The sequence below is a fragment of the Rhodococcus sp. B7740 genome (genome assembly GCF_000954115.1).
In the GTDB taxonomy this organism is placed as follows: domain Bacteria; phylum Actinomycetota; class Actinomycetes; order Mycobacteriales; family Mycobacteriaceae; genus Rhodococcoides.
Window position 1 is genome coordinate 4,193,656 of the sequence record NZ_CP010797.1, and the last position, 230,686, is coordinate 4,424,341.

Below are 230,686 nucleotides of genomic sequence, written 5' to 3' on the forward strand. Positions count from 1 at the left end.
TCGGATCAGGGTTGGGCGAACCCCACAAACAGTATCTGTCGGAGCTCCTCGCCGGTGGTGCGCCCGCTCACACGTTTGCAGGACCGGCGGCAGGGTCGAGGCCGGTGCGTACCAACCCATCCAGGTCGATCCGCCGCCGACCTGAAGGGAGTGGTTCGCCTCGGCCGAATGCCCTCACGGCAGCGGTTACAGCGGCACCCCCGAGTGCGACGTCTCCGCCGAGCTGGGGCCACGTCGAAAGCGTGCGCCCGATCTCCGGCACCGACGCAATCATTCGAGGGGTCAGCTTGCTCGGTTCGAGCAACGTCGCTGCAATTGTGCTCTTCTGCTCGATGGTCATGTCGGCCAGATCCGCGGTGTCCATTTCGCCGAGCAGTCCGTGAAACACCGGTCGGTCGGGTTCGAGATCGAAGCGTTCGATATCGAGGACGCCTCCGTCGCTGGTCTCCATCACCACAGGAATACCTCGGGCGCGGGCGTGGTGGCGGACCAGCAATTTGGTGTCGATCGAGTCGCATTCCTCGACGACGAGATCGAGTCCGTCGAGAAAGCCACCGAGCGTCTCGGCCGTCACACCGTTCGCGAAGACCTGCACATTCAGATAGGGGTCGAGCTCGGAAATTCGTCGGGCTGCCACGACCGCTTTGTTCACGCCCAGATCGAGCACCGAAGTCGGGACGCGGTTGAGATTCGACAGATCGAGCTCGTCGAAGTCGGCCAGACGCAACTCCCCGCACAATCCCTCCAGTGCGAGGGTATGCGCGACGGCATGACCGACGCTCAGCCCGACGATTCCCACCCGCAGACCTCTGAACCGAGCTTGCTCTTCGGTGGTGATCTTGTTTCTGTTGCGGTCCAGTCGCAGCCGATCGAAGCCGCGTGGACCGAGGACCCGCACCAGTGAGCGCCGCCATGGGTAGTACACCCACCGTGGCTCTTCCGCGAGGTCGCCGGCGATCGCGGGAAGCAGCCCACGAAGCGAGGCCAACTGGTCGGGTGTCGTGTCGACGACGCCGATGGCGGGATCGTCGATCAGACCACGGACGATCGAGTCGTGTTCGTGCTCGGACGGATCGAACACTCTGTGCTCTGACATTGCTGAGTCTCCGCATCTTTCGGATGATTGTCGCCGACGGGCGGCACCGATCACGTCCCACAGCCGGACGCGACACCAGGCTGGTTCACGTTACTGAACAACGGGCGGCAATCATTGCCAGGCTGCGGATCGCTTGATAAGAACTAAGCAGACGCCGTCCATCCGCTGTGGTGAAGCCCGCGTACGGACAACGCGCCCGCGTGCCGCGGCACAGGGAACGAAAGTCTCTGTGTACGTGCAGCGGTGGGACCGAGAACGTGGGGTGAGAATTGGGCGTCGACAGGGGCTTCGACGAGCGTTTCAGCTCACTGACCTCGATCTTTCAGCCGATCGTCGACTCGAGGACCGGGTTGGTCGTCGCGCACGAGGCACTCACCCGGTGGCCGGCGTTTCCGGACACCTCGCCGGAACAAATCTTCGACATCGCTCGCACCATGGGAATGGTCGACGAGCTGGACCGCAGGTGCATCGAGTCGGCAGTCACCACAGCGGCACAGTCCACCCCTGCAGACCACGCGCCGCGTACGTTGTTCGTCAACATCGAAGCCGAAGCGATGTCCTCCGAGAACTCGTCGGCCTCGGTCCGCCGCCTCAGCCAGTTGCTCCGCGCAGGCGGCTCCCAGGTTCGGCCGGTTGCGGAATTCCCCGAACGCTCCCTGCTCACCGACCCTGCACGCCTGCTCAGATCGGCGGACCGACTCCGACGTGACGGAGTCACCATCGCTCTCGACGACGTCGGTGCCGACCCCGACTCTCTGGTACTGCTGCCCCTTCTGGCACCGGAAGTGATCAAACTCGACAGATCGTTGCTCGACGACGACCTCCCCGGCGACAAGCTCGCCACCTTGCTCGCCGTGCTCGCATACTCGAGCCGGTTCGAGGTGACACTCATCGCCGAAGGAATCGAAACCGAGAGACAGAAGGACAAAGCCTTGGCGTGGGGTGCCGACTACGGGCAAGGGTTTCATCTCGGCCGTCCCGGCCCCCTCGATGCATCCCCGACCTCCTCCTTTCCTGTGCAGCCACGCCCTCCTATGACGAGACCGTTGACGGACATTCTCGACGACCGCGCCACCGACACGACGTCGATCTCGCTCCTCACGTCCATCTCCGACCATTTGCTCGACTTCGGGATGACGACCACCGAGACTCTGACGATCGTCGTCGCGTTCCGCGAACCGGAATTGTGCAGCGCAGACATGGCGCGCAAACTGCAGCATCTGGCTCGCCGACACCCGTACGTCAAAGCGCTCGACGCACCGCGCGCACTGTTCACTGCCACCGATGGGGTGCGCCACGCCGACCTGGTTCAACCCTCGGAAAGAATCGGTGCCATCGCCGTCATCGGCCAACGGTTCTACTGCGCCCTGGTCGCCGCCCCGCTCGACCCCGATGCTCCAGCGTCGCCGTCGAACGAGTGGAGGTATTTCTTCAGCACCGATCCGGCCCAGGTCTGCGACTCTGCGCACACACTGATCGTGCACAGTTCGAGCCCCACCCGACCCGGGCCCGACCTGACATCGGGTCGACCATGACGAAACCTGTTCCGGCAGCGGTCAACTGTGCGCGTGCAGCGGACGTCCCGACAACGCCATCATTGCTTCACCCAGCGCTTCGTTTTGCGTGGGATGGGCGTGCACGAAACTTCCGACCTCCGCTGGCAGTGCTTCCCACGCAACCGCGAGCTGAGCCTCGCCGATCAGTTCGCCCACGCGGTCACCGACGAGGTGAACACCGACAACCGGGCCGTCGTCACGGGCTCGAATCACTTTGACTCCGCCGGCGGTGGACAGGACGCGGCTCTTGCCGTTGCCGCCGAGGTCGTAAACAACGGAGGTCACTGTGCCGTACTTCTGCTCCGCGGCCTTTTCGGTGAGTCCCACCGACGCGACCTCCGGATGTGAATAGGTCACGCGCGGAATGAGATCGCCGTCGATGCGTGCCGGTGCGAGCCCGGCGATGTGCTCGGCGACGAACATGCCGTGCTGAAAACCGCGGTGCGCCAACTGATACCCCGCCACGATGTCGCCGACGGCATAGACGCCGTCCACGGTGGTGAGCAGACTGTCGTCGACAGTGACGAAGCCGCGTTCGGTGGCGATGCCCTGTTCGGCCAGACCCAGGCCGTCGGTGCGAGGTCCGCGTCCGACGGACACCAGTACGAGATCGGCGTCGAGGGTGTCCCCGGACGACAATGACACAGAGACTGCGTCGGGAGATTCGGTGACGGACTCGACCTTGGTCCCGGTACGAATGTCGTTGCCGCGCTTGCGTAATGCCTTGGTCGACTGCTTCGAGGACCATTCGTCTTCGCCCGGCACGATGCGATCGAGCGCCTCGACAACGGTGACCTTCGCACCGAACGATGCCCAGATACTGGCGAACTCGATACCGATCACACCGCCGCCGAGCACGACGACCGACTCCGGAACCCGATCGAGTGCCATCGCCCCGTCGCTGGTGAGCACGCGAGGTCCCAGTTCGATACCGGGGATGGTGCGTGAATACGACCCGGTGGCGAGAACCAGCGAGGCCCCGGTGATGCGTCGACCCTCCACCTCGACGGTGCGAGGACCGACCACCTGGCCACTACCGGACACGATTTCGATGCCCGGACGCTTCAGCAATCCCTGCAGACCTGCGTACAGGCCGGCGACCACGCTGCGCTGATAGCCCAGTGCCGCGGGCATGTCCACACCAGTGAACGATGCGGTGACGCCGACATGCGCCGAGCCGCGCACCGCGTCGGCAACCTCGGCGGTGTGCAACAGGGCCTTGGTGGGGATGCATCCGCGATGCAGACAGGTGCCACCGAGCTTGTCTTCCTCGACGAGCGCGACCGTCAGGCCGAGTTGTTCGGCACGCAGGGCGCACGAATAGCCGCCCGACCCTCCACCAAGAATGAGAACGTCCACGTCGCTCATCGGACTGATCCCAATGCCACGACGGGGTTCTCGACAAAATCGGCAACGGTGCGCAGGAACCCGCCAGCCACTCCGCCGTCGCACACGCGGTGATCGAACGCCAACGACAGCTGCGTGACTTTGCGCACGGCCAATTGGCCGTCGACCACCCACGGACGGTCGATGATGCGGCCGATGCCCAGGATCGCGGCCTCGGGGTGGTTGATGATCGCGGCCGAGCCGTCGACCCCGAACACTCCGTAGTTGTTGAGGGTGAACGTTCCGCCGCTCAGCCGGGCTGCGGGCAGTGAGCCGGTCCGTGCGAGTTCGGTCAGCTCGGCCAGCCGTTCGGACAGTTCCTTCAGATCGGCCTTGTCGGCCTGGGGCACAACGGGAACCATCAGTCCACGGTCGGTCTGCGCGGCGATGCCGAGTCCGACATTCTCGTAACGCAGGATCTCGCCTGCAGCGGTGTCGACCGTGCTGTTGAGCTCCGGGAACTTCGCCAGCGCGATCATGGTGAGTTTGGCGAGGACCGCCAACAGTGTCACCTTGACGCCGTCGATGGAGGCATCGAGGTCGCGTCGGGCCTGCAATAGAGCCGTCGCATCGACGTCGACCCACACCGTGGCCTCGGGAATCTCCGCGCGACTACGAGAGAGTTTGTCGGCGATGGTCTTACGAATGCCTGTGATCGGGATTCGGGTGACGCCCTCCGGCGAGGCAGCAACGGGCGAACCGGCCAAGGCTCGCTCGACGTCCGCGCGGGTAATGACTCCATGGCCGCCGGCGGTATCGATAGACGCCAGATCCAGCCCACCCTGCAACGCCATGCTGCGAACGATCGGGGAGAGCACCTTCGGCGCATGTGAGTGGAAATTCGTAGTCTGGGTCGAGTTTCCGCTCACCTGCGGCGCAGCCGCTCTCTGCTGCGGCGGAGCCGCACTCCGCTTGCGACGACCGGTCGGGCCGTGTCCTGTGCCGTATCCGATGAGCACGTTGCCCGAACCGGCGCGTTCTTCTTCGCGGTATCGCTCATGGGCGGCAGGGGTATCGGCGATAGCACCGCCGGTGATGCTGATCAGGGGAGCGCCGACGGCCAGTGAAGTGCCCTCGGCCGCATGCAGTTCGCCGACCACACCCTCGAAGGGACACGGCACCTCGACGGAGGCTTTTGCAGTTTCGACCTCGACGACGACCTGATCGATGGTGACGGTATCGCCGGGCTTGACCTTCCACTCGACGATCTCGGCCTCGGTCAGTCCCTCACCGAGATCGGGGAGCAGGAACACCTGCATGCTCATACCGTGACCGCCTTGCTGAGATCGGGAGCATCGTTCCACTGCAGCCGGTCCATCGCGTCGAGTACGCGGTCGGCGGACGGCAGGTGGAAGTGCTCGAGTTTCGGTGCAGGGTAGGGAATATCGAGTCCGGCAACGCGGAGTACAGGGGCGTGCAGGTGATGGAAGCAGCGCTCGGATACGCGTGAGGCGATCTCGGCAGCGACGCCGGCGAAGCCCTGCGCCTCCTGAATCACGATGCAGCGTCCGGTCTTACGAACCGAGGCCGCGACGGTCTCGTCGTCGAACGGATTGAGCGATCGCAGATCGATCACCTCGACGCTCCGGCCGTCCTCGGCCGCGAATTCCGCGGACTGCATGGCGACCGACACGGTGGGTCCGTAGGCGAGAAGCGTGACGTCGGTACCGCCTCTGCGTACGACCGCCGTGCCGATCGGCTCGGTCTTTCCCAATTCGATGTCGTCCTTGGAGAAGTACAGCCGTTTCGGTTCGAGGAAGATCACCGGATCGGGATCCGCGATGGCGTCGCGCATCAGTGAGTAGGCGTCGGCGACGGTGGACGGGGAGACGACTTTCAAACCTGGGGTGTGCGTGTAGTAGGCCTCGGACGAGTCGCAATGATGCTCGACGCCGCCGATGCCGCCCGCGAACGGGATGCGAATGACCATCGGGGCGGTGAGCAAGCCACGAGTTCTGTTGCGCAGCTTGGCCACATGGGAGACGATCTGCTCGAATGCCGGGTAGGCGAAGGCGTCGAACTGCATCTCGACGACGGGCTTGTAGCCCGACATCGCCATTCCGATCGCGAATCCCACGATGCCCGACTCGGCGAGCGGGGTGTCGAAGCAGCGGTCGTCGCCGAAGTCGCGGGTCAATCCGTCGGTGACGCGAAAGACGCCGCCGAGCGTGCCGACGTCCTCGCCGAAGACGACGACCTTCTCGTCCTCGGTCAACGCATCGCGCAGGGCGGCGTTGAGGGCTCCGGCCATGGTGATCGTGGTCATGACAGTTCTCCTGCAGCGATTTCGGCGGCGACCTGATTGCGCTGTTCGGTCAGTCCGGGGGTGGGGGAGGAGTAGACGAACCGGAACAGATCCTCGGGGTCGACGTCCTGCTCGACGTTCATGCCGGCGCGAAGTGCTGCGGCGTCGGCGTCGGCGGAGACGGTCATCTGCTCGCGGAGCTCGTCGGTGAGGATGCCTCGGCCTTCGAGGTAGGAATCCAAGCGCGAGAGCGGATCTCGGGCCAACCATCCTTCGACCTCGTCGGCTTTGCGGTAGCGGGTGGCGTCGTCGGCGTTGGTGTGGGCGTCCATGCGGTAGGTGTGCGCCTCGACGACCACCGGTCCCTTGCCCGCGCGGACGTACTTCACTGCCTCGTCCATGACGGCCATCATCGCGACGGGGTCGTTGCCGTCGACCTGTTCGCTACCGATGCCGTAGCCGACGCCCTTGTGCGACAACGACGGAGCCGCGCTCTGACGCGCGAGCGGAACGCTGATCGCAAAACCATTGTTCTGGACCAGGAAGATGACCGGGGCCCGGAAGACGGCGGCGAAGTTCAGGGCCTCGTGGAAGTCGCCCTCGCTGGTTGCGCCGTCTCCGCAGAACGCCAGGGCGATGGTGTCTCGTCCCTGCTTGGCCTCGGCGTACGCGAAACCGGTCGCGTGCAGCAATTGTGTTGCCAGCGGTGTGCATTGGGGAGCGACCTTGTAGGCGGCCGGGTCGTAACCACAGTGCCAGTAGCCTGCGAGCATACCGAGCAACTCCACCTGGTCGATGCCTCGCGCCGCGAGAGCCATCGAGTCTCGGTATGTCGGGAACATCCAGTCCTGCTCACCCAGGCAGAGGGCTGCGGCGATCTGGCAAGCTTCCTGTCCACGCGAGGAGGGATAGACCGCGAGCCGGCCTTGCTTGGTCAATGCCGTTGCCTGCTGGTCGAATCGGCGGCCGTGCACCATCGAGCGATACATCTCCAGCAGCCGTTCGTCGGACGGGCGCGCATACCGTGCGGCGCTGTCGACGCCTGTGCCGTCGGGTGCGAGATACTGCACGGGACGGTCGGCGGGCATGAACTGTTGATAGGACGTTGCCGGAACCTTCTCGACGGTCGTCATGGCGCACTCTCCTGAAATCGGCTTGTACGGCGATTCTGGCCGATTCGGTGAGGAAGAAGTCCTATGGTCGTAGAATTGCAGACATATGGCTACCGATCCTCGCGTGCACCAGCGATATGTCCGATCTGTGCATAGAACGACCAGGTAGGAGCGGACGAATGGACGACGTCTCGAGGCGTGTGGAGCTGGACGACACCGATCGGCGCATCCTCACCGAGTTGACCGCCGACGGTCGGGTCTCGATGCGGGTACTGGCCGATCGATTGAATCTCTCTCGTGCACATACGTATACGCGTGTCGATCGGTTGAAGGACTCGGGGGTCATCGAGCGGTTCACCGTGCAGGTCGACCATGCGGCGTCAGGGCTGGGGACCTCTGCGTTCATTGCGCTGTCCATCCGGCAGGATTCGTGGCGGACCGTGTCCGAGGGTTTGCGTGCAATGGAATTCGTCGACCATTTCAGTTTGCTCGGTGGCGATTTCGACGTCTTGGTGCTCATCAGGACTCCCGACAACGAGAGTTTGCGGCAGGTGGTGCTGGAGGGTTTGCAATCACTCGACGGAGTCCGCGCGACTCGCACGTGGCTGATCTTCGACGAGGACCGAGGCGGTCTGGGACGCACGACGCCGCCCACCGAACGCTGACGGTGGGCGGCGTCGAACAGATCACGAGTCAGAAGTTGCCGCGAGCGTCCTGCTCACGCTCGATGGCCTCGAACAAGGCCTTGAAGTTGCCGATACCGAAGCCGAGCGAGCCGTGGCGTTCGATCAGCTCGAAGAACACCGTGGGGCGATCGACCAGAGGCTTGGTGAAGATCTGCAGCAGATACCCGTCCTCGTCTCGGTCCACGAGAATTCCACGCTTCTGCAGTTCTTCGATCGGTACCCGGACGTTGCCGATGCGGGCCCGCAGTTCCGGGTCCTCGTAGTACGAATCGGGGGTGGCGAGAAATTCGACGCCCGCTGCGCGCAGGGCATCGACCGAAGACAGGATGTCGTTGGTCGCGAGCGCCAGATGCTGCGCGCCCGGGCCTCGATAGAAGTCGAGGTACTCGTCGATCTGCGATCGCTTCTTGGCGACGGCCGGCTCGTTCAGCGGGAACTTCACGCGGTGGTTGCCGTTGGAGACGACCTTGCTCATCAACGCCGAGTAGTCGGTTGCGATGTCGGCTCCGACGAACTCGGCCATGTTCGTGAATCCCATGACGCGGTGATAGAAGTCCACCCACTCGTCCATCTTGCCCAACTCCACGTTGCCCACCACGTGATCGAGGGCCTGAAAGATCCGCTTGGGAGCGCCTACCGGTCGCTGCAGTGTCGACGTCCGCGGCACGTAGCCGGGGAGGTATGCGCCGGTGTACCGGGATCGGTCGACCAACGTGTGCCGGGTGTCGCCGTAGGTGGCGATGGTCGCAGTCCGCACCGTGCCGTGCTCGTCGGAGATATCGGTTGGTTCCTGCAGTACTCGCGCGCCCTGCGCCCGCGCATGCTCGATGCACCGATCCACATCCGGGACGGCCAGCGAGATGTCGATGACGCCGTCGCCGTGGCGGGTGTGGTGTGCCACCAGCTCGCTGTCAGGATCGACGGCTCCCTTGATGACGAATCGCACCGCGCCCGACTTGAGTACGTACGCGTGGTGGTCACGTTGGCCTGTCGTCGGGCCGGAGTACGCCACCAACTCCATGCCGAAGGCGGACTGGAAGAAGTGCGTGGTCTGCGTCGCGTTGCCGACCACCCACACGATGGCGTCCCAGCCGCTGACCGGAAAGGGGTCGCGTTTGTCGTCGTACTCGACCAGGCCGACGAGCTGACGCAATTGTTCGGCGTCGAGATCGGCCAACCGTTCGTCGTCGTTCAGGATGTTGTCGAGGCTCATTGAATCTCCCTGTTGCCGAGCTGGCGTCGTGTCGACCAGTTGTTCCGTCGAGCAAAACATCTGGCGGATAGGTCGTCAATCGACCTCGTTTCTACTGTCTCAGCTGTACAGATAGCGCAGACAATCTCTCGTTCTGCTATACGATATGTCTAGAAAATACGATGCCACCGAGGTGCACGATGGAACCGACGCTCGACAAGCTGGACCGCGCAATACTCACTGCGCTGCAGGACAATTCGAGAATCGGCGTGCTCGAGCTGTCACGGAACCTCGGGGTGGCACGGGCGACGGTGACAGCGAGGCTTCAACGGCTGGAGGACAGCGGTGTCATCACCGGATACCGACCGCGAATCGGCTTGGCTGCAGCAGGTTACGGGGTCCAGGCGTTCGTCACTTTGGAGATCGCGCAAGGTGCGCTCGGTGACGTCGTCGCTGTGCTCGAGCAGATCCCCGGCGTCCTGGAAGCCTTTGCCACCACGGGTGCCGGTGATGTGTTGTGCCGAGTCGCGGCTGCCTCGCACGACGATCTGCAACGAACTCTGATCGTACTCAACCAGTCTCGTACGATCGCCCGGTCGACGAGTGTGGTGGTGCTTTCGGAACTGGTCGAGTTCCGAACGATGCCGCTGCTGAACACCGCGGAGACCGATCGAACGCCGAAAGCCCCTGCCTACCGACCCTCGCGTGAATAGCAGTCGTTCAGGCCGGCGTGATCCGGCCCCGGACGTCTCCGAAGCCGATGCGCGAACCGTTCGGCCCAGGAGCGCTCGCGGCAATGACGACCTCGTCGCCGTCCTCGAGGAAGGTGCGGGTCTCCGCGCCGAGTGACACCGGTTCCTTACCACCCCAGGTGAGTTCGATGAAGGCACCGCGCTGATCCTTCTCGGGTCCAGAGATGGTGCCCGAGGCGAACAGGTCACCGGTTCGGCTGGTTGCGCCGTTGACGGTCTCGTGCGCCAGCATCTGCGCCGGCGACCAGTACATCGCACTGTAGGGCGGGTGGGAAACGGCATGGCCGTTCCACGAGACCGTCAGATCGATGTCCAAAGCCCACGAACGAGATTCGCGGAGGTACTCGAGCGGCTCCGGATCCTGAACCGGCGTCGATGTTCGCGCGTGTTCGAGCGCGAGCAGGGGAACCACCCACGGTGAGATGGACGTCGCGAAACTCTTGCCGAGATTCGGCCCCAGCGGCACGTACTCCCAGGCCTGGATGTCGCGAGCCGACCAGTCGTTGACGACGACGGCACCGAACACGTGCTTGGAGAACCGATCCGGCGGTATGGGCCCGTCGGACGGAACACCGACGACGAACCCCATCTCGGCCTCGATATCCAGTCGCCGACTCGGACCGAACGTGGGCGACGCCTCGTCGGGTGCCTTGCGCTGACCGCACGGCCTCCTGACGTCGGTACCGGAGACGAACACCGTGCCGGCCCGGCCGTGATAAGCAACGGGCAGGTGCTTCCAATTCGGTAGCAGCGGTTCGGCATCGGGGCGAAAGAGTCTACCGAGGTTGGACGCGTGGTGCTCGGAGGCGTAGAAGTCCACGTAGTCGGCCACCTCGAACGGCAGGTGCATCGTGACATCGGAAACGGACACGATTGCGTCCGTGGGGGTGGTGCCATTGATGAGCATGTCGGTGACGGACGTGCGCACCTCCACCCAGCGGGTGCGTCCACGGGACATGAACGCATTGAGGCTGGGCGAGGCGAAATCACGATCGTCCACAGCGACGGATAGATCGATCACGGTGTCGCCGTAGCGAACTCCCACACGTGCGTCGGTACCGGGAGTGCTGAAGATGCCATAGGGGAGGTTGTCGATTCCGAACTCGGAATCGGCGGGGATGTCGATGTGCGTCATGGACGGCGCTCCTGATGTACGGGGTTGAGGCTCACAGGGGTGGCACGAGGCCGAGGGCGACGAGATCGTCGAGGGGTTCGCGGACGCTGCAGGTACCGAAGGAGGCGAAGGCGCGTTGGCCCTCGATCCCGGCGACGAGCCCGGCGAGGACGTCTGCATCGCGGATCGCCAAGATCTTCTCGAGCTCGCCGACTCGCGCGCCGCTGTGGGCGGCCTGCGCCGCGAGGATCACGTTGAGGAAGCCGTGTTGCTCGAACCCGTTGTCGGGATCGGTGTTACGGGCCGCATGGTGCAATCCCGCGGTGGCTTTGAAGTGGACCTCACGCTGCGCGGCCTCGTAGATGGACGCGGCGAGCTCCTGCTCGTCCGGGCACAGGTCGGCCGTGACGCCGCCGGTTCTGAATTTGGCGCGATACCCGAACTCGTCGACAGCGTCGAAGATGGCCTCTCGTCGGGCATCTCGGGGAATCTCGACGTAGATGTCGATGTCCTGAACGATGGTGCGCAGGGCATCGATGTCGGTGCCGTCGGGGACTGCCACTTCGATGGCCACGACGGTCACCCCGGCCGTGCGGTCAGCGGCGCGTAGGCCGGCCTCGACACTGCCTGGTCCGGCAGGTGCGGTCAACGCCACCTCCATCCGGGTACCCAGGTCGAGTTCGGTCACCCGGTCCATGGGAACGACCAGCGGGCCCACCAGGTCGGCGAAGGCGCTGGCCCGGTACTCGAGGTGTTGTGCCACAGCAACATCGAGCGGCGCATTGCCGGGAGGGAAGACAGCGGCGTCGTCGCACAGACGATGGAGGAACTTCGGGATCATCGGTTCGGTCCCCGGCCGGCCCACGTCCAGGCATAGCCGGTGTCCTCGCACGCGAGCGCACCTTCGCCGAGCTCGAGCGGGCGGAACGTATCGACCATGACGGCCAGTTCGTCGAAGAACTCGGCACCGATGCTGCGTTCGTACGCACCGGGTTGCGGTCCGTGAGCGTGACCGCCCGGATGCACCGAGATCGATCCCTGACCGATCCCCGAGCCCTTACGGGCTTCGTAGTCGCCGCCGACGTAGAACATGATCTCGTCCGAGTCGACGTTGGAGTGGTAGTACGGCACCGGGATCGCCAGCGGGTGGTAGTCGACCTTCCGCGGAACGAAATTGCAGATCACGAAGTTGGCCCCCTCGAACGCCTGGTGCGCCGGTGGTGGTTGATGCACCCGTCCGGTGATCGGTTCGTAGTCGGAGATGTTGAACGTGTACGGGTACAGGCACCCGTCCCACCCCACCACGTCGAACGGATGCTGCGGGCAGACGTAGCGCGTTCCGACGATGCCCGTCGAACCACGATGTTTGACAAGCACTTCCACGTCCGTTCCCTCCGCGAGCAGGGGCTCGGATGGACCGTGCAGATCGCGCTCGCAGTAGGGCGCGTTCTCGAGCAGCTGGCCGAACTTCGACAGGAAGCGCTTCGGTGGCGCGATGTGGCTGTTGGCCTCGATGGCGTACGCGCGCAGGGTGCCGTCGGGAATCCAACGGTGCGTCGTCGAGCGCGGAATGAGTACGTAGTCACCCTGCTGTGCCTGGAGGGTTCCGAATACCGTTTCCACTGCAGTAGAACCGGATTCGATGTACACCATCTCGTCACCGATCGAATTGCGATACAGCGGTGAGGTTTTCGACGCGACGACATAGGACAGTCTGACGTCGGCGTTACCGAGGACGAGTCGCCGGCCGGTGACGACGTCGGTGTCGGCGACGACGGAGTCCGGGAACAGCTCGTGCAACGTCAGGTGTCGCGGCTTCAGCGGATGGTTCGGCGTCGTCGATTGATCGGGAAGCTCCCAGACCGTGGCATCGACGATGGCCGAGGGAATGTGGCGGTGATAGAGGAGAGACGAGTCCGAGGAGAAGCCCTCTTCGCCCATCAGTTCCTCGAAGTAGAGGGTGCCCTCTGGAGTTCGATGCTGGGTGTGCCGCTTCGGCGGCACCGATCCGAGCTGCCGGTAGTAGGCCACGTCGTCGCTCCTGGGTCGAGTTCACCGGATGTAGTAAATACATTAACTATTTTGACGTGATCTACGCAACCGTCAGTTCCGTCCGCGGACGTCGAACTGGCTTCGATTCGTGATCAGCTTGGTCAACAACATCACCAGAATCCGCTGCTCGGGCTCGGTGAGCGCGCTGGCCCACGCGTTCTCCCGCTCGTTCTGCTCGGCGAACGTCTCGACCATCTCTGCGTGACCACGATCGGTGAGGGCCAGGCGAACCGAACGCCCGTCGGACTCGTCGGGGGTGCTGACGAGCAAACCGCCCGCGATCAGGGATTTGGACAGGTTCGATACGGTCGCGCGACTCATACCGGTCAATTCGGCGGCCCGCTTCGGCTCGATCGGACCCGCCAGCCACGTGACGAACATCAGCCGGAACGACGACCACGACCAGCCTCGCGGGCGATGAACCGTCGACTCCAGGTCGTACGTGACGATGTTCGACGCCCGGTTGAGCGTCAGTAGAACCTCTGTGGCCAGCTGATGCTCGAATCCGTACTTCCGGGCCAACGTGCTGTTGGCGGTCTCGATGAACGACCAGAAATCGGGCTCGGGTGAGTCGGTCACGGATTCACTGTAACCACGAAACCATCTGATCAACACCTTTATCATTTCGCTGGGCGCGATACGTGCCTCGTCCCGCAGGAGTCATGATGGACTCATGAGCTCGAAGAACCTGTTCGGCGGCCCCCGGACCCTGCTGATCGTGGCCGCGGTGGTCGTCGTGATCGCACTCGTCGCTGCCGCCGCAACGCTGATCGTCCGCGCCGTGCTCGGGCCGCCCGAGGGCGAGAACAAGTTCGAGATTCAGGGGTACGCCGTCGTGCAGGTCGATCCCCAGGTCAGCGGCCTCGCGCTCGCCACACGTTAGCCGACTCCGCGGCGACCTCAGGGTCGTGCGTCTGCTGAAAGTTGCGCCCGCCGCGGGCGAAGGTGTGCAGCGTCGCGGCCGGTACCCGATGTTCGGGAACGGGCTCGTCGGTCCACTCGCAGTCACGTACGAAGACCATGTTCGACGCCACCGCATCGGCGCTGTAGTCCTGGCGAAGCGGACCGGATATTCGGCCGAGGAAGTACTCGCCGCGCTCGGTACGCGTCCAGACCCAGGTGCCGTCCGCGACCTGCTCGAAGCGCTCGACCCGTCGTAGTGATCGTTCGTCGTCGGCCGCCATCCCGCAGAGTCCGAAGGTGAGGGCACGTTCGACACCCCGGGCATCGGTGCGCGGTAGACGGCGTCCGGCATAGGGCCGAGCGTAGCGATGCTGGCCAGAATGCACGATCGGTGCTAACTTGAAGGTTCAACTTAAGCAATTCGAAGGACCTGTCATGCCATCTGTGATCAACCCGCCGGTCGCGGGCGCGGCGTTCGACGCATTTCTCGCCGATGCCGCGCCCGCGAGCCGGTCGCAGAAACTGTGGACCCCGAACGACGGACCGATGCCCGCCCTCTACATCAGCCACGGCGCACCCCCGGTCTTCGACGACGCCCTGTGGATGGACCAGCTGTTCACCTGGTCGCAGTCGATGCCCAAGCCGAAAGCGATCCTCATCGTCAGCGCACACTGGGAAGAGGCACCGCTGAGTCTGTCCGCTTCGGGTGCCGCAACCCCACTGGTCTACGACTTCGGTGGATTCGCTCAGCGCTACTACTCGATGGAATATCGGACGCCCGACGCCGAGGCGCTGGCCGCACGCGTCGCCGCGGCCATTCCGGCGTCGGAGAACCTGCATCAGCACAACTCCCGCGGCCTCGACCACGGTGCCTGGGTTCCGCTGAAGGTCATGTACCCCTACGCCGATGTTCCCGTTCTGCAGTTGAGCCTGCCGACGCACGCTCCCGATCGGCTGATGGCGATCGGCACCGCGTTGAAGGAACTTCGCGCCGAGGGAGTCTTGGTGATCGGTTCCGGGTTCATGACGCACGGTCTGCCGTTCCTGTCCCGGGAGAATTTCGCCACCAACACTGTGCCGACCTGGTCGGAGGACTTCGATCTCTGGGCGGCCGACGCGTTGTCGCGTGGTGACGTCGCGACTCTGGCGGACTTCCGTAGTGCTGCGCCGGGGATGCCGTACGCCCACCCCACCGTCGAACATTTCACGCCACTGTTCGTCACTCTGGGTGCCGCCGAGAACCCGGAAGCTCCGGTGACCACCGCCATCACCGGCTTTCAATTCGGTTTGGCGAAAAGGTCCTTCGCGGTCGCGTGATGTCGTAGGAGGGGCGGGCACGGCCGGCTGGAGTTGGAATCGGTTCACTTCTGAATTCTTTTCGAACCGGGGATTGTTATCCACGCCACTTCGCTCTACAGTTCTCAGCACCATCTCGGACATCGGTGTCCAAGATGGTCGGATGCGCTGTACGAACCGACGCCGGGCGCGCGTCCTACGGAGCCCGCCCTCCGGCGCGAAGGAGTACACCCGTGTCTTCTGCTCGATCTTGGACGCTTCGGGCCGCAATCGGCCTGGTGACCGCCGTCGCCGCCATTGCGGCGACGACCAGTACCGCTGCCGCTGCACCCGACGTCAGCGATCCGCCCGAGGTGGTGGTTCAGCCGCCTCTGGCACCGTTCACGTGGCCGACGATCCCGGAGTTCGACACCGGCTTCTACCGTCCTCCCGCCGACGTCGTGGCCGCGGCCGAACCAGGTCAGATCATCGCCGCTCGGCCAGTCGAGCTGGCCACTCTCAACGTGATCCCCACACAGGTGGACGCCTGGCAGCTGTCGTTTCGGTCCAACAACGGACGCGACGAGCCGATAGCTGCGGTCACCACGGTCATCAAGCCCCGTGGCGTGCCCGCGGCACCGCGCCCGCTGATATCCATCCAATTGGCCGAGGATTCTCTCGCCGCCTACTGCGCGCCCTCGTATGCGATGCGAGCGGGGGCAATCCCCTGGCCGGTCACGGGCGCTGTGACGTCGGGTGCTCAATTCCTCGAGGTGCAGGCAGCGTTGGCTCAGGGCTGGGCGGTATCGGTACCCGACCATCAAGGTCCGAACAACTCGTTCGCCGCGGGGCCGGTCGCCGGTCGGATCACCCTCGACGGCATCCGAGCGGCCGAGAACTTCGCGCCGATGCAGTTGTCCGGAGAGGCCACCAAGGTGGGGATGAGCGGCTACTCCGGTGGCGCGATAGCCACCGGTCATGCAGCCGAGCTGGCCGGAAGCTACGCGCCCGAGCTCGATATCGTCGGCGTCACCGAGGGCGGAACCCCGGCTGAACTCGGGGCCCTGGTCGACAACGCGAACAACGCCCTCGGCTCCGGCATCGTCGCTGCCGGCATCATCGGTGCCAGCCGCGAAGATCCCGAGTTGGCCGACTTCATCGACCGGCACATCGATCCGCTCGGCCGAACTTTGTTCGCGGCCAAGGACAATCTCTGTGTCGGCTACTCGTCGGCGCTGCTCCCGTTCGTCAACCTGAAGGGTTTCCTGCATACCGACGGCGACCCGATTCAACAACCCGTGGTGAAGAAGGCCCTGTCCGCGATGCGACTCGGTGGCACCACCCCGAACATGCCGCTCTACGTCTACCACTCGAACCCGGATTGGCTGGTGCCGATCGGGCCGGTCAACGCGATGGTCGATTCGTACTGCAGCCGTCCCGGTGCCGATGTCACCTACACCCGTGACCATTTCAGCGAGCACATCACTCTGGAGCTGATTGCCTTTCCGAGCGCGGTGTTGTGGATGCGCGACCGGTTTGCCGGTGTTCCTGTGGAACCGGGTTGTCGAACGAACGATGTCGGCTCGATGGCGCTCGACACACGTGCACACCCGCTCTTCGTCGATGCCGTCGGCGAGATGATCGCCGGACTGTTCGGCAAGCCGATCGGGGCGTGACGGGTCCGATCGGCGTCAGGGCCGCGAGACAGTCAACGGCGGTAGACTCCGCCGGTGACTGTCGCCGACGATCAGGGCCGCATCTACGCCGGACAATCGTCCGCCGCGCGCAAAGCCGATCGACGCGCACGGTTTCTGCAGGCCGGGATCGAGGTCATCGGGGTGCGCGGATACGCAGCCACTTCGGTCGCCCATATCTGCACCGCGGCCGGTTTGGCGCGCAGTCAGTTCTACAGTGAGTTCGCCAACCGTGAGGCGCTGCTCGTGGATGTCTACGACCTGATCCAAGACGACGCGCTGGCTGCAGTCGTCGCCGCACTCGACGGGCAAGTCGACCGAGACCGACGCGCGCTGGTCGTCGCCGCGATGACCGCCTTGGTCGGATCGATCGGAGGTGACCCACGGCGAGCGCGGATTTCGTATCTGGAGATGCTGGGTGTCAGCGATGCCGTCGAACAGCACCGGACGCGCCGCCGTGCACAGTGGGTGGAATTCTTCGAGAATACCCTGCGCTCGGAAGTCGGTTCCGATTTCGTTCCCCCGGGTGGATACCGTTTGGCTGCAACAGCATTCCTCGGAGCGCTCACCGAGATCGTCTCCGACTGGTCCCGTACCGCCCCGCCCCGGCCACCCATCGAGCTCATCGTCGAGACGATGGTCGCCGTGCTGGGAGCCTTCGTTCCCGACCTGAACTGAACTGCAGGGTGCCGCGCAATACAGTGGACCGATGACAGCTGCCACCGGACCACTCGCAGGACTCGTGGTTGCGGACTTCTCCCGTGTACTCGCCGGACCGTACGCGACGATGATGCTCGGCGACATGGGTGCCGAGGTGATCAAGATCGAGCGGCCAGGAATCGGAGACGACACCCGATCGTGGGGTCCCCCGTACGACTCTGCCGGTACGGCAACCTATTTCAACTCGGTCAATCGAAACAAGACGTCGAGGTTCGTCGACCTGCAGTCCGAGAGCGGGGTAGCCGAGGCGAGTGAGATCATCGCCGGCGCGGACATCGTGATCGAGAACTTCCGGGCCGGCGCGATGGACCGCCTCGGCCTGGGGTACTCGACGCTCTCGCAGTGCAATCCCGGTCTGATCTATTGCTCGATCACCGGTTTCGGCACCGGCGGGGGAGCAGCGCTGCCGGGCTACGACCTGGTGGTTCAGGCGGTCGGCGGGCTGATGAGCGTCACCGGCCCGGACGCCGAGGCACCGACCAAGGTGGGTGTGGCGATGGTCGACATCGTCACCGGACTCCATGCGCTCAGCGGAATCCTTGCGGCGCTGCATCATCGATCGAACACCGGTGCCGGCCAGCAGGTGCACACCTCACTGATGGCGTCGGTGCTGTCCGCATTGAGCAACCAGTCGTCGGCCTATCTGGGGGCCGGTGTCGTGCCCGTGCCGATGGGCAACAAGCACCCCTCACTGGTGCCGTACGAGGTGTTCGAGACCGCCGATCGACCCCTCGCACTTGCCGTGGGCAACGACCGGCAATTCGCTGCCCTGGTCGAGGTTCTCGGATCGCCCGCACTGGCAGCGGACGAGCGCTTCTCGTCCAATTCCGCTCGCGTGAAACATCGAGACGAGCTGGTCGACGTTCTGACCTCGGCGTTGAGCGCCCGCACCGCGGACGACTGGTATCGAGAACTGATGGCCCGCAACGTTCCCGCGGGACCGGTAAATTCTCTCGAGGAGGCCTTCGCGTTCGCGGAATCACTCGGTCTCGAACCGCGCGTGCAGGTTCCCGGTTCAGTGGCCGACAGCGTCCGCAACCCACTGGACTTCTCGGCAACACCGGTGAACTATCGCCTGCCACCGCCTGCCGAGTTCTAGTTCAACGCCCACTTCACCGACACGGACACACTGACCGTCTGCTGGCCAGGTTCGATGGGCACCGCCGTGTCGAACGAACTGGCGGAATCGCCGAACGTCCTCGGCTGCTCCTGGCCGGTGATCGACTCGGTGATCGACAGGACGTCTCCGAGTTCGCCGCCTGCGAGTGTCGCGTACTGCTCGGCGCGATCGCGGGCATCGGCGAACGCCCTGGACCGGGCATCGGTGATCAGCTCGGAATCGTCGTCGATCTTGAACGAGACCCCGGAGATTCGGGTCGCGTTGCCACCGGCCGATGTGGCGTCGCCCAACACTTCGGACGCCTTCGACAGGTCGCGAACCGTCACCTGCAAGGTGTTGGTGGCCTGATATCCGGAGATTTCCGAGGTACCGCCCGGCAGAGCACCGGAATACTGCGGATCGATCGAGACCTGCTGAGTCTGGATGTCCTCGCGAGCGACTCCGGCCGCGATGACCGCGTCCGTCACTTCGGTCACCGCAGCGTTCGCCTGTTCGATCGCGGCGGTGACGTCCTCGGCCGTGGCCTGGACGCCGATCTGGGTTGTCAACGTATCCGGTGCGCCCTGGACTTCTCCGACGCCGTTGACGTTCACCCCGGGAGGTCCATCGGGGGACGTGGTCGCTGGACTGCTGCAGCCCGCAGTCAGGGCTACGGCCAGCACCAGGGCCGATGCGCAGGATCCGACCAACCATCTGTTTCGACTCACCGCCGTAGTGTCCACCATTGCAGGTGAATTGGAAAGGCTCAGGGCTTGCGATACTCGGCGTCGAACGTCACGGTGACCTCGTCGACCACCTTCATGGCTCCGAACATCTGCGAATACGGAGTGATCTTGTAATCCGACTGACGCACAGTGGTTTCGGACCCGACACGCCACCGATCGCCGAGGTCTGTGACGTCCACATCCACGGTGATCTCCCTCGACACACCGTGGATCTCGGCCGTGCCCGCCAGCCTGAATCCGGAGTCGACGGCCGTGATCTCGGTGGAGTGGAAACGAATCGACGGATATCGGTCGGCGTCGAAACTCTTGAGCGCGTTGGCTTTCGCGACGATCTTCTCCGGTCCGATCAACGGTGTCAGTCCACCCTCGCCGTGGACCACGTCGAGTGAACTCACCTCGGCGGTCAAGGTGAGAGCGGTAGGTGCGTCCCCGGCCCACTCGACTGTCGCAGTCCAGGAGGTCATCGCGATCGTGAGGCGATGCCCCATCTTGGATGCCCTTCCTGTGACATCCGTGCGAACAGCCAACTGCCCGCCGTCGGATGCGTCGAGCGTCCAGGTCTCGGTACTCATCCCCCGACTGTATCCGTCCCGCAGAACCGACGACGGGACTCAGGCGCAGGTGGTTAGGGTGGAGGTATGTTCTCCAATTCCCCTCGAACATTCGTCGCCGACGCCCTCCGCGGCTTCGTCGCCGCCACCGACGACGTCGCCTGGCATGCCGACCCCGGCTACCTGACGCGTCGCTATCGCATCTCCGACGGCCAGGTCGCGCTGCTGTCCGGTGGGGGATCGGGCCATGAGCCGCTGCATGCCGGCTTCATCGGCCGCGGCATGCTCACCGGCGCGTGCCCGGGCCTGGTGTTCACCTCACCCAATGCCCTCCAGGTGCACGAGGCGTCCAAGGCCGTGGACTCGGGCGGCGGCGTGGTCCACATCGTGAAGAACTACACCGGCGACGTGATGAACTTCAAGATCGCGCGAGAGTTGTTGCAGGAGGACGGCATTGTCGCCGACGTCGTTCTCGTCGACGACGACGTGGCCAGTGAGAGCGAGGACGGCCCTGGCCGCCGCGGCACCGCAGCGACCATCGTCGTCGAAAAGGTATGCGGCGCAGCGGCCGAACGCGGAGACAGTCTGCAGGCGGTGGTCGCGCTTGGGCGTCGAACCGCGGAGAACGCGCGCAGCATGGCCGTCGCGATGAATCCGCCCACATTGCCGGGAGCGGACGAGCCGTCGTTCGACCTCCCGTCGGAGGAAATCGAACTCGGCATCGGCATCCACGGAGAACGCGGCACCGACCGTGTGCCGCGCCTGCCCGCCCGGGAGATCGTCGCGAAACTGACAGATCCCATCGTGGACTCGCTCGGGTTGAACTCGGGCGAATCGGTGATCGCGGTGGTCAACGGGCTCGGAGCAACGCATCCGCTGGAGCTGCATCTGCTGTTCGGTGAACTCTCGGAGTACTTGCACGGCAAGGGGATCGAGATCTCCCGCTCGCTCGTCGGCAGCTTCGTCACCGCGCTCGACATGGGTGGAGCCTCGATCACCCTCGTGCGTGCCGATGACGAGATGCTCGAGCTCTGGGACGCCCCCACCGACGCACCCGGTTGGCCCAACGCCCACAGCCGCGGCGTGAAGTCGGTGGGCGAACGTGGAGGCTTCGGGCCCTCGTTCGAGCCCTCCGACACCGGAGAGGTTTCGGCGTTCGCCTCGACGTGGATCGGGACTTGGGCGCAGCGGGTACTCGACGAAGAACCGGCCCTGACCGAGCTGGACCGCAAAGCAGGCGACGGCGATTTCGGAACCAACATGGTGGCCGCCCTCGAACAGCTCGATCTGGATGCCGTCAAGGACACCTATTCGGCAGCAACGGTATTCGAGGCCGTCAGTGAGGCCTACCTGGGCCACGCGGGCGGTACCTCGGGCGCGCTGTTCGGGATCTGGTTCCGCCAGTTCTACCGGACGATGCTCGAATCCGAGCCAGGTACTGCTGCCATCGCGGCCGCGGCCCGGGCAGGCCTGGACAGCATCACCGAACTCGGTGGCGCACGGGTAGGCGACAAGACGATGGTCGACGCCATCGCCCCTGCCGTCGATGCACTCGAGAAGGACGGCGGCACCCTGCAGCAGGCCGCGGACGCCGCGAAGACCGGAGCCGAATCGACCGAGGACATGACCGCCAACCGCGGCCGCGCCAGCTACGTCGGCGAGGCCGCGCGAGGCGTCGTCGACCCCGGTGCGCTGGTCATGGCCTGGTTCTTCGAGGCAGCTGCTAGCTCAGCGAACTGAGAAAGACCTCCGCGATCGCTTCGAGGCCGGCCTGATCGTCGGCGTCGAAGCGGTCGGGAACAGGGCTGTCCAGATCGAACACACCGATCAGGGTCTCGCCCTGGTACAGCGGTACGACGACCTCGGAGCGTGTGTTGGCATCGCACGCGATGTGACCGGGGAAAGCGTGGACGTCGGCGACGCGCTGCGTCTCGCGGGTCGTTGCTGCTGCTCCGCAGACACCCTTGTCCAGGGCGATGCGCACGCAGGCGGGCTGACCCTGAAACGGCCCGACCACCAGTTCGGTGCCGTCGAACAGATAGAAGCCGACCCAATTGACCTCGGGCAGAGCGTGATACACCAGCGCAGACAGGTTGGCGGCGTTGGCGACGAGGTTCGATTCCTCGAACACCAGGCCACGGGCCTGCTCGGTGAGCTGCTGATACTGCTCGACCTTGGATCCGTTCAGTTCGGTCGCGGTGAAAGACATGCGCCGAGTTTAAGCGCACACCCCAGCACCACCAGATACGCCGACATGCCGCCTACCTGTATCCGTTGCGCGATGCCGAGACCGTACTCGCCGGGCAGATTGTCGGCGATCAGCAGCCACGCGGTAGCCAGTGTCGTCACGATCAGAACGGCCAGGCCCAGCGTGCGCAGCAGCGGGTAGAGCCGGTAGCGAAATGCGGCCACCGTGAACGCGATCATGACGGTGAAGATCGCGAACACCGCGATGGTGCTGGTCAGCGCATGCAGGTGATGGAGTTGCGGGAACAATCCGCTCGGCTCGATCGGACAGCTCGGATCGTCGGCCGCCACACACTCGAGGGGGAGTTTCGCGTCGGCGATAGTCGCAATGCCGAAGATGCCCGACGCCACCCAGCCGGTGACGACGAGTCGTCGTCGCGGGGTTGCCAGGAAGCCGATAATCGCCGCGAGAATCATCAACGAACCCGTGACGACGTCTGCGGTGGAGAAGAATTCGCGGTACGGCTGATCGCGGGCGTCGAGTTCGCTGAGGAACGATGTGGTCGGGTCGAGACCGGTATCGAGGAAGAATTCGGCCACCCAGGCCGAGTACAGCAGGCCGGCGAGGATCAAGCAGATCGCCACTACGACGCGGCGGATATCCACGCCTTCGGTTCTCGAACGCACCGACCAAGGCTAGCCAGTGAGTACCTCGGCGGTTGCCACCGCCAGTGCGACGGCGGACTCGCAGCTGTCGGTCAGGACGGACAGTGTGGGAACCGTGCGGGCATAGCGCGCGGCAGCGTTGTCTTTCTCGGGCATGCCGAGCACGGGGTTGCCCAGCACGATGTCCGCGAAGCACGACGAATCCGAGGCGCGTGTCTCGACGGTGTAGCCGCCCCGCTGGACGGGCTCGCTGTCGGTCGAACGCAGATCCGAGTCGACGTACGTGAGCGTGACGTCGAGCATCGCCAGTGTGTCCTCGAACGTCGACGACGACGCCGTGAAGTGGCAACGGTACGGATCGGACGCGGGGTTCCAGCGGGCCACCGTCCAGGTTGCGGGCAGGTGTTCGAGGACGGCGCACGGGTCCTTCGAGGCCAGCGGAAGGTTGTACTTCGAGTCGGCCCGCAGTGGTGGATCGTCCAACAGGCTCAGTGCGGTCTCGGCGAAGGTTGTCGCCGCTGCACACGCGTCGGCGACGGCCCGATCGACGTCGATCGTGGCAAAGCTACGACCGGATTCGGTGAGGAAGCCGTCCATGGCCCCGGTGGCGGCTCCGTCGAACTCGTCGCGCAGCGGAAAGCTGACGCGGCACTGCCCTTGCGACAGGTCGTGGAGATACACCTGTTCGCCGCCGATCGTGATCCGCTCGGTGTCCGGGTCGTCCGGCGTCGGCTGATATCCGTTCAGATCGATCGAGACGGAGTCGGTGGCGCTCGAGTTCGCCGGGTTCAGACTGGCCGAGCACGTGCTCAATTCGCCGTCGGGGCGCAGTTGCACCACCGTGCCGAGCTCAGCGAGGTCGTCCTCGGTGAGAAAACCGCAGGGGTCGAGACTGCGTACGAACGCCGCCGAGTCTGCGAGGTACCGGTCCGCCTCGGACAGCACGAATCCGTACCGGTTCTGCGGCGCACTGCTGACGGGGGAGGCGCTGCCGAGCAAGACCACCGCGCACCCGCTCGTCGATACGGCCATCGCCAGCGCTGTTGCCGCAAGCCACCAATTTCTACGCACCGTTTCCCCCGAAACTCGAATCAACCGATCATGGGGTTGGACGCGCGGGGGCTGGAGATGGTTTCAGTCTCCGGACAGGTTGTTTCAGTCTCCGGAAAGTTCGTCGACCACTCGATCGGCGGCCTCGGCGGGGTCCTCGTGTTCCCAGATTCGTACGACGCGCCAGCCCTCCGCGAGGAGCTTGTCGTCGGTGTCGCGATCGCGCGTGACGTTGGCCGCCAGTTTGTCGGCCCACCACTGCGCGTTGTTGCGGGGCTTGGTCGCGTGAATCGGGCAGCTGTGCCAGAAGCAGCCGTCGACGTAGACCGCGACCTTGCGCCTGGGGAAGACCAGATCTGCTCGACGCCTCATGCCCTTCAACGGAGCTCGATCGACGAAGTAGCGCAGACCTCGACGGTGCAGTGCCTGCCGTAGCGCCACCTCGGGCTTGGTGTCGCGTCGTTTCTGCTTGCTCAGTCGCGCGCTGGTCCTGGCGTCGGTGGCGGGCCGCTCTGCGCTCACGCCGACACCCTCTCGGCGTACCCGCCCATGCGTTCGAGATGGGCGTCGAGGTCGTCGAGAAAGCCGTCGACGAAACGGAGATTGCCCGCTCTGGCTCGCTTGAGGAACCCGGCGGTCGCTCGCGCCGAGAGCAGCTTCGCGTCGTCCAGGAAATCGATCAGGTCCTCGTACGGCTCGTGCACCGGCATGGTCGTCACCGCGACCCGATAGCTGGTGCGGTCGCGTCCCCAGGCTGCGGTCGGCCAGGCCTGACCAGGCAGCAGAGCCGGATCGTTCGAGGCGTCGTACGGCTGGGGATCGTCGAGTGCGCTCGCCGCCCAGGACGCCATGCGCACACTGACGGCGTTGCCGACGAGCTTCCAGCGATGTCCGCTGCGGACGCCGGGCTGCTGGACGGCGGGCAGCGTCCACTCCGGATCGAATCCCTGCAGACGTTCGGCACCGATGATCCCGGGAGTGACGATCTCCCCGGACGGCAACCGAACCGCCGGCGGACTGGCTATGCCGAGCGAGGATCCGCCCTTGAGCGTCGGGACCGCATTGACGGCCCAGCCCAGCCCGCGAATGCCCTCGGTCCAGTAGAAACCGCACGGCTGCGTGGCCGGGTCGCCGTCGGGTAGCAGTCCTGCATCCTGCGAGAACAGCACCTCGCGTGGATCGTCGGTACGCGAGGCCAGCATCACCACCCGCTGCCGACGCTGCGGCAACCCGAACGCGCGGGCGTCGACGACGCGATATGCCCACATGTAGCCGAGGTCCTCCAGCGCGTCGGTGATGTGTCGCATGGCCGCCCCACGGCCGAGCTGGAGCATGAACGGCACGTTCTCCATCAGCAGCCATCGCGGGCCGCGTCGACGCGAGACCAGCCGAAACACCTCGTCGACCAGGCCCGATCTGGCACCGGTGATGCCTGCGGTGCGTCCGGCCTGCGACAGGTCCTGACAGGGGAAGCCGGCCGCGACGAGTTCGGTGTCGGCGGGCAGGCTTCGAAGAGTGGTGACGTCGGTGTGCAGGGGTACCTCGGGCATGCGCGCTCTCAGGACGGCCCCGGCTCCGGGATCGATCTCGCACAGCAACTGCGTCGTCCACCCTGCGTCGGCCAACCCCAGCTCGAGCCCGCCGATCCCCGCGAACAACCCGACCATCGACCGTGCGCTCACGTATGCCCTTCCCTTGCCCGACGGCCCTACGTTACTCGAGAGTCGGTTCGCTTGACCTCGACCGAGCTCGAGGTTTCACACTGGAATGCGAGGGCCGAAAAATCGGTTGGAAACTGAGCCTGTGCAATGAAAGCATTCGAGCACAGCAATAAGGAGAAGAACTGTGTCTACGGGTGTGCTCGATCCCGAAACCCGAACCCTCGATCAGCCATACCCGGACACCGCGAAGCCGCCCAGCTCGCTGCGCCGTTTCGCGCCGTTTCTGCTGCCGTACAAGTGGTTCTACATCGCCTCGATCGTGGTCTCGCTGATCGCCACCATGACCGGTCTGGTGATCCCGCTGGTGATGCAACGCGTCATCGACGGGCCCATCACCGATCACAATTTCTCGGCCGTATGGTGGCCCGCGGCATTCGTCCTGTTGCTCGGCACCATCGATGCACTCGGCATCTGGGTTCGCCGTTACCTGGTCTCCCGCCCGTCGAGTCAGTTCGAGATCTCAGCGCGCGCAACAGTATTCGACAAACTCCAGCGACTCTCGGTCGCGGCTCACGAGAGCTGGGAATCGGGTCAGCTGCTTTCTCGTGCCATCGCAGACCTCGGTTCGCTGCGGCGGTTCATGGCCTTCATCGGCCCGTTCATCATCATCAACGCCGTCACACTGGTCGCAGGCATCGGCGTACTGCTGGTGCAGTCCTGGCAATTGGGGCTGATCATGCTGGCGACGTCGGTACCGCTGGTGATCGCCTGCACCAAGTTCGAGACGCTCTATCGCGTCGTGGCCCGTGATGCTCAGGATCAGGCCGGCGACGTCACGACGACGGTCGAAGAGTCCATCCAGGGTATTCGCGTCCTCAAGGCGTTCGGTCGAAGTGCGCACTTGGGCAAACAGTTTCTGCGTCAGGCCCGCACATTGCGGGGCACCGAGCTGAAGAAGGTGCGCTACCTGGCGATCATCTGGGCGGTGATCGTCGGGCTGCAGCCGATCACCATCGGCGCGATCCTCGCCGTAGGCACGTACTCCATCGTCCAGGGCACCATGACGGTCGGCACCCTCGTCGCGGCCATCGCCATCGTCACCTTCCTGCTGTGGCCGATCGAGTCCTTCGGGTATCTCCTGGCCGAGCTGAACAATGCGCGCACGGCCGCGGATCGGTACTGGGAGATCATGGATACTCCCGAAACCGTGACCGATCCGGACAATCCCGTCGAACTGCCCGAAAAGATCCGTGGCCGAGTGCAATTCGATCGCGTCGGATTCACCTTCCCCGACGCGTCCGCACCGCTTCTCGAGGACGTCAGCTTCGTCGTCGAGCCGGGGGAGACCGTCGCGCTGGTCGGCAACACCGGTAGCGGAAAGACCGCGCTGACGAACCTCGTACCCCGGCTGTTCGACGCCACCGAGGGTTCCATCACCATCGACGGAATCGACGTGGCCTCGATGCGTTTGGCCGATCTGCGGTCGATCGTCACGGTGGCGTTCGAGGATCCGGTGCTGTTCTCGGCCAGTGCGCGCGAGAACATCGCGCTCGGTTCGCCCGGAGCCTCCTATGCCGAGGTCGCCGAGGCGTTGGAGATCGCGCACGCAACGGATTTCGTCGAGCAGTTGCCGTGGGGCCTGGCCACTCGCATCGGTGAGCAGGGAATGAGCCTGTCCGGTGGGCAGCGGCAGCGGCTCGCACTGGCGCGGGCGGTGCTGGGCAAGCCCCGAGTACTGGTGCTCGACGACCCGCTGTCCGCGCTCGACGTGGACACCGAAGCCAAAGTGCAGAAGGAATTACGACGCGTGTTGGCGCACTCGACGACACTGCTGGTGGCGCACCGGCCGTCGACCGCTGCCTTGGCCGACCGCGTGCTGTATCTCGAGAACGGACGAATTGTGGAGCAGGGAACACACGAGGGACTGCTGGCGTCGTCGCCGCGGTACCGCGAAGTGATGGGGTCGATTCATGGCTGAGCAAACCGCAGCCGCGGATTGGCGCGGCGTCGGCGGCGAGGAATCGGAGGCCGACGCAACCGGAAACCTGTTGTTGGCCGGGCGTTCTCGCCGGTTGCTCGCCTCGTTGGTGCGGCCGTACAAGAAGCAGGCCCTGCTGTCGTTCCTGATCATTCTGGTCGACAACATCACCTACGTTGCCGGTCCGCTGTTCATCGCCTATGCGCTGGACAACGGTGTCGGCGCTGCAGCACAGGGGGATTGGGCTCCGTTGCTGTGGGCGATCGGCGGCTACACCGGCTTCGGTCTGCTCGGAATGCTCACCACCTACGCCTTCCTCACCGTCTCAGGTCGGCTGAGTCAGAACATCCTGTACGACCTGCGCGGTCGGGTGTTCGACCACGCCCAGAAGCTGAGCCTGTCGTTCCACGAGAAGTACACCTCGGGACGGTTGATCTCGCGTCTGACCAGCGATGTCGAATCTCTGCAGACGCTGCTCGAAAGTGCGCTCAACGATGCTCTGACGGCCATCCTGTCGATGGTGTCGATCGCGATCATCCTGGTGTACCTCGACGTTCCGATGGCGATGATCGTGCTGGCCGGATTCGTTCCGCTGGTCCTCGTCACCCGGTGGTCGCAGCGTCGACAACGCCAGGGATACCGTCGAACACGGGTGGCGATCGCCCGCGTCGTGGTCCACTTCGTGGAGTCGATGGGCGGTATCCGCGCGGTACAGGTGTTCCGACGCGAGGGCCGCAACGACGCGATTCTGAGCACCGAGGATTCGGAATACCGCGACGCCACCACCGCAGCGCTGCGCGGGATGGCGAGTTACACCGGCATCGTGCGCTGGATCGGCAACGTCACGCTCGCGATCATCCTGGTGTTCGGTAGCTGGCGAGTGATCAACGGACACATGGACATCGGTGTGCTCGCCGCCTACGTGTTGTATCTGCGCCGGTTCTACGGACCCCTCGACGAGCTGGCAATGGTCTTCAACGCCTACCAGTCCGCTGCGGCTGCACTGGAGAAGATCTCCGGGGTACTCGAGGAAGAACCGTCGGTGACAGCGCCGAAGAACCCGGTGGAGATCGGAACAGCCAAGGGCGACATCACGTTCGACGACGTGCACTTCGCCTACGGCCCCGAACGCGTCGTGCTGCCGGAATTCTCGTTGCACGTACCCGCCGGACAGGTGGTCGCGATGGTCGGGGCGACCGGAGCGGGCAAGTCGACACTGGCGAAGCTGTTGGCGCGCTTCTACGACCCGACGGCCGGAGCCGTCCGACTCGACGGCGTCGACATGCGGGACATCAGCGACGATGACCTGCGTCGCAACGTCGTGATGGTGACGCAGGAGTCGTTCCTGTTCTCCGGTTCGGTAGCGGACAACATCCGACTCGGACGTCCCACGGCCACCGATGCAGACGTTCGGGCAGCCGCGGACGCCGTCGGGCTGACGGAGTTCATCGCGTCGTTGCCGGATGGAATCGACACCGACGTGCGCAAACGCGGAGGACGATTGTCCTCGGGCCAAAGGCAATTGGTGGCCTTCGCGCGGGTGTTCCTCGCCGCGCCGTCGGTGATCGTGCTGGACGAGGCGACATCGAGCCTCGACATCCCGAGTGAGCGGCTGGTGCAGCGCGCGCTCGAGACCATCCTGCAGGGACGAACTGCGCTGATCATCGCGCACCGCCTGTCGACGGTGGCCATCGCCGATCGCGTTCTGGTCATGTCCGACGGAAACATCGTCGAGGACGGAACCCCCGAGGACCTCATCGCAGGAGAGGGACGCTTCGCGCACCTGCACGAGGCGTGGGAGGACTCGCTGGTCTAGGTGCCGTGGTTCAGGTCCACGGAGTGATCGGCGGCTTGACCCACATGATCTTCTCGTCGGCGTGCTGGGGCGTCGCACCGTCGTGGCCCGGGTGTTCGGCCGCCCACACGGATTTACGGTCGAGCAACTCGGCCACGATGGTCCACGTCTCCATCGTGCTCGGTGGATGCAGGTCGGCAGCGCGGGCCAGCTTCCGGCGGACCGCGTCGGTGAGTTCGAGTAGCTCGGCACCGGTGATGCCGCGATCCCACACGTAGCGCGCCAGAGCTTTCGCCTTGTCCTGCCGACTCTTCGCAGCCTGTTCGGAGTGCGCGAAATCGAACTGCCCGCCGCCCGCGTTCTCTGTCGTCACGGGCACAACATTAATGAACTGCGAGAAAAGGCACGTCCGCTTGATCTTCTGGGGGCCTCGTCGCCTACCGTAGGTGGGTGATCACTCAAGCATCGGGTGCAGAGCAAGTCTCCATCCCCGCGACCGATTCCACAGACGCGAGAACCTGGCCGTCGATCCTGACGTGGCGAGCGCACGACGTTCCTCGCATGGAGTCCGTGCGGGTCCAGCTCTCGGGCAACCGCATCAAGGCTGCCGGACGCATCATCGGTGGCGCGTGCAGCGATCACCCCGCCTTCAGCGCGTCCTACGACCTGGTGACCGACGAATACGGCGTCACCAAGAGGCTCTCGGTGCGCACCTCGCTCGCATCCGGTGACCGCCAGGCCTCCGTCAGCCGTGACGACGAGGGCTATTGGATGGTGGAGAACAGCACCAGTCATCAGCGCTCGACCTACAGTGGCGCGCTCGACGTCGACATGGTGCTCAGCCCGTTCTTCAACACTCTGCCGATCCGTCGATTCGGTCTGCACACCCAGGTCCAGGACCTCGAGGTGCCCACTGTGTACGTGAACCTGCTCGACCTCAGCATCCAGGAAGCCACTCTGACCTACAGCAGTGGTTCCGAGGGAATTCACGTCATCTCACCGGTCTCGACGTCGTCCGTCACGGTCGACGCCGACGGTTTCGTTCTCGACTACCCGGGACTGGCCGAGCGGATCTGACGCACGACGCCACCGCGTCGACCCGCGTCCTGCAGTTTTTCCCGCCACCCCGGTTCGCCCGGGGTGATGTCGGTGATCTCGAAGCGTTGATGCTGCTCGTACTGCAGGCGCGCCGTGTTTCCGGCCTCGACCAGTGATTTCGTCGAACCTTCGTCGAGTTCTTCGCGCGCTGCCGTGAGTGCGTCCAGTGCCTCGTCCAGCGCGGTCCGCAGAGCGGCGGCGTTGCCCTCGGTCATCGCCCGAACGAGACTCGGCGACGAGGACGCCACCCGCGTCCCGTCCCGAAACGAGCCCGCAGCCAGGCCCAACGCCAGCGGTCCGCCTGCCGCGCCCACGATCGCGAGTGTCTCGGCCAGCACATGCGGAAGATGGGAGATTCTAGCGACGGCGCGATCGTGCTCGCCGCTCTCTGCCGGCACCACCACCGAACCGCAGTCGAGGGCGAGACGGGCCACCCGAACCCACACGTCGGCGTCGACTCCCGGGTCGGTGGACACCACCCACACCGCGTCGGCGAACAGCGTCGGATCGGTGGCCGACCACCCCGAGTGGTTGGTGCCGGCCATGGGATGTCCCCCGACGTAGCGTGCCTGCAAACCCTGCGCCTCGACGACGGCCGCCATCTCGGCCTTGACGCTGACGACATCGGTCAGCGGAGCTGTGCGGGCATGCTCGGCGACAGCAGTCAGAATCGACTCGACGGCAGGCATCGGAACGGCGACGACGATCAACGCGTCCTGTGCTGCGGCCCTGCTCAGTGCAGCTACCAGGTCGGTGCCGACGTCGTATCCATCGGCCACAGCACCTGCAATCGCGTCGGCCGATCGGTTCCATCCCCATACCGGACGGCCCGCATCGTGTGCCGCGCGCAGGATCGACCCACCGATCAGTCCGAGCCCCAGAACGCACACCGAAGAAGAAGTCACCCGATCAGATTGGCACAGGTGGGTGACGTCGATCGGACGTGGACTTCGAATACAGGCCCCTACCGGACTACCGTTGCGCGCATGGCCGCACAGCGCGCGAACAACAACCGCGCATCCGCACCGGAATACGACGACCTCGAGGGATTCGGCGTTGCAGTTGTCCGAGAGGAAGGCAAGTGGACCGTCACGCCGCTGTCCGACGACGCACTGACCAGTCTGTCGGCGGCAGAGACCGAATTGCGTGAGCTGCGCAGTTCTGGAGCGGTGTTCGGAATGCTCGACGTGGACGAGGAATTCTTCGTCATCCTGCGTCCCGCACCGAATGGCACCCGACTGTTGCTCTCCGACGCGGTCGCAGCAGTGGACTACGAAATCGCCGCGGACGTCCTCGATGCGTTGAACATCGAGATCCCCGACGTCGACCCCGACGAACTCGACGACATCGAGCCATACGAAGAGGGTGACCTCGCGTTGCTGGCCGATCTCGGACTCCCCGAAGCTGTGCTCGGCATCATCGTCGCAGAGACCGACGACTACCCCGACGAGCAGCTGCAGTCCATTGCCGAACGACTGGGCTTCGAGGACGAGTTCACCGCAGCGGTGAACAAGCTGCGGCGGTAGTCCGTGTCGGTATCCGACGCGGACATGATCCGTGCAGCGCTGGCGGCTGCCGCCGAGGCGTCGGATGCCGACGTCCCCGTCGGAGCCGTCGTGTTCGACGCCTCCGGACGTGAGATCGCCCGGGCCTGCAATGCGCGGGAGGCGTCGGGCGACCCCACCGGACACGCTGAAGTGATCGCCCTGCGTCGAGCAGCGGCCGTGCACGGGGACGGCTGGCGACTCGAAGGCTGCACCCTGGCCGTCACCTTGGAACCATGCACGATGTGCGCCGGGGCGCTGGTGCTCGCTCGCGTCGGAGCAGTGGTGTTCGGAGCATGGGAACCCAAGACCGGAGCCGTCGGCTCGCTGTGGGACGTGGTGCGCGACCGTCGACTCACCCATAGACCGCAGGTGCGCGGCGGGGTGTTGGAAGCCGAATGCGCCGAAGTGTTGACCAGGTTCTTCGCTCGCCAGAGATAACGATCCCGTCTCGAGGTGAGAGGTGAGGTGGCCGGGTCCGTCGGTTTTCAGGAGTGTGGAGAGCAGGGGTGCGACGACGCGCTCCAACCTCTGCGAAGGAGAGCACTATGGGAATCGGCGACAAGATCTCGAACAAGACCGAAGACCTCGGCGGCAAGGCAAAGGAAGCCGCTGGTTCGGCCACCGGAGACAAGGACCTCGAAGCAGAGGGCAAGGGCGACCAGACCTCGGCAGCAGTCAAAGACGGCGTCGAGAAGGTCAAGGACGCAGCCTCGAACATCAAGGACAAGCTCACCGGCAACTAGTCGCCGGAGTGGAGCCTGCGGAATGACCGATGGATTCGCGTGCTGAGCAGGCGATTTAGCCTCAGGCCGTCATTCCGGTACAGTCTTCTGCGGTGGCGTGTCCGAGCGGCCTAAGGAGCACGCCTCGAAAGCGTGTGACGGGTAATCCCCGTCCGAGGGTTCAAATCCCTCCGCCACCGCCAAAGCTCCCCACCCGATCCGTCGGGTGGGGAGTTTTTTTGTGTGCGCAGTCTGGGGTGGGGTTCAGCCGCAAACGCGCGCGCATTTGTCAGACGCGTTCGGATTCGCCACCGATCCCGGGTCTATTGCGCGCGCTCCTGGCAAGTGCGCGCGCGTTTGCGGGATGGGCGGGTGGGATCAGTGGGCGGGGGCGGGGTGTGGGTGTGCGGCCGGGTTTAGTTCAGCCGCAAACGCGCGCGCATTCGTCAGACGCGTTCGGATTCGCGACCGATTCGGGGTCTATTTCGCGCGCACCTGGCAAGTGCGCGCGCGTTTGCGGGATCGCAGAGCCCCGGCCCCAACTCCGCGGCAACTCAGGAACTCAGCATTGCCCCGCACCTGCGGCGTCGAGTCCCCGCAGAATTTCGTTCTGATCGCCGGGTGGCACGTCGTTCCAGCTCGGCGCGGTGGTCATTTCGCTGCGCAGACCCTCGACCGATTTCGCGCGATCGGAGATTCCGGTTTGCTCGAGCGCATCGATCGACGGCAGAAACTGTGTACAGGTCTGCTGGTAGAGCGCTTCACCGGTGACGCCGGAGGTTGCGTCGGTCGGAGCTGCAGGCTCGGTAGCGGGCGGTAACTCGGACGCAGGAGCGGGCTCGGGTGAGGGCGCGTCGACCGTGGTGGTCGCGGGGACAGTTGTGGAAGTCGCAGTGGTCGTCGTCGCTGCGGCGACGGTGGTGCTCGACGCTTCCTCGCTCGTCGGGTCGTTGCTGCATCCGGCAATCGAGACGGCCACGATCAGCCCGAGCAATCCGGTCGCGATTTTTCCGTTCATCGCAACTGTGTACCACCCCGGCGGAACCACCGACGTCAGAGCAGGGTCTGCGCACGTCCGGTGATGGTGCTCAGCGCCGTCGACCAGGCGAGGTTCTTCGGGTCGAGGAATGCTCCGTGCCCCGCTCCCGGCAGGACGACGAGCTCGGGGTCGGTGCTGCCCGCCTTCGTCGATGCGTCGATGTAGACGCGGCTCTGGTTCACCGAGACGGTCTGATCGGCGTCACCGTGCAGCGCGGTGAGCGGAACGTCGAGGGGGAGGTATTCGATGGGGGAGGCGATCTTGTAACGTCCGGGCACCTCGTTCGGCATGCCGCCGAGGAAGGCAGGCACGAACTTGTCGCCGCCGATGTCGGCTGCCCGCTTCATGTCGAAGACGCCGGCCATGATGGTGGCGCTGCGTGGTCGGATCTTCGGTTCTGCGCCCGGCGCGTCGACGGGCATGAGGTGTCGAGCCGCGACCCATGCGGCGAGTTGGCCGCCTGCCGAGTGTCCGGCGACGTGGACGCGATCGAGATCGAGGCGACCATCGGCAGCATTCTGGACGACGGTTGCCAGTGCCTCGGTGGCGTCGTCGACGTCGGAGAGGGTGTTGGCCCAATTGTTCGGCCCGCGTCGGTATTCGACGTTCCACACGGCGATGCCTTCGTCGGCGATGGCCGTCGACATCTGCTGGAAGTAGGACAGGTCGAGGTCTTCCTGCCATCCGCCGCCGTGAATCATCACCACCACCGGGAGGGATGTGGCGTTGTTGTCGGGGAGGTACAGGTCGCCGATGTTGTCCGGTTCGTATCCGTAGTTCAGTCGAATGGGATCCCCGGCCGGGCCCGATACCGGTTGCAGCGCAGCCGAATACGTCTCTGCGGTACTCGGTGAGGAGTCGGTGTCGGCCGAGCTGCAGCCGACCAGCGCGACCGCCAGCAGGCCGGAGAGGAAGTGGCGACGATTCACGCGTGCCGATCCGTCCAGTCGAGCAGTTCGGTGAGCGGCCAGGTGTTGATCACGCGCTCCGCGGGGACGCCGCGCTCTTCGGCTCGGATGCAGCCGTAGCCCTGCCAGTCGAGCTGTCCGGGTGCGTGCGCGTCGGTGTCGATGGAGAACAGGCAGTCGCGCTCGAGGGCGATGTCGATCAGTCGCTCCGGGGGATCCTGGCGCTCGGGTCTGGCGTTGATCTCCACTGCGGTGCCGAACTGGCGGCATCCCTCGAACACCACGGGGGCGTCGAACGTCGATTCGGGTCGGGTTCCGCGGCCACCCTCGACGAGCCGTCCGGTGCAGTGACCGAGTACGTCGACATGCGCGTTGGCGATGGCGGTGACCATACGTTTGGTCATGGTCTTGGAGTCGGCCCGCAGGTTCGAGTGCACGCTCGCCACCACCACGTCCAGCTCTGCGAGCAGACCCTCGTCCTGGTCGAGCGATCCGTCGTCGAGAATGTCGACTTCGATTCCGGTGAGGATGCGGAACGGTGCGAGCCGCTCGTTGAGTTCGGCGATGACGTCGAGTTGTGCGCGCAGACGCTCGGCGGTGAGGCCGTTGGCGACCTTGAGGCGTGGGGAATGGTCGGTGAGAGCGCAGTACCGGTGACCGAGCCTCGCGGCGGTGCGCATCATCTCCTCGATGGGGCTGCCGCCGTCGGACCAGTTGGAATGGGTATGCAGATCGCCCTTCAATGCACCGCGAAGTTCGTTGTCTCCGATGGGTTCTGCCGCGTCTCGTTGCTCGCGGAGATAGTCCGGGACGTCCTGAGTCAGTGCCTGGCGAATGATCAGCGAGGTCTTCGCTCCGATGCCGGTCAGCGAGGACCAGCTGTCTGCCTTCTCGTGCTCGGATCGTTGTGCGGGCGTGAGGGATTCGACTACATCTGCGGCCCGACGGTAGGCCTTGACTCGATGGGTGTCCGAGCGGGAGCGTTCGAGCCAGAAGCCGATCTCTCGAAGTGCGTCCACCGGATCCATGCGGTCCATTGTGCCTGGCGGTACCGACATGTGTTCACGGGGTAAACGGACAAAACTCTCAGGGACTTGCCAGGTCGCTCACTCCCCATAGGCTTGAAGCTGCAACTACCATCGGCAGTCATGACCAAGAAATGGTGGATTGTCGGCGCGATCGTCGTTGTCGTAGTGGCGCTCGGACTGTATTTCGGCCCCAAGATCTATGCCTCGTTCGAGGGCGACGACGCACCGGCGGCAACCGTATCGACCTCCGGCGCGCAGGCCGCGACCACACAGGACATCGACGGACGGTGGATCGTCACTCCGGGCGACGCCGCCAATACGACTGCCGCGGGCTACACCGTCGACGAGCTGTTGAACGGGTCCGATGTCACGGTCGTCGGGTCGACGACCGAAGTCGCGGGCAACGTCGTCATAGCCGACAACACGCTCACCGAGGGGCAGGTGGTCGTCATGACCAACTCGATCAGCACCGACAGCGACCGTCGCGACAGTCAGTTCCGCGGCAACATCTTCGACACCGCGACCTATCCGACGGCGACGTTCAACATCGACTCGCCGATCGATCTGTCCGCACTGCCCAAGGACGGCACCACCATGACGGTCACCGCCGAGGGCACGTTGACGCTCAAGGATCAGACACGTCCGGTCTCGGTGGAGATGGAAGTGCTGCAGTCCGGCGACACGCTCATCGCGTCGGGTGCCATTCCGACGACGTGGACCGACTACCAGATCGAGCCGCCGTCACTCGGCTTCGTCACCGTCGATCCGTCCGGGACCATCGATTTCCTGATCAATCTGAATCAGCAGTAGCGGGTTCTCGCGCGGGCTCGGGCGTCCATCCCGGCGGTCCGACGAGATATCCGATGCGTTCCTTCCATGACCGCGATGCCGCAACATCCCGCGCGATGTTGCGGTATTCGTGTGTCTGGAGGGTCCAGATGTTGAATGTGTCGACGGGCTTGGTGAGTCCGTAGTTCGGGCGCTCGACCTCCTCGGCGTAGGTGCCGAACAGGCGGTCCCAGATGATGAGGATGCCGCCGTAGTTCTTGTCGAGATACTGCGGATCGCGGCCGTGATGGACGCGGTGATGCGAGGGCGTGTTGAAGACGTACTCGAACGGACGCGGCAGTCGGTCGATGCGCTCGGTGTGCACCCAGAACTGGTAGACGAGGTTGATCGAGAATCCGACGAACACCATCCACGGCGGCATGCCCAACAGGGGTAGCGGTAGCCACATGATGACCTCGCCGCTGTTGTTCCACTTCTGTCGCAGCGCCGCGGCGAAGTTGAAGTACTCGCTCGAATGGTGCGACTGATGCGTCGCCCAGATGATTCGGGTCCGATGCGCGATGCGGTGATATCCGTAGAACAGCAGGTCGACGCCCAGGATCAGGATCACCCACGTGTACCAGGCGTCGGCCGGAAGATGCCACGGCGCGACGTAGACGTAAATCGCCGTGTAGGCGACGAGGGCGAGCGCCTTCCATGCCGTGGTGGTCGCGATGGACACCAGTCCCATGCTCAGGCTCGAGCGCGCATCCCTGGCGGAATAGCTACCGCGTTCACCGTCCTCGAGCTTCGCGGCCGCGATCCACTCGATCGCCAACAACAGTGCGAACGCGGGAATGGCCAGTGCCACGGGATCGCGCAGCGGTTCGGGGAGTGCATTCCACGCCGAACCGATCCACTCGCTCATCGAAACCTCCTGCGTGACAGTTGGAGGTTGAGTGTAACGCTTTTCTGTTCGGTTTCCCCAGGGCTCGTACCGTGGAAGGCGGCGCACCAATCGGCCGAGAGAGCGGAGTCGGACTTGTTGCAGAAAATCGCGTCCACGATCGGACAGGTGGTCGGGTCGGCGTTGGGTGTCGTCGGTATCCGGGTCGGTACCGAGGAACCGCCGCATACGAGCCGTCGACTGACCGGTGCTGTGGAGATCCGTCGTTACCGACCACGCATCGCGGCACAGACAGTCGTCGACGCCGATGAGGAAGAGGCACGGCAGGAGGGCTTCCGCCGCCTGGCTCGCTACATCTTCGGCGGAAACGGAGGCAAGAAACGGGTCGCGATGACCGCTCCCGTCAGTCAATCGCCGGCAGGGTCGCAGAAGATCGCCATGACTGCGCCGGTATCGAGTACGCCCGGCAGCGACGGGTGGGTTGTCCGTTTCTTCATGCCTGCCGAATGGACGATGGACACGCTGCCCGAGCCCGACGACGACCGCGTGACGTTGACCGAGGTTCCGGCGGAGACGGTCGCTGTACTGCGCTTCAGCGGTGGCCGCGGCCGAGGCGATGTCCAACCGCAGATCGCGGCGTTGACCGAAGCGTTGCGCGCCGAGGGCATCGAGATGCTGGGTGAGCCGATGACCTGGTTCTACGATCCGCCGTGGACCTTGGCGCCGTTGCGTCGTAACGAGGTGGTCGTGGCGGTACCGGACGGTTCCTGACGCGTCGGCGTGTCCCGCACGCGCTCGCTAATTCCCTACTGCGATGGTAGGAATTGAACGTGCACATCACGGCCAAGGCGGACTATGCGGTTCGCACGCTCGTCGAACTCGCTGCCGTCGGTGGGCAGCGGCCCGCGAAGGCCGAGGCACTGGCCATGGCGCAGGGCATCCCGCACAAGTTTCTCGAATCGGTGCTCTCGGATCTGCGTCGCGCAGATCTCGTGTGCAGTAGAAGGGGGCCCGACGGCGGCTATTGGTTGGCGCGGGAGGCGTCGGACATTTCGGTTGCCGATGTGATGAGGGCCGTCGAAGGCCCGTTGGCCTCGGTGCGCGGTCAGCGGCCCGAGGATGCGGAGTATTCCGGTCCGGCCGAGCCGCTCACCCGGGTGTGGCTGGCGGTACGCGTCAATCTGCGTGCGGTGCTCGAGGCGGTGTCGCTGGCGGACATCGTCGACAACGAGCTGCCGGACTTCGTCGGAGAGCTGATCAGCGAGCCGACCGCGTGGGCGCGTCGATGACCTGAGTCACATCCGGTGCCGGCTGTGGCGGGATCGACAAAATTGCACACCACTGCAAACTTGCAGAACAGTGCAAGTTCCGTAGGTTGGTAATCGTGACTTCTCCGACTGGCCTTCGTGATCTGAAGAAGGCGGCCACCCGCGACGCGCTCGGCATGGCTGCCGTGCGTCTGGGCAAGGAGCACGGCATCGACGCGGTTACCGCCGACGCCATCGCGCACGAAGCGGGAGTCTCCACCCGCACGTTCCACAACTACTTCTCCAACAAGGAAGAAGCAGTTCTTCACCACATCGAAGTGTCTGCCCTCGAATGGTTCGAGCTCCTGCGCGCCAGGCCGTCGACCGAACCGATCTGGGACTCGTTGCGGCACATCGCAATCGACCTCGTCGCGGACCCGGGCCGGGATCTCGACGACACCTTCGCGGCAGCGCGGCTGATCGAAGCCAACCCCGCCCTGATGGCCCGCAAGCTCGAGATGCACCAATCGCTGACCCGCAAACTCGGCGAAGCCATCGCCGAGCGAACCGGTACCGACATCGACACCGACCTCTACCCCAACCTGCTCCAGATGGCCGTCGGTGGTGCCGTCACGGCAGCACTGAACATCTGGGTCACCGATTCTGCAGGCGCATCGACGCCGAGGGCCCTCATCGAGGACGCCTTCGACCAACTGCGCGCTGGACTTCCCGAGCCTCAACCGTCCGAACCCAACCGAGGAGCTTGACAGTGGCCACCTATCTCTACCGAATCGGAAGATTCGCGTACCGGCGCAAGGGCGTCGTCCTCGGACTGTGGCTGGCGATTCTGGTGCTCGCCGGAGTGGGCGCAGCGACGCTGTCCGGCCCCACCGCGAACTCGTTCAGCATCCCGGGAACGCCCGCGCAGGCTGCGCTGGATCTACAGTCCGAGCGGTTCGGCTCCGCCGAGGACCCGCTCACCGCCGTCAGCGCCGAGTACGTGTTCCAGGCACCCGACGGGCAGACGCTGGACACTCCGCAATACACCTCGGCAATCGACGCAACCATCGCCGAGATCGAGAAGATCGACGCCGCCAAACCCGCCGAAGGTGCGCAGCCGCTGGCGAATCCGGTTGCGGCCAATCAGTCGATCATCGAGCGATACACCGAGGCGGCAACCGAAGCGGGCACTCCGGCCGACCAGGTGGCCGCCGACGCGGCAGCCACGTCACCGCTGAGCCCCAACGGCAATGTCGGCACGGTCACCGTGCCGATCAACGTCGAACTCGCCGACGTGACCGACCAGATCCGCACCGAGCTCGACGAGGCCGCGCAGCCCGCTCGTGACGCCGGACTGACCGTCCTCCTCGGCGGCACCGTCGCGCAGGAGAACGTCGCGCCCGGTGGTACGTCGGAAATAGTCGGTCTGGCCGTCGCCGCCGTCGTGCTGCTCATCATGTTCGGATCCGCCGCGGCCGCCAGCCTGCCGCTGATCACCGCCATCGTCGGAATCGGTATCTCGAGCCTGGCGATCACCACGGCGTCCGGCTTCGCGAGCCTGTCGTCGTTCACGCCGGTGCTCGCGATCATGATCGGTCTGGCCGTCGCGATCGACTACTCGCTGTTCATCCTCGCGCGTTATCGCCACGAACTGACGTTGACGGACGACCGAGAGGAAGCCGTCGGACGGTCCGTGGGAACCGCGGGCTCGGCTGTGGTGTTCGCCGGTGCCACCGTGCTCATCGCCCTCGTTGCCCTGCGCGTCGTCGGGATTCCGTTCCTCTCCCAGATGGGCCTCGCCGCAGGTTTCGCGGTGTTCATCGCGGTCCTGATCGCACTGACGTTCCTGCCGGCGATGCTCGGCCTCTACAAGGGCAAGGCCTTCGCGGGCAAGATCAAGTTCGTAAACACCACCGACCCGGAAGACCCGAACGCCACGCCGACCAACGGACTTCGCTGGGCCCGATTCCTGGTCAAGAGGCCCGCGCTGGGACTCATCGGCGGCATCGTCCTGCTCGGTGTCATCGCAGGACCCACCACCGGTCTGTCGCTGGCACTGCCGTCCACCGCCACCGCCGACCCGTCGACGCCTGCACGTCAGGCCTACGACGTCGTCGACGAGGGCTTCGGTCCCGGACGCAACGGGCCGCTGCTGGTCATCGCCGACGCTTCCGGCGTGGCCGAGGCCGATCGCACGGCGTCGTTCGGCAAGGTCGTCGAGACCATCACCGGGCAGTCCGACGTCACCAATGCCCAGATCATCGCCGTCAACCAGGCCGGGGACACCGCACAGATCCTTGTCACTCCGTCGTCCTCACCGAACAGTGAGCAGACGAAGAACCTCGTGGCGAATCTGCGCGACGCCGAACCGGGCGTGGTGGCCAGTGACGGCGTCTCCTACGGAGTCACCGGTCAGACGGCACTCGAGCTCGACGTCTCCGAACGATTGCAGGACGCGTTGATCCCGTACCTGGCAGTGGTCGTCGGTCTGGCCTTCGTTCTGCTGATGCTCGTGTTCCGCTCCATCCTGGTGCCGCTGACCGCAACGCTCGGGTTCCTGCTCAGCGTGCTCGCGACCTTCGGTGCCACGGTGTTCATCTTCCAAGAGGGCGGCCTCGGCCTGATCTCCAACCCGCAGCCGATCGTCAGCTTCATGCCGATCTTCCTCATCGGTGTGGTGTTCGGCCTCGCGATGGACTACCAGGTGTTCCTCGTCTCGCGTATGCGTGAGGAATTCGTTCACGGAGCTGCCGCCAAGGATGCCGTCGTCAACGGGTTCAAGTACGGCGCACGCGTGGTCACCTCGGCTGCGGTCATCATGATCTCGGTGTTCGCCGCATTCATCGCCGAGCCGGACTCGTTCATCAAGTCCATCGGATTCGCGCTCGCCGCGGCCGTGTTCTTCGACGCGTTCGTCGTGCGGATGGTGCTGATTCCGTCGGTGATGGCATTGATGGGCGACAAGGCCTGGTGGCTGCCGAAGTGGCTGGACAAGATCCTGCCCAACGTCGACATCGAAGGTGCCAAGCTGAAGACGGCACCGGAGAAGGACGCCCGAGTAACGGTCTGAGCCGGTCGGCCGAAGATTACCCGCAACACTCGAAAAACGGAGAGACTGTTATCCATGTGTACGAGTAATCTTCGGCCATCATGCTGATTCCCCTGCTGCGCACGTATCTGGCTCCGTACAAGATGCCGATCGTCGCGCTGGTTCTGCTGCAATTGGTCGCCACGCTGGCGGCCCTGTTCCTGCCCAGTCTCAACGCCGACATCATCGACAAGGGTGTGACCACCGGCGACACCGGCTACATCCTCTCGGCCGGTGGCGTCATGTTGCTGGTGTCGGCGGTGCAGATCATCAGCTCGGTCGCGGCGGTGTTCATCGGTGCGCGCGCAGCCATGGGTGTCGGACGCGACCTGCGCGGTGCCATCCTGCATCGCGTCGGTACGTTCTCCGCCCGTGAGGTCGGCCAGTTCGGTGCGCCGTCGCTGATCACCCGCAACACCAACGACGTTCAGCAGGTGCAGTTGGTGATCGTCATGGGGTTCACCATCGTGGTGATGGCCCCGATCATGTGCGTCGGCGGCATCGTGATGTCGCTGCGCGAGGATCTCGGGCTGTCCTGGATCCTGCTCATCGCCGTACCGGGTCTGGCCATCTCGATGGGTCTGATCATCGTCAAGATGGTGCCGGCGTTCCGCTCCATGCAGAAGCGCATCGACGCCGTCAATCGCGTTCTGCGTGAACAGATCACCGGCATCCGCGTGGTACGGGCGTTCGTTCGCGAGGACTTCGAGGTCGACCGTTTCGGGGCGGCTAACACCGCGCTCACCGATACCGCCCTTCGCGTCGGACGGCTCATGGCCCTGATGTTCCCGACGGTCATGCTCATCAGCAACGTCACCAGCGTCGCCGTCATCTGGTTCGGCGGCCACGCGATCGACGACGGCACGATGCAGATCGGCTCTCTCACAGCACTTCTGAGCTACATCATGCTGATCCTCATGTCGGTGATGATGGCGTCGTTCATCGCGATGATGGTGCCCCGTGCGTCGGTGTGCGCCGATCGCATCAGCGAGGTACTCGCCACCGAATCCTCGGTCGTGCTGCCCGACAAGCCGAAGACGTTCGCGTCCTCGCCGGGAACGGTCGAGCTCGTCAACGCCGAATTCTCCTTTCCCGGAGCCGAATATCCGGTGCTGTGCGGGGTGAACCTGCGGGCCGAGGCCGGCAAGGTCACCGCCATCATCGGCGGTACCGGCTCGGGAAAGTCCACTCTCGTCAACCTGATTCCGCGACTGATCGACGTCACCGGCGGTGAGGTACGCGTCGGCGGAGTCGATATCCGTGAACTCGATCTGGACCTGCTGCGCTCGGAGATCGGTCTGATTCCGCAGAAGCCGTACCTGTTCTCGGGCACCATCGCGAGCAACCTGCGTTACGGCAAATCCGACGCCACCGACGCCGAACTGTGGGAGGCACTCGAGATCGCCCAGGGTGCCGACTTCGTTCGGGCCATGCCCGAGGGACTGGAAACACCCGTCGCCCAGGGCGGTACGACGGTATCCGGCGGTCAGCGGCAACGCCTCGCCATCGCCCGCGCGCTGGTCCGCAAACCCAGCATCTATCTGTTCGACGACTCGTTCTCCGCGCTGGACCTCACCACCGACGCCAATCTGCGTGCGGCGCTGAAGGCAGTGACGCGAGATGCGTGCATGATCGTTGTCGCTCAACGCGTCTCGACCATCATCGACGCCGATCAGATACTCGTACTCGACGACGGAAAGCCGGTAGGTGTGGGTACCCACGACCAATTGATGGCCGATTGCCCCACCTACGCCGAGATCGTCGACTCGCAGCACGCGGTGGGTGCACTGTGACCGCGCAGGTGGAGAAGGCGGAAGAGGAGGACGTCGCTCCCGTCTCCAAGACTGTGAAGCCGGGAACCAAGGCCCGCAACTTCAAGGGCTCGTTCAAACGACTGATCGGCCTGCTCGCTCCCGAGCGAGTGCTCCTGTCGATCATGCTGGCGTTCGGTATCGCCAGCACCGTGCTCACCGTCGCCGCGCCCAGCGTCCTCGGACACGCGACCGACCTCATCTTCAACGGCGTGGTCGGCCGCGAGCTCGATCCGGGTCAGACCAGAGACCAGGCCATCGACCAGCTGCGCGCCCAAGGCAACGACTCCATCGCGGATCTGGTGTCCGGCACGAACCTGACTCCCGGAGCCGGAATCGACTTCGGTGCAGTCGGAACCGTTTTGATGTGGGTCCTGGTTCTGTATGTGCTCTCTGCGGTGCTGGCCTGGGCGCAGGGATACATCCTCAACATCGCGCTGCAGCGTCGAATCCTGTTGCTGCGCGGCAGTGTCGAAGCCAAGGTACATCGACTGCCGCTGAAGTACTTCGACAACAATGCTCGCGGCGAGACGCTGAGCCGCGTCACCAACGACATCGACAACGTCTCGACCAGCCTGCAGCAGACGCTGAGCCAATTGATCACCGGCATCCTCACCGTCCTGGGCATCCTCGGCGTCATGATCTGGATCTCGCCGTTGCTCGCTCTCGTTGCGGTGCTGACCATTCCGGCGTCGTTCGCGGTCACCGCCGTCATCGCCAAGCGTTCACAGCCGCACTTCGTCGCGCAGTGGAAGCACACCGGCAAGCTCAACGCGCAGATCGAAGAGACCTACACGGGCCACGAGATCGTCAAGGCCTTCGGCCGTCAGGCCGACGTGGAACGCGAATTCGGCGACCGCAACGAGAAGCTGTTCCAATCGAGCTTCCGGGCGCAGTTCATCTCCGGCATGATCATGCCCGTCATCATGTTCCTCGGGAACATCAACTACGTGGTCATCGCCGTCGTCGGCGGGCTGCGGGTGGCGTCGGGCACGCTCACGCTCGGTGAGGTGCAGGCGTTCATCCAGTACTCGCGTCAATTCACGCAACCGCTCACCCAGGTGGGTTCGATGGTCAACCTGGTGCAGTCGGGTGTGGCGTCCGCCGAGCGCATCTTCGAGGTGCTCGACGCCGAGGAAGAGGACGCGGACCCGGCCGATGCCGTGCGACCCACTCAGCGCCGAGGACGCGTCGAATTCGAGAACGTCTCGTTCGGCTACTCGCCCGACCGCCCGCTGATCGAGAACCTGTCGCTGGTTGCCGATCCCGGGCATCTGGTCGCGATCGTCGGACCGACCGGTGCTGGCAAGACCACGCTGGTGAACCTGATCATGCGGTTCTACGAGATCGACTCCGGCCGTATCACCCTCGACGGCGTCGACACCATGAAGATGACCCGCGAAGAATTGCGAGCCCGTACCGGAATGGTGCTGCAGGACACCTGGCTGTTCGGCGGAACCATTCGCGACAACATCGCCTACGGCGACCCGAGTGCCAGCGAAGAAGAAATCCTCGAGGCCGCGCGGGTGAGCTACGTCGACCGATTCGTGCACTCGTTGCCCGACGGCTACGACACGATCATCGACGAGGAAGGCAACAACGTCAGCGCCGGTGAGAAGCAGCTCATCACCATTGCCCGCGCCTTCCTGGCCAAGCCGCTGATCCTCATCCTCGACGAGGCCACGAGCTCCGTCGACACCCGCACCGAACTGCTGGTGCAGAAGGCCACCGCGAAGCTGCGCACCGATCGCACCAGTTTCGTTATCGCGCATCGGCTTTCGACCATCCGTGACGCGGACACCATCGTGGTGATGGAGAACGGCAGCATCGTCGAGCAGGGCAATCACGAGGAACTGCTCGCGGCCAGGGGTGCCTACTTCCGCCTCAATGCGGCTGGAGCGGCTGCGCCGCAGGTGCACGGAAGTTCGTAGCAGGCTACGAATTTCCACTCACAAGCCGCGGAGCGGCATACTGACGCGGTGAGTTCCTCCAGTTTCGGCTTCGATATCGGCACCCGGCTCGACGGTGAGCTCGGTCGTACCGGCACCATCCACACTCCGCACGGTGACATCGCCACCCCCGCGTTCATCGCGGTGGGTACCAAGGCGACCGTCAAAGCAGTGCTGCCGGAAGCGATGAAGGAACTCGGCGCGCAGGCGGTGCTCGCCAATGCGTACCACCTGTATCTGCAGCCGGGCTCGGACATCGTCGACGAGGCGGGTGGGCTGGGCAAGTTCATGAACTGGGACGGGCCGACATTCACCGACAGCGGCGGATTCCAGGTGATGTCGCTCGGCGTCGGCTTCAAGAAGGTCATCTCGATGGACGCCTCGCGGGTGGAGTCCGACGACGTCATCGCCGAGGGCAAGGAACGCCTCGCACACGTCGACGACGACGGGGTGACGTTCAAGTCCCACCTCGACGGCTCCAAGCATCGCTTCACCCCCGAGGTCTCGATGCAGATTCAGCATCGCCTCGGTGCCGACATCATGTTCGCATTCGACGAACTGACGACGCTGATGAATACCCGCGGCTACCAGGAGAAGTCGGTCGATCGGACGCAGGCGTGGGCCGAGCGGTGCGTCCTCGAACACGAACGGCTCACGGTCGAGCGCGCCGACAAGCCGTACCAGGCCCTGTTCGGGGTGGTCCAGGGCGCGCAATACGAGGATCTGCGACGCAAGGCTGCACACGATCTCGAGACCATCACCGGAGAGACCGGCAGAGGATTCGACGGCTACGGCATCGGCGGCGCACTCGAGAAGCAGAACCTCGGCACCATCACTCGGTGGGTCAACGAGGAACTGCCCGAGCACAAGCCGCGGCACATGCTCGGCATCAGCGAGCCGGACGACTTCTTCACCGCCATCGAGAACGGTGCCGACACCTTCGATTGCGTCAATCCCTCACGGGTGGCGCGCAATGCGGCGATCTACGTGCCGACGGGCCGCTTCAACATCAACACCGCCAAGCATCGACGCGACTTCACCCCGATCGACGACAGCTGCGACTGCTACACCTGCGCGCACTACACCAAGGCGTACATCCATCACCTGTTCAAGGCCAAGGAGATGCTCGCCTCGACGCTGTGCACCATCCACAACGAGCGCTTCACGGTCAGACTGGTCGACGACATTCGCGCCTCGATCGAGCAGGGGCGCTTCGCCGAATTCAGGACGGAGTTTCTGGGTCGGTTCTATGCTGCGAAGACTGCGTGAGCTGATCTTCCAGCTCCGAAATACGCTGTAGCAGTTCCTGTTCCCGCTCGACTGCCTTGCGCTGGTAGACCTCGGACAGCTCCGCGAGGTAATTCGCGTCGTAGCGGGGAATGATGCTGCGGGTGCAGTTCCAGTCGAAGGCCTCGACGTCGATGACGACGCTGCGTTCGCACGTGGCGGCGACGGTCGTGTCGCCGATCCTTCTCAGTCGGGCCAACAGTTCGGGATCGTCCGCCGCTTCGACGGTACGGGCCCGCCCGTAGAGCTTGAGACGTTGCCGCAGAGGGTAATTCACCAGAAACAGTGCGACGCGGTCATCGTGGTCGAGATTGGCCGCCGTGACGTACTGGTGGTTTCCGGCGAAGTCGGCAAAGCCGAGCGTGTGATCGTCGAGTACCTGCAGAAAGCCCTTCGGTCCACTTCGATACTGGATGTAGGGCCACCCGGTCTCGGCGACGGTGGCGATCTGGAACTGATCCAACGCGCGAATCATGGCCTTCTCGCGAGTGTCGAGAGGCGTCGGGCCGTCGTCGGGACGCTCGGTCTGCGAGCCGTAGGCGGTGTAGCTGCCGTCGACCTTCTGCCGCGCAATCGCGGCAGGGCCGAACATCAAGTGGTGATAGTGGTTGCTTTGCGGCATCTCACGGTGTCCTGGGATCGGTCAGTTCGGTCTGCATGGTGTCGACGAGCTCGCCGACGAAGCTCTCGAACTCCGCGAGCATGTCGGGTGGGTACCGGGCCATCATCGTGTCGAGACGGTTACCCAGGGGGCCGAAGAACTCGTCGGCCATCTCGTGCACGCTGGACCCACTTCGTAGTGTCACGGTACGTCGATCGGTGCCCTCTCGTGTGCGCCGGACGTGTCCGGCCCGTTCGAGTCGGTCTATCAGTGTCGAGGTGGCCCCTGAGGTGAGTTGTACTCGCTCTGCCAGTCGAGACGGGGACAACGGGACGCCGCGTTCTTCGGCGTAGACGATCTCCATCAGCGCTTCTCCGTCGGTGGGATGCAGTCCGGACCACTGGGCGAACCGTCGGCTGAATTGATTGAAGGCGGATCCGTACGTTCGCAGCGCCTCCATCAGGCGGGTTCGTTGTTCGGCAATGTCGGACCGATCGTCGCTCATCGAATCGCCTCGCTTCTGCTGCATGGTGCCCCGCGTGCACGGAGCTGCGTTGACAATCTACCGATCCTCGATATAACTTCACCATAAAGTAACTTTACTGTGGAGGTAGTTCGATGACGATGTCACCTTCGTTGCGCCGTTGGCTCGGTCTGATCGCTATCGCGCTCGGTGTCGCGCTCATCGTCGTCGACACCACGATCGTCAACGTGATCGTGCCCTCGATCATCGACGATCTCGGTGTCGATTCCGCTCAGGCGCAATGGATTCAGGAGTCCTACGCCATCGTCTTCGCCGCGCTGCTCCTGCTGGTCGGCCGCATCTCCGACATCGTGGGTGCACGAAGAGTCTTCGTGACAGGCGTCGTTGTCTTCGGAATCTCGAGTCTGTTGGCCGGTGTCGCCACCAGTGGCGAGTTGTTGATCGGAGCCAGGTTTCTCCAAGGTGTGGGTGGCGCGCTGATCTTGCCGACGTCGTTGGCGCTACTGAATGCGACGTTCACCGGTAAGGCCCGTGGGCAGGCGTTTGCGGTGTGGGGCTCGACAATCGGGGCTGCGTCGGCCCTCGGCCCACTCCTCGGTGGATGGCTTGCAGAACACGCATCGTGGCGTTGGGCATTCGGCATCAACATCCCCCTCGTCGCCCTCATTCTCGTCGCTTCGCTGTTGTTCATCGATCGGTCACCGCGTGGATCCGGACGAATCGACTCACTCGGTGCGGTGCTGTCGATCGCCGGACTCGGACTGTTGGCGTTTGGGCTCATCGAAGGGCGCACATACGGCTGGATTGTGTCCACGGAGCCATTCGAGTTGTTCGGGGCGACCTGGGGCGTGGGCGTCTCCGTGGTGTTCGTGTCGTTGGCACTGTCCGTATTGTCGTTGGCGGCCTTCGTTGTTCGACAACGAGCCCTCAGCCGCGGTGCTGATGCGAACAAGGCCTTGATGGACACCCGCCTGTTCTCCATCGCTTCGTTCCGCGGTGGCAATATTGCGACACTGCTGATCGGGCTGGGTGAGTTCGGAATCATCGCCGTACTACCGTTGTGGCTGCAATTCACGTTGGGATACAGCGCAGTCCAGGCCGGTGCCATGCTCGTTCCCATCGCGATCGGCAGCTTCGTCGCCAGCGGGGCGAGTTTCGGCCTCGCAGCCTCGCTTTCGCCGTTGAACCTGGTTCGGATCGGGCTGGGCCTCGAGGTGGTCGGGCTTGCCGGGCTGGGGTTTGTCGCGGCGGTGGACAGTCCGTGGTGGCACATCGCGATCGTGTTGTTCTTCTATGGAATCGGTGTCGGATTCGCAACTGCTCAGGTTACGAACGTCGTTCTCGACGACGTGCCAACCGCCAGTGCCGGTCAGGGATCCGGAATTCAGAGTGCCTTCCGGCAACTGGGTTCCGCCCTGGGCATCGCGGTGCTGACGACGACCTTCTTCACCACTCTCGGCTCGCAGGTACGTGACTCGCTCACGGGAGTTCCGGATGCCGAGATGCTGGCGCGGTCGATCACCGACAGTGCAGGCGGAGCTATCGCCGGATTTGCGAGCCTCCCCGAAACGGAGTTCGTCGCCGACGCCGCGCGTGACGCTATGACGCACGGGGTCAACCTGGGAGGGTTCATCGCGGCCGGCTTCGTCGCGTTCGGACTGCTTGCCACCGCTCTGATTCCGAACCGACCAGCGCAGTCGGTTCCGCGGAGCGACGCGCACGAGGATGTCGCAGCATGACGGCGTCGGGTGGCGACGAACAGGATGAGGATCGGGAAAGCATTCGTCCGGCGACGTTTCTGGACATGTTCGTTGCACTGGATGCAGCCCTCCGCAACCCCGACGAGAACGGGATCGAACGCAAGACTCGCTGAGCGTGGTACTACTGAATGTGTAGTACTTCATGATGCTTGGGGGGACCACCATGTTCGACGACCTGCCGCTGACTTCGTCGCAGGCCGACATCTGGCTGGCCCAGCAGTTCATGCCCGACGTGCCGTTCGCCATTGCGTACTACGTCGACATCGTCGGCACCGTGAACGTCGACACCCTGGCTGCCAGCGGCAGCACGGCGCATCGAGAATTCTCCTCGTCGACGATGCGAATCGCCGAGGTGGACGGCATTCCGGTGCAACGATTCGTGGACGCGGATACCGAGGCGGTGGAGATTCTCGACCTCCGTGAACACGAACGTCCGGAAGAAGCAGCCCGACAGTGGATGAACGACGACTGCCGAACGCCCTTCTCGATGGACGGACAGCTGGTGCGCTTGCGGGTTCTGCGCGTCGGGGACGACCGTGTGTTCTGGTACACCCGAGCCCACCACATCGCGCTCGACGGTTATGCGTCGATGAAGGTGCTCGAGCGGGCGGCGACGCTGTACTCGGCAATGCTCGGTGGCGTCCAGCCCGAGCCGATCGATGCCACTTCACCGGCCGAGCTCCTGGCCGAGGACGAGCGCTACCGAACGTCCACCCGCGCGCGACGCGATCGGGCGCATTGGGCGTCCGCCGATCTGGGCTATGGCGCGCCATGGGGGCGAAGTGCCCAGCCTGCATCGGAGCCGATCGTCGTCGGCGAGGATCGATCGATCTCTCGGACCGCTTCGGGTCGTGCGACGTCGACGGTGGTGATCGCCGCGTTCGCCGCGTACCTGGCGCGTATGAACGACGCCGACGACGTGGATCTGTCGTTGCCTGTCTCTGCGCGGCCGACAGCACTGCTGCGCCGGGCCGGGTCGTCGTTGTCGCATATGGTGCCGTTGCGGTTGCCGGGCGTCGGATCGGCGACGGTGAACAACGTGGTCAAGTCGGCCGAGGTGGCGATCGGAGCCGTACTTCGGCATCAGCGCAGCCGACCACCGGTGTCCGAGAGTGGACATGCAGTGCGCGCAGGGCGTTTCGGGCCGACGATCAACGTGATGATGTTCGCGAACACTGTGGCCGTCGGCGACTTCGACGGTGAGATCGACATTCTGACCACCGGCCCGGTGTCGGACCTCGCCGTCAACATCTATCCCGGTCGAGGTGGAGAGCGGCCACGCATCGCCTTCGAGGCCAACTCGAACGTCTACACACCGAGTGACCTCGCTCGCCGCCACGAACGGTTCCTGCGTTTCCTCGACCTTTTCGCCGACTCCGGCTGCGGGGACACGGCGGTGGCGGACCTGGATCTGTTCTTGCCGGAGGAGCCGCGTGCGACACCCGCGTCGGTCGGAGCCGCCTCGGCGGAGCCGGGATCGCTGAACGACGTGTTCTCGACGGTAATCACGCAGCACGGCAACCGAATTGCGATCCAGGATGGGGAGGTGTCGGTCACCTACGCAGAGTTGGACACGAGAGTCGCCGCACTCGCATCCGCATTGACTGCCCGAGGAATCGGCACCGAGGACCGGGTCGCCGTGCGCATCGGCCGATCCGTCGAGGGGGTCGTCGCGTTCTGGGCGATCGCACGTGTGGGTGCGGTGTACGTCCCGGTAGACCCCGGCCACCCCCGCGAGCGAGCGGAGTTCGTGATGCGAGACAGCGGAGCGGTGTTGGGCCTGTGCAGCGGAGGCGGCCAGTTCGGTGAGGTGGAGTGGTTGGACCTCGATGATGTTCTCGCGGAGAGTGGTCCGGGCGATGAATCCACGCCGACGGCACCGCACCGAGCGGCATACGTCATCTACACCTCCGGCTCCACCGGCACTCCCAAGGGCGTCGTCGTCACCCACGATGGCATCGCCGCTCTGGTGCAACAGATTCGGAGCAGCTACGACCTCGACGTCGAGTCACGAGTCTGTCATCTGGCCTCGCCCGGATTCGACACGGCCATCGTCGAGGTGTTGGCCGCAGCGACCGCAGGCGCGGCAGTGGTGATCGCGCCGCCGGACAGCTACGGCGGCGCAGAACTGTCGGAACTGATTGCTCGGCAGGCAATTACACATCTGCTGATCACACCCTCCGCGCTGGCGACGTTGGATCCCGCAGCACTGGCGGGCGTCGGGACCATCGTCATCGGCGGTGAAGCGGCCCCGCAGGATACGGTCGACCGCTGGTCGGTGGATCGACGACTGTTCAACGCGTACGGCCCCACCGAGACGACCTGCAGTGTCACCATGACGGTGCCACTGAACCCGGGCAGCGCGTACGGGATCGGTCGAGCCATGGTGGGGGCGGTGATTCACCTCCTCGATCGAACTCTGCGGCCCGTTCCGCCGGGTGCGGTCGGCGAGATCTACATCGAGACCCTCGGCGTCGCGCGCGGATATCTCGGTCGCACGCCGGATACAGCGGCGCGCTTCGTCGCGAACCCGTTCGGCAGTGCAGGACTGCGGATGTTCCGCAGCGGATATCGGGCGCGTCTGCGCGGCGACGGGACGCTGGAATTCCTCGGCCGCTCCGACGATCAGATCAAGATTCGAGGAAATCGCGTCGAACTGGGGGAGATCGACGCAGCGCTACGATCGCTTCCCGAGGTTGCTGCAGCGTCGTCGGCGCTGCGACGCAGCCGTACCGGGGACGCCCGTATCGACGGTTACGTCGTGGCCGGCCGCAGCGAACAGGTGCTCGACACCGAACGCATTCGTCGGGATCTCGCGGGGCGATTGCCTGCCCACATGGTGCCGGCGACCATCTCGATCCTCGACGAGATTCCGCTGACGCTCAATCGCAAGGTCGATCGCGGCGCACTCCCTGTTCCCAGCCCGACCGCTCGGTCGACCGGTACTCCGATCGAGCCGTCCGGTGCCACCGAGGAAATGGTGGCGGCAGCGTTCGCACGGATCCTCGGCCGCGACGGTATCGATTGCGCGGCATCGTTCTTCGATCTCGGAGGTGACTCGTTGGCGGCGACCAGAGTCGTCGGATCGGTGCGGGCCGAGGCTTCGGTCGAGATCGGTGTGCGAGACCTCGCCGAGGCCCCGTCCGTTCGGGCGCTGGCGGCTCGGATCGATGCTCGTCGACTCCGTGGGCTGCAGCAGGATTCGCGACCGGAGGCGGGAACGTCCGGCGGCGTCGCGGCCATCCCGCTCGCGCCGCAGCAGCGGCATATCGATCGGAGCGCGCCGCTACCGCTGTACAACCTGCCGTTCTCGGTCACGATCTCCGGTCGGTTCCACGGCGAGGTGGCCGTGGAGGCGTTGACCGACCTGATCGGTCGGCACAGCACGCTGCGTACGCGCTATCCGGATGTCGATGGATCCCCGGCTCAGGTGGTCGAGCCCAATTGCGCTGTGGCGGAGGTGAACCTCGACGTTGTCGACTTCGACGACGCCGCAATGTGGGACACCCTCGAGAGACCGTTCGATGTGCGCACCGAGTTCCCGATCCGGGCTCGCCTGTTCGCGGTTGCGCCCGACCGCCATGTACTCGCGTGCGCCGTTCACCACAGTGCGGCGGACGGTTGGTCGCTGGGGCTGTTGGCGTCGGATTTCGTCCTGGCGTATCACGCCAGGATCGCGGGCACCGCACCGTCGTGGCCCGAACTACCGCTGCAGTACGCCGATTACAGCGTCTGGGCCGCCGACCGCGACGTGTCGGCCGATCTCGACTTCTGGCGCACGGAACTGGCAGACATGCCCAGCTCGAGAGGCTTGCCGTTGGACCGACCGCGCAGGCAGGAATGGGACTTCACCGGCTCCCGCACGTCGCTTCGTTTCGACGCAGACGCCACCGAGAGAATGTCGGATCTGGCGCAACGTTGCGGGACAGGCCGATTCACCGTGCTTCGTGCGGCGCTGTTGATCTTGCTCGCAGAGACGACGAAATCGACCGACCTCGTCGTCGGAACCCCGGTGGCCGGCCGTGACGACCCGAGACTCGAGCAGCTGGTCGGTACCTTCACCAATAGCGTTGCGATACGGACGGACATCGGGTCCGCGACGAGCGTCGAGGACGTCGTGCAGTCGGCTCGGGCCAGTGAACTGCGTGCCTTCGACCACGCATCGGTACCGTTCGAGGACGTCGTCGCCCACCTCGGTGCCCAGTCGACGGAGGCGCGGCACCCGATCTTCCAGGTGGCGCTGTCGTTGGATGTCTTCACCGCCGCAGCCTTCGACGTCGGGGACGTGCGATTCGAGATCACGCCGCGGCCCCTCGACATCGCCAAGTGCGACCTTCACTTCCACGTCACCGAACATCGAGACAGTGAAGGTGAGGCTATCGAGACTTCGGTCGATATCGTCTATCCCACAACACTGTTCGACGCTGATACCGCGCTGGAGCTGAGCCGGTGTTTCGAGCGGATCGTGCACGCGATGATCGCAGCTCCGGACTCGGCGTGGCGGGATCTGCTCGCGATCGAACCGCCGACGTAGTTACTACACGGTGTGTAGCATGTGCGGTGCGTGAGGTGCACCCGACTTCGAAGCCAGCGGGAGAACGTATGTCCACCTTCAACGGCCTTCCGGCCCACATTCTGCTCGTTCACTTCATCGTGGTGCTGGCACCGCTGACCGCGATCCTCGCCGTCGCAGCCAGCATCTGGTCCGGCGTGCGCAGCCGGCTCGTGTGGCTCATCGCAGCCCTGGCGGTGATCACCCTGGTGCTCACTCCACTGACGACGGAGGCAGGCGAGTGGCTCGAGAAGCGTGTCCCCGAGACCGCGGCCGTCGAACAGCACACCGAAATCGGTGACTGGATGATCTACTTCTCGGTCGGTTTGGTGATCGTCGCTGCGTTGCTCGTGTTCCTGCACCTTCGTGAGCGTCGCGGCAACGCGCCTGTGCGGTGGCAGTCGATCGCAGTGGTGGTGTTGGCAGTGGTGATCGGAACGACCACAATCGTGCAGGTGTACAGAATCGGAGAGTCCGGCGCGCGCGCCGCGTGGGACGACGTATCGGTGACCGCCGGCGATGAGTGAGCCCGAGCCGAGCCTGCACGAGCACGAACCACACGGAGATCTGTCCGGTCGGTTGAACTGGCTGCGGGCCGGGGTGCTGGGTGCCAACGATGGCATCGTCTCCACCGCCGGTCTGGTCGTCGGTGTCGCTGCTGCCACCACCGACCGCGGGTCGCTGCTGACCGCGGGCGTTGCTGGCCTTGTCGCGGGGGCCGTATCCATGGCGCTCGGGGAGTACGTGTCGGTGAGCACGCAACGTGACGCCGAACGTTCTCTGCTGATCAAGGAGCGGCGGGAACTGGCACAGGAGCCCGAGGAGGAGTTGGCGGAACTGGCCGCGCTCTACGAGGCCAAGGGGCTCTCGACCGAGACCGCGCAGAAGGTTGCGCAGGAACTGACCGACCACGATCCGTTTGCCGCACACGTGGACATCGAATTGGGAATCGACCCGGATGCGTTGACCAATCCGTGGCAAGCGGCCGCGTCGTCGGCGGTGTCGTTCATCAGCGGTGCCCTTCTGCCGTTGCTCTCGATCCTGCTTCTGCCTGCTTCGCAACGCATTCCGGTCACGTTCGTCGTCGTGTTGCTGGCTCTGGCGTTGACCGGAACCATCAGCGCACGCCTCGGTGGAGCGCCGAGTCGCCCGGCGGTGACTCGAATCGTGATCGGTGGCGCGATCGCGATGGCCGTCACGTATGCGATCGGCCAACTGGCGGGCGTCGCGGGTATCTGAGATCAGCGAAAGATCGCTGTCGCCGCTTCGCCGGTTTCCGGTGCGATGACGTCCTGGACGACGTCGAACAGCGATACCGAGATGACCGCGAACGTCAGAATCAAGATGACTCCGGCGGCGAAGACTCGGCGATCCTGACGCGACGGCGGTGGTTCGCTCAGGGCCCGCACCCGGCGTACGACATCTCCGCCCGTGCCGGCCAGGGTGCGCGGACCCCGCTCGACGTGGGCACGCAGCAGAGCGATTCTGGCGATGGCGGACAACGTGTCCGGCCGACTGTGTGCCGCTGCGCTCTCGTCCGCATGACGCTCCGCAGCGTGGCGTACCCTGGCAGCGATCGGTTGCAGGATCGGATCGAATTGCGTTGCGATCTCGCATATCTGGATCCAGAAGCTGTGGCGGTGTCGAAGATGCGCATGTTCGTGCTCGATCACTGCGCGTAACTCGTTGTCCGACAGCGCCTGTGCAAGTCCCGTCGTGATCACGACGGCACCGCCGCCGGAAGGAACGGCGAACGCGTCGGGCATGTCGGTCTCGACGAGCACGACGCCGCCCGATTCCCGTGCCTGCGCCCCGAACTCGGATGCGATGGACGACCCCACGGCGACGCGTCGAACATGTTGTGTCACTTCGAGAATGCGCCACAGAATCCATACGGCGATACCGGCACCCAGCGCTGCCGATGCGATCTCGCCCGACGCCAGCAGCACCGCCGCGAGTGCCGCCATCGACGACAGGACCGCGAAGGCGGTGACCACGGACAGCAGCGGAAACAGGACGACGGCAGTCTGTGGGTTCAGTCGCCGGTCGATGTGCTCGGATCCGAATCGGAGACCGATCGACAGCAGCCACGGGAGGGCCGCGACGACCAGCAGGAGGGTCATGGCCGAGTCTCGTCGGCCTTCGCCAACAGGCTGCGCAGCGTTGCCTCGTCCTCGGGGTCGAGTGAGGCGACGAAGCTGGCCAGCACGTCGGCGCGTTCTGGTCTGGCTCCGAGTTCGGTGCGCATGCGCATCGCAGCCCGAAGCGCGGGGATCTCGTCGACCGGAGCGTTGAGGGTGTAGACGAAGGACCGCCCACGGCGCTCGCGATCGACGAGGCCTTTGCCGTGCAAACGCACCAGTGCGGTCATGACGGTGGTGTGGGCCAGGTCGGACCCGAGATGCTCGCGAGCCTGGGCCACCGACAGTTCCGTGTGCGCGCCGAGCAGCTCGAGGATCGATTCCTCCAACTGTCCGGACGCTCTACGCACTGCACTTCCTCACTCGAGTCGATTACTTCGAGGATAGGCCACGTTCACGCCCGTCTTCGAGGCGTGGATATGTCACTGATCTAGCGGGCGGCGTGATTATGCAATACTCTTGGCCCTGTCGGACCACCACCTCGAGGACTACTCATGGGCGTCGAAGCCAATACACGCGCGATAGAGAAGAACGTCGTCACCGACTTCAGTGACCGCATGAGCTACAGCTCGTACCTGGACCTCGACACTCTTCTCAGCGCCCAGAAGCCGGTGAGTAGACCGGAGCATCACGACGAACTGCTGTTCATCATTCAGCACCAGACCACCGAGCTGTGGCTCAAGCTGGTCATTCACGAGACGCTGGCCGCCAGAGCGGCTCTGAACGTCGACGACATCGGCACCGCACTCAAATGTGTCGCCCGGGTCAAACACATCCAGAAGACACTGACCGAGCAGTGGTCGGTGCTGGCGACATTGACCCCGACGGAGTACTCGCAGTTCCGCGACTTCCTCGGTAACTCCTCGGGTTTCCAGTCGTACCAGTACCGGGCGGTGGAATTCGTGCTCGGCAACAAGAATGCGGGCATGTTGAAGGTCTTCGAGTCCGATCCTGCTGCTCACGAACAGCTTTCGACTCTGCTGCACGAGCCCAGCCTGTACGACGCATTGTGGCAGTCGCTGGCGCGGCAGGGGTACGACGTACCGGCATCGGCCCTCGATCGCGACGTCACCGCGGCATACACGTTCAACGAGGACCTGATGCCGCTGGTCACATTCGTCTACGAGAACCACACCGAGCATTGGGCGGTGTACGAGGCCTTCGAAGAGTTCGTCGATCTGGAGGAGAACTTCCAGCTCTGGCGCTTCCGTCACATGCGGACGGTGCTCCGTACCATCGGAATGAAGAGCGGAACCGGTGGATCGAGTGGAGTCGGATTTCTGCAGAAGGCGCTCGAGCTGATCTTCTTTCCCGAATTGCTCGCTGTGAGAACGGATATCGGACGATGACGCAACGCGTAGACGAACTGGACGCCCAGGATCCACTCCGTAGCTACCGCGACAAATTCCTGGGTAGCGACGACCCGTCGATCAGCGCGTATCTCGACGGAAACTCGTTGGGCCGGCCTACCAAGGCCAGCGTCGAACGGATCAACACCTTCATGACCGACGCCTGGGGTGGACGCCTGATCCGCGGCTGGGACGAGCAGTGGTTCGACCTGCCCGTCACCATCGGCGACGCCTTGGCCGACGCCACCCTGGGAGCCGCGCCCGGGCAGACCACGATCGGCGATTCGACGACGGTGTTGCTCTACAAGCTGGCACGGGCGGCGATCGCCATGCGGCCGGGTCGCACCGAGATCGTCATCGACCGCGACAACTTCCCGACCGATCGGTATCTTCTCGAAGGCATTGCGGCGGAATCGAACATGACGCTGCGATGGATCGAGACGGACCGCCGCGGTGGTATCGAACCGGAACAACTCGCCGAGGTGGTGGGGGAGAACACCGCGCTGGTGGTGATCACCCACGTTGCCTACCGGTCCGGCTTCCTCGTCGACGTGGCCGAGTCGACACGTATCACGCACGAGGCCGGCGCACTGATGCTGCTGGACGTGTGCCATTCCGTCGGTTCGGTGCCGCTCGAGTTCGATTCCTGGGGAGTGGATCTGGCCGTCGGGTGCACCTACAAGTACCTCAACGGCGGTCCCGGATCGCCCGCGTTCGCGTACGTGCGCAGTGATCTTCAGGGCGAGTTCGTCCAGCCGATCTGGGGCTGGATGGGTCGGGCCGATCCGTTCGAGATGGCGCAGGGTTACGTTCCGGCACAGGGTATTCGACGGGTCATCAGTGGAACGCCGTCGGTGTTCGGCATGATCGCGATGCAGGACACCATCGAGATGATCGCCGAGGTGGGGATGGACGCGATACGCGCGAAGTCCGTTGCGCTTAGCGAGTATGCCCTCGAACTGGTGCGTGAGATGTTGGTGCCGTTGGGAGTGGAGATCGCCTCACCCGAGGATTCGACGCGACGCGGCGGGCACGTCACCATCGACCATCCCGAGTTCGAGGCCATCACCGCTCGTCTGTGGAAGCGAGGTGTCATCCCGGATTACCGCGCGCCACAGGGTATTCGATTGGGCCTGAGTCCACTGAGCACCTCGTATCGCGAGGTGTACCTGGGAATCGTGGCGATCCGTGACGAACTCCGCGCCTAGCACCGCCGGGGCAATTCTCGACGATTTCGACTCTCGTCCGGGAAGCGCCACCTCACTGGTTCGCACGGTGCTCGGGGCGTACGTTCGGCCCCTCGGAGGGTGGTTTGCCATCGCCGACTTCGTCGTGTGGATGGATGCGCTCGGAGTGGCACCGGAGAGTACGCGCATCGCGATGACCAGGCTGAAGAAGAAGGGCGTCGTCGAATCCGATAATCGTGAGGGCCGCACCGGCTATCGCATCACCGAGCAGGCCGACACCATGTTCGCGCGCGGTGACGGTCGGATCTTCGGGTTCCGTCGGATGGCCGACGGCGATCCGTTCCGGCTCATCTCGTTCACCATTCCGGAGACGCAACGTGCCGCGCGCCACCAACTGAGGCGTCGACTCACCGCAATCGGATGCGGAACGGTCTCACCCGGTTTGTGGATCGCGCCCGAATACCTCGCGGGTGAGGCGGGCGACATCATCGACGCGTTGGAGTTGTCGGAATACGTGACGAGCTTCGTGGCCTCCGAGGTAGCGCCACCCGCCACACTGCGTGAGAGCGCCGCCCAGTGGTGGGACCTGGCGGGCATCGCCGATCGGCATCGGGCATTCCTTGCCGCTCACGACGGCGGGTCGCCGGCCCGGAACCCCCGCGACGCGTTCGGCACGTTCGTGCCGTTGCTCGACGAGTGGCGCGTCATTCCCTACGTCGACCCGGGCCTGCCTCCGTGCATGACACCGGAGGACTGGCCGGGGACCCGGGCCGTCGCGACTTTCGATGCGGCGCGTGAGCGCTACCTGGAGATCAGTCGGGCATGGGTCGATACGACGGTTCGCGCTTCTTGATGTACGAGATGACGCGATACGTGATCGGCATGACGATGACCTCGGCCAGGGTCTTCCACAGGAATCCGACGATGACGTAGTTGATGAAGTCGGTCCAGGTGCTGATGCCGATGACTCCGGCGGCGATGGAGCAGAAGATCAGGGTGTCGAAGAATTCGCCGACGATGGTCGACCCGATCAGTCGCGCCCACAGGTGCTTTTCCTTGGTGCGTTCCTTGATCTTGACCAGGACGACCGAGTTCAGGAGCTGCCCGACGGTATAGCCGGCGAGACCGGCGAGCACGAGGCGGGGGACGACACCGACGACGGTTTCGAGGGCCTCTTGGTTCTCGTAGAAGGACGCGGCGGGAAGTTCGATGGCGATCCAGAAGCACACCGAGGTGAGCAGCAACGATCCGAAGCCGAGGTAGATCGCGCGGCGTGCGGCCTTGAAGCCGTACACCTCGCTGAGGACGTCGCCGAGGATGTAGGCGAGGGGGAACAGAAAGAATGCGCCGTCGGTGTTGATCGGCAGGATTTGGAAGGGTCCGAGCATGACGTCGGACGAGGCGAAGAAGGCGACACCTTTGCTGGCGGCCACATTCGAGATCAGCAGCGTCGCGACGAAGAGCGCGACGATGGTGGGGTAGTAGCCCCGGCTGATGTGAGCGAATGTGGCCTGCCCAGACTCGGTGCCGCCGTCGGGGGCGGTGTGTTCGGTAGTAGTCACCGCTCGATCCAAGCACCGAGACGACGATGGGCGCGAATCCCGGGTGAGGGATGCGCGCCCATCGAGGCGTATCACCGGTCAGGCGACGCGGCCGCCCACGGTGACGCGGTAGGCGTAGGTGCCGGCGATGATCGTGATCGGAATGGTCACCAGAAGACCGATGCCGAGCAGGATCGCGCCGACGATGTTGAGGCCGAACAGGGCGAGCGCGAGGACGAAGATGGTCCCGCCGTTCGATGCGATCGCCTTGGCGCTGGCCTTGATGGCGGGGATCGGCTCGTCGCCGCGGTCGATGACGAACTGGAAGGTCCACCACGTGAAGAACGTGACGACGAGTCCTGGGATGACCAACAGGATGTAGCCGATGCCGGTTGCGATGCCCACGAGGACGCCGGCGATGACGATGGCGAAGACGTTGTTGAACTGGAAGAAGGACCCGAAAGCGGGCTTGATCCCGTCCACCTCGTGCAGAGCGCCGCGGACGAGTGCCGCCTGAATGAGGAGGGCGACGACTCCGACGATGACGCTGAAGATCAAGCTGAGGACGAAGTTGTCGGAGGTCAGCACGAAGTTCAGGACGCCCTGGATGATCGCGGCGATCAGGACGATGCCGATCCAGACGAGGGCGTTCTGCTTGAACTTCTCGAAGCCGTATCCGATGGCGGAACCGACCGACAACTGCGTCGGCATCGGCGACTCACCGAACGACGGAGGCGGCGGGTAGTTGCCCTGTGGAGGCGGCGGGTAGTTCCCGGGTGGTGGGTAGTTGCCCTGCGGGGGCGGCGGGTAGTTCCCGGGTGGTGGGTAGTTGCCCTGCGGGGGCGGTGGGTAGTTGCCCTGGGGAGGTGGTGGGTAACCGCCCTGCGGCGGCGGATAGCCACCGGGGTTCTGTGGATCCTTGTCGGGGTCGTAACCGCCTGAGGTCATCGTGTCCTTCTCCCTCGGGAAGAGTTGTCGCGGTCACTGTACGTCCGATCGATCCCGAGTTGGGTCCCGTCACATTGCAACGTGATCTCGATCGGTTCGTGGATCAGGGATTCGCGGGGTCGAACACCCACGGTTCGCGGGGTACCTGCGTCGGCTTCCACCGCTCGAGTAATTCCTCGGCGTTCTTCACGTCCGGTACACCGAGAGAAGCAGTGATGAGTGCCCACGCGTCGGGTCGTTCGCGTAGCGTCACCGCGCCGTCTCGTTTGGCCAGACGCTTGCCCTCGACGTTGAGCGCGAGGGGCACGTGGACGTACGTCGCGGGGGTGAGGCCGAGGAGCTGAGCGAGGTAGCCCTGTCGCGGCGCGGAGGTGAGCAGGTCGTCGCCGCGCACGATCTGGTCGACGCCCTGCGCGCCATCGTCGACGACGACAGCCAGGTTGTAGGCGGGCACGCCATCGGATCGACGCAGGACGAAGTCGTCCACCTGGCCTCGGAACAGTCCGTGCAGCTGATCGACGATGGTGAATTCGGTTACCTGTGAACGCAATCGAATGGCAGGGGGGCGGTCCTTCGCTGCTCTCTGGTTTGCGGTGAGGTCGCGGCAGGTTCCGGGATACGCGCCGTCGGGAGCATGCGGGGCGGAGGCGGCCTGGAGGATTTCCCGACGCGTGCAGAAACACTCGTACGTGAGCCCGGCTGCGGTGAGCGTGCGAATCGTGGCGTCGTAGATTTCCCGACGCTCGGATTGCCGCATGATCGGCCCGTCCCAGTCGATTCCGATGGCGGCGAGGTCGTCGAGTTGCCGCTGCTCCGAGCCGGGTTTGACGCGATCGAGGTCTTCGACGCGCATCACGAACCGACGTTCGGTGGAGCGGGCGAAGAGCCAAGCCAGAAGCGCGGTTCGGAGATTGCCGAGATGCAGATCGCCCGAAGGACTGGGGGCGAAGCGTCCGGCGGGCACGGGGACAACCTTAGGTCGAGTGCCGCAGAAGTCGCTCGAGGTGGAGCAGTGAGGTCGCCTCGAGGTCCGGGGCCGTGAAGTGCTGCGGGTAGGTGGTGCCGGTGCGGTTGATCCAGGCCGTGGACAGTCCGGCGCGGTGGGCACCGTCGATGTCCCAGGGGTGGACGGCGACGAGCATGGCCTCGTGGGGTTCGACGCCGCACCGATCGAGTGCGTATCGGTACGACTGTCCGGCGGGCTTCCATGCCCCGGCTTGGTCGACGGACAGCAGCATCTCTGCGTGTTCCAAAACTCCGGCACCGTCGAGCAGTTTTCGAGCAACGCCGACCGCGCCGTTGCTCAGGGTGATCAGCCGAATCTCGAGCGCAGCCAGTGCTCTGATGCCGTCTGCTACGTCGGGATGCACGTCCAGGCTCATGAAACCGCCCATGATGTGCTCGACGGCGTCGTCGATCTCCCGATTCAGCGCCTCACGTTGCAGCATCACCGCAAGTAGCCCGGATGCGACGTCCGCGAAGGGCTGCGCCGAGCCGGCTGCGGTGAGGGCGAAGCCGTCACGCAGGACACTCGCGAACCACAGCGACGCGAGTTCGGCGGGGGCTCCTACGTCGGCGAAGCGCTCCGACAACGGCGACATGTCGGACAGCGTTTCGTTGACGTCGAAGACGATCACGCGTGGTCGACGCAGCGCAGGCGAGATGTTCGGGTCGTGGGGATCGTTCACGAACTGAGCTCCTTGTGGTGGTTCTCTTTTTCCTGGGCAACGACGACGCCGCATTCCCGGAAACGTCGATCGGTGTCGCTTCCGAGATCCTCCATCGCGCCAGTATCGCAGCACGCTCCGGCAGGTAGATGGTTGACAAAGCAACTACTTCGGGTACGGTCGAAGTTGTTGACATCGCAACGACTTGCAGGCCGACGGCGCACGTTGCCGAAGCGCCCGGTGAGACGTCAAGAAGTCACGTCCGCCGAGGGCCGACCTGCTCCGCATACCGAAAGGCGTCATCACATGACCAAGATCGCGATCATCTACTACTCGGCAACCGGTCACGGGGCCACCATGGCGAACAAGCTCGCCGACGCAGCCACAGCTGCGGGAGCGGAGGTCCGCGTGCGGCACATCGCAGAGACACGTGACCCGAGCACCTTTGCCGAGAACCCCGCCTGGACGGCGCAGTACGAAGCAACAAAGGATCTTCCGGCTGCCAGCGGCGACGACATCGTCTGGGCCGACGGCGTCATCTTCGGATCGCCGACGCGTTTCGGTAGCACCGCGGGACAGTTCCAGACCTTCATGGACTCGCTCGGTGGCTACTGGGCCAAGGGACAACTTGCGGACAAGGCGTACGCCGCGTTCACCTCCAGCCAGACTTTGCACGGCGGCCAGGAGACGACGCTCACCGGTTTGTACACCTCGCTGATGCACTTCGGCGGCGTCCTGGTCCCGCCCGGATACACCGACGGTCTGAAGTTCGCCGACGGCAACCCCTATGGCGTCAGCCATGTGACCGGGGGCGACAACCAGAACGAACTGGAGGATGCCACGCTTGCTGCCCTCGAGCACATGGCCACCCGCGTGGTCACCGTCGCAACGGCATTGTCGCGGTGAGCAGGACGAGCGGCTCGTAGCTCCATCACTCGGCATCGGGTCACTCAGGGCGGGTTGTGTCCTGGGTGACCCGATGCGATGGATGCGACGAGTTGCTCGATGACCGCTCGCGAGCCTGCCGGTGACGCCGCGTGCGTCAGCAACCCCTCGACGACGAACGTGCTGATGCGAAGCATGGCGTCGGCCGCGTCACCGGACAGGCCTCGGAAAGACCCTCAACCCCTTCGAACTGCGAGATCCGCTCGCCGGCCTGGTACAGAACAACAGCATCGACCGCATACCGAGCGCTCATCGAGTTCGGCCACGTTCTCTGCGAATCGCCCCACTCACGAACTCAATCCGTGACAACGAACCTCGCCCCACGCGGAATCTGCAACCCCGCCGCATCCCCGACCCGCAACGCAGACCCCGCCGCCAACTCCACTTTCACAGTCAGTGATCCCACGGTCACATCCGCGATGCTGCGAAACCCGGTGGGCCGCAGGTTGGAAACAACCCCACGAATCCCGTTGCCATCCAGAGTGATCAGCTCGTGCCGCACCAGTAACACGGCAGGCCCGGCCGGCAGAGAAACTCCCGCGACCTCCAACTCCCCGAGCTCGGAGCGATGGACTCCAACCCCGTCCCACTCGCCTTCGATTTCGTTCATCCCGCCCATCAGTCGCGAGACTGCCAGGGTGCTCGGCCGGGTGTAGGCCGTCGCGATATCGGAGTGATGCTCCAATCGGCCGTCGATGAGCACCGCGACCGAATCGGCCAGCACCGCCGCCTCCTGCTGATCGTGAGTGACGAGCAGCAGAGTCTGATCCAACGTCGAACGCAGTTCGCGAACCAGGTCGTGCATCTCGGTGCGCAACAACGGATCCAGTGCACTGAAGGGCTCGTCCAACAACAACACGCGCGGTGAGCCGGCGAGCGAACGCGCCAACGCCACCCGCTGAGCCTGCCCGCCCGATACCTCGGACACCGCACGACCTCCGATATCGCCGAGGTGGACCAGGTCCAGGTACTCCCGGGCACGTTCGCGCGACCGCTTGCGACTGTCCCCGGCGGCGCGGTAGGCGAAGCCGATGTTGTCGAGTACCGACATGTGCGGGAACAACATCGGACGCTGGAACACCATGCCGACGCCGCGATTCTCGGCCGCGACGTCGTTCACCTCGTGTCCGTCGATGCGCACCGTACCGGCAGTGGGTGAATCGAGTCCCGCGACGAGTCGTAGTGCAGTGCTCTTGCCCGAGCCCGACGGCCCGAGAATCGCCGTGCACGAACCCGGTGACACGGTGAGATCCAACGAATCCAACGCCGCAACCGATTGACCGGCATGGACTTTGGTGAGTCCGTGAACGGACAGTTCGACGCTCATCGTGCACTCCTACGACGCAATCGGGCCAGCATGAGCACCAGCAACAGCGGCGGCACCACAGCGGCGACCGACAGTGCAGCCACCACCGAATCGTTGCCGGTCCCGGCAGCGAACGAGGCGACGAGTATGGGCACGGTGACCAGTCTGCCTCCACCGATCAGCAGGGTTATCACGTAGTCGCTCCACGCCACGAGGAATGCGAGCAACGCCGCCCCCGCCAACGCCGGAGCCAACAGCGGAATGCGAATCCGTCGCAGCACCATGGCATTCGACGCACCGAGTGTGCGAGCTTCTTCCTCGTAGCCGATGTCGTACGCGCCGAATGCCACTCGCATCAGATACGTCGTGTACGGAATGGCCGCGACGGTCAGCAGAGCGATCACCGCCACCGTGCTCGGAATGCGCGAGCGCAGCACCAGAACGTCGAGCCCCAACGCCACGGCGAACGGGGGTAGAGCCACAGGCGCGAAAAGAACACCGGCCACGACAGCGGGGCACCGCACGTTACCGTTCACCAGGGCGCGAGCGGCCAACGCGCCCAATGGCGTTGCGATGGCGGCGACGGCGAGAGCGAGAAGCGTCGATCGCATGAAAGCATCGGCACCCCCGGCATCGAGGGCGCTGCGGACGCCGTCGAATCCCCATTCCTGGGGAACCGAACCGGGAAACGACCAGCGATTGCTGATGGCCCACAGGACAACCGGAATCAGCGGCAGCAGGAACCACAGGACCAACACGGCCCGGCCGGCGAAAGGAGGAACGCGATTCATTTCCACGCTGCCGATCTGCGCAGATAACGCAGCGCCACCGCGGCCACGACCACCGTCAGAGCGGTGGCAACGGTTGCCGCAGCAGCAGCCTGCGGACGCGTCTCGAGATCGATCGAGGTGAACAGGCGAATCGCCATCACCGACAACGGCTCCGGATACGGGCGACCCAGAATACGGGCCACCTCGTACGAGCCGACCGTGTAGGCGAACGCGATAGCCGCCGACGCGATCAGTGCGGGCCGAGCCAACGGCAGCGTGACCAATCGCAGCCGAGCCCACCGGCCTGCACCGAGGGTTGCGGCCGTCTCGTCGAATGCAGCTACTCGGGTGGCGAGCGTGCCCGCCACGACGACGGCCACGAAAGCCGATTCCTTCCAGGCGTATTCGAGGACCACGGCGATCCACCACTTCCCACCGATCAATTCCGGCCAGCCACCGTCGGTCATGCCGAGGATTCGGGGCAGCATCCCCGAATCGGCCAGCAGCAATGCCATCGCGGCGGCACCGATCAGGTGCGGCACCGTGACCGTCACCCCGGCCGCGACCAACGCGGCGCGTCCACCCGACAGAGCCGTCAGCGCAACGGCCAGCCCGATCACCGTGGCCAACGCCGTCGAGACGATGGCAATCGACAGCGTCAGCCCCACTGAGCGCCACAGGTCACCGCCGAGCGCCGAATACGCGCCGCCCGACAGTTCGGGGGTTCCGACCAACGGCATCAGACCCAGGCTCTGCAGCACCACCGTCCCGAGACCGCCGCCGACGACGAGAACGACCAACACGACGGCAGGCAGCACCGCCGCCGTGCCGCGAAAGCTCTTCGTGGACGCGCTCACTGACCGGCGAGCACGCTTCGACGCCAACCCTCGTCGAGCGGCGAGACCCAGTCCGCCGAGAGTTCGGGATGCGCATTGGCCGACAACTCCTCGTAGGAGGGCAGCACCGTCGAACTCGGCAACGCCTCGAACTGCGCGCGAGACTCCGGCGTCAATTGATCCAGGTCGAGAACGGTGAATTGACCCCACACGTCCGGCGTCGCCTTCGCGAGTTGTTGCTCGGGCGACAACGCGAGGTTGGCAACCACCTGTGCCGCGGCCGACTTCCCCGATGTCGATGGGATGGCAAGGAAACTCGCATTCCCGACGGTTCCCTCGTCGAGAGTCAGGACGCGAGTCTCCGGCGGGAAGGTGCCGTCGGCGACGAGTTTCGGGAGGGTCGCGGGGCCGTAGGTCATGGTCATGTCGACCTGGCCGCCGGCGTAGAGGGCGTCGAGCTCGGAGGAGGACTGTGGATACGTCGTGCCTTCGCGCCAGAGTGACGGGGCGAGCTCGTTCAGTCGATCGAACAGTGCCGGGGTCAAGCGGTCGTAGGAGTCCTGATCGAACCGAGCGGGTACCTCGTCGACGCCGCCCGAGGCATTGATCAACGCCTCACGCAGAAACACCGATCCGGTGAAGTCCGGGGGAGCGGGGTAAGTGAAGCGGCCCGGGTTCGCGCGAGCCCAGTCGAGCACGCCGTCGAATGTCGTCGGCGGATCGGGGATGGCCGCCGCGTTGTAGACCAATGTGAATTGAGCCTTGTGCCAAGGTGATTCGCAGTTATCGACCGGAGTGCCGAAGTCGTCGAGCAACAGCGGATCCTCGGGATCTGTCAGTTCCATGTTCGGCAGGTTCTGCGTCCACCCGCACAGCCACGCGCCCGCCTGCTTGCCGGTGCCGAAGTTCGCGCCGTTGACCCACACCAGGTCGACTTCGCCATCGGTGACCCCGGCCTGCCGCTCGGACAGGATGCGGGTGACGGCATCGGTGGTCGATTCCACCGGCACCCGGCGCAGGGTGACGCCTTCCTCGGCCGCCGCGGGGGTGAGCACATCGTCGACGTAGGCGTTGCCCTGCTCGTCGCCGCCGTACATCCACAGCGAGACGGTCTGCCCCTGTGCCTGCTGTTCGATCTCGCTCCACGACTGCGCCTCGGCGATCGGAGCTTCCGAATCCGGCGCAGCGCAGGCCGTGAGCAGCAGCCCTGCGCTCGCGGCAATCGTCACTGCGCACCGTACCGAACGAATCACCGTGGGCCTCCAGATCAACCGAAGCAGCCGTCGTCGACGCTGCCCTCACCACCGTAATCGGTCGAATGAGACAACCGCTGAACACGCGGGCAGACCGGCCGTGTGCACAATGGAGCGTGAACCGTCGGATGAGAGGCACACACCGTGACGCAGGACCGCCCGACGCGTCGCCGGCGAGGCACGACCCTGAAATTGCTCGGGGCCGCCGTGGTCGTCGTCGCTCTGGTGATCGTGCTCGGCACAGTAGACCTGCCCGATCCGTCGTTCATCCGAGACCGAGTGGCGTCGGCCGGGCCCTGGGGCATCGCGTTGTTCGTCGTGCTCTACGCCGTCCTGTCCGCCACTCCGTTCCCCGCCAGCACGTTGACCATCGCGTCGGGACTGCTGTTCGGTCTGGCGGTGGGTGCAACCGTTGTGGTGTTCGCCGCCACGATGGGGGCGTATCTCGGGTACTGGGGAGCGCGGGCGCTGGGCCGCGGGCAGGTGGCCCGCACCGAATGGGACAGGCTCCGCCGGCTCGACGCCATGCTCGGCCGTCGGGGATTGCTGTCGGTTCTGCTCGTGCGTCTGGTGCCGCTGCCGTTCTCGCTGGTCAACTACGCGGCCGGAGTCAGTGCGGTGGGCCAGCGCGACTACGTGGTGGGCACCATGATCGGCATCGTGCCCGCGACCGTCGCCTACACGGCACTCGGGGCCTACGGAACGTCTCCGCTGTCGTGGCCGTTCGCCATCGCACTGCTCGCGGTACTGGCGATCGCGGCCGGTTCGGCCCTGTTGGCGCGACGTCTGGGACTCACCGGAGCTGCCGAATGATCGACAGCTTTCTGCGCCGCCATCTCGAAGGCCCGCTCGATCGCTGTGCCCGCACGCTCGACCGCCCGTCGATCACGCCCGACCGCATCACCGCTGCGGGGCTCGTACTCGGTCTCGGTAGTGCGCTGGCAGCGGGTCTGCAGTTCTGGTTGCTCGCGTTGGCCTTGTGGATCGTCTCCCGCATCGCCGACGGCCTGGACGGACCCTTGGCCCGTAGGCGTGCGACGGGCTCAGGTGCAGGCGGATTCTTCGACATCACCGCCGATTTCATGGTCTACGGAACCACCGTGGTGGGCGTCGCGGTCGGTGCCTCGGCCGCATACGACGCCCCATGGTGGCCGTTCCTGCTGGTGCTGTTGGCGTACTACATCAACGGCACCGCGTTTCTCGCGTTCTCCTCGATCGCCGAACGCAACGGCCGCACCATCGACGACGGCCGCTCGCTGTCGTTCCTCGGAGGCCTGGCCGAGGGTGCGGAAACGATTGCCGTGCATTGCCTCTGGCTGCTGCTGCCGGGAATCTCATGGCAGATCGCGGTGGTCTGGGCGGCAGTGGTTGCAGTCAGTTCCGGCCAGCGAATCATCGCCGGCTATCGCGCCCTCTCCTGATCCATCTGCTCCGCCCTTTCGCCAGTACGGCCGTTGCCCGCGAGATGACGGGAGAACTCAACTGCGCCTTCACGTCTGCGATCGCAGAGTTCCACGGACCGTCGTTGTACGTCGGATACGGGTGGGTGGCTCCGGCGAGGTCTCGGGTCCTCAGCCCCTGCTCGATGGCGATGATCAGCTCCCCGATGGTCTCGCCCGCTCGCGGTCCGATCACGCAGGCCCCGACGATACGACGCTTGGCGTCGAGCACCAGCGTCGTCGATCCGTTCGTTGCCCCCTCGGTGACGGCGCGGTCGACGTGGTGGTGGTCGAGGGTCTGCAGTCGCAACCCGCACTGCCTGGCGGTGCGCACATCGATTCCGGCCGAGGCGATCTCGGGATCGGTGAACGTCACTCGTGGAGTTCCCGTGGTACTCACCTTTCGCCGAAGGCCGAGGACTGCATTGCTCGCGGCCAGACTGCCGTGCACGCCTGCGGTGTGCGTGAACTGCGGGTGACCGGTGAGATCCCCGGCCGCCCAGATGCGAGGATTGGTGGTCCGCAGATTCTCGTCGACCTGTACGAATCCGTTGTCGCTCAAAGCCACTCCGGCCGCCTCCAAGCTGAGTGCCGCGGTGCGCGGCGTTCGTCCGGTGGCGATCAGAACGCGGTCGAATTCGAGTTCGACGCCCGTGTCGGTGCTGGCCGAGCCGTCGTCGATGCGGACGACGGCGGTGGAGGTCAGGACCCGCACGCCCTCGTCCGTGAGGGTCTGCGTCAGTACGGACGAGGCCGACCGGTCCTCGCGGGGAAGGATCGTGGCCGACCGCCCGACGAGGGTCACGTCTGACCCGAGACGCGAGAATGCCTGCGCCATCTCGCAACCCACCGATCCGGCTCCCACGATCAGCAGTCGCTGCGGTAAGTTCGTCAGATCCCAGAGGGTGTCGCTGGTCAGGTAGTCCACGTGCTCGATGTCGTCGATTGCCGGCACCGTGGGATGCGCGCCGGTGGTCACGATCGCCTGACCGAAATGCAGTATCCGCGTTCCGACTCTCACAGTGTTCGGACCGGTGAAGACCGCGTCGCCGCTGATCACCTGTACTCCGGCCTCGGTGAGGGCCGCAGGTGAATCGATCGGCGCGATCTCGGCGATCGCACCGTGCACGTGCCGCATCACGCGCGCGAAATCGACGCGTGGCGGTTCGGTGTCGATGCCGAAGCGGGACGCGGATCGAACCGTCGCGGCCACCGAAGCCGCCGCGAGCAATGCTTTGGACGGAACGCATCCGGTCCACAGGCAGTCGCCGCCGGTGCGGTCACGCTCGATCAGTACGACACGTACACCGAAGCCCGCCGCGGTCTTCGCTGCCACGATGCCGGCGGTACCGCCGCCCACGACGACCACGTCGGCACGGTTCTCGGGCACACTCGAAGTCGAACGACGGATTCCCATACCTCCCACTATGCCTGCGCCTTGGAGAGACCCGAGATGAGACGACCGACCAAGTACACCGTCTCGGCGCGCCTGTACGACGTGATCTCCTTCGAGTGGCCGGTGTATCGCGCTGGGCGGGAGGCGGCGTTCGAGTTGCTGAATCTGCCTGTGGGGAGCCATGTTCTGGACCTCGGCTGCGGGACGGGGCTGAATTTCGCGGGGCTGCAGCGGATGATCGGCCCGACCGGCTCGATCACCGGAGTCGACGCCAGCCCGCAGATGCTCGAACAGGCCCGACGGCGAGCCGACCGCGCCGGTTGGGGCAACGTCACGCTCGTCGCAGCCGACGCCACCGCCCTGACGTCCGCGGATCTGGGGGAACAGGCCCCGTTCGATGCGGCCCTGAGCACCTACGCGCTGTCGCTGATGACGCCATGGCAGGCGGCCCTCGAGGCGATGATCGCGGCGACGAGAGTGGGCGGCGTCGTGGCTGTCGTCGACATGCAGCGTCCCGTCGGATGGTCGGCGGGGTGGACCCCGCTGGCGAAGCTTGCGTGTCGACTGGGAGGGTCGGACATCGAGGCTCATCCGTGGACGGCGATGACGCCACTGCTGCAGGATCTTTCGGCCCGCGCTGTCCGCGGAGGCCACATTCAGATTCGCGTCGGGACTGTCGGCTCCCGTCTCGCAGAGCCGAATTACTGAAGGTCGCACAACTGTCGTTGCCTTCAGTGTATCGCCGGGTAGGGGGCTTGCGGCAAGACCCCGTCGGCGGTGCACACTCTTCCGGCTACCGACACGGAGGAGTTGTGATGGCAGACATGGCCGATACACCGGAGCGATTTCGCGTACACGAGTCCGGTGCCTACTTTCATGGCACGAAGGCCGATCTCGAGGCCGGTGATCTTCTGGTCTCGGGCTATCGCTCGAATTATCGTCCCGAGCACATCTCGAACTACGTCTACATGACCAAGGTGCTCGACGGTGCCGTGCTCGCGGCCGAAATGGCCGTCGGCGAGGGGAATCCGCGGGTCTACATCGTGCAGCCGACCGGCAGTGTCGAGGACGACCCGAACGTCACGGACAAGAAGTTTCTCGGCAACCCGACCCACTCCTATCGCAGTGCGGAACCGTTGCGCGTCATCGCGGAGATGACCGACTGGGTCGGTCATTCGCCCGAATACCTGCAGCGTTTCCGAGACGGTCTGGAGGCGTTGCGGCGAACGGGAACTGCCGTTCTCTACGACTAGGCGACACTCTCCGGTGATTTTTCGCTCGGGCCGAGGTTCACCCGATCACGACGGCACGTGCGTTGCGGTCACCTGATCGGAGCCGATTCGCCGAGAGCCTGCGAAAAGCGTTGGGGTGAAAACGAACAACGAGCAAGCCGGCCGCACCATCACTTCTTCTGGCGTCGGCTCCCGCCGTGCCAGTCCTGGACCACGCCCGCTTCGTCGTCCTGCAACCGAGGGCCTTCAACTGAGGAAGCTCACGCAGACTGCGCTTCATCTCGGCGAAGCCGGGGAAGCGGGCGAGGCCGATCACGTTGTCCCACAGCGCTACTGCCTCCTCGTCGCTGGGGAGTCTGCTGATCACCGGACCGAAGAAGGCGACGCCGTCCGGCGGCTCGAAGGCGATGATGGGTGTGCCGACGTCCTTGCCGGTCAGTGACAGCGCATGATCGGTTTCGGCTCGGATCTCCTCGTCCAGAGACGAGTCATCCAGTGCTGCGGTGTGACGGGTGGGTAGCCCGAGTTCTTCGAGGATCGGCCCGAGGAATTCCGCGGTGCCGCGATGTCCGTGGCTCGCAGCGTCGTCGGGCACCACCTCGGTGTCGAAGATGTGCGTGCCGAGGGCCTCGTACAGTGGCCCGATCGCGTCCGACCCGTGCTCGCGACGAATGTCGGCGGCAGCCCGCAACAGTCGCAGACCTGCGGTGTGACCGGCCTCGTACTCGGGTGGAAAGTGCGCGTCGTAATCGATGTGCGAATTGAGCAGCCGCAGCGAGATGAACCGCCAGTCGACGGTGTAGTCGCGTTGGGCTTGGACCTTGCGGACCCATTTGCTGGTCATCCAGGCGAACGGGCACACCGGATCGAAGTAGAAGTCGATATCGGCCATCGGGGGGACGCTCCTTCTGGGACGGAAGTTCCGTGTGGTCGACGGTATACCCGCGCCGACGCTGTCAGTTCTCGCCCAACAGAGCCGCGCGCTGCTCGTTCACCACCGCGCGGATGGCGTCGACCACCGCCGACACCTCCGGCCGTCGCAATGTTTCGCTTCGGGTGACGAGCCAGTAGGTCAGTTTCACCGCGATGGCGTCGGGCAGGATTCGTTGTAGGTCGGAATGGCGGTCGGCCATGAAGCACGGCAGCAGTCCGATGCCGGCCGAGGCGCGAGTCGCCTCGACGTGAACGAAGACGTTGGTGGAGGTGACCGATTCGCGCATCGTCGGGGTGAAGTTGGGGGCCAGATCGAGATCGTCGACGTGCAACATGGAATCGATGAAGTAGATGAACGGGTGCGCGGAGAGGTCGGCCGGCACCTGCGGAGTTCCGTGGTCCTTCAGATAGGCCTCGGAGGCATAGAGGCCGAGTAGATAGTCCCCCAGCCGGATGGCCTCCGCGCGGTGCACCTGCGGTTGGCCGACGACGATCTCGATGTCCAGGCCCGATCGCTGCTGCGATGCCCGTCGGGTGACCGCGACGATCTCGACACTCACCCGCGGGTGAGCGCGCTGCACCCGCGCCGCGGCCGGGGCCGCGATGTAGGCACTGAATCCGTCGGTGGCCGAGATGCGTACGACGCCCTCCAACGCACCTACGTCGCTCGAGACGAGGGTGCGCAGCGCGTCCTCGACGGCCTCGGCAGCGGCCAGCGCTCCGCGGCCTAACTGCGTCAGCTCCCAGCCGCCGGCACCCCGCGTCAAGACCCGGCCACCGAGGGTGTCCTCGAGCGCGGCGATGCGTCGGGAAATGGTCGTGTGGTTGATACCCAGGTCGTCGGCCGCAGAACTGTAGCGACCTGTTCGACTGACAGCGAGCAGCACCAGCAGGTCGTCTGCACTGGGGATCTTCGCGCCACCGAGCGTCATGTCTGCAGTTTTGCAGATCCGACCTGCGTTCATGGCTCTTGCGCCGAGAAACATCTGCACCAATACTCAGAGCAACCCGCCAATGTGTGGTCTGTCACAACAGTGACCATCGAGTGCCGAGTAACACAGGAGAGTCAATGAGCGTCGATCAGCCGCTGGCAGAACGGTCCGAACCGGACCCCGATGCCACCCCCGCAGGCCTCAAGAAGGTCGTCGGGGCATCGATGGCAGGCACCATCGTCGAGTGGTACGAGTTCTTCCTCTACGGAACCGCCGCGACACTGGTGTTCAGCAAGATCTTCTTCGCCGCCGGAACCAGCGAGCTCGACGCCATCCTCGCTGCCTTCGTCACCTACGCCGTCGGCTTCGTCGCACGACCGTTGGGTGGCATCGTCTTCGGCCACTACGGCGACAAGTACGGCCGCAAGAAGTTGCTGCAGTTCAGCCTCGTCCTCGTCGGCGGAGCCACGTTCCTCATGGGCTGCCTGCCGACCTTCGAGGCGATCGGCTACTGGGCACCGGCCCTGCTGGTGACCCTGCGATTCATCCAGGGCTTCGCCGTCGGCGGCGAATGGGGCGGCGCGGTTCTCCTTGTCGCAGAACACAGCCCCAACAAGTCCCGCGGATTCTGGGCCAGCTGGCCGCAGGCAGGCGTGCCCGCCGGCAACCTGCTCGCCACCGTCGCTCTGCTGGTCCTGACGACCACCCTGTCCGACGAGGCCTTCCTCAGCTGGGGCTGGCGCGTCGCGTTCTGGCTCTCTGCCGTCATCGTTTTCGTCGGCTACTACATCCGCACCAAGGTCTCCGACGCCCCGATCTTCCTCGAGGCCCACAAGCAGGCCGAGGTCATCAAGGCCGCGTCGTACGGTGTCTTCGAGGTCGTCAAGCGTTACCCCCGTGGCGTGTTCACCGCAATGGGCCTGCGCTTCGGTGAGAACGTCATGTACTACCTCGTGGTCACCTTCTCGATCACGTACCTTTCGGTGGAAGTGGGAACGGATACCTCCACGATCCTGTGGTGGATGCTCATCGCCCACGCGATCCACTTCTGCACGATTCCGTTGGTGGGCAAGCTCGCCGACCGCGTCGGTCGTCGTCCGGTGTACTTCGCCGGTGCCATCACCGCAGCCACGTGGGGCTTCTTCGCCTTCCCGATGATGAACAGCGGACACAACGTCGTCATCATGCTGGCCATCATCATCGGCCTGATGTTCCACGCCTTCATGTACGCCACACAGCCGGCCATCATGGCCGAGATGTTCCCGACGCGGATGCGCTACTCCGGTGTGTCCCTCGGCTACCAGGTCACCTCGATCGTCGCCGGTTCGCTGGCCCCGATCATCGCGGTGAAGCTGCTCGACGTCTACGGCTCGTCCGTGCCGATCGCGGTGTACCTCGCCGTGGCCTGCGCGATCACCGTGGTTGCCGTCGTCATCGCAAGGGAAACAAAGGGACTGGCGCTCGAAAGCATCGACATCGCCGACGCCAAGAACCTGGCCACCGAAGCCGAGCTGGCCAAGGCTGGTCTGCTCGATCAGAATGTGAAGCAGTGACCGACCTGACCGGACGCTCCGCCCTCGTCACCGGGGGAGCGTCCGGCATCGGGGCCGCATGTGCACGCGAGCTCGCCGGCCGGGGCGCCCGCGTCACCGTCGCCGATGTGAACGACGTTGCCGCAAAGGAATTGGCGTCGGAGATCGGTGGTGACGTCTGGTCGGTGGATCTACTCGACACCACCGCTCTCGACGACCTCCGATTGGACGTCGACATCCTGGTCAACAATGCGGGCATTCAAACCGTCGCACCGATCGTCGACTTCGACCCAGGCGCGTTCCGCAGAATTCAGGCCCTGATGGTCGAGGCCCCGTTCCTGCTTATCCGAGCTGCCCTGCCGCACATGTACTCTCGCGGCTTCGGTCGAGTGGTCAACCTGTCTTCGGTGCACGGTCTGCGGGCATCGGAATTCAAGGTCGCCTACGTCACCGCCAAGCACGCACTCGAAGGCATGTCGAAAGTGACGGCCCTCGAAGGTGCCGCCCACGGTGTGACGAGCAACTGCGTCAACCCGGGATACGTGCGCACGCCGCTGGTCGAGAAGCAGATCGCCGACCAGGCCAAGGCACACGACATCCCCGAGGACGAAGTACTCGAGAAGGTCCTGTTGACCGAGGCCGCCATCAAGCGACTCGTCGAACCCGCCGAAGTCGCCTCACTGGTCGGCTGGTTGACCTCCGAGCACGCAGGCATGGTCACCGGAGCGTCGTACACGATGGACGGTGGTTGGTCGGCTCGATAGTCCGCGCCCCGCGTCAATGGACCACTGCATACGTCTGAGCGTGTCAATCTGCCATCGACGCAGGGCGAACCGCCGCGTGAATGGACCACTGCATACGTCTGACCGGTGCAAGGGTCCATTGACGCGAACGGGGTAGGCGCGAACCAGGGCGGGCGGGTGAACGGACCCATCCCGAACAGCAAGAAGCCCCCGTGACATGTCACGGGGGCTTCTCTGGCGGAGGATAGGGGATTTGAACCCCTGAGGGCGTTAACCCAACCCGCGTTCCAGGCGAGCGCCATAGGCCACTAGGCGAATCCTCCGTGGGGGAGCTTACCCGGTTACCCCCACCATCTCCCAAATCGGGAGGCGCGAAGGGTGGTGATGTGTTGCCCGACGGGAGGCGGCTACACTTCCTAACGGATCCCGCGCGGCGCGCATCCTGTGAACTCCCCCAGGGCCGGAAGGCAGCAAGGGTCAATGGGCTCTGCCGGGTGCGCGGGGTCCCCTTTATTCAGTGGCAGCAACACTGTCCGGGGAACCCAGTCACCGAGAGGCCGCTCCGCATGTCAGCGCAAACCCAGTTGGGTCTGATGAACCATGAGGAGCTTGCCTCCGAGCACGAGCGGCAGAGCGCGAAGTACACGCAGCTCAAGACCGAGAATCTGAAGCTGGATCTCACCCGCGGCAAGCCGTCACCCGAGCAGCTCGATCTCGCTACCGAGCTGTTGACGCTCCCGGGCGCGGACTACAAGGACGGCAACGGCACCGATTGCCGCAACTACGGTGGGCTCGCGGGCCTGCCGGAACTGCGCGCCATCTTCGGTGAACTGCTCGGCATCCCGGTGAAGAACCTGCTGGCCGGCAACAATGCCAGCCTCGAGATCATGCAGGACCTCGTCGTCTGGGCGCTGCTGCACGGTCTGCCCGACTCCCCGCGGGCCTGGTCGGCCGAGCCGAACGTGCGCTTCCTGTGCCCGGCTCCCGGCTACGACCGGCACTTCGCGATCACCGAGAGCTTCGGCATCGAGATGATCCCTGTTCCCATGGGACCCGACGGCCCCGACGTGCACGAGATCGCCAACCTGGTGGCGTCGGACCCGCAGATCAAGGGCATGTGGGTGGTGCCGAACTACGCGAACCCCACCGGTGCCGTCTACTCCGAGGAAGTTGTGCGAGCGCTGGCCACGATGCCCACGGCTGCGCCGGACTTCCGACTGTTCTGGGACAACGCCTACGCGGTCCATCCGTTGACCGAGGAGTTCGCGCCGTCGTACGACGTGCTCGGCATGGCGGCCGAGGCAGGCTTCCCCAACCGCGCGTTCGTGTTCGCGTCGACGTCGAAGGTCACGTTCGCCGGTGCGGGCGTCAGCTTCTTCGGCAGTTCCGAGGAGAACCTCGCCTGGTACCAGAAGCATCTCGGCAAGAAGAGCATCGGGCCGGACAAGCTGAACCAGCTGCGGCACCTGCGTTTCTTCGGTGACGCCGCCGGCGTGCGGGCCCACATGGCCAAGCATCGCGAGATCCTGGCCCCGAAGTTCGCTCTGGTGCAGCAGATCCTCGAAGACCGTCTCGGTGCGTCGAAGATCGCGTCGTGGACCGAACCCAAGGGCGGCTACTTCATCAGCCTCGACGTGCTCGAGGGCACAGCCGCTCGGTCGATCGCGCTGGCCAAGGATGCCGGAATCGCGCTGACGGCCGCCGGCTCGGCCTTCCCGTACGGAAAAGATCCGGAAGACAAGAACATTCGCCTCGCCCCGAGCTTCCCGTCGCTCGGTGAGCTGGAGAAGTCGATGGACGGAGTCGCGACCTGCGTACTGCTGGCCGCGACCGAGAAGCTCCTCGAAAGCTAGTGGTGTGGTTATGCGCCTCAGGGGGCGCATAACCACACCACTGCGCGTAGCGCACTAGTGCCCGACGACAACCGCACCTTCGGGAGCCGACGGTAGCGGTCCCTTCTTCAGCAGCGTGGCCGAGAGCACTGCGCCGAGCAGGAAGATTCCCGACGCCCACCAGAACGTGGTGGTGTAGCTGGCGATCTCGGCGTTGGCCTGCAGCAGACCCGCGTCGGTTGCCGTAGCCATGTTGGAGCTGACGTAGCTGGTGGCGGCGTTGGCAGCCACTGTGCTCAGGAGCGCCGTGCCGATCGAACCGCCCACCTGCTGCATTGTGTTCACCGTTGCCGATGCGACGCCGGAGTCGTCCGGGTCGACGCCCGAGATCGCGCCCTGCATGGCCGGTGCCATGGTGGCCCCGAGTCCGAGGCCCATGATGACCAGGCCGGGCAGGATGTGCGTGACGTAGCTGCTGTCGATGTCGATCTGCGTCAGCAGTCCCATTCCGACCGAGGCCACGATCAGGCCGGTCGTCATCAGGATGCGCGGCCCGAAGCGGGGGAGGATCAGCGCCGTCGACAGTGTCGCGGTGAGGATCAGCGACGCGATCATCGGCATGAACGCGAACCCGGTGGTGATGGGTGTGTACTTCAGGGTGTTCTGCAGGTAGTAGGTCAGGAACAGGAATACCGCGAACATGCCTGCGCCGGTGACGAATACGGCCAGGAACGATCCCGCACGGGTGCGATCGAGGACGATGCGCAGCGGCAACAGGGGGTGCTCGACGCGCATCTGGATGGTCACGAACACCGCGAGCAGAACGACACCAGCGGCGAGGAATCCGAGGGTGACCGAGTTGCTCCAGCCGTCGGACTCGGCGTGTGCGAAGCCGTAGACGATGGAGAACAGTGCAGCCGAGACCGCCAGGGTGCCGGGGATGTCGAGCTTCGGCCGGACGTCGACCTTGTGCTTGGCCAGGAACAGGAACCCGCCGACGAAGGCGAGTGCAGCGAAGATCAGGTTGACGTACAGGCTCCAGCGCCAGTTGGCCCATTCGGTGAGCATGCCGCCGAGCAGCAGGCCGAGTGCGCCGCCGCCGCCTGCGATGGCACCGAAGATGCCGAATGCCTTGGCGCGTTCCTTGGTGTCGGTGAAGGTGGTGGCCAACAACGACAGGGCGGCGGGGGCCAGTAGTGCGCCGAAGAGACCCTGACCGGCGCGAGCCGCGACGAGCATGCCGAAGTTGACGGCCGCGCCGCCCACCGCCGACATCAACGCGAAGCCGACGAGGCCGATGAGGAAGGTGTTGCGGCGACCGAAGAGGTCGCTGAGCCGTCCGCCGAGCAGCAGCAGGCTGCCGAACGCGAGGGCGTATGCGGTGACGACCCAGGAGCGATCGGCGTTGTCGAAGCCCAGGTCGAGCTGGGCAGCGGGGAGTGCGATGTTCACGATGGTCGCGTCGAGCACGACCATGAGCTGGGCCAGGCCGAGCGTGGCGAGAATCAGCCATCGATTCCTATGCGCACGTTCGTCCGCCGGTGTCGTGGTCGACGTCGCGTCGCCCACGTTCTCCGATGAAAGGGTGGTCATGGTGTCCTCGGTTCGACTATGCGGAGGTGTATCCTCCGGTTGTAGAACAAGGTAGCAGCGAAGTGGAGGACTGTCCTCCGCTTATCGGGTGAAACGGACATCGAATGAGTGTGAGAGCCGACACATCGGCAGCGAAGCCCCTCCGTGCGGACGCCGAACGCAACCGTCGACGCATCGTGGACGCGGCGCGCGAACTGTTCGCCTCACGCGGAATCGACATCACACTCGACGACGTCGCTGCCCACGCCAAAGTAGGCGTCGGAACCGTCTACCGACGGTTCTCCTGCAAGGAAGAGTTGATCGACGGCGTCTTCGAGCAGCGACTCGAAGATATGCTCGCGACCGCGGAGCGCGCACTCGAGGCCGAGGATCCGTGGGAGGGGCTGGTGCAGTTCCTGGCCGAGGTGTGCGAGGGGATGTCCTCCGACAGGGGACTCGGTGAGGTCGTCCTCGGCTCGGACGAAGGCTGTCGCGGCATCGCTCGGGTTCGTTCGCGTATCGATCCGTTCTTCGAGAAGATCGTCGAGCGAGCGCTCGCGTCCGGGCAGCTGAGGTCCGATATCGCGGTCAACGACTTCTATCCGGTGCTCGGCATGATCGGCGCGAGCGTCGAATTCTCCAGCGCCGTCGATGCGACCAACTGGCGTCGCTACTTCACCGTCCTGCTCGATGGTCTGCGGGGCGACGGTGTCCCGCGCTCGGCGCTTCCAGGGCGTCCCTTCACCAGCGACGAGGTCGACATGGCCAAGACGGCGATGCATCGTCGTCGACGCTGAGTGAACTGGGTCCACGTCACGAAACCCTTTGCGTTGTGCGATCGATCACGTAGGGTCCCTAACGGAATTGAGTGCTACCCGATGTATCGCTTACTCGGGAGCTGGGGATCGACGTTGGGGGATTCGAGTTGCGTTCGACGCGTGTCATTTTTTCGGCAGTAGCGGTATCCGCGGTGCTCATCGGTATGACCAATCCGATTGCATCTGCAGCCCCGGGCTCCGGATCGTCGACGGGTTCCACCGTCGAATCGGACTTCTACGTACCGCCGAGCCCGCTGCCCGCAGGCTCCCCGGGTGACGTGATCCGGTCCGAGCCGTCGCATCTCGCTCTGTCGGTCCCCGGAATCGGTGGCCCTCTGCCCGGCGCGGCAACGCGAATCATGTACCGCAGCACCGACTCCAACGATGCGGCCAATGCCGTCACGGGCACCTACATCGATCCTGCCGCACCGTGGACCGGGCCGGGCCCGCGTCCGCTCGTCGTCCTCGCTCCAGGAACCCAGGGCCAGGGCGATCAGTGCGCGCCATCGAAGATGCTCAACAACGTCATCACCTACACCCCGCCGCTCGGCTTCATGGTCGAGTACGAGGTACTCGCCGCATACTCCCTGCTGTCGCAGGGATACGGCGTCGTCATCACCGACTACGAAGGCCTCGGCACTCCCGGTGCGCACACCTACGTCAACCGCGCCTCGGAAGCGCACGCTGTGCTCGACGCCGCCCGCGCAGCGCAGAACCTGCAGGGCACCAAGATCTCCGCGGACGGTCCGGTCGCGGCGTACGGCTACTCGCAGGGCGGCGGAGCAGCGGCTGCTGCCGCGGAGATCGCCGGAGAGTACGCACCGGAGATCGACCTCGTCGGCACCTATGCGGGCGCACCCCCGGCGGATCTGAAGGCGACCCTCGAGCAGGTCGACGGCACCATCCTGACCGGCGTGATCGGCTACACCCTCAACGGTCTGCTCAATTCCGATCCCGGTCTGCAGCCGATCGTCGATGAGAACATCAACGACGCAGGCAAGGCCATGCTGAACCTGGTCGCGAATCAGTGTGTGGGAGAAACGATTCTGAACGTCGGGCTGCACCGTACCAACGAGTACACCAAGACCGGCGAGCCGCTCTCGGTTGTACTGGACCGGCTGCCCATCGCCGCAGACATCCTGGCCAAGAACAAGATCGGTGAACGCACGCCCAACGCTCCGGTGCTGATCCAGTCCGGTACGTCCGACGACATCGTGCCTCACGGACAGGCCGTCGGGCTGGCCGGTGACTGGTGCGGCAAGGGTGCCACCGTGCAGCTGAGTGCCGCGCAGGTACCCGCAATCGTGCCGGGTTCCGGTGCCGGACACCTGATTCCGGACCTCCTCGGTCTCGGCGAGGCGCAGAACTGGATCAAGGATCGGTTCTACGGAGTGCCCGCTCCGTCCAACTGCTGATCTGCCGAAGTACGGCCCGCGCGGGTCAGCGCGGGCCGTACATGATCACCGCCACACCGATCAGTGCGATCGACGACCCGGCGATGTCCCAGCGATCGGGTCGAAAGCCGTCGGCCACCATCGCCCACAGCAGTGATCCCGCAACGAACACACCGCCGTATGCCGCCAGGATCCGACCGAAATTGGCGTCGGGCTGCAGCGTCGCCACGAAACCGTAGGCACCGAGGGCGATCACGCCCGCTCCCGCCCAGAGCCATCCGCGATGTTCGCGGACCCCCTGCCACACCAGCCACGCCCCGCCGATCTCGAACACGGCCGCAACCCCGAACAGCATGACCGACTTCACAATGCTCATGCGACAAAGGCTCCCACAGCCCCGACCTGGTGTAGAAAGATGCCTTTGGGGGTACAGGCCTATAGGCCCCGCGTCGAGGGCCGAGTCGGTAGAGGTGAGTTTCACATGCGGGACAGTTACACGGAGACGCTCGATTCCTTGGCGTCGAACCTGTCCGAAATGTCGAGAATCGCCGAAAAGGCAATGGTCGACGCCACCCGTGCACTGCTGACCGCCGATATCGTCATGGCCGAGCAGACCATCGAATACCGCGAGGAGATCGATACCCTCGCCGCCGAGTGGGAGCACGGAGCATTCGGCTTCCTGGCCCTGCAGGCACCGGTCGCCCACGATCTACGACGCGTCGTCTCCGGGATCAACATCGTCGCCGACCTACAGCGGATGGGCGGGCTCGCCGTCCACGTCGCAGAGCTGGCTCGCCGCCGCCATCCCGCGCACGTACTTCCGCCCGAGGTCGAGGGAGTGTTCGAGGAGATGGGCCGGGTTGCCGTCGCCCAGGCAGCGGCCACCCAACGCGTGCTGGAAACCCGAGACGCCGAACTCGCAGCCGACCTCCGGATTCAGGACGAGGAGATGGACGCGCTGCACCGCAGCCTGTTCATGCTGACCTCCGCACCCGATTGGCCGCACGGTGTGCCGGCCGCAGTGGACATCACGCTGCTCGGACGCTTCTACGAGCGATACTCGGACCACACTGTCGAGGTCGCCAAACGCGTCATCTTCCTGGTGACCGGCGATCGCCCCACCGATGAGTCATAGTCTGCGCGAACGGCTCGAAGATGGCAGGATCGGCACGATGAAACGTGACGTCTCTGCGTACCTCGATGTCGACGTGACCGAGGCCAGCACCCTCGAGTTCCAGATCGCAATCGCACCTCATCCGGGAACCGATGTGTGGGAAGCACTCTCGTTCACACTTGACGGTCAACCGATCGAGGCGCAGGAGATCAGCGGCGCTCACGGCACCCGCATCCACAAGATCCACGCCGACGTCGGCAAGCTCGAGGCGTCGTATTCGGCAACCATCTACGGCAACACCGAGCCTGCTCCGGTCTCCGACTACGACCTCTCGCTCTACCTGCGGCCGAGTCGATACTCCGAAGCGGACAAGTTCTTCGGTTTCGCGGCAACGGAATTCGGTTCCTACCCGCCGTCGGAGAAGCTGCTCGCGGAGGTCTCGTCCTGGGTCGGTGCCCGTCTGAGCTACGTCCCGGGCAGCAGCGACCCCATCGACGGCGCGGTCGACACCCTCCTCGCCGGAGCCGGAGTCTGCCGCGACTACACCCACCTCGTGGTGGCCCTGCTGCGTGCGGTCAACGTCCCCGCTCGCCTGGTCGCGGTGTACGCACCGGGCTGCGATCCCATGGACTTCCACGCGGTCGCCGAAGCATTCGTCGAAGGCCAATGGCGAGTGGTGGACGCGACGTGCCTCGCACCGCGATCGACCCTGGTGCGCATCGCCACCGGACGCGACGCATCCGACACTGCCTTCCTCGACAACCACGGTGGATCGATCATCCTCAACAGCGCCGTCGTCGGAGCCGTCGTCGACGGACCATTGCCCTTCGACGACATCACCCAACTGGTGTCGATCACCTGATCGCGCCGAGTCGGGCCGCGTTAGGCTGCGGCCGTGCGAATCTCTTTGCGGCGTGGTGGGGTGCGAACCGACGGGGTCGTCATTGGCGTGATCGTCGCCGTTGGAACAGTTGCCGCAGGTCTCACCCACCAGCCGATGGTGCAGTCAGGATCGGGCTATCTCAGTGAGCCTGTCGAATACCCCGTCGATATTCCTGGGTGCGAATCCGTGGAGCCGCCCGAGGAAGAGCAGTTCTACAGTGTGCTGACCACGGGCCAGGAGGATTACGACAACCCCGCCTACCCGTGGTTGACGTCCAAAAAGGCGAACGCGATGTCGATCGCAGTGCGCGAAGCCCTTCCCTCGCAGGTTTCCCTCGTTGCCGGTTCGACGTTCTGGTCCGGCGACGATCCGCTGGTCTTTCAGCCGGCTGCCCGAGCGGACGGGGTATTCGACCCCGGCACCACCGCGGACGGGGTGGTCACTCGCGACGGCGTCGAAGGTTCGGTGACGGTCAATGTCACCCGCGTGGACGATGGGCCCAAGCCATGCCAGGCCGGCTGGCTCGACGCTCGCGAAACTCTGCCCGACGGAACCGTCGTCGACATTCGGGACACCTGGGATGAATTCGACGGTGACCGCTCCCACTCCAATATCGTGCGTGTGTATGCACGCGATGGTTCCGTCGTCGTAGCGGCGTCATCGGACCGGAACGCGGACTACGAATCCACCGGTACCGTGCCACTGTCGATCGATGAGTTGCGCAGGATTGCGCTGCGGCCCGAACTGCTCTGGTCCGCACTCGTTCCCGATGGAATTCCCCCGCTCCCGATGTCGTGTGACACCAATTCCGAAGGCGCAGGGCAGTTCTCGTCTCAGGCAGTCGATCGCCTCAATGCCTCGCTGGACGACTTCTGGCAATCGGCCGGGATTCCGGTGGAACTCGACAGACCGCTGGGCTCGATGCGGACGTCCCCATCGGGATCGGCCGGCGCGTGCGGAGCCGTGATGGTCGGCGACGGCACCCTGATGATCAGAGTGATCGACGCGGACTACGAGCCGTCCCCGAATCCCTCGGGTGCGGTGACATTGGCGGACGGCTCGCAATTTCGTGACGACTACCCGGGTGCGAGCGGAATGACCCTCGACGGCGACCCGATCGACGACATCACGTTGGTCAAACCGTCGGGCACCCGAGTGGACGTGCAGATTGCAGCAGCACAAACCCTTGTGGACCGACCCCTTCTGCAGGCGATTGCGTTGACTGTGGCAGGGTCTGTCGACTGACATCGGCGTTCGTCGCGATCGTGCAGACGGACAGATGGATGAACTCGTCCGGATCATAGTGAGCGTCGGTGATGTCTGTCGGATATGACCAGGTGCCCCGAGACTGTTCCCTAGGGCGCTCTCGCACGACGGTTCGACCGAAGATAGGGAACTCGTCCGATGTGTGGACGGTGCGGCGGAGCAAGAGTGGGTTCCATGTACCCCACCTATGATGTTCTGGCCGATCATGAACGCCGTGTTGCCGATTCGCTGCGAGCGTACGACCGCCGGGTGCGCAGCCGCGCACAGAACGATCGCAGGCCACGAGCGCGGCGTAGTTTGTTGGCGTGGCTCGCACTCTGATCGGACGGGATGCCGAACTCGCGGCGCTCGAACAGGTCGTCGCCGACGCTGCCCGCGGTGCACCTGCCGCGGTCGTCGTGTCCGGTGACGCCGGTGTCGGCAAAACGCGGCTGCTGGCAGAACTGCGGCGCAATGCGGAAGCACGCGGAACTCGGGTACTGGTCGGGCGGTGCTTGGACCTCGGTGAGGTCGGTATTCCGTACCTCGCGTTCACCGAATTGTTCGGTCCACTCCCGCACACCACCCGGTCCGAACTGTTCGATGCTGCCCTCGTCGCACTGACTGCAGCTGGGACCGACCGCCCGGCGCTCCTCATCGTCGAGGATGCGCACTGGGCGGACACCTCCACCCGTGAGCTCATGACATTCCTGCTGTCGAGACTCGCGAAAACGCATGTGTCCTTGGTGATCTCGTATCGTAGCGACGATCTGCATCGCAAACACCCACTCCGGCAGTCGCTCTCCGAGTGGACACGTCTGAGCTACGTCCGTCGAGTCGGCTTGACGCCTCTCGATGTCGAATCGTCGTATCGCCTCCTCGATTCGCTTCCGGCAGCGACGCATGTGGCATCCCGGGACGCCATCGTGGAGCGATCGGGCGGCAATCCATTTTTCATCGAAGAACTCGTCTCTGCCGGCCAGCGTCCCGGATCGTCGATACCGCCGGGCCTTGCCGAGCTACTGCTGGTCCGGCTCGACGCCTTGTCGCCCGAGGCGAAGTCGGTAGCCGAAACGATGGCGGTGGGTGGCCCCCGCGTCGCGCACGAGGTTCTGGCTGAGGTCACCGGTCTTGACGACGACCGGCTCGAAGACGTGATCCGCGAAATCGTCGACGCCCGGCTCGTGGAGACCACCGACTTCTATTACGTCTTCCGGCACGCGCTCCTGGCCGACGCCATCTACGACGACGTCCTGCCCGGCCGTCGTGCGAGGTTGCACGCTTCTTTCGTCGATACGCTCACCGAACACCGGCATCGTGGTGCCGCCGCGGACCTGGCTCGACACGCAGGATTGGCCCACGATCTGCCGAAGGCGTTCGGAGCCCACGTCGACGCGGGCCGCGAGGCGATGACGCTGGCTGCTCCCGCTGAGGCCATGGCTCACCTCGCCGCCGCACTGGAACTGCGACAGCCGCAATGGGAGCCGACGGAAACGGCGCTGGTGCTGGAATACGCGTCGGCGTCGACGGCGGCAGGGCAAGACCAGCGGGCGCTCTCGGTCGTCCGAGCCGAACTGGAACGGGGTGGGGATGCGCTGACGATCCCCGAGCGACTCGACTTGTTGCATGCCGAGGCGGCATCGGCTCTGGCGATCGAACGAGAGGATGCGGCCCTGGCGGCCGTCGAGCACGCTTTGATCATCGCGGCCTCGGAGGAATTCGCTTCATGGAGAGTGCACTTGACCGGTCTCGGTGCTCGGATAACCGAGGCGTTGGGCCGGGAGGATCAGTCGCTCGCCTGGGCCGAGGAGTCCGTACGTATCGCAGAATCCCTCGGCGACCCGGGGCTGTCGGCAGATGCACGAATCACCCTGGCGCGCTTACACAGACGCCACAACGACCCCGCGGCGTCGCGCACGCTCCTCATACGCACCGCTGCGCTCGCACGGCAAAGCGGTGACATCGGGAATCTGTTGCGCAGCAAGTTCAATCTCGGGATGGTCGAATTCGATGACGGAGATTTCGTATCGGCTCAGGAGTCGTTCGAGGAGGCCGTCGAGATCGCCCGATCCGCCGGCCGCCAATGGACACCCTACGGCGTCGGGGCGCGTGTCCAGTTGGCGAACGTGCGGTACTACTCGGGTGATTGGGCCCTGGCCCTTACCGACCTGGCTCGGATCGAATCGGACGCAGCACCTTTGGGTTCGGCCGAGCAGCTGTGTGCAGGGTTTCAGATTCGCGCCGCAATCGGGGACGAGGAACTCGCGTCCGACATCGAACGTGTTCGACCCTTCGAATCTCAGGATGGTTTCATCACCATTCTGACGAGCACAGCTGTTGCCTATACAGCGTTGTGCAACGGGCGGTTCGGCGAAGTGATCACATCCCTCGAAGCCGCTGTCGCCACCGTGGGCGCGCAATGGCACAACCCATGGTTCGGGGGACGCATCCGATTGTCGGTACTGGCGATGGAAGCGGCGCGCCGCGGGTCGACCGTCATCGGAACCCAGGCCGCACTGGAGATCGGATCACGACTGCACGCCGACATCGAACGCACCGCGAGTTCCAGCCCGTCCTACGGTTGGGAGTCGACTGCGTGGATACTGCGGGGCGAGGCCGAGTTGGGTCACCTGCGTCTCAACTGCGGATACGGGCATGCTGCCTCGGTAGTGGCGGCATGGCGTGCGGCCGTGGACGCGTTCGCAATTCAGCCGTTCGAGCGTGCCCGTGCCCTGCAGTCGCTCTCCGAAGCCCTCGAGGCGGCCGGGGACCGGTCGGCAGCCGCACACGCGGCCGATCAGGCCATCGCGATCTACGACCGACTCGGGGTCACCGTGAGACTCGGCGATGCGCGTCGTCCCCTGGGCACCGACCTGTTGACTCGTCGCGAGTGGGACGTTCTCGAACTCCTCGGCGAGGGATACACCAACAAACAGATCGCCGAGCGGCTCGTGATCAGCGTCAAGACCGTCAGCGTGCACGTGTCGAACGTGCTGACCAAACTCGGAGCCCGGAACCGCACGGAAGCAGCGCGCTTCGCGAAAGGGTGAACGAGACGTCCGGAGCTTCTTCGGACAAGGGAGAGCGCATGAAACTGAACCGGATCTGTTGCGGCCCCGGCCACGGATCGACATCCACCGTGGCAGGATCGAGGCCATGTCTCGCACACTGCACCTCGTCGGCGATCCCGAGGCCGATGCACTGCTCGCCGAGGATCCGTTCGCGCTGTTGATCGGCATGTTGCTCGATCAACAGGTACCGATGGAGTCGGCGTTCGCAGGCCCCAAGAAGCTCGTCGACCGTCTCGGCGACCTGAAAGTCGACACCGTCGCCGACGCCGATCCCGAGGAATTCGCGGCCCTGTGCGCGCAGACCCCGGCCGTCCATCGGTTCCCGGGTTCGATGGCCAAGCGCATCCAAGGGCTGGCGGCGTTCCTGGTCGAGAACTACGACGGAAAGCCGCAGGAGATCTGGACTCGCGACGATCCCAACGGTGCCGAAGTGCTGAAACGACTCAAGGCCCTCCCTGGCTACGGCGATCAGAAGGCCCGCATCTTTCTCGCGCTGCTCGGTAAGCAGATGGGCGTCACGCCCGACGGCTGGCGCAAGGCCGCCGGACCGTACGGTGACGACGGAGCGCGTCGATCCATCGCCGACGTGGTGGACGAGAAGTCGTTGCTCGAGGTGCGCGAGTTCAAGAAGGCGGCGAAAGCGGCAGCCAAGAACAAATAAGTCTGTCGGTGTCGGTCGTTACAGTGACCAGAACTTTCACCGGGGGGCGAGATGACCGACAGTATCGGGACGTACGAGGGCTGGCTGGCGTCTCTCGACGAGGACGCGCTGACCGATCTGCTGCACCGTCGGCCGGACGTGGCGACCGACCCACCACCGCGCTCGTTCGGCTTGCTCGCGCAGTTGCTCGGAGCCCCGTCTCGGGTGTCGATGCTGCCGCGTCGACTCGACAGCGGTGCGCTCGCTCTCCTCGAATTGTTCGCGCTGATGGGCGATCTGAGCCGCGCGGAGATCGGGCACTGGGCGAGTGAGGGGTCGATCAACGAGACACCACACATCGATGCAGCTCTGGCCACACTGACGGCCCACGGGTTGATCTGGCCGAATTCCTCACTCGGCGCAGGCACCGTCGAATACTCACCCGTCGACCTGTCCGGGGTGTTCTCGCATCCGTTCGGACTGGCCCGCAGGCAGCGAAAGCTGTTCCTGCACTGCGCAGTCGAGCAGGACAGGGCGGCTGTGCTTGCGCTCCTCGGTATCGACCCGGCGCTCGATCGAGTGGCGCGCGCGGACTCCGTTGCCACTGCCATGACGCCCGAACGTATCCGCGAACTGTTCGACGGCGGGCCGGAGGAGATGCGAGAGATGTTGTCTCGCTTCGTCGATGGCAAGCCGGTGTCACTGATCTTCGATGTTCCTCCGACTGCAGGCGCGGCCGCATTCGAGCGGGGATTGTTGTATCGACTCGACGGGCATCGCGTCGAGATGCCGTTGGAGGTGAGCATCGCCCTGCGAGGGGAGCGGTGGCGTCTGCCCATCGAGCTCACGCCGCCGACATTCGACACCCGAGTGCTCTCGCACGACGACGTGCGGCGCACACGTTCGATCGCCCTGCTGCAGTTCTGCGAACACACGCAGGCGTTGCTGACGGCCATCGACGCCGACGGCCTGACGACGATGAAGACCGGTGGCATCAGTGCCAAGGGGATTCGGTCGCTGACGAGCAGGCTGGGATTCGCCGACGAACACGACACCGCGTTGATGCTGATGCTGGCACGCGAAGCCGGACTGCTGGCCGAACGCGGGAAGACCGGAATCGCGTTGACCTCGGCGTACGAGACGTGGTCCACGAGCACGCGGGCCGAACAGGCGGCCACATTGCTGACCGCGTGGTGGAGTTCACCCTTCACTCCCACCCACCGAGTGCCCCGTGCGTCGCAGAAGACCGTTCCCGTCCTCAAGAAGATGCTCGACGACCCGGCCGCAGCGGACCTGCGTGCGACGGCGCTGACGGCTCTGCTGCGATACGAGGACGCCGACACGCCGGCGACGGTCCTGCATGGTTCGGAGGATTTTGCCCGAGACCTGGACTGGCACATCCCGGTCGTCTCGACCAGCGCCGGGCCCGGTCACGTGCACGCGCTGTGGCTCGAGGCCGGTCGACTCGGGATACTGGCCGACGGTGCGCCGACCGATCTGTGCCGCACCCTCACCGAGTTCCCTGCGGGTCGAGACGGCGACCCTCGCGAGATCCGCGCGGCTCTGACAGCACAGTTGCAGGACATGGCCGGGTGGGTTCCGTTCTCCGTTCGGCTGTTGCCCGATTCCACGGCGGTGGTGACCGGACCACCCAGTACCGAGGTGGCGTCGATACTCGGCGCGGCCGCGCAGCCCGAGTCGAGGGACGTCGCATCGGTCTGGCGTTTCACCCCGGCGACCATCCGGGGTTTCTTCGACACCGGCGGCACCGGCGAGGAGTTGATCGATGCGTTGACCGCGATGGCCGACACCGAGGTCCCTCAGGCACTGGACTACACGATCCGAGACTGCTGGCGCAGCTACGGCGCACTGGCCGTGAGGAGGATCCCGTGCGCGATCGTCTCCGAGGACGTCGTGCTGCTGACGAACATCGAGACCGACGAGTCACTGGCCGTGCTGCAGTTCCAGCGCCTCGCTCCCACCGTCCTGGTCAGTTCGGCCACGCCCATCGACACCATCGCCGTGCTTCGCAGGCACGGATACTCCCCGGTGCGGCACGCCGACACCGGGCAACTCCAACTCGACAGCGCGCCTCGAATCCGCGCGGGGGAGACTCGGGAGACCCATCGTGCCGTCCACCCGCCACGGCACCGCCGCGAACCACGCGAGCTCGCGCGGCTCCTGCTTGCCGGCGGCGACGGAGCCGTCGACGAGGCACGAGTGCGGTCTGCACTCGATTCACACAGCCGGTTGCTGCCGCGTGAGCTGGATCTGTTGACCGACGCCGCAGCGCGCGGCACACCCGTCTCCATCGACTACCAGAACTCCAGAGGAGCCATCGTTCGGCACGCGATCTCGGATGCGCTGCAGGACGGCCACTGGCTGCACGCGCTCTCGGAATCGACCGGCAGCCGCGAGAGCTTCGCCATCATGAACATCAGAGCGGTGTCCACCGGTCCACAATGACCGGCGATGCAACTGTGTCCGTGGTCGCCGGTACCCTTTCGGGCGTGGCCCTCTACCGGAAGTACCGTCCCGCGACGTTCGCCGAGGTCGTCGGTCAGGAGCACGTCACCGAGCCGATCAGCGTGGCGTTGGACAGCAACAGAATCAATCACGCGTACCTGTTCTCCGGGCCGCGTGGCTGCGGAAAGACCTCCTCGGCGCGCATCCTCGCCCGATCGCTGAACTGCGCCGAGGGTCCGACGTCGACCCCCTGCGGCGTGTGCAACTCCTGCGTCGCCCTCGCACCGGGCGGACCCGGCAACTTCGACGTCGTCGAGATGGACGCGGCCAGCCACGGTGGCGTCGACGATGCGCGAGATCTGCGAGACAAGGCCGTGTACGCCCCGGCCGAATCGCGCTACGTCATCTTCATCATCGACGAGGCACACATGGTGACCCCGGCGGGCTTCAACGCGCTGCTCAAGGTCGTCGAGGAGCCACCAGAGCACCTCGTCTTCATCTTCGCCACCACCGAGCCCGAGAAGGTGCTCCCCACCATCCGCTCGCGTACCCACCACTACCCGTTCCGGCTCCTCGCGCCGTCGACGATGCGCGGTCTGCTCGAGAAGATCTGTGGCCAGGAACAGGTTCCGGTCGAGGATGCGGTCTACCCGCTGGTCATCCGCGCCGGCGGAGGTTCGCCCCGTGACTCGCTCAGCGTCATGGATCAGCTCCTGGCCGGAGCCGGACCCGAGGGCGTCACGTACCCGCGCGCACTCTCGCTTCTCGGCGTCACCGACGTCGCACTGATCGACGAAGCGGTCGACGCGTTGGCCGCGGGCGACGGCGGCGCACTGTTCGGCACCGTCGACAAGGTGATGGACGCGGGCCACGACCCACGCCGCTTCGCCATCGACCTCCTCGATCGCATGCGAGATCTGATCCTGATGAAGGCCGTGCCCGACGCCGGAGAACGCGGTCTGGTCGACGTTCCCGGCGACGTCCTCGAGCGACTGCGTGACGAGGCCGATCTGCTCGGTTCGGCGACACTGACTCGGTACGCCGAGATCGTGCACTCGGGCCTCGGCGAGATGCGCGGTGCCACGGCCCCGCGTCTGCTGCTCGAAGTGATGTGTGCCCGAATGCTGCTGCCCTCGGCGTCCGACGCGGAATCGGCGGTGCTGCAACGACTCGAACGCGTCGAGCGCCGCCTGGACGTCACCCTTCCGGCGGGGGAGCAAGCAGCCGTCGCCCAGGCAGCCGCAGATCCGACGCGACCGCAGTTGCAACCCACCGAGGAACCCGCGCCCCCGGGTCCGGCACCGGTCACCAAGTTTCAGCGACCGTCGCAACGTCCACCGGCCGCAGAGCCGGCAGCGCCCGCACCGGCACCGGAGCCTGCACGACCCGAGCCGGCCCCGATACCCGAGCCCGCTCCCACACCCGAGCCCGCCCGAACCCCGAGCCCGCCCCCACACCCGAGCCCGCTCCCACACCCGAGCCGACGCCGGAACCGGCCCCCACGCCGGAGCCGACTCCGGAACCGGTTTCGGCATCACAGGAACCAGCCCCCGCTGCCTCGGTTTCCCACGAAGATTTTCCGCCGGAGCCCGAGGACGATTACGGCCCCGAGCCGGATCCGGTGTTCGAGTCGGAACCGGAACCCGTGGCGGCCCCCGCCGCCGTGTCGAGCGAGCCCGACGCAGCCGCGGTTCGAGCTGTGTGGTCCGAGGTGCGCACGAAGGTACGAGACCGGAGCCGGACCGTCGAGGTGATGCTCTCCGGTGCCTCGGTGCGCACCGTCGAGAACGGCACCATCACGCTCGGTCACGACTCGGCACCGCTGGCCAAGCGGCTGGAGGAACCGCGCAACGCCGATGTCATTCGCGACGCTCTGCGTGACGTCTTCGGCGTCGAATGGTCGGTGGTGTGCCTGGTCGGTGCGGCGGCACCGCCGGAACAGTCATCAGCAAAAAAAGATGAACCGGCAGCGAAACCCGCGTCGCTGCCGAAGTTCTCGAGGCCGAGCCAGGCAGGGGCTTCCCGTCCCACGTCGGACGGGTTCGGATCAGCGGGCGATGGATCCTCGGCCGGCATCGGGGCGGACGACATTCCGATGCCCGAAGCGCCGGACTATCCCGACGAGCCCGAGCCGGTAGGGCCACCGCCACCGGAGACCCCGGAGGACGAGGAAGAGCTACTCAAGGCCGCCGCCGAGCCTGCCGATCCGACGGTTCGTCGTGATCCCGAAACCGTCGCGATGGAGCTGCTGGTCAGCGAACTGGGAGCGGTACCGCTCAAGGAGGCCTGATCGACGGGTGACTCAGCCGACGGTCAGGTCCTCGTTGTCGGCGAACACCAGGCGTCCACTGTCGAGCGCCACGGCCCAACGCCGTGCCACCGCCCAGTCCCGTGAGGTGGTCTCGGGTGTCTGGACACCGAAGTCCTCGACGATCGCCCCGGTCTCGTACGTGTCCTGAGCAGCTTCGTCGTCGGCGCTGGTGGTGTGAATGCGTACTTTGACGCGAGCGCCCACGGTCAATTCGTTGTTGGTTTCCATGGAGGTCTTCTTCCGCGCTCGGTAGATCTGATCTATCGGAGTGTCCCACGCTCAGGTCGTTCAAACCTGAACCTTCGCGTCGGTCATGTACAACGCTCGTTTCGGTCCTTACGCCGGATCCATCGCCCGCCCTACTGTGGCATGAGCTGAGGTCTGTCATGGCCTCGCACCGACGCGGTCGGCCGGCACGGCGACCGCAAGAAGATCGAGTATCTGGAAGGAACTGCGCGCTGTGACTACAGAGGCATTCATTTACGAGGCCATCAGGACTCCCCGAGGCAAGGGAAAGAACGGCTCCCTGCATTCGGTGAAGCCGATTTCCCTGGTGACCGGTCTGATCGACGAGCTTCGTCGACGGTTCCCCGACATGGACGAGAACCGGATCTCCGACCTCATCCTCGGCGTGGTCTCACCCGTCGGAGATCAGGGTGCCGATATTGCGCGCACGGCGGTGCTCGCAGCGAAGATGCCCGACACCGTCGGCGGCTTCCAGCTCAACCGCTTCTGCGCGTCCGGTCTCGAGGCCGTCAACCTGGCTGCACAGAAGGTGCGCTCGGGCTGGGACGAGCTCGTCATCGCCGGTGGCGTCGAGTCGATGTCGCGTGTGCCGATGGGCAGTGACGGCGGCGCGTGGGCCATGGACCCCGTCACCAACTACGACACCTATTTCGCCCCGCAGGGCATCGGTGCCGACCTCATCGCGACGATCGAGGGGTTCAGCCGCGAGGACGTCGACGCATATGCAGTCCAGTCGCAGGAGCGCGCCGCCGCAGCGTGGTCGGGCGGCTACTTCGCCAAGTCCGTGGTTCCGGTCACCGACCAGAACGGCCTGCTCATCCTCGATCAGGACGAGCACATGCGTCCGGGTAGCACCGTGGAATCGCTCGGCAAGCTGAACCCGGCCTTCACCGGTATCGCGGCCATGGGCGGATTCGACGATGTGGCGCTGCAGAAGTACCACTGGGTCGAGAAGATCGATCACGTGCACACCGGCGGAAACAGCTCCGGCATCGTCGACGGCGCAGCACTCGTCCTCGTCGGCAGCGAGCAGGCCGGTAAGGATCTGAACCTGGTTCCGAGGGCGCGCATCGTCGCGACCGCCACCAGTGGTGCCGATACGACCATCATGCTGACCGGGCCCACCCCGGCGTCGAAGAAGGTTCTCGCGACCGCGGGCCTGACCGTCGACGACATCGATCTCTTCGAGCTCAACGAGGCGTTCGCCTCCGTGGTGCTGCGCTTCCAGAAGGATCTGAACATCCCGAACGAGAAGCTCAACGTCAACGGTGGTGCCATCGCCATGGGCCACCCGCTGGGAGCGACCGGAGCGATGATCACCGGCACCGTGCTGGACGAGCTCGAGCGCCGCGGCGGCCGGTACGCCTTGATCACCCTGTGCATCGGCGGCGGCATGGGCGTCGCCACCATCATCGAGCGAGTCTGAGGTATTACGATGTCTGACAACATGATTCAGTGGGACCAGGACGCCGACGGTATCGTCGTTCTGACGATGGACGACCCCAACCAGGGCGCCAACACGATGAACCAGCTGTACAAGGATTCGATGGGAGCGACCGTCGACCGCCTCGAGGCCGAGGTCGACTCCATCACCGGCGTCGTGATCACCTCCGCCAAGAAGACGTTCTTCGCCGGCGGCGATCTGCACACGCTCATCGCTGCCAAGCCCGAGGACGCTCAGCAAGTGTTCGACGAGGTGCAGGAAGTCAAGGGCCAGCTGCGTCGTATCGAGAAGCTCGGCAAGCCGGTCGTGTCCGCCATCAACGGCGCCGCACTCGGCGGCGGACTCGAGATCGCGCTCGCGACTCATCACCGCATCGCGGCCGATGTTCCCGGCGTCCAGATCGGTCTTCCCGAGGTGTCCCTCGGCCTGCTGCCCGGCGGCGGCGGCGTCGCCCGCATCACGCGACTTCTCGGCATCCAGACCGGCTTCATGACCGTGCTCGCGCAGGGCACCCGGTTCCGTCCGGCGAAGGCACTCGAGATCGGTCTGATTCACGAGTTGGTCGGCAGCATCGACGAATTGGTGCCCACCGCCAAGGCCTGGATCAAGGCCAACCCCGAGGGTGGCGTCGCACCGTGGGATGTCAAGGGCTACAAGATCCCCGGCGGCACGCCGTCCAATCCGAAGCTCGCACAGATCCTGCCCGCATTCCCGTCCAACCTGCGCAAGCAGATCAAGGGCGCTCCGATGCCTGCACCGCGTGCGATTCTCGCGGCGGCGGTCGAAGGTGCGCAGGTCGACTTCGACAACGCGTGCACCATCGAGTCGCGGTACTTCACCGAGTTGGTCACCGGCCTGGTGTCCAAGAACATGATTCAGGCGTTCTTCTTCGATCTGCAGGCGATCAACGCCGGTAAGTCTCGTCCCGACGGCATCGAGAAGACCACCTTCACCAAGGTTGCGGTTCTCGGCGCAGGCATGATGGGCGCGGGCATCGCGTACGTGTGTGCCAAGGCCGGAATCGACGTGGTACTCAAGGACGTTGCTCTCGAGGCGGCGCAGAAGGGCAAGGCGTACTCCGAGGCCATCGAAGCCAAGGCACTCTCGCGTGGCAAGACCACCCAGGAGAAGTCCGACGCTCTGCTCGCGCGGATCCACCCGACGGCCGACGCCAAGGACGTCGAAGGTGCCGACCTCGTCATCGAGGCCGTCTTCGAGTCGGAAGAGTTGAAGCAGAAGGTGTTCCAGGAGATCGAGGACCTCGTCGATCCGACGGCGTTGCTCGGTTCCAACACCTCGACGCTGCCCATCACGAGCCTCGCTCAGGGCATCAAGCGTCAGGAAGACTTCATCGGAATCCACTTCTTCTCACCCGTCGACAAGATGCCGCTGGTGGAGATCATTCGCGGCGAGAAGACGTCGGATGCGGCCTTGGCCAAGGCATTCGACCTGGTGCAGATCATCAAGAAGACCCCGATCGTCGTCAACGACAGCCGCGGCTTCTTCACCTCGCGTGTGATCGGCACGTTCATCAACGAGGCCATTGCGATGCTGGGCGAGGGCGTCGAGCCGTCGACCATCGAGCAGGCCGGTCTGCAGGCCGGTTACCCGGCTGCGCCGCTTCAGCTCTCGGACGAGCTGACGCTCAACCTGATGCAGAAGATCCGCAAGGAAACCTACGACGCCCTCATCGCCGCGGGTCAGACTCCTCCCGAGGATCCGGCCGGTGCCGTCATCGACAAGATGGTCGACGAGTTCGAGCGTCCGTCGAAGGCCAAGGGTGCGGGCTTCTACGAGTACGAGGACGGCAAGCGCACCGGACTGTGGCCCGGACTGCGTGATGCGTTCAAGTCGGGTTCGGCGGACATCCCGTTCGAGGACCTCAAGGAACGCATGCTGTTCATCGAGGCCATCGAGACGCAGAAGTGCTTCGACGAGGGTGTGCTGAACACCACCGCCGACGCCAACATCGGCTCGATCTTCGGCATCGGCTTCCCTGCCTGGACCGGAGGCGTGCACCAGTACGTCGTCGGCTACCCGGGAGGTCAGGCCGGATTCGTCACTCGTGCAGACGAATTGGCGAAGAAGTACGGCGATCGCTTCCAGGTTCCTGCCTCGCTGCGCTAGTGCCGAGGCAGTGGTGCGATCGAGTGCCCCCGGTGGCACATAACCGCACCACTGCCGAAGGCATCTACCCGCGATGCGCGATCAACCTCTCGGCGCCGTCTGTGAATTGTTGCTTCATCAATTCGCAGGCGGCGTCGATGTCGTTTCGAACGAGTGCCTCGATGAGTTCCTCGTGGTTGCGGACGGCCGCTCGGCCCCAGTCACGATCGGTGGCATAGAGCCGGGTGGGTGTGTAGCGGGTGGCGTTGTTGAGAAACCACGCCAGTTTCGCCGAGTCGGCGAGTCGGTTGAGGACGCGGTGGAACTCGAACTCGCAGTTCTCGACATCCTCCGGCCTGCCGTTCTCGACGGCCACGGACAGCAGTGCGGTGAGTTCGGCGAGTCGGTCGAGTTCGGCCTCGGTGATCTTCGGTGCTGCGCGGCGCACCAGTTCGACGGCGATCTGGCCCTGCAACCAGAAGATGTCGACGATGTCGTTCGGCGTCAGCGGCGAAACCTTGTAGCCGCGATGCGGGACGAGTTCGACGATGCCCTCACCCCGCAGCGTCAGCAGTGCCTCGCGGACGGGAGTGACGCTGACACCGAGTTCTGCGGCGGTCTCGTCGAGTCGGATGAAGTCGCCCGGACTCACTTCGCCGGACATGACGAGGTGCCGGACGTGGCTGGCCACCTCCTCCGACAGCTGCGGCCGTCGGCGCAGAACCGATGCTCGACGCTTGTCCACCATTCCGAAAGCCAATCACACGGCGGGCTTAGCGCGAAGGAGGACCTGCGCGACCGGTTCGACGACTCGGGCCGCGATGGGCCCCAGGATTGCCATCAGCAGCACGTATGCCGTCGCCAGAGCCGCGAGTTCGCCCTCCACCGCGCCTGCGGCCACGGCCAGTCCGGCGATGACGATGGAGAACTCGCCCCGCGCCACCAGTGCCGCACCGGTGCGCAACCGGCCAGGTCGTCCGATTCCCTGACGGCCTGCCGCCCACCAGCCGGTCGCGACCTTCGTGGCTGTCGTGGTCACCGCGAGCACGACGGCCCAGCCGAGCACGGGTGGGATGGTCGCCGGGTCGGTGGCGAGGCCGAACACCACGAAGAACATCGCGGCGAAGAGATCGCGCAGTGGCTCGAGAACGCGGGTGGCGTTGTCGGCCGTCGATCCTGAGATGGCGATACCGAGCAGGAACGCGCCGACGGCGGCCGAGACCTGCAGTTCCGACGCGATGCCGGCCACCAGTAACGCGGATCCGAGGACCTTGAGCAGCACCACTTCGCGGTCGGGGCTGTCGAGTACTGCGGAGACGAGGTTGCCGTAGCGCAGTGCGACGACCAGCACGACGGTGAGGACGAACAGTGAGATGCCGAGCGCTTCGAGTCCGCCGAGGAAGCTCACCCCGCTGAGGACCGCGGTCAGGATCGGCAGATAGATGGCCATCGCCAGGTCTTCGAACACCAGAATCGACAGCACGACGGGGGTTTCGCGGTTTCCCAGTCGGCCCAGATCGGTGAGGACCTTGGCGATGATGCCCGAGGACGAGATGTACGTGACACCGCCCATCACCAGCGCTCCGACTCCGCCCCAGCCGAGCAGAAACGCGACCACTGCACCCGGTGCGAAGTTCAGCACGATGTCGACCAGACCGGCCATCCAGGATCGGCGCAGACCGGTGACGAGTTCGGCGGCGGTGTATTCGAGTCCGAGCAGGAGCAGCAGCAGAACGACGCCGATCTCGCTCGCGATCTCGCTGAACTCGTCGATGCCGCTGAGATTGACGATGCCGCCGTTTCCGAACGCGAGACCGCCGAGCAGATAGAACGGGATGGGGGAGACACCTATTCGACCCGCCAGACGAGCGAGTAGTCCGAGAACGAAGAACACTGCACCCAGCTCGGTGAGGGCAAGTGCGCTCTCGGCCACGGTCAGCCCCGACTGATCTCAGGCATTGCCGAGCAACTTGGCCGCTGCGTCCAGTCCGTCCGCGGTGCCGACGGCGACCAGTAGGTCACCTGCGGCCAGCGTGAAGTCGGGGGTGGGGGACGGTTGAACCTGACCGGCGCGCATGACAGCGACGACCGATACCCCGGTTTTGGTGCGCATGGCGGTGTCGCCGAGTGTGCGGCTGACGAACCGTGAGTCGGCGCGAATGGGAAGCCGACGGGTGTTGATTCCGGGAAGGTCGCGATGCTCTTCCCCGAGCTGAGCGATGAGTTGCGGCGACCCGAGCAGATTGCCCAGGGCCGCCGCTTCCTCATTGCTCAACGTGATGGATTCCTGCGTCGCATCGGGGTCGTCCTTGCGCGAGACGATCAACTCGTTCACGCCGTCCTTGCGGGTGATGACGCCTATGCGACGCCCGGAAGCGAGTGCGAAATCCTTTCGCACTCCGATTCCCGGCAGCAGGGTCACTTCGACGTTCATGGTCGAAATGCTAGCCCTGCAGGCAGCGCATTATCGAAGGATCGGGCGTGCAGCCCGACCCGTCTCGATCAGGATGCGACGGCGGCCAGGAGGGCTTCGCGCTGGTTTGCGCCGAGGCCACCGATACGGCGGGTATCGGCGATGGACAGCTGCTCGAGCAGCTGTGCGGCGCGCACGGAACCAACACCCGGCAGGGCCTTGATCAGGGCGGACACCTTGGTCTTCTTGACGATCTCGTCGTTCTCCGCCTTGGCGAGAACGTCAGCGACGCTGAGTTCGCCGGACTTGACGGATGCGAGCAGCTTCGACCGCGCAGTGCGTGCCTCGGCCGCCTTGGCCAGCGCCGCGGTGCGCTGTTCCGGTGTCAATACTGGTAAAGCCATGGCCTGTTCTCCTCGATTGTGGTGACCCGTCGCTCGTTGACAGGTCTCGACCCTCTTGCATCGTGCCTGGTGGCTCTTCCAATCTAACCGAACAACACGGCTGTCATTCCGGTCGAGCCACCGAACCTTCCCAGCCAGGCTACGTCCTATCCGATTCGGGGTGTGCCCCGACCAGCACTTCGGCCCCGTGTCGGCTCTCGAAGGGCGTCGTGTACCGGGCATGTCCGACGCGTCCCTGCCGGTCTCTCAGGCAGGTGCAGGCGAGTAGGTCTTCCTGAGTGCGACCTTGACCACCTTGCCGCTCGCGTTGCGCGGGAGGGCGTCGACGACGACCAATTCCTTGGGGTGCTTGAACCGCGCGAGATGGTCGCCGAGCCACACGAGAAGTTCGTCGAGAGTCAGGTCGGGGGTGTCGGGGGAATCGTGCAGTGCGACCACCGCGACGGGCACCTCGCCCCACTTGTCGTCGGGTCGGCCGATCACTGCGGCCTCGAGGATTCGGGGGTGGGAGAACAGGACGTTCTCGACTTCGGCGCAGTAGATGTTCTCACCGCCGGAGATGATCATGTCCTTCTTGCGGTCGACGACGAACACGAAGCCTTCCTCGTCCTGGCGTACGAGGTCGCCGGAGTGGAACCAGCCGCCGTGGAACGCGTCCGCGGTCGCGTCGGGGTTCTCCCAGTATTCGCGCATCAATGTGGGCCCTCGATAGACGATTTCGCCGATCTCGCCCTGCGCCACGTCGTTCATGTCGTCGTCGACGACGCGTGCTGCGACGGTCGGGACGACGCGTCCTACCGAGCCGAGTTTGCGAAGGGCGTCGACGCCGTCGAGCACACAGGTGATGGGCGACATCTCGGTCTGCCCGAACACCGCGACGTTCATCGCACCCGGGAACGTGTCCGACATCGCGCGCAGAACGGTGTCCGATGCCGGGGCGGCGCCCCAGGAAATGACCCGCAGGGCAAGCTCTCTCGGGTTGGCCGCCTGCTCGGCGCACATCGCCTGCCACTGCACGGGAACGAGAAAGAGGTTGGTGACACGTTCGGCGGCGAGTACGTCGAGCAGGGTGCCCGGATCGAATGCCCCGACCGGGTGGACGACGGTGGGAATCCCGAGCAGCAGGCTCGGCGCGAGGCTGCCGAGTGCGGCGATGTGGAACATCGGTGAGGCGCAGAAGCCGACCTCGTCGGTGGCGCTCATCTGCAGTGCCCGGACACAGGTGAACGCCTGCGCCTGCATGTTCGCGTGTGTGAGTACCGCGCCCTTGGGCCTTCCGGTGGTGCCCGAGGTGTACATGATCAGTGCCGGGGCGTCGTCCGGCACGTCGACGGGGTCCGCCGGTTCGGCGGTGGACAGCAGCGCCTCGTACGCGTCTCCGGCGACGATGATTCCGGTCAGTGAATCGCTTTGCGCTACAACTGCTTCGGCCAGTGGAGCGAGGGTCTCGTCGGAGATCACCAGGGACGAGCCGCTGTTCTGCGCGAGAAACGTCACTTCCGGCGGAGTCATCCGGAAGTTCACCGGGACGGCGAGTGCGCCGAGCGCGTTGATCGCCAGGACCGCCTCGAGATATTCGGGGCGGTTGAGCATCACGATCAATACCCGGTCACCGAATCCGATTCCGCGGCTCTGCAGCGCGCCCGCGAGCCGCGCGACGCGGTCGTCGAGTTCGCGCCAGCCGATCGATCGCCCCTGAAACCGAAGCGCCACTGCCTCGGGCTGCATGAGGGCGTGCCGTCGAACGTGGTTGTTCCAGTTGTTTCGGTTGGACAATCCGGGTTCGTTGGGGTGAGCGGCCATCGCCGGTTCCTCTCGTCAGCCGTATGAGCGGGGGATCGAATGTGATGCAGCTTACAGACTGCGGGCCGCTTTGTCCGGGACTCTGTTGACTGCATTTCAGCAGGTCAATGACGTATTAAGTTTGTGATCATTCGCATCGATCCCGCTACTATGAGCACTCGAGACGACCGGCGAGGTGAGGCGATGAGCGAGACGAGTGCCACGGAGCCGAGGCGTCGGCCACGGAATCGGAAGTCGCAGATTCTGGTGGCCGCGGCCGAGGCATTCAGCGAGCGCGGCTATCACCCCGTCGGAATCGAGGACATCGCTGCCACCGTCGGTATTTCCGGGCCCGCGCTGTACCGGCACTTCCCGACCAAATACTCACTGTTCGTCGACACCGTCATGCGGATGACCGACTCCTTGGTCGCGGCAACGGATCCGGCCGTCATCGATCCGGTCGTCGACGATGTGGAGGATCCACAGTCCCGGATCGACGCGGTCATCGGTGCCATCATCGCCACCACCATCGACAATCGCCGCACCGGTGGGTTGTATCGATGGGAGGGGCGCTATCTCGTCGGTTCGGACCGCGAATACCTACGGCGAGCGTTGCGCACGGTGCACGAGCGAGTGACGGTGCCGTTGCGACAGCTTCGCCCCGATCTGTCCGAGGCGGACGCCGCTCTGCTGGCCACGGCGTCGATCAGTGTGGTCGCCAGCATCACCGCGCATCGATCGGCATTGTCGGCCAAGCAGATCGAGGAGTCGATGCTCGCTGCCGCACGGTCGGTCCTGCGGACCGAACTTCCGCAGCAGGGCAGCGAATCGCCCCACCGCGACTGTGTGCTCGAGCATGCATCGAAACGGGAAGAGCTGCTGCACCATTCGATTCGGCTGTTCTATCTGCACGGGTACCACGAGGTGGGCCTCGACGACATCGGCGCAGCAGCGTCCATCACCGCCTCGAGCGTGTACCGCTACTTCCCCAGCAAGGCCGAGCTGCTCGAGGCCGCGTTGCATCGTGCCAACGCCCAGCTCACCGACACCCTCGCCGGCGCGCTGGAGCAGTCGAACTGCCCGGTCGACGCGGTGCGGACCTTCGCCAGGCTGTACACCGAATTGACCTTCCGGCAGGGCGAACTGGTGGCCGTGTACTTCGCCGAGATCGGAAATCTACCGGCCGATCGGCGCGCGACACTGCGCCGGATTCAGCGCCACAACGTCGACGGCTGGGCGCAGCTGCTGCGTGAGGCCCGGCCGAACACGAGCGTGGTGGTCTCACGATTTCTGATCCACGCCGCTCTCGGGTTGGTCTTCGACGTGGGTCGGACGGTGCGGTTCGAGCGGTCCGACCGAACAATGGCCCGGGTGCAGCAGACGATGACGGCGGTACTTCTGGGATGAACCCTCCGCGTTCAGGCCGGAGTCGGCACAGCGGAGTACGGGCATGCTTCGGTGCCCAGATCTCGGGGGCGGTAGCCGACAGGATAGCCGGGGTAGGTCCTGTTCGACGCGTCGGCGGTGGCCCGAGATCGCGTTCGCTTGGGTAGGAACCGCTCGACGCGGGCCCTGGCGCGCAGAGCCCGCACGGCCACCCGCTCGACCGTCGGTGAGCCTGCAGGGAACCCGAAGGCACCGGCCATCCGGTCGTCCAACAGTGCGAACACTCCCTGCTTCACTGCGGGGGTCAGCGCAGCGGGGTACCAGGAGCAGTACAGATCCAGGGTGTACGTGCCGATCCGACGATTGTCCTCGGTGAAGCGGAACGTCCGCTCCTCGTAGTCGAGCTTGAACTGCGCGAACTCGGTGTACGACTCGGGAATGTTCTTGATTCCCATTCGCTTTCCCACTTCGCGGTAGAAGTGGAACGTCGCGAGTCGTTCCTTGGGGTGCAGGCGACGCCATCCGTAGGTGTCGATCCATTCGATCGGCTCGTAGACGAACGTCGTCAACACGTAGAGCATGTCGTCGTTGGAGATGTCGTACTGCCCGTGCATTCGGTTGACCGTCCGAAGCGATTCACGTCCCCGGTCGGAGTCGTATCCGTGCTCGAGCAGTTCGGCCATCAGTAGCGAGGTGTCGTCGTAGCGCTTCTGGGGGCGGTTCTCGAATTCGCCGGTCTCGGCCAACAGCGCCGAGATGGTCGGCACGCAGTAGGTACGGAACAGCGCGAACTCGAGTGAACGCTGGTAGTCCCACGGGAACTCGTAGCCGGCCGTGATGCGGTGGATGGTGTGACAATCCCGCACCGGGTCGAGTTCCTCGATGCGTCGAAGCCAGCCGAAGCGCCCCTTCTTCGGCGTGATGTCCATGGTCAGCCTCTTCCGTGCCGAAGCTTCAGTGCCAGCACGGAGAGCTTCATGTTTCGCGCTTTGCGCTTCATCGTCAGCAGATTGATCGGAGCTGCGAAACTCTGCACGGTCAACGATTTGACGGTGCTGAACTCGCGCAGGCCGTCGGCCCCATGGATGCGGCCGAATCCCGAGTCGCCCGTGCCGCCGAACGGCAGCGCCGGAACGCCGGCGAATCCGAGGACCGAATTGACCGTCACGACACCACAATCGAGCTTCTCGGCGGCGCGTCTGCCCACTGCTCCGTCCTGGGTGAACACCGATGCGCCGAGTCCGTACTTGGACGCGTTGGCCCGCTCGATGGCCTCGTCGAGATCGCGAACCTTGTTGACCACCACGGTCGGACCGAAGGTCTCCTCGGTGATCGCCGTCGAATCCTCGGGTACGTCGGTGAGAACCACCGGGTCGATGTACGGCCCGTGCAGCGACTCGAGGCCGCCGACGACGGCCTTGCCGCCCTTGGCGAGAGCGTCCTCGATCTGGCCTCGCACGATCTCGCTCTGTTTGCCCAGTGTCATCGGGCCGTAGGACGAGGTCTTCGTTCCGCCGGGCTTCAGCGCTTTCACCGCGGCGGTGAATTCACCGACGAACCGGTCGTACACCGGAGCCGCGACGTAGATGCGTTCGACGCCTGCGCAGGTCTGCCCGGCGTTGCCCATCGCCCCGAACGTCGCGAATTCCACTGCGGCAGTGATGTCCGCGTCTGCGTCGACGAGCATCGCGTCCTTGCCGCCGCACTCGGCGACGAGTGGGGTCAGCGACTTCGCGCAGGTTGCCATGACCTTCTTGGCGGTGGCAGTGGAGCCGGTGAACGCGATCTTGTCCACGCCGGATTCGACGAGGGCGGTACCGGTGGATCCGTCGCCGGTGATGGTCTGGAACACCGGGTGCGGAGCGGCCAGTGACTGCCACTTCTCGGCCAACCAGGTGCCGACGCCCGGCGTCAGTTCGCTCGGTTTGAACACGACGGTGTTGCCTGCGGCGAGGGCGTACGCGATGGAACCCATCGGTGTGTAGAGCGGGTAGTTCCAGGGGCCGATGACTCCGACGACGCCGAACGGTCGGTATCCGACGTAGGCCTTCTGGTTCACCGCGAGCAGGCCCGATCCGACCTTGCGCTGCCGCAGAATCTTCTCGGCGTTGCGGGCCGCCCAGTCCAGGTGTTCGACGCCGAGCATGACCTCGAGCAGCGAGTCCTCGTCGGGCTTGCCGGTTTCGGCGGCGATGACGGCGGCGAGGCTCGGGGCGTCCCTGGCGATGGCGGACTTGAATTCCAGCAGCCATCGTTTGCGTCCGACGAAGCCCTGTACGTCCCACCAGCGTGCGGCCGACCGGGCTCGAGCGACGGCGATGTCGACCTCTGCGGGGCCCGCGATCGGATACGTGGCGAGTGCGACACCCGTTCGGGGATCGAGGCTTTCGAAGCTGCTCTCGGTCGTTCGTTCGATCTGGTCCGTCATGGGCTCTATCCTCCAGCGGATCGCATCACATATATTTGATGTGATTCAATGTTGTCCAGGACACACTATGCGTCGTGTCCGGTTGCGACAACCCCCGCTGCCTCGACGTGCAGGAGCAATTCATGAGCATCGATCTCACTCGGGAACAGACCGCCTTCGCGCAGGCGGTTGCGTCGTTCTGCGCGAAAGAGGCCGGCACCAGGGCGCAGCGGGACGCGCTCACCGAGCACGGCGCGCACAGTCACAACCAGGCGCTCTACGACAAGATGGCCGAGCTGGGCTGGTTGGGCGCGATCATCTCCGAGGAGCACGGCGGAGCGGGCGGCAGCACCGTCGATCTGTGCATTCTGCTCGAAGAGTCCGCGAAGGCCATGGCTCCCATCGGCGGCATCGGTCCCACCTTGATCACCGGTGCGGCCTACGAGAAGTTCGGCACCCCGGCGCAGAAGGACACAGTTCTCGGTGGCATCGTCGCCGGCCGAAGCTACTCGATCTCCATGTCCGAGCCCGAAGCCGGCTCTGATGTGGGAAATCTGACCTGCCGCGCCGAGAAGACCGACTCCGGCTGGCTGATCAACGGCCAGAAGACCTGGTGCTCGAATGCGCATTTCGCCGATCGGATCCTGCTCGTCGCACGTACGGGCAGAGAAGGTGGCAAGCACGAGGGTCTGACGATGTTCGACGTCCCGGCCGATATCGAGGGCCTGAACATCGTCGGCATCGACACGATGGGTGGCAAGGAAGTCAACGACCTCTACTTCACCGACTGTGCACTGCCCGAGGACGCGGTGGTCGGAGTGGAAGGTCAAGGATGGTCGCAGCTGATGACCGGCCTGAACATCGAGCGCCTGATCCTGGCGGCGATGATGCTCGGCACTGCGCAACGAGCGTTCGACGACACACTCGACTTCGTCACCCAGCGAAAGCAATTCGGTAGGCCCGTCGGGACGTTCCAGGCACTGCGACATCGCATCGCCGATCTGGCGACCGAGATCGAATGCGGACGGCTGCTGGTCTACCACGTGGCTCGGTTGGTCGACGAGAACCCGACGAAGCTGTTCCCGCGAGAAGCCTCGATGGCCAAGCTCAAGCTCACCGAGACCGCGAAGAAGGTGGCCCTCGAGGGCATGCAGATGATGGGCGGCTACGGTTACGCCACCGAATTCGACATGGAAAAGCATGTGCGGACGACTCTCGTGTCCTCGATCTACGGCGGTACCAACGAGATTCAGCGTGACATCATCGGCAAGACGTACGGACTCTAGGCAGTCGTGCTGCATCGCCGCCCGCAGCTCTCGGAGGACGTCGCCGCAAGTATTCGCCAGCAGATCGTCACGGGCGTACTGACACCGGGCACCTTCGTGCGCATCGACGATACGGCGGGCGAGCTCGGGGTCAGTGCCACTCCCGTGCGAGAAGCATTGGTGGCGTTGCGCGGTGAAGGTCTGGTGGAACTGGTGCCGCGTCGGGGCTACCGGGTCAACGAGTTGACCGAACGCGACATCGAGGACATCTTCTGGTTGCAGGGCACGATCGCGGCAGCGTTGGCCCGCCGCGCCGCGCAGCACATCACGAACGAACAGATCGAGGCGCTTCGCGCCGTGAACGATCGATTGCGTGACGCCGTGGCCCGATCCGACTTCGAATCGGTGGAGTCCTGCGAGTTCGAATTCCACAGGTACATCAACAGATTCGCCGGAGGAACCAAGCTGGCCTGGTTTCTCCTCGGTGCCGTGAGATACACACCCTCGCGGCTGTACGCGTCGAACAGGCAATGGGGTGAGCACGCGGTCCGCCATCACGAACAGTTGATCGAGGCATTCCGGCGGCGCGACGTCGAGCTCGTCGGTGACCTGACGTGCCGGCACTTCCTCTCCGGAGCCGAGCTGGTGACCCGGCTAACGGGGTGATGCGGCCAGTAACAGCTCGGCGCAGCGGACGACCACGGCCTCCTCGTCCATCTCGAGTTCGCCGCCGAGCCACGCAGTGAGCACCTGAGCGAATCCGCCGACGACGAAATAGGTTGTCAGATCGAGATCGTGGTCTCCGGTCGTGCCGTAGAACTCGGTGGCCTGAGTGGCGAGCAGACGGGCGAACATCTTCGTCGACTCGGCCCGTTTCGCCACCACGATGTCGCCGACCGCAGTGGCGGAGAACATGAGGAACCCACGGCGGGGGTCGTCCGCGACTGCGCGCACGATCGCACGAATTCCGGCGTGGACCCGTTCTCGGGCGTCCCTCGGTGCTGCGGCGACCGCGTCGAGTGCGATGGCTGCGACCTCCTCGACGACGTGGTCGTACACGGCCTCCATGAGCGCACTCCGGTCCGCGAAACTCTCGTAGAAGTAGCGGCTCGCGACGCCGGCCCGGCGGCACACCCCTCGAACCGTCAAGTCGGGCTTGGCAGTTCCGAGCAGATCGAGTCCGGTCTCGATGAGGATGCGTCGACGGTCGGCGACTCGGGCCGAACCGTCCACGCCGCCGTAGGTACGGGGTGAATCGGGCATGAACACATCTTGACACCGCTCGGCACCCGCGCCTAGCTTGATCTGAACACGCACGTACTCAGATTGCCGACAGGGGAGGGCTCGACTGCGTCATGACTGTCGACAACGACCTTCTACGCAAGTCCATGACCGGCTTCGGCCTGCTCGCCGGTTCGGCGAACGTCATCATGCAACTCGGGCATCCCGCCGTCGGATACGGGGTTTTCGAAAGCCGCGTGGAATCCGGGCAGATCAACCGGCACCCGATCAAGCGCACCCGAACGACGTTGTCCTACCTGGCGGTCGCGGGTATGGGAGACGATCGGACCAAGGCCGCGTACCGGAAGGCGACCAACAGATCTCATGCCGCCGTGCGCTCGACGGCGGGCAGTCCGGTGGAGTACAACGCCTTCGACCCGAACCTGCAGCTGTGGGTCGCGGCGTGCCTCTACCGAGGGTTCGAGGATGTGTATGTCGCCTTGTACGGGCCGCTCGATCCGGACGACGCGGAAGAGATGTACCGGTCGTCTCACGTACTCGGATCGACATTGCAGATGCCGCCCGAGATGTGGCCCACCGATCGAGCGGCGTTCGAGAAGTACTGGGAAGCAGCACTGGACGACATTTACATCGACCCGACGATCCGGCGCTACCTGCACGGCATCGCCTCGGCAACGTTCGCCCGACCCGCAGTGCTGCACCCGTTGATCGGGCCGTTCTTCCGTTTCGTGACCACGGGATTCTTGCCCCAGCGTTTCCGAGACGAGATGGAACTGCCGTGGGATCCGGTCAAGCAGAGACGGTTTGCGCTTGTTCTGCGCAGCGCGTCCCTGCTCAACCGGATGTTGCCGCCCGCCGTTCGTGCACTCCCGTTCAACCTTCTGCTGCACGACGTCCGGCGACGGATGCGCTCGGGCCGGGCGCTGGTCTAGCTCGAGGCCTCAGCTGAGGTGGTGCGGCTGCGGGTGCGACTTGTGCCCCTCGTCCGATCCCTCGTTGTCCTGATGACCGTTCACCGTGCCCTGCACGCCCGTCCCCGCCGGAACCATCGAGATGATCACCGACTTCGAGGTGGGGCAATTGCTCTGCAGCGCAGTCGAGTCCAAGGGAATCAGTGGATTGGTCTCCGGGTAGTACGCGGCAGCCGATCCCCGAGGGGTGTCGTACTCGACGATGCGGAACGACGGCGCGCATCGTTCCACGTCGTCGTCGTCCCACTTGGTGATCAGATCGACCATGTCACCGTCGCGATAGCCGAGAGACGAGATGTCCTCGCGGTGCACGAAGATGACGCGGCGGCCGTTCTCGATACCGCGGTACCGATCGCTCAGGCCGTAGATGGTCGTGTTGAACTGATCGTGGCTACGCAGGGTCTGCAGTATCAGGTGGCCCGGCGGAACCTGCAGCACGTCGATCGGCGAGACCGCGAATTCGCCTCGACCGCTCTTGGTTTCGAAGGTCCGACTGTCGCGCGGTGGGTGCGGAAGGACGAAACCGCCGGGGCGTCGAACATTGACCTCGTAGCCCTCGCACCCGGCGACGACGCGGGAGATGTGCTTGCGGATGTTGCGGTAGTCGTCGCGGAAACCCTTCCAGTCCAGGCCGTACCGATCCCCGAGCGTGGCCTCGGCGATTCCGCTGACGATGGCGACCTCGGAACGAAGGAACTCGCTCGCGGGCTTGAGCGGTCCTCGAGAGGAGTGCACCGAGCAGGTGGAGTCCTCGACCGAGATCCACTGCTCGCCACTGGCTTGCACATCCTTCTCGGTGCGGCCCAGGGTCGGCAGGATCAGTGCGGTGTCGCCACACACCAGGTGCGAGCGGTTGATCTTGGTGGAGATCTGCACCGTCATCCGCATCGACCGAAGGGCCAGGAAGGTGATGTCGCTGTCCGGGGTGGCCTGGACGAAGTTGCCGCCGAGACCGAGGAAGAAGTGCGCCTTGCCGTCACGCATGGCTCGAATGGAATCGACGGTATCGAGACCGTGTTCGCGAGGTGGCTCGAAATCGAACTCCTGCGCCATGGCGTCGAGGAAGGCCACCGGCGGGCGCTCCCAGATTCCCATCGTGCGGTCGCCCTGCACGTTGGAGTGACCGCGGACCGGAAGCAGTCCGGCACCTGCCTTACCGATGTTGCCCTGGGCGAACGCGAGATTGGTGACTTCCTTGATGGTCGCGACGGCATTGCGGTGCTGCGTCAGGCCCATGGCCCAGCAGAAGACAGTGCCCTTGGAGTCGCGCAGCATCTCGGCGGCCGCGGTGATCTGCGCTACCGACAACCCGGTCACCTCGGTGACGAGATCCCAGTCGACCTCTGCGACATGTGCCTTCCACGCGTCGAAACCGACGGTGTAGTTGTCGAGGAACTCGTGATCGAGTGCGTCCCACTCGACCAGCAGCGAGCCGATGGCCTGGAACAGGGCGAGATCGCCGTTGAGCTTGATCGGAAGGTGCAGATCCGACAGGTCCGTTCCCGGTCCCACCATGCCGCGCGGAGTCTGCGGGTTCTTGAAGTTCAGCAAACCCGCTTCGCGAAGCGGGTTGATGGACAGAATCTTTGCGCCGTTCTGCTTCGCCAGCTCGAGGGCGGAGAGCATGCGCGGGTGGTTGGTGCCGGGATTCTGACCGGCGAGGATGATCAGTTCGGCGTTGTGGACGTCGTCGAGCGTGACGCTGGCCTTGCCGATACCGATGGACTCCTGCAGCGCGATGGACGTCGACTCGTGACACATGTTGGAGCAGTCGGGCATGTTGTTGGTGCCGAATGCCCTGGCGAACAGTTGGTAGGTGAACGCGGACTCGTTGGAGGCGCGGCCCGAGGTGTAGAAGATGGCTTCGTCCGGGCTGCCAAGTGACTTCAGCTCGTCGCCGATCAGGCGGAACGCGTCGTCCCACTCGATCGGTTCGTAGTGCGTGCCGCCGGGCCGCTTGATCATCGGATGCGTGATCCGGCCCTGCTGGCCGAGCCAGTGCTCGGTGTGACCGTCGAGCTCGGCAATGCTGTGCTGCGCGAAGAACTCCGGGGTTGCCCGGGTCGTCGTCGCCTCCTCGGCAACGGCCTTGGCTCCGTTCTCGCAGAACTCCGCTGCGTGCCGATGGCCCGGATCCGGGTCCGGCCACGCGCAGCTCATGCAGTCGAAACCCTCGGCCTGGTTCAGCTTGAGGAGCGTCTGCGCGGTGCGCTTGGGCCCCATGTGCCCGAGTGCTCGCTTCATCGACACCGCGACAGCGGTGGCACCTGCGGCATGGGTCTTCGGCTTCTCGATATCGAGCTCGGCCTCGTCGACGTCGCTGTCGGTGCGTCTCATGCGGGTCCCTTCGTTGCGTTACCCCCGCACTCGACCATAGCCTTCGGCTCAGCCGGCGAGGAGTTCGGTCACCAGATCCACGTACTGCTGCTTCGCCGAATCCTGGCTCGTGCCTTCGAGCTTCGCCCAGGCATCGAACTTCGCACGGTTCACCATGTCCAGTCGTCCCGGCCGCTTACCCGAGACGTCACCGATCGAACCCTGCTTGTAGAGCGAGTACAGGCGCAGGAGGTCGTCGTTGCTCGGCTTGGACGTGAGCTTCTTGACGTCCACCTGCGCGTCGGCGAACGACTGGTCGAGATCGGACATGGGAGAACTCCTTCTGCTAGAGGTGGTGCCATCCTTGCACGGCAGCATCGGAAACAAGCCGAATGCAGTGCGCCACGAGGGCTTCGCCGGTGACGGCGAGCGTGCCGTCGAGACAGCCGATGAACAGGGCAGTCAGCGCCCCGACGGTTCCGACGGCGATCAGCTGTCGGTCGGCGGAGTCGGGCAGTTGGGCGTGCACCAGTTCGACGAAGCCCGGCAGCAGGTCGAGTCCGCGTCGGCTGAGCGCAGGCTCGGCCAACGGTGCGATGAGCAGAACCCGTCCCGTTCGTGGTTCGTCGATGATCAGTTCGACGAATGCACGCACGGGCGCGGCGATGGTGTCCTCGGGGGTGGTTGCCGTCGCGACGGCGTCGATCAACGTCTTCTGGGCTCTCGATCCCACCCAGGCGTACACGGCCCGGACGAACGCGTCGCGATCGGAGAAGCTCTCGTAGAAGTACCGCTCGGTCAGCCCGGCGGTACGGCAGACGGCTCGCACGTTCACTGCCGGTCCGTCGGGCGCGCCGAGGAGCTCGACCCCTGCGGCGAGCAGTGCGTCGTACCGCTTGGATCTGCGTTCCTCCAACTGTTGACTACGCATGTTGTCAACTCTAGTGTGACAACATGCGTAGTCAGTCCGATCGACCCGTTCCGCTCGGTCCCGACTCACTCACCTGGAAGTACTTCGGCGACTGGCGGGGCATGCTGCAGGGCATCTGGGCAGGGTCGATGCAGAACATGCATCCAGGGCTCGGAGCCGGGGTGGAGCAGCACTCGACGTTCTTCGACGAGCGCTGGCAGCGCCTGTATCGATCGTTGTACCCCATCGGCGGCGTCGTGTTCGATGGCGATCGGGCCGAGGAGACCGCACTGCAGGTCCGCGGATATCACACGAACATCAAGGGAATCGACGCCAAGGGCCGCAAATACCACGCGCTCGATCCCGACACCTTCTACTGGGCACACGCCACCTTCTTCATGGGCACCGTGCTCACTGCAGACCACTTCATGGGCGGCCTGACCGAGGAGCAGAAGGTCACTCTGTTCGAAGAGCATGTGCAGTGGTACCAGCTCTACGGCATGAGCATGCGGCCGGTACCCGCAACCTGGCCCGAGTTCCAGAAGTATTGGGATCACATGTGCCGAAACGTTTTGGAAGACAACATGGCTGCCCGAGGTGTGCTCGACCTGTCGAAGCTGGGACCACCGCCCTACGCATCCTGGCTGCCCGAACGAGTGTGGGCGGCGCTCAGGCGACCGGTGGCGAGGCTGTTCGTCTGGATCACCGTCGGGCTCTACGACCGGCCGGTGCGTGAGCTGCTCGGCTACAGCTGGTCCGCTCGGGACGAGAGGCGTTTCGCGCTGTTCGGTAAGGCGGTGAACCTCGTGTTCGGGTTGGTGCCGCCGCGACGACGACTGCACCCGCGCGGCCGCGCCGGATGGGACCGCGTCACGGGTCGGATCGGGAGAACGGCACCACTGGTGCACACGCCGGCGCGGAATCTGCCGCCGGTGGAACGTCGTTCGGACCCCTCGCACTACAGCCCGAATGTGTAGAACCACCGGCCGTGGGTACATGGCAGTTCATGTACAACTCCAGAACCGGATCCGGTAAGCCGCTGGTCCTCGTGCACGGTCTCGGTTCCTCGCACCGCAACTGGGACCCCATCGTCCCCGCCCTGGCCGCGCATCGAGAGGTCATTGCCCTCGATCTGCCCGGATTCGGGCAGACTCCGCCTCTGTCGGAGGTGTCGATCGAGACGCTCACCGATGCGTTGCGTGCGTACCTCGACGACGAGGGACTGTCCGACGCAGACCTCGTCGGTAGTTCGATGGGCGCGCGCATGGTCGTCGAGCTCGGTCGCCGCGGCCACCGCGGTTCGATGGTGGCACTCGATCCCGGTGGGTTCTGGAACGACCGCCAGGTCAAGATCTTCGGAGCCACGATCACCGCGTCGCTGGCCCTGATGAAGAACGTGCAGCCACTGGTGCCGTTCCTGGCCGGCAACCCGGTGACCAGAACGGCTGCGCTGGCTCAGTTCTCGGCTGCGCCGTGGAAGCTGCCGAGTGGATTGGTCGAGCGGGAGCTCAAAGGCTTCTCCACCAAGACATCACCCTCGCTGGACGCCGCACGTAAAGCCTTGATCAACGGGCCCAAGCAGATCGGTGCGCCGAAGGGGACGTTGCAGGGGTCGCTGCTCATCGGCTGGGGTCGCCAGGACAAGGTAACGCTGCCCAGCCAGGCGAAGGTGGCGCTGGAGCGATTCCCCGACGCCACCCTGCACTGGTTCGAGAAATGCGGACACTTCCCGCACTGGGATCAGCCGACCGAGACCGCGCGGGTCATCCTGCGGGCGACCGGTCGCTAGCTTCCACTCACAAGGCTCAGCCGTTCCACCACGGCCGCAGGGGAACGTTCGCCTGACCCTTCGGCCCGAGTTTGACCGCCAGAACCTGGTGCAGCTGAACCACATTGCGCTCGAATCCCAACCGGGAGCCGGCCATGTACAGGCCCCAGACGCGGGCTGTTCCCTCACCGGCCTCGGCGACGCACGCATCCCAGTTCTCGACGAGGTTCCGGCACCATCCGGCGAGGGTCAGCGCGTAGTGCTCGCGCAGGTTCTCCTCGTGCCGGACCTCGAGCCCGACGTCCTGGATCTCGGTGATGATGCGGCCCGAGCCGGTGAGCTCGCCGTCGGGGAAGACGTAGCGGTCGATGAAACTGCCTGCCTTGGCATGCGCGCGATTGTCCGGCCGGGTGATCGAGTGATTGAGCAGTCGGCCTCCGTCCCGCAGCTTGGACTGGATGAACGCGAAGTACGACGGGTAGTTGTGCACGCCGATGTGCTCGGTCAGTCCGATGGACGAGACGGCATCGAAATTCGTTTCGGGCACGTCGCGATAGTCGGAGAAGCGCACCTCGGCGAGGTCGGAGAGGCCCTCGTCGGCGATGGCCTTCTGTGCCCACGACGCCTGCTCCTGAGAGAGCGTCACGCCGATGACCTTGACGCCCCTGCGCGCGGCGTAGCGCACCATCGAGCCCCAACCGCAGCCGATGTCGAGCAGACGATCACCCGGCTTCAGTCCGAGCTTGTCGAACACCAGACGGTACTTGTTCTCCTGCGCCGCTTCCAACGATTGATCTGCGCTCTCGAACGCCGCACAGGTGTAGGTCATCGAGGGGCCGAGCACCATCTCGTAGAAGGCATTGGACACGTCGTAGTGGTGGTGGATCGCTTCTGCATCCCGAGTCTTGGAGTGGCGCAGACCTTCCGCGATGCGACGCCACCGCGGAATCGCCTCCTGAGGCGGGGGAGCGATGGGCCGCAACACATCCCAGCCGAGCGAACGGGCGATCGACGTCAGTGTCATCGCCGAGGGGCGACGGAAGTGCAGTTCGTCTCCCATCAGTGCCAGCAACTCGTAGGGATCGCCCGGATGAACGCCCGTTGCTTCCAGATCACCCGAGACGTACGCGCGCGCCATGCCGAGATCGCCGGGAGCGGTTGCGAGATAAGTGGTTCCGCGAGGGCTCTTGAGGTTGAGGCCGATTCTCGCGTCCTCGGGTCCTGCGGTGCTGCCGTCGTATGCGGTGAAACGCAGTGGGATGTTGCCGTCGGAGATCAGTTCCAGAATCTCGGAGATCTTGAGCTTCTGGGCACCGCTCACCGTGCGATTGCCGGAGTCCTTGAACGTCGTCATCTGCGTTGCACCGCCTTCGAGTACAAATCCAACAATCGGGATTCGGGATCGTATTTCTTCTTGAGCTGTGTGTATCTCTCGCCGCCGTACAGCACGGCGAATTCATCCTGGGTGTAGTAAGCATCCGAGTACAGCGATTTATGCCCGTCGAAATCGGTCACCTTCTTCTCGATGGCGCGGTTCGCGGCACCCTCGGGTTCGCCTGCAACGATCGGGACCGACGACCAGAAGCCGATGTTGACGTACGTGCGTTTGGGCTCGAGTGGATACAGCGGCCACGGCCGGGCCGGATTCGCACCTGGCGCGGCAGGCTCGCGAAGACGCAACGGGCACAACCACAACGGCTCGATCGGGATGTTGTCGAGGAACCACGCCACGAAGCCGGCGGTGTGTTCGATCGGAACCTCGACGTCCTGCACGACGCGTTCGCGTGGCGGATTTCCCTTGCGCTTCTCGAGTCGATCGGCAATGTCGTACTTGCGATCGAAGCCGATGAGCTTCCAGTAGAAACTACTGCGCCGGTACTTGCGTGGCCAGAAGCGTCTAATTCTCGGGTTCTGTGTTCCGAAGGCTCGGGAGCACCAGAACCAATCGGTGTCCCAGCGCCACAGGTAGTCGTGAACGGTGAGGCGGTCGGTCTTCGGTGTGTCCGACGCGTGCTGGATCGAGCGATAGAAGATGTCGGCACCGGTGTAGTCGCTGACCGGCCCCGGTTCGTCGGTCTGAACGCCGAGGGTGAGGTAGCTTTCGTCGGCGCTGAACACCACACCGTCGAGGTACTGAACCTCGATGCCGTCGTACTCACGTTGTTCGACGATGGTGTCCATCGTGGACTGGAGGGTGTCGAGATCGTGAAATCTCAGGTGGCGCAACGCGACATACGGCAGCACGGGTTCGAGCTGAATCCGCAGTCGAGTGGAGTAGCCCAAGGTGCCGTACGAGTTGGGAAAGCCCCAGTAGAGATCCGAGTGTTCGCCCTCCGGTGTTGCGGTGACGATCTCGCCGCTGCCGGTGAGTACGTCGATCTCGAGCACCGATTCGTGGGGAAGTCCACTACGAAACGACGTCGACTCGATACCGAGTCCGGTGACGGCTCCACCGAGGGTGATCGTCTTGAGCTGCGGGACGACGAGTGGCGCGAGACCGTAGGGAAGCGTCGCGTCGACCAGGTCCTCGTACGTGCACATGCCGGCGACATCGGCTGTGCGCGAGTCGGGATCGACGGAGATGACCTTGCTCAGGCCCGACACGTCGAGCCCCGGGGTGGTGGTGGTCGTCCTGGCCCGGAACAGGTTGGACGTCTTCTTCGCCAGACGCACCGTCGCATCGGTCGGAATTGCGCGGTAGCTGCGAAGCAGCTGCTCGACACCCGACCGGTGCGCTGCGTAACCGCTCTCCCTCGGTTCTGGCCGTCGTCCGAGGAGAGCATTCACTGAAGCCACATTCAGACGCTATATCTCGTACCGCACGGTATCCACCGGCATCGGCGTCCGACCGGTGAAACTTCACGCAACTGTTGCCGAATCCGGGTGAGGAATCGGAGTAAATCGGACAAATGGTTGCGTCATGCATGTGGTTTGCGCCTCCAGAATTGTTCTGTGAAGCGCATCACACATGAGTCGGCGCGATGTCGAACGTGGTCCCGGAGAGAGGCAGGATGGATACACATCCCGTCCGCTAGAGAAGGAGTACGTCTTCGTGGCTCAGGTCAGTGCATCCAGTTCCGCCACCATCGCTGCCACACCGGATCGGGTGCTCGCCGCGCTCGCCGACTACGAGACGGTGCGCCCACGCATCCTGCCCGAGCAGTACCGCGACTACGAGGTGGTCCAGGGCGGGCAAGGAGACGGAACCGTGGCCACGTGGACCTTGCAGGCCACCGAGAAGCGAGTGCGCAACGTGGCCGCGACCGTCACCGTCGCCGGGTCGACCATCACCGAACGCGACGCCAATTCCTCCATGGTCACCACCTGGTCGGTCGCCCCGGAAGGCGCAGGCACCACGGTCACCGCGACGACCGAATGGAAGGGTGCAGGCGGAATCGGCGGATTCTTCGAGAAGACCTTCGCACCTCTCGGACTGAAGAAGATCCAGGCCGCGACGCTGGAGAACCTGCGTCGCGAGTTGATCTAGACCCGCTCGAAGTCGGGAGCCTGGATGAGCGCCAGAGTCCCGACCACGACGGTGCGCATCGACCACAGGAACATCCCGTCGGGCCCACGGTCGACCGTGTCGTAGGCCCCGGGCAGGGTGTCGAGGTCGGTGCGCGCCGCGATCGCGTCGTCGTACTCACGATCGCGTCGGGCATCGTTGTAGACCATCTCCGCCAAGGCCAGAGCGTGCTCGACGACGGTGATGACGGCCCAGGTCGCCTGCTTCGGAGTGAGGGCGTAGCGCAGTCGGTAGCGCGTCTGGACGGCGTCGGCCATACGAAGAGCATCGATCGAGCTGGGAGTCAGGCCGATCAGATACTCCGCGATCCCGGGGTTGGAGTGAACCAACTCGCGCATCGCGGATGCGAGTGCAAGCAACGCGTCGTGCATCGATTCGTCGTCGGCGGGGAGTGGCGGGGACCAGCGGCGCAGAATCTCCTCCGCCACGAGGGCCTTGAGGGCGCAGAGATCGTCGATGTTGTTGTAGATCGCGACGATCGAGACGCCCAGGCTCTCGGCCACCGACTTCACCGACACCTTGGGCAGAGTCAGCGCAATACCGGCCTCGGCCATGCTCGCCGGTGTCACGCGTCGCACGCGAGGGGAACGGCTTCCCTCGGGGCTCGTCGCTGCACGCATTCGAATATGGTAGGCGTCTCAGTTGTGAAGCATCCTCAGCTGTGTGGCGCGGCACCCGTGAACTGCCGTGCGACTACGCTGGGGTTCGACCCACGCGAGAGGACGGCACAGTGCAACCCGGTGAACAGCCCGACATGGCATCGATCCTGCAGCAGGCCCAGCAGATGCAGCAGCAGTTGATGGCGGCGCAGGCCGAGATCGCGGAAACCGAAGTGACCGGCCAGGCGGGCGGCGGACTCGTCGTTGCCACCGTCAAGGGAACCGGGGAGGTGGTCGGCCTGACCATCGATCCGAAGGTCGTCGATCCCGACGACGTCGAGACTCTGCAGGATCTGGTGATCGGTGCGATCGCCGATGCGTCGAAGGCAGCTCAGAACGTAGCGAGCGAGAAGCTCGGCCCTCTCGCCGGTGGTCTCGGCGGCGGCTCACTCGGACTACCCGGCTTCTAGGCGAGAAGAGTGTACGAAGGTCCGGTTCAGGATCTGATCGACGAACTCGGCAAGTTCCCCGGGGTCGGTCCGAAAAGCGCTCAGCGCATAGCCTTTCACCTCCTCGGCGTCGAACCTCCCGAGGTGGACCGGTTGATGCGCGCGCTGCAACGCATTCGTGACGGTGTGCAGTTCTGCGTCGTGTGCGGCACGGTCTCGGACAAGGAACTGTGCCGAATCTGCTCGGACTCGCGGCGTGACCGATCCATGATCTGCGTCGTCGAAGAGCCCAAAGATGTTCAGGCCGTGGAACGTACGCGAGAGTTCAAGGGCCGCTACCACGTGCTCGGTGGGGCGCTCGATCCACTGAACGGTGTGGGACCGGATCAGCTGCGTATCCGAGAGTTGTTGACTCGCGTGGGAACTCAGGACGACGGTGTCGACGTCACCGAGGTCATCATCGCCACCGACCCCAACACCGAGGGCGAAGCAACGGCCACGTACCTGGTGCGCATGATGCGTGATTTCCCCGGCCTGGCGATTACCCGCCTCGCCTCCGGCCTGCCCATGGGCGGAGACCTTGAATTTGCCGATGAACTGACGCTGGGACGGGCGCTGACCGGACGTCGGCGTATGTGAGTGCCTGCGGCAGTGGTGCGGTTAAGTGCCCTGGGTGGCACCTACTCGCACCACTGCGCGCAGCGCACCTGTCGGACCCTTGATGCATCATCCCGCCATGGAAAACGACGGTGTCCGGATACCGCAGTCTGTTCTCGATGCTCAGCACGGGCTGGTGACCTCAGTTCAGCTCAGCGCATGGGGGTTCACTCCGAAGGCCATCCGCCACCGCGTCGAGACCGGCCAATGGCTGCGAGTGTTTCGGAACGTCATCTGTGTGACGAATGGTCCACTCAACCGGGAGATGGAGTTGCAGGCCGCACTGCTCTACGGAGGCGGCCGCGCGATACTGAGTCACAACACCGCCGCGCACCAGTGGGGGATGCTGCGAGAGTCCGCCGGGCCAATCCATCTGACTGTGCCGCGCGCGTGCTCTGCCATCAGTCAACCGCCGACGATGCGTCACGTGCTGATTCGGCCGACATCGCTGAGCAACGCACGTATCCATCCAGGTGTTGTGGTGCATCGTTCGTTGGCCATCGAACACATCGGTGTCGACACCGATCCGCGTCGGACGAGCAAAGAAGACACAGTCTTGGACTTGGCTGTGTCCGCTCCGACGGCGCACGAGGGGGCAGCTGCTTTCGTCTCGGCAATGACGAACGGGCGAGTCTCGGTCTCGGCGATGCGTCGAAAAATCGAACAGCGGCGGCCAAGGCGGTACAAGAAGATCCTGCTCGACGCCCTGACACTTCTGGCGGGTGGCGTCCAGTCCGTTCTAGAGTTTCGGTACGCAACCGATGTCGAGCAGGCACACGGGCTGCCTTCCGGGGCCCGTCAAGCACCCCATCACGTTGGTGATCGGGTGCTGTTCGAGGATGTCGAATATTCGGAAGGTGGTCTTATCGTTCGCCTCGACGGTCAGCAATTCCACTCCGCAAGGAATGTCAGATTTCGAGACCGGCTGCGAGACAACGCTGCCGAGCTCAGCGATCGCCCTCGGCTGGTCTATGGGTGGCAGGAGGTGTCCACCGACCCGTGTGGGGTATACCGCGAGGTCCGTGACGTTTTGGTGCGGGAGGGCTGGACGGATGCGTCGTACCCGTGCGAGAAGTGCTGCGCAGTGGTGCGGTTGAGTGCCACCCAAGGCACTTGACCGCACCACTGCCGCAGGCACTACCGGAGCCGCTCCTCGCGCAAGCGAGCCACCTCGGGCAGCTCGAGTGGAGCGAGAGTCGTACCCAATGCGCGCTCCAGCAGATAGTCCGCCAACTCCGGGTTTCGGGCCAGTACCGGTCCGTGCATGTAGGTACCGATCACGGACCCTTGCACGACGCCTTCGCGTCCGTCGCCGACACCGTTGCCCACACCGTGGGTGACCTTGGCCAAGGGGGATGCATCCAGGCCGAGAGTCGTTCCGCCGCGATGGTTCTCGAAGCCGGTGAGCTTCTGAGTGAGGCCGTCGAGTGCAGGCTCGGTGACGACCTCACCGATGGACCGAGTTGCCTGCGGTGCTGTGGTCACGTCGAACAGGGAGATACCGTCCACGCGTTCGCCGGCGGAGGTTTCGTACCAGTGACCGAGGACTTGGATCGCGGCGCAGATGGCGAGCACCGGCACCCCGCGGGCAGCCGCGTTCTGCAGTCCCGGGTAACGGGTGAGGTGACGGGTCGCGAGGCGTTGGGCCGAATCCTCGGCTCCGCCAAGGGTGTACACGTCGAGTGAATCGGGAACCGGGTCGTTCAACGTGATCTGTACGACCTCGGCGTCGATGTCTCGCATCCGTAGTCGCTGTCGCAGAATGAGCGCGTTGCCGTTGTCGCCGTAGGTGCCCATCACGTCGGGCAGGACGAGGCCGATGCGAACGGTGGACTCAGACATCTTTCACCTCACGTGCCAGCGCTCGCCCGAGATCGCGGAACGCGGTGTAGTTGGCCAGCACTTCGACGCGTCCCGGTGGGCAGGACGCGATGGCCCGCAACGGATCTGCGATGGTGGTGTGCTGCGAGCCGGCGTACAGCAGACGCACCCCGAGGTCGGTCGCGCGCTCACCGGCGGCCACGACGGCGACGTTCTCGAAGTGCTCGAAGCGGACGTCCCACAGCCACGACAGGTCTTCGCCGTCGGGTACCTGACCGTTGACGGCGATGACGAGACCGTCGCAGGTGGGATCGATCATAGACAGTGCTTCCTGCCAGCCGGCGGGGTTCTTCGCGAGAAGCATTCGGACGGAATGCGATCCGTACTGGACGGTGGAGTAGCGCCCGGCCACCTCGTCGACGCTCGACGCGGCCGCGACCGCATCTTCCGCGCTCGCGCCCAGGGTCACTGCGGCGGCGACGGCCTGAGCTGCGTTGCCGCGGTTGGCTTTTCCGGGCAGAGACAGCTTCATAGGTAGGACGAGTCCATCGGGTCCGTAGAGATTCTCGTCGTCGAGCCACCAATCCGGCGTCGGACGCTTGAAGTCACTACCGGTGCTGTACCAATGCTCGCCGTCCCACACGATGGGTTCGCCGGTGCGCGGGCAGCTGACCGAGTCGCCTGCCCATCCACCACCGGCCGCGACCCAGACGACGTTCGGTGCGTCGAAGGCGGCGGAGGTGACGAGGACGTCATCGCAGTTGGCGATGACGACGGTCTCGGGGTGCCGGGCCAGGCCTGCGCGCAGCTTGCGTTCGATCATGTTGATCTCGCCCACGCGGTCGAGCTGATCGCGACTGAGGTTGAGCAACACGATGGCCGCGGGATCGACGGCGTCGGACACATGGGGGACATGCAGTTCGTCGACCTCGAGAGCGGCCAGCTCGGCATCGAAATTGGCGTGCAGTGCGGCGACGATGCCGGCGTCCATGTTCGCGCCGTCGGCTTGGGTGGCGACGTCACCGAGGGTGGCCAGCGCCGCAGCCGTCATTCGGGTGGTGGTGGACTTGCCGTTGGTTCCGGTGACGATGACGGTGCGTCGACCTCGGCCCAGTCCGCCGAGGATGTCCGGGTCGATCTTGAGTGCGATCAATCCGCCGATCATCGATCCCTTGCCCCGGCCTGCCTTGCGGGACGCCCAGGTCGCCAGCTCCGCCGCACGCAGTGCCACGCGGCCACGCGCGCTGATACGTCTGCGCTCACCCACTTCAACCATCCGCCGAGTCTGGCACAGAAGAGCGTGCAGTTTCACGTCGGCGGTGGCTCCCCCGGGTCGTTCCGCGGGCTCCACTCCTGCCCCTCACACCGGTACTTTCTCCAGTACCTCGACAGGCCGCCGGACGGCCATACCCCAGAGACATCCCCCGATGACGACCACGCCACCGATCAGCGCGAGCACCGATGGGTTCTCGCCCAGGAAGATCCAGGCACCGGCGATGCCGACGACGGGAACGAGCAGCGAGAACGGCGCGACCAGTCCAGCAGGGTTGCGGCTCATCAGAATGCTCCACAGGCCGCTGCCGACGATCGTGGCGGGGATCACGATGTAGGCCAACGCAACCAGGCCCGGCCAACCCTGCGGGCCGAACGAAGCCGCCAACGCCTGCCAGCCGGTGCTCGGACCCTCGACCATCGCCGACAGCGCCAGCATCGGCACCGGCGGCACGACGGTCATCCACAGCATCAGCGTCATCGGCGATTCGGACTTCGCGAGCCGATTCCCCAGGTTGCCGAACGCCCAACCGAGTCCGGCGAGCAGGGTGAGGATCACCGGGAGCAAGGTGGCGTTCTGAGCGCGATCCCACCCGATCAGCACCATGCCGAGCACGGCGATTCCGATACCGATCGCTTGCCTGCGGGTTACGTGTTCGCGGAGCAGGATTGCGCCGAGAACGACCGTGAACGGCGCGGACGACTGCAGCACGAGCGACGCCAATCCGGTGGGCATACCGGCCGCCATCGCCGCGAACAGGAAGGCGAACTGGAGAAACCCGAACCCGAACCCGTAGAGCAGCAACCACTTCAGAGGCACCTTGGGGCGGGGAACGAACAGTACAACGGGGACGGCGATGACCAGGAACCGCAGCGCGGCGAAGAAGAACGGCGGGAAGTGATCGAGTCCGACGCGAATGGCGAGAAAGTTCAGTCCCCACAGTACGACGACGGTCAGTCCGAGGAGGCGGTCGCGGGTGCTCATGCCGTCCATCGTGACGGCGGCAAATGATCAGCACAATCGAATATATCCGCAGTAATAGTTAAGATTCACTACATGAACGTGGAGCGGCTCCGGATCCTCCGAGAACTGGCAGACCGGGGGACCGTCGCTGCCGTCGCCCAGGCGCTGTCCATGACGCCGTCGGCGGTGTCCCAGCAGCTCAAGCTGTTGGTCAAGGAGGCGGGGGTGACGCTCCTCGAACCCGACGGGCGTCGACTTCGGCTCACCGACGCCGGGCGCGCGTTGGTGCTCAGGACAGATGATGTGTTCGCCGCCCTCGCCCGCGCCGCGGCCGAGATGGATCGATACCGGGCGTCCCCGCGGGGACGCGTCCGAGTTGCGCTGTTCCCGTCCGGTGCCGCGCTGCTGCTGCCCGGGTTGCTGACGCGGTTGGCGAACTCGGACGTCGACATCGACGCCCGAGACGAGGACCTGCCCGCGTCCTCGGTGCCGGAACTGCTGGCGGATTACGACGTGGTGCTCACGCACCGCGACGACCGAGCGCCGACGACCGCGGGCCCGCGCATCGAGGTCACGACCCTGATGCGTGAGCCCATCGATCTGGTGTTGCCGCCCGGTCATGTTCTGGCACAACATGAATCGATAGACCTTCGGGATCTGGTCGACGAACGATGGATCAGTGTTCGCGGCGGATTCCCGGTCGACGACGTACTGCTCTCGGTGGCCGCCGCCACCGGCGTCGAACCGCGAGTGATGCAGCGAGTGAACGACTTCCGCGTCACCGAGACGTTGGTGGCGGCCGGGCACGGCGTCGCGTTGATGCCGCGCTATGCCGTCGTCCATCCGGGACTGGTACGCCGAGAACTGTCCGGTGTGCGGGCGGGTCGCATCTACGAGCTCGCGACGCGACCCGACGCCCATCGGCTGCCGGCGATCGCGGCAGTGCTCGACGCGTTCAGGGCCGAAGCGACGTTCATGACAGGGCTTTGGCCTTCAGCGTCCTGAACTCGTCTTGGTCGATGGTTCCGTTGTCCAGCAACACCTTTGCGTGGGCAATCTCTTCCGACGCCGACCTCCCGGCCACTTCCTTGATGTACTCCTCCTGCTGGTCCTTCGCGTGCTGCAGGGCAGCAACTTGCCGCTTGGCCATGTTGCTGCCGTTCACGATGAGATAGACCAGCGCGGTCAGGAACGGCGCAACGATCAGAAAGAACACCCACAGGGCCTTGACGACCCCGGATGTCTTGTGGTCACGGAAAAGGTCTCCGATGATCGAGAACATGACCATCAGATACGCGACGAACGCGAATCCGACGATGAGAAGCCAAAGAAAATCCCAGAAAGAGTCCATGGCGAAACTTCCATTTTCATTGTGTGCCCCGACGGCAGGTTTATTCTCTCACGCGGCCTCGAAGCGCGCTGTCGTTTCGCGGCGGTGGCTCGACCGATCAGTAGCCATTCGTAGCCCCCGGAGTGGGTTGCGGTTTTATGGAATCGACCAGGTGGCATGCGGACATCGAACCGTCTGCATGCTGCTCGAGCATCGGTTCCACCTGTCGGCACAGGTCCACCGCGTACGGACATCTCGAGACGAAGGCGCACCCGGTAGGTGGGTGGGCCGGATCGGGGGAGTCGCCCTCGAGGATCGTCCTGGGGCGTGCGCGTTGAACAGCTGGGTCGGGAACCGGGATGGCCGACAGTAGTGCTTTGGTGTAGGGGTGCGAGGGACGCCCGTACACCTTTGCTGCGGAGCCTATTTCGACGATTCGGCCCAGGTACATCACGGCAATTCGATCGCTGATGTGCCGAACAACGCTGAGGTTGTGCGAGATGAAGATGCACGTCAGATCGAATTCATCGGTTAGGTGCACCAGAAGATTGATCACCTCGGACTGCGTCGACACATCGAGGGCCGAGACCGCCTCGTCCGCGATGATCATCTTGGGATCCAGGGCCAGGGCTCGGGCGATCGCCACCCTCTGGCGTTGCCCACCGGACATTTCGGCGGGGTAGCGAGCGGCGAAATCGTTGCGCAGGCCGACCTTCGCCAACAGGTCGGCAACCTTCGCCTCGCACGTGGACCGATCGGCGTGATCGTATATCCGAAGCGGCTCGGCAATCGAGGTTCCTACGGTCTTGCTGGGATCGAGGGAGGCGAACGGATCCTGAAAGATCATCTGGAGGTCTCGGCGTTTCCTGCGCATGGCTCTACGTCCGAGTGTCAGGAGGTCGTCGCCGCCGTAGACGATCTTGCCGCTCTCGGGCTTCTCCAGCCGCAGGATGGACCTGCCCAGTGTGGATTTGCCGGACCCCGACTCGCCGACAATCCCCAACGTTTCGCCCTGTCTCACAGCAAGACTGATGTCTCGAACTGCCTGAACTGTCTCGCGTGGACGACCGAGAAGGTCACGCGAGCGTACGAACGACTTCGACAGCCCCACGACGTCCAACATCACGGGCTTTTCGATGGTGGTCACAGTTGACCCTTCCTTTCGGAGTCGACCATGGTCGTTCTCTCCGCTGACGTGTCGGCCTGTGGGGTGGGAATCTCGGGTACCAGTGTCGTCACGGTGCCGTCGGCGACGCGGATGCACCGGGTGCTTCGCTCGTCGCCCATCGCAACGAGCGGCGGATGATCCGAATCGCACAGTCCGGGTACCGAATAGGTGCATCGTGGACTGAACCGGCATCCGGGTGGCATGTTGTCGGGCCTGGGCACCATTCCAGGAATCGCAATGAGGTCGTTCCCGGGTTCGATACGTTGGGGCAGTGACTCGAGTAGGGCGGCAGTGTAGGGATGCAGTGGTCGAGTGAAAAGTTCCTCGGCGTGGGCGAGTTCGACGGGTTCACCCGCATACATCACAGTGACCTCATCGCAGAAGTCGGCCACCACGCCCAGGTCGTGCGTCACGAGCAGGACGGCGGTGCCCATGTCTTCCTGGAGTCTGCGTAGCAGCTGGAGAATGCCGGCCTGGACAGTGACGTCGAGGGCAGTGGTGGGTTCGTCTGCGATGAGAAGTTTCGGATCGCACGCGATCGACATCGCGATCATCGCTCGCTGCCGCATTCCCCCGCTGAAGCTGTGTGGGTAGTCCTTCGCCCGTCTGGCTGCAGCGGGTATTCCGACGAGGTCCAGCACTTCTACGGCACGGTTCCACGCCTGCTTTCGCGACTTTCCGAAGTGGATCCGCACGGTCTCCGCGATTTGCTCGCCGACGGTGAAGACCGGATTCAGACTCGTCATCGGTTCTTGAAAGATCATCGCGATCTCGCGGCCGCGGATCGCGCGCATCTGTCGCTCGGATTTCTGTAGTAGGTCCGCACCGCAGAAATCGATGCGACCGTGCGTAGTTCGACTGTTGTGCGCCGGCAACAAGCGCAGAATCGACAGAGCAGTCACGGTTTTGCCCGAACCCGATTCACCGACCAGAGCCCGTGTACCGCCCTGCCCGAGATCGAGCTGTCCTCCGAGAACAACGGGTGTCCAGCCCTTCTCGGTGCGAAACTCGACCTGAAGATCCTGTATCGAGAGCAGACTGTCGGTCTCGAGCCGTTCGTCCTTGATGTCGAGCGCGGTCATGCTTTTCTCCGTTCCTGCCCGACGGCATCGCGAATGCCGTCACCGAGCATGTTCAGCGACAAAATCGTGAGCATGATGGCAAGCCCGGGTGGTACCACCATCCATGGACTCTGGAATCTGTTGTCGAATGCGCCGCGCAGCATCGAGCCCCAGCTGGCGGTCGGTGGTTGTACACCGAGGCCGAGGAAGCTCAGGCCTGCCTCGGCGAGCAGTGCTAAGGACAACATCAGGGTCAGCTGCACCAAGAGGGGAGACCTGACATTGGGCAGTACGTGGACCAGAACCGTTCGCGACGTTGAACACCCGACCACCTTGCTCGCCTCGATGTAGGTCTCTTCCCGAACGTTCATCGCAGCACCACGGACGACGCGAAACAGTCGAGGAGCGGTGGCCGCCCCCACCGCGAGCATGGCGTTGGTCAACCCGGGTCCGAAGATCGCGATTATCGCGAGCGCGAGAACCAGAGCAGGCAGTGCGATGAGGGCGTCGGCCACTCGTCCGGCGATCCAGTCGAATTTGCCCCCGAGGTACCCGGCCAGCAGGCCGAGCGGCAAGCCGGTGACAGCAGCGAATCCGACCGCGATCAGTGGTGCAACCAGTGATATCTGGGTCGCGTAGATGAGTCGACTGAGCGTGTCTCGTCCGAGCTGATCGGTTCCGAGCAGGTGGTTATCCGAGAACAGTGGAAGAAACGCCGAGGCCAACTTCTGGTAAGCAGGATCGTAGGGTGCGATCCACGGTGCAGCCACGGCCACCACAGCAAGCAGTCCGAGAAAGATCAGGCAGGCCACGTTGGTGCGGGACTTGAGGATTCGACGGACGAACACCCGTCCGGGAGACGGCGGTGCGGGATCGGAATGCACTGCGCCGATCGGTGCGCCCACAGCTCTGCGGACACTCGGTGCAACGCGCGGTATCGAACGACTGATGGTCATGCCTGCCTGACTTTCGGGTTGAAGTACGCGTAAGAGATGTCCACGGCCAGATTGATCAGCAGCACGAACAACGTGATGACCACGACGAACGCTTGGATGACGGGGAAGTCTCGTTCCAGAATCGCCTTGAGCGCCACCGAACCCAATCCCGGCATTCCGAAGACCTGCTCGATGATCACCGCACCGCCGACGAGTGCGGCGGCCTGCAGCCCGAAGACGGTGACGACCGGTATCGCTGCGTTCTTGGCGGTGTGTTTGACGACAACCTTCCACCGCGGGAGTCCCTTGGCCGTTGCCGTCCGGATGTAGTCCCGCTCGAGGACGTCGATCACGCCGGCGCGAGCCTGGCGGGCAATCTCGGCGGCGGTGACCGTTCCCAGCGCGAAGGCGGGCAGCGCGAGATGTGCGAACCAGGCGAAGAATCCGTCGCTGAGCGGGGAGTATCCGGTGGCGGGGAACAGTCTCAGTTGCAGCGAGAAGAAGGTCACGAACAACAGGCCGAGCCAGAAGCTCGGCATCGAGATGCCGAGGGTCGTCAGGCCGGTCAGTGTCCGGTCGATCCAGGTACCTCTGCGTAGCCCGGCGAACACACCTGCAAGGACACCGACGACGAGTGACCAGGTCAGTGCGACGAATGCCAGCGACAACGTGACCGGAAGTGCCTCGAGAATCGCATCGATGTTGCGGTGGCTGCTCAGCAACGAGGTGCCCAGGTCGCCGGTCAGCAGGTTACCCATCCAGCCGAAGTACTGCACCACGATGTTCTCGTCGAGGCCGAGTTGGCTCCTGGTGGCTGCGATCTGCTCGGCGGTGGCTGCATCCCCGGCCGCGACCACCGCCGCATCACCGGGAATCAGATGAATCATCGAAAAGCTCAGTATCGTGACGATGAACAGGACAGGAATGGCTGCAAGAATTCGTTTGACCATGAAGATCAACACGATTCGATCACCTTCTCTTCGTGCGCGGCGGACAGCTACTTGCTGATGTCGAGGGTGCGAAGGCCGGTTCCACCGGTCTTGTAGAACTCGTAGTTGGCGAGATTTCCCTGCGTCGCGACCGACGTGACGGAGTGGCAGAGAACGATCTGGGCGGGCCCCATGTCGAATGCCTCGGCGAGCAGCTCCGCATACGCTGCCGAGCGTTGCTCGACGTCGGTGGAGCGGGCCGTTTCGGCGAACAGCTCGGCCATTTCGGGAGTCGAGAGGTTGCCTGGGTTGTCGCCACCCCCAGGCATGTATGCGGACTGGACGTAGAGGCCGGGGTCGGTTCCACCCCCGTACTGCCCGACCAGTGCATCTGCGTCGCCGGTGACGAATCTGGCCCTCGCCTGCGTCGCATCCATCACTTCGATCCGCATGTCGATGCCGACGTCGGCAAGATTCTGTTGAACGACCTGCGCATTGTTCTGGTAGATCGAGAGGCTGGGGACGGCTGCGGTGAAAGTGAACCCGTTCGGCAGTCCTGCCTCGCTGAGCAGCTCCCGGGCGCGATCGGGGTCGTAGGAGGACCAACCGGAATCGTCCAATTCGTCACTGTGCGCAAAGTATCCTTCCGGATACGGCTGAGCCCCGGGGATGCAATCGCCCGAATACAGCACCCTCGATATCGCCTCACGATCGATCGCGAGATTCATCGCCTGACGCACTTCTTTCTTGGCGAATTCACTGCGTTCGGAGTTCAGGGAGATTCGAGCCATGCTGGTGCTTGCGCCGGAGGCGGTGAACACTTGAAGTCCGCCGGCCGCGGCCTCTTCCTTCTGCGGGCCCACGACACCGGTCATCGTGGACTCGCCTGCCTGCAGCGAGTTCATACGAGTAGCGGTATCCAGCTGGATCAGAAAGGTCAGATTGCTGAATCGGTACGCGTCGTCATCCCAATAATCCTGGCGGCGTTCGAAGTAGTACGCGGTTCCCGGGATGGAGCGGGTCATCGTGAATGCTCCGGCACCGACGGGGTTTTGATCGAGGTCCGGGTTGGCCAGTGCGGCCGGCGACACGAGCATTCCCGGACGAGAAGCGAGCAGCGTGGGGAGCGCTCCACCCGGTCCGACCAGATTGAGGCGAACGGTGCGTGAATCCAGGACGTCCACCGAACCGATCGTCGTGGCGATCTGTCCCTTGATCGTCGATTGCGGGTCGGTCAGGATCCGATCGAAGTTGGCCTTCACAGCCGGTGCGTCGACAGGCGTTCCGTCGGAAAATGTTGCATCCGAGCGCATTACGAGCGTAAAGGTCTTGCCGGGCTCGTCGAGCGACCAGCTCTCGGCGAGCATCGGAACCGGGTTGCCGTCAGTGTCGACGTCGGTGATTCGATCGTAGATGACCGCGAGCAGTGGTAGGTCGTTTTCGGTGACTCCGCGATGCGGGTCCAGGCTGCTGGGCACCACGATCTGTCCGTAGACGACTTCGGCCTCGCGATCCAACGCGTTCGGGTCGAACGTGCGTTGGTCGATTCCCGCGCAACCGGTACCGAACAGGCAGACGGTGAGAATCGAGACTGCGACGGTGAACAGCGGCCTGGCCGACATTGACCCTCCAATTCGATGCAACGGACCACGTCCCGGTCGGGCGGTGAAGAGGCGGCGTTCCCAGATCGACTGGGACGGTTGGCCGTCGAGACTTCACCGGTGGTCGGTGCCTGTGTGATAGGCGATTTCTAGAAGGATGTTCTAAAACATCGGGACTGTCAAGGGTTCGGCCGAATTGGTATGAACCGGACATGGGGGTCTTGACAACGGCGGTACATGTCGGTCACGATTTGCTAGATTTCAGTTCTAGAATCGTATTCTGGATGCGCCGCATGCATCCTCGCCGCCGATCGAAAGGAAGTCAGGACATGGTCGATTTCGCCCTGAACGAAGAAGAAGAATTGATGCGCAAGTCGGTGCGTGCATTCCTCGAGAAGGAAGTTTTTCCCCTGGAGAACGAGGTCCTCAGGAACGAACGCGAGGGTCGACCCGGGTTGCCCGACGGTGAGATCAAAGCATTGCGGGAGAAAGCGAAGAAGTCGGGATTCTGGGGAATCAACACCCCGGAGGAATACGGCGGTGCAAATCTCGGCCCCGTCATGAGTGCAATCATCGCTGCTGAAGCCGGCCGCACTTTCGTTCCGTTCTCCTTCGGTGGCTCGGCCGACAACATTCTCTACGGTGCCAACGAGGAGCAGAAGCAGAGATACCTGATTCCGACGATCGCCGGTGAACGCCGATCCTGCTTCGCCATCACCGAGCCCGGTGCCGGCTCCGATGCTCGCAGCATCAAGACGCGCGCGGTCAAGAACGGATCGGACTGGGTCATCAACGGCGAGAAAATTTTCATCACCGGCGGTAACGAAGCCGATTTCGTCATGGTCTTCGCGGTGACAGACAAGGAGAAGGGGGCCAACGGCGGCGTCACGTGCTTCATCGTCGACCGCGACATGGGGTGGACATCGACTCCCATCCCCACCATGGGTCAATGGGGTCCTGCTGCGCTGTCCTTCGTGGACGTTCGGGTACCCGAGAGCAATGTTCTCGGTGAGGTCGGAAAGGGTTTCGATCTGGCCATGAGTTGGATCGGTCAGGGGCGATACATGATTCCGGCACGTGCGATCGGCTCGGCCGAGCGGCTGCTGGACATGGCGATCGAACATTCCAAGAATCGCGTTTCCATGGGCCATCCCATCGCCGAATATCAAGCAATTCAGTGGCAGATCGCGGATTCCCACGTGGAGATCGAGTCGACCAAGCTGCTGACGTTACGGGCGGCCTGGGCGGTCTCGCAGGGTGTCGACGCGCGCCACGTCTCATCGGTGGCGAAGTTGCACGGCAGCATCATGGCCAACAACGTCGTCGACCGGGTACTGCAGATCCACGGCGGAATGGGCTACACGAAGGAACTGCCGATCGAGCGCTGGTATCGCGAGTTGCGCCTGCTACGGATCTTCGAGGGGACCGACGAGATCCAGCGTCGGACGATCGCTCGAAATCTGATCAAGGGATATGTCAATTCCGACGGCTTCGGACACTGACCACAGACATGCTGGCTCACAACTCGTAGTCACACGAAGACAGGATTCTTCATGACCAAAGCGACAGTTCAGGGCATGGACCTACGCGCACTGTTCGAACCCCGGTCCATCGCGCTGATCGGAGCCACGGACAAATCACCGTGGTCGCTCAACACCTACCAGAACATCAAGGACAGTGGATTCGGGGGAAGCGTCTATCTCGTCAACCCCACCAGCCCGATCGTGCACGGAGAGAGAACATTCGACTCGATCGCAGGCCTGCCCGAGGTGGTGGACCTGATCTTTGTCATGGTTCCCACCACCGTGGTGCTGCAGACCCTGCGCGTGGCAGTGGAACACGGTGTACGGGCCGCGGTCATCCTCACGGCGGGTTTCGGCGAGACCGGTGCCGTAGGGCAACAGATGGAAGACGAGATCATAGATTTCGCTCGATCGAGCGGTTTGACCGTACTCGGGCCGAACGGGAACGGTTTCATCAATGCCGCCGAGAACATCACACCGTACGGTCTGCCGATAGGTCGTCCGCTGATCGAAGGAACGGTCGGCTTCGTACTGCAGAGTGGTGCGCTGGCGAGTTCGGTTCTGCAGTTCGCCCAGTCGCGGAACGTCGGGGTCAGTTTCCTGACGGCCATGGGCAACGAATCCCTGATGTCGGTCACCGACGTGATGAACTACCTGGTCGACGATCCCAACACCTCGGTCATTGCATTGTTCTTGGAGTCCGTCCGTGACCCGGTCGAATTCCGTCGAATTGCTCTGCGCGCCTTGCGCGCCGGCAAGCCGATCGTCGCGTTGAAAATCGGCCGCAGCGTTCTAGGTGCCCGTGCCGCCCTTGCTCACACAGGGGCGTTGGTGGGTGACAATGCCGTTATCGACGCGGCCTTCGAGCAGATGGGGGTCATCCGAGTTCGTTCACTCGAAGATCTGATCACCACCGCCGGTCTCATGGCGAGCCTCGGTGGTGGACTACCGGGGCCACGAATCGGAGTGGTGACGCCGTCCGGTGGAGCCTCCGAGATCATCGCCGATCGTGCGGAAGACGAAGGGCTAGTGCTGCCGGGGTTCTCGGAGGAGACCACCACCAGGCTCGGTGAGATCGTGCCCGCCTTCGCAACGGTGCAGAACCCACTCGACGTGACCGGATACGTTGTCATCGATCGCACGTTGATGCGGCGCTCGCTCGCCGTGGTGGCTCAGGATCCCAACGTGGACTTCGCAGTTCTGCTCTCGGAACTGCCTCGGGTGCCGGCGGCTGATCCATCGCTGACGATGACCGCCTACGGCGAGTCCGCTCGCAACATTCGCGAGACCGCGGTGCCGACCGTGGTACTGAGCACTGTGCTGACCGACGTGACCGAGTACGGTCGCTCGGTCGCCGACGCAACCGAATTCCCGCATGTAGTCGGCGGGATCGAACACGGCTTGACCGCGCTGGGCAACGCAGTTCGGTGGTCTGCACTTCGCGCCGCCGCGTCTGCGACGCCGGAAGAGCTCGATCCTGTTGTGGTGCCGGTGGACTTCGACACCGAGCCGACTGGGATCTGGACCGAGTATCGGTCCTCGGAATTGCTCTCTCGCAACGGAATACCGGTGATTCCATCGAGTCTTGTCGGGTCCGTGGAGGAGGCTCAGGAGCGCGCAGCTGCGTACGGGTATCCGGTGGTCCTCAAGGCGGTTGCCGACGGACTCGGCCACAAGAGCGACATCGGCGGCGTTCGCCTCGATCTACGATCGGCGGACGATGTGGCAGAGGCCTACAACTCGGTGCTCGCCACGCTCGCCGATGCAGGTGCCACCGGGACTGCCGCGCTGATACAGCCGCAGCGGCCGTCGAACGGCCTGGAGATGCTCGTCGGCGTGGTCCGCGATCCGGTGTGGGGCCTGACCCTGGCCGTCGGTCTGGGCGGTGTGTGGGTCGAGGTGTTGGCGGACGCGGCGATTCGGGTGCTACCGGTGGGCGTGGCAGACGTTCGAGATGCGATAGAAAGCCTGCGCGGAATCGCTCTTCTGCGAGGAACCCGAGGTTCCGAACCGGTGGATATCGACGCGCTCGCGACGTGCGTGGCCGAGATCGGCGACTTCGCCTATCGACTGGGAGATCGACTGCAGGCGTTGGAGATCAATCCACTGATGGTGCGCGGAGGCGAGTGCGAGGCGCTCGATGCGCTGATCACATGGTCGGAGACAGGTAGCGAGACGGAGGCAGTGTCATGACGGGAATTTGCGACGGCCGCGTGGTCGTGGTGACCGGTGCCGGCCGCGGAATCGGCCGAGCTCACGCAATCGAGTTCGCGAGGGAAGGTGCGTCGGTCGTGGTGAACGACATCGGTGCGGAGGTCGATGGATCAGGAAGCGCCGAGGGGCCGGCAGGTGAGGTCGTGGAAACGATTCGTGCTGCCGGCGGGCAGGCTCGGGTGGACGGGTCCGATGTCTCCGACGACGACGGCGCACGACGTCTGATCGAGAGCACCATCGAGCACTACGGGGACCTGCACGTGCTGGTGAACAATGCCGGGATCCTGCGCGATCGCATGATCACGAACATGACCGTCGCAGAATGGGACGATGTCATCAGAGTGCACCTACGGGGCACCTTTCTGACCCTGCGTCACGCCTCGAATCATTGGAAGACACAACACAAGTCCGGATCCGTAGTGGACGCACGGGTAATCAACACGACGTCGTCGTCGGGGATCTACGGCAATATCGGGCAGGGTAACTACGGTGCCGCCAAGGCGGGAATCGCCAGCCTGTCCATCATCGCATCGATGGAGTTGGCTCGGTACGGCGTGACGGTCAACGCCGTCGCGCCGGCCGCGCTGACCCGAATGACCGAAAATCTGAACGGTAACCTCTCACGTTCCCTGCCTGAGCCAGGAGAGTTCGATGCGGCGGCGCCGGAGAACATCTCCCCCTTGGTGGTCTGGCTGGGGAGTGAGGAGTCGCGAAGCATCACCGGGCGGGTGTTCAACGTGCGGGGAGGTTGGATAAGTGTTGCGGAGGGCTGGAAGTCCGGTCCGGAGATGGACAAAGGTGCCAAGTGGGCACCGGGTGAGCTCGGTGAGGTGATTCCTCGCCTCGTGTCGGAGGCGGCGGAAAATGCCGCGATGAACGGGCGCGTGCCCGAGCAGGTGCCCTGATGGCACTCGATCACGGGGTCATCGGCACACCGAGCTCACCGAGGCGTAAGGCCTGGACGTCGAAAGACGCGCTCCTGTACGCCGTAGGAGTGGGGGCAGGTCAGGACTCGGCACTGGACGAACTGGCATTCACGACCGAAAATTCCGCCGACATCGAGCAATTGGTGCTTCCGACCTTCGCTGTGTTGGCCACCCAGGCCCCGTCTGGCCGAACACTTGGTGACTTCGATCCGGCCAAGCTGGTCCACGCAGAACAGGCCTTCGAACTCTTCGGGACCCTCCCGGTGGAGGGATGCGTCGACGTGACGTCCACTGTGACAGCGATCGAGGACAAGGGGTCGGGGGCCCTGGTGGTCAGTGACGCCCAGGCTCTCGACGCGAAAACTGGTGCAGTCCTGGCGACATCGCGCTCCTCGGTGTTCATCAGCGGGGAGGGCGGCAGTGGTCGTCGCGGGTCGTCGGCATCGCCGGCACCGATGCCCGATACCGCCCCCGCCTCGCAGGTGACGTATTCCACCCGTCCGGAACAGGCTCTTCTGTATCGACTGTCGGGCGACAGAAACCCGTTGCACTCGGACCCGAAGTTCGCCGCCAGAGCGGGTTTCGCGCGCCCGATCCTGCATGGACTCTGTACCTACGGTGTCACCGGACGGGCGCTGCTGCACGAACTGTGCGGATCGGATCCCACGCGACTTCGATCGATGGCCGGCCGGTTCACCCACCCCGTGTACCCCGGTCAGGACGTCACGGTCTCCATCTGGGATACCACCGACGGGATCCGCTTCCGAACCTCGCTCGAGGACGGCACGACGGTGATCGACCGGGGAACGGTGGAAATCCGATGATCGACGCAACGGCACAGGCCGACGAAATCGTGTCGAGAGGATCCGAATCCCTTTCGGCGGGAGAGGCTTTCTTCGAATCCGTCGGCGGCGCATTCGTCCCCGGGCTCATGCGCGCAGTCCGTGGTCCGAGGATCTCGTTCACGGCCGACTGGTGTCGGGATTGATGGCACGCGAGGTCGAACGACTGCACATAGGGGCCGATCTGCATCCCGCGCGGATGACCACCGATCTGTTCAGACCGATCCCTATGTCGCCGTTCACGATCGACACCGTGATCCGTCGCGAGGGCAAGCGGTTGATCGTTGTCGAAGTCACCGTGCGGTCGGGTGATGTGCCGGTCGCGCTGTCGAGCGTGCAGATCCTGCGGTCCGGCCCGCCCGGTCCTGACGTCGCCTGGGTACCCGAGTATTACGCCGCTCCATCCCCGGAGACGATCGGCCCACCGCCTCGGGTGGCACCGAAGCATTTCGGAGAGGTCCGACGCGTCGAACAGTCGGTCGGTGGTCGTCGTTTCTCCTGGTTTCGCGAGACGTGCGAGCTGCTCGAGGGCCACCGGGACACCCCGTTCGGGACGTTGGCCGCTGCGGCGGATTGGGTCAGTCCCTTCACCAACATGGGGGCGGACCGATTGGCGTACATCAACGCAGACGTGACCCTCTATTGCAGCCGTCTCCCGGTTGGGCCGTGGATCGGCTTCGAGAACCTCGACCACGTCCGAAGCGGCGGTGTGTCGGTGTCGGTGTGCGCGCTGCACGACACTGTCGGCCGTATCGGGACGGCTGCGTCCGCCGCCCTTCCCTATTGAGCACATTTCCTGCAGTACAAGAGAAATCGACGACAGAATCGAGCGACCGATCATGACCGGAACGATCGAAGAGATCCGAGGTAAGACCGCGGGGGTCAAGCGACCACGGGCGAAGATGGCTCCATCGGCCACCCCCGAAACGAGACCGTACTGGGATGCGGCGGCGGACGGGCGTTTGTCGGTCCAGCGCTGCCAGGCGTGCTCCCACGTGTACTTCTATCCGCGAGACTTCTGCCCGGTGTGCAGTTCGGACCTCGTGGAATGGATCGACTGCTCGGGCCGCGCGACCTTGCATTCCTACGTGATCGAACATCGACCAGGGCCTGGGTTCGAGAACGACGGCCCGTACGTCGTAGCCGTCGTTCAGCTCGAGGAGGGGCCGCGCATGATGACCAATGTCGTCGGCGTCGAACCGCTTCCGGAAAACCTGCCGTTGGATATGGAGTTGACCGTGCAGTTCGAGCCACGCGGTGATATGTGGGTGCCCGTTTTCGCGCCTGCGGGAGCATCGGCATGAGCGGCGGGGTGGTCATCGTCGGAGCGGCGGAAACCGACGACATCGGAACCCTGCCGAACCACTCGACCATGAGACTGCACACGGAAGCTGCACGCAATGCGTTACGCGACTGCGGAATCGACAAGAGCGAGGTCGACGGTATCGCTGGTGTATCGATGCCGGGACCGATCTCGGTTGCCCACAGTCTGGGGATCGAACCACGCTGGGTGGATACCACCAGCGTGGGAGGAACGTCGTTCCTCACGCATGTTCGGCATGCGGTGGCGGCACTGGAGGCCGGGCACTGCTCCGTCGTGCTGATCACGCACGGTGAATCCGGTCGATCACAGGTCGGCGCGCCTCGCTACACCCCTGATCCGGCCTCGGTCGTCGGACAGTTCGAGGCTCCCTACGGCGTCACCGGGCCACCGAGTAGATTCACCGTCCCGTTCCTCCGGTTCATGAAGGAGACCGGAACACAGGCGCGGCATCTCGCAGATGTAGCAGTCGCGCAACGGAAGTGGGCCGCGATGAATCCACGGGCGAAGTTTCGTGACCCGATAACGGTGGACGATGTGCAAAATTCTCCGGTGATCGCCTGGCCGTTCCACCTCCTCGAATGCTGCTTGGTCACCGACGGTGGTGGCGCTCTGGTGCTGACCACCGAGGAACGGGCGAAGGATCTGGACGTTGCGGCGGTTCGTGTTCTGGGTACCGGTGAGGGTTACGAAGCCTCGGGAATATCGATGATGGAGGATTTCACCACGTTCAAAGGATTCAAGAATTCGGCTGCCGATGCCTTCCGTGCGGCGCAGATGACGCCTGCCGATATCGACCATCTGATGATTTACGATGCGTTCGCGCACTTGCCCCTGTACGGGCTGGAGGACCTGGGTTTCGTCGGAAGAGGAGAGGCAGGCGAGTTCGTTCGGGCGGGCCACACATCCCCAGGTGGGTCGCTGCCGATGAACACCAACGGCGGTGGATTGTCGTATACGCACACCGGTATGTACGGCATGTTCGCCATCATGGAGTCGGTCCGTCAACTACGGGGAACGGCCCCGGCGCAGGTGGCCGGCGTTCGGACGAGCTTGGTTCAGGGCAACGGGGGAATGTTCGCGGCAGGCTCCACCCTGATCCTCGCTGCGGCGGCCTGACGGCGGCGCGCAGGTTCGGCTTGACCCGGCTCCAATTCTAGAATTACGCTTTACCTTCGGGCGGGCGAAGGCGAAGAGGATTGGTGGGGATCATGACCGAACGAGCCGGTTCGACGACGTGGCAGTGGAGCAAGACCGGCGAGACCCAGCGCAAGCTTCTCGATGCGGCCCAAGAGGTGTTTGCCGAGGCAGGTTTCGTCAATGCCAGCATCTCCGACATCGTCGAGCGGGCCGGATCGAGCACGGGTAGCCTGTACCACCACTTCGGCGGCAAATCCGAGCTGTTCACCGCGCTGTGGGATCGTCACAACACGGCGCATCTCGAACAGGTCAGGGCGTCGGTCATCGCCGAGCGTAGGGGCGGAACCACGGATCCGCTCGATCTGTTCTGCGTCGGCGCACGCGCTTTCCTCAACGGGAGTTGGCAGCGCCGCGACGTTGCTTTGGTCTTCGTGGACAACGACGGGCCACCCGGCTTCGAGAAGCTGCGTAGGGACAATCGCATCGAATGGATCAGGCAGAACTCGGCGCTGCTCGGCCCGGGCGACGACAGTGCGCAGCGGATTACCGTCGGGGTGTTGACCGACATCATCGTCGAATCGTCTCGGGAGGTCATTCTGAACTGCCGAACGAAGAAGCAAGCGGGTGCGGTTGCCGACATCATGTGCAGCTTGATTCGGAAGATCGCCTCCGACTAGATCTCGACCTCACAGCCCGGTATGCAATTTCGTTGCGTACCGGGCTTTTTGGATTTTCCGGTTCGATCGTCGTGCCGTTTCCGACAGTCCGCGCGCGAATTAGCGAGTACGATTCTAGAAGTTGCTTCTAGAGAGGGCGCGTATGTCTGAATCGAGTGGGGCGATGCCGGTACCTGGTGTCGCCGTTCGGGTTGCACCCCGGGTCGAGCGACTGCTGGCTCCCAATGCCGGGGCGTGGACCTTCGAGGGCACCAATACATGGTTGATCGGTGCACCCGATGCCCTGCAGTGTGCGGTGATCGATCCGGGGCCGGCGGATGCCGCACACCTGGATTCGGTCGTCGCGGCGGCGGGGCATCGGACGGTGACGGAAATAGTGCTGACGCACGGCCACAACGACCACGCAGACGGGGCACACGCACTCGCCGAGCGAACCAATGCAACAGTGCTGGCGCAGCGTGGGGTGTTCGGGCGAACCCCGATCGAGCACCTGCAGCGAATTGTGTTGGCAGGGCACGTCACGGCGCGTGTCCTGGGTACGCCCGGTCACACCAGGGACTCGGTGTGCCTGAGTCTGCCGGACGACAACGTGGTGTTGACCGGCGACACCCTGCTCGGTGCCGGCTCGCCGGTCGTTCATCCGGCATTGCTGTCGGACATGATCGAGAGCCTGTGCATGTTGGCCGAGATCGGCCAGGGTGGATCGGTTATCGGACTGCCAGGGCACGGTCCGGTGATCACAGATCTGGAGGCCGCGGCGCTGTATCGAGTTGCCGCGCGACGACGACGTATCGAACAGGTTGCAGCTCTTCGGGATTCAGGCACGACTGAGATCGACGATCTGGTTGCCGCCATGTACCGGCACATCGAGGACCCGGACGTGTTGAAAGCTGCACACTCGTCCGTCGAGTCAATGGTCGTCTTCCTGGACTCGGGTCTCGGTTCGGCCGCAACGGATTCGGGGCGCAGACGATGACGGCTCGGTCCGATACGAAATGCACGACACCGCGGCCGGAGATCGAACCGCGATCCGAGCGTCAGGTGATGCGCGACGCGTGGAGAACACTGTCGGTGGTTGCGTTCGCCAGCATGGTCTCAGGGATGTCGGGCAGCGCACTCAACGTTGCCTTGCCGACGGTCGTTCGCCACTTCGACGCGAGCAGTGTGGCGGCCAGCTGGATCTTGCTCGCATACCTGTTGACCAACACCGTGCTTCTTGTTGCATTCGGACGAATGGCCGACATGTTCGGCCGTCGAACCATGTATCTCACCGGTCTCGGCCTGTACACCACCGGCAGCATCTTGTGCGGTCTCGCTCCGAATGCGTGGTGGCTCGTCGCTTTTCGCGTACTACAGGCTGCGGGAGGTGCCATGTTGCTCACCAACAGTGCGGCACTGGTGACCGCAGCATTTCCTCGTCACAGACTCGGTGAAGGGATGGGCATCTACCTCGCGTCGTTCTCCATCGCGCAGTTGTGCGGACCCACGTTGGGTGGTTTGATCGCGCAGCAAGCGGGATGGCGCTGGGTGTTCTGGTTCAACGTTCCGATCGGAATTCTCTGTCTCGTCTGGGGTGCCATCGCGCTGAGGTCTCCGCCCCGTGTCGGTGCGAAAGGGTATTCGCTCGACCTGCGCGGCAACGCAATGATTCTCGTCGCGTTGAGCAGTGGTTTGGCTGCGCTGTCGCAAGCCACGTCGCTGGGCTGGTCGCACCCACTCGTGGTTGGCGGTCTGGCGGTGGCCGTGGTGGTGGTACCACTGTTTCTGTGGTTCGAGCGCCGTGTTCCCAACCCGCTCATCGACGTCGCCCTGTTCAAACACTGGCCGTTCGGGTTCGGCCTCCTGGCGTCCTTCATGAACTCGATCTCGCAGAGCGGGATAGTGCTGCTGTTCGCTCTGTACTTCCAAGCAGTGTCGGGAGTCAGCCCACTCGAAGCCGGGCTGATGGTGCTGCCCGTCGCCGTCGCAGCGCTCGTCGCATCACTCGGGTCCGGGCCGCTGCAACGCAAGATCTCTGCGTCGTCGCTGTCCGTCGCCGGAAATATCCTGACGGTGTTCGCGCTGTTGATACTCCTGGTGGCGACAACGGGGAGAATGCATTCCGCGGTCGTGCTGTCGGGGCTCGCGCTCGCAGGATTCGGATCCGGCCTGTTCATGCCATCGAATGCGACGGCCCTCATGCGTGATCTTCCCGACGAACGTCTCGGCATCGCCAACGCCATGCGCCTGCTGCTGCAGACCAGCGGATTCGTGGTCGGGACAGCGGTGATCCTGTCGGTGGTGACCAGCGCGATGCCCCTCGAGCTGCGCAAATTCGTGTTCGCAGGAACCGTCAGCGACGTGTCGAAAGCTGCGGTGGATCAGCTCCTCACCGGATACGGTCGCACCCTGGGCGCGATGATCGCCGTCGCATCCCTCACGGTGGCTGTGTCCATCGCGGCCAGGCATTCCAGAACTGTCGAGCAGCGCTGAGGCGCGGAACCGAACGCTCGGCGCACAGCGAAAAGCCGCCCATTCGCAAGGAATGGGCGGCTGTTCGTCGAGCAGGGGATTTATTTCAGCGCGCGGTTCACGGCCGAGACCACGGCGCGCAGTGACGCGGTGGTGATCGACGTCGCGATGCCGACGCCCCAGACCGTGGTGGCCACACCGGACGGTGAGGTGACCGAGGCCTCGACGTAGGCCGCAGCCTGAGCGTCGTCGCCCGCGGACATGGCGTGCTCGGAGTAGTCGAGGACGCTGACGTCGTAGCCGATGGTCGACAGCGCATCGACGAACGAGGCGAGTGGACCGTTGCCGGATCCTGAGATCTCCTGCTCGACGCCGTCGACCTTGACCGTCGCGGTGATCGTGTCGGTTCCGCCGTCGACCTCGGCAGCCTGTACCGACTGCTTGATGCGCTCGAGCGGACGGATCGGCGTCAGGTACTCCTCGGCGAAGACGTCCCACATCTCCTTGGGCGAGACCTCGCCGCCCTCACCGTCGGTGATGCGCTGGACGGCCTGGGAGAACTCGATCTGCAGTCGACGCGGCAGGTTCAGTCCGTGATCGGACTTCATGATGTACGCGACGCCGCCCTTGCCGGACTGCGAATTGACACGGATGACGGCCTCGTAGGTGCGACCGACGTCCTTCGGGTCGACGGGCAGGTACGGAACCTGCCAGGTGACGTCACCGATGTCCGAACCCAGTTCGTCCGCAGTGACCTTCATCGCGTCCAGGCCCTTGTTGATGGCGTCCTGGTGGCTGCCGGAGAAGGCGGTGTAGACCAGGTCGCCGCCGTAGGGGTGGCGCTCGGCGACGGGAAGTTGGTTGCAGTACTCCACCGTTCGACGGACCTCGTCGATGTTGGAGAAGTCGATCTGCGGATCGACACCGCGGGTGAACAGGTTCAACCCGAGCGTGACCAGGCAGACGTTGCCGGTGCGCTCACCGTTGCCGAACAGGCAACCCTCGATGCGATCAGCACCGGCCTGGTAGCCGAGTTCGGCTGCGGCAACACCGGTTCCGCGGTCGTTGTGCGGGTGCAGTGACAGCACGATGCTGTCGCGACGGTCGAGGTTGCGGCTCATCCACTCGATCGAGTCGGCGTAGACGTTGGGTGTCGCCATCTCCACGGTGGCAGGCAGATTCAGGATCAGTGGCTTGTCGGGGGTGGGATCGATGATCGCGGTGACCGCGTCGCACACCTCTTTGGCGTAGGCGAGTTCGGTGCCGGTGTAGGACTCGGGGGAGTACTCGTAGCGCCAGTCGGTATCGGGGAACTTGGCTGCTTCTTCGAGCACCTTGCGGGCACCGTCGGTGGCGATCTTCTTGATGACGTCACGCTCGGCACGGAACACCACGCGGCGCTGCAGGATCGACGTCGAATTGTAGAAGTGAACGATGACGCTGCGAGCGCCCTCGCATGCGACGAACGTGCGCTCGATCAGCTCGGGACGGCACTGCGTGAGTACCTGGATGGTGACGTCGTCGGGGATCGCGCCGTCCTCGATGATCTCGCGGACGAAATCGAAGTCGGTCTGACTGGCAGACGGGAAGCCGACCTCGATCTGCTTGTAGCCCATGCGCACGAGCAGGTCGAACATGCGGCGCTTGCGGGCCGGGCTCATCGGATCGATCAGCGCCTGGTTGCCGTCGCGCAGATCGACTGCGCACCACTGCGGCGTCCGGTCGATGATCTTGTCCGGCCACGTGCGGTCGGGGAGGGTGATGGGCTCCACTTCCTCGGCGAACGGCCGATAACGGAAGGTGGGCATCGAGGAGTTCTTCTGGGTGTTCCAAGCGGGCTGGTCGCTGGGAGCGGGCCGCGAGGGCGGGGTGATGGTGCGAGATCCCGAGGTGAATGCGTCGGCTGGTGACATGGTCTTCGTCTCTCCGTACAGATCAGAGCAATGTGTTCGACCGGCGCAACGAACCCCGCGACGGGAAGCCAGTCTGGTCTCAGACCCCGTCGCGGCTGTTAAGAAGGAGAGCTCGCAGCATGGGCTGAGTGTACTACCGCCTGCCGACGGCCTACCCCAGGGTTGACGAGTGGAATTCTGTGACCGCCGTGTCGAGTCGACGTTGCCAACGTTCGATGTCATCCGTTCGTCCGACGTCGGTCATCGTCCAGCAGTGCGCGAGGAGTTCGTATCCGAGCCGATCGACCTCGGCATGTTGCGACCACACCCCATGCGTCCAGGTTCGATCGTTGTGCGCGGCCTCGGCCCCGGCCAGAGCGGACCCGACGAGCTCGAACTGGACGTCGCGCCGCATGGCGAGAGCTGCCGGCGCGGCCACGTCCTCGGTCCGCAACACCGTCAGCAGATGCGTGCCGAGCGTCAGAACTCGGCCGTCGGACCACAGCAATGTGCGACGGAATGCCCCGGGGAGCAGCAGCCACAGCGCCGCGAATGCGAAGGCCACGCCCACCGTCGTCTCCACGATCCGGTCGACGACGATGTCCTCCAGCACAGCCCCGGGATGCGTCAGTGTGCCCATCAGCAGAGCGAGCGGGGTGATGAACGTGACGGCCAACCCGTAGTTCCGCGCCACCGACACCTCGATCGCGAACTGCAGCACCATCAACACCACGATGACGGCCAGGCCGGTCAGCGGTGACAGATAGATGGCCGAGAACAGGGCGACGCCGGCAAGGGTTCCGCCGAGCCGCTGCAGTCCCCGGTAGGTGCCGTGCACCCGATCGGGACCCTGCTGCAGCACCAGGACGGCGCCGAGGATCGCCCAGTCCGGTCGGCTCAGGCCCAGTGCGACGCTGACCCCGCCCGCGGCCGCTGCCGCGCAGAACACGCGCACGGCCGTGGACGCCGCATGAGAATCCCGATGCAGCGAGCGCCGCAATCGATACCCGAGGCCGGGCCGAGCCAGCGGCAGCTGATCGGATACGAAGTCGACCGCCCGATCCGGATCCGCCCGCACGGCCGTCGTCGCAGCGAAGGCCCGGTGCGCGTCGAACAATTTCTGAACCAGCGCCGGCCTCGACGACAACCGTGCGGCACCCGCGTCGTACACGGCAGCCCAGGCCGCGTGCAGACGCGCCGCCGCCGCATGACGATCGGCGGCAGACGCCGTCGGCGAACTCGTGTATCTCTCGATCGCGCCCACCGCGGCTCCGACGGCCTCGCGCTCGGGTCCTCGTGGATCCCACAGCACTCCGGACATCGACACCACCAGCGCCGACGCGACACCGACAGCCGCACACACCGCTCCGTGAGCGGCGCTGACGCCGGCTCCGGGAATGTACGACGACACCGCGCACACCAGGACGAAGAAGAACGCCCCCGGCGGTCCCAGTCGCAGCGCGGCGATGACGTAGACCGCGACGAGAGCGAGGAGCGAGAGCAGGGTCACCGGGATCATCCGCGCCCATCCGGTGCTTCCGAGATCGAGCTCCATCTGCCCGGCCGTCGCGCCGAGCCACACCGATGCCACCAGAGCGCCGCCCGCGGTCAGGACGACCCACCATCGTGAACGGTAGGGGCGGCCCTCGCCGTAGATGACGGCGAAACTGCCCGAGACCACCAGTAGGGCCTCGGTATGGAACCCGAGAACCCACGCCGCGATCGCGGGGACGCCGAACGCCAGAGCCGAGCGCAGTCCACCCGGCCAGCGACGCCCGACGGCGGGGAGCCCGAAGAGCACCCGCAGACCTCGAGGGGGTGGCGGCGGGCGATGCTCGGGAAGGGTCACCCGACAATGTTAGGACAGGCGTATCCGCAGGCGAGCCCCCCTAAAGTCCCAGCTCGGAGCTACCCGGGCCACCGCTCGGGGTGCCGGATCGGTAGGGTAACCCCGGAACAATCGCCCGATTGTCGGCTATCCAGCGGAGGTAAACACGCGTGGCTCTCATCGTCCAGAAGTACGGTGGATCGTCGGTGGGGACCGCCGAACGCATCCGACGCGTCGCTGAACGGATCGTCGAGACCAAGAAGGCAGGCAACGACGTCGTCGTGGTCGTGTCGGCCATGGGCGACACCACCGACGAACTGCTCGACCTGGCCCAGCAGGTGTGCCCGGCCCCGCCGGCCCGCGAGATGGACATGCTGCTCACCTCGGGTGAACGCATCTCCAACGCGTTGGTCGCGATGGCCATCCACTCGCTCGGTGCCGAGGCCCGGTCGTTCACCGGCTCGCAGGCGGGCGTCGTCACCACCAGCGTGCACGGCAACGCCAAGATCATCGACGTCACCCCGGGACGCGTGCGCAGCGCCCTCGACGAGGGTTCGATCGTGCTCGTCGCCGGATTCCAGGGCGTCAGCCAGGACAGCAAGGACGTCACCACGCTCGGTCGCGGAGGTTCGGACACCACCGCCGTTGCGCTCGCCGCAGCCCTGAACGCCGACGTCTGCGAGATCTACACCGACGTCGACGGCATCTTCACCGCAGACCCGAGGATCGTGCCCAACGCCCGGCACCTCGACACCGTCTCGTTCGAGGAAATGCTGGAGATGGCTGCCTGCGGCGCGAAGGTGCTCATGCTGCGCTGCGTCGAATATGCCCGTCGCTACAACGTTCCCGTTCACGTGCGCTCGTCGTACACCACGAAACCCGGAACGATCGTCTCCGGATCTATGGAGGACATTCCAGTGGAAGAAGCAATTCTCACCGGCGTCGCACACGATCGCAGCGAGGCGAAGGTCACCGTCGTCGGCTTGCCCGACACTCCCGGTTACGCCGCCAAGGTCTTTCGTGCCGTGGCGGACTCGGAGATCAACATCGACATGGTGTTGCAGAACGTGTCCAAGATCGACACCGGCAAGACCGACATCACCTTCACCTGCCCCAAGGCCGACGGCCCGACGGCAGTGGAGAAGCTCACCAAGCTGCAGGCCGAGATCGGCTTCGCGCAGGTGCTCTACGACGATCACATCGGCAAGGTCTCCCTGGTCGGTGCCGGCATGAAGAGCCACCCCGGCGTCACCGCGACGTTCTGTGAGGCCCTCGCCGACGCCGGTATCAACATCGACCTGATCAGCACCTCGGAGATCCGTATCTCGGTGCTGTGCAGCGACACTCAGCTCGACGAAGCAGTACGCGCGCTGCACGCCGCCTTCGATCTCGGTGGCGACGAAGAAGCCGTCGTACACGCAGGAACAGGACGATAGAAGATGACCACAGTTGCAGTCGTAGGAGCCACCGGCCAGGTCGGTGCCGTCATGCGAACCCTGTTGGAGGAGCGCAACTTCCCCGCCGACACCGTTCGATTCTTCGCCTCCGCTCGCTCGGCCGGCAAGAAGCTGCCGTTCCGCGGCGAGGAGATCATCGTCGAGGACGCGTCCACCGCCGACCTCACCGGAATCGACATCGCGCTGTTCTCGGCCGGTGCCACGCTCTCTCGCGAGCAGGCCCCGCGATTCGCCGCAGCTGGTGCCACCGTCATCGACAACTCGTCGGCATTCCGCAAGAACTCCGATGTTCCGTTGGTGGTCAGCGAGGTCAACCCCGAGGCAGCGAAGAACCCGCCCCGCGGCATCATCGCCAACCCGAACTGCACCACCATGGCCGCCATGCCGGTGCTCAAGGTGCTGCACGACGAAGCCGGCCTGCAGCGTCTGATCGTCTCGAGCTACCAGGCCGTCTCCGGTAGCGGACTCGCCGGTGTCGAGGAACTCGTCACCCAGGCCCGCGCCGTCATCGGTGACGCCGAGAAGCTGGTGCACGACGGCTCGTCGGTCGATTTCCCGGCCCCGAACAAGTACGTCGCGCCCATCGCCTTCAACGTCCTGCCGCTGGCCGGTGCGCTGGTCGACGACGGATCCGGCGAAACCGACGAGGACCAGAAACTGCGCAACGAATCGCGGAAGATCCTCGGCCTGCCCGACCTGCTCGTCAGCGGCACCTGCGTCCGGGTACCCGTGTTCACCGGACACTCGCTGTCGATCAACGCCGAGTTCGCCAACCCGCTCTCGGTGGAACGTGCCCGCGAGCTGTTGGCATCGGCACCGGGCGTGTCGTTGGTCGACGTGCCGACGCCGCTGCAGGCCGCAGGCAAGGACGACTCTCTGGTGGGTCGTATCCGTCAGGATCCGGGCGTGCCCGACGGCCGCGGACTTGCACTGTTCGTCTCGGGCGACAACCTGCGCAAAGGTGCCGCTCTGAACACCATCCAGATCGCCGAACTGCTGGTCTGACCTCGTGCGCGTCGTGCACAGCCGGAGCTACGCGCGACGCGCACGACGGGATGGTCAGTTCAGGCGACGGCCCTCGGCAGAGGCGTCGAAGATGTGGGCGTGGGCCTCGTCGATGCGGACGTGAACGCGATCGCCCTTCTCGGGCGGGCTGCGCCAATCGGCCCGAGCCACAATGGTTTCGGTCCTACCGTTGATGTCTGCGCGGCCGAACACGAACGCCTCGGAGCCGAGCTCCTCCACCACGTCGATCTCGAGGGCAATTCCGCTGTCGGCAATCTCGATGTGCTCGGGCCGAATACCGAACATCACCTCCGTGGCCGACCCGAGAGTCTGCCGCGGAACCGGAACCACCTGATCGGCCAGGCGGACACCGCCGTCGGTGACCGGAGCGCGGAACAAGTTCATCGACGGCGAGCCCATGAACCCGGCGACGAACGCATTGACCGGGGTGCGGTACAGCTCGCGCGGGGTGGCGCACTGTTGCAGCACACCACCTTTGAGCACCGCGACCCGATCGCCCATCGTCATGGCCTCGACCTGATCGTGGGTGACGTACACCGTCGTCGTCCCGAGCCGGCGCTGCAGCTGAGCGATCTGCGTGCGCGTCTGCACCCGAAGTTTGGCGTCGAGGTTGGACAGCGGCTCGTCCATCAGGAACACCTGGGGTTGGCGAACGATGGCGCGCCCCATGGCAACCCGCTGACGTTGGCCGCCCGAGAGTGCCTTGGGCTTGCGATCGAGGTACGGCTCCAGGTCGAGCAGCTTCGCAGCCTCCTCGACACGAGTACGAATGTCCTCCTTGTTCGCCTTCGCCAGCTTGAGGGCGAACCCCATGTTCTCGGCGACGGTCATGTGCGGGTACAGCGCGTAGTTCTGGAACACCATCGCGATGTCGCGATCCTTGGGTTCGGAGTTGGTGACGTCCTTGCCGCCGATGAGGATGCGGCCGGAGTTGACCTCTTCGAGCCCCGCGAGCATCCGGAGCGACGTCGACTTGCCACAGCCGGACGGACCGACCAGAACGAGGAACTCACCGTCCTCGATGTGCAGGTCGAGCTCGTTCACCGCGGGGGCGTCGGAGCCGGGAAACAGCCTGGTCGTACGCTCGAACGTGATAGTTGCCATGACAAATAGATCCCTCCACCGGCAGGAACGTGCCGGACGATCCGAGTGTGGGGTGACGGCGGGAGCCGACGGGCACATAGTATGGCCCCAATCACAACGAGGAGAGAGGTGGCCGGGTGAGCGGCTCTGTGTCCAGACGAACCGCCCTGCGAGGGCTGGCCGCGGCCGCAGTGGCCGCCGGTGCTGCCGCCCTCCCGGTGGCGTCGACGACGCGCCGCGCGCTGGCCGACGACTTCCTCCGGGGCCAGAGCCCCCTGCTGTTCCATTCACCGCCGCTGACGCCGTTCCGGGACGAACTGCCGCGGTTGCCGCTGATCGGCGGCACGGAGATCTCGCTCGACGCGCACAGCTCCACCCACGCCTTCCACGCCGATCTACGGCCCGCGCCCACCTTCGGATACGGCGAATGCGACTACCTCGGCCCCACCATCGAGTCGCAGACCGGCCAGCCCTGGACGCTGAAGTACTCCAACACCACCGCAGGTAACCCGCTCGCCGCGGACATCGACACCTCGCTGCACGGGATGAGCGAGATGGACCGCACGATGACGCCGACGTCGCTGCACCTGCACGGCAGCATCACCGAGCCGGCGAGCGACGGGCACTCCGAGATGCTGGTGCGCCCGGGCGAGTCGATGACGCACAACTTCCCGGGACTCAACGACGCTGCGGGACTGTGGTACCACGACCACGCCATGTCGATGACGCGCATCAACGTCTATGCAGGCCTGCTCGGCATGAACCTCGTCCGTGATCGGTGGGACACCGGCACATCCGACAATGCGCTCGGTCTGCCCTCGGGTGAGTTCGAGTTGCCGCTGGTGCTGCAGGAAAAGATCATGAATCCCGACGGCAGCATGAGCATCCGCTCCAATATCACCGTGCCGCAAGGCAAATGGGAAGGCGGCGGCACCGGAGACGTCGGCGTCGTCAACGGCAAGATCTGGCCGACGATGGAAGTCGCCCGGGGTATGTACCGTCTACGAGTCGTCAACGCCGGGTCGTACAGCGTGTGGAACCTGTTCTTCACCAACAGGCTTCGCTTCTGGGTCATCGGAAACGACGGTGGATTGCTCGACGCCCCGGTGGAAGCCACCAGCATCCGGCTCGCGCCTGCCGAGCGCGCCGACATCCTCGTCGACTTCGGTGCCGTCGAACCGGGCGCACTGATCGAGCTGCTCAACGACGAGCCGCCACCGGCGCAGGCCGCGTCCCTCGGAGCGGTGCCGATGCCACTGTTCTGCCAGTTCCGCGTCGCGTCCGCAGCCGGGTTCCGCGGCGGGATGCCGTCGTTGCTGCGCGGCGGGAAGGGACAGCCGGATGTGTTGCCGCCGTTGCCGACCCCCACGTTCACGCGAACGGTCACGGTCAACCAGCCGTCCGGTGGGCTGAACCTGGACATGACGCTGATGAACCTGAACAACCTGCGGTACTCGGACCCGGACATCGAGATGCCCGAGCAGGGGACCGTGGAGATGTGGAACATCGTCAACACGACGGTCGAGCCGCACCCGATTCACCTGCACCTGGCGCACTTTCGGACATTGGGACGCATCCCCATCGACCTGGCCGCGTACCAACGCGACTTCCCCCGGCCGACATTCGGTACGAGATGGGCTCCGCCGGTGGAGAGGTTCCTCACCGGTCCATCGGTGCCGCCGGCGGCGTGGGAAGCAGGGTGGAAGGACACCGTCAACACCTACCCGGGCACCGTCACGCAGATCCTGGTCCGATTCCCGACGGCCGACGAACTCGGCTTCGACCCCGACGCCACCTTCGCGGGACCGGCTGCGCACCACGGCGGTCACGACATGAGCGGTCATGACATGGGTGGATCGAGCGAGCTGCAGGGCTACATGTGGCACTGCCACATGCTCGATCACGAGGACCACGAAATGATGCTGCGGTACCGCACCATCGCTCCGTGACGTAGTTTTTCCGAACCTGTCCGGGGCCGGGGGTTGGTTGCGTTCACCGTCCGGTCGGCTCACACTGACCCTGCGGCACGCTCTCGACAATGGAACGGACCTCGGCCATGACCAGCGGAACCAAATCCGAGCCCTGGGCACTCACCACCGCCCCCGGTACTTCCGAATACACCATGTACCGCGATCCCGACCACGAGCCACCCGCCCTCGTATGTCAGGTGGGGTCGACGACCCTGCGATACCGCATCGAGGCGGTCGAGGATCTGCACGCGTGGCTCACCGAACGTGCCGACTGGGTGTTGCTCGGTGCCGCGGACGAGAAGAAGACGGCTGCTCCTGACACGGTCGAAGCGTGGGGGCGCTCGCCCGACAACCCGGTCGGCGGTTGGTACGGGCTCAGGAACGGATACCGCGGCAGGTTCGGGATGTACCTGCCGCCGCTCCTCGAAGAACTCGGCCTGGCCGAGCTCACCCACAACGCGCGGAACAACAGCATGCGCGCGTTGTAGCGCGGACACCGAGAAACCTGTCGGTGGATGGGTATAGCTTTCGTGGGGTGAAGGCATGGGGGGATGTGTTCGGGCTCGGGGACCAGGAATTGGTCTCCGAGCTCGCCGACGTGTCTTCCCACGAAAACGCTTTGGCTGCATCGAGATTGGCATTGCTCGCCGAGATCGACCGGCGTGGCCTGGCGATGAAACTCGGGCAGTCCTCCGTCACCCGCTGGTACGCGAGGTCGGTGCGCATCACCGACGGATCCGCAACCCGCCAGATGGAACTCGGGCAATGGCTCACCCAATGGCCGAGCGTGCTCGACGCCCTCGCCGGCAGTGACATCCACGCCGGCCACGCCTCGGCGATCGCCGACGGCTACGCCACCGTGGTGGTCGCCGACCCCACCCTCGACGAGCGGTGCCGCGACGCCGTCGTCGCGGAACTGCTCGAGACCGCGATGCGCAGCACCGCCGGGCAGGTCACCGCCCGAGCGCAGGCCTTGGCGCATTCCGCGGCGGAGGACGCGCGAGCTCGACACGAGCAGGCCGAGAAGAAACGACTAGAGCAGGAACGAGAGCGCGAGCAAGAACAGGCGGGCCGAGCCGATGCCGGTGGTTCGAATGATGCCGGCGGCTCCGGTGACGCAGGTGGCCCGGGTGATGCAGGCGGCTTGGGTGACGCAGGGCCCGAACCTGCTGGGCCCGAACCTGTTCCGTCGGGGCCGCCGCCGGTACCGGTGTCGGAGAACCCGAACCTGAACCGGTTCGATATCCATCCTCTGGCCAACGGGCGTTTTCGCGTCGGCGGCGACGTCGACCGGATGCTGGCCGAGAAACTGCTCACCGCCCTGTCGCCATTGACGGCTCCGCGGCCGGGCCCGGGTGGGGAACGCGACCCGCGGAGTCCGTCGAAGCGGCGGGCCGATGCACTCGATCGGATTCTCGACCGGCACCTACGCGGTGGCAGCCGCGGGGCGTCGGGCGGGTCGCGGGCGTCGGTGCACCTGATCGTTCCGCTGCGGGACCTGCTCAGCGACCGCGAAGAGAAGCAAAACGATGGCACAGCAACGGGTTCGGCGGGATCCAGCGTGGCTGCCGCGGGCTCCTCGGACAGTGGTGGTCGCGACAGTGTCGGTTTCGGCGGCGAGGATGCGAGTCGCGATGATGGCGACGGCAGCGGTCCGACTGGCTCGCGTCCTGATGCCGCTGCCCGAGGCGAGGCCGCTGCACGCGGCGAAACAGCAGTCGGCGGTGACGGCGGTGATGGTGCCGGGCGGACGTCTGCGCCCGAGCCGGGCGATGCGGACTGGCCGTTCCACCTCGACTGGACCGGCCCGATCAGTCGCTCCCTCGTCGAACTTCTCACCTGCGACGCAGACCTCACCCCGGTGATCGTCGACCACCACGGCGTCCCGCTCGCGCTCGGGCGCACCACCAGACTCGCCACCGACGACCAACGCATCGCCCTGACCATCCGCGACCGATGCTGCGTCATGTGCGGCCGCCCCGCACAGTGGTGCCACGCCCACCACGTGAGGTTCTGGGAACACGGCGGCAGAACCGACCTGAACAACCTCGCGCTGGTCTGCGGCGAATGCCACCGCCTCGCCCACCACGGCCACTGGCAACTGCTCATGGGCGACGACGGACACCCCTACGCCATCCCGCCCGAATCCATCGACCCCACACGGCAACCCATCCCCAGCTACCACCGACGACAACGCCGCGCAGCCTGACCACGCGTCAGCTGCGACCCTTCGACTCGACTATTCGTCTCCGGCCGTCCTCGGCGGGGGTACGAGGCTGCGGTAGTGCGCTGCGATCTCGCCCGGTGTTGTGAACCAGACGCCGTCGCCGTTGTCGGTCATGTGCTGCAGCGCCGCGCGGAACCGTCGAAGTCGATAGGGCTGGCCGGTGAGGAAGGTGTGCAGCGAGATCGCGAGCACCAATGGTTGGCGCTCCGCGTTCTCCTTCGATTCGTCGAAACTGTCGATGATGTTGCGCTCGAACGTCGTTGCAGTCTGGTGATGGTGGACGAACACCGGTAGGTCGTTCACCTCGTGCGGGTACGGGACACTGAGCAACGGCCCGCCGCGGGTCTTCAGCCACACCGGCTGATCGTCGATGGGCCAGTCCAGCGTGTACTCGTAGCCGCGTTCGGCGAGAAGGTCCTCGGTCACGCGGCTGGGGTTGGCACCGGGGCTCATCCAACCCCGAGGCGGGGCACCCTCGTGACGCTCGATCGCGGAGGTGACCTCGTCTATAGAGCGCCGTTCGTCGTCCTCGTTCTGATCGTTGGGCTGTACGGCGTTGGTTCGGCCGTGCGCGACGACCTCGGCATCGAGGGCGCGGAAGGCCTCGATCAGTTGCGGGGCATGCTCGTACACCTCGGTGTTGACGAGCACGGTCGGGCGAATGCCGCTCTGCTGCACCGTCTCTGCGATTCGAAACCCACCGACTCGGTTGCCGTACTCACGCCACCCCCAGTTGTAGGTGTTGGGCTGGTCCATCGCGGGCGTGTATCCGAGGCCGGGTTCGCCATCGTCGTACGGAAAGTGCTCGCAATTGACGGCCACGTACACCGCGAGGCGCGCACCGCCCGGCCAGTCGAACTGTGGACGATCGCCGATGGGGGAGTAGTCGAAGCGTCCGTGAGAGGCGAGGGGCATGACCGCAGAATTGCCCACGGTCGTTTCCTGCAAACCAACTGCGTCGATGGCGAATTCGGTGGATGGACATCTCGGGCAGTCCGGTTGCCGCCCGTAGTGGTGCACGTGATTCCAGCGCAACGATCGAACCGCGACGGAGTTCGTTGCCCCGGTTCGTCGTCGTCCAGATTGCGGTGGCTACCGATGCTGCTCGGGTTGCCTCGAGAAGGGCGACTCCGTCGGCGGTCAGTGGGAATGCTTTTGTCGGTTGGCGGCAAATCGGGCTTTCTTCTGACGGTTTCCGCAGGTGTTCATGTCGCACCATTTCCGGCTGCGGCTTTGGCTGGTGTCGAAGAACGCCGCTCGGCAAGTCGGCGATGCGCACAGTGCCAGCTTTCCGTCCCGCTCGCCGGAGATGATGTCGATGGCGTCGTCGGCGATGACGCCCAGGGCGTGAAAACACTGCTCTGTAGCGCCAGGACCGGCGGGTGGATGCGTTCAGGCACGGCTGCGCCCGCCGATCTTGACCAACTTAAAGTCAGGCTGGACTGTTTGTTGATTTAGCGCTACTGTGCAAAGTGTGACTACCGACACAGGGCTCGACGACGCAGCGGCGCCCACCGAGCGCCGGACCCAGGCCGAACGCACCGCGGGCACTCGGGCGAAGCTGCTCGACGCCGCGATCGACTGCCTGGTCGAGCTGGGCTTCGCCAAGACCAGCACCCAGGAGATCGCCCGGCGTGCCGGTGTCTCCCGCGGTGCGCAGCTGCACCACTTCCCGACCAAGGAATCCCTGCTGATCGCGGCCGTCGAGCACCTGGTCGATCGTCGTCTCTCGGAGATCCTCGAAGCCGAACCGGACCCCGAGCGAGGGCCCGAGATCCTCGCCGACGCATTCTCCGGTCCCCTCTTCCACGCAGCGCTCGAGCTCTGGGTGGCGGCCCGTACCGATCCGGCCCTCCACGAGGCGATGATTCCGCTGGAGCGGCGCGTCGCCGAGGCCATTCAGGGCGGTGCCCAGATCGTCATGGGTAGTCGGATGTCTCCCGAATCCATCGAGCTCAGTGTCGAACTCGCCCGCGGACTGGCCGTCTCGGCGCTGTTCCGTACTCCCGAAGCCGACGCGCAACTGCGCGGGCGGCTCCTTCCGATCTGGTCCGAAAAGGTGATGGACGCGTGAACGCAACACTTCCCGAACAACTCGACGTGTTGGTGGTCGGAGCCGGTTTCGCGGGCTTGGCCGCGGTGGCCAAGATCCTCGCCGCCGACCCGAGCGCCGACGTGACCGTCATCGAACGCGCGTCCGACGTGGGTGGGACGTGGCGCGACAACACCTACCCCGGGTGTGCATGCGACGTGCCGACCTCGCTGTACTCGTTCTCGTTCGCACCCAGTCCCAAGTGGAGTCATACCTTCGCGCGGCAACCGGAGTTGTTCGACTACCTGCGTTCGGTGGTGGATCGTCTGAACCTCAACGATCGCATCGTCACGAACTGCGAACTTCGGTCCGCGACCTGGGACGAGGCGACCAAGCGATGGTCGGTGCAGACGTCTCGCGGGTCGGCGAGCGCCAGGGTGTTGGTCGCTGCCACCGGGGCACTGTCCACTCCGAAGATCCCGGACGTCCCGGGCATCGACACGTTCGCCGGCACCGTGTTCCACTCCGCCACCTGGAATCACGAGCACGACCTCACCGGTGAGCGGGTCGCCGTGATCGGCACCGGAGCCTCGGCCGTGCAGTTCGTACCCGAGATCGTCGACCGCGCCGAACGGCTCACCGTCTTCCAGCGCACTCCCGCATGGGTGATTCCGCGCCTGGACCGCACCATCGGCCGGCTCGAAAGAACAGTGTACGAAAAGATCCCCGCGGCCCATCGCGCGGTGCGCGGTGTCATCTACGGCTATCGCGAGGCCTACGTCACGGTGCTGGCGGACAATCCGTGGATGCTGCCCGCGGTGAAGGTGTTCGCCAAGGCCAACTTGAAGCGGCAGGTCAAGGATCCCGCGACGCGGGCCGCTCTCACCCCCGATTACGCACCCGGGTGCAAAAGGCTTCTGCTGTCCAATGATTGGCTGCGGACGTTGGATCGTCCCGATGTCGATCTCGTGACGTCGGGCCTGGCGTCGGTGACCGAGAACGGCGTCGTCGACGCCTCGGGCCGCAACCACGAGGTGGACACGATCATCTTCGCGACCGGGTTCACCCCCACCGAGCCGCCGGTGTCTCATCTGTTGCGCGGCAACGACGGTCGGACGCTGGCGGAGCACTGGGACGGTAGTCCGCAGGCGCATCTGGGGACCACCGTCGCAGGCTTTCCGAACCTGTTCCTGATGTACGGCCCCAACACCAACCTCGGGCACAGTTCCATCGTCTACATGCTCGAGTCGCAGGCCAATTACGTGGTGTCCGCGCTGAACGAGATGAAGCATCGGAGGGTCGCGGCCGTCGAGGTCAACGAAGCCGCTCAGCGCCAGCACAATTCGTGGGTCGACTCCGCGCTCGACGGCACCGTCTGGAATGCCGGTGGCTGCTCGAGCTGGTACCTCGACGCCAATGGCCGCAACTCGACGATGTGGCCCACCTACACGTTCAAGTTCCGCAACAAGACGCGCGAGTTCGACGTCGCGAACTATCGGCTCGCGTCCGACACTCTCGAATCCGACCACGAGGTGGTAACAGCATGAGTGACTACGACGTATTGATCATCGGCTCCGGTTTCGGCGGTAGTGTCGCCGCATTGCGCGCAGTCGAGAAGGGCTACCGGGTGGCGGTTCTCGAGTCCGGTCGCCGATTCGAGGACGACGAACTGCCGAAGACCAGCTGGCGTCTACGAAAGTACCTGTGGGCTCCGGCCCTGGGTTGCTATGGGGTGCAACGCATTCACCTGCTGCCCGATGTGCTGGTGATGGCGGGGGCCGGCGTCGGCGGAGGGTCGCTGAACTACGCGAACACGCTGTACCAACCGCCGGCGAAGTTCTTCGAGGATCCCCAGTGGGGTTCGATCACCGACTGGCAGCGCGAGCTGAACCCGTACTACGACCAGGCCCGCCGGATGCTCGGCGTCGAGACCAACCCGACCATCACCGCCTCGGACAAGGTGATGAAGGAGGTGGCGGAGGACATGGGCGTGGGGGACACGTTCACCTCGACCCCGGTGGGCGTCTACTTCGGTGACCGCGGCAAGACTGCACCCGACCCGTTCTTCGGTGGTGCAGGCCCCGAGCGCACCGGGTGCACCGAGTGCGGAGCGTGCATGACCGGCTGCCGCGTCGGCGCGAAGAACACCCTCGTCAAGAACTACCTGTATCTCGCCGAACACGCAGGCGCGCATGTTCTTCCGTTGACCACGGTCGTGGACGTGCGCCCGAACGGCGCAGGCTACGACGTGGTGACGCGACGGACGGGCGGGAAGCTGCGTCGCAAGGAGAAGACGATCACCGCCGATCAGGTGATCTTCTCGGCCGGCACCTACGGCACCCAGAAGCTGATGCTCGCGGCCAAGGAGAAGGGCTCGTTGCCTCGGCTGTCGGAGCGGATCGGCTCGCTCGTGCGCACCAACTCCGAGGCCGTGCTCGCCGCGACCGCCAGGGGCCGCGAGGTCGACTATCACGAGGGTGTGGCGATCACGTCGTCGTTCCATCCCGACGATCACACCCACATCGAGCCGGTGCGATACGGCAAGGGCAGCAACGCCATCGGCCTGTTGCAGACCGTGCTCAGCGACGGCGGCGGCAAGATGCCACGCATCCTCAAGACCCTCGGCGTCGCGTTGCGTCATCCCGGCGCTGCGGCGCGGAGCCTGTCGGTACATCGGTGGTCGGAGCGCACCGTCATCGCACTGGTGATGCAGACCGACGACAACTCGCTCGAGCTCGGATCCAAGAAGGGGCCGTTCGGGCGTCGCCTCACCAGCAGGCCCGGTGCGGGTGATCCACCGCCGCAGTGGATTCCGCAGGGGCACGAGGCCATTCGTCTGCTCGCGGACAAGATCGGCGGCGACCCGGGCGGATCGATCGCCGAGATCGTCAACATTCCGATGACCGCGCACTTCCTCGGTGGCTGCGCGATCGGTGACTCGCCGCAGACCGGGGTGATCGACGGGTACCAGCGGGTCTACGGCTACGAGGGACTGCACGTGCTCGACGGCTCTGCCGTCAGCGCCAACCTCGGCGTCAATCCGTCCCTGACGATCACCGCCCAGGCCGAGCGCGCAATGGCGTTGTGGCCCAACAAGGGTGAAGCCGATCGGCGACCCGCGGTGGGATCGGGGTATCGGGAGATCGCACCCACACAGCCGGTGCACCCGGTGGTGCCGGTGTCGGCCCCGGGTGCCTTGCGGCTCCCGCTGACCGTCGTGGGGAGGGATCGATGATGTGGAGTGTCACCGAATCCGAGACCGAGCGCACCGATTGGCCGATCAGCCCGGCAGCGCCGTGGCCGGCGAACGTTCGCGCCACGATCTGGTGGCATCGGGCCCGGTCGTCGGAGTTCGCGCCGGCCGGAGCCAAGACGCTGCCGATCACGATGTGCATGATCGTCGACTACACCACCTCGCCGGTCGGCCCGTACCGCGAGATCCTGGCGAGCCCGGCCCTGCGCCGGGACGTCGGACGCGTTCCGCGGATGGCGGTGCCGTTCATCGCCGTGGATTCCGCGACGTCGGTGCACGGCGGCCGGACCAACTGGCACCTGCCCAAGGTGCTGGCCGAATTCGAGGGCGACGTGCTGGGCGAGGCCGGGGCGAGCGGCGACGAATGGTCGGTCCGGACGACGTCCCGCGGCGTCGGACCGCAGTTCCCGATGCTCGGCTCGATCGGTTTCGCGCAGCCGGTGCCCGGCGGATCGGCCGTGGCCGTCGCGAGTCTGAGGGGCAAGGCCAGGGTGGCTCGCGTCGAGGTGGACGCCAAGGGCCCGACGTTGAGTCGCTGGATGCCGTCGGGCACGCATTTCGGCTTGCAGATCGTGTCGGGGTCGATGCGGACCGGTGAAGCGCGCCTGGTCGGATAGCGACTACCCCGCTTTTCTTGACTTAGTCCAGATTAGGGGCATACTGGGGTACATGCAGCTCACCGAACGTGTCGACCCCGCAGCGCAGTTGCGCTCGGTGGGTCTACGCGTCACCGGACCCCGAGTTGCAGTTCTGGATGCGGTCACAGCCCGACCGCATTCGGACGCCGACGACATTGCTGCCGCCGTTCGCGAGAGCGGCGGCTCGGTGTCGACCCAGGCCGTCTACGACGTGCTCAGGGCCTGCGTCGACGCAGGTCTGCTGCGTCGCATCGAACCTGCGGGTTCGGCTGCGCTGTACGAGAGCCGGACGGCGGACAATCATCACCACCTCGTGTGCCGGGAATGCCACGCGGTGGCCGATGTCGACTGCGTCGTCGGAGCAGCGCCGTGTCTCGTACCCGAGGACACGCACGGATTCGTCGTCGACGAAGCCGAAATCGTCTTCTGGGGTTTGTGCGGCGACTGCACGAGGCATTCCGTCTAGTACTGCGGTCCAGCGTACGGCCGCTCGGTTTCACCGATTTTCGAGAAGCAGCCCCTTCTCGAACCCGATTCAGCCCTTCAGGAGGCTTCGTATGACCAAGCCGATCACCAACAAACCGACTACCAGCAACTCGGGAATTCCCGTGCCCAGCGACGATCAGTCGCTGACCGCCGGAACGCAGGGTCCGATTCTTCTGCACGATCACTACCTCATCGAGAAGATGGCGCAGTTCAACCGTGAGCGGGTCCCGGAGCGCGTCGTGCACGCCAAGGGCGCAGGCGCGTTCGGTGAACTCGAGATCACCGGAGACATCAGCAAGTACACCAAGGCGAAGGCGCTGCAGCCCGGTGCCAAGACCGAGATGCTGGCGCGCTTCTCCACCGTCGCCGGCGAGCAGGGCAGCCCCGACACCTGGCGCGACCCGCGTGGCTTCTCGCTCAAGTTCTACACCGAGGAAGGCAACTGGGACCTGGTCGGCAACAACACCCCGATCTTCTTCGTCAAGGACCCGATCAAGTTCCAGGACTTCATCCGCAGCCAGAAGCGCATGCCCGACTCCGGTCTGCGTGACAACAACATGCAGTGGGACTTCTGGACCCTTTCGCCCGAGTCGGCACACCAGGTGACATGGCTCATGGGTGACCGCGGCATCCCCAAGTCGTTCCGCCACATGGACGGATTCGGCTCGCACACCTACCAGCTCATCGCCGAGGACGGCACGAAGACCTGGGTGAAGTTCCACTTCAAGACCGACCAGGGGATCGACTACCTGACACAGGACAAGGCGGACGAGGTCGCGGGCACGTCGCCCGACCATCACCGTCAGGACCTGTTCGGATCCATCAATAACGGCGACTTCCCCAGCTGGACCCTCAAGGTCCAGCTCATGCCGTACGACGAGGCCGAGAACTACAAGTACAACCCGTTCGACCTCACCAAGGTCTGGTCGCAGAAGGACTACCCGCTGATCGAGGTCGGCAAGATGACCTTGAACCGCAACCCGGAGAACTTCTTCGCGCAGATCGAGCAGAGCTCGTTCGAGCCGTCCAACACCGTGCCCGGCATCGGCTTCAGCCCCGACAAGATGCTGCTCGGACGCGTCTTCTCCTACGCCGACGCGCACCGGTACCGCATCGGAGCGAACTACGCGCAGCTGCCGGTCAACGCCCCGAAGTCCGAGGTCAACTCGTACTCCAAGGACGGCAACATGCGGTACTCGTTCAACTCTCCGGAGACGCCCGTCTACGCGCCGAACTCGTTCGGCGGCCCGTCGGCGGACACGAACAAGTACGGCGACGACGGAGCGTGGGACTTCGAGCCTCGTTTCGTGCGTACCGGGTACATCGAGCACCCCGAAGACGGCGACTTCGTGCAGGCCGGAGCCTTGGTCCGCGAGGTCATGGACGACGCGCAGCGTGAGCGTCTCGTCGGAAACATCGTCGGACACGTCCTCAACGGCGTGAGCGAGCCCGTTCTGAGCCGGGTGTTCGAGTACTGGACCAATGTCGATGCCGACCTCGGCAAGAAGGTCGAGGAAGGCGTTCGGTCGCAGCAGAACGAGACCGCACCGACCACCGGTGCAGGCGCAGTCGACGATCCTGCCGACGAGGCCGCCAAGGTCTGATCCGACCGGTTCTGGGATCGGCGTCACATCGACGGTGGCGCCGATCCGGAACAATGCACGTCGACCTGCCGTTGTGCAGTACAGACGAAAGCACAATAATGGCGTGCGATGCACACCGTCGTCCAACGGCAGGGAGGCCACATCATGACGAACCCCATCACCAGTACCCTCGACGCAGGTCAGCAGAAGATCGCCGGCGACGCACTCCAGGGAACCGTGGTCGATCTCATCGACCTCTCGCTGATCGCGAAGCAGGCGCACTGGAACGTGATCGGTAAGAACTTCCGGTCGGTGCACCTCGAACTCGACGAGTTGGTCACGGCCGCACGTGAATTCACCGATCAGGCCGCCGAGCGCGCCACCGCCATCGGGGTCAGCCCCGACGGCCGCGCAGCCACCGTCTCCTCGACGGCGGGCACCAAGGGCTTCGGTGCCGGGTGGACTCAGGACAGCGAGGTCGTCCCCGCTGTCGTCGACAACATCGCTGCGGTCGTCGAACGTCTTCGCGGACGCATCGCCGACACCGGCGAAGCCGATCCGGTGACCCAGGACCTACTCATCGGCATCACAGCTCGGCTCGAGCAGCTGCACTGGATGTGGCAGGCCCAGGCCAGCTGACGTTTCTCCACGACAGGCCCCTCGCGTACTGCGGGGGGCCTGTTGCTTTCGTCCGACGATTGTTTGCCCGCACCACCCCCGGGTATCCGACGCTCATGCCTGTCCCCACACCGACTGTCGGTGCAGTTCTGCTCGACATCGACGGCACCCTCGTCGATTCCAACTACGTGCACGTCGACGCCTGGTCGCGTGCGTTTCGTGAGGCGGGCCACGAAGTGCCGTCGTGGCGTGTTCATCGAAGCATCGGCATGGACGGGTCGAAGTTGCTGGAGACACTCGTCGGCTCGTCCGACAGTGCACTGGCGCAGGAAGCGAAGAAGCTGCACGGCGAGTACTACGCCGAGGCCTCGTCCGATCTCGAAGTGCTACCGGGTGCCCGGGAACTGTTGGCGGACTTGAGTACCCGTGGAGTGACCGTGGTGCTCGCAACATCGGCTCCCGAGAGCGAACTGTCGACGTTGCGAGATCTGTTGGACGTCGAGGATTCGGTTGCTGTCGTCACGTCCGGTGAGGACGCAGAGGTCGCCAAGCCGGAGCCCGACATCATCGCGGTGGCTCTGGAACGGGCAGGCGTCGAGGCTGTCGACGCGGTGATGGTCGGCGACAGTGTGTGGGACATCGAGTCGGCCGGGCGCGCGGGCGTACGCGCCATCGGCGTGTTGAGCGGCGGAATCTCGCGCAGCGAATTGCTCGACGCGGGCGCGGCAGCGGTGTTCGACGACCCGGCCGATCTGCTCGAGCACGTCGAGAGCAGCCCGATCTTCGCTGGAAAGGCATGTGCTTGAACGACTTCCGAAAGCCGTACCCCCGGGTTGACGGTTATGTCGCCATCGAAAGTTACGGAGCCATCGGCGACGGCCGAACCGTGGCGATGATCGCCGACGACGGCCGCATCGACTGGTTTCCGGTGCCCAACCTCGACTCGCCGCCGCCGTTCGCAGCATTGCTCGACGCGCCACACGGCGGCTACATCGAACTGACGCCCGTGGAAGAGTTCACCGTCCAACGCAAATTCGTCCCAGGGACAAACGTTCTGAGTACCACGTTCCGCACCGACTCCGGTTCCGTGCGCATCACCGACTCGTTGAACACCGGGGTCGCCGGCCGGCTCCCGTGGGTGGAGTTGGCCCGTCGCGTCGAGGGTCTCGACGGCACCGTCGAGCTGAGGTGGTCCGTCGCGCCGGGCACCATGCTCGGCATCGCGTCGCCGTGGGCGTACGACACCGAGCACGGCACCGTCCTGCGGGTCGACGGATTGACCTTGGCGGTGCGGACTCTGGGCATCGAGAACGTGCGCGTGGCCGACCGCGACATCGGTGGGGTCGTCAGCACGCAACCGGGTTCTCGGCATGTGCTGGGTGTGGTGGGCACGGAGAACGAGCCGCTGCCGTTGCCCGATCCGCAGCATCTCGACGAGGGGATCGACCGGACCATCGACAACTGGCGTGTGTGGTCCGACGAGTTCTCGTACGAGGGTCCGTGGGCAGAGCATGTGGCTCGCAGCGCGCTGGCCCTTAAACTGTTGCTGCACAGTCCGTCCGGTGCCATCGCCGCCGCCGCGACAACCTCGCTACCCGAGAACCGGACCGGTGGCAAGAACTGGGACTACCGCTACGCCTGGGTTCGCGACGCCGCGTACACCATTCGCGCTCTGCAACGGTTCGGTCTCCGTGAGGAGATCCACGCCGCGGTGGCGTGGCTGCTGAGGGTCATCCGTGTCAACGATCCGTTGGTCAACGTCTTCTACACCCTCGGCGGTGAATTGCCCGGTGGCACCGAACAACCCGACGTTCCCGGTTGGCGGGGCATCGGGCCGGTGGTCAACGGAAACGCCGCGGCGGACCAGCTGCAGTTGATGATCTTCGGTGACCTGTTCTCGATCATCCGGCAGTACGTCGACGCAGGAAACATCCTCGATGCGCAGACCGGTCGGCTGCTCGCGACCATCGCCGACGAGGCGTGTGATTCGTGGCAGCGCAAGGACGCCGGGATCTGGGAGCTCGAGGACGAACAGCACTACACCAGTTCCAAACTGGGCTGTTGGCAAGCGCTGGACTGCGCGGTGCACCTGGCCGAAGCAGGGGAGATCCCGGGCATACCCGATCGGTGGAAGGCGGAGAGAGAACGCATCCGCCACTACGTCGAATCCGAATGCTGGTCGGACGAGCGCCAGGCCTATCTCGCGTACCCGGGTGCGGACGGCCTCGACGCGTCGGTGCTGCTGGCAGCCGAGATGGATTTCGATCGTGGAGAACGTCTTTCGTCCACCATCGATGCTCTCGTCGAAGAACTCGGTGCCGGACCGCTGATGTATCGATACAGCGGGGTGTCCGAGGAAGAAGTGACCTTCGTGGCCTGCGCCTTCTGGCGGGTGTCGGCGCTCTCCTGCGTCGGCCGAGACGACGAAGCCACAGCCCTGATGGACCAGCTGGTCGAGCTCTCGAACGACGTGGGGTTGTACAGCGAAATGATCGATGCTTCGGATGGATCGTTTCTGGGTAACTTCCCGCAGGGCTTGAGCCACCTGGCCCTGGTGAATGCGGCGCTGACCATCGCGCGCTCGCACGACGCCACAGCCTGACATCAACCTCTAGCGCAAAGTGGGATCGTATGGATCTGGGAATCGACGGCAGAACAGCGCTGGTGACCGGGGCCGACTCCGGCATCGGTTGGCACACGGCGAAAATGCTGTTGGCCGAGGGCGTTCGGGTCGTCATCAGCGACAAGGATCAGGACTCGCTCGACGCCGCCGCGGCCGAACTCGCGGCAGCGGAGGGCCGGTTGTTCGCGTTCGCTGCGGACGTGACCGACACCGAGGCCGTCGAGAAATTGGCAGTACAGACGCAGAAGGCAGTGGGCGACATCGACATTCTCGTTCAGTCCTCGGGCGTGACCGGAGCGCAGGGACTGTTCCACGAGATCGACGAGGAAGGGTGGCGGTCCACCCTCGACATCGACCTGATGGGCCCGGTCCGCCTGCTACGGGCATTTCTGCCTGCGCTACGCCGCGGCGGTTGGGGACGCATCGTGCTGTTGACGTCGGAGGATGCCGTGCAGCCCTACGACGACGAATTACCTTATTGCTCGGCCAAAGCCGGGGTTCTGGCTCTGGCCAAGGGCCTCTCGCGCAGCTACGCGTCGGAGGGACTACTGGTCAACGCCGTCTCTCCCGCGTTCATCCACACCCCGATGACCGACGCGATGATGGACAAACGCGCCGAGGAGAAGGGCACCGACCGCGACGGTGCCGTCGAGAGCTTCCTCGACGAGGAGCGTCCGTACATGGAACTCGGACGTCGAGGCGAGCCCGAGGAAGTCGCCTCGGTGATCACCTTCCTGTGCTCGGACCGCGCCAGCTTCGTCAACGGATCGAACTACCGAGTCGACGCCGGCTCCGTCGCAACTATCTAGGAGACACATATGACCAATTTCGGATACACCTTGATGACCGAGCAGAGCGGCCCGAAAGAGTTGGTGCAGTACGCCGTCGGTGCCGAGAAAGTCGGCTTCGACTTCGAGGTCAGCAGCGATCACTACTCACCGTGGCTCTCGTCCATGGGCCACTCGCCGTACGCCTGGACGACCCTGGGCGCGGTGGCTCAGGCCACCGAACGCGTCGAGCTGATGACGTACGTGACGTGCCCGATCATCCGGTACCACCCGGCGGTCGTCGCGCAGAAGGCTGCGACGTTGCAGATCCTGGCCGACGGACGCTTCACCCTCGGACTCGGCAGTGGTGAGAACCTAAACGAGCACGTCGTCGGCGAGGGATGGCCGTCCATCGACAAGCGCCAGGACATGTTCGTCGAGGCGCTCGAGATCATCCGCGCATTGCACGCCGGTGGCTTGGTCACATACGAGGGCAAGCACTTTCGCGTCGACTCCGCCCGGATCTGGGACCTGCCCGAGGGTGGCGTGCCGATCGGTATCGCCGCCGGTGGTGAGAAGGCGGTGGCGCGGTTCGCCGAGTACGGCGATCACCTCATCGCCACCGAGCCGGATGCCGGTCTCGTCAAGGCGTGGTCCGACAACCACGAGGGACCGGCGCGGTCCATCGGCCAGATCCCCATCTCCTGGGACCCGGACAAGGACGCGGCGATCGATCGTGCGCACGATCGATTCCGCTGGTTCGCCGGTGGCTGGGCCGTGAACGCCGATCTTCCGACGACGGCCGGTTTCGCCGGAGCCACCAAGTTCGTGCGGAAAGAAGATGTGGCCGACACGATTCCGTGCGGACCGGACCTCGATGCCATCGTCGAGGCCGTAAAGCCGTACTGGGAGGCCGGTTACACCGACATCGCCCTCGTGCAGGTCGGCGACGAAACCCAAGAACGGTTCCTCGCCGAGGCCGCAGGCCCACTGTTGGAGAAGCTGCGCGCTGCATCCAGCTGAGCACAAGCGACGAGACCCCGATCGAGACCGTCGATCGGGGTCTCGCGCTGTCACCGAACGTGGATGTCTCTGCGGTCGAGTGCCCTGCCGGTCACTGCGACGACTACGACAGTGAGCAGTGCCGTGGCCGTCAGCACCGACAGTGCGGAGCCGGTCGTGAGCGAACCGGAGTCACCGAAAGTTCCGGAGGCCAGTTGTGTTGCGCGAGTTGCCAGGGCATAGGGCGACACGAAGATTGCCTCGGTCACCTCGGTTGTGAGGAGGAACACCGATGTACCGGCCCCGGCGAGAGCGATGGCAATCGGCACCGCGAACGACCTGATCGCCATCGACAGACCGGATTGCAGAGCCGCCACCGGAAGCGAGCCCACCACGACGAGTGCACTGGTCACGAAGAGCTCGGAAGGAAGCATGCCGTCGAGCGAGAAAACCACCTTGCCGACAACGACGACCGCTGCCAGCATGACGACGTTCATGAACGCGGTCAGCGTTGCCACCACCGCCGTCTTGGCGATCACGATGCGCGTCGACGGAACCGGCCCACTCATCAGGGCATTCCAGTTCCCTCCGCGGTGTTCGGATTTCCACGCCAGCGAGGCCAGTACGGCAACGCCGAGTGCGAGTGGGAACAGTCCGTAGAACACGACTGTGCGCAACCACAACGTGCGCCATCCCTCTGCCAACTCTGCGCCCGACGCGATCGTGTTGAACGTTCCGACCCCCGCGATGATCAGAGGGAGGAGAACGACGACCGCCCATGCCTGCGAGCGCCTGAGCTTGATCATTTCTGCCGAAAACGCATTCATGCTCGTACCTCCTGTCGATCGAGTCGAACGGTCATGAGCCAGAACAACACTGCCCCGACAACTCCGAGAGCGACGATGCTGACGTAGGACGGGTTCAGTGTCACCACCTGCTCGCCTCGGTAGTCGGCGGCGGACGCCGAGGAGTAGTACCCCCACGGCGTCAGGTGCGCTGCCCAGGAGGGGAATCCGGAGGCGCAGATCGCGATGACGGTACCCACGATGCCGATTCCCAGCGCGACCAGTTGGTTGTCCACTCGCGCCGAAATCAGCAGGTGCAGTGCAAGTATTACGATGTTCACCGTCACCGCCGCCGCCGTGTAGCCCAACCACAGACCGGCAGGCAACGGTTGGGTCACCCCGATGGCGGTCCCCAGAAATACACCTGTAGCGCTGGCCGCCACCGTCGCGCCACCGACGACGAGGCCCGTCGAGACGAGCTTCGCCCGCACGAGGGCTCCGCGGTCGGCTCCAGCGGTCTGGTTCAGTAACCAGCCGTTGGACTGGTGCTCGACTTCCACTGTGCGGCTTGCCATGACTGCGATCAGCAGTGGCGACGCGATGGGGACGGCAAGGGACAGCCCGGCCAGTGGCAGTGCCCAGGAGACCGCGGTCGAATCGTTCGACGTCGCCGCGGTGAGAGCGCCGACGAAGGTCAACCCTACGATCGCGGCGACCAACAATGCGGCAATCGCGCCGATGTGCAGGTGCCTGAGTTTGGCGAATTCGTTGCGTACGGTCGTCACAGTCGGCCGCCCTTCGTCAGGTTCATGAATACGTCCTCGAGCGACTGATCGTCGCGTCGAACGCCGTAGACGCCTGCGTTCGCGCCGACGAGCTCCGCCACCACCTGTGCGATACCACGATCGTCGATGCCGGAGAGCCTCAACGTGTGGTCGTCGACTTGCACCGGGATCTTCTGTTGCAGAATCGAACTCGCGCGGCTGGGATCGATCGCGTCGATGAGCACGTCCGGAGTGGAGGCGGCGAACAGCTCGTCGCGGGTGCCTTGGAAAATCAGGCGGCCCTGGCTCAGGATTCCGAGCATGTTCGCCGTCTTGTCGATCTCGCCGAGCAGATGGCTCGAGACCATCACTGTCACACCGTGTTCGGCGAGATGACGGAGCAAGCCGCGGATCTCTTCGATTCCGGCCGGGTCCAAGCCGTTGGTGGGCTCGTCCAGGATCAGGAGTCGTGGTTCGCGCGCGAGTGCCATCACGATGCCCAGGCGCTGTTTCATTCCCAGCGAGTAGTTCTTCACCTTCTTGTCGAGGTGTTCCTGCAGACGGACGGTGGCTACTGCCCGCTCGATCTGTTCGGCGTGCAATCCGAGAGAGCGTTGCACGATACGAAGGTTCTCCGCACCCGTGAGATGTCCGTATCCTGGCGGAGCTTCGATCAGTGATCCGATGTGCGAGAGCACTTCGCGGCGGGTGCCGTGATTCATCGGCCTACCCAGGATCTCCACCTCACCCGAGGTCGGTCGAATCAGGGACAGCAGCATTTTCAAGGTCGTCGATTTGCCCGATCCGTTCGGACCGAGAAAGCCGTAGACGCAGCCCTCAGGAATGCGAAGGTTCACGTCGTCGACGACGGTATGTGTGTCGTAGCGCTTGCCGAGGCTGTGAGTTCTGACGATGTCCATGCCTCGACTCTGGCGCGTCGATCATGGAGAGTCGTCGCACCGGAGTATCGACATGGTCATACTCGAGGATGATGCCGAGCGAATCCCTACGGAGCCAGGCGCGACAGGTTCTTCGAGATGCTCGACGTCAGTGCCTTACCGACGATCGCAGCGAGTCCGGGGACCGGCGCGTCGAAACCGATCGTGTAATCGAGTTCGGTGCCGCCGTCGGCGGTGGGGGTGAACTTCTGCACGCCCCAGTGACCGCGTAGCGGGCCGCCTTTGGTGATGCGGTACTCGATCAGCGAGTTCGGCTCGGAGGTGACCGTCGTTTCCTCGAACGCCGGTAGCGGGCCGAGTTTCAGGCTGCGGGTGGAGCCGACTCCATTGCGCGAGGTGTCACCGTCCCGAACGCGGCCGATCTTGGCCATGAAGAGCGGCCCGAGGTTCTCGTGTTCGGACAGTGCCGCGAACACGACCTCGGGCGGAGAGACGAAACGGTGCTTGACGTGTACGCGGGTGGGTGTCGGCATGTCGAGAAGTCCGTTCGCTGGCTCCGGCAAGGTGGACTCACAGTACGTGAGCACCGCACAACTGAAAATGGACCCGCTCGAGTGAATCGAGCGGGTCCATCTGTGTCGGGGTGGCGGGATTCGAACCCACGACCTCTTCGTCCCGAACGAAGCGCGCTACCAAGCTGCGCCACACCCCGTGTACCGCTGCAGAAGTCTAACTCACGACTGCCTCGGAACGCGAAACGCCCTCGTCGGAGACGTTTTTCGGACCCATTCTCGGGGCCGGAGTCAGCGTGATGAGGGTGGCCTCGGGCCTGCAGCAGAACCGTGCAGGCGCGTACGGTGACGTGCCGATGCCCGCGGAGACGTGCAGTTGGGTGTGTGCGCCCCACTTGGACGGCCCCTTGACGCGCGAACGGTCGATCTCGCAGTTGGTCACCAGGGCACCGTAGAACGGCAGGCACAGCTGGCCGCCGTGGGTGTGACCGGCGAGGACGAGGTCGTATCCGTCCTGGGCGAACTTGTCCAGCACGCGTGGCTCCGGCGAATGGGTGATGCCCAGGCGCAGGTCTGCCAGCGGGTTCGGCTGGCCGGCGATGGTGTCGTAGCGGTCGCGCTTCAGATGCGGATCGTCGACGCCCGCCGACGCGATCCGCACCCCGGCAACCTCCAGTTCGCGGCGTACGTGCGTCACGTCCAGCCAACCCCGCTCGGAGAACGCGGCGCGCAGATCGCGCCAGGGCAACGAGTCGCCGGTGGTGCGCTTGTGATTCTTGTCGAAGTACTTGAACGGGTTCTTCGGCTTGGGCGCGAAGTAGTCGTTGCTGCCGAACACGAACAGACCCGGCCGGGCCAGCAGCGGCCCCAGTGCCTGTACGACGCTGGGCACTGCGCGCTGGTGCGAGAGGTTGTCTCCGGTGTTGACGACCAGATCGGGGTCGAGGCGGTCCAGCTCACGCAGCCAGTTCTGCTTCATCCGCTGGCCGGGCATCATGTGCAGATCGCTGATGTGCAGCACGCGCAGCGTCGCCGAACCCGGCTCGAGCACCGCCATGGACGTCTCGCGCAGCGTGAACGCATTGCGCTCGATGAGTGTGGCGTATCCGACGCCGAGCGCGGCGGCTCCTGCCGTCCCGATCACCGAACTCTTCAGCGGTGACGCTCTGACGGCATCTCGCGCCAGCTCTGCGGCAGAGCGCAGTTGCGTGGAGGCACTGCGCAGTTGCGTCGAGGTGCGGAGAAACGAGGGACTGAATTGTGCGGACACCTCATCCACGATACGGCAGCAACCGGATATGGACGTGCGAGCCGACGACTGCGCCGCGTAGCGTTTCCGCCATGTCCGAACTCAAGGCCCGCCTCCGTACCGACCTCACCGCAGCGATGAAGGCGAAGGACAAACTCCGCCTGGCAACGCTGCGCATGATTCTCGCCGCCATCCAGACCGAGGAGGTCTCCGGCAAGGAGGCCCACGACCTGACCGACGACGACGTTCTCAAAGTGCTTGCCAAGGAAGCGAAGAAGCGCGGCGAGTCGGCCGAGATCTACACGCAGAACGGCCGCGGCGAACTCGCTGCCAACGAGCGCGCCGAGGCGCAGATCATCGACGAGTACCTGCCCACGCCGTTGACCGACGAGGAACTGGCGAACATCGTCGACACCGCCATCGCGCAGGTCGCCGAGGATCTCGGAGAGCGACCGGCGATGAAGCAGATGGGTCAGGTCATGAAGATCGCGTCGGGACTCGCCGCGGGCAAGGCCGACGGATCGCGCCTGTCGAAGGCTGTCAAAGACCGCTTGTAGTGCGCTCCGCGCAGTGGTGCGGTTGCGTGCCCCCTGGGGCACATAACCGCACCACTGCCGTAGGCACTACCGAGGAACGGTGATACCGGGGATCGCCGGGATCTGGATTCCCGGCGGCAGGTCCGGAATCTGAATGTTCGGCAACGAGGGCGTCGGGGCCGGGGCAGGCCGAACCGAACCGTCACTGACGTAGATCGTGATGTTCGACCCGGGGACCGCCGAGCCCGACGGCGACGTCGACACCACGGTGCCGCGGGCCGCCTGGTCGGCCGTGGTGGCCACCGTCACCTGGAAGCCCGCACCCTGCAGGGTCGCGGTTGCCGACGACTGGCTCTGGCCGGTGACGTCGGGTACCTGGCCGTTGGCCGAGCCGCGGACGTACTTCTGGTCGACGGGTGGCAACGAGACGGGTCCGAAATTGTTGGCGATCGGGCTCATCGCGTCGAACCACGTCCTGGCCGGTTCGTTACCGCCGTACAGGTTTCCGGACCCGCAGGGCCGCAGCGGGAACGAGCAGATCTCGCTGGGTGTCGGAGAGTCGCCGTAGGTGTAGACGGCCGCGGCGTAGTTGTTGGTGAAGCCGAGGAAGCCGGACGACCGGTGCGACTCGGTGGTGCCGGTCTTGCCGGACATCGGCAACGTCCAGCCGACCGATCCTGCGGCGGATGCGGAGGTGCCGCCTGCCTGGTCGTCCTTGCTCATCGCGTTGGCGAGAGTATTGGCCAGTCCGGGCTCGACGACCTGCTCACAGGCCTGTTGGGTGACGGGAACGGGCTTGCCCTCGCGATCGAAGACCGAGTCGATCGGAGTGGGCGGGCACCACTTGCCGCCGGAGGCCAGCGTGGCCGCAACGTTGGAGAGCTCAAGGGGGTTCACCCAGGTGGGTCCGAGGGTGAACGAGCCGAGGTTCTGGTCCTTCTGGAAATCGGCCATGGACTGGTCGGTTCCCGAGGAACCGGGGTTCGTGTACGAGCGCAGGCCGAGGCGGACGGCCATGTCGACCGTCGGGGTGACCCCGACCGACTCGATCAGCTTGACGAACGCCGTGTTGGGGGACTGGGCCAAGGCGTCGGTGATGGAGAGGGCGGGCGGGTAGTTGCCTGCGTTCTCGACGCAGTACGTCGCTGCCGGGCAGTTCCGTGCTCCGCCGTCACCGACGCCCTTGACCTCGACACGACGCGGAACCTGCAGCGTTGCGCTCGTGCCGAGTCCGCGTTCCATCGCCGCGGCGGTGGTGAAGATCTTGAAGATCGAGCCCGCGCCGTTGCCGATCAACGAGTACGGCTGCGGCTGCACGGTTTCGTCGGCATCTGCGTCGAGTCCGTAGGTGCGGCTGCTGCCCATCGCGAGGATGCGGTGTTGATCCTGTCCCGGTGCGACGACGTTCATCACCGTGGCGACACCGTCGAGCGAGGGGCTGGTGTTGCCGACCAGGGCGGCCTTGGTGGAGTTCTGCACCGAGGGATCGAGCGTCGTGCGGATGAGGTAGCCGCCCTTGTCGATCTGCTCCCGGCTAATGCCTGCGTCGGCGAGGTACTGCAGTGCGTAGTCGCAGAAGAATCCGCGGTCACCTGCTGCGATGCATCCGCGGGGCAGGGTCTGGGGGACCGGAAGTACACCGAGCGGCTCGGACTTGAGGGCGGCGAGCTCGTCGGCGCGTTCGGGGAGGTTCTGGATCATCGTGTCGAGCACGGTGTTCCGGCGCTCGATCACGCCCTCCTCGTTGGTGTACGGGTTGAGCGCCGAGCTGGACTGCACCATGCCCGCGAGCATCGCGGCCTGAACGGCGCTGAGCTGGCTGGCGTCGATGCCGAAGTAGGTCTGGGCCGCGTCCTGGATGCCGAAGGACGCGTTGCCGAACGGCACCAAATTGAGGTATCGGGTGAGGATCTCGTCCTTGGTCAGTTCCTTGTCGAGCGTCAACGCCATGCGGATCTCGCGGATCTTGCGAGCGGGGGTCGTCTCGATGGCCGCGCGGCGCTCGGCGTCGGTCTTGGCCACCACGAGCAGCTGATAGTTCTTCACGTACTGCTGGTCGATGGTGGATGCGCCCTGCTCGACCTGCCCACTGGTGGTGTTGGTCAGGAACGCTCGGAGCGTGCCCTGCCAGTCCACACCCTGGTGCTCGGCGAAGCGGCGGTCCTCGATCGAGACGATGGCGAGCTTCATCTCGTTGGAGATCTGGTCGCTCGGCACCTCGAATCGACGCTGCTCGTACAGCCAGGCGATGGGCGTGCCGTTGACGTCCGTCATCGTCGAGACGGCAGGCACTGCGCCTTCCACCAACTCGGCCGAGACGTTGTCGACGGTATCGGCGGCGCGGTTGGAGGCGTACCCGAACCCGCCGGCCAAGGGGAACATCACGCCGGCGAGCAATGCACCGGCGAGTGCTGAACATCCGGCGAGCTTCGCCACGGTTTTTCCAACTGACACAGAGCACAGCGTACGTGGGTACCGCTCGGACCGGCAGAGGCCTGCATGCGCTGTGTGCTGCGCCCCTGCTCGGGACGGCCGTACCAGAAATGTGACCTCGCCGTCTTGCATTCGGGGCTCGCGTTACCTAAATTATGAACACGGTGTGATTCGCATAACACTTGATAATGAATGTGGGGCAGCTCCTAGAATTTGTGCTTCGACCGACGAGGTACAAACCGCTTCGAGCCTCCGGGACGTCCAGTGAGGACGTCCGCAACGCAAAGGGGTATCCGCATGCACACGACAACAGCGCCGACGCGACTCGATGTAGAAGAAGCAGAGGCACGCATCGCCTGGGTGTCGCACGCCCGTTGCAAGGGCACTGACCCGGACCAGCTCTTCGTCCGGGGTGCAGCGCAGCGCAAGGCCGCCACCATCTGCCGGCACTGCCCGGTGCTGATGCAGTGCGGTGCGGATGCACTGGACAACCGCGTCGAGTTCGGTGTCTGGGGTGGCATGACCGAACGCCAACGCCGGGCCCTGCTCAAGCAGCACCCCGAGGTCGACTCCTGGTCCGAGTTCTTCGAGACCCAGCGTCAGCAGCAAGCAGCTATCTAGGCAATGCCGGGCACGGCTGACCCGGCCCGTGCGGGTCAGCCGATCTAGCCCTTGCGGGTCAGCTGATCGGCCACTGCGCGCAGTGCAGCGAGGTCGGAGACCTCGAACGGCAGCGACGGCACACCGACGATGGGCACCCGGGGGTGCGCACCGGTGAAGCGTCGAAGCAACCGCACCTCCCGCGCTGCCGTGACCGCGCGCTGGGCGTGGATTCGGAGGACTGCAGCGGTCAGGTCCGCGCCGGGATCCTCGATTCGATCGAGCAGATCTGCGGCCGTCGCTGCGTGATCGGCCTGCACCGTCGACAACGTCGGGTGCGTCCGGTTCACCACCAAGCCGGCCAGCGGCATCTTCTCCGCGGACAACCGCTCCACGAAGAACGCTGCCTCTCGAAGCGCGTCCGGCTCTGCGGCAGCGACGACGAGGAAGCTGGTGCCGTCCTCGCGTAGCAACTGGTAGGTACGCGTCGCCCGCTCGCGGAAGCCACCGAACATCGAATCGAGCGACTGAACGAAAGCCGATGCGTCGGAAAGCATTTGGCTACCGATCACGGTGGAGACGCCGCGCATGGCCAAGCTCATCGCGCTGGTGACCACGCGGGTGATGCCGCGACCCGGAGCGGTGAGCAGTCGGATGAAACGGCCGTCGAGGAACGAGCCGAGTCTCTGCGGCGCATCGAGGAAGTCCAGTGCGTTGCGCGACGGCGGAGTGTCCACCACGATCAGATCCCACGACGAGTCGAGGGACAGCTGCCCCAACTTCTCCATCGCCATGTACTCCTGCGTGCCCGAAAACGACGACGCCACAGTCTGATAGAACGGATTGGCCAACACCTGCTCGGCCTTCTCCGGCGTCGAGTGCTCGATGACCATCTCGTCGAACGTGCGTCGCATGTTCAGCATCATCGCGTGCAGTTCACCCTTGGCACCGGCACCCAACTTCACCGGCTGCGGGCTGTTGTCGAGATCGCCGAGACCGAGTGCCTGAGCCAGGCGGCGGGCCGGATCGATCGTCAGCACCACCACGCGCCTGCCCTGCTCAGCGGCGCGCAGCGCCATCGCTGCCGCGGTGGTCGTCTTGCCGACACCGCCCGCACCACAGACGACGACGATTCGCGACGTGGGATCGGTCAGAATGCGGTCGACATCGAGTTCGGTTGCTACTGGTCGCGTCATCGGACACCCTGTTCTGCCAGCTTGGCGGCGAGCTCGTACAAGCCGCCGAGATCGACACCGTCGGCCAACATCGGCAGCGACATCCGCGCGACGTCGAGTTCGTCGAGCGTGGTTGCGCTCTCCACCTGAGCCGAGAGCGTCGCCGCATGCTCGATCGATTCGGTGAGCAGCCCCGCGAAGTCCGACTCGGACAACGTGATTCCGGTCTTGGCGAGACCGTCCTGGATGGCGACGGCATCGATCTCACCCCCGGCGATGGCGTCGAGGGACTCGGCAGGCAGGTACGTCGGTTCGGTGCGATTGACGATTACCGTGCCGAGCCGAAGATCGGCCGCCTCCAGCTCGCGCACAGCGTCGGCGGTCTCCTGGACCGGCAGCGCCTCGAGCAGCGTCACCAGGTGCACGACGGTGTCGGCCGAGTGCAGCAACCGCACCACGCCCTCGCTCTGTGAACGAACCGGACCGCCCTTGGCGAGATCTGCCATGGCCTTGGTGACGTCCAGAAAGTTTCCGATGCGGCCGGTCGGCGGCGAGTCGACGACGACCTCGTCGTAGATGCGGTTGCCCTTCTTGTCGGTCCGCACCACACATTCCTTGACCTTGCCGGTGAGCAGCACGTCGCGCAGACCGGGTGCGATGGTCGTCGCGAACTCGATGGCACCGATCTTGCGCATCGCGCGGCCGGCGAAGCCGAGGTTGTAGAACATCTCGAGGTATTCGAGGAACGCGGTCTCGATGTCGATCGCCAGTGCGTAGACCTCACCGCCGCCGTCCGCCGAGGCGACCCGCGTCTCCTGCGGCGGGAGCTGCGGCACGTCGAAGAGCTGCGCGATGCCCTGTCGGCCCTCGACCTCGACCAGCAACACCCGTCGACCGCCTGCCGCGAGCGCCAGCGCCAATGCGGCAGCGACCGTCGTCTTGCCGGTGCCACCCTTACCGGACACGAAATGCAGCCGCGCGGCATCTGCCTTCGCCGGCCATCCCTCTTCGTTCGCTATACCCACACCCCGACCATATAGAGGTCGTCCCCGGGCGTCCGACCGAAGTCTCTAACTCTGCCCCGAGTGTCGGCGGAGTCGGTCGACCAATTGCCGGGTGTAGCCGTCGAGATCCGGAACTGCGTCGGGACAGGCGACCATGGCAACCGTCACCACAGAGCCGATGCCGAAGATCCCGTGGTTGAGACACCGGCCGTCTTCGAGGAACGGAAAGCCCGCCGAGAAGCGCGAAACGGCACCGCACAGCTCGAGATTCGCGCGGCCACGGTCGACACTGACCACGGTTGTCTGAGCCCCGACGCGTGACGGAGAGCGGTCGCGTTTTCGGAATCGACGTCCCTGGACGAATCGGACGATCGGCGCGGGCACCCGCTCGTCCGCTCGCGAGATGCGAAGCAGTGGCGCGGCCGTCACTCTGGCTCGTTCGACTGCGAGCGACCGAGTGATCAGCTCGGCCCGCTTCTCGAGATCGGGTTCGCCGACGTGGAGATCGACCGTTCCGACCACCGCGCGATTCGCTGCAGGCCACTCCGTATCGCGAGGCAGGACCATCGGGACGAACGCCGACACGATGCCTCCGGTCTCGGACAGTGTCCCGTGACCGTCGCCGAGATACCGATCGAGGCACGGGCCGACGGCGCAGAGAGCGGACACCGTCAACGACGCGGCACCCACGCGGACCTCCGTCGCCTGCATAGGCACTATCCGGACGACTCGATACGGCCCCACGGCCCGGTTGATCGACGTGGCTGGCACCGCAGGCGGACCGGGCGTCGTACCCCGGTAGGCGCGAATCGCGCGGCGGGCCTCCCACCTCGATCGCGCGAGATCCACCGGTGCCCGGACCACCGCACTCAACACGCCGACAGCGGGGTGCTCCCGCTCGGGTTCGGTCTGCGGAGACGGTGCCGCGCCTGCCGAGGACTGTGCCTCGAACAGTGCGCGAACCATCTTCGAGACGCCGAGGCCATCGGTCAGGGCGTGTCCGACCTGCAGTATCACCACCGTGACCGCTCCCTGCACCAGCGGAGCAGAACCGACTCCGCGCACCACGTGCGCGTGCCAGGAGTGGTCTCTCAGATCGAGACGAGTACGGAGCAGGTCGCCCATCAAGGCCTCGAAATCGGCCCAGGGAGCACCGCCGAGATCGTGGTCGGACATCCGTTCGGACACCGGGGACGTGTCGGGTACCCATCGCGGGTAGTCCAGGTTCAGCGGCGCCTCCCGAAGCCGTAGCCCCAGGCCGGGAACGAGGGGCACACGGGTCTCCATGTGCGCGACGACCTCCTCGAACGAGGGCGCGGCGCGATCGACCGAGTCGAACACCGTCAGGGAGAACTGGTCTCGAGAATCACCGAGGTTGCGCGCGAAGTGATAGATGGCGTCCTTGATATCGAGCCGATCCATGCGACGACTGTAGTTCCGGCACCGCGTGGGCGATAGGCTCGACAGTCATGAGCGAAAAGATCATTTGGGAGTACTTCACCGCACCGGTTCTGATTCATGCCACCAAGCAGATTCTCGACAACTACGGCTCCGAGGGCTGGGAGCTCGTCACGATCATGGCGGGACCCAACGGCGGCGACACGTTGGTCGCGTACTTCAAGCGTCCGAAGGCCTGAGCGCGTGGCGAACTGGAGCGAACGACTGTCCGAGCTGGGCATCGAGCTGCCCGACGTCGTCCCGCCGCTGGCCGCCTACGTCCCGGCGGTGCAGGTGGGCTCGCTCGTCCACACCTCCGGCCAGTTGCCGATCGTGGACGGAAACCTGACGTCCGTGGGCAAGGTCGGTGCCGATGTCACCGCTGAGGACGCCACCGCTGCGGCACGCATCTGTGCCCTGAACGCGCTCGCCGCCGTGCACGCGCTCGTCGGCATCGATTCGGTGGCCCGGGTGATCAAGGCGGTCGGGTTCGTCGCGTCCGCACCGGGATTCACCGGTCAGCCCGGGGTGATCAACGGGGCGTCCAACGTCATCGGTGAGATCTTCGGCGATGCGGGCAAGCACGCGCGCTCGGCTGTGGGTGTCGCCGAACTGCCCCTCGGTGCTTCGGTGGAAGTGGAGCTCATCGTCGAACTGCGCTGACGCGCAGTGGTGTGTTTGTGTGCTCTCTGGGGCACTCAACCACGCCACTGGGGCGCAGCCGCACATGTCACTGGGGCGTAGCCGCACTGATCACCTTCTGTAGGTGCAGGCCGCGGTGTACCGAGCATTCGTGATCGACACCCTTGTCGACCGACTCGAGGAATTCGTCCAGCAGGACGGCGAAGCAGTCGGTCGACGAGGTCGATCGATCGGTGAGTGTCTCGACTCCGTCGGTGCCGCTGAGTTCTATCCGCATCAGAGACGGCATGATCGGCGTCCGCAGGGACAACTGCACCGTGCTGCGGGCTCCGCCTTCGTGTTCGAGCAGCACCGTCCAACTGTCCGACGCCACCTCTCGGTGCGAGTAGGCAACGCGCGCAATGGTTCCCAGCGCTGCATCGAGCAGATCGAACACGTGTGGTCCGATGTCGAGGATCGCCCCGTCGTCGTGTCGCCACTGGGAGTTCGCATACGCCCCGCCGAGGACGGCACCGGAAAACCAGGTTCCCGAGCCCGCGGCCCACGCGCGACCGGCGGCCGCGTCGAGGAATCGCCTTGTCTCCGGGGCGAATCGGAGTGTCAGCGTCACCATCGAGCGCACGCCCGCTGCCGTCACCGCCGAGGCCAGTTCCTCGGCCTCGGCCACTGTTGCGGCAATCGGCTTGTCCAGCAACACATGTTTGCCCGCCTGCACCGCGCGGAGCGCGTACCCGGCTTGCACGGCCGGTGGTACCGCGAAGGCCACCGCGTCGACCTCGCCCAGCAGGGCATCGAACGATTCGAAGACCGGTGCCCCCATCTCGGCCGCCGCCTCGGGCCGTCGGGCCCACACTCCGGCGAAGTCGACGGCGGGATGAGCGAGCAACGAGGGGGCTTGAGTCTTGCGAGCCCAGGGGCCCGCTCCGACGAGTCCGATCTTCATAGGTGTCGACGGTAGTCCGCATGGACACGAGCTGGGGTCGGCGACCTACAGTGTTTCAATGGCCGTTTCGAATCCCCAGCATCCCGCGTACGGACTACGCCGGCAGGTGACGCCGACCGCGTCGGTTCTGCTCGCCGACAACCCGGGCAAGATGACCCTCGACGGAACCAACACCTGGATTCTCCAGGCACCTGGGTCCGAGGAATGCATCGTCGTCGATCCGGGGCCGAAGGACCGAGCCCACCTCGACGCCGTCGCCGCGTCGGGCACGGTGGTGCTGACCCTGGTGACCCATCGCCACGCCGATCACACCGGTGGGCTGAAGCGTTTTCACCGAAAGACGGCGGCCCCGGTGCGCGCGGTCGGAGAGAAGTTCCTGCACGGGGACGGCGCTGCTCTGGCCCACGGCGAGGTCATCGAGGCCGCGGGTCTTCGGATCGAGGTTCTGCACACGCCCGGGCACACCGCGGATTCGGTGAGTTTCGTGCTCGACGACGCGGTCCTGACGGGAGATACCGTCCTCGGCCGCGGCACCACGGTGCTCGACCCGAAGGACGGCTCGCTCGCGGATTATCTGCAGTCGTTGGACCGGCTCGAAGCGGCCGGTGCGGGAAAGACCGTGCTTCCCGGTCACGGGCCGGAGTTGCCGGACACCGCCGAGGTGGCGCGGGCGTATCGCGCTCACCGTCGGCAGCGGCTGGATCAGGTTCGCTCGGCGCTCGCCGAACTCGGCGAGAACGCGAAACCGATGCAGGTGGTACGCCACGTCTATGCGGACGTGGACAAGAAGTTGTGGCCTGCTGCGCGGATGTCGGTCAAAACGCAGCTGGCCTACCTCCGCGAGAGCTAGCGAGCTCGGCGTGCCAGACGCTCGGAGTCCGAGATCAGCACCGACTTGCCTTCGAGGCGCAGCCATCCGCGGTGTGCGAAGTCGGCCAGTGCCTTGTTGACGGTCTCGCGAGAGGCACCGACGAGCTGAGCGATCTCTTCCTGCGTCAGGTCGTGGGTGACGCGCAGCGAGCCCGCTTCCTGGGTGCCGAAGCGCTGGGCCAGCTGCAGCAGCGCCTTCGCGACGCGTCCGGGAACGTCGGTGAAGATGAGGTCGGCCAGGTTGTTGTTGGTGCGACGCAACCGGCGGGCCAGCACGCGCAGCAACTGCTCGGCGATCTCGGGGCGCTGATCGATCCAGTCCTTGAGCGCAGCTCGATCCATGCTGACCGCGCGCACCTCGGTGACCGTGGTGGCCGAGGACGTACGGGGGCCGGGGTCGAAGATCGACAGCTCGCCGAACATGTCCGACGGTCCCATGATCGTCAGCAGGTTCTCGCGACCGTCGGGGGAGCGTCGCCCGAGCTTGATCTTGCCGGAGACGATGATGTAGAGCCGGTCTCCGGGCTCACCCTCGTTGAACACGACGTGTCCGCGGGGGAAATCGACAGGCTGCAGCTGCTTCGTCAGTGCCGCAACCGCAGAGGGTTCGACTCCTTGGAAGATGCCGGCCCGTGCCAGGACGTCGTCCACTTGCGCTCCTTTTGGGATGTCGGTGACGCGGCAACCCGCACCACCGAAAGCGTTTGTACACAGTTCGTGCCATGCACCGAACTGCGGTGCAGTTCAGGCGTCGACGCCGACCAGATGATCAAACACAACAATTACCTCAGGGGAGTCTACTTCGAGTCGGTGGAAACCGAGTGATCGACGCCACCACAGGTTGCCAGAGGTCTCGGGTGTGTGTTCCCGTTCACCTGAAATTCATCGAAATTGCGACCAATGGGACGAAACGTGCGCTCAGCTGGCTCGTTGGTCGACCATGCCGTCGCGCGTGTCGACGGTCCGCGGCGGGGTCTGGCGGCGTTTGCGGGTGTTGAATCGGGCCAGTGCGTGCGGGAAGCCCTCGTTCGCCAGAGTGGCGACCTCGGACGTGCTCGCCTGATCGAGGAACTCCTGTACTTCCTGCTCTCGGACGCCGAGCTTGCTGAGCCGGAACTCGACGCGTTCCATCGCGAGTGCGAAGAGCATGAGTAGTACCGGAAAGAGCACCACGGCGAGTCCTTGCATACCGGCCAGTTAACACCGAAAAGGTCTCGATACAAACACAGCCCACTCCTGCCGCGAGGAACGTTACGCATTCTTGTCCGTACAGTTGTGGAGTGGATTCGACAGCTCCGAAACGCCCCGACGTGCGCAAACGCGAGGAGACGCACCTCGGGCTCGTGCGCCGAGCTCGGCGAATGAACCGGACGTTGAACACTGCCTTCCCGCATGTGTACTGCGAACTGGACTTCACCACGCCCCTCGAACTCGCCGTCGCGACCATCCTGTCCGCGCAGTGCACCGACAAGCGCGTCAACATGGTCACCCCGGCACTGTTCGTGAAATACCGCACAGCGCGGGACTACGCCGAGGCGGACCGCACCGAGCTCGAGGAGTACATCCGCACCACGGGGTTCTACCGAAACAAGGCGAACTCATTGATCGGACTCGGACAGAAGTTGCTGGAGAACTTCGACGGCGAGGTGCCCGCGACGTTGAAGGATCTCGTCACGCTTCCCGGGATCGGCCGCAAGACGGCCAACGTCGTGCTCGGCAATGCCTTCGATGTTCCGGGAATCACCGTCGACACCCATTTCGGACGGCTCGTGCGGCGGTGGCAGTGGACCGAGGAGGAGGACCCGGTCAAGGTCGAGCATGCCGTCGGCGCACTCATCGAACGCAAGGAGTGGACGCTGCTCTCGCATCGAGTCATCTTTCACGGTCGACGCGTCTGCCACGCTCGTACACCCGCATGTGGGGTGTGCGTCCTCGCCAAGGACTGCCCGTCCTTCGGCACCGGTCCGACCGACCCCGCCGCCGCGGCCGCGTTGGTGAAGGGCCCGGAAACCGACCACCTCCTCGCCCTTGCCGGAATCGTGCCGTGAACAGATCTGCCCTGCGGTGGTCACTGGTCGCTCTGATCCTGGTGGTCGGGATGGTCTACGCGCTGTGGCCCCGAAGCGACGCGCCGACCGCCCAACCCACGGACTCTCCCGGCCTCGGGCAGCGGGCACCGGGCACGGACGAGCGTCGCGCAGCCGACACCGCCGAGGCGCTCGCCCCGCTGCGGCGCAACGCAGGGCTGGCCGCATGTCCGACGCCGTCGGGTGCCGCATCCGGTCCGCTGACCGGCATCACCCTCGAATGCATCGGCGACGGCTCGTCCGTCGACCTGGGCCAGGTGCTGGCGGGCCGACCGGCGCTGCTCAACATCTGGGCGTACTGGTGCGGGCCCTGCGCCGAAGAGCTGCCCTACCTGCAGCAGTACTCCGAACGGGCGGGCGAGAAGATCGAGGTCCTGACGGTGCACAACGATGCCAACGAAGCCAACGGCCTGACTCGGCTCACCGACTACGGCGTCACTCTGCCCGGCGTTCAGGACGGTGCGGGCAGAGTCGCCGCCGCCGTCGGAGCGCCCAATGTGCTGCCCGTTTCCGTTTTGATATCTGCGGATGGCACTGTCGCCAAGGTGCTGCCACAACCCTTCCGGAGCGTCGACGACATCGCCGACGCCGTCCGCGTCAACCTCGGAGTCGACTCGTGACCGCACCCGACTGGCTCGGGCGCATGATCGACGTCGCAGGCAGGGCGGGCGGACTCACCGACACCACCGGCACCAACCCCGTGCTGCAGCGTCAAGCGCCGTCGTCCGACCGGCCGCGGTCCGCCGCCGTGCTGGTGCTGTTCGGCGGCACACCCGTCGCCGATCCCGGTGCGCCCGGCGGACTGCCTGCCGACGCCGACGTCCTGCTGACCCAGCGTGCATCGACACTGCGAGATCACAGCGGGCAGATCGCCTTTCCCGGCGGAGCCACCGACCCGGGCGACGACGGCCCGATCGGCACGGCACTGCGGGAGGCGCAGGAGGAGACCGGGCTCGACCCGGCAGGCGTCGTCCCGTTGGCGACGATGCCAGGAATCTACGTTCCGCCCTCGCGCTTCGACGTGGTTCCTGTGCTCTCGTACTGGGAGCGGCCGACCCCGGTTCGCGTCGTCGATCCAGGCGAGACCGAGAGAGTGGTGCGAGTTCCGTTGCGCGAGTTGCTCGATCCGAACCACAGATTCCAGGTACGCCACCCTGCGGGGTACCAGGGTCCCGCGTTCGCTGTGCAGGGCATGCTGGTGTGGGGCTTCACGGGCGGTATCCTGGCGGGTCTGCTGGCTGTATCGGGCTGGGAGCCCGAGTGGGACACGGGGGACATACGCGATCTGGAGGCCAGCTTGACTGCGGTAGGAGCGAGGCTCGATCGGTGACAGGTTCAGGGTGGGTCGATATCGCGGTGGTTGCCATCGCACTGCTGGCGGCGACGTCGGGATGGCGGCAGGGGGCGGTGGCGTCGGCGCTGGCGTTTCTCGGTGTCGTGCTCGGGGCCGTCGCCGGCATTCTGGTGGCACCGCACGTGCTCGAACATGTCGACGGTTCGCGGACACGGGTGTTCGTCGGAATCGCGCTGATCGTGGTGTTGGTGATCGTCGGTGAGGTGGCCGGCATGGTTCTCGGTCGGGCATTGCGCAGCGGAATCCATTCGCGCGCAGCACGATCGGTCGACAGCACCATCGGTGCCGGGTTGCAGGCCGCAGCCGTTCTCGCGGCCGCGTGGCTGCTCGCCATTCCGCTGACGTCGTCCTCGCAGCCCGAGGTCGCCAGCGCTGTACGCGGCTCGACGGTTCTGGGCAAAGTCGACGAGGTGGCACCCGACTGGTTACGTCAGGTGCCCAAGGAATTCTCGGCGCTGCTCGATACGTCCGGGCTTCCCGACGTCATCGGACCGTTCGGACGCACTCCGGTCGCGAACGTCGCCGCACCCGATTCCGGGATCGCAGCTGGACCGATTCCGGTGCAACTGCAATCGAGCGTCATCAAGATCAACGGCATCGCGCCGAGCTGCCAGAAGGCGTTGGAAGGTTCGGGTTTCGTCGTCGGATCGGATCTGGTGATGACCAATGCACACGTCGTCGCAGGCACGTCCGAGGTGACGGTCGATTCGCCCAACGGACCGCTCGACGCCGACGTCGTGTTGTTCGACCCGGAAGAAGACGTTGCCGTGCTTCGGGTTTCGGAGCTTCAGGCCCCGGTCTTGCCGTTCGCGCCGGCACCTGCCGAATCCGGAACCGACGCCATCGTGCTCGGCTACCCCGGGGGCGGGCCGTACACGGCGAGCCCGGCGCGCATCCGCGAGATCATCAACCTCAGCGGACCGGACATCTACCGCACCGGCACCGTCCAACGCGAGGTCTACACCGTCCGCGGATCGGTGCGGCAGGGCAATTCCGGTGGACCGCTGGTCAACTCGTCCGGTGAGGTACTCGGTGTGGTGTTCGGCGCGGCGGTCGACGACCCCGACACCGGATTCGTGCTGACCGCGTCGGAGATCGCGGACGAGCTCGCGCAGAGTTTCGATGCCCCGGTGCCGGTGGGCACGGGCGACTGCATCGTCTAGCGCTCGCGCACGACCCGCAGGATCTCCTCCGACACCACGTCGGGGGATTCCTGGTGCACGTAATGCCCCACGTCTCGCACTGTTCGACGCGTCAGCCCCGGAGCCCAGTGCCGATCTCTGTCGAGGGTGGTGGGCAGGACGTACGGGTCCAGGTCGCCGCTGATCTGCGCGACGCGAATCGAGGTGCGGACGTCCACGGCGTCCATGAAGCTGCGGCCGTCGGAACGGAACTGACTGCGGAACGCCCACCGCTGATATTCCAGTGCGCAGTGCGCAGCCCCCGGAATACGGATGGCCGACCGCATCTTGGCCGTGGTGTCCGCGAAATCCTCGGTGCGCTGCCACGCGTTCCCGGCGCGGCTGCTCATCAGTTCTTCCACCGCGACACCGCCTCGACGCGTCAGCAGCCTCTCGGGGCGCAGCGGAACCTGGTAGCGAACGAAGTGGGGCAGCAGGGCGGCGCGCTGCGCTGAGTCCTTCAACACGGAGCGACGCAGAGAGATGGGATGCGGCGCGTTGACGAGCACCATCGAGTTCACCAGGCGGGGGTGCAGCGCTGCACTGGCCCAGCAGACGAGACCGCCGTCGGCGTGGCCGACGAAGGTGGCGTTCGGGTAACCGAGTGCTCGAACCAGGCCGACGATGTCGCCCGCCAGGGTCCACCCGTCGTAGCCGCGTGGAGGCTTGTCGGAGTCACCGTATCCGCGCAGGTCGACGGCAATGGCGCGAACACCCGACCGCGACAGTGCCTCGAGTTGGTGTCGCCAGGAGTACCAGAAGTCGGCGAAGCCGTGCAGCAGAACCACCAGCGGTGCGTCCGGTGCGTGTTCGCCGACCTCGACGACATGGAACCGAATTCCGTTGGCGTGGATGTCGCGGTGAATCCACTGTCCCGGATATCGGACCGTGGACGGATCGGGCTGATTCATACTGCTCGACTCGCCGGGCTACTACTTCTTGTAGCCGGGAACTCCGGGGATGGAATCGTGCTGGTTCGGCAGCACCGTCGACGCCTGCTTGAGCGAGTCGATGGTCTTCTCGGGCTTGCGCAACTTCTTGACCCTGCGGTAGCCGAGGAATCCGAACAGGGCCGCCGCCAACACCATGACGGCGAACACGATCAGGAATGCCGCCCAGCGGTAGAGCCACACGTCCAGCAGTTCGGCGGCGAAGAAGAAGAAGAAGAACGAGCTGAACAGCAACACCGTCAACGCGATGATGAAGAAGACGCTGCCCTGCAGTCCCTTCTTGACCTCGCCGGTGACCTCGGCCTTGGCGAGGGCGACTTCGGCGCGTACGAGCGTCGAGACCTGAGTGGTGGCGTCCTTGACGAGGTTTCCGATGCTGGCGCTACCAGGGGTGCGGGCATCGACATCGGTCAGAGGTATCGACGAAATCGTGTTCGGGACGCCGTTGCCGTATCCCTTGTCATTGCTGACGCTCAACTCTCGACCCCTTGTAATTGCTCTGCTCGGTGTTGTGCGGAAGATCGTATCGACAGTAGTGCCTAGGTAGCAGATTAACTGTTTCCCGCTAGTCGAGCGACGCTCGGCTGTCGTGGCCGGGTACCTCCGCGTCCGCGAGGGCAAACACGACAATGTTGCACGAACCGGCAACGAACAGCCCCGGGGCGTGAAATTCTCAGGTGTTCATCAGGTAATTTGCAGGGAACTTCCCCCTTCAGGAGCATTCGTGAGTTCAGCACACGCCGTCACCGCCGACGGCGCCATTCCCGCACCCCAGGTGCCGCGGTCGCGCATCGTGATCGCCTCGATGGTCGGCACGTCCATCGAGTTCTTCGACTTCTACATCTATGCCACCGCCGCAGTGCTCGTCTTCCCGCGTCTGTTCTTCCCCGCGGGCAACGACACCACCGCTCTGCTGGCGTCGTTCGCGACCTTCGGCCTGGCGTTCATCGCGCGGCCCGTCGGGTCGATTCTGTTCGGCCACTTCGGCGATCGCATCGGACGCAAGGCGACGCTCGTCGGCTCCTTGCTGACGATGGGTGTCGCGACGTTCGCGATCGGACTGTTGCCGACGTACGCCGCGGTCGGCCTGTGGGCTCCGGCTCTGCTGGCGATCATGCGCTTCACCCAGGGCGTCGGTCTCGGCGGCGAGTGGAGCGGGGCAGCGTTGCTGGCCACCGAAACCGCCAAGCCGGGCAAGCGAGCGTGGGCGGCGATGTACCCGCAGCTGGGCGCGCCCATCGGCTTCTTCTTCGCCAACGGCATCTTCCTGCTCATCGTCATCGCGACGGGCTACGACTCCGTGAACTCGGGCACCGATCACGCGTTCCTCACATGGGGTTGGCGAATCCCGTTCCTGCTCAGCGCCGTCATGGTCATCATCGGCCTGTACGTGCGGCTCAAGCTGGAGGAGACGCCGGTGTTCAAGCTGGCCGTCGAGCGTGGCCAGAAGGTCAAGACCCCGCTGGCGCAGGTGTTCAAGACCAGTTGGCGTCAGCTGATCATCGGAACGTTCGTCATGCTCGCCACCTACACGCTGTTCTACATCATGACCACGTGGGTGGTCAGCTACGGAACGGGCAAGGTGGCCGACGTCAACGGCCCCAAGCTGGCCATCCCGTACACCGACTTCCTCGAGCTCCAGCTGATCGCGGTGCTGTTCTTCGCGGCGCTGATTCCGGTGGCCGGACTGCTGGCCGACAAGTACGGCCGTCGCCCCACGCTGATCGTCATCACGTCGGCGATCGTGCTGTTCGGTCTGTCGTTCCACTGGTTCGCAGATCCGGCGTCCGCCTCGGCAGGCAAGATGCTGGTGTTCATGTGCGTCGGCCTCGGGCTGATGGGCCTGACCTTCGGACCGATGAGTGCGGTTCTGCCCGAACTGTTTCCGACGAACGTTCGGTACACGGGCTCGGGAATCTCGTACAACACCGCGTCGATCCTCGGTGCCGCAGTGGCACCGTTCATCGCCACCTGGCTGGTGAGCAGCTACGGCGTCGGTTGGGTTGGCGTGTACCTCGCCATCGCCGCAGCGTTGACGCTGATCTCGCTGATCATCATGAAGGAAACACGAGATCAGTCGCTCGACAGCGTGTAGACGGTATGGAGGTCTTGGCTGGGGCCCCTCCGCATGTAAGCGTGGGTTGCCGACAGGAGTGGGTCCTGGCCGGTAGAGCCACAGATGTGGGAGGCCCCAGTGAAGAATCATCGTACGAGTGTTGGTTTGGATGTGCACGCACGATCGGTGGTGGCGTGCGGTTTGGATGGCGAGACGGGCGAGTTGTTCGAGCGTCGCATGTCGCCTGATCACAAAGAAATCCTGGAGTGGATTCGTTCGCTGCCAGGACTGGTGCATGTCGTCTACGAGGCGGGCCCGACCGGTTTCGGTCTGGCCCGTTTTCTGTTGGCCGCCGGTGTCGATTGTGTGGTGGCGGCACCGTCGAAAATTCAGCGTCCCCCTGGTGACCGCATCAAGACCGATGCCCGTGATGCCCGGCATTTGGCTCGGTTGCTTCATTTGAGTTCTATTGTGCCGGTTCTGATTCCGAGTACCGAGCAGGAGTCCGCTCGTGATCTGGTGCGAGCAAGGGAGGACTGCCGCGGCGATCTGGTGTCCGCACAGCATCGCCTGACACATGTGCTGCTGCGTCAAGGGATCATCTACAGCGGCGGCAAACCCTGGACCGCAGCCCACGATCTGTGGTTACGTCGCCAGCGGTTCGATTCACGTGCACTGCAGATCACCTACGACACCGCCTACGAGACCGTCATCGCCACCACCGAACGCCGGAATCGTCTCGATACCGCCATCGCGGACATGGCTGCGCATTCGTCGTTCACTCCGGTGGTGACCCGGCTGGGGTGCCTTCGTGGGGTGGCGACGTTGACAGCGTTCGGTTTGGCGACGGAGATCGGTGAGTGGGACCGGTTGACCGGCCGCTCGATCGGTGCGTTCGTCGGGTTGATCCCGACCGAGCATTCTTCCGGTGAATCCCGGTCGCAGGGCGGTGTCAGCAAAACCGGCAATGCTCACGTACGCCGACTGCTGGTCGAGGCTGCCTGGCATCATCGCAAGCCGTATCGGCCGGGGCGTGAACTGGTGGCACGGTGGAAGGCGTCGACTCCCAAAGCCAAAGCGCGAGGACATCAAGCGAACCGGCGGCTGCACGCACGGTGGGAACATTTCGACGAACGCGGTAAACGTGCGGTGGTCGCCAATGCCGGGATCGCACGAGAGCTGGCCGGCTGGTGCTGGTCGTTGGCCACGCTCGAGGAATGACTGAAGCTCCGACGCCGAAGTAGCGATCTGCGTCGGGATAGATGTCCGGAATGAACGGTCGACGACGATGTGGGATGTGGCCGAGCGTCTGGGAGTGACCCGCTAGCCGCCTATGAGCAATCCTCAACTGCGCGTTGGGATCACGCTCGACTCATAGACTTGCGATCCACTCCAGCCGAAACAGTCCGTCCTGCGGTAACCAACCCGCGTATATGAGAGTTGACGACGCGTCGAACACTACGACACGCTCACCTCCCACTCGCATCGATCACCATCCCGGCAACAGGAAGCGGTGGCACACACGACGGTGCGTGCCACCGCTTCACCATGCCGTCGTTGACAGGCCGACCTCCATATGAGAGCGGCTGCGCCGCACGTGAGCGGAAATTCGTAGCAGGGGTCGAATTTCCGCTCACGTGGGTCAGCTCGTTTTCATCCGCTGCGACGATTGACGGGCGATTGTCAGCAACTTGATCGCACATCCTCAGGATCGGGGGCGACAGTGATCGACTGTGACCGTCCTCGAACGCGACATCGCTCGCCCGCGCTGGGCAATGCCCACTCTCGCCGCCCTTCTCGTTGCGACCGCAGGGGCCTACGCCCTCGATCTGAACCGCGAGCACTGGGGTAATTCCTTCTACGCAGCCGCCGTTCAAGCCGGCTCGGTGAGCTGGAAGGCCTTCCTCTTCGGTTCGTCCGACGCCGCGAACTCCATCACGGTGGACAAGCCGCCTGCGTCGCTGTGGATCATGGAACTGTCCGTGCGGATCTTCGGCCTCAACTCGTGGTCGCTGCTGCTACCGCAGGTGCTGATGGCTGTGCTGAGCGTGGGAATCATGTACGCGATCGTCGCCCGTCGATTCGGCTACGTGGCCGGATCGATCGCGGGTGCGGTATTGGCGACGACGCCGACCTTCGCCCTGATGTTCCGCTACGACAATCCCGACGCCCTTCTCACCCTCACCTTGTTGGGGGCAGCGTGGGCGATGCTTCACGCGCTCGAGGACGGGCGATCTCGATGGTTGGTGCTCACCGGAGCTGTTGTCGGCCTGGGGTTTCTGACGAAGCAACTCCAGGCGTTCCTCGTCGTGCCGGCTCTTGCCGTGACGTACGCGGCGTTCGGTCCACCGAGGCTCGGCGTTCGACTTCTCCAGCTACTGGCGGCCGGTGCGGCGGTGCTCGTGACGGCCGGGTGGTGGGTCGCCATCGTGCAGTTGGTTCCGGCTGCCGACCGGCCGTGGGTCGGTGGGTCGAAGACCGACAGCATTCTGGACCTGACCTTCGGCTACAACGGCCTGGGCCGACTGACGGGAAACGAACACGGCGGCGTCGCGGAGTCGTTTTCGGGCAGTGCAGGCCCGGCCGGGCACGGTGCGCAGACGGGTATCACCCGCTTGTTCGCGGATGCCCAGGGTGGTCAGATCTCGTGGCTGATTCCGGCTGCGCTGGTGCTCGTGGTGGCGGGAATCATCATGCGCGGCAAAGCTCCTCGACGGGACTTCGCTCGCGCCTGGTTCGTGATGTGGGGATTGTGGCTCGTCGGGTGCTCGCTGGTGTTCAGCTTCATGTCGGGCACCTTCCACTCGTACTACACGATCGTGATCGCGCCGGCGATCGCCGCGATCGTCGGCGCTGCCCTGCGTGAACTGTGGGTGCGACGCGAGAGAGTTTGGGGGCGTGTGATTCTCGCGCTCGTTTCGGCTGTTACCACGGCAACGTCGTTCGTCCTTCTCGCCCGCACTCCCGACTTCGTGCCGTGGCTTCGCTGGGTCGTGTTGGCAGCGGGAGTGATCGTGGCCGTCGCGCTGCTGTTCCGGGGATCTCGGCAGGCATCGATGGCGTTGGGAGCAGTCGCTCTGGCTGTCGCGTTGGCGGGGCCGGTCGCGTATGTCGCCGACACTGTCGTCACCCCGCACAGTGGGGGAGGTCCATCGGCGGGCCCCTCGATTCCGTCCGAGGCGGCAGGGTCCAGAACCGGAGTGCGCGACGACAGTGCCGGGCACTCGACGCACTTCAGTGCCCAGGCACCGGACGACGAACTGACCGGGCTGCTCGAATCCGATGCACAGCACTACACCTGGGTGGCGGCGACGATCGGATCCAACGCCGCCGCGGGCCTACAGCTCGCGACCGACGACCCGGTGATGCCGGTGGGCGGGTTCACCGGAACCGACCCGTCGCCCACGCTCGACCAGTTCCGGGCCGACGTGGCAGCCGGGAAAATCCACTACTTCATCGCCGGCAACGACAAGAACCGACCGTCGGCGATCGATGATTGGGTGACAGCGACCTTCACACCCGAAACCGTCGGCGACTACACGGTGTTCGATCTGAGCGGCTGCGCCGCATGTGAGTGAAACTTCGTAGCAGGCTACGAAGTTTCACTCACATGGGAGCGCTAACGACCCTTCGTGATCGCCTCGAACACCTTCGGGTCGACGAGGGTGGACACGTCGCCGAGTTCGCGGCCCTCGGCCACGTCGCGCAGCAGGCGACGCATGATCTTGCCGGAGCGTGTCTTCGGCAGCTCGGGAACGATGGAGATCTCCCGCGGCTTGGCGATCGGCGAAATCTCTTTGGAGACCTGAGCTTTGAGTTCGGCGATCAACGCATCGCCGGTGTTCTCCTCGCCGCCGCGCAGGATGACGAATGCGACGATGCCCTGCCCGGTGGTCTCGTCGGCGGCACCGACCACTGCGGCCTCGGCGACACTGTGATGGCTGACCAGGGCCGACTCCACCTCGGAGGTGGAGATGCGGTGGCCGGAGACGTTCATGACGTCGTCGACGCGGCCGAGGACCCACAGGGCACCGTCCTCGTCGTACTTGGCGCCGTCACCGGCGAAGTACCAGCCCTCCTCGGCGTAGCGCGACCAGTACGTTTCCTTGTAGCGGTCCATGTCGCCCCAGATGCCGCGCAGCATCGACGGCCACGGCTCGTCGAGGACGAGATAACCGTTGCCGCCGTTGCCCAGTGGCTTGGCGTCGTCGTCGACGATCTTGGCGGAGATACCGGGCAGCGGGGCCATCGCGGAGCCCGGCTTGGTGGCGGTGACGCCGGGCAGCGGGGAGATCATGATCGCGCCGGTCTCGGTCTGCCACCAGGTATCGACGATCGGGGCGCTGCCGCCACCGACGACGTCGCGGAACCAGCGCCACGCCTCGGGGTTGATCGGCTCGCCGACGGAACCGAGCAGACGGATCGAGGACAGATCGTGGGCCTCGGGGATTTCCTTGCCCCACTTCATGAACGTGCGCACGAGGGTGGGAGAGGTGTAGTAGATCGAGACCTTGTACTTCTCGATGACGTTCCAATGCCGGTGCTCGTCGGGCGAATTGGGCGTTCCCTCGTAGACGACCTGCGTGGCGCGGTTGGAGAGCGGGCCGTAGACGATGTACGAGTGTCCGGTGACCCAGCCGATGTCGGCGGTGCACCAGTAGACGTCCTTGCCTGCCTTGTGGTCGAAGACGTTGTGGTGGGTGTACGAGGTCTGCGTCAGGTAGCCGCCGGAGGTGTGGATGATGCCCTTGGGCTTACCCGTCGTACCCGAGGTGTAGAGGATGAACAGCGGATGCTCGGCCGGGAAAGGCTGCGCCTCATGCTCTTTCGATGCCTTCGCGACGGTCTCGTGCCACCACAGATCGCGTCCGTCGGTCCAGGCGACGTCGGAGTCGGTGCGCTTGACGACGAGGACGTGTTCGATCGAAGCCGCCCCGTCGACGGCCTCGTCGACGGTGTCCTTGATGGGTGCGGGCTTGCCGCGTCGCCACTGGCCGTCGGTGGTGATGACGAGCTTGGCCTCGGCGTCGTCGATGCGTGAGCGCAGTGCGGTGGCCGAGAAGCCGGCGAAGACGACCGAGTGGGTCAGGCCCAGGCGTGCGCACGCGAGGATCGAGACGATCGCCTCGGGGATCATGGGCATGTAGATCGCAACGCGGTCGCCGGAGACGAGGCCGAGTTCGGTCAGGGTGTTGGCGGCCTGGCTGACGTCTGCGAGCAGATCGGAGTAGGTGACGTCGCGGCTGTCGCCTGGCTCGCCTTCCCAGTGGATGGCCACCTGGTCGCCGTGTCCGTCGAGGACGTGGCGGTCGACGCAGTTGTAGGCGACGTTGAGCTCGCCGTCGGCGAACCACTTGGCTACGGGGGCGTCGGACCAGTCGAGTACTTCGGTGAACGGGGTGTGCCAGTGGAGTCGGCGAGCCTGTTCGGCCCAGAAGCCGAGTCGGTCCTCTTCGGCGGCGGCGTAGAGCTCGGCCCCGGCGTTCGCCGTAGCCGTGAACTCGGCCGACGGCGCGTAGGAGGCAACCGCGGTCTCGTCGGTTCCGGAGGTACTGGTCGTCATCTCGAATAGCTCACTTTCGTCCGGTGCATTTCGCTCATGAAACTGCACTCCCGTGCCTGTCTCGAGCCCCTTGTGAGGGTAGTCACATGTGATGGCGATCGCACCGTTGCAATCGCCTGCAACCCCCCTGATCTGCGGTGATCGGTAGTTTCTGCACGCTGGGCGGTCATCGGGGCCGTCGGCGTGGACCCGTGGCGACGAGGATGTCCGAACTGTGAGAAATCGACTTGCCGAAACGTTTCGATCATGTTTCCGGCTTACTCACGGGTCAGCAAAAGTTGGGGGAGTTCACATGTTCGTTTCAGGATGTGTCTAAAGTCCATCCCATCAGATCGTTGGAACGGCCCACCTGCCGTGCCATGCGGTCGCCCACGAATCCCCGGGCGTCGCGCCCGAGGAACTGAGCACGGATGACCCCGTGTTCACATCTGGATGGAGGATTTTCTTGCGTATCAAACGTGCCGCGGTCGTCACCACGGCTGTGCTGATGAGTGCGAGCCTGCTCGCCGCCTGTGGCGGTGGAGGCTCGAGTTCCGGTGGCAGTGCCGACGGGATCTACAGCATCTACATCGGTGAGCCGGAGAATCCGCTGGTTCCCGGTAACACCACCGAGAGCGAAGGCAGCCAGGTCCTCGAGGCCCTCTTCACTCCGCTGGTCACGTTCAACGACGAGGACAACAGCGTCGAGTACAACGGCGTTGCCGAGTCCGTCGAATCCGAGGACAACACCACCTGGACCATCAAGCTCAAGGACGGCTGGACGTTCCACGACGGCACCCCCGTCACGGCCGAGTCCTACACCAAGGCATGGAGCTACAACGCGTTGAGCACCAACGCATTCGGTGCCTCGTACTTCTTCGAGAACATCGAAGGCTACGCGGATCTGCAGGGTAGCGACACCGCCGAGCCCGTCGCAACCGAACTGAGCGGTCTGAACGTCGTCGACGAGACGACCTTCACCGTCAAGCTCACCGGACCGTTCGCCATCTTCCCGCTCACGCTGGGATACACGGCATTCGACCCGCTGCCCGAGGCGTTCTACGCCGACCCCGATGCATACGGTGCCCGCCCGATCGGTAACGGCCCGTTCAAGGCCGACTCGGACTTCGTTCCGGGACAGGGCTTCACCGTCACCAAGTACGACGACTACAAGGGCGACAACCCGGCTCAGTCCGCAGGCGTCAACTTCAAGGTCTACACCGAGCTGAACACCGGCTACAACGATGTTCAGGGCGGCGGACTCGACGTCATGCTCGATCTGCCCGAGGATGCGTGGGCCACGGCTCGTGACCAGTTCGGTGACCGCTACGGCGAGCGTGCGCGTCCCGACATCACGTCCCTCGGTTTCCCCACCTACGACCCGCGCTTCCAGGATCCGAGGGTGCGCAAGGCATTCTCGATGGCCATCGATCGTCAGGCCATCGCCACCGCGATCTTCACCGATACCCGTACCCCGGCAGGATCTTTCGCCTCGCCCGTCGTCGACGGATACCGCGAGGACGCCTGCGGTGCGAACTGTGAGCTCAACCCGGACGAGGCCAACCGTCTGCTCGACGAGGCCGGGTTCGACCGCAGCCAGCCGGTGGACCTGTGGTTCAACGCCGGTGCGGGCCACGATTCGTGGATGACCGCCGTGGGCAACCAGTTGCGTGACAACCTGGGCGTGAACTACGCACTGCGCGGCGACCTCCAGTTCGCGCAGTACCTGCCGCTGCAGGACGCCAAGGGAATGACCGGCCCGTTCCGCTCGGGTTGGATCATGGACTACCCGTCGATCTACAACTTCCTCTCCCCGTTGTACTCGGCAGCCGCAACCCCGCCGGCAGGTAGCAACTACGTCTTCTTCAACGACCCGGCATTCGACGCCGCGTTGGCCGAAGGCAACAACGCTGCAGATATCGACGCGGCAACGGCGGACTACCAGAAGGCAGAAGACATCCTGATCGACCAGATGCCCGCTACCCCGCTGTTCTACGGCCTGAACCAGGCTGTGTGGTCCGATCGCGTCTCCGACGTCAAGATCGACAACCGTGGCAACATCGTTCTCGAGGACGTCGTAGTCAGCTGACGACGCACCCAGGTGGGTGGCAGCCGAGCATGATCGGTTGCCACCCACCGGGTTTCGTTCATCCGTGGGTCGCATCTGCCCCACACCGACCTGCGCCGGCAAGACCCGAGGCGCAGGTTCGTCCCTTGTTCAAGGAGAAGACACACAGTGGGTCGCTACATCACTCGCCGATTACTGCTGACGATTCCCGTCCTGATCGGCTCCTCGTTCTTGATCTTCGCGATGGTCTACGCGCTACCGGGTGATCCCATCCGCGCCCTCGCTGGAGATCGTCCCCTCGCCCCCGGCGTCGTCGCCCAGCTGCGAGACGAGTTCAACCTCGACGACAACCTCTTCGTGCAGTACTTCAAGTACATCGGCGGCTTCTTCCAGGGCGACTTCGGTACCGATTTCTCCGGACGCCCCGTCCTCGACACCATCGAGCGGGCACTTCCGGTCACGGTCCGATTGACCATCGTGGCCGTCGTCATCGAGACCATCATGGGTATCGCCGCAGGCGTGCTCGCCGCCCTCAAGCGCGGATCGTTCTTCGACAACCTGGTGCTCATCTCGACGACACTGCTGGTGTCGGTGCCCGTGTTCGTTCTCGGCTTCATCGCCCAGTTCACTCTCGGTCTCAAGTTGGGGCTCTTCCCGATCTCGGGCATCAACGACGGCTGGTCGAGTTACCTGCTCCCCGGCCTCGTGCTCGCATCGCTGTCGATGGCCTATGTTGCTCGTCTGACGCGCACCTCGGTAGCCGAATCGATGGCCGCGGACTACATCCGCACCGCGAAGTCGAAGGGAATCAGCAACCGGCGCATCATCTTTCGGCACGCACTGCGCAACTCGCTGATTCCCGTCGTCACCTTCATCGGTGCCGACGTCGGTGGCCTGCTGGGCGGTGCCATCGTGACCGAGACGGTGTTCAACCTGCCAGGTCTCGGCCGCGCGATCTACGACGGTCTCGCCCGTCAGGAAGGTGCCGTCGTCGTCGGCATCGTCACGCTCTTCGTGTTCTTCTACATCTTCTTCAACCTCGTGGTGGACGTTCTCTACGCGGTTCTCGATCCAAGGATTCGCTATGAATAAAGAAGATTCGAGCGCAGCTCAGCACGCCGCAGACGAGGGCCAGCCCGGCAACGTCATCACCGGCGAAGCCGTCGAGTTGGTCGGTCAGGCCAGCCTCTGGGGCAACGCGTGGAAGTTCCTGCGGAAGAGCCCGTTCTTCATCATCGGCACTTTCCTGCTGTTGGTGCTGTTGGTGATGGCGGTGTTCCCGCAGCTGTTCGCCCGCGGCATCGATCCGCGCGTGTGCTCGCTGTCCGATTCCCGTCAGAGTCCCAGCGCTGCACACTGGTTCGGCACCGACGTCCAGGGCTGCGACTACTACGCCAACGTCATCTACGGTGCGCGGATCTCGCTGTCGATCGGTGTGCTCTCGGTCATCGGTGTGCTCATCATCGGCGTCCTGATCGGTGCTCTGGCCGGGTACTTCGGCGGAATCACCGACAGCATCCTGGCGCGCTTCACCGACGTGTTCTTCGGAATCCCGCTGCTGCTCGGTGCCCTGATCCTGCTCACCGTCACGGCCCAGCGCACCATCTTCACCGTCTCGCTCGCCCTGGTGGCCTTCGGCTGGATGACGGCGATGCGACTGGTTCGATCATCGGTGATCTCGATCAAGAACAGTGAATACGTCCAGGCTGCACAGGCATTGGGGGCGTCGACCTACCGCATATTGGTGCGACACATCCTGCCCAACGCTCTGGCTCCGGTGATCATCTACGCCACCATCTCGGTGGGTACGTTCATCGCGGCCGAGGCGACGCTGACCTTCCTCGGAATCGGATTGCAAGCTCCCGAGATCTCCTGGGGCCTGCAGATCAACCTCGGTCAGAACGTGTTCCTGACGGCACCGCACCTGGTGCTGTTCCCGGCCGCGTTCCTCTCCGTCACGGTGCTGGCGTTCATCATGCTCGGCGACGCACTCCGTGACGCACTCGATCCGAAACGGAACTGACATGAGTACTGCGAAGGACACCGTTCTGAGTGTCACCGATCTGACGGTCGAGTTCGAGGTCGACAAGGTCTGGCGCAAGGCGGTCGACACCGTCTCGTTCACCGTCGCCTCCGGCGAGGTGCTGGCCATCGTCGGTGAATCCGGATCCGGCAAGTCGACCACCGCCATGGCCGTCCCGGGCCTGCTGGCCGATAATTCGCGGGTGTCGGGCAGCATCAAGCTGGGCGAGAAAGAACTGGTCGGGCTACCCGAGAAGCAGCTCGCACCCATCCGCGGCAAGAACGTCGCGGTGATCTTCCAGGAACCGATGACGGCGCTCAATCCGGTGTACTCGATCGGCTGGCAGATCACCGAGGCCATCCGCGCGCACACCTCGCTGTCGAAGAAGGAAGCCAAGGCGCGGGCCGTCGAACTCCTGAAGCTCGTCGAGATGCCGGATCCGGAGACGCGGGTCGACTTCTACCCGCACCAGCTCTCCGGTGGTCAGCGTCAGCGCGCCATGATCGCCCAGGCGCTGTCCTCGGATCCGTCCCTGCTGATCGCGGACGAGCCGACCACGGCTCTGGACGTGACGGTGCAGGCCGAGATCCTCGACCTGATGCGAGACCTGCGTAACCGAATCGATGCGTCGATCGTGCTCATCACCCACGACATGGGCGTGGTGGCCGACATGGCCGATCGCATCGCGGTGATGAAGGACGGCGTCATCGTCGAAACCGATGCTGCGCAAACTATTTTCAAGAACGCGTCGCATCCGTACACGCAACAGTTGCTCGCCTCGGTTCCGCACCTGGGCAGCAGCATCGAGGCCGTGACCGCCGGGAGGATCGCCGAGCCGAGTGCCGTCGAGGAGACCCGGGCACTGAGCATCGTCGACGGTGTCATCGAGTATCCGGGCCGCACCGTGTTCCGGGCCGTCGACGGGGTCAGCCTCGACATCGAGATGGGTGAGGTCGTCGGTCTCGTCGGTGAATCCGGCTCGGGTAAGTCCACGATCGGCAAGGCCGTGGTGGGGCTGAACAAGCTCACCGGCGGGTCGTTGTCGATCGCAGGGGTCGACATCACCAACCTGTCCAATCGTGAACTGCGGTCGGTGCGCAGCAAGGTCGGCATCGTGTTCCAGGATCCGGGTTCGTCGCTGAACCCACGCTGGCCGATCGGACAGTCGATTGCCGAGCCGATGCTGTTGCACACCGAGCACAGTGCTGCAGAGCGGAACCGCAAGGTCGAGGAACTGCTCGACCGGGTCCACCTGTCGCGGACCATGCGCAATCGCTACCCGCACCAGCTGTCCGGCGGTCAACGTCAGCGAGTCGGTATCGCGCGGGCACTCGCCCTGGAGCCGACGCTGCTGGTGGCCGACGAACCGACGTCTGCGCTCGACGTGTCGGTGCAGGCCAAGGTACTCGAGCTGTTCAAGGAACTCCAGCACGAGTACGGGTTCGCGTGCCTGTTCATCAGTCACGACCTCGCTGTCGTGGAGGTGCTGGCCAAGCGCATCGCGGTGTTGAACAAGGGCAAGCTGGCCGAGTTCGGTACGACGGATCAGATTCTGCGTCGTCCGACCAACGAGTACACCAAGCGGTTGCTCGCGGCCGTTCCGGTGCCGGACCCGGCCGAACAGGCCAAGCGTCGTCAGGCGCGCGCCGAGCTGTTGGCGGCAGGAGCGAAGTAGGCGACAACGCCGAGTGGGGGAGGGGGTACCGTCGTCTGTCGTGACGGACCCCCTCGCCCCACTGCTGGAACTACCTGGAGTTCTCGACTCCGCCGAACGTGCGCGCGACGCTCTGGGCGCGGTGCATCGGCACAAGGCCAATCGTCGGGGATGGCCGGCCACCGCCGCCGAGGCCGCGGTCCGTGCGGCTCGCTCGTCGTCGACGCTCGAGGGCGGTTCGATGGATTTCCCCCGCGAGGGCGAAGAAGGCGACCCCATTCTGGCGGGTGCGCTGCGAGTCGCGGCCGCCCTCGACGGTGATGCGCTGCAGAACACGGTCTCGACGTGGAAGCGCGCACCGCTGCAGACCCTCGCACGACTGCACCTGTTGGCCGCAGCCGACCTCGTCGACGACGCCTCCGAGCTCGGCCGTCCCCGCAGCGATGCAGGTGTCGGCGAGCGACTCGACCTCCTCGCACAGCTGGTGACCGGTGGAACGTCGGCACCGGCCCCGGTGATCGCGGCGGTGGTCCACGGTGAACTGTTGACGCTCAAAGCTTTCGGATCGGCCGACGGCATCGTTGCGCGGGCTGCATCGCGACTGGTGGCAGCGTCGTCGGGATTCGACCCCCACAACCTGGGAGTGCCGGAGGTGAGCTGGATGCGTCGGGCGAATGCCTACCGAGACGGCGCGACGGGGTTCGCGGAGGGTACGGCAACCGGCGTCGGTAGTTGGGTGATCCTGTGCTGCGGGGCATTCGAAGCCGGTGCGGCAGAAGCGACTTCGATTGCCGAAGCCGCTCAGTAGGAGTTGTGCACACGTAAAAGGGCGGCGAGCGGAGCCTGCAGTAGTGAGCATATAAAAGGGCCGCGAGCGGAGCCTGCAGTAGTGAGCATATAAAAGGGCGGCGATGCCGACTTGCGTCGACGTCGCCGCCCGTTAGCACGGAGCGCCTGGTTACCAAGCGTGCACAGGTGGGCTGTGATGGACTACCACGTGGCCTCGGCGAGAATTCGACGGTGATGAGGTCATCCCTGCAACCGGTGCAGGGTTCTTGCTGATCACTGACGAATGTCGCAGGCCCACAGCGCTTCTGCCATTAGGTGGCAAGCTCCGCGTGGGTGCCGGTGTCCGTGCTGGGAATCCCGGTCGGGAGAGCGAATCTTCTCTTCCGATTCGTTCTTGGCCTTCCGTTCTTCCGTACGTCATTTGTACCCCGTGACGCTCCTCACATCAAGGGGTTGGACGTCATCTTTTTCTTCGGAGCAGTCCGTAGGTGATCGCGCCGGCCGCGAGAGCGCTGAAACCTGCTGCGGCGCTTGCTGCTACGGTCTTGCCCGACGGGGTCTGGATTCGTGATCGCAGCGAGACCGGGTTGGAGAAGGTGAGAATCGGCCATCCGCGGGAGGCTGCTTCCTTGCGCAGTGCACGATCGGGGTTGACGGCCGTGGGATGCCCGACTGCGCGCAGCATCGGCACGTCGGTGATCGAATCCGAGTACGCGTAGCTCGACGCCAAGTCGTAATCATGTTGCGCGGCCAGGGAGTTCATGGCGTCGACCTTGCCCTCGCCGTAGCAGTAGAAGTCGACCTCGCCGATGTACTTGCCCTCCACGGTCACCATCGTCGTCGCCATGCTGTGATCGGCCCCCAGCAGCTCGGCGATGGGGCGCACGATCTCGTCACCGGACGCCGAGACGACCACGACGTCGTGTCCACGGAGCTTGTGGTCGGCGATGAGATCGGCGGCTTCGGCGAACACGAGGGGGTCGACGATGTTGTGCAGCGTTTCGGCGACGATTGCTCGCACCTGTTCGACGTCCCAGCCTGCGGTCATGCTCGCGATGTGCGCGCGCATGCGCTCCATCTGGTCGTGATCGGCTCCGGACAGCAGGAACAGAAATTGCGCGTAGCTGCTCTTGAGAACGGCGCGCCGGTTGATGAGTCCTTGGTCGAAGAACGGCTTGCTGAATGCCAAAGTGCTGGACTTGGCGATGATCGTCTTGTCGAGGTCGAAGAATGCCGCGACGCGCGCTGTGCGTCGGCCGGCCGGGACGTCGTCGTTGCTCGCGCTCTGGGTCACGTTTGTCACCATAGTGGCCGGTGGTGACCGTTGGATGTTGCGCGGTGCCACTGGCGGACTCGGTTCGACGCGGTCGAGAAAAGCCGACGGTTGAACTTGCAAACAAGGACGTCCACGGGTGTAGTATTTTCTACGAGCCCGGTTCATTCCGGGCGGTGTTCAGCCCGACCCCCCGGGGCTGAACCAGACGACCCTCGCCTCCTCCCCCCCTGGCGAGGGTCGTCCTCTTTTCCGGGGTAGGGCGAAAACTGGTACAGCAGTACCGGTATTCATCCACAGGCCCGAATCTATCCACATTTCCCCAAGTCGCGCGCATCTCGAGCAGATTCTCACGCACGCTTGGCGCATGGAAACGGACTCGCGGCAGCGGACCACGCACCCGGCAGTGACGATGTCGATCGAACTTCGCGGACTGCGCGAGGATGTCTACCGAATCGCCGCGGCCGCGGATTGTGTTGTGGAAGAGCAGAACTTACTGGTCGGTATCGGCTCGACACGTTCGATGTGGGACCGTTGCGGAATTATTTTGGTCGACTTCGCGTCCGCAGAGACGGCACTGTCGACGGGATTTCCGAGACGAGCGGGCGTCATTCTGGTCACGTCCGCACCGCCGACGCTCGACGATTGGCGAATCGCCACATCGCTCGGTGCCGAGCATGTGATCGCCCTGCCGTGGGACGAGGACGCACTCGTGCGGATACTCGGCGAACCCGCGTCGGCACCATCCGGAGACGGCGGCGTGATCGCTGTGGTCGGCGCTCGCGGTGGCGCGGGCGCATCCACTTTCGCGGCCGCACTCGGACTGTGCAGCAGCCGTTCGGGTCGACGTGCCCTCGTGGTCGAGGGCGACCGGTACGGCAGCGGCCTGGACCTGCTGCTCGGTTGGGAGAAGGCTCCAGGTCTGCGGTGGTCCGGCTTGGTCGTCGAGGGCGGCCGAGTCTCCGCCGACGCTCTGCACGGGGCCCTGCCCTCCCGCTCCGGATTGTCGGTGCTGGCACTGGGCCGAGCCGACGGCCGAGGTATCGGACTCTCTGCCGTCGCAGTGGCGGCTGTACTCGATGCAGGACGCGCAGCGGGCGATCTCGTGGTGTGCGACGCCCCGCGTCATCCCAGCGACGTCTCCGACGCTCTGTATGCCGCGGCGGACCTCGTCACGCTGGTACTTCCGGCCGAGCTGCGCGCCGTGACGTCGGCCGAGGCGGTGGCCGCGCACGTGGTGGATCGAAATGCCAATGTCGGACTGGTCGTTCGCGGGCCGGCTCCGGGTGGGCTGAGGGCCGACGACATCGCCGTCGCCCTCGGGCTTCCGCTGTTGACGTCGATGCGTGCCGAGCCTGCACTGGCCGAGCGCCTCGAACGAGGAGGTCTGGTGCTGGGCCGTCGTTCGCCGCTGGCCGCAGCAGCCGACACCGTGCTCGATACGTTCGCGCACAAGCCCGGTGGGCAGCGGAGGGCGGCATGAGCGCCGTCGTCACCGCGGATCTGCTCGACCGCGTCCGCGATCGTTTGGCTGCATCGGCCGACGCTCCGGTTCCCGCCACCGTCGCCGCAGCCATTCGAGCGGAAGCAGGCGGGGTCATCGGCGACACCGATATGCTTGCGGCCCTGAGGGTTCTGCAAACCGAGCTGACCGGCGCGGGGCCGTTGGAGCCGCTGCTGTCCGAACCGGGAGTGACCGACGTTCTGGTCACCGCACCGGATCAGGTGTGGATCGATCGTGGGCGCGGACTCGAGCGCACCGGAGTTCGTTTCGTCGACGAGGCTGCCGTTCGCCGGCTCGCGCAACGGCTCGCCCTCTCGGCCGGCCGTCGTCTCGACGACGCGCAGCCCTGGGTCGACGGTCGACTGCCCGGCGTCGGGCAGGGAGCGTTCGGCGTCCGCCTGCACGCTGTGCTGGCACCGGTGGCGAGCGGAGGAACGTGCGTGTCGCTCCGGGTGCTGCGACCCGCGACGCAGGGACTCTCCGCTCTCCGTGCATCGGGAGCCGTGACCGAGGACGGGTACGAGTTACTGCGTCGAATCGTGTTCGGTCGCTTGGCTTTCTTGGTCGTCGGCGGTACCGGGGCAGGGAAGACGACCCTTCTTGCTGCGCTGCTGGGCGAAGTGAATCCGTCCGAACGGATCGTCTGTGTCGAGGACGCGGCCGAGCTGGCACCGGCCCATCCGCACGTTGTTCGTCTCGTGGCCCGCGCACCCAACGTCGAAGGCGTCGGCGAGGTGTCGGTGCGGCAGCTGGTGCGTCAGGCCTTGCGAATGCGACCCGATCGTCTCGTGGTCGGTGAGGTGCGCGGGGCCGAGGTGATCGACCTGATGACGGCGCTCAACACAGGTCACGACGGCGGAGCCGGAACCATCCACGCGAACTCCCCGGCGGAGGTGCCCGCCCGGCTCGAAGCCCTTGCCGCACTGGGCGGAATGGGTCGAGACGCGCTGCACAGCCAACTCGCCGCGGCGGTCCAGGTGGTGTTGCACGTCCACCGCAGCGCCGACGGTACCCGACGACTGCGTGAGATCGGAGTGGTCGACGTCGATCCCACCGGGCGTGTGCACATCGCTCCGGCCTGGTCGGCGGCTGCCGACGCGACGCCGGGTCGAGGTCGACTCCTCGAACTGCTCGATCGCCGCTGCGGTGACAACCGATGACGGCCGCGCTCGTGGTCCTCGCTGCAGCAGTCATACTGTGGCCGAGCAGCTTTCGTCGGCTGCCCCGGGAGGCACGAACGGCGTCGAGCGCGCCGCGATGGCTGATGCCGACCGGCTGCGCTCTCGTCGTGGCAGGGACGGTGTGGTGGTTCGGCGGGTTCTGGGCCGTGAGCGCGGCGGCGGTGGCGGGTGGCACCGGATGGCGGCGTTTCCGTCGGAGACTCGAACGCGATCGGCGGGCCGAGGAATTGAACTGGCTCGCAACCGGAGTCGAGGTGGTCATCGGCGAGCTCCGCGTCGGATCCCATCCCGCCACGGCCAGCGCGGTTGCGGCCGACGAGTGCGGCGGCATCGCGTCGACGGCACTGCGCGGCGCGGCGTCGCGGGCCCGGCTGGGCGGTAGGGCTGCCGACGGTATCGCTGCGTCCGATTCGTTGCTGGACGCGGAGCTGGCCCGATTGGCCGCAGCGTGGCGGGTGGCGGATGAGTACGGACTCGCGCTCGCCGAACTGCTCGACGCCACCCGTGAGGACATGCTGGGGCGTAGACGGTTTCGCGAACGAACGGACGCAGCGCTCGCCGGAGCCCGCGCCACCGCGCTGGTCCTGGCCGGTCTACCGATCCTCGGAGTCGCGCTCGGTCAGCTGATGGGAGCCAATCCACTGCAGATCCTGCTCGGCGGCGGGCTCGGCGGAATGCTGCTGCTCATCGGCACGGCCCTGGGCTGCGCGGGACTGCTGTGGACCGACGCGATCACCGGCAAGGTGACGACCTGATGTGGGCAACGCTGCTCTGTCTGGCATCGGCACTTATCACGCTGCCCACGGTCGCGAGCGGATTGCACAGGCTGGCACCCGACGGTCGTGCGAATGCCGACGCCGACGATGCGCCGGCCCCCGACCCGCTCGCGGTGGCCACGACCTTCGATCTGCTCGCAGCGTGCCTACGTTCGGGCCTTCCCGTGGCGACTGCCGCTGCGGCAGCGGCACATTCCGCTCCGATCTCGTTCGGTGTCGCGTTGCGCAAGGCCGCCGATCTGCTCGAACTCGGAGCCGACGCCACCACAGCGTGGGACGCCGTCGCGCAGGATCCGGAGACCGAGGCTCTGGCGAGGATGGCACGGCGATCTGCCCGAGCCGGGTCGTCCATGGCGTCGGCGATGACGGAACTCGCTGCGACCCAACGAACCCGGGCCGAAGACGCATCGGCTGCTGCCGCCGAGCGCGCCGGTGTGCTGATCAGCGGGCCACTGGGGCTGTGCTTTCTGCCTGCCTTCATCTGCCTCGGCATCATCCCCGTGGTGATCGGACTGGCGGGCAACGTACTGGGCGGCGGTCTGCTGTGACCGCCGCGCACTCGAGTGTCCGATGCGGAGATGCTGCATCGGAGAACAGGGAGGGGAATCGAGATGATCGAGAATGCACTGCAGGAGTTGAAGACTCGAATCATGCTGTTCGGCGTGGAGGACGACGGCATGTCGACCGCGGAGTACGCCATCGGCACGATCGCAGCCGCGGCGTTCGGGGCGGTGTTGTACACGGTGGTGACCGGCAACAGCATCGTGACGGCGTTGACGGGGATCATCGATCGAGCGTTGAACACTGCCGTCTGATTTTCGGCGATGACGACGGGGCCGTGACGGTGGAGGCGGCGTTCGCGATCGCGTCCATCGTCGCGGTGATCGTGGTGTGTATCGGGGCGATCGTGTCGGTGACGATGCACATCGGGTGCGTCGATGCCGCCAGAGAAGCTGCTCGGTTGGCGGCCAGAGGTGATGGTGCGCAGGCTGTCTCGGTGGGGCAACGGGTCGGGCCCGACGGCGCTCGGGTGACGGTGACCGAGGACGGTGAGTTCTTCGTCGCGCGGGTGGAGGTGGAGAGTCCGCTGCCGGGGTTGACATTGTCGGCTGAGGCGGTTGCTGCTGCGGAACCGGTTGCAGCGGAATGAGGCCCGCTTTCCGGAGGGCGCTACAAGACGACGAGGGCGGGGCGACGGTGTTGGCGGCGCTGGCGATGTCGGCGTTGATCGCCGTCGTTGTGATGGTGATCCATGTCGGCTCGGCGGTGGGTGCTCGCCATCAGGCCCAGTCGGCGGCCGATCTCGCGGCGCTGGCGGGTGCGGGGGCTCTCGATCGTGGGGTGGCCGATGCGTGCGAGACGGCGCGGGAGTTGGCGGTGCGCATGGGTACCCAGTTGCGGGAGTGCACGATCGACGAGTGGGACGTGATCGTCACGGTGGGCCAACCGGTGTTCCTCGGTCGCTTCGGAATGTCCGACGCCATCGCCTCGGCGCGGGCGGGTCCGGGGTGAGGGCGGGCTCGTTTGTCACTTGCCGCTAAATCGTCCCGATCGTCCGAGCCGAACGGAACTTGACGATGCCTATATTCCAGCGGGTGCAAGCCGAACTTGGCAACCGTGAGAACCGCAAAGAGCCGACGAAGCGGTCTCAGTCGCTGCTACTCCAGGTCATCAAGTGCGGAGTGCGTGGAAGACCCATGTCCCGACTTAAAAGAGGCACCGGCGCGCTGTGCGTTACCGGTGCGTCGGCTCGATACTAGTCGACGTGCGGGAACCGGACGATGCGGGAGGACTTCACTGACAAAGTCGTGGAGTCGGTCTTGCTGACGATGCTCGGTGCGTCCGAGCGGAAAGAACGAGTCTGGGACTCGGGATCGGATCACTCGGCAGAGCTGGCCGAGCTGGACTCGACCCTGACCGACCTCGTCGAGCAGCTCGGTACCGGGCCATTCAAGGCCGGCACTCCGCAGAGGATCAAGCTGGACCAGCGCATAGCCGAGCTTGCTGCTCGGCAGGAGGAGTTGTCGAAGGCCGAGACGAAGGCGGCAGGCTGGACGTGGCAAGCGACCGGTGAGCTGTTCTCTCAGTGGTGGGAGCGTCAGACCACAGAGCAGCGCAACATCTGGCTTCGGACATGGGTGTCGAGCTGACGTGGACCTTCGAGGATGACGCGAAGGAGCCGAACGTGAAGCTGAACCTCGGGGATCTCGAGACGCTGACCGAGCAGCTGAACCCGCAGGGAGCAGTTTTGGGATGGCAGAGTGCAATCAGCGGTATTTCCCGCATGGATTAACTCGGCTGAGGCTTTGCCTGCGAGGGGTCGGGAGTCGGCGACACCGTTGAAGGTGGCGGAGAATTAGGATCTGGCGCAACCGTCTCCGCAGGAGATGTCTTTGGCGGCTGTGGCATGGCCTTCGTTGGAGGAGCGACTGATTCGGTACTCATCTCGGCTATGAACGCATCAACAGCCGTGGCGATTGCGCCCACCATGGCTGTACCAACCCCTGCGGCTTGGTCCGTCCCGACTGCGCGCTTGGTCTTATCGACTGCCAAGTGAGCACGCATTGCCTTGCCGTACGAGGCGGTCATACCGTGCAGCCGAATCCGTGTCGCGGACACCAACCGTTGTTGACGGTTTGCGTTTAGCTTTGACTCGGCGTCTTTTACGTCTTCCAAGGTCCTTCTCGAACTAGCGCGTTGGTATGCCACGACGAGCAATTTCGCTTCCTCAAGCACTTCAACGGCAGCTACAAGGGCTGCCATTCGCTCGCTTCGCTCGTGCTTGTCGCGTTCCGCTTCGATCTGCCGCTCGACATTCTTCCGAGTCCGCGATTGAACGTAGAAGACACCGATCAAGGCGAGAATCGCCGCGCCGAGTGTGAGCCCACCGGCAATCAGAGTTGCATCCGCTGCGGCCACTAGGCCGGGGCTGGGCGGGGTCAAACGTTCGAGGAGTTCCGTCGGAATGACCACCTGCGGCTCGACGACGACGGTCGGCACCGGGACGACAATTTCCGGAGGCTCCTGCGACAGCCACTGCTGAATCACTTGTCCAACTTCCACTCAGATTCGATTCGTTTGATCTCGTCTGCGAGTGTCGATGCAACAGCTTGCAAGCGGGCCTGGTGTGCCGCGTCTGTCATTGTCGGGACGTGTGGTGCCTCAGCGCTGGCTACACCAGATGGGGTGAGGTACGGACGGAGCTGTTGATACCAACCTTGGCTCGGCAACTGATAGTGAGCTAGGCGGTATTCGGCCAAGCCGTCCCGCCATGAAGTCAGCAGTCCGTAGCGGTGCTCTAGCCTGATTCGTTTCTTGTCGACGGACCACTTCGCCCAAGGGGCGGCAAGTGCCGAGATTGCACCTGTCGCCAAGCCCGCGACTCCACCGATTGCTGCTGTCCACAGCTCAACGTCCACCGGAGCAATATACGGGTGAAGTCGGACATTTCCGTTCACGCACGACCGACTGAACCGGTCCGGGATCAACGTCCTTGAACTGGCTGCTCAAACGCTCAGGCGGCCATCATCGCTAGAGCCCCCACACGCCACCGTCGAACTCGAACATGTCGTTCGTGATGGGCACCGCTGTAGGCGTTACGCGGTCGCCGTCGACCTCAAGCACCGCAAACCCGGGTTGTTTGCCAGCCCGGAACTTCGCTGACGCTCCACGCCCGAGGTATCCCACTTCCATCCCTGTGTACTGCGAGATTGTGTCGTGACCGTACACGACACTGTAGATACCAATTCCCATCCGACCGGTGTAGCCGAGGGCAACGTTTGACGGCGCTCATCGAAATTCCCCACTAGCGCTCATCGAAATTCCCCACCCGTGTGGCACCGCCAACGAGGGCGGGTCTCCAACGAAGCTGATGGTCTCTGACCACGCACCAGCTATCCGAAGGAGACCCGCTCCTCATGCTTACACAGGAGGAAGATGTGGAAATCAACGCCTTGCACAAACGAGGCTGGAAGATCGCGGACATCGCGCGTCACACCGGCCGCGACCGCAAGACCATCAGGTCGTACCTGAACGGCACCACCACTCCCGGGGTGCGTAAACGCAGCGCACCGGACCCATTCGAGGTGTTCCTCGCCTACGTCACTGCACGTCTGATCGACGACCCACACCTGTGGGTCCGCACGCTCTGCGACGAACTCGAGGACCTCGGCTATCTGATGTCGTATCAAACGCTGCACCGCAAGATCCGCGAACTCAAACTCCGGCCGATCTGCCAAGCGTGCCTGACGGCCACCGAAAGACCCAACGCGGTCATCGAACACCCGCCAGGGGAAGAGACACAATGGGATTGGGTCGATCTACCCAACCCACCCGCCTCGTGGGGCTGGGGATCGATGGCCCACCTGTTCGTCGGAACTCTGGCGTGTTCGGGCAAATGGCGCGGCGTCCTCGCACCGAACATGACCCAACCACATGTCGTCGACGGACTCGACCGGATCTGCCGAGGCCTCGGCGGGATCAGCCGAGTCTGGCGGTTCGACCGAATGGCCACAGTCTGCCACCCCGAGTCCGGCCGGGTCACCGCCAGCTTCACCGGCGTCGCGAAACATTACGGTGTCTCCGTTGCGATCTGCCCACCGAGGCGCGGCAACCGCAAAGGTGCAGTGGAGAAGTCCAATCACACTGCAGCGCAGCGGTGGTGGCGAAATCTCTCCGACGATCTGAGCGTCGAGCAAGCCCAAGCGAGCCTCGATCGGTTCTGCAGTCTGCGCGGCGATACTCGCTTGCGGCCGACGAAGGACGGCAAAACTTCGGTAGCGACGATCGCCACCGCCGAAGGACTGCATCCGATGCCGCCGTCCGCGTATCCCGCGATCCTGTCCACTCATCGAGTCGTATCCCGGCAGGCGTTGGTGTCCTACCGCGGCAACCGCTACTCAGTGCCGCCCGAGCTCGCGTCCGCGCAGGTCACCGTCACCCACGTTCTCGGGACCGACGTCATCGACATCGTCACCACCTCGGGTATCGCCATCGCCCGGCACCGGCTGGCGGCCGATGGGACCGGGGCGATGGTCCGCGATCACGGCCACATCTACGCCCTCGAGCAAGCAGCGATGGCCGGCGCGAACACCGGACGTCCGCACCGCCGCAAGGAACGTATTCCGCCCGGACCGGACGCACTCGCCGCTGCAGAGAAGCTCCGAACAACAACCAGTGCAACATATCCCGACGCAGCGGACAGATCGGAAAACGACAGTCACGCAACCGAATCCGATACCGCAGGAGCGATTATCTACGACCTGTCGATCTATGAACGCGCCGCACACGGAAGGAACACCCTGTCATGACCGACCAGAAAGCTGCCACGAACGCCGACCGGTTACCGGCCCCGAACACCGCCGCTGCAGCCAGCCTTTACCAACGCCTGCGGGGGCATCTCGCTGTCCTGAAACTTCACGACGCCGCCGAAGCGCTGCCGTCGGTCCTCGATCAAGCAGCCGCCGAAGAACTGTCGATGACCGCGGCGTTGGACCGGTTGCTCTCGATCGAGGTCGAGGCCACCGAAGCCCGCCGACTGAACGGCAGACTCCGATTCGCGTGCCTGCCGACACCGGCATCGCTCGAGGACTTCGACTACGACGCAGCCGCTGGTGTCGACAGGAAGTTGATCGAGGAGTTGGCGACCTGCCGATACTTGGAGACAGCGACGAATGTGCTGCTCATCGGCCCGCCCGGGGTCGGCAAAACGCATCTGTCGGTCGGGCTGGCGCGTGCCGCAGCTCATGCCGGCTATCGAACGTATTTCACCACCGCAGCTGATCTCGCTGCCCGCTGTCATCGAGCCGCTCTCGAAGGAAGGTGGGCTACGACGATGCGGTTCTACGCTGGACCGACACTTCTCGTCGTTGATGAACTCGGCTACCTACCGTTGCCCGGCGAGGCAGCGTCGGCGTTGTTTCAGGTTGTCTCGCAACGGTATATGAAGACGTCGATCGTGATGACCACCAACCGTGGCGTGGGATCGTGGGGTGAAGTGCTCGGTGACAACACCGTCGCAGCAGCCATGCTCGACCGGCTTCTGCATCGATCCGTCGTGCTCAACCTCGACGGTGATTCCTACCGTCTCCGAGACCACAACGCCAGATCGGAGAAGCTCCGCAAAGCCACCACAGGAACCCGCCAACCACTACAGTGAAGTTCGCTCACGAGTGGGGAATTTCGGTGAGCGCGGTTGGGGAATTTCGCTGAGCCTCGTCACGTTGGGACCCAGCTTCTTCGCCGCTGTGTCCGATGAACCGCCGACGCGGTACAGAGGCGGCCTCGGGTTCGATCGAGTCCTTGATGGCTCGGCTCCCCGAGCGATTCTGGCACCCGACACCCGAAGTCGAAGATGGGCAGATGACCGGGCTCCAGCGCTATCTTGCAGACATCGACAGCTGGCTTCGACACGAGCTGTCGCTAGCCGATGCCGTCGCGCCCAGGTTGAGGGGTGTTGGCGCTCCACCCACGTTCGAGGTTCTGAACGCGCTCGGAATACCCCCCAAACGAATGGTTCTCGATCGTCCTGAACGACACACACGCGACGAACAGAAGGACAGCGCTATGAACACACCCGGAGCCATGCCCAGAACAACTAGCGCGCGGCTCCGTGTCAACGCACAGGACGGGTCGTTGTTCGCCCACCGGGATCTCGAAGTCTGTCGAGTCCTTGAGCACCGGCGAACGGGATTTGAGCCGTTCGTCGTGTCCTCTGTTGGATACGAAGTCGAATAACGTGGCTTCGCAGCGCATGACCTAATTGATGGCTAGAATCCTGTCTCATGGGCATCTTCGACTTAACAATCATCAGCGATCCGACTGTCCTGGACTACGGAAATCTACTGTTCAAGTCTGATTTTTCGGCCTACGCGGAATACGACGTAAACCTAGTTAAGTCGGCTGTGCTCGTGGCGGACCAAATTGACCTACGAAGCATTCGAGAAGAGGTCGCAAGGGTAAGCGAGGCGGAGTTCGGTAGATTTACGTACATGCCGTTGCAGCGGTACTTAGCTTTTGTGAACTACTCTGCATTTCCGGACCAAGGAGATTCTCTTGCGTATCCTGTGAACAGGTCGCTACTCGCCCCCGAGGAGGAAGCGCTGGCCGAACGTGAGCGGGTCATAGATTTTGTTGGCAGTGGGGGTTTGCCAGACATTATGGGTACCCCCTTCCACGAAAAGTACGTCGAACAGATGAACGAACTTACGGATGAACTCAGCTCATTCTTCTATAAAAAACGCCACGAGCTAAATTCTGACGATATGAAGTTGCTGCGCGAGCTTGATTCAGTGTCACTCGACGGCTGGTTTCCGGCCGAGGAGGATCGCGAGGAGCAGGTTTTTAGAATTACTTTCTCGGAGCAGGCTGGACCGTATTGGTCCTCTCTCGGAAATGCCCTACCGGATTTAATTGATGCCTCATCCACAACTTCGCTAATGCTCAGCGGTGTGGGTCTACCCAGCGCACAGGCTGGGACGGATACTCTGATTTCATCATCGCCGACAAGCCCCGCATCCATTGCCACGTCAGTCATGACGGGATTGCCAAGTTTCCAACGCTCAAGTCTCGCTCAGGTGCTTGACCTTCGTGAGGACCTCGGAGACTTCTTGCCAAACTTTCGTGGTGAGATGATCGACCTTTCGGATGCTATCGAAGCGAAGGGTGTCGAAGATTCGGCTGCTGTCCAGTATGAGCTAGAGAAAGCTTGGTATCAGAAGATCGCACCGCAGTTGGTGCAAATGCGCGCTATCGCAAAAGGGAAATCCTACCCTCGGACATTGCTCGATGAGATCGCTAATGATGGAGCTTCCCAGATCGCCACAGGTGCCAGTGTCGTAATCGCAGCAGGCGGATTGGTCGCTGGATTGTCGGTGCTACTTCCCGCTGCGGTAGGCGTGGCTTTGCCATTTGTGAAAGCCTATAATCAGCGATTGAAAGACAGAGATGATCTGAAATCCAATAGGTTATTTTTTCTTCACGAAGTCGATCGGCGACTCTCGAAGAAGTCAAAGCGATAAGTGCCTCGGCTTTGGGTTTTCCTATAGCGCCACCCGTCTAGCGATTTGCGATTGCTAAACGAACGGAGTGCCGAGTGGGTGTAGATGCACCGCTCACGTCAGGACTCAGAGGATGCCACATTTGCCGTGTGCGCAATAGGTGTCGGGTTGCCCATTTCCGACCGGTTGCCGTTCGTGTAGGACCAAGATGCCGTCTGTCTCGTGTTGTAAACACTGACAGGCGACTATGCGATCGGGACCATCGCGGCCGCGGCATTCGGGGCGGTGCTGTACACGGTGGTGACCGGGGACAGCATTGTGACGGCGTTGACGGGGATCATCGATGGAGCGTTGAACACTGCCGTCTGACACTGGTGTGTGATGATGACGGCCAGGGAGGCCGCTCGATTGGCGGCCAGAGGGATACGGCCAGGGCTGTGACGGTGGGGGAGCGGGTTGCGCCGGAGGGTGCTCTGGTGACCGTGACGGAGGATGGCGAGGTCTTCGTCGCGCGGGTGGAGGTGGAGAGTCCGCTACCGGGATTGACGTTGGCGGCGGAGGCCGTTGCTGCTGCGGAACCGGTTGCAGCGGAATGATGCTCGCTTTCCGGAGGGCGCTGCGTGACGATGAGGGTGGGGCGACGGTGTTGGCGGCGCTGGCGATGTCGGCGTTGATCGCCGTCGTGGTGCTGGTGATGCACGTCGGCTCGGCGGTGGACGCTCGTCATCAGGCGCAGTCGGCGGCCGATCTCGCGGCGCTGGCCGGGGCGGGCGCACTGGATCGTGGGGTTACCGACGCTTGCGAGTCGGCGCGATCAGTGGCGAGCAGGATGTCGACCGATTTGCGGAAGTGCACGATCGAGGGTTGGGACGTGGTCGTGACAGTAGGCCAACCAGTGTTCCTCGGGCGCTTCGGAATGTCCGACGCCATCGCCACGGCTCGGGCGGGTCCGGGGTGACGGCTCGCCCCGTTCGAGCCGGCTATTCCGCGCGCGTTCATCGAATGCGCGCGCATTTGCGTCGAACCCGGCCGCGAACCTGGGGCCTCGACGGTCCGACTTCAGCCGTCAGTGTGGAGTAACGGTGCGGGCCCCGGACTGCAGTGGGGCTAACCGAGTCAGTTGAGTGACGTGCTCCGGGGTGAGCTCGGCGATCGAATTGACCTGCAGCAGTTGCATGGTGCGCACGATGTCTTCGCGCAGGATCTCGATCATGCGATCGACGCCCTGGCGGCCGCCGGCCATCAGGCCGTACAGGTACGCCCGGCCGACGAGTGTGAACGACGCCCCCATCGCGATGGAGGCGACGATATCGGCACCGTGCATGATGCCCGTGTCGACGGCGACCTCGAAGTCGGAGCCGACCTCGCGCACGACCTGCGGCAGCAGGTGGAAGGGGACAGGAGCGCGATCGAGCTGTCGGCCTCCGTGGTTCGACAGGATGATGCCGTCGACTCCCAGTTCGGCGAGACGGGCCGAATCGGCCACCGACTGAACACCTTTGACGACCAGCTTGCCGGGCCAGATCTCCCGGATGACGTCGAGGTCCTCGAACGAGATGGACGGATCCATCGCCGAATTGAGCAGCTCCCCGACCGTGCCGCCGGTCGAAGACAGTGACGCGAACTCGAGCTTGGCCGTGGTGAGGAAGTCCCACCACCACCATGGACGCGGAATGGCGTTGGCGATCGTCGACGCGGTCAACTGCGGCGGGATGGAGAACCCGTTGCGCTTGTCGCGCAGGCGAGCTCCTGCAACCGGTGTGTCGACCGTGAACAGCAGTGTGTCGAAGCCTGCCTTCGCGGCGCGTTCGACCAGCCCGAACGAGATGTCGCGGTCGCGCATGACGTAGAGCTGGAACCAGTTGCGCCCATTCGGATTGGTGGCCTTGACGTCCTCTATCGACGTGGTGCCCAGCGTCGAGAGACAGAACGGAATTCCAGCCGCTCCGGCTGCGGCAGACCCGGCGTACTCACCCTCGGTCTGCATCAGGCGGGTGAATCCCGTCGGCGCGATGCCGAACGGGAGCGCGGACGGCCCACCGAACACTGTCGTCGAGGTGTCGACGTGGGAGACGTCCCGCAGGATCGAGGGATGGAATTCGACGTCGCGGAAGGCCTGACGAGCTCGCGAGAGTGAGATCTCGGCGTCGGCGGCACCGTCGGTGTAGTCGAACGCCGCGCGCGGGGTGCGTCGACGGGCGATGGTGCGGAGATCGTCGATGGTGAGTGCCGCGCTCAGGCGTCGGCGGCGCAGGTTCAGATCGGGCTTCTTGAACGAGAGGACCTCGCGCAGGTCGGTAGCTCTGGGAATCTGCCGGGTGATGGGCATGTCATGGTCTCGATTCTGTGGGCGGATCTCCTCCCACCACACCACCCGAGGTCCCGGCAGCGACGCGCAGGGTGGTGCCCCGTCAGCTCCGCATCAGAGTGCGGAGCGCCGTGGCTATCGCGGGTTCGGTGTATCCACCGGTCCTGGCCACGAATGTGGTTCGACAGGTGATCACTTCGATTCCCGACGCGTCGGTGAGGGTGTTGCTGGTGACCATCACGTCGCTGCCCGAGGACTGTCGAAACGATTCCAGACACAGGTCGGAGTTGATCCGGTCGCCCACCTCCAACGGTCGTCGGAGCACGATCTGCTGATCGGTGTGCAGCACGTCGCTCACGGAGTAGCCGATCAGCAGGTGCTCGAACAGTTCGGGCAACAGCCGCGTGCCGATGACGCTGACGAAAGTGACGGGGGCGATCAACGAGTCGTAGCCGAGAGTGGCTGCGGCACGTTCGAGGTGATGCGATGGATGGTCGTCCTGGACGGACCGGGCGAACTCTCGAATCTGTTCACGCCCGATCTCGTAGTCCTGCGGCGGGAGATAGTGACAACCCACCTTTTCCACGATGGCCGGAACAGCCGCTGCATACCGGCCCGTCACGTGATCGGTCACAGGCATGTCGGACCTCCACAAGTCCTCCGGCTTTGTCGAGTCATCGACATTGGAACAGACTCAGAACTGACAGGTCGTCAGAGTTGCGCATATTTGCGAACGATCACAGTGGAGTCGGCGGTGTGCTGGAGATTCGCCAGGGCGCGCCTCGCCGCAGGTTCGCAAACGCGCGCGCTTTTGCCAGGTGCGCGCAGATCCGCCCCGATCCGGCGGCAATTTTGCTCGCGTTCAGCAAATGCGCGCGCGTTTGCGGCCGAACTGGGGCACCGCTGCGCGCAGATCTGCCCCGATGCGGCAACAATTTTGCTCGCGTTCAGCGAATGCGCGCGCGTTTGCGGCCGAACTGGGGCACCGCTGCGCGCAGATCTGCCCCGATGCGGCAGCAATTTTGCTCGCGTTCAGCGTATGCGCGCGCGTTTGCGACCGAACTGGGGCACCGCTGCGCGCAGATCCGCCCCGATGCGGCAGCAATTCTGCTCGCGTTCAGCGAATGCGCGCGCGTTTGCGGCCGAGCTGGGGCGGCCCGCTCACCCCTCCCGAGTGATGGCCGACAACACCGCCGTCAACACTCGAACAGCGCCGTCTTTGTCCAGTGGATCGTTGCCGTTTCCGCATTTGGGTGATTGCACACACGAGGGACATCCGGTCTGACATTCGCACGAGACGATGGCGTCTTTCGTGGCGGTGAGCCAGTCTGCGATGGCGACGTGTCCTCGGTCGGCGAAGCCTGCTCCGCCGTCGTATCCGTCGTAGACGAACACCGTCGGCAGGCCGGTGTCGGGGTGCAGTGCCGTCGACACTCCGCCGATGTCCCAGCGATCGCAGGTCGCCACCAGGGGCAGCAATCCGATCGCGGCGTGTTCCGCGGCGTGCAGTGATCCGGGGAATCGTTCGTACGGAACTCCGCTGTGCTCGAGCAACTCCGGAGTGATGGTGTACATGACGGCTCGGGTGTCGAGAGTCTGTGCGGGCATGTCGAGTTCGATGGAATCGAGTACCTCGCCGGAGAGCAGGCGTCGCAGATATCCGACGACTTGATGTGTGACGTTCACCTGAACCAGCGCGACGCGTACCTCGCCGTAGTCGACGGATTCGTGCACCGCGGTGATCGAGATGTCGGTGATCTCGCGCGCCGAGGTGTTCCATTCGGGCTGCTCGGCGTGCACCAGTGCGAGACCGGCATCGAGATCGAGTTCGTCGACGACGAAGGACTCGCCCTGGTGGATGTGGACGGCACCGGGGTGGGCGGTGGCGGGCGCTCTTCCCCCGTCGACTGTGCCGAGCATGCGGCCCGACTCGCCGTCGACGATGGCCACCTGCACCCCGGTGCCGCCGCGAATGTTGACCGCGCCGTGCGGCGAGAGTTGCTGTCCCTCGGGGGTGATGAACCACCCGTGCGGACGCTTGCGTACGTAGCCCTTCAGCTCGAGTTCCTCTAGCACCGATTCCGCGTTCAGCTCCTCGGCCTCGACGAGGGTGATCGGTAGTTCGACTGCAGCGCAGAGCAATTGCGGAGCCAGGATGTACGGGTTGGTGGGATCGGTGACGGTGGCCTCGACAGGCTTGTCCAGCAGGGCCGCCGGGTGATGCACCAGATACGTGTCGAGGGGATCGTCACGCGCCACCAGTACCAGCAACGAGCCTTCCCCGCGTCGTCCTGCCCGGCCGCCCTGCTGCCAGAACGACGCGACGGTGCCGGGAAAGCCGGCGACGATCACCGCGTCCAAACCGGCGATGTCCACGCCCAGTTCGAGCGCATTGGTGGTGGCGACGCCGAGCAGGGTGCCGTCGGACAGATCGGATTCGAGCTTGCGCCGGTCCTCGGCCAAATACCCTGCGCGATAGGCGGCGACGCGTCGTACTAGCTGCGGATCGACGTCGGCGAGAATTCGCTGGGTACCCAGAGCGGTCACTTCGGCTCCGCGTCTGGACCGCACGAATGCCAGGGTTCGCGCGCCCTCCACCAACAGGTCGGCCATGATGCGCGACGCCTCGGCCCCGGCCGACTTGCGAACCGGCGCACCGTTCTCGCCGGTGATCTCCTCGAGCAGCGGCGGTTCCCACAATGCGACGGTGCGTGCTCCGTGCGGGGATCCGTCCTCGGTGATCTCCTCGCACGGCGCTCCGATGAGGCGACTGGCTGCTCGCCCCGGTTCGGACGTCGTCGCACTGGCCAGAACGAATACCGGCGATGCGCCGTACCGTGCGCACAGGCGTCGTAGCCGGCGTAGCACCAACGCGACGTTGGATCCGAAAACGCCGCGGTAGTAATGGCATTCGTCCACCACCACGTAGCGCAGATTGCGAAGGAACCGCGACCATCGCTCGTGCGAGCCGAGGATGCCGAGATGCAACATGTCGGGATTGGTGAAGATCCACCGCGCATTGGCGCGTGCCCACTGGCGAATCTCGATCGGCGTGTCACCGTCGTACGCGCTGGGGAACACTTCGGCGAGTTCTTCTGAGCACGAACGTAACTCGTCGGTGATCGAGATCGTGGTGCGTAGCTGGTCGGCACCGAGGGCCTTGGTGGGGGCCAGGTACAGCGCGGTCGCCCGGGCATCGGCGGACAGCGTCGTCAGAATCGGGAGTTGATATGCCAGCGATTTGCCCGACGCCGTGCTGGTCGAGAGCACCACGTGACTGCCTTCGGCCGCGAGTGTCGCCGCACGTGCCTGATGCGTCCACGGTTGTGCGATCCCACGAGAGGTGATCACCTGCACCACTTCCGGGCCGACCCACGACGGCCAGGAGGCGAACTGCGAGGCCCGTGCCGGCAGCTCCGCGACGTGGGTCAGCGGGCTCTTGTTCGCGGGCGAGCCCGCCAGCACCCGATCCAGCAACCGCTGCCCGTAAGTCTCTACATCCGCACCGCCCAGCGGATGCTTGTCGCTCACTGCCGGTCTCCATGCATTCGTTCGATCTACTGGCCACCCGTTCGAGCTCGATGCGACCTGGGGTCCTCATGCTATCGCGGACGCGAAACGGGCCGCTCGAGCCCTGGTGAGAGTGGTATTTCGCCCGTCCGGCGGTGTGTGCTCCCCCGACGCGGGCAATTTGTTCGAAAAGGGTCGGTTTTCGACTGTTGCGAACGCGGAGTTCATGGTTCACTTGACGCGGTCGCAGCTTCTGTGTTCGTTCTACGCTTCGCAGGATCTTATGTTGCGGGCGCGGTACTGGGAGAGCTCGTCCATCAGGGGGAATCCTGAGGGGGATTCGTACAAGTGCAGCGGTCGGAACCGGCCCGATGGATCGAAAGTGCGCTCCATCGAATCCGGTGTTAGAAAGAGAAGGAAAAGCATGGCACAGGGAACTGTGAAGTGGTTCAACGCCGAAAAGGGCTTTGGATTCATCGCACCAGAAGACGGCTCCGCTGACGTTTTCGTTCACTACTCCGAGATCCAGGGCAGCGGCTTCCGCACCCTCGAGGAGAACCAGCGCGTCGAGTTCGAGGTCGGACAGGGCACCAAGGGTCCTCAGGCCACGGGCGTTCGCGCAGTCTGATTCTCTTCTCTTCGGAGTCGAGATACTCATCCCCCTTTCCCATCGGCCTACTACAGGCGATGGGAAAGGGGGATGTTTCGTTCGGGCGAACCACCGGGGAGCGTCGAAAGCCGTGAGCGCGGACGCCGATGTCCTAATGTCCATGCTGTGAACCAGCTGTCCTTCTTCTCTGCCGAGTCGTTACCGCCCGCGGTGACCGATCTCAGCGGGCTGCTGGCTGCCACCGGGCATGTCGTCACCTCCTCGGGTTCGGCCCGTATCTCCGTCGTGGTCGACGCGCAGTGGCGCGCGGATGCCATCGCCGAACTCATCGAGCAATGCGGTCTGACGCCGGAGCTCGGTCGGTCGGAAGAGGACAGACCACTGGTGCGTACCGCGTCGGTGCCCGAACTGTCTGCCTTGGCGTCTCTGTGGACCAAGGGCGCTGTCAAGGCCGTCCCGCCCGGTTGGGTACCGGGTTCCCGTGAACTGCGCGCCTGGGTGCTCGCATCGGGTCGTCCCGAGGCCGAGGGGGAGCGCTACGTGCTCGGCCTCGATCCTCATGCGCCGGAGACGCACGCCGTCCTGGCTCAGTCACTGATGCGCGCGGGTATCGCGCCGACGCTCATCGGCACGCGCGGATCCAATCCTGGCCTCCGAATCACCGGTCGACGTCGGCTGTTGCGACTGACCGAGAACGTCGGCGAGGCTCCACAGAACGTGGACGCACGTACCAATTGGCCCCACGCCGAGTAGAACGATCTGTGACTGATCTGCGAGTATTTGGCCGACGTATGTCAGTCTGTTAGTAGTGGGACAGGCAAATCTGCCTGTGAAAACGCACTAGGGAAGGTTCGGCAGCAAGGTGGCAGCACGTAACAGCGGCACGGGGGACAGCTCCGCCGAGCCACGTCGTCTGGTCATCGTCGAGTCTCCGACCAAGGCAAAGAAGATCGCCCCGTACCTCGGGAGCAACTACGTCGTCGAGGCCTCCGTCGGCCACATTCGCGACCTTCCCCGCGGTGCCGCGGATGTTCCCGCGAAGTACAAGGGTGAGCCCTGGGCGCGTCTCGGCGTGGACGTCGACCACGACTTCGAGGCCCTCTACGTCGTCTCGCCGGAGAAGAAGGGCAAGGTCGCCGAGCTCAAGAGCCTGCTCAAGGACGCCGACGAGCTCTATCTCGCCACTGACCCCGACCGCGAGGGTGAGGCCATCGCCTGGCATCTCCTCGAGACCCTGAACCCCAAGATCCCCGTTCGACGCATGGTGTTCCACGAGATCACCAAGCCGGCCATCCTCGCCGCCGCGGCCGATACCCGCGACCTGGACCAAGACCTGGTCGACGCCCAGGAGACGCGTCGTATCCTCGACCGTCTCTACGGCTACGAGGTCAGCCCGGTGCTGTGGAAGAAGGTCATGCCGAAGCTCTCGGCAGGCCGAGTGCAGTCCGTCGCCACCCGCATCGTCGTCCAGCGTGAGCGCGAGCGGATGGCTTTCCGCAGCGCGGAGTACTGGGACATCTCCGCCACGCTCGACGCCGGAGCCGAGGCAACGCCGCGCAGTTTCGGTGCCCGTCTGGTCAATGTCGACGGCAATCGCGTCGCCGCCGGTCGCGACTTCGGGGCCGACGGCAAGCTCAAGTCCGATGCAGTGACCGTCCTCGACGAACCCCGTGCCCGACGCCTCGCCGAGGCTCTCGAGGGCGTCGATCTGACGGTCGCGTCCGCCGAGGACAAGCCCTACACCCGCAAGCCCTACCCGCCGTTCATGACGTCGACGCTGCAGCAGGAAGCCGCCCGCAAGTTGCGCTTCAGCTCCGAGCGCACCATGCGGGTCGCGCAGCGGCTGTACGAGAACGGCTACATCACCTACATGCGTACCGACTCGACGACGCTGTCGGCGTCGGCGATCTCCGCGGCACGCACACAGGCGACCGAGCTCTACGGGCCGGAGTACGTCCATCCCTCGCCGCGGCAGTACACCCGCAAGGTCAAGAACGCGCAGGAGGCCCACGAGGCCATCCGCCCGTCCGGTGACGTCTTCCAGACGCCCGGTCAGTTGCACTCGGCCCTGCAGACCGACGAATTCCGACTCTACGAGTTGATCTGGCAGCGCACGGTCGCGTCGCAGATGGCCGATGTTCGCGGCACCACGCTGACTTTGCGCATCACCGGAACGGCCGGAACCGGCGAGGAGTGCACGTTCTCCGCATCCGGTCGCACCATCACGTTCGCCGGCTTCCTCAAGGCCTACGTGGAGAGCGTCGACGATCAGGCAGGCGGACAGTCCGACGACGCCGAATCCCGTTTGCCTGCCCTGGTTCAGGGCCAGGCCGTCACCGCCACCCAGCTCGATCCCGACGGCCACACCACGAACCCGCCCGCACGATTCACCGAGGCGTCGCTCATCAAGACGCTAGAGGAACTGGGCATCGGTCGGCCGTCGACGTATTCGTCGATCATCAAGACCATCCTCGACCGCGGGTACGTCTACAAGCGCGGCAGTGCACTGGTGCCGTCGTGGGTGGCGTTCTCGGTGGTTGCCTTGCTGGAGGCGCACTTCGGGCGTCTGGTGGACTTCGACTTCACCGCAGGGATGGAGGACGACCTCGACGCGATCGCGGGAGGCCGTGAGCGACGCGGCAATTGGCTGCAGAGCTTCTACTTCGGCGGCGACACCGGTGCCGAGGGTTCGGTGGCCCGCTCCGGTGGTCTGAAGAAGATGGTGGGCCAGAATCTCGAAGAGATCGATGCGCGCACCATCAACTCCATTCGCCTGTTCGACGACTCCGAGGGGCGCGAGATCCATGTGCGCGTAGGCCGTTACGGCCCGTACCTCGAGCGCATGGTGCGCAACGACGACGATCCCGACGGCGATCCGATCAGCCAGCGCGCCAACCTGCCCGACGATCTTCCGCCGGACGAATTGACGATCGACTTCGCCGAAAAGCTGTTCGCCACACCGCAAGAGGGCCGCAAACTCGGTGTCGATCCGCTGACCGGTCACGACATCGTCGCCAAGGAAGGCCGTTTCGGGCCCTACGTCACCGAGATCCTGCCCGAGCCGGAACCCGAACCGACGCCCCCCGAGCCCGACATCGTCCCGGTGCCGTCCGGCAACGACAGTGACGGCGGCGGCGGGGTCAAGACCGCGGTGAAGAAGGCCGCGGCCAAGAAAGCACCGGCCAAGAAGGCGGCTGCGAAGAAGGCGACCGGCCCCAAGCCGCGCACCGGTTCTCTGCTCAAGTCCATGGATCTGGCGACCATCACGCTCGACGATGCACTCAAGCTGCTGTCGCTGCCGCGTGTCGTCGGAGTCGATCCGGAGTCCAAGGAAGAGATCCTCGCGCAGAACGGTCGCTACGGCCCGTATCTGAAGAAGGGCACCGACTCTCGCTCGCTCGCCGACGAGGATCAGATGTTCACCGTCACGCTGGAAGAGGCGCTCAAGATCTACGCCGAGCCCAAGCGTCGCGGTCGTCAGGGTGAAGCCAAGCCGCCGCTACGCGAGATGGGCGTCGACCCGATCAGTGAGAAGCCGATGGTGATCAAGGACGGTCGCTTCGGGCCGTACGTCACCGACGGTGAGACAAACGCCAGCCTGCGCAAGGACGACGACGTGGAGTCGATCACCGACGATCGCGCGTCGGAGTTGTTGGCGGACAGGCGTGCTCGCGGGCCGGTGAAGAAGAAGGCACCGGCCAAGAAGGCGGCTGCCAAGAAGGCACCGGCGAAGAAGGCCGCTGCGAAGAAAGCTCCGGCCAAGAAAGCTGCTGCGAAGAAGACGGCCACCAAGACCACTGCCGCGAAGAAGGCACCGGTCAAGAAGGCTCCGGCCAAGAAGACCGACAGCGAATAGCTCGCGAGCTCGAAGTTATGGACGGGATTTCGGCCGAATGCGTCCATAACTTCGAGTTCGGCGCTGCTCGGGAACAGTGCGGCGGGGGGTTGTCGGCCCCAACCACTAGGGTTGCGTGCATGGCGGGTGTGTTCGATCGATTGGTCGGTCAGGAAGATGTCGAGGCCGATCTGACGGAGGCAGCGGTGGCGGCTCGCAGCGGCGTCGACTCGTCGGCGATGACGCATTCCTGGCTGTTCACCGGCCCGCCCGGGTCCGGTCGTTCCATCGCCGCCCTGTGCTTCGCCGCGGCATTGCAGTGCACCACCGAGGGCGTTCCGGGATGCGGGCACTGCCAGGCCTGTTCGACGACGATGGCCGGAACCCACGGCGATGTGCGACGCGTCGTGCCCGAAGGCTTGAGCATCAGCACCAAGGAGATGCGAGACATCGTCTCCATCGCCTCGCGTCGGCCGAGCACAGGTCTGTGGCAGGTGGTCGTCGTGGAGGACGCCGACCGACTCACCGAAGGTGCCGGAAACGTGTTGCTGAAGGTGGTCGAGGAGCCGCCGGCGCGGACGGTGTTCCTGCTGTGTGCACCGTCGGTCGATCCGCAGGACATCTCGGTGACCCTGCGCTCGCGCTGCCGGCACGTCTCGCTGGTCACGCCCACGGTGCCGGCGATCGCGCAGGTGCTGCAGACGCGCGACAAGCTCGACGCCGAGACGGCGGAGTGGGCCGCATCGATCAGCGGCGGCCACGTGGGCCGGGCTCGTCGACTCGCCACCGACGAGGACGCGCGGGCGCGTCGCAAACGTGCGCTGGCTCTGGCGTCGGCTGCGGCTCGGCCCAATCAGGCCTACCTCGCGGCCGAGGAGTTGGTGAAGGCCGCCGAGGACGAGGCCAAGGAGATGAGTGCCTCGCGCGACGAGGCCGAAACCGAGGAACTGCGGACGGCCCTGGGTGCGGGCGGTACCGGTAAGGGCGCGGCGGGCGCGCTGCGCGGCTCGGCCGGGGTGCTCAAGGATCTGGAGAAGCGGCAGAAGTCGCGTGCCACCCGAACCGGTCGCGATTCACTCGATCGCGCGCTGATGGATCTGGTGGGCCTGTATCGAGATGCGCTCGCTCGCTCGTACGGATCGACCGCGACCGCGACGCACCCCGACATGGCCGAGCAGGTCGAACGCATGGCAAAAGCCGTCCCACCCGAGGCGTTGCTGAAGAGCATCGAAGCAATCCTCGAATGCCGAGAGTCGTTGGCGGTCAACGCGAAACCGAAGTTCGCGATCTATGCGATGGTCGCAACTCTGGGCGACGTACTGCGCTAGCTCTGCGTCTTCTTGCGGGCCCGCGAGGCCCGGAGATTGGCAATGTTGCCGCAGGTCTTCACGTCGTGCCAGACGCCACTGTTGTTGCGGGAGCGGTCGTAGAAGGCGGATCCGCACGCCTCGTTCTTGCAACGCTTGAGTCGACGCCACGTGTCCGCCTGTTGGGCGAGAAGCACTTCCGACCAGATCTGCGACGCGATCCGGTCGGACCCGGTGCCGGTGGGGGAGAGCCGGACGGTGCCGTCGGTACCCGGAACGAGCTCGACTCGGACTGCCGGCTGCGCAGTCATATCGCCTGCAATGGCCGCTTCCACATCGGATCTCAGTATCCGTAGAGCGGCTGCGTCTGCGTCCGACAACGTTTTCCCCCAGGTGGACGACGCTGTCTCGCCGTCTGCGATGAGGTCGGGCAGGTCGTAGGCATCGATGGCCCGCGTGTTGAGCAGATCCTGAACCACCTGCAAGCCGTCGGGTGCCGGCGCGAGTCGGAAGCGCTCCGTCGGAGACAGTGACATAACTGAACTGTATTTGACTATGTCGTGTCGGTCAATTATGAATGACAGAGTCAAAAGCATTTGACCTCTGTCTCGAAGGGTGACGACCATGGTGTCGATTCAAGGAGCAACAGTGTTGGTGACCGGCGGTCAGCGCGGTCTGGGCAAGGCGACGGTCGACGCGTTGCTCGAGCGTGGGGCCGCGAAGGTCTACGCGACAGCCAGAAATCCGCGAGAGGACACCGATCCTCGGGTGGTGCCGGTTGCCCTCGATGTCGCCGACGCCGATTCCGTTGCAGCGCTTGGCGATATCGCGTCCGACGTGTCGATCGTCTTCAACAATGCCGGTGCGCCGGGTACTACTCCGCTGCTGACGACGTCGATCGACGACATTCGCGCGGTGTTCGAGACCAACGTGTTCGGTGCCCTGCGAATCGCGCAGGAATTCGCCCCGATCCTGAGGGCCAACGGCGGCGGGGCCTTGGTCGACATTCATTCGGTGTTGTCGTGGCTCGGCGGTGCGGGTGCCTACGGTGCATCCAAAGCGGCGATCTGGTCGGCCACCAACTCGCTGAGGCTCGAGCTCGCACCGCAGGGAACCCTCGTCGTCGGGGTGCATCTCGGATACACCGACACCGACATGATCGCCGATCTCGACGTCCCGAAGAACGACCCACGCGACGTGGTGCGCCAGGTGCTCGACGCCGTCGAGGCCGGCGAGACCGAAGTGCTCGCCGACGACGTGACCAGGCACGTCAAGTCGATCCTGAGCGGGCCGGCGGAAGGACTCGGCCTTGCAGGCTGATCGCACGAGGAGGCGATTTTCGTTTCGACGTGATGCTCCGTTAGACTCACCAACGCCGAAAGGCACGCCGCCTTAGCTCAGTCGGTAGAGCATTTCACTCGTAATGAAAAGGTCAAGAGTTCGATTCTCTTAGGCGGCTCCACCAGCAGGCCCCTGACACGCATCAGCGTGTCGGGGGCCTTTGTGGTTGTTCGATTCAGCGCCGGATCGTCCCCTTCGCCCCGTCGGTCCTGCAAGATCGGTCCATGCATACCGACAGCGCCCGCGGTGACCTGATGACGGCAGTCGTCACCACCGGCACCGGTGGATACGACAAGCTCGTCGTGTCCGAGGTACCGAGACCCGTGCCGGGTCCGGGGGAGGTGCTCGTTCGAGTGTTGGCGGCGGGGATGAACAACACCGAGATCAACACACGCGTGGGCTGGTACCCCGACGGCGGATGGAACGACGCGACGCCGTTTCCGTTGATTCAGGGCACCGACTGCTGCGGGGTCGTGTGTGCGAGTCCCGGTATCGACGAGTCCATCATCGGCCGCCGGGTCCTGGTTCGATCGTGCATGCGCGTCGACGGATTCTCGTCGGGCGAGACGCGCTGGTTGGGTTCGGACATGGACGGCGCGTTCGCCCAGTTCGTCGTCGTTCCCGCGAGCGAGGTCTTCGTGGTCGATTGCGGGTGGACCGACGCGGAGCTGGCGACGATCCCGTGTGCGTACGGCACGGCGGAGAACATGATCGCTCGCGCGGGAGTCCGCCCGGAGTCGACGGTGCTGATCACCGGCGCGTCGGGCGGAGTAGGTTCTGCCGCAGTGCAACTCGCCGTTCGGCGCGGCGCGCGCGTGATCGGCGTCGCGAGCCGCGCCAAACACGACCAGCTCCGCGAACTCGGCGTGGACGAGGTCCACGGGCGCGATGAGGACCTGGCGACCGCCCTCGGCAAGCGCAGCGTCGATGTGGTGATCGACAACGTCGCAGGCGACGGTTTCGGTCCTTTGCTCGACCTCCTCGTTCGCGGGGGAACCTACGTGTCCTCGGGTGCGATCGCAGGACCTGTCGTCGAGCTGGACCTACGCACGATGTACCTGAACGATCTGACGCTCCTCGGGTGCACGGCGTGGGACGAGGATGTATTTCCGAACCTCGTGTCGAACATCGAGGCCGGTGAGATTCGTCCGTTGCTGGCCGAATCGTTTCCCCTCGAGCAGATCGCTGCGGCGCAGCAGCGCTTCCTGGAGAAGAACCACGTGGGAAAGTTCGTGCTCGTTCCGCCGGTGGTCCGCGAGCAGGACTAATTCCCAGGCACACTGGATGAAGTGTTCGCCTCCCTCGCCCCCGCTCGCCGTCGTCTCGCGTTTTTCGTACTCGCTCTCGTCCTGGTCGGAATTCTCGCGGCCGTTGCGGCCTTCGTCGCATCACGCCCCACGAGCGACCCCGTCGCGAGCGTCGACCAGTCCGTTCCCGGCCCGGTGCTGCTGGTCCCCGGGTTCGGCGGGTCCACCGACGCGTTGGATGTGCTTGCGGCGGAACTACGAGAGAACGGCCGCGACGCGACCGTCGTGGCCCTGCCCGACGGCGGCGTCGGCGACCTGACCGTGCAGGCGCAGACCCTGCGCGACGCCGTCGACGCAGCCCTGACTCGGACGGCGGCGACGTCGGTCGACGTCGTCGGGTATTCCGCGGGCGGGGTGGTGGCCCGGATCTGGGCTTCCGATCTGGGCGGCGTCGAGCAGGCTCGACGCATCGTGACCCTCGGCTCCCCACATCACGGCACCCAGGTGGCCGCTCTGGCGTCCCAGGTCCTGCCCGACCAATGCCCGACGGCCTGTCAGCAGCTCGTCCCCGACAGTTCCGTGCTCACCGCCCTGAACTCCGGCGACGAGACACCGGAGGGGCCGCAGTGGGTGTCGGTGTGGACCGAACTGGACCAGGTGGTGACCCCGCCGTCCTCGGCCCGACTCGACGGCGCGATCGACATCCCCGTGCAGAGCGTGTGTGCGGACTCCACCGTCGATCACGGGAACCTGCCCCGCGATCCTCTCGTCGGCGCAATCGTGTCCGCCCAGTTGGACGGCGATTCCACCACCCAGCTCGGCGCAGCCGATTGCAGCCGTCTCAGCTCGTGATGTCCTTGGTCGTGAAGTTCGCCCACGCCGCACCCAGAAGCACGAGGACGTAGACGCCCTGCAACCCGACCCCGCGCACCAGGTCCCGCGTGGGCACCGGGTCGCGGAAGAGGTCTACGAAGGCCAACCAGTATCGCGTCGGGAGGTACGGCGCGATGGCGTCGGCGGCGTCCAACGTCAGCAGCAGCGAGCTGGCGATCAGGAACGCCAGTGCGCCGAGCGTCGCGGCGAGCGGGGAGTCGGTCAGGGTCGAGAGGAACAGGCCCATGGCCGCCACTCCGAGCATCGAGAGCGTCACGTAGAGCACGGCGATGACGGTGCGCACGGCGACCTGTTGATCGGTCAGCACCGTGCCGGACACGCTCGCGACGCCCCCAACGGTCGAGACGTCGAACAGCGTCGTGCCGACGAAGTACGCGACAGCAGCCACGATGACCACCGCCAGCAGCACGAAGGCGGCCACCGAGATCAGCTTCGCCACCAGTAGCTTGGTGCGTCCCACCGGGCGCGCGAGCAGGTAGCGCAGGGTGCCGGCCTGGGCCTCCCCGGCAACGGCATCGCCTGCGATGACCGATACAGCGACAGGAAGAAACAACGGAAGCACGATGGCGAGCGCGGCGAGCGGGAAGAGCTGACCGTTGGTGAGCACCGCCGACAGGAAGGCGGGGCCTTCGCCGGGCCGCGGACCGACGTCGGTGAGGGCCAACAGACCCGCGACGACGGTGGGCAGCAGATTGAGCAGGAGAATGACGACCCACGTGCGGGGTCGGCTCAGCATTGCGCGCAGCTCGACGCCGATCATGCGGTCACCTCCATCTCGGTGGAGCGGACGGGACCGTCGACGCGGTCGGCACTGGCACCGGTGACGGCCAGCACGGACTGCTCCAGACTCATCTGCTGCGGGCTCAGCTCGCTCACCCGGACGCCGCCTTCGACGAGCAGCCGATTGAGCAGGGCCGAGTCCGGGTGTTCGATCACGAGCTGCTGCCCTTCACGGTGGAACACGGTGGCGTTCTGGATTCCGGAGAGCACGGTGATCGCCTCGGCCGGGTCCGGGGTGGTCACGAGCACCCGACCGGTCGGCTGCTGGAACGCGGAGAGCTGATCCTGCAGAACGAGGCGACCTCGATCGAGCACTCCCACGCGGTCGCACAATTGCTCCACCTCGGCCAGCAGGTGGCTCGAGAGGAACACGGTGGTGCCCTTCGCATGCAGGCCCAGGAGCAACTCCCGAATCTCGAGGATTCCCTGTGGGTCGAGACCGTTGGTCGGCTCGTCGAGGATCAGCAGCTCGGGGGTGCGCATCAGTGCCGCAGCCAATCCGAGACGCTGCCGCATTCCGAGCGAGTACTGCTTGACCGGCCTCCGTCCCACCCCGCCGAGTCCCACCTGTTCAAGGGCCTCGCCGACGCGGGCGGTCCTGCTGCGCCGGGAACCTCCCGGCCCGGCTGCGTCGAGCAAGGTGAGATTCCGTCGTCCGGAGAGGTTGGGGTAGGCGGCGGGGTTCTCGATCAGCGCCCCCACCCGCGGCAGCACGCTCCTGCGTCGCCGCGGCATCTCCTCGCCGAGCACCTGCATCTGCCCGGAGGTCGCCAGGACGAGCCCGAGCAGCATCCGCACGGTCGTCGTCTTACCGGATCCGTTCGCGCCCACGAAGCCGTAGATGTCGCCGGCGCGCACGTCGAGGTCGACGCCGTCGACTGCCCGCACCGATCCGTAACTCTTGGTCAGGCCGGTCGTGCGGATCATGTGGCTGCTCCTTCGAGCTGCTGGGCGGCGGTGGCCAGGGTTTGCGCGGTGACGGTGCCGGAGAGCAGGTAGCGACGCCGGTCGGCGCTGGGCTCGGTGATCAGGACGTTGAGGGGGCCGATCGTCAGTGCGACGCTGCTACCGGTGACGACCGCCCCCGGCGCGGCCCGCAGCTGATCGACGAGCCCCCGCGCGGCGCGGCGCGGTAGCGGAGCAGCGATCAACTCCGTCACCCCGCGGCCGTAGATTCCCACCGCACCCTGGACTCCGCGGTCCCTCAGATCGAGTCCCGACAGTGTCGAAGGGAGACCGGCAGAGTCGATCCCGTCGGCGAACGAGGCGATGTCGAGACCGTCCTGCTGCTGCACATCGGTGCCCGGCGGCGGGACGAATCGGACGGTGTACGCGTCCGGGGTCGCGGAGGAGAAGTCGAGGAAAGCGGTGCTGACGATGGGGCGAGTGACCCCGTCGCCCAGCACGTCGACCTGCAGTGGAAGCCCGCTGTCGGGGTCGGCCCACACGTCGACCTCGGTGATCGTGCTCTGCGGTTCGCTGGGGATCAGCCGCAGGCCGGGGGCGTCGCGGCCGGCAATCCGACGGGCGGGAAGCCGGGTGACCTCATCGGCGGTCGCCTCGCTGAGCAACCGCTGCCCGAGCTCCGGGGGTAGCAGGTCGGCTTGGCGAGGCAGGCGCAGACTCGGCTCGGGGACGGGGGTCACCACGGCCGTGTTCTGTTCGTAGTCCCAGCTCCACAGCCGAGCCGGGCTCCGGTAGAGACCGCGCTCACCGGCGAGGCGCACGGTGTCGACGCGCCAGTTGTCCGGGGCGCGATACCAAGCCCGCAGAGTCGTGGTGTCGCCCAACAGATCCGGAAGTCCGCCGAGACCGTCGGTGACGGGGAGGGTGACACCGCCGACGGCCTGGGCGTAGCCCGAGTACGGGGTGGCGGTCGAGGACTGGACGCGGGAGAGCAGTTCGGCCGCACTGATGTCCGACGCGTCGACGGGCCAGCGCTCGATCACCGCGGGCGTGGTGACGAGCACGGCGATGCCGAGCACCACCGCCAGCCACCGCCACTTCTTGTGCACCTCATCGACCGTACGGACGTACCCGTTGTGCCGCAGGTGGGTAGTACAAAGCCCGCGTCAGTCGACGAGCACGAAATTCGCGAGACCGTAACTCACACCGTTGATCTGGAGCTCGATCGAGTGCGGGCCGGGGTAGTACTTCCGTGTGGTCAACGCTCGAAAGGAGTGTTGCCGCGCAACGTCGACGCCCTCACCG

The 230,686-nt window shown here is 64.9% G+C and carries 217 protein-coding genes, 4 tRNA genes, 1 other RNA gene and 3 pseudogenes (1 of these 225 cut by a window edge); 127 read left to right on the forward strand and 98 right to left on the reverse strand.

Annotation, left to right across the window (positions count from 1 at the left end; genetic code table 11):
* Window positions 1–67 precede the first annotated feature (67 nt).
* Entirely contained in the window at window positions 68–1,096 is a 1,029-nt protein-coding gene (locus NY08_RS19435) for an Rv1355c family protein (RefSeq protein WP_082073885.1), read from the reverse strand.
* 269 nt (window positions 1,097–1,365) lie between these two features.
* On the opposite strand from NY08_RS19435, the gene NY08_RS25300 reads away from it, so the two are divergent.
* On the forward strand, window positions 1,366–2,631 hold the full coding sequence (locus tag NY08_RS25300) for an EAL domain-containing protein (protein ID WP_052683877.1): 1,266 nt from the start codon (window positions 1,366–1,368) through the stop codon (window positions 2,629–2,631).
* Window positions 2,632–2,652: 21 nt separating this feature from the next.
* Here the strand turns inward: NY08_RS25300 and lpdA are convergent, their stop codons facing one another.
* The 4 genes from lpdA to NY08_RS19460 are packed head-to-tail and all read right to left on the reverse strand — an operon-like array spanning window position 2,653 to window position 7,416.
* Entirely contained in the window at window positions 2,653–4,020 is a 1,368-nt protein-coding gene (lpdA, locus tag NY08_RS19445) for a dihydrolipoyl dehydrogenase (protein WP_045198201.1), read from the reverse strand.
* Window positions 4,017–5,303: a dihydrolipoamide acetyltransferase family protein gene (locus NY08_RS19450; RefSeq protein WP_045198202.1), complete on the reverse strand. Its 1,287-nt coding sequence runs from the start codon at window positions 5,301–5,303 to the stop codon at window positions 4,017–4,019. Before NY08_RS19450 ends, lpdA begins: the two co-directional genes overlap by 4 nt.
* Complete coding sequence (locus NY08_RS19455; protein WP_045198204.1) at window positions 5,300–6,304, reverse strand: alpha-ketoacid dehydrogenase subunit beta; 1,005 nt, start codon at window positions 6,302–6,304, stop codon at window positions 5,300–5,302. The genes NY08_RS19450 and NY08_RS19455 overlap by 4 nt, the downstream gene beginning before the upstream one ends.
* Complete coding sequence (locus NY08_RS19460) at window positions 6,301–7,416, reverse strand: thiamine pyrophosphate-dependent dehydrogenase E1 component subunit alpha (protein WP_045198206.1); 1,116 nt, start codon at window positions 7,414–7,416, stop codon at window positions 6,301–6,303. The genes NY08_RS19455 and NY08_RS19460 overlap by 4 nt, the downstream gene beginning before the upstream one ends.
* 158 nt (window positions 7,417–7,574) lie before the next feature.
* Between NY08_RS19460 and NY08_RS19465 the strand changes: the two genes are divergently transcribed.
* Complete coding sequence (locus NY08_RS19465; protein ID WP_045198207.1) at window positions 7,575–8,060, forward strand: Lrp/AsnC family transcriptional regulator; 486 nt, start codon at window positions 7,575–7,577, stop codon at window positions 8,058–8,060.
* Between the two features lie 28 nt (window positions 8,061–8,088).
* Here the strand turns inward: NY08_RS19465 and hppD are convergent, their stop codons facing one another.
* Window positions 8,089–9,294 (reverse strand): 4-hydroxyphenylpyruvate dioxygenase, encoded by a 1,206-nt coding sequence (hppD, locus tag NY08_RS19470; protein WP_045198208.1) that lies wholly within the window; start codon window positions 9,292–9,294, stop codon window positions 8,089–8,091.
* Between the two features lie 179 nt (window positions 9,295–9,473).
* Here hppD and NY08_RS19475 point away from each other — a divergent pair, with 179 nt between their 5' ends.
* Entirely contained in the window at window positions 9,474–9,986 is a 513-nt protein-coding gene (locus tag NY08_RS19475; protein ID WP_045198210.1) for an Lrp/AsnC family transcriptional regulator, read from the forward strand.
* 7 nt (window positions 9,987–9,993) lie between these two features.
* Here NY08_RS19475 and fahA read toward each other — a convergent pair whose 3' ends face one another.
* The 4 genes from fahA to NY08_RS19495 all read right to left on the reverse strand — a co-directional run bounded on the left by fahA (window position 9,994) and on the right by NY08_RS19495 (window position 13,815).
* Window positions 9,994–11,160: a fumarylacetoacetase gene (gene fahA / locus NY08_RS19480; protein WP_045198212.1), complete on the reverse strand. Its 1,167-nt coding sequence runs from the start codon at window positions 11,158–11,160 to the stop codon at window positions 9,994–9,996.
* 31 nt (window positions 11,161–11,191) lie between these two features.
* Entirely contained in the window at window positions 11,192–11,980 is a 789-nt protein-coding gene (locus tag NY08_RS19485; RefSeq protein ID WP_052683878.1) for a hypothetical protein, read from the reverse strand.
* Window positions 11,977–13,170 (reverse strand): homogentisate 1,2-dioxygenase, encoded by a 1,194-nt coding sequence (locus tag NY08_RS19490; RefSeq protein ID WP_045198214.1) that lies wholly within the window; start codon window positions 13,168–13,170, stop codon window positions 11,977–11,979. The genes NY08_RS19485 and NY08_RS19490 overlap by 4 nt, the downstream gene beginning before the upstream one ends.
* A gap of 72 nt (window positions 13,171–13,242) precedes the next feature.
* A complete protein-coding gene (locus NY08_RS19495; protein ID WP_082073887.1) occupies window positions 13,243–13,815 on the reverse strand; it encodes a MarR family winged helix-turn-helix transcriptional regulator in 573 nt (190 codons plus the stop codon).
* Window positions 13,816–13,864: 49 nt separating this feature from the next.
* Between NY08_RS19495 and NY08_RS19500 the strand changes: the two genes are divergently transcribed.
* On the forward strand, window positions 13,865–14,074 hold the full coding sequence (locus NY08_RS19500) for a hypothetical protein (RefSeq protein ID WP_045198216.1): 210 nt from the start codon (window positions 13,865–13,867) through the stop codon (window positions 14,072–14,074).
* Here NY08_RS19500 and NY08_RS19505 read toward each other — a convergent pair.
* Window positions 14,046–14,480 carry a GAF domain-containing protein gene (locus tag NY08_RS19505; protein WP_200893136.1) on the reverse strand — a complete coding sequence of 145 codons (435 nt, stop codon included), beginning with the start codon at window positions 14,478–14,480 and terminating at the stop codon, window positions 14,046–14,048. The genes NY08_RS19500 and NY08_RS19505 overlap by 29 nt on opposite strands.
* A 49-nt stretch (window positions 14,481–14,529) precedes the next feature.
* On the opposite strand from NY08_RS19505, the gene NY08_RS19510 reads away from it, so the two are divergent.
* From NY08_RS19510 to NY08_RS19525, 4 genes are all read left to right on the forward strand, one after another.
* Window positions 14,530–15,411: a dioxygenase family protein gene (locus NY08_RS19510; protein WP_045198218.1), complete on the forward strand. Its 882-nt coding sequence runs from the start codon at window positions 14,530–14,532 to the stop codon at window positions 15,409–15,411.
* A gap of 212 nt (window positions 15,412–15,623) precedes the next feature.
* A complete protein-coding gene (locus NY08_RS19515) occupies window positions 15,624–17,045 on the forward strand; it encodes a lipase family protein (RefSeq protein ID WP_235386972.1) in 1,422 nt (473 codons plus the stop codon).
* A gap of 54 nt (window positions 17,046–17,099) precedes the next feature.
* Window positions 17,100–17,741 carry a TetR/AcrR family transcriptional regulator gene (locus NY08_RS19520; protein ID WP_032395380.1) on the forward strand — a complete coding sequence of 214 codons (642 nt, stop codon included), beginning with the start codon at window positions 17,100–17,102 and terminating at the stop codon, window positions 17,739–17,741.
* A 31-nt stretch (window positions 17,742–17,772) separates the two neighbouring features.
* The gene (locus NY08_RS19525) at window positions 17,773–18,882 is read left to right on the forward strand and encodes a CaiB/BaiF CoA transferase family protein (RefSeq protein WP_045198219.1); all 1,110 of its coding nucleotides are present in this window, start codon (window positions 17,773–17,775) and stop codon (window positions 18,880–18,882) included.
* Here the strand turns inward: NY08_RS19525 and NY08_RS19530 are convergent.
* Both NY08_RS19530 and NY08_RS19535 read right to left on the reverse strand, forming a co-directional pair.
* Window positions 18,879–19,610, reverse strand: coding sequence for an SIMPL domain-containing protein (locus NY08_RS19530; RefSeq protein ID WP_235386973.1), 732 nt, complete (start codon window positions 19,608–19,610; stop codon window positions 18,879–18,881). The two genes, NY08_RS19525 and NY08_RS19530, sit on opposite strands and share 4 nt — an antisense overlap.
* A 38-nt stretch (window positions 19,611–19,648) precedes the next feature.
* On the reverse strand, window positions 19,649–20,200 hold the full coding sequence (locus tag NY08_RS19535) for a YceI family protein (RefSeq protein ID WP_045198223.1): 552 nt from the start codon (window positions 20,198–20,200) through the stop codon (window positions 19,649–19,651).
* 66 nt (window positions 20,201–20,266) lie between these two features.
* On the opposite strand from NY08_RS19535, the gene dhaL reads away from it, so the two are divergent.
* The gene (dhaL, locus tag NY08_RS19540) at window positions 20,267–21,919 is read left to right on the forward strand and encodes a dihydroxyacetone kinase subunit DhaL (protein ID WP_045198225.1); all 1,653 of its coding nucleotides are present in this window, start codon (window positions 20,267–20,269) and stop codon (window positions 21,917–21,919) included.
* Here dhaL and NY08_RS19545 read toward each other — a convergent pair.
* The 5 genes from NY08_RS19545 to NY08_RS19565 form a co-directional block, all read right to left on the reverse strand.
* The gene (locus NY08_RS19545; RefSeq protein WP_045198226.1) at window positions 21,903–22,388 is read right to left on the reverse strand and encodes a GAF domain-containing protein; all 486 of its coding nucleotides are present in this window, start codon (window positions 22,386–22,388) and stop codon (window positions 21,903–21,905) included. The two genes, dhaL and NY08_RS19545, sit on opposite strands and share 17 nt — an antisense overlap.
* The gene (locus NY08_RS19550; RefSeq protein WP_235386974.1) at window positions 22,364–23,053 is read right to left on the reverse strand and encodes a DUF998 domain-containing protein; all 690 of its coding nucleotides are present in this window, start codon (window positions 23,051–23,053) and stop codon (window positions 22,364–22,366) included. The genes NY08_RS19545 and NY08_RS19550 overlap by 25 nt, the downstream gene beginning before the upstream one ends.
* A 9-nt stretch (window positions 23,054–23,062) precedes the next feature.
* Window positions 23,063–24,064 carry a hypothetical protein gene (locus tag NY08_RS19555; protein WP_158462599.1) on the reverse strand — a complete coding sequence of 334 codons (1,002 nt, stop codon included), beginning with the start codon at window positions 24,062–24,064 and terminating at the stop codon, window positions 23,063–23,065.
* Between the two features lie 123 nt (window positions 24,065–24,187).
* Window positions 24,188–24,604: a very short patch repair endonuclease gene (locus NY08_RS19560; protein ID WP_045198233.1), complete on the reverse strand. Its 417-nt coding sequence runs from the start codon at window positions 24,602–24,604 to the stop codon at window positions 24,188–24,190.
* Window positions 24,601–25,749, reverse strand: a complete 1,149-nt coding sequence (locus NY08_RS19565; protein WP_045200809.1) for a DNA cytosine methyltransferase — start codon at window positions 25,747–25,749, stop codon at window positions 24,601–24,603. The genes NY08_RS19560 and NY08_RS19565 overlap by 4 nt, the downstream gene beginning before the upstream one ends.
* Window positions 25,750–25,927: 178 nt before the next feature.
* Here NY08_RS19565 and NY08_RS19570 point away from each other — a divergent pair, with 178 nt between their 5' ends.
* A complete protein-coding gene (locus NY08_RS19570; protein ID WP_045198235.1) occupies window positions 25,928–27,721 on the forward strand; it encodes an ABC transporter ATP-binding protein in 1,794 nt (597 codons plus the stop codon).
* Complete coding sequence (locus NY08_RS19575) at window positions 27,714–29,537, forward strand: ABC transporter ATP-binding protein (protein WP_045198237.1); 1,824 nt, start codon at window positions 27,714–27,716, stop codon at window positions 29,535–29,537. The genes NY08_RS19570 and NY08_RS19575 overlap by 8 nt, the downstream gene beginning before the upstream one ends.
* A 10-nt stretch (window positions 29,538–29,547) precedes the next feature.
* On the opposite strand, the gene NY08_RS19580 is transcribed toward NY08_RS19575, so the two are convergent.
* On the reverse strand, window positions 29,548–29,889 hold the full coding sequence (locus NY08_RS19580) for a hypothetical protein (RefSeq protein ID WP_045200811.1): 342 nt from the start codon (window positions 29,887–29,889) through the stop codon (window positions 29,548–29,550).
* 188 nt (window positions 29,890–30,077) lie between these two features.
* Here NY08_RS19580 and NY08_RS19585 point away from each other — a divergent pair, with 188 nt between their 5' ends.
* Complete coding sequence (locus NY08_RS19585) at window positions 30,078–30,593, forward strand: putative glycolipid-binding domain-containing protein (RefSeq protein WP_032395594.1); 516 nt, start codon at window positions 30,078–30,080, stop codon at window positions 30,591–30,593.
* Here the strand turns inward: NY08_RS19585 and NY08_RS19590 are convergent.
* Window positions 30,566–31,537, reverse strand: a complete 972-nt coding sequence (locus tag NY08_RS19590; protein WP_045200813.1) for a prephenate dehydrogenase — start codon at window positions 31,535–31,537, stop codon at window positions 30,566–30,568. The genes NY08_RS19585 and NY08_RS19590 overlap by 28 nt on opposite strands.
* A gap of 63 nt (window positions 31,538–31,600) precedes the next feature.
* Here NY08_RS19590 and NY08_RS19595 point away from each other — a divergent pair, with 63 nt between their 5' ends.
* From NY08_RS19595 to NY08_RS19610, 4 genes are all read left to right on the forward strand, one after another.
* On the forward strand, window positions 31,601–32,140 hold the full coding sequence (locus NY08_RS19595; protein ID WP_045200815.1) for a tRNA adenosine deaminase-associated protein: 540 nt from the start codon (window positions 31,601–31,603) through the stop codon (window positions 32,138–32,140).
* A gap of 24 nt (window positions 32,141–32,164) precedes the next feature.
* Window positions 32,165–32,599: a nucleoside deaminase gene (locus NY08_RS19600; RefSeq protein ID WP_045198239.1), complete on the forward strand. Its 435-nt coding sequence runs from the start codon at window positions 32,165–32,167 to the stop codon at window positions 32,597–32,599.
* Between the two features lie 107 nt (window positions 32,600–32,706).
* Window positions 32,707–32,904, forward strand: coding sequence for a CsbD family protein (locus NY08_RS19605; RefSeq protein ID WP_032395366.1), 198 nt, complete (start codon window positions 32,707–32,709; stop codon window positions 32,902–32,904).
* A 91-nt stretch (window positions 32,905–32,995) separates the two neighbouring features.
* A tRNA-Ser gene (locus tag NY08_RS19610) sits at window positions 32,996–33,086 on the forward strand.
* A 359-nt stretch (window positions 33,087–33,445) separates the two neighbouring features.
* Here the strand turns inward: NY08_RS19610 and NY08_RS19615 are convergent.
* From NY08_RS19615 to NY08_RS19625, 3 genes are read right to left on the reverse strand one after another with little or no spacing between them, the layout of a single operon-like run.
* Entirely contained in the window at window positions 33,446–33,901 is a 456-nt protein-coding gene (locus NY08_RS19615) for a hypothetical protein (protein ID WP_045198242.1), read from the reverse strand.
* Window positions 33,902–33,936: 35 nt separating this feature from the next.
* Entirely contained in the window at window positions 33,937–34,851 is a 915-nt protein-coding gene (locus tag NY08_RS19620) for an alpha/beta hydrolase family protein (RefSeq protein ID WP_045198244.1), read from the reverse strand.
* Window positions 34,848–35,858 (reverse strand): PHP domain-containing protein, encoded by a 1,011-nt coding sequence (locus tag NY08_RS19625; protein ID WP_045200817.1) that lies wholly within the window; start codon window positions 35,856–35,858, stop codon window positions 34,848–34,850. The genes NY08_RS19620 and NY08_RS19625 overlap by 4 nt, the downstream gene beginning before the upstream one ends.
* Before the next feature lie 120 nt (window positions 35,859–35,978).
* Between NY08_RS19625 and NY08_RS19630 the strand changes: the two genes are divergently transcribed.
* A complete protein-coding gene (locus tag NY08_RS19630) occupies window positions 35,979–36,668 on the forward strand; it encodes a YceI family protein (RefSeq protein ID WP_032395347.1) in 690 nt (229 codons plus the stop codon).
* Here the strand turns inward: NY08_RS19630 and NY08_RS19635 are convergent.
* Window positions 36,649–37,554 (reverse strand): sterol desaturase family protein, encoded by a 906-nt coding sequence (locus NY08_RS19635; RefSeq protein WP_045198246.1) that lies wholly within the window; start codon window positions 37,552–37,554, stop codon window positions 36,649–36,651. The two genes, NY08_RS19630 and NY08_RS19635, sit on opposite strands and share 20 nt — an antisense overlap.
* 114 nt (window positions 37,555–37,668) lie before the next feature.
* Between NY08_RS19635 and NY08_RS19640 the strand changes: the two genes are divergently transcribed.
* The 7 genes from NY08_RS19640 to tgt all read left to right on the forward strand — a co-directional run bounded on the left by NY08_RS19640 (window position 37,669) and on the right by tgt (window position 46,897).
* Window positions 37,669–38,304 carry an SOUL family heme-binding protein gene (locus NY08_RS19640; protein WP_045198248.1) on the forward strand — a complete coding sequence of 212 codons (636 nt, stop codon included), beginning with the start codon at window positions 37,669–37,671 and terminating at the stop codon, window positions 38,302–38,304.
* Between the two features lie 59 nt (window positions 38,305–38,363).
* On the forward strand, window positions 38,364–38,822 hold the full coding sequence (locus tag NY08_RS19645; RefSeq protein WP_032395344.1) for an RrF2 family transcriptional regulator: 459 nt from the start codon (window positions 38,364–38,366) through the stop codon (window positions 38,820–38,822).
* 86 nt (window positions 38,823–38,908) lie between these two features.
* Window positions 38,909–39,547, forward strand: a complete 639-nt coding sequence (locus NY08_RS19650) for a TetR/AcrR family transcriptional regulator (RefSeq protein WP_094632062.1) — start codon at window positions 38,909–38,911, stop codon at window positions 39,545–39,547.
* Between the two features lie 2 nt (window positions 39,548–39,549).
* Window positions 39,550–41,850, forward strand: a complete 2,301-nt coding sequence (locus tag NY08_RS19655) for an MMPL family transporter (protein WP_045198250.1) — start codon at window positions 39,550–39,552, stop codon at window positions 41,848–41,850.
* Between the two features lie 80 nt (window positions 41,851–41,930).
* The gene (locus NY08_RS19660; RefSeq protein WP_045198252.1) at window positions 41,931–43,661 is read left to right on the forward strand and encodes an ABC transporter ATP-binding protein; all 1,731 of its coding nucleotides are present in this window, start codon (window positions 41,931–41,933) and stop codon (window positions 43,659–43,661) included.
* 8 nt (window positions 43,662–43,669) lie between these two features.
* Window positions 43,670–45,610 (forward strand): ABC transporter ATP-binding protein, encoded by a 1,941-nt coding sequence (locus NY08_RS19665; RefSeq protein WP_045200818.1) that lies wholly within the window; start codon window positions 43,670–43,672, stop codon window positions 45,608–45,610.
* Between the two features lie 48 nt (window positions 45,611–45,658).
* Entirely contained in the window at window positions 45,659–46,897 is a 1,239-nt protein-coding gene (gene tgt, locus NY08_RS19670; protein WP_045198254.1) for a tRNA guanosine(34) transglycosylase Tgt, read from the forward strand.
* On the opposite strand, the gene NY08_RS19675 is transcribed toward tgt, so the two are convergent.
* Both NY08_RS19675 and NY08_RS19680 read right to left on the reverse strand, forming a co-directional pair.
* Window positions 46,851–47,537 (reverse strand): pyridoxamine 5'-phosphate oxidase family protein, encoded by a 687-nt coding sequence (locus NY08_RS19675; protein WP_045198256.1) that lies wholly within the window; start codon window positions 47,535–47,537, stop codon window positions 46,851–46,853. The two genes, tgt and NY08_RS19675, sit on opposite strands and share 47 nt — an antisense overlap.
* Window position 47,538: 1 nt before the next feature.
* Window positions 47,539–48,021, reverse strand: coding sequence for a MarR family winged helix-turn-helix transcriptional regulator (locus tag NY08_RS19680; RefSeq protein ID WP_032395585.1), 483 nt, complete (start codon window positions 48,019–48,021; stop codon window positions 47,539–47,541).
* A 113-nt stretch (window positions 48,022–48,134) separates the two neighbouring features.
* Between NY08_RS19680 and NY08_RS19685 the strand changes: the two genes are divergently transcribed.
* From NY08_RS19685 to NY08_RS19700, 5 genes are all read left to right on the forward strand, one after another.
* Window positions 48,135–49,739, forward strand: a complete 1,605-nt coding sequence (locus tag NY08_RS19685; protein ID WP_045198258.1) for a DHA2 family efflux MFS transporter permease subunit — start codon at window positions 48,135–48,137, stop codon at window positions 49,737–49,739.
* On the forward strand, window positions 49,736–49,873 hold the full coding sequence (locus NY08_RS26135) for a hypothetical protein (protein ID WP_158462601.1): 138 nt from the start codon (window positions 49,736–49,738) through the stop codon (window positions 49,871–49,873). The genes NY08_RS19685 and NY08_RS26135 overlap by 4 nt, the downstream gene beginning before the upstream one ends.
* Window positions 49,874–49,923: 50 nt before the next feature.
* The gene (locus NY08_RS19690) at window positions 49,924–54,294 is read left to right on the forward strand and encodes a non-ribosomal peptide synthetase (protein WP_045198260.1); all 4,371 of its coding nucleotides are present in this window, start codon (window positions 49,924–49,926) and stop codon (window positions 54,292–54,294) included.
* 68 nt (window positions 54,295–54,362) lie between these two features.
* Complete coding sequence (locus tag NY08_RS19695; RefSeq protein WP_045198262.1) at window positions 54,363–54,839, forward strand: DUF2231 domain-containing protein; 477 nt, start codon at window positions 54,363–54,365, stop codon at window positions 54,837–54,839.
* Entirely contained in the window at window positions 54,832–55,551 is a 720-nt protein-coding gene (locus NY08_RS19700) for a VIT1/CCC1 transporter family protein (protein WP_045198264.1), read from the forward strand. The genes NY08_RS19695 and NY08_RS19700 overlap by 8 nt, the downstream gene beginning before the upstream one ends.
* 2 nt (window positions 55,552–55,553) lie before the next feature.
* Here NY08_RS19700 and NY08_RS19705 read toward each other — a convergent pair whose 3' ends face one another.
* Both NY08_RS19705 and NY08_RS19710 read right to left on the reverse strand, forming a co-directional pair.
* Window positions 55,554–56,435: a M56 family metallopeptidase gene (locus NY08_RS19705; protein ID WP_045198266.1), complete on the reverse strand. Its 882-nt coding sequence runs from the start codon at window positions 56,433–56,435 to the stop codon at window positions 55,554–55,556.
* Window positions 56,432–56,803: a BlaI/MecI/CopY family transcriptional regulator gene (locus tag NY08_RS19710; protein ID WP_032395333.1), complete on the reverse strand. Its 372-nt coding sequence runs from the start codon at window positions 56,801–56,803 to the stop codon at window positions 56,432–56,434. Before NY08_RS19710 ends, NY08_RS19705 begins: the two co-directional genes overlap by 4 nt.
* A gap of 144 nt (window positions 56,804–56,947) precedes the next feature.
* Here NY08_RS19710 and NY08_RS19715 point away from each other — a divergent pair, with 144 nt between their 5' ends.
* The 3 genes from NY08_RS19715 to NY08_RS19725 are packed head-to-tail and all read left to right on the forward strand — an operon-like array spanning window position 56,948 to window position 59,842.
* A complete protein-coding gene (locus NY08_RS19715; protein WP_045198268.1) occupies window positions 56,948–57,802 on the forward strand; it encodes a tryptophan 2,3-dioxygenase in 855 nt (284 codons plus the stop codon).
* Entirely contained in the window at window positions 57,799–59,010 is a 1,212-nt protein-coding gene (locus tag NY08_RS19720) for a kynureninase (RefSeq protein ID WP_045198269.1), read from the forward strand. The genes NY08_RS19715 and NY08_RS19720 overlap by 4 nt, the downstream gene beginning before the upstream one ends.
* Window positions 58,991–59,842 carry a PaaX family transcriptional regulator gene (locus tag NY08_RS19725; RefSeq protein ID WP_045198271.1) on the forward strand — a complete coding sequence of 284 codons (852 nt, stop codon included), beginning with the start codon at window positions 58,991–58,993 and terminating at the stop codon, window positions 59,840–59,842. Before NY08_RS19720 ends, NY08_RS19725 begins: the two co-directional genes overlap by 20 nt.
* Here the strand turns inward: NY08_RS19725 and NY08_RS19730 are convergent.
* From NY08_RS19730 to NY08_RS19745, 4 genes are all read right to left on the reverse strand, one after another.
* Entirely contained in the window at window positions 59,802–60,551 is a 750-nt protein-coding gene (locus NY08_RS19730; protein WP_032395329.1) for a queuosine precursor transporter, read from the reverse strand. The genes NY08_RS19725 and NY08_RS19730 overlap by 41 nt on opposite strands.
* A gap of 78 nt (window positions 60,552–60,629) precedes the next feature.
* Entirely contained in the window at window positions 60,630–61,478 is an 849-nt protein-coding gene (locus NY08_RS19735) for a hypothetical protein (protein WP_082073890.1), read from the reverse strand.
* Between the two features lie 103 nt (window positions 61,479–61,581).
* Complete coding sequence (gene gluQRS / locus NY08_RS19740) at window positions 61,582–62,442, reverse strand: tRNA glutamyl-Q(34) synthetase GluQRS (protein WP_045198275.1); 861 nt, start codon at window positions 62,440–62,442, stop codon at window positions 61,582–61,584.
* Window positions 62,443–62,452: 10 nt separating this feature from the next.
* Entirely contained in the window at window positions 62,453–63,166 is a 714-nt protein-coding gene (locus NY08_RS19745; protein ID WP_052683880.1) for a haloacid dehalogenase type II, read from the reverse strand.
* Between the two features lie 285 nt (window positions 63,167–63,451).
* Between NY08_RS19745 and wrbA the strand changes: the two genes are divergently transcribed.
* Entirely contained in the window at window positions 63,452–64,051 is a 600-nt protein-coding gene (wrbA, locus tag NY08_RS19750) for an NAD(P)H:quinone oxidoreductase (RefSeq protein ID WP_032395327.1), read from the forward strand.
* A 44-nt stretch (window positions 64,052–64,095) separates the two neighbouring features.
* On the opposite strand, the gene NY08_RS26615 is transcribed toward wrbA, so the two are convergent.
* From NY08_RS26615 to NY08_RS19770, 5 genes are all read right to left on the reverse strand, one after another.
* Complete coding sequence (locus NY08_RS26615) at window positions 64,096–64,227, reverse strand: hypothetical protein (protein WP_268748810.1); 132 nt, start codon at window positions 64,225–64,227, stop codon at window positions 64,096–64,098.
* 158 nt (window positions 64,228–64,385) lie between these two features.
* Window positions 64,386–65,417 carry an ABC transporter ATP-binding protein gene (locus NY08_RS19755; protein WP_045198277.1) on the reverse strand — a complete coding sequence of 344 codons (1,032 nt, stop codon included), beginning with the start codon at window positions 65,415–65,417 and terminating at the stop codon, window positions 64,386–64,388.
* Complete coding sequence (locus NY08_RS19760; RefSeq protein ID WP_052683881.1) at window positions 65,414–66,187, reverse strand: ABC transporter permease; 774 nt, start codon at window positions 66,185–66,187, stop codon at window positions 65,414–65,416. The genes NY08_RS19755 and NY08_RS19760 overlap by 4 nt, the downstream gene beginning before the upstream one ends.
* Window positions 66,184–67,023, reverse strand: coding sequence for an ABC transporter permease subunit (locus tag NY08_RS19765; protein ID WP_082073892.1), 840 nt, complete (start codon window positions 67,021–67,023; stop codon window positions 66,184–66,186). The genes NY08_RS19760 and NY08_RS19765 overlap by 4 nt, the downstream gene beginning before the upstream one ends.
* A complete protein-coding gene (locus tag NY08_RS19770; RefSeq protein ID WP_052683978.1) occupies window positions 67,020–68,231 on the reverse strand; it encodes an ABC transporter substrate-binding protein in 1,212 nt (403 codons plus the stop codon). Before NY08_RS19770 ends, NY08_RS19765 begins: the two co-directional genes overlap by 4 nt.
* A gap of 168 nt (window positions 68,232–68,399) precedes the next feature.
* Here NY08_RS19770 and NY08_RS19775 point away from each other — a divergent pair, with 168 nt between their 5' ends.
* A complete protein-coding gene (locus tag NY08_RS19775) occupies window positions 68,400–69,068 on the forward strand; it encodes a TVP38/TMEM64 family protein (protein WP_045198281.1) in 669 nt (222 codons plus the stop codon).
* Window positions 69,065–69,676, forward strand: coding sequence for a CDP-alcohol phosphatidyltransferase family protein (locus tag NY08_RS19780; protein WP_045198283.1), 612 nt, complete (start codon window positions 69,065–69,067; stop codon window positions 69,674–69,676). Before NY08_RS19775 ends, NY08_RS19780 begins: the two co-directional genes overlap by 4 nt.
* Here NY08_RS19780 and NY08_RS19785 read toward each other — a convergent pair.
* Window positions 69,648–71,084 carry a dihydrolipoyl dehydrogenase family protein gene (locus tag NY08_RS19785; RefSeq protein WP_235386975.1) on the reverse strand — a complete coding sequence of 479 codons (1,437 nt, stop codon included), beginning with the start codon at window positions 71,082–71,084 and terminating at the stop codon, window positions 69,648–69,650. The two genes, NY08_RS19780 and NY08_RS19785, sit on opposite strands and share 29 nt — an antisense overlap.
* A 63-nt stretch (window positions 71,085–71,147) precedes the next feature.
* Between NY08_RS19785 and NY08_RS19790 the strand changes: the two genes are divergently transcribed.
* Both NY08_RS19790 and arr read left to right on the forward strand, forming a co-directional pair.
* Window positions 71,148–71,798, forward strand: coding sequence for a class I SAM-dependent methyltransferase (locus NY08_RS19790; protein WP_045200826.1), 651 nt, complete (start codon window positions 71,148–71,150; stop codon window positions 71,796–71,798).
* Between the two features lie 116 nt (window positions 71,799–71,914).
* Window positions 71,915–72,343 carry an NAD(+)--rifampin ADP-ribosyltransferase gene (arr, locus tag NY08_RS19795; RefSeq protein WP_045200828.1) on the forward strand — a complete coding sequence of 143 codons (429 nt, stop codon included), beginning with the start codon at window positions 71,915–71,917 and terminating at the stop codon, window positions 72,341–72,343.
* Window positions 72,344–72,492: 149 nt separating this feature from the next.
* On the opposite strand, the pseudogene NY08_RS19800 reads toward arr, so the two are convergent.
* Window positions 72,493–73,214: pseudogene (locus NY08_RS19800) on the reverse strand (mycothiol-dependent nitroreductase Rv2466c family protein).
* A 64-nt stretch (window positions 73,215–73,278) separates the two neighbouring features.
* A complete protein-coding gene (locus NY08_RS19805; protein ID WP_200893138.1) occupies window positions 73,279–74,187 on the reverse strand; it encodes a LysR family transcriptional regulator in 909 nt (302 codons plus the stop codon).
* A gap of 137 nt (window positions 74,188–74,324) precedes the next feature.
* On the opposite strand from NY08_RS19805, the gene NY08_RS19810 reads away from it, so the two are divergent.
* Entirely contained in the window at window positions 74,325–75,740 is a 1,416-nt protein-coding gene (locus tag NY08_RS19810; protein WP_032395319.1) for an MFS transporter, read from the forward strand.
* A complete protein-coding gene (locus NY08_RS19815; protein ID WP_045198289.1) occupies window positions 75,737–76,483 on the forward strand; it encodes a 3-hydroxybutyrate dehydrogenase in 747 nt (248 codons plus the stop codon). Before NY08_RS19810 ends, NY08_RS19815 begins: the two co-directional genes overlap by 4 nt.
* 214 nt (window positions 76,484–76,697) lie before the next feature.
* On the opposite strand, the gene NY08_RS19820 is transcribed toward NY08_RS19815, so the two are convergent.
* Window positions 76,698–76,785: transfer RNA gene (locus NY08_RS19820), tRNA-Ser, on the reverse strand.
* A gap of 95 nt (window positions 76,786–76,880) precedes the next feature.
* Between NY08_RS19820 and ffs the strand changes: the two genes are divergently transcribed.
* An RNA gene (gene ffs / locus NY08_RS25670) (signal recognition particle sRNA small type) lies at window positions 76,881–76,975 on the forward strand.
* Window positions 76,976–77,028: 53 nt separating this feature from the next.
* Window positions 77,029–78,315: an aminotransferase class I/II-fold pyridoxal phosphate-dependent enzyme gene (locus NY08_RS19825; RefSeq protein WP_045198291.1), complete on the forward strand. Its 1,287-nt coding sequence runs from the start codon at window positions 77,029–77,031 to the stop codon at window positions 78,313–78,315.
* Window positions 78,316–78,369: 54 nt separating this feature from the next.
* Here NY08_RS19825 and NY08_RS19830 read toward each other — a convergent pair whose 3' ends face one another.
* Window positions 78,370–79,887 (reverse strand): DHA2 family efflux MFS transporter permease subunit, encoded by a 1,518-nt coding sequence (locus tag NY08_RS19830; protein ID WP_045198293.1) that lies wholly within the window; start codon window positions 79,885–79,887, stop codon window positions 78,370–78,372.
* 104 nt (window positions 79,888–79,991) lie between these two features.
* Between NY08_RS19830 and NY08_RS19835 the strand changes: the two genes are divergently transcribed.
* Both NY08_RS19835 and NY08_RS19840 read left to right on the forward strand, forming a co-directional pair.
* Entirely contained in the window at window positions 79,992–80,663 is a 672-nt protein-coding gene (locus NY08_RS19835) for a TetR/AcrR family transcriptional regulator (protein WP_032395315.1), read from the forward strand.
* Between the two features lie 185 nt (window positions 80,664–80,848).
* Window positions 80,849–82,099, forward strand: coding sequence for a lipase family protein (locus NY08_RS19840; protein ID WP_045200830.1), 1,251 nt, complete (start codon window positions 80,849–80,851; stop codon window positions 82,097–82,099).
* 25 nt (window positions 82,100–82,124) lie between these two features.
* Here NY08_RS19840 and NY08_RS19845 read toward each other — a convergent pair whose 3' ends face one another.
* Window positions 82,125–82,454, reverse strand: coding sequence for a YnfA family protein (locus NY08_RS19845; protein WP_045198295.1), 330 nt, complete (start codon window positions 82,452–82,454; stop codon window positions 82,125–82,127).
* A gap of 105 nt (window positions 82,455–82,559) precedes the next feature.
* On the opposite strand from NY08_RS19845, the gene phoU reads away from it, so the two are divergent.
* The 7 genes and pseudogenes from phoU (at window position 82,560) to NY08_RS19880 (ending at window position 93,787) form a co-directional block, all read left to right on the forward strand.
* Window positions 82,560–83,213, forward strand: a complete 654-nt coding sequence (gene phoU / locus NY08_RS19850; RefSeq protein ID WP_032395313.1) for a phosphate signaling complex protein PhoU — start codon at window positions 82,560–82,562, stop codon at window positions 83,211–83,213.
* A gap of 37 nt (window positions 83,214–83,250) precedes the next feature.
* Window positions 83,251–84,054: a transglutaminase-like domain-containing protein gene (locus NY08_RS19855; RefSeq protein ID WP_052049483.1), complete on the forward strand. Its 804-nt coding sequence runs from the start codon at window positions 83,251–83,253 to the stop codon at window positions 84,052–84,054.
* A gap of 33 nt (window positions 84,055–84,087) precedes the next feature.
* Window positions 84,088–85,320 carry a hypothetical protein gene (locus NY08_RS19860; RefSeq protein WP_144407402.1) on the forward strand — a complete coding sequence of 411 codons (1,233 nt, stop codon included), beginning with the start codon at window positions 84,088–84,090 and terminating at the stop codon, window positions 85,318–85,320.
* 326 nt (window positions 85,321–85,646) lie between these two features.
* Window positions 85,647–88,370, forward strand: coding sequence for a helix-turn-helix transcriptional regulator (locus tag NY08_RS26665; RefSeq protein ID WP_045198301.1), 2,724 nt, complete (start codon window positions 85,647–85,649; stop codon window positions 88,368–88,370).
* Window positions 88,371–88,476: 106 nt separating this feature from the next.
* A complete protein-coding gene (locus tag NY08_RS19870) occupies window positions 88,477–89,052 on the forward strand; it encodes an HhH-GPD-type base excision DNA repair protein (RefSeq protein WP_032395311.1) in 576 nt (191 codons plus the stop codon).
* A gap of 51 nt (window positions 89,053–89,103) precedes the next feature.
* Window positions 89,104–91,497, forward strand: a complete 2,394-nt coding sequence (locus NY08_RS19875; RefSeq protein WP_045198304.1) for a helicase-associated domain-containing protein — start codon at window positions 89,104–89,106, stop codon at window positions 91,495–91,497.
* Between the two features lie 44 nt (window positions 91,498–91,541).
* Window positions 91,542–93,787, forward strand: a pseudogene (locus NY08_RS19880) (DNA polymerase III subunit gamma and tau).
* 12 nt (window positions 93,788–93,799) lie between these two features.
* On the opposite strand, the gene NY08_RS19885 reads toward NY08_RS19880, so the two are convergent.
* Complete coding sequence (locus tag NY08_RS19885) at window positions 93,800–94,036, reverse strand: hypothetical protein (protein ID WP_045198306.1); 237 nt, start codon at window positions 94,034–94,036, stop codon at window positions 93,800–93,802.
* Window positions 94,037–94,268: 232 nt separating this feature from the next.
* Here NY08_RS19885 and NY08_RS19890 point away from each other — a divergent pair, with 232 nt between their 5' ends.
* Both NY08_RS19890 and NY08_RS19895 read left to right on the forward strand, forming a co-directional pair.
* Complete coding sequence (locus NY08_RS19890) at window positions 94,269–95,480, forward strand: acetyl-CoA C-acetyltransferase (RefSeq protein WP_032395308.1); 1,212 nt, start codon at window positions 94,269–94,271, stop codon at window positions 95,478–95,480.
* Window positions 95,481–95,489: 9 nt separating this feature from the next.
* Window positions 95,490–97,625 (forward strand): 3-hydroxyacyl-CoA dehydrogenase NAD-binding domain-containing protein, encoded by a 2,136-nt coding sequence (locus NY08_RS19895; protein WP_032395307.1) that lies wholly within the window; start codon window positions 95,490–95,492, stop codon window positions 97,623–97,625.
* Between the two features lie 64 nt (window positions 97,626–97,689).
* On the opposite strand, the gene NY08_RS19900 is transcribed toward NY08_RS19895, so the two are convergent.
* The 5 genes from NY08_RS19900 to fadD5 form a co-directional block, all read right to left on the reverse strand.
* A complete protein-coding gene (locus NY08_RS19900; protein ID WP_045198309.1) occupies window positions 97,690–98,352 on the reverse strand; it encodes a GntR family transcriptional regulator in 663 nt (220 codons plus the stop codon).
* A 12-nt stretch (window positions 98,353–98,364) separates the two neighbouring features.
* Window positions 98,365–99,537 carry a cation:proton antiporter gene (locus tag NY08_RS19905; RefSeq protein ID WP_032395306.1) on the reverse strand — a complete coding sequence of 391 codons (1,173 nt, stop codon included), beginning with the start codon at window positions 99,535–99,537 and terminating at the stop codon, window positions 98,365–98,367.
* Between the two features lie 18 nt (window positions 99,538–99,555).
* The gene (locus NY08_RS19910) at window positions 99,556–100,038 is read right to left on the reverse strand and encodes a cation:proton antiporter regulatory subunit (RefSeq protein WP_032395305.1); all 483 of its coding nucleotides are present in this window, start codon (window positions 100,036–100,038) and stop codon (window positions 99,556–99,558) included.
* Between the two features lie 68 nt (window positions 100,039–100,106).
* Window positions 100,107–100,421 (reverse strand): integration host factor, actinobacterial type, encoded by a 315-nt coding sequence (gene mihF, locus NY08_RS19915; protein ID WP_008712632.1) that lies wholly within the window; start codon window positions 100,419–100,421, stop codon window positions 100,107–100,109.
* A 246-nt stretch (window positions 100,422–100,667) separates the two neighbouring features.
* Window positions 100,668–102,224, reverse strand: coding sequence for a fatty-acid--CoA ligase FadD5 (gene fadD5, locus NY08_RS19920; RefSeq protein WP_045198312.1), 1,557 nt, complete (start codon window positions 102,222–102,224; stop codon window positions 100,668–100,670).
* A 183-nt stretch (window positions 102,225–102,407) separates the two neighbouring features.
* On the opposite strand from fadD5, the gene NY08_RS19925 reads away from it, so the two are divergent.
* A complete protein-coding gene (locus NY08_RS19925; RefSeq protein ID WP_082074060.1) occupies window positions 102,408–103,610 on the forward strand; it encodes a TetR/AcrR family transcriptional regulator in 1,203 nt (400 codons plus the stop codon).
* Between the two features lie 11 nt (window positions 103,611–103,621).
* Here the strand turns inward: NY08_RS19925 and NY08_RS19930 are convergent, their stop codons facing one another.
* Both NY08_RS19930 and NY08_RS19935 read right to left on the reverse strand, forming a co-directional pair.
* The gene (locus NY08_RS19930; protein ID WP_045198318.1) at window positions 103,622–104,518 is read right to left on the reverse strand and encodes an oxygenase MpaB family protein; all 897 of its coding nucleotides are present in this window, start codon (window positions 104,516–104,518) and stop codon (window positions 103,622–103,624) included.
* A gap of 2 nt (window positions 104,519–104,520) precedes the next feature.
* Window positions 104,521–106,017, reverse strand: a complete 1,497-nt coding sequence (locus NY08_RS19935) for an aldehyde dehydrogenase family protein (protein ID WP_045198323.1) — start codon at window positions 106,015–106,017, stop codon at window positions 104,521–104,523.
* Between the two features lie 122 nt (window positions 106,018–106,139).
* On the opposite strand from NY08_RS19935, the gene NY08_RS19940 reads away from it, so the two are divergent.
* Both NY08_RS19940 and NY08_RS19945 read left to right on the forward strand, forming a co-directional pair.
* Window positions 106,140–107,282, forward strand: a complete 1,143-nt coding sequence (locus NY08_RS19940; protein ID WP_045200832.1) for an acyl-CoA dehydrogenase family protein — start codon at window positions 106,140–106,142, stop codon at window positions 107,280–107,282.
* Between the two features lie 6 nt (window positions 107,283–107,288).
* A complete protein-coding gene (locus NY08_RS19945) occupies window positions 107,289–107,927 on the forward strand; it encodes a GntR family transcriptional regulator (RefSeq protein ID WP_032395300.1) in 639 nt (212 codons plus the stop codon).
* Here NY08_RS19945 and NY08_RS19950 read toward each other — a convergent pair.
* A complete protein-coding gene (locus tag NY08_RS19950; RefSeq protein WP_045200834.1) occupies window positions 107,916–108,524 on the reverse strand; it encodes a TetR/AcrR family transcriptional regulator in 609 nt (202 codons plus the stop codon). The genes NY08_RS19945 and NY08_RS19950 overlap by 12 nt on opposite strands.
* Window positions 108,525–108,616: 92 nt before the next feature.
* Between NY08_RS19950 and NY08_RS19955 the strand changes: the two genes are divergently transcribed.
* Window positions 108,617–109,435, forward strand: coding sequence for an oxygenase MpaB family protein (locus NY08_RS19955; RefSeq protein WP_045198324.1), 819 nt, complete (start codon window positions 108,617–108,619; stop codon window positions 109,433–109,435).
* 9 nt (window positions 109,436–109,444) lie between these two features.
* On the opposite strand, the gene NY08_RS19960 is transcribed toward NY08_RS19955, so the two are convergent.
* From NY08_RS19960 to NY08_RS19970, 3 genes are read right to left on the reverse strand one after another with little or no spacing between them, the layout of a single operon-like run.
* On the reverse strand, window positions 109,445–111,811 hold the full coding sequence (locus NY08_RS19960) for an FdhF/YdeP family oxidoreductase (RefSeq protein WP_045198326.1): 2,367 nt from the start codon (window positions 111,809–111,811) through the stop codon (window positions 109,445–109,447).
* Between the two features lie 48 nt (window positions 111,812–111,859).
* On the reverse strand, window positions 111,860–112,120 hold the full coding sequence (locus tag NY08_RS19965; RefSeq protein WP_032395297.1) for an acyl-CoA-binding protein: 261 nt from the start codon (window positions 112,118–112,120) through the stop codon (window positions 111,860–111,862).
* A gap of 16 nt (window positions 112,121–112,136) precedes the next feature.
* Window positions 112,137–112,721 (reverse strand): TetR/AcrR family transcriptional regulator, encoded by a 585-nt coding sequence (locus NY08_RS19970; RefSeq protein WP_045198328.1) that lies wholly within the window; start codon window positions 112,719–112,721, stop codon window positions 112,137–112,139.
* A 23-nt stretch (window positions 112,722–112,744) separates the two neighbouring features.
* Here NY08_RS19970 and NY08_RS19975 point away from each other — a divergent pair, with 23 nt between their 5' ends.
* Both NY08_RS19975 and NY08_RS19980 read left to right on the forward strand, forming a co-directional pair.
* On the forward strand, window positions 112,745–113,677 hold the full coding sequence (locus tag NY08_RS19975) for an oxygenase MpaB family protein (protein ID WP_045198330.1): 933 nt from the start codon (window positions 112,745–112,747) through the stop codon (window positions 113,675–113,677).
* Between the two features lie 29 nt (window positions 113,678–113,706).
* Window positions 113,707–114,489: an alpha/beta fold hydrolase gene (locus NY08_RS19980; RefSeq protein ID WP_032395573.1), complete on the forward strand. Its 783-nt coding sequence runs from the start codon at window positions 113,707–113,709 to the stop codon at window positions 114,487–114,489.
* A gap of 16 nt (window positions 114,490–114,505) precedes the next feature.
* Here NY08_RS19980 and NY08_RS19985 read toward each other — a convergent pair whose 3' ends face one another.
* Together NY08_RS19985 and NY08_RS19990 are read right to left on the reverse strand one after the other, a co-directional pair.
* Window positions 114,506–115,822 carry a class I SAM-dependent methyltransferase gene (locus NY08_RS19985; protein ID WP_045198332.1) on the reverse strand — a complete coding sequence of 439 codons (1,317 nt, stop codon included), beginning with the start codon at window positions 115,820–115,822 and terminating at the stop codon, window positions 114,506–114,508.
* Complete coding sequence (locus NY08_RS19990; protein WP_045198334.1) at window positions 115,819–117,264, reverse strand: FAD-binding oxidoreductase; 1,446 nt, start codon at window positions 117,262–117,264, stop codon at window positions 115,819–115,821. Before NY08_RS19990 ends, NY08_RS19985 begins: the two co-directional genes overlap by 4 nt.
* 256 nt (window positions 117,265–117,520) lie before the next feature.
* On the opposite strand from NY08_RS19990, the gene NY08_RS19995 reads away from it, so the two are divergent.
* The gene (locus tag NY08_RS19995) at window positions 117,521–117,955 is read left to right on the forward strand and encodes an SRPBCC family protein (RefSeq protein WP_045198335.1); all 435 of its coding nucleotides are present in this window, start codon (window positions 117,521–117,523) and stop codon (window positions 117,953–117,955) included.
* On the opposite strand, the gene NY08_RS20000 is transcribed toward NY08_RS19995, so the two are convergent.
* Window positions 117,952–118,614, reverse strand: coding sequence for a hypothetical protein (locus tag NY08_RS20000; protein WP_235386976.1), 663 nt, complete (start codon window positions 118,612–118,614; stop codon window positions 117,952–117,954). The two genes, NY08_RS19995 and NY08_RS20000, sit on opposite strands and share 4 nt — an antisense overlap.
* 110 nt (window positions 118,615–118,724) lie before the next feature.
* Here NY08_RS20000 and NY08_RS20005 point away from each other — a divergent pair, with 110 nt between their 5' ends.
* The 3 genes from NY08_RS20005 to NY08_RS20015 all read left to right on the forward strand — a co-directional run bounded on the left by NY08_RS20005 (window position 118,725) and on the right by NY08_RS20015 (window position 120,816).
* Window positions 118,725–119,063, forward strand: a complete 339-nt coding sequence (locus NY08_RS20005; RefSeq protein ID WP_032395293.1) for a YbaB/EbfC family nucleoid-associated protein — start codon at window positions 118,725–118,727, stop codon at window positions 119,061–119,063.
* A 9-nt stretch (window positions 119,064–119,072) separates the two neighbouring features.
* The gene (gene recR / locus NY08_RS20010) at window positions 119,073–119,681 is read left to right on the forward strand and encodes a recombination mediator RecR (RefSeq protein WP_045198346.1); all 609 of its coding nucleotides are present in this window, start codon (window positions 119,073–119,075) and stop codon (window positions 119,679–119,681) included.
* A 97-nt stretch (window positions 119,682–119,778) separates the two neighbouring features.
* Complete coding sequence (locus NY08_RS20015; protein ID WP_052683883.1) at window positions 119,779–120,816, forward strand: hypothetical protein; 1,038 nt, start codon at window positions 119,779–119,781, stop codon at window positions 120,814–120,816.
* A 20-nt stretch (window positions 120,817–120,836) separates the two neighbouring features.
* Here the strand turns inward: NY08_RS20015 and NY08_RS20020 are convergent, their stop codons facing one another.
* The 3 genes from NY08_RS20020 to NY08_RS20030 all read right to left on the reverse strand — a co-directional run bounded on the left by NY08_RS20020 (window position 120,837) and on the right by NY08_RS20030 (window position 123,777).
* Window positions 120,837–121,541 (reverse strand): type 1 glutamine amidotransferase, encoded by a 705-nt coding sequence (locus NY08_RS20020; RefSeq protein WP_045198348.1) that lies wholly within the window; start codon window positions 121,539–121,541, stop codon window positions 120,837–120,839.
* A complete protein-coding gene (locus NY08_RS20025) occupies window positions 121,534–122,796 on the reverse strand; it encodes a Mur ligase family protein (RefSeq protein WP_045200835.1) in 1,263 nt (420 codons plus the stop codon). The genes NY08_RS20020 and NY08_RS20025 overlap by 8 nt, the downstream gene beginning before the upstream one ends.
* An 84-nt stretch (window positions 122,797–122,880) precedes the next feature.
* On the reverse strand, window positions 122,881–123,777 hold the full coding sequence (locus NY08_RS20030) for an EamA family transporter (protein WP_045200837.1): 897 nt from the start codon (window positions 123,775–123,777) through the stop codon (window positions 122,881–122,883).
* A 72-nt stretch (window positions 123,778–123,849) separates the two neighbouring features.
* On the opposite strand from NY08_RS20030, the gene NY08_RS20035 reads away from it, so the two are divergent.
* Window positions 123,850–124,761 carry a LysR family transcriptional regulator gene (locus tag NY08_RS20035; protein WP_045198349.1) on the forward strand — a complete coding sequence of 304 codons (912 nt, stop codon included), beginning with the start codon at window positions 123,850–123,852 and terminating at the stop codon, window positions 124,759–124,761.
* Here the strand turns inward: NY08_RS20035 and NY08_RS20040 are convergent.
* The 6 genes from NY08_RS20040 to NY08_RS20065 all read right to left on the reverse strand — a co-directional run bounded on the left by NY08_RS20040 (window position 124,730) and on the right by NY08_RS20065 (window position 130,801).
* Window positions 124,730–125,107, reverse strand: coding sequence for an SHOCT domain-containing protein (locus NY08_RS20040; RefSeq protein ID WP_032395289.1), 378 nt, complete (start codon window positions 125,105–125,107; stop codon window positions 124,730–124,732). The two genes, NY08_RS20035 and NY08_RS20040, sit on opposite strands and share 32 nt — an antisense overlap.
* A 97-nt stretch (window positions 125,108–125,204) precedes the next feature.
* Window positions 125,205–126,233, reverse strand: coding sequence for an ABC transporter ATP-binding protein (locus NY08_RS20045; protein ID WP_200893139.1), 1,029 nt, complete (start codon window positions 126,231–126,233; stop codon window positions 125,205–125,207).
* Window positions 126,230–127,336 (reverse strand): ABC transporter ATP-binding protein, encoded by a 1,107-nt coding sequence (locus tag NY08_RS20050; RefSeq protein ID WP_045198350.1) that lies wholly within the window; start codon window positions 127,334–127,336, stop codon window positions 126,230–126,232. The genes NY08_RS20045 and NY08_RS20050 overlap by 4 nt, the downstream gene beginning before the upstream one ends.
* Complete coding sequence (locus NY08_RS20055; protein ID WP_082073893.1) at window positions 127,333–128,271, reverse strand: ABC transporter permease; 939 nt, start codon at window positions 128,269–128,271, stop codon at window positions 127,333–127,335. Before NY08_RS20055 ends, NY08_RS20050 begins: the two co-directional genes overlap by 4 nt.
* A complete protein-coding gene (locus NY08_RS20060) occupies window positions 128,268–129,212 on the reverse strand; it encodes an ABC transporter permease (RefSeq protein ID WP_235386978.1) in 945 nt (314 codons plus the stop codon). The genes NY08_RS20055 and NY08_RS20060 overlap by 4 nt, the downstream gene beginning before the upstream one ends.
* A 35-nt stretch (window positions 129,213–129,247) precedes the next feature.
* On the reverse strand, window positions 129,248–130,801 hold the full coding sequence (locus NY08_RS20065; protein WP_052683884.1) for an ABC transporter substrate-binding protein: 1,554 nt from the start codon (window positions 130,799–130,801) through the stop codon (window positions 129,248–129,250).
* Between the two features lie 308 nt (window positions 130,802–131,109).
* Between NY08_RS20065 and NY08_RS20070 the strand changes: the two genes are divergently transcribed.
* From NY08_RS20070 to NY08_RS20115, 10 genes are all read left to right on the forward strand, one after another.
* Window positions 131,110–132,282, forward strand: coding sequence for an acyl-CoA dehydrogenase family protein (locus NY08_RS20070; protein WP_045198358.1), 1,173 nt, complete (start codon window positions 131,110–131,112; stop codon window positions 132,280–132,282).
* A gap of 51 nt (window positions 132,283–132,333) precedes the next feature.
* The gene (locus NY08_RS20075) at window positions 132,334–134,496 is read left to right on the forward strand and encodes an acetate--CoA ligase family protein (protein ID WP_045198360.1); all 2,163 of its coding nucleotides are present in this window, start codon (window positions 132,334–132,336) and stop codon (window positions 134,494–134,496) included.
* On the forward strand, window positions 134,493–135,422 hold the full coding sequence (locus NY08_RS20080; protein WP_045198362.1) for an SDR family oxidoreductase: 930 nt from the start codon (window positions 134,493–134,495) through the stop codon (window positions 135,420–135,422). The genes NY08_RS20075 and NY08_RS20080 overlap by 4 nt, the downstream gene beginning before the upstream one ends.
* Window positions 135,422–136,267 carry a MaoC/PaaZ C-terminal domain-containing protein gene (locus NY08_RS20085; protein ID WP_045198364.1) on the forward strand — a complete coding sequence of 282 codons (846 nt, stop codon included), beginning with the start codon at window positions 135,422–135,424 and terminating at the stop codon, window positions 136,265–136,267. Before NY08_RS20080 ends, NY08_RS20085 begins: the two co-directional genes overlap by 1 nt.
* 91 nt (window positions 136,268–136,358) lie before the next feature.
* Complete coding sequence (locus tag NY08_RS20090; RefSeq protein ID WP_442970848.1) at window positions 136,359–137,072, forward strand: acyl-CoA thioesterase domain-containing protein; 714 nt, start codon at window positions 136,359–136,361, stop codon at window positions 137,070–137,072.
* 52 nt (window positions 137,073–137,124) lie between these two features.
* Entirely contained in the window at window positions 137,125–137,589 is a 465-nt protein-coding gene (locus NY08_RS20095) for a Zn-ribbon domain-containing OB-fold protein (RefSeq protein WP_200893140.1), read from the forward strand.
* Window positions 137,586–138,725 carry a thiolase C-terminal domain-containing protein gene (locus NY08_RS20100; RefSeq protein WP_045198368.1) on the forward strand — a complete coding sequence of 380 codons (1,140 nt, stop codon included), beginning with the start codon at window positions 137,586–137,588 and terminating at the stop codon, window positions 138,723–138,725. Before NY08_RS20095 ends, NY08_RS20100 begins: the two co-directional genes overlap by 4 nt.
* Window positions 138,726–138,817: 92 nt before the next feature.
* Window positions 138,818–139,423: a TetR/AcrR family transcriptional regulator gene (locus NY08_RS20105; protein ID WP_082073895.1), complete on the forward strand. Its 606-nt coding sequence runs from the start codon at window positions 138,818–138,820 to the stop codon at window positions 139,421–139,423.
* A gap of 163 nt (window positions 139,424–139,586) precedes the next feature.
* Window positions 139,587–140,399: an MBL fold metallo-hydrolase gene (locus NY08_RS20110; protein ID WP_045198370.1), complete on the forward strand. Its 813-nt coding sequence runs from the start codon at window positions 139,587–139,589 to the stop codon at window positions 140,397–140,399.
* A gap of 68 nt (window positions 140,400–140,467) precedes the next feature.
* Entirely contained in the window at window positions 140,468–141,895 is a 1,428-nt protein-coding gene (locus NY08_RS20115; protein ID WP_045200845.1) for an MFS transporter, read from the forward strand.
* An 80-nt stretch (window positions 141,896–141,975) separates the two neighbouring features.
* On the opposite strand, the gene leuA is transcribed toward NY08_RS20115, so the two are convergent.
* Together leuA and NY08_RS20125 are read right to left on the reverse strand one after the other, a co-directional pair.
* Complete coding sequence (gene leuA, locus NY08_RS20120) at window positions 141,976–143,787, reverse strand: 2-isopropylmalate synthase (protein WP_032395288.1); 1,812 nt, start codon at window positions 143,785–143,787, stop codon at window positions 141,976–141,978.
* 151 nt (window positions 143,788–143,938) lie between these two features.
* Window positions 143,939–145,615: an FUSC family protein gene (locus NY08_RS20125; RefSeq protein WP_045198371.1), complete on the reverse strand. Its 1,677-nt coding sequence runs from the start codon at window positions 145,613–145,615 to the stop codon at window positions 143,939–143,941.
* Window positions 145,616–145,764: 149 nt separating this feature from the next.
* Here NY08_RS20125 and NY08_RS20130 point away from each other — a divergent pair, with 149 nt between their 5' ends.
* A complete protein-coding gene (locus NY08_RS20130; RefSeq protein WP_032395287.1) occupies window positions 145,765–147,030 on the forward strand; it encodes an aspartate kinase in 1,266 nt (421 codons plus the stop codon).
* Window positions 147,031–147,033: 3 nt separating this feature from the next.
* The gene (locus NY08_RS20135) at window positions 147,034–148,056 is read left to right on the forward strand and encodes an aspartate-semialdehyde dehydrogenase (protein ID WP_045198373.1); all 1,023 of its coding nucleotides are present in this window, start codon (window positions 147,034–147,036) and stop codon (window positions 148,054–148,056) included.
* Window positions 148,057–148,110: 54 nt separating this feature from the next.
* Here NY08_RS20135 and NY08_RS20140 read toward each other — a convergent pair whose 3' ends face one another.
* Window positions 148,111–149,181, reverse strand: coding sequence for an ABC transporter ATP-binding protein (locus NY08_RS20140; protein ID WP_032395285.1), 1,071 nt, complete (start codon window positions 149,179–149,181; stop codon window positions 148,111–148,113).
* Between the two features lie 116 nt (window positions 149,182–149,297).
* Between NY08_RS20140 and NY08_RS20145 the strand changes: the two genes are divergently transcribed.
* The 3 genes from NY08_RS20145 (at window position 149,298) to NY08_RS20155 (ending at window position 153,339) form a co-directional block, all read left to right on the forward strand.
* Window positions 149,298–151,109: a multicopper oxidase family protein gene (locus tag NY08_RS20145; RefSeq protein WP_045198375.1), complete on the forward strand. Its 1,812-nt coding sequence runs from the start codon at window positions 149,298–149,300 to the stop codon at window positions 151,107–151,109.
* Between the two features lie 89 nt (window positions 151,110–151,198).
* Entirely contained in the window at window positions 151,199–151,618 is a 420-nt protein-coding gene (locus NY08_RS20150; RefSeq protein ID WP_200893141.1) for a DUF6855 family protein, read from the forward strand.
* Between the two features lie 47 nt (window positions 151,619–151,665).
* Entirely contained in the window at window positions 151,666–153,339 is a 1,674-nt protein-coding gene (locus tag NY08_RS20155; RefSeq protein WP_045198377.1) for an HNH endonuclease signature motif containing protein, read from the forward strand.
* Between the two features lie 30 nt (window positions 153,340–153,369).
* On the opposite strand, the gene NY08_RS20160 is transcribed toward NY08_RS20155, so the two are convergent.
* Both NY08_RS20160 and NY08_RS25675 read right to left on the reverse strand, forming a co-directional pair.
* Complete coding sequence (locus NY08_RS20160; RefSeq protein WP_045200847.1) at window positions 153,370–154,272, reverse strand: polysaccharide deacetylase family protein; 903 nt, start codon at window positions 154,270–154,272, stop codon at window positions 153,370–153,372.
* 225 nt (window positions 154,273–154,497) lie between these two features.
* Window positions 154,498–154,704 (reverse strand): annotated as a pseudogene (locus tag NY08_RS25675) (CGNR zinc finger domain-containing protein); the annotation flags it as partial.
* A gap of 118 nt (window positions 154,705–154,822) precedes the next feature.
* Here NY08_RS25675 and NY08_RS20165 point away from each other — a divergent pair.
* The 11 genes from NY08_RS20165 to NY08_RS20215 all read left to right on the forward strand — a co-directional run bounded on the left by NY08_RS20165 (window position 154,823) and on the right by NY08_RS20215 (window position 166,380).
* The gene (locus NY08_RS20165) at window positions 154,823–155,431 is read left to right on the forward strand and encodes a TetR/AcrR family transcriptional regulator (RefSeq protein WP_442970762.1); all 609 of its coding nucleotides are present in this window, start codon (window positions 154,823–154,825) and stop codon (window positions 155,429–155,431) included.
* On the forward strand, window positions 155,428–156,936 hold the full coding sequence (locus NY08_RS20170) for a flavin-containing monooxygenase (RefSeq protein WP_045198382.1): 1,509 nt from the start codon (window positions 155,428–155,430) through the stop codon (window positions 156,934–156,936). The genes NY08_RS20165 and NY08_RS20170 overlap by 4 nt, the downstream gene beginning before the upstream one ends.
* Complete coding sequence (locus tag NY08_RS20175; RefSeq protein ID WP_045198384.1) at window positions 156,933–158,624, forward strand: GMC oxidoreductase; 1,692 nt, start codon at window positions 156,933–156,935, stop codon at window positions 158,622–158,624. Before NY08_RS20170 ends, NY08_RS20175 begins: the two co-directional genes overlap by 4 nt.
* Window positions 158,624–159,259 (forward strand): acetoacetate decarboxylase family protein, encoded by a 636-nt coding sequence (locus NY08_RS20180; RefSeq protein WP_045198386.1) that lies wholly within the window; start codon window positions 158,624–158,626, stop codon window positions 159,257–159,259. The genes NY08_RS20175 and NY08_RS20180 overlap by 1 nt, the downstream gene beginning before the upstream one ends.
* Before the next feature lie 52 nt (window positions 159,260–159,311).
* Window positions 159,312–159,746 carry a Fur family transcriptional regulator gene (locus tag NY08_RS20185; protein WP_045198388.1) on the forward strand — a complete coding sequence of 145 codons (435 nt, stop codon included), beginning with the start codon at window positions 159,312–159,314 and terminating at the stop codon, window positions 159,744–159,746.
* A gap of 91 nt (window positions 159,747–159,837) precedes the next feature.
* Complete coding sequence (locus tag NY08_RS20190) at window positions 159,838–161,370, forward strand: catalase (RefSeq protein WP_082073898.1); 1,533 nt, start codon at window positions 159,838–159,840, stop codon at window positions 161,368–161,370.
* 144 nt (window positions 161,371–161,514) lie between these two features.
* Window positions 161,515–161,988 (forward strand): Dps family protein, encoded by a 474-nt coding sequence (locus NY08_RS20195; protein ID WP_032380678.1) that lies wholly within the window; start codon window positions 161,515–161,517, stop codon window positions 161,986–161,988.
* Between the two features lie 95 nt (window positions 161,989–162,083).
* Window positions 162,084–162,773, forward strand: coding sequence for an HAD family hydrolase (locus tag NY08_RS20200; protein ID WP_045198395.1), 690 nt, complete (start codon window positions 162,084–162,086; stop codon window positions 162,771–162,773).
* Window positions 162,770–164,569, forward strand: a complete 1,800-nt coding sequence (locus tag NY08_RS20205) for a glycoside hydrolase family 15 protein (RefSeq protein WP_442970763.1) — start codon at window positions 162,770–162,772, stop codon at window positions 164,567–164,569. The genes NY08_RS20200 and NY08_RS20205 overlap by 4 nt, the downstream gene beginning before the upstream one ends.
* Window positions 164,570–164,598: 29 nt before the next feature.
* Entirely contained in the window at window positions 164,599–165,399 is an 801-nt protein-coding gene (locus NY08_RS20210; protein ID WP_032395275.1) for an SDR family NAD(P)-dependent oxidoreductase, read from the forward strand.
* 9 nt (window positions 165,400–165,408) lie between these two features.
* Entirely contained in the window at window positions 165,409–166,380 is a 972-nt protein-coding gene (locus NY08_RS20215; protein ID WP_032395274.1) for an LLM class F420-dependent oxidoreductase, read from the forward strand.
* A 50-nt stretch (window positions 166,381–166,430) separates the two neighbouring features.
* Here NY08_RS20215 and NY08_RS20220 read toward each other — a convergent pair whose 3' ends face one another.
* The 6 genes from NY08_RS20220 to NY08_RS20245 form a co-directional block, all read right to left on the reverse strand.
* The gene (locus NY08_RS20220) at window positions 166,431–167,186 is read right to left on the reverse strand and encodes an ABC transporter permease (RefSeq protein WP_045198399.1); all 756 of its coding nucleotides are present in this window, start codon (window positions 167,184–167,186) and stop codon (window positions 166,431–166,433) included.
* Entirely contained in the window at window positions 167,183–167,929 is a 747-nt protein-coding gene (locus NY08_RS20225; RefSeq protein WP_045198401.1) for an ABC transporter permease, read from the reverse strand. Before NY08_RS20225 ends, NY08_RS20220 begins: the two co-directional genes overlap by 4 nt.
* Complete coding sequence (locus NY08_RS20230; protein WP_045198403.1) at window positions 167,926–168,828, reverse strand: ABC transporter ATP-binding protein; 903 nt, start codon at window positions 168,826–168,828, stop codon at window positions 167,926–167,928. Before NY08_RS20230 ends, NY08_RS20225 begins: the two co-directional genes overlap by 4 nt.
* A gap of 86 nt (window positions 168,829–168,914) precedes the next feature.
* Window positions 168,915–169,340 carry an SRPBCC family protein gene (locus tag NY08_RS20235; protein WP_045200851.1) on the reverse strand — a complete coding sequence of 142 codons (426 nt, stop codon included), beginning with the start codon at window positions 169,338–169,340 and terminating at the stop codon, window positions 168,915–168,917.
* 105 nt (window positions 169,341–169,445) lie between these two features.
* Window positions 169,446–169,519: transfer RNA gene (locus NY08_RS20240), tRNA-Pro, on the reverse strand.
* Window positions 169,520–169,536: 17 nt separating this feature from the next.
* Window positions 169,537–170,505: a metallophosphoesterase gene (locus NY08_RS20245; RefSeq protein WP_032395561.1), complete on the reverse strand. Its 969-nt coding sequence runs from the start codon at window positions 170,503–170,505 to the stop codon at window positions 169,537–169,539.
* Between the two features lie 155 nt (window positions 170,506–170,660).
* Here NY08_RS20245 and NY08_RS20250 point away from each other — a divergent pair, with 155 nt between their 5' ends.
* On the forward strand, window positions 170,661–171,125 hold the full coding sequence (locus NY08_RS20250) for a GatB/YqeY domain-containing protein (RefSeq protein WP_032395267.1): 465 nt from the start codon (window positions 170,661–170,663) through the stop codon (window positions 171,123–171,125).
* A gap of 66 nt (window positions 171,126–171,191) precedes the next feature.
* Here NY08_RS20250 and NY08_RS20255 read toward each other — a convergent pair whose 3' ends face one another.
* Window positions 171,192–173,540 (reverse strand): penicillin-binding protein, encoded by a 2,349-nt coding sequence (locus NY08_RS20255; RefSeq protein WP_032395266.1) that lies wholly within the window; start codon window positions 173,538–173,540, stop codon window positions 171,192–171,194.
* 294 nt (window positions 173,541–173,834) lie between these two features.
* On the opposite strand from NY08_RS20255, the gene NY08_RS20260 reads away from it, so the two are divergent.
* Window positions 173,835–174,158, forward strand: a complete 324-nt coding sequence (locus tag NY08_RS20260) for a WhiB family transcriptional regulator (protein ID WP_008712729.1) — start codon at window positions 173,835–173,837, stop codon at window positions 174,156–174,158.
* A 44-nt stretch (window positions 174,159–174,202) separates the two neighbouring features.
* Here the strand turns inward: NY08_RS20260 and NY08_RS20265 are convergent, their stop codons facing one another.
* The 3 genes from NY08_RS20265 to NY08_RS20275 are packed head-to-tail and all read right to left on the reverse strand — an operon-like array spanning window position 174,203 to window position 177,738.
* Window positions 174,203–175,333 (reverse strand): ArsA family ATPase, encoded by a 1,131-nt coding sequence (locus NY08_RS20265; protein WP_032395265.1) that lies wholly within the window; start codon window positions 175,331–175,333, stop codon window positions 174,203–174,205.
* Window positions 175,330–176,337 carry an ArsA family ATPase gene (locus NY08_RS20270; protein ID WP_045198406.1) on the reverse strand — a complete coding sequence of 336 codons (1,008 nt, stop codon included), beginning with the start codon at window positions 176,335–176,337 and terminating at the stop codon, window positions 175,330–175,332. Before NY08_RS20270 ends, NY08_RS20265 begins: the two co-directional genes overlap by 4 nt.
* A gap of 45 nt (window positions 176,338–176,382) precedes the next feature.
* The gene (locus NY08_RS20275) at window positions 176,383–177,738 is read right to left on the reverse strand and encodes a wax ester/triacylglycerol synthase domain-containing protein (protein WP_045198408.1); all 1,356 of its coding nucleotides are present in this window, start codon (window positions 177,736–177,738) and stop codon (window positions 176,383–176,385) included.
* 47 nt (window positions 177,739–177,785) lie between these two features.
* Here NY08_RS20275 and NY08_RS25935 point away from each other — a divergent pair, with 47 nt between their 5' ends.
* A complete protein-coding gene (locus tag NY08_RS25935; RefSeq protein WP_094609297.1) occupies window positions 177,786–177,953 on the forward strand; it encodes a DUF4177 domain-containing protein in 168 nt (55 codons plus the stop codon).
* A gap of 4 nt (window positions 177,954–177,957) precedes the next feature.
* The gene (locus NY08_RS20280; RefSeq protein WP_032395261.1) at window positions 177,958–178,416 is read left to right on the forward strand and encodes a RidA family protein; all 459 of its coding nucleotides are present in this window, start codon (window positions 177,958–177,960) and stop codon (window positions 178,414–178,416) included.
* Between the two features lie 67 nt (window positions 178,417–178,483).
* Here the strand turns inward: NY08_RS20280 and NY08_RS20285 are convergent, their stop codons facing one another.
* A complete protein-coding gene (locus NY08_RS20285) occupies window positions 178,484–179,338 on the reverse strand; it encodes a Gfo/Idh/MocA family protein (RefSeq protein ID WP_045198410.1) in 855 nt (284 codons plus the stop codon).
* A gap of 58 nt (window positions 179,339–179,396) precedes the next feature.
* Here NY08_RS20285 and NY08_RS20290 point away from each other — a divergent pair, with 58 nt between their 5' ends.
* Window positions 179,397–180,188: an MBL fold metallo-hydrolase gene (locus NY08_RS20290; protein ID WP_032395259.1), complete on the forward strand. Its 792-nt coding sequence runs from the start codon at window positions 179,397–179,399 to the stop codon at window positions 180,186–180,188.
* Here NY08_RS20290 and NY08_RS20295 read toward each other — a convergent pair.
* Both NY08_RS20295 and NY08_RS20300 read right to left on the reverse strand, forming a co-directional pair.
* Entirely contained in the window at window positions 180,185–180,859 is a 675-nt protein-coding gene (locus NY08_RS20295; RefSeq protein WP_027494494.1) for a Crp/Fnr family transcriptional regulator, read from the reverse strand. The genes NY08_RS20290 and NY08_RS20295 overlap by 4 nt on opposite strands.
* A gap of 267 nt (window positions 180,860–181,126) precedes the next feature.
* Window positions 181,127–181,396, reverse strand: coding sequence for a hypothetical protein (locus NY08_RS20300; protein ID WP_032395258.1), 270 nt, complete (start codon window positions 181,394–181,396; stop codon window positions 181,127–181,129).
* Between the two features lie 92 nt (window positions 181,397–181,488).
* Between NY08_RS20300 and nth the strand changes: the two genes are divergently transcribed.
* From nth to marP, 4 genes are read left to right on the forward strand one after another with little or no spacing between them, the layout of a single operon-like run.
* Window positions 181,489–182,256: an endonuclease III gene (gene nth, locus NY08_RS20305; RefSeq protein WP_032395257.1), complete on the forward strand. Its 768-nt coding sequence runs from the start codon at window positions 181,489–181,491 to the stop codon at window positions 182,254–182,256.
* 50 nt (window positions 182,257–182,306) lie between these two features.
* Window positions 182,307–182,915 carry a TlpA family protein disulfide reductase gene (locus NY08_RS20310; RefSeq protein WP_045200854.1) on the forward strand — a complete coding sequence of 203 codons (609 nt, stop codon included), beginning with the start codon at window positions 182,307–182,309 and terminating at the stop codon, window positions 182,913–182,915.
* Window positions 182,916–182,938: 23 nt separating this feature from the next.
* Window positions 182,939–183,625, forward strand: coding sequence for an NUDIX hydrolase (locus NY08_RS20315; protein ID WP_045200856.1), 687 nt, complete (start codon window positions 182,939–182,941; stop codon window positions 183,623–183,625).
* Window positions 183,622–184,812, forward strand: coding sequence for an acid resistance serine protease MarP (marP, locus tag NY08_RS20320; protein ID WP_032395255.1), 1,191 nt, complete (start codon window positions 183,622–183,624; stop codon window positions 184,810–184,812). The genes NY08_RS20315 and marP overlap by 4 nt, the downstream gene beginning before the upstream one ends.
* Here marP and NY08_RS20325 read toward each other — a convergent pair.
* Window positions 184,809–185,741 (reverse strand): alpha/beta fold hydrolase, encoded by a 933-nt coding sequence (locus NY08_RS20325; RefSeq protein ID WP_045198422.1) that lies wholly within the window; start codon window positions 185,739–185,741, stop codon window positions 184,809–184,811. The genes marP and NY08_RS20325 overlap by 4 nt on opposite strands.
* 21 nt (window positions 185,742–185,762) lie before the next feature.
* Entirely contained in the window at window positions 185,763–186,257 is a 495-nt protein-coding gene (locus NY08_RS20330) for a phage holin family protein (RefSeq protein ID WP_032395253.1), read from the reverse strand.
* Window positions 186,258–186,504: 247 nt separating this feature from the next.
* On the opposite strand from NY08_RS20330, the gene NY08_RS20335 reads away from it, so the two are divergent.
* The 3 genes from NY08_RS20335 to NY08_RS20345 all read left to right on the forward strand — a co-directional run bounded on the left by NY08_RS20335 (window position 186,505) and on the right by NY08_RS20345 (window position 191,414).
* The gene (locus NY08_RS20335; protein WP_045200857.1) at window positions 186,505–187,875 is read left to right on the forward strand and encodes an MFS transporter; all 1,371 of its coding nucleotides are present in this window, start codon (window positions 186,505–186,507) and stop codon (window positions 187,873–187,875) included.
* Window positions 187,876–187,974: 99 nt separating this feature from the next.
* Window positions 187,975–189,057, forward strand: coding sequence for an IS110 family transposase (locus NY08_RS20340; protein WP_426374983.1), 1,083 nt, complete (start codon window positions 187,975–187,977; stop codon window positions 189,055–189,057).
* Between the two features lie 512 nt (window positions 189,058–189,569).
* Window positions 189,570–191,414: a glycosyltransferase family 39 protein gene (locus NY08_RS20345; RefSeq protein ID WP_235386980.1), complete on the forward strand. Its 1,845-nt coding sequence runs from the start codon at window positions 189,570–189,572 to the stop codon at window positions 191,412–191,414.
* A 41-nt stretch (window positions 191,415–191,455) separates the two neighbouring features.
* Here NY08_RS20345 and acs read toward each other — a convergent pair whose 3' ends face one another.
* Window positions 191,456–193,399, reverse strand: coding sequence for an acetate--CoA ligase (gene acs / locus NY08_RS20350; protein WP_045198427.1), 1,944 nt, complete (start codon window positions 193,397–193,399; stop codon window positions 191,456–191,458).
* A 445-nt stretch (window positions 193,400–193,844) separates the two neighbouring features.
* On the opposite strand from acs, the gene NY08_RS20355 reads away from it, so the two are divergent.
* From NY08_RS20355 to NY08_RS20375, 5 genes are all read left to right on the forward strand, one after another.
* A complete protein-coding gene (locus NY08_RS20355) occupies window positions 193,845–195,467 on the forward strand; it encodes a peptide ABC transporter substrate-binding protein (protein WP_045198429.1) in 1,623 nt (540 codons plus the stop codon).
* Window positions 195,468–195,614: 147 nt separating this feature from the next.
* Window positions 195,615–196,538 carry an ABC transporter permease gene (locus tag NY08_RS20360; protein WP_045198431.1) on the forward strand — a complete coding sequence of 308 codons (924 nt, stop codon included), beginning with the start codon at window positions 195,615–195,617 and terminating at the stop codon, window positions 196,536–196,538.
* Complete coding sequence (locus tag NY08_RS20365) at window positions 196,531–197,469, forward strand: ABC transporter permease (RefSeq protein ID WP_144407404.1); 939 nt, start codon at window positions 196,531–196,533, stop codon at window positions 197,467–197,469. Before NY08_RS20360 ends, NY08_RS20365 begins: the two co-directional genes overlap by 8 nt.
* 1 nt (window position 197,470) lies before the next feature.
* Entirely contained in the window at window positions 197,471–199,144 is a 1,674-nt protein-coding gene (locus NY08_RS20370; RefSeq protein ID WP_045198433.1) for an ABC transporter ATP-binding protein, read from the forward strand.
* Window positions 199,145–199,184: 40 nt separating this feature from the next.
* A complete protein-coding gene (locus tag NY08_RS20375) occupies window positions 199,185–199,931 on the forward strand; it encodes a hypothetical protein (protein ID WP_032395248.1) in 747 nt (248 codons plus the stop codon).
* 441 nt (window positions 199,932–200,372) lie between these two features.
* On the opposite strand, the gene NY08_RS20380 is transcribed toward NY08_RS20375, so the two are convergent.
* Window positions 200,373–201,218 (reverse strand): HAD family hydrolase, encoded by an 846-nt coding sequence (locus NY08_RS20380; protein WP_230596757.1) that lies wholly within the window; start codon window positions 201,216–201,218, stop codon window positions 200,373–200,375.
* Window positions 201,219–201,552: 334 nt separating this feature from the next.
* On the opposite strand from NY08_RS20380, the gene ssd reads away from it, so the two are divergent.
* From ssd to NY08_RS25305, 8 genes are all read left to right on the forward strand, one after another.
* Window positions 201,553–202,668 carry a septum site-determining protein Ssd gene (gene ssd, locus NY08_RS20385; protein ID WP_082073899.1) on the forward strand — a complete coding sequence of 372 codons (1,116 nt, stop codon included), beginning with the start codon at window positions 201,553–201,555 and terminating at the stop codon, window positions 202,666–202,668.
* Window positions 202,665–203,849, forward strand: coding sequence for a TadA family conjugal transfer-associated ATPase (locus NY08_RS20390; protein WP_045198437.1), 1,185 nt, complete (start codon window positions 202,665–202,667; stop codon window positions 203,847–203,849). Before ssd ends, NY08_RS20390 begins: the two co-directional genes overlap by 4 nt.
* Window positions 203,846–204,625, forward strand: a complete 780-nt coding sequence (locus NY08_RS20395) for a type II secretion system F family protein (protein WP_045198438.1) — start codon at window positions 203,846–203,848, stop codon at window positions 204,623–204,625. The genes NY08_RS20390 and NY08_RS20395 overlap by 4 nt, the downstream gene beginning before the upstream one ends.
* On the forward strand, window positions 204,622–205,194 hold the full coding sequence (locus tag NY08_RS20400) for a type II secretion system F family protein (RefSeq protein WP_082074064.1): 573 nt from the start codon (window positions 204,622–204,624) through the stop codon (window positions 205,192–205,194). Before NY08_RS20395 ends, NY08_RS20400 begins: the two co-directional genes overlap by 4 nt.
* 63 nt (window positions 205,195–205,257) lie before the next feature.
* Window positions 205,258–205,461, forward strand: coding sequence for a DUF4244 domain-containing protein (locus tag NY08_RS20405; protein WP_032395244.1), 204 nt, complete (start codon window positions 205,258–205,260; stop codon window positions 205,459–205,461).
* A gap of 23 nt (window positions 205,462–205,484) precedes the next feature.
* On the forward strand, window positions 205,485–205,796 hold the full coding sequence (locus NY08_RS20410) for a TadE family type IV pilus minor pilin (protein WP_045198440.1): 312 nt from the start codon (window positions 205,485–205,487) through the stop codon (window positions 205,794–205,796).
* Window positions 205,793–206,158: an Rv3654c family TadE-like protein gene (locus NY08_RS20415; protein WP_045198441.1), complete on the forward strand. Its 366-nt coding sequence runs from the start codon at window positions 205,793–205,795 to the stop codon at window positions 206,156–206,158. The genes NY08_RS20410 and NY08_RS20415 overlap by 4 nt, the downstream gene beginning before the upstream one ends.
* A 296-nt stretch (window positions 206,159–206,454) precedes the next feature.
* The gene (locus NY08_RS25305) at window positions 206,455–206,796 is read left to right on the forward strand and encodes a hypothetical protein (RefSeq protein WP_144407405.1); all 342 of its coding nucleotides are present in this window, start codon (window positions 206,455–206,457) and stop codon (window positions 206,794–206,796) included.
* Window positions 206,797–206,935: 139 nt separating this feature from the next.
* Here NY08_RS25305 and NY08_RS20425 read toward each other — a convergent pair whose 3' ends face one another.
* The gene (locus tag NY08_RS20425) at window positions 206,936–207,694 is read right to left on the reverse strand and encodes a hypothetical protein (RefSeq protein WP_045198443.1); all 759 of its coding nucleotides are present in this window, start codon (window positions 207,692–207,694) and stop codon (window positions 206,936–206,938) included.
* A gap of 869 nt (window positions 207,695–208,563) precedes the next feature.
* Here NY08_RS20425 and NY08_RS20435 point away from each other — a divergent pair.
* From NY08_RS20435 to NY08_RS20460, 5 genes are all read left to right on the forward strand, one after another.
* Entirely contained in the window at window positions 208,564–209,955 is a 1,392-nt protein-coding gene (locus tag NY08_RS20435) for a Mu transposase domain-containing protein (protein WP_045194499.1), read from the forward strand.
* The gene (gene istB, locus NY08_RS20440) at window positions 209,952–210,803 is read left to right on the forward strand and encodes an IS21-like element helper ATPase IstB (RefSeq protein WP_045194497.1); all 852 of its coding nucleotides are present in this window, start codon (window positions 209,952–209,954) and stop codon (window positions 210,801–210,803) included. Before NY08_RS20435 ends, istB begins: the two co-directional genes overlap by 4 nt.
* Before the next feature lie 625 nt (window positions 210,804–211,428).
* Window positions 211,429–212,664: a hypothetical protein gene (locus NY08_RS20450; RefSeq protein WP_045198450.1), complete on the forward strand. Its 1,236-nt coding sequence runs from the start codon at window positions 211,429–211,431 to the stop codon at window positions 212,662–212,664.
* A 213-nt stretch (window positions 212,665–212,877) separates the two neighbouring features.
* Entirely contained in the window at window positions 212,878–213,012 is a 135-nt protein-coding gene (locus NY08_RS25680; protein ID WP_082073900.1) for a DUF4244 domain-containing protein, read from the forward strand.
* 223 nt (window positions 213,013–213,235) lie between these two features.
* A complete protein-coding gene (locus tag NY08_RS20460; protein WP_442970764.1) occupies window positions 213,236–213,601 on the forward strand; it encodes a flp pilus-assembly TadE/G-like family protein in 366 nt (121 codons plus the stop codon).
* 108 nt (window positions 213,602–213,709) lie between these two features.
* Here the strand turns inward: NY08_RS20460 and NY08_RS20465 are convergent, their stop codons facing one another.
* From NY08_RS20465 to NY08_RS20475, 3 genes are all read right to left on the reverse strand, one after another.
* Window positions 213,710–214,972 (reverse strand): alpha-hydroxy acid oxidase, encoded by a 1,263-nt coding sequence (locus tag NY08_RS20465; RefSeq protein ID WP_045198452.1) that lies wholly within the window; start codon window positions 214,970–214,972, stop codon window positions 213,710–213,712.
* 82 nt (window positions 214,973–215,054) lie between these two features.
* Window positions 215,055–215,591 carry an FAS1-like dehydratase domain-containing protein gene (locus tag NY08_RS20470; RefSeq protein WP_144407406.1) on the reverse strand — a complete coding sequence of 179 codons (537 nt, stop codon included), beginning with the start codon at window positions 215,589–215,591 and terminating at the stop codon, window positions 215,055–215,057.
* 521 nt (window positions 215,592–216,112) lie between these two features.
* Complete coding sequence (locus NY08_RS20475) at window positions 216,113–218,482, reverse strand: DEAD/DEAH box helicase (protein ID WP_045198454.1); 2,370 nt, start codon at window positions 218,480–218,482, stop codon at window positions 216,113–216,115.
* Between the two features lie 403 nt (window positions 218,483–218,885).
* Here NY08_RS20475 and NY08_RS20480 point away from each other — a divergent pair, with 403 nt between their 5' ends.
* From NY08_RS20480 to NY08_RS20495, 4 genes are all read left to right on the forward strand, one after another.
* Window positions 218,886–219,089 carry a cold-shock protein gene (locus tag NY08_RS20480; protein ID WP_005248460.1) on the forward strand — a complete coding sequence of 68 codons (204 nt, stop codon included), beginning with the start codon at window positions 218,886–218,888 and terminating at the stop codon, window positions 219,087–219,089.
* Window positions 219,090–219,236: 147 nt separating this feature from the next.
* Window positions 219,237–219,824, forward strand: a complete 588-nt coding sequence (locus NY08_RS20485) for a hypothetical protein (RefSeq protein ID WP_032395242.1) — start codon at window positions 219,237–219,239, stop codon at window positions 219,822–219,824.
* A gap of 109 nt (window positions 219,825–219,933) precedes the next feature.
* Window positions 219,934–222,927 carry a type I DNA topoisomerase gene (topA, locus tag NY08_RS20490; RefSeq protein WP_045198457.1) on the forward strand — a complete coding sequence of 998 codons (2,994 nt, stop codon included), beginning with the start codon at window positions 219,934–219,936 and terminating at the stop codon, window positions 222,925–222,927.
* Window positions 222,928–223,046: 119 nt separating this feature from the next.
* Entirely contained in the window at window positions 223,047–224,234 is a 1,188-nt protein-coding gene (locus NY08_RS20495) for a DNA polymerase III subunit delta' (RefSeq protein ID WP_045198461.1), read from the forward strand.
* Here the strand turns inward: NY08_RS20495 and NY08_RS20500 are convergent.
* Window positions 224,231–224,749 carry a CGNR zinc finger domain-containing protein gene (locus NY08_RS20500; RefSeq protein WP_045198462.1) on the reverse strand — a complete coding sequence of 173 codons (519 nt, stop codon included), beginning with the start codon at window positions 224,747–224,749 and terminating at the stop codon, window positions 224,231–224,233. The genes NY08_RS20495 and NY08_RS20500 overlap by 4 nt on opposite strands.
* 88 nt (window positions 224,750–224,837) lie before the next feature.
* Between NY08_RS20500 and NY08_RS20505 the strand changes: the two genes are divergently transcribed.
* The 4 genes from NY08_RS20505 to NY08_RS20520 all read left to right on the forward strand — a co-directional run bounded on the left by NY08_RS20505 (window position 224,838) and on the right by NY08_RS20520 (window position 227,653).
* A complete protein-coding gene (locus NY08_RS20505; protein WP_045200869.1) occupies window positions 224,838–225,533 on the forward strand; it encodes an SDR family oxidoreductase in 696 nt (231 codons plus the stop codon).
* Window positions 225,534–225,599: 66 nt separating this feature from the next.
* Window positions 225,600–225,675 (forward strand) — tRNA-Thr (locus NY08_RS20510).
* A gap of 103 nt (window positions 225,676–225,778) precedes the next feature.
* On the forward strand, window positions 225,779–226,822 hold the full coding sequence (locus NY08_RS20515; protein WP_045198463.1) for a zinc-binding dehydrogenase: 1,044 nt from the start codon (window positions 225,779–225,781) through the stop codon (window positions 226,820–226,822).
* Between the two features lie 21 nt (window positions 226,823–226,843).
* The gene (locus NY08_RS20520; RefSeq protein ID WP_045198465.1) at window positions 226,844–227,653 is read left to right on the forward strand and encodes a lipase family alpha/beta hydrolase; all 810 of its coding nucleotides are present in this window, start codon (window positions 226,844–226,846) and stop codon (window positions 227,651–227,653) included.
* On the opposite strand, the gene NY08_RS20525 is transcribed toward NY08_RS20520, so the two are convergent.
* The 4 genes in view from NY08_RS20525 to NY08_RS20540 are tightly spaced (at most 57 nt apart) and all read right to left on the reverse strand, a layout consistent with a single transcriptional unit that may run on beyond the window.
* Window positions 227,643–228,455, reverse strand: a complete 813-nt coding sequence (locus tag NY08_RS20525) for an ABC transporter permease (RefSeq protein ID WP_045198467.1) — start codon at window positions 228,453–228,455, stop codon at window positions 227,643–227,645. The genes NY08_RS20520 and NY08_RS20525 overlap by 11 nt on opposite strands.
* Window positions 228,452–229,402: an ABC transporter ATP-binding protein gene (locus NY08_RS20530; RefSeq protein WP_045198468.1), complete on the reverse strand. Its 951-nt coding sequence runs from the start codon at window positions 229,400–229,402 to the stop codon at window positions 228,452–228,454. Before NY08_RS20530 ends, NY08_RS20525 begins: the two co-directional genes overlap by 4 nt.
* A complete protein-coding gene (locus tag NY08_RS20535; protein WP_052683890.1) occupies window positions 229,399–230,490 on the reverse strand; it encodes a LolA family protein in 1,092 nt (363 codons plus the stop codon). Before NY08_RS20535 ends, NY08_RS20530 begins: the two co-directional genes overlap by 4 nt.
* A 57-nt stretch (window positions 230,491–230,547) precedes the next feature.
* Window positions 230,548–230,686, reverse strand: the end of a protein-coding gene (locus NY08_RS20540) for a DNA alkylation repair protein (RefSeq protein ID WP_045198470.1). The gene runs 959 nt beyond the window's last position; only the last 139 of its 1,098 coding nucleotides appear in the window; its start codon lies off the right edge, out of view; the stop codon is at window positions 230,548–230,550.

Coding starts and splice junctions, on each gene's coding strand:
- NY08_RS19875 (WP_045198304.1), top strand. CDS start 89,104: ATGACCGACAGTATCGGGACGTACGAGGGCTGGCTGGCGTCTCTCGAC.
- NY08_RS20190 (WP_082073898.1), top strand. CDS start 159,838: ATGACCAAGCCGATCACCAACAAACCGACTACCAGCAACTCGGGAATT.
- NY08_RS20030 (WP_045200837.1), bottom strand. CDS start 123,777: ATGAGCACCCGCGACCGCCTCCTCGGACTGACCGTCGTCGTACTGTGG.
- NY08_RS20075 (WP_045198360.1), top strand. CDS start 132,334: ATGACCAAAGCGACAGTTCAGGGCATGGACCTACGCGCACTGTTCGAA.
- NY08_RS20100 (WP_045198368.1), top strand. CDS start 137,586: ATGAGCGGCGGGGTGGTCATCGTCGGAGCGGCGGAAACCGACGACATC.
- NY08_RS20505 (WP_045200869.1), top strand. CDS start 224,838: ATGGTGTCGATTCAAGGAGCAACAGTGTTGGTGACCGGCGGTCAGCGC.
- NY08_RS19685 (WP_045198258.1), top strand. CDS start 48,135: ATGACGATGTCACCTTCGTTGCGCCGTTGGCTCGGTCTGATCGCTATC.
- NY08_RS19925 (WP_082074060.1), top strand. CDS start 102,408: ATGAGCGAGACGAGTGCCACGGAGCCGAGGCGTCGGCCACGGAATCGG.
- NY08_RS19500 (WP_045198216.1), top strand. CDS start 13,865: ATGAGCTCGAAGAACCTGTTCGGCGGCCCCCGGACCCTGCTGATCGTG.
- NY08_RS20185 (WP_045198388.1), top strand. CDS start 159,312: ATGCAGCTCACCGAACGTGTCGACCCCGCAGCGCAGTTGCGCTCGGTG.
- NY08_RS19635 (WP_045198246.1), bottom strand. CDS start 37,554: ATGAGCGAGTGGATCGGTTCGGCGTGGAATGCACTCCCCGAACCGCTG.
- hppD (WP_045198208.1), bottom strand. CDS start 9,294: ATGAGCCTCGACAACATCCTGAACGACGACGAACGGTTGGCCGATCTC.
- NY08_RS20210 (WP_032395275.1), top strand. CDS start 164,599: ATGGATCTGGGAATCGACGGCAGAACAGCGCTGGTGACCGGGGCCGAC.
- NY08_RS19660 (WP_045198252.1), top strand. CDS start 41,931: ATGCTGATTCCCCTGCTGCGCACGTATCTGGCTCCGTACAAGATGCCG.
- NY08_RS19455 (WP_045198204.1), bottom strand. CDS start 6,304: ATGACCACGATCACCATGGCCGGAGCCCTCAACGCCGCCCTGCGCGAT.
- NY08_RS20180 (WP_045198386.1), top strand. CDS start 158,624: ATGTGGAGTGTCACCGAATCCGAGACCGAGCGCACCGATTGGCCGATC.
- NY08_RS20465 (WP_045198452.1), bottom strand. CDS start 214,972: ATGCCCATCACCCGGCAGATTCCCAGAGCTACCGACCTGCGCGAGGTC.
- NY08_RS20325 (WP_045198422.1), bottom strand. CDS start 185,741: ATGAATCAGCCCGATCCGTCCACGGTCCGATATCCGGGACAGTGGATT.
- NY08_RS20140 (WP_032395285.1), bottom strand. CDS start 149,181: ATGGCAACTATCACGTTCGAGCGTACGACCAGGCTGTTTCCCGGCTCC.
- NY08_RS19595 (WP_045200815.1), top strand. CDS start 31,601: ATGGCCGCACAGCGCGCGAACAACAACCGCGCATCCGCACCGGAATAC.
- NY08_RS20105 (WP_082073895.1), top strand. CDS start 138,818: ATGACCGAACGAGCCGGTTCGACGACGTGGCAGTGGAGCAAGACCGGC.
- NY08_RS19895 (WP_032395307.1), top strand. CDS start 95,490: ATGTCTGACAACATGATTCAGTGGGACCAGGACGCCGACGGTATCGTC.
- NY08_RS20230 (WP_045198403.1), bottom strand. CDS start 168,828: ATGGACATCGTCAGAACTCACAGCCTCGGCAAGCGCTACGACACACAT.
- NY08_RS19735 (WP_082073890.1), bottom strand. CDS start 61,478: ATGACCTCAGGCGGTTACGACCCCGACAAGGATCCACAGAACCCCGGT.
- NY08_RS20370 (WP_045198433.1), top strand. CDS start 197,471: ATGAGTACTGCGAAGGACACCGTTCTGAGTGTCACCGATCTGACGGTC.
- NY08_RS19930 (WP_045198318.1), bottom strand. CDS start 104,518: ATGGACATCACGCCGAAGAAGGGGCGCTTCGGCTGGCTTCGACGCATC.
- NY08_RS20390 (WP_045198437.1), top strand. CDS start 202,665: ATGAGCGCCGTCGTCACCGCGGATCTGCTCGACCGCGTCCGCGATCGT.
- NY08_RS20530 (WP_045198468.1), bottom strand. CDS start 229,402: ATGATCCGCACGACCGGCCTGACCAAGAGTTACGGATCGGTGCGGGCA.
- NY08_RS20040 (WP_032395289.1), bottom strand. CDS start 125,107: ATGGACTCTTTCTGGGATTTTCTTTGGCTTCTCATCGTCGGATTCGCG.
- NY08_RS19830 (WP_045198293.1), bottom strand. CDS start 79,887: ATGACCACCCTTTCATCGGAGAACGTGGGCGACGCGACGTCGACCACG.
- NY08_RS20450 (WP_045198450.1), top strand. CDS start 211,429: ATGGGCATCTTCGACTTAACAATCATCAGCGATCCGACTGTCCTGGAC.
- NY08_RS20250 (WP_032395267.1), top strand. CDS start 170,661: ATGTCCGAACTCAAGGCCCGCCTCCGTACCGACCTCACCGCAGCGATG.
- wrbA (WP_032395327.1), top strand. CDS start 63,452: ATGACCAAGATCGCGATCATCTACTACTCGGCAACCGGTCACGGGGCC.
- NY08_RS20435 (WP_045194499.1), top strand. CDS start 208,564: ATGCTTACACAGGAGGAAGATGTGGAAATCAACGCCTTGCACAAACGA.
- NY08_RS20285 (WP_045198410.1), bottom strand. CDS start 179,338: ATGAAGATCGGACTCGTCGGAGCGGGCCCCTGGGCTCGCAAGACTCAA.
- istB (WP_045194497.1), top strand. CDS start 209,952: ATGACCGACCAGAAAGCTGCCACGAACGCCGACCGGTTACCGGCCCCG.
- NY08_RS20025 (WP_045200835.1), bottom strand. CDS start 122,796: ATGGTTGAAGTGGGTGAGCGCAGACGTATCAGCGCGCGTGGCCGCGTG.
- NY08_RS19955 (WP_045198324.1), top strand. CDS start 108,617: ATGACTGTCGACAACGACCTTCTACGCAAGTCCATGACCGGCTTCGGC.
- NY08_RS20070 (WP_045198358.1), top strand. CDS start 131,110: ATGGTCGATTTCGCCCTGAACGAAGAAGAAGAATTGATGCGCAAGTCG.
- NY08_RS19825 (WP_045198291.1), top strand. CDS start 77,029: ATGTCAGCGCAAACCCAGTTGGGTCTGATGAACCATGAGGAGCTTGCC.
- arr (WP_045200828.1), top strand. CDS start 71,915: ATGGCCGATACACCGGAGCGATTTCGCGTACACGAGTCCGGTGCCTAC.
- NY08_RS20480 (WP_005248460.1), top strand. CDS start 218,886: ATGGCACAGGGAACTGTGAAGTGGTTCAACGCCGAAAAGGGCTTTGGA.
- NY08_RS20020 (WP_045198348.1), bottom strand. CDS start 121,541: ATGTCTGAGTCCACCGTTCGCATCGGCCTCGTCCTGCCCGACGTGATG.
- NY08_RS20235 (WP_045200851.1), bottom strand. CDS start 169,340: ATGCCGACACCCACCCGCGTACACGTCAAGCACCGTTTCGTCTCTCCG.
- NY08_RS19935 (WP_045198323.1), bottom strand. CDS start 106,017: ATGACGGACCAGATCGAACGAACGACCGAGAGCAGCTTCGAAAGCCTC.
- acs (WP_045198427.1), bottom strand. CDS start 193,399: ATGACGACCAGTACCTCCGGAACCGACGAGACCGCGGTTGCCTCCTAC.
- NY08_RS19790 (WP_045200826.1), top strand. CDS start 71,148: ATGAGACGACCGACCAAGTACACCGTCTCGGCGCGCCTGTACGACGTG.
- NY08_RS26135 (WP_158462601.1), top strand. CDS start 49,736: ATGACGGCGTCGGGTGGCGACGAACAGGATGAGGATCGGGAAAGCATT.
- mihF (WP_008712632.1), bottom strand. CDS start 100,421: ATGGCTTTACCAGTATTGACACCGGAACAGCGCACCGCGGCGCTGGCC.
- dhaL (WP_045198225.1), top strand. CDS start 20,267: ATGTTCTCCAATTCCCCTCGAACATTCGTCGCCGACGCCCTCCGCGGC.
- NY08_RS19485 (WP_052683878.1), bottom strand. CDS start 11,980: ATGATCCCGAAGTTCCTCCATCGTCTGTGCGACGACGCCGCTGTCTTC.
- NY08_RS20515 (WP_045198463.1), top strand. CDS start 225,779: ATGCATACCGACAGCGCCCGCGGTGACCTGATGACGGCAGTCGTCACC.
- NY08_RS20015 (WP_052683883.1), top strand. CDS start 119,779: ATGGAAAACGACGGTGTCCGGATACCGCAGTCTGTTCTCGATGCTCAG.
- NY08_RS19965 (WP_032395297.1), bottom strand. CDS start 112,120: ATGTCCGATCTCGACCAGTCGTTCGCCGACGCGCAGGTGGACGTCAAG.
- NY08_RS19675 (WP_045198256.1), bottom strand. CDS start 47,537: ATGCCGCAAAGCAACCACTATCACCACTTGATGTTCGGCCCTGCCGCG.
- NY08_RS20310 (WP_045200854.1), top strand. CDS start 182,307: ATGGTCTACGCGCTGTGGCCCCGAAGCGACGCGCCGACCGCCCAACCC.
- NY08_RS20135 (WP_045198373.1), top strand. CDS start 147,034: ATGACCACAGTTGCAGTCGTAGGAGCCACCGGCCAGGTCGGTGCCGTC.
- NY08_RS19585 (WP_032395594.1), top strand. CDS start 30,078: ATGGAGTCCGTGCGGGTCCAGCTCTCGGGCAACCGCATCAAGGCTGCC.
- NY08_RS19980 (WP_032395573.1), top strand. CDS start 113,707: ATGTACAACTCCAGAACCGGATCCGGTAAGCCGCTGGTCCTCGTGCAC.
- NY08_RS19545 (WP_045198226.1), bottom strand. CDS start 22,388: ATGTCTTTCACCGCGACCGAACTGAACGGATCCAAGGTCGAGCAGTAT.
- leuA (WP_032395288.1), bottom strand. CDS start 143,787: ATGTCACCAGCCGACGCATTCACCTCGGGATCTCGCACCATCACCCCG.
- NY08_RS19720 (WP_045198269.1), top strand. CDS start 57,799: ATGACGCAACGCGTAGACGAACTGGACGCCCAGGATCCACTCCGTAGC.
- NY08_RS20000 (WP_235386976.1), bottom strand. CDS start 118,614: ATGCGTGCAGCGACGAGCCCCGAGGGAAGCCGTTCCCCTCGCGTGCGA.
- NY08_RS20470 (WP_144407406.1), bottom strand. CDS start 215,591: ATGCCTGTGACCGATCACGTGACGGGCCGGTATGCAGCGGCTGTTCCG.
- NY08_RS19755 (WP_045198277.1), bottom strand. CDS start 65,417: ATGAGCGTCGAACTGTCCGTTCACGGACTCACCAAAGTCCATGCCGGT.
- NY08_RS19450 (WP_045198202.1), bottom strand. CDS start 5,303: ATGAGCATGCAGGTGTTCCTGCTCCCCGATCTCGGTGAGGGACTGACC.
- NY08_RS25935 (WP_094609297.1), top strand. CDS start 177,786: ATGAGCGAAAAGATCATTTGGGAGTACTTCACCGCACCGGTTCTGATT.
- NY08_RS19715 (WP_045198268.1), top strand. CDS start 56,948: ATGGGCGTCGAAGCCAATACACGCGCGATAGAGAAGAACGTCGTCACC.
- NY08_RS19805 (WP_200893138.1), bottom strand. CDS start 74,187: ATGACGCTCGGTGGCGCGAAGATCCCCAGTGCAGACGACCTGCTGGTG.
- NY08_RS19565 (WP_045200809.1), bottom strand. CDS start 25,749: ATGGTCGGGTTGTTCGCGGGGATCGGCGGGCTCGAGCTGGGGTTGGCC.
- NY08_RS20395 (WP_045198438.1), top strand. CDS start 203,846: ATGACGGCCGCGCTCGTGGTCCTCGCTGCAGCAGTCATACTGTGGCCG.
- NY08_RS20175 (WP_045198384.1), top strand. CDS start 156,933: ATGAGTGACTACGACGTATTGATCATCGGCTCCGGTTTCGGCGGTAGT.
- NY08_RS19525 (WP_045198219.1), top strand. CDS start 17,773: ATGACAGCTGCCACCGGACCACTCGCAGGACTCGTGGTTGCGGACTTC.
- NY08_RS19985 (WP_045198332.1), bottom strand. CDS start 115,822: ATGACGACGTTCAAGGACTCCGGCAATCGCACGGTGAGCGGTGCCCAG.
- NY08_RS20460 (WP_442970764.1), top strand. CDS start 213,236: ATGATGCTCGCTTTCCGGAGGGCGCTGCGTGACGATGAGGGTGGGGCG.
- NY08_RS26615 (WP_268748810.1), bottom strand. CDS start 64,227: ATGCTTCGCATCAGCACGTTCGTCGTCGAGGGGTTGCTGACGCACGCG.
- NY08_RS19435 (WP_082073885.1), bottom strand. CDS start 1,096: ATGTCAGAGCACAGAGTGTTCGATCCGTCCGAGCACGAACACGACTCG.
- NY08_RS19960 (WP_045198326.1), bottom strand. CDS start 111,811: ATGAGACGCACCGACAGCGACGTCGACGAGGCCGAGCTCGATATCGAG.
- NY08_RS20085 (WP_045198364.1), top strand. CDS start 135,422: ATGGCACTCGATCACGGGGTCATCGGCACACCGAGCTCACCGAGGCGT.
- NY08_RS19975 (WP_045198330.1), top strand. CDS start 112,745: ATGCGTAGTCAGTCCGATCGACCCGTTCCGCTCGGTCCCGACTCACTC.
- NY08_RS20500 (WP_045198462.1), bottom strand. CDS start 224,749: ATGTCACTGTCTCCGACGGAGCGCTTCCGACTCGCGCCGGCACCCGAC.
- NY08_RS19495 (WP_082073887.1), bottom strand. CDS start 13,815: ATGATAAAGGTGTTGATCAGATGGTTTCGTGGTTACAGTGAATCCGTG.
- NY08_RS20065 (WP_052683884.1), bottom strand. CDS start 130,801: ATGTCGGCCAGGCCGCTGTTCACCGTCGCAGTCTCGATTCTCACCGTC.
- NY08_RS19810 (WP_032395319.1), top strand. CDS start 74,325: ATGAGCGTCGATCAGCCGCTGGCAGAACGGTCCGAACCGGACCCCGAT.
- NY08_RS20150 (WP_200893141.1), top strand. CDS start 151,199: ATGGAACGGACCTCGGCCATGACCAGCGGAACCAAATCCGAGCCCTGG.
- NY08_RS19625 (WP_045200817.1), bottom strand. CDS start 35,858: ATGGATCCGGTGGACGCACTTCGAGAGATCGGCTTCTGGCTCGAACGC.
- NY08_RS20315 (WP_045200856.1), top strand. CDS start 182,939: ATGATCGACGTCGCAGGCAGGGCGGGCGGACTCACCGACACCACCGGC.
- NY08_RS19555 (WP_158462599.1), bottom strand. CDS start 24,064: ATGGCCGTATCGACGAGCGGGTGCGCGGTGGTCTTGCTCGGCAGCGCC.
- NY08_RS20200 (WP_045198395.1), top strand. CDS start 162,084: ATGCCTGTCCCCACACCGACTGTCGGTGCAGTTCTGCTCGACATCGAC.
- NY08_RS19535 (WP_045198223.1), bottom strand. CDS start 20,200: ATGAGTACCGAGACCTGGACGCTCGACGCATCCGACGGCGGGCAGTTG.
- NY08_RS19460 (WP_045198206.1), bottom strand. CDS start 7,416: ATGACGACCGTCGAGAAGGTTCCGGCAACGTCCTATCAACAGTTCATG.
- NY08_RS19840 (WP_045200830.1), top strand. CDS start 80,849: ATGACCAATCCGATTGCATCTGCAGCCCCGGGCTCCGGATCGTCGACG.
- NY08_RS19605 (WP_032395366.1), top strand. CDS start 32,707: ATGGGAATCGGCGACAAGATCTCGAACAAGACCGAAGACCTCGGCGGC.
- NY08_RS20300 (WP_032395258.1), bottom strand. CDS start 181,396: ATGCAAGGACTCGCCGTGGTGCTCTTTCCGGTACTACTCATGCTCTTC.
- NY08_RS20265 (WP_032395265.1), bottom strand. CDS start 175,333: ATGACGCGACCAGTAGCAACCGAACTCGATGTCGACCGCATTCTGACC.
- NY08_RS19575 (WP_045198237.1), top strand. CDS start 27,714: ATGGCTGAGCAAACCGCAGCCGCGGATTGGCGCGGCGTCGGCGGCGAG.
- fahA (WP_045198212.1), bottom strand. CDS start 11,160: ATGACGCACATCGACATCCCCGCCGATTCCGAGTTCGGAATCGACAAC.
- NY08_RS19950 (WP_045200834.1), bottom strand. CDS start 108,524: ATGCCCGATTCACCCCGTACCTACGGCGGCGTGGACGGTTCGGCCCGA.
- NY08_RS19900 (WP_045198309.1), bottom strand. CDS start 98,352: ATGGTGGACAAGCGTCGAGCATCGGTTCTGCGCCGACGGCCGCAGCTG.
- NY08_RS19465 (WP_045198207.1), top strand. CDS start 7,575: ATGGACGACGTCTCGAGGCGTGTGGAGCTGGACGACACCGATCGGCGC.
- NY08_RS19690 (WP_045198260.1), top strand. CDS start 49,924: ATGTTCGACGACCTGCCGCTGACTTCGTCGCAGGCCGACATCTGGCTG.
- NY08_RS19845 (WP_045198295.1), bottom strand. CDS start 82,454: ATGAGCATTGTGAAGTCGGTCATGCTGTTCGGGGTTGCGGCCGTGTTC.
- NY08_RS19475 (WP_045198210.1), top strand. CDS start 9,474: ATGGAACCGACGCTCGACAAGCTGGACCGCGCAATACTCACTGCGCTG.
- NY08_RS19885 (WP_045198306.1), bottom strand. CDS start 94,036: ATGGAAACCAACAACGAATTGACCGTGGGCGCTCGCGTCAAAGTACGC.
- NY08_RS19705 (WP_045198266.1), bottom strand. CDS start 56,435: ATGACCCTCCTGCTGGTCGTCGCGGCCCTCCCGTGGCTGCTGTCGATC.
- NY08_RS20195 (WP_032380678.1), top strand. CDS start 161,515: ATGACGAACCCCATCACCAGTACCCTCGACGCAGGTCAGCAGAAGATC.
- NY08_RS19510 (WP_045198218.1), top strand. CDS start 14,530: ATGCCATCTGTGATCAACCCGCCGGTCGCGGGCGCGGCGTTCGACGCA.
- NY08_RS19700 (WP_045198264.1), top strand. CDS start 54,832: ATGAGTGAGCCCGAGCCGAGCCTGCACGAGCACGAACCACACGGAGAT.
- NY08_RS20050 (WP_045198350.1), bottom strand. CDS start 127,336: ATGACCGCGCTCGACATCAAGGACGAACGGCTCGAGACCGACAGTCTG.
- NY08_RS20160 (WP_045200847.1), bottom strand. CDS start 154,272: ATGCCCCTCGCCTCTCACGGACGCTTCGACTACTCCCCCATCGGCGAT.
- NY08_RS20260 (WP_008712729.1), top strand. CDS start 173,835: ATGCACACGACAACAGCGCCGACGCGACTCGATGTAGAAGAAGCAGAG.
- NY08_RS20095 (WP_200893140.1), top strand. CDS start 137,125: ATGACCGGAACGATCGAAGAGATCCGAGGTAAGACCGCGGGGGTCAAG.
- NY08_RS19615 (WP_045198242.1), bottom strand. CDS start 33,901: ATGAACGGAAAAATCGCGACCGGATTGCTCGGGCTGATCGTGGCCGTC.
- NY08_RS20525 (WP_045198467.1), bottom strand. CDS start 228,455: ATGATCGGCGTCGAGCTGCGCGCAATGCTGAGCCGACCCCGCACGTGG.
- phoU (WP_032395313.1), top strand. CDS start 82,560: ATGCGGGACAGTTACACGGAGACGCTCGATTCCTTGGCGTCGAACCTG.
- NY08_RS20415 (WP_045198441.1), top strand. CDS start 205,793: ATGAGGCCCGCTTTCCGGAGGGCGCTACAAGACGACGAGGGCGGGGCG.
- fadD5 (WP_045198312.1), bottom strand. CDS start 102,224: ATGGCCGCTCACCCCAACGAACCCGGATTGTCCAACCGAAACAACTGG.
- NY08_RS20035 (WP_045198349.1), top strand. CDS start 123,850: ATGAACGTGGAGCGGCTCCGGATCCTCCGAGAACTGGCAGACCGGGGG.
- NY08_RS20365 (WP_144407404.1), top strand. CDS start 196,531: ATGAATAAAGAAGATTCGAGCGCAGCTCAGCACGCCGCAGACGAGGGC.
- NY08_RS19870 (WP_032395311.1), top strand. CDS start 88,477: ATGTCTCGCACACTGCACCTCGTCGGCGATCCCGAGGCCGATGCACTG.
- NY08_RS19780 (WP_045198283.1), top strand. CDS start 69,065: ATGATCGACAGCTTTCTGCGCCGCCATCTCGAAGGCCCGCTCGATCGC.
- NY08_RS20275 (WP_045198408.1), bottom strand. CDS start 177,738: ATGGATCGGCTCGATATCAAGGACGCCATCTATCACTTCGCGCGCAAC.
- NY08_RS19695 (WP_045198262.1), top strand. CDS start 54,363: ATGTCCACCTTCAACGGCCTTCCGGCCCACATTCTGCTCGTTCACTTC.
- NY08_RS19835 (WP_032395315.1), top strand. CDS start 79,992: ATGAGTGTGAGAGCCGACACATCGGCAGCGAAGCCCCTCCGTGCGGAC.
- NY08_RS20495 (WP_045198461.1), top strand. CDS start 223,047: ATGGCGGGTGTGTTCGATCGATTGGTCGGTCAGGAAGATGTCGAGGCC.
- NY08_RS20080 (WP_045198362.1), top strand. CDS start 134,493: ATGACGGGAATTTGCGACGGCCGCGTGGTCGTGGTGACCGGTGCCGGC.
- NY08_RS20115 (WP_045200845.1), top strand. CDS start 140,468: ATGCGCGACGCGTGGAGAACACTGTCGGTGGTTGCGTTCGCCAGCATG.
- NY08_RS20405 (WP_032395244.1), top strand. CDS start 205,258: ATGATCGAGAATGCACTGCAGGAGTTGAAGACTCGAATCATGCTGTTC.
- lpdA (WP_045198201.1), bottom strand. CDS start 4,020: ATGAGCGACGTGGACGTTCTCATTCTTGGTGGAGGGTCGGGCGGCTAT.
- NY08_RS20290 (WP_032395259.1), top strand. CDS start 179,397: ATGGCCGTTTCGAATCCCCAGCATCCCGCGTACGGACTACGCCGGCAG.
- NY08_RS19970 (WP_045198328.1), bottom strand. CDS start 112,721: ATGCGTAGTCAACAGTTGGAGGAACGCAGATCCAAGCGGTACGACGCA.
- NY08_RS20110 (WP_045198370.1), top strand. CDS start 139,587: ATGCCGGTACCTGGTGTCGCCGTTCGGGTTGCACCCCGGGTCGAGCGA.
- NY08_RS20220 (WP_045198399.1), bottom strand. CDS start 167,186: ATGAATGCGTTTTCGGCAGAAATGATCAAGCTCAGGCGCTCGCAGGCA.
- NY08_RS19855 (WP_052049483.1), top strand. CDS start 83,251: ATGAAACGTGACGTCTCTGCGTACCTCGATGTCGACGTGACCGAGGCC.
- ssd (WP_082073899.1), top strand. CDS start 201,553: ATGGAAACGGACTCGCGGCAGCGGACCACGCACCCGGCAGTGACGATG.
- NY08_RS19680 (WP_032395585.1), bottom strand. CDS start 48,021: ATGAGCGACGATCGGTCCGACATTGCCGAACAACGAACCCGCCTGATG.
- NY08_RS20215 (WP_032395274.1), top strand. CDS start 165,409: ATGACCAATTTCGGATACACCTTGATGACCGAGCAGAGCGGCCCGAAA.
- NY08_RS19760 (WP_052683881.1), bottom strand. CDS start 66,187: ATGAATCGCGTTCCTCCTTTCGCCGGCCGGGCCGTGTTGGTCCTGTGG.
- NY08_RS20380 (WP_230596757.1), bottom strand. CDS start 201,218: ATGGTGACAAACGTGACCCAGAGCGCGAGCAACGACGACGTCCCGGCC.
- NY08_RS19600 (WP_045198239.1), top strand. CDS start 32,165: ATGATCCGTGCAGCGCTGGCGGCTGCCGCCGAGGCGTCGGATGCCGAC.
- NY08_RS19630 (WP_032395347.1), top strand. CDS start 35,979: ATGACCAAGAAATGGTGGATTGTCGGCGCGATCGTCGTTGTCGTAGTG.
- NY08_RS19910 (WP_032395305.1), bottom strand. CDS start 100,038: ATGAACGTCGAAGTGACCCTGCTGCCGGGAATCGGAGTGCGAAAGGAT.
- NY08_RS19940 (WP_045200832.1), top strand. CDS start 106,140: ATGAGCATCGATCTCACTCGGGAACAGACCGCCTTCGCGCAGGCGGTT.
- NY08_RS20055 (WP_082073893.1), bottom strand. CDS start 128,271: ATGACCATCAGTCGTTCGATACCGCGCGTTGCACCGAGTGTCCGCAGA.